This is a genomic window from Thioclava sp. IC9, assembly GCF_002213225.1.
Taxonomy (GTDB): Bacteria; Pseudomonadota; Alphaproteobacteria; order Rhodobacterales; family Rhodobacteraceae; genus Thioclava; species Thioclava nitratireducens.
In genome coordinates this window covers 337,166-563,174 of the sequence record NZ_NBNX01000002.1, presented here as the reverse complement: position 1 = coordinate 563,174, position 226,009 = coordinate 337,166, and the positions used below count along the sequence as shown (strand labels likewise).

The 226,009-nt window shown below is 64.8% G+C and carries 214 protein-coding genes, 1 tRNA gene, 1 pseudogene and 1 riboswitch (2 of these 217 cut by a window edge); of the genes and pseudogenes, 123 read left to right on the top strand and 93 right to left on the bottom strand.

Features of this window, described 5'->3' with window-relative positions:
• The 3 genes in view from B6V76_RS08170 to B6V76_RS08160 are tightly spaced (each overlapping or abutting the next) and all read left to right on the top strand, a layout consistent with a single transcriptional unit that may run on beyond the window.
• A protein-coding gene (locus B6V76_RS08170; protein ID WP_075777560.1) for a TRAP transporter substrate-binding protein crosses the window boundary here: on the top strand, nt 1-253 show its final stretch. 788 nt of this gene lie to the left of the window's left edge; the window shows 253 of its 1,041 coding nt (coding positions 789-1,041); its start codon lies off the left edge, out of view; its stop codon occupies nt 251-253.
• Nucleotides 250-696, top strand: coding sequence for a TRAP transporter small permease (locus B6V76_RS08165; protein ID WP_088727143.1), 447 nt, complete (start codon nt 250-252; stop codon nt 694-696). The genes B6V76_RS08170 and B6V76_RS08165 overlap by 4 nt, the downstream gene beginning before the upstream one ends.
• On the top strand, nt 693-2,003 hold the full coding sequence (locus tag B6V76_RS08160; RefSeq protein WP_075777562.1) for a TRAP transporter large permease: 1,311 nt from the start codon (nt 693-695) through the stop codon (nt 2,001-2,003). Before B6V76_RS08165 ends, B6V76_RS08160 begins: the two co-directional genes overlap by 4 nt.
• On the opposite strand, the gene B6V76_RS08155 is transcribed toward B6V76_RS08160, so the two are convergent.
• Together B6V76_RS08155 and B6V76_RS08150 are read right to left on the bottom strand one after the other, a co-directional pair.
• Entirely contained in the window at nt 2,000-2,452 is a 453-nt protein-coding gene (locus tag B6V76_RS08155) for a MarR family transcriptional regulator (protein ID WP_075777563.1), read from the bottom strand. The two genes, B6V76_RS08160 and B6V76_RS08155, sit on opposite strands and share 4 nt — an antisense overlap.
• An 88-nt stretch (nt 2,453-2,540) precedes the next feature.
• Nucleotides 2,541-2,996, bottom strand: a complete 456-nt coding sequence (locus tag B6V76_RS08150) for an Lrp/AsnC family transcriptional regulator (RefSeq protein WP_075777564.1) — start codon at nt 2,994-2,996, stop codon at nt 2,541-2,543.
• Between the two features lie 133 nt (nt 2,997-3,129).
• Between B6V76_RS08150 and hppD the strand changes: the two genes are divergently transcribed.
• The 3 genes from hppD (at nt 3,130) to B6V76_RS08135 (ending at nt 5,465) form a co-directional block, all read left to right on the top strand.
• Complete coding sequence (gene hppD / locus B6V76_RS08145) at nt 3,130-4,224, top strand: 4-hydroxyphenylpyruvate dioxygenase (RefSeq protein WP_088727142.1); 1,095 nt, start codon at nt 3,130-3,132, stop codon at nt 4,222-4,224.
• A 376-nt stretch (nt 4,225-4,600) separates the two neighbouring features.
• A complete protein-coding gene (locus B6V76_RS08140) occupies nt 4,601-4,804 on the top strand; it encodes a hypothetical protein (protein ID WP_141104899.1) in 204 nt (67 codons plus the stop codon).
• 187 nt (nt 4,805-4,991) lie between these two features.
• On the top strand, nt 4,992-5,465 hold the full coding sequence (locus B6V76_RS08135; RefSeq protein WP_088719244.1) for an autoinducer binding domain-containing protein: 474 nt from the start codon (nt 4,992-4,994) through the stop codon (nt 5,463-5,465).
• Nucleotides 5,466-5,600: 135 nt separating this feature from the next.
• On the opposite strand, the gene B6V76_RS08130 is transcribed toward B6V76_RS08135, so the two are convergent.
• Both B6V76_RS08130 and B6V76_RS08125 read right to left on the bottom strand, forming a co-directional pair.
• Nucleotides 5,601-7,967 carry a DUF2309 domain-containing protein gene (locus B6V76_RS08130; protein ID WP_088727140.1) on the bottom strand — a complete coding sequence of 789 codons (2,367 nt, stop codon included), beginning with the start codon at nt 7,965-7,967 and terminating at the stop codon, nt 5,601-5,603.
• Nucleotides 7,968-7,971: 4 nt separating this feature from the next.
• A complete protein-coding gene (locus tag B6V76_RS08125; RefSeq protein WP_088727139.1) occupies nt 7,972-9,522 on the bottom strand; it encodes a proton-conducting transporter membrane subunit in 1,551 nt (516 codons plus the stop codon).
• Nucleotides 9,523-9,615: 93 nt separating this feature from the next.
• On the opposite strand from B6V76_RS08125, the gene B6V76_RS08120 reads away from it, so the two are divergent.
• A complete protein-coding gene (locus B6V76_RS08120; protein WP_088719241.1) occupies nt 9,616-10,509 on the top strand; it encodes a LysR family transcriptional regulator in 894 nt (297 codons plus the stop codon).
• A gap of 103 nt (nt 10,510-10,612) precedes the next feature.
• Here B6V76_RS08120 and B6V76_RS08115 read toward each other — a convergent pair whose 3' ends face one another.
• The 3 genes from B6V76_RS08115 to B6V76_RS08105 are packed head-to-tail and all read right to left on the bottom strand — an operon-like array spanning nt 10,613 to nt 13,616.
• Entirely contained in the window at nt 10,613-11,737 is a 1,125-nt protein-coding gene (locus tag B6V76_RS08115; RefSeq protein ID WP_141104898.1) for a C4-dicarboxylate TRAP transporter substrate-binding protein, read from the bottom strand.
• A gap of 44 nt (nt 11,738-11,781) precedes the next feature.
• Nucleotides 11,782-13,092 carry a TRAP transporter large permease gene (locus B6V76_RS08110; protein ID WP_088724552.1) on the bottom strand — a complete coding sequence of 437 codons (1,311 nt, stop codon included), beginning with the start codon at nt 13,090-13,092 and terminating at the stop codon, nt 11,782-11,784.
• Entirely contained in the window at nt 13,089-13,616 is a 528-nt protein-coding gene (locus B6V76_RS08105) for a TRAP transporter small permease subunit (protein WP_141104897.1), read from the bottom strand. The genes B6V76_RS08110 and B6V76_RS08105 overlap by 4 nt, the downstream gene beginning before the upstream one ends.
• A 131-nt stretch (nt 13,617-13,747) precedes the next feature.
• On the opposite strand from B6V76_RS08105, the gene B6V76_RS08100 reads away from it, so the two are divergent.
• The 5 genes from B6V76_RS08100 (at nt 13,748) to B6V76_RS08080 (ending at nt 19,733) form a co-directional block, all read left to right on the top strand.
• Nucleotides 13,748-14,626 carry a LysR substrate-binding domain-containing protein gene (locus tag B6V76_RS08100; RefSeq protein WP_088722063.1) on the top strand — a complete coding sequence of 293 codons (879 nt, stop codon included), beginning with the start codon at nt 13,748-13,750 and terminating at the stop codon, nt 14,624-14,626.
• 117 nt (nt 14,627-14,743) lie between these two features.
• The gene (locus B6V76_RS08095) at nt 14,744-15,493 is read left to right on the top strand and encodes an alpha/beta fold hydrolase (protein WP_088727137.1); all 750 of its coding nucleotides are present in this window, start codon (nt 14,744-14,746) and stop codon (nt 15,491-15,493) included.
• 368 nt (nt 15,494-15,861) lie between these two features.
• The gene (dctP, locus tag B6V76_RS08090) at nt 15,862-16,959 is read left to right on the top strand and encodes a TRAP transporter substrate-binding protein DctP (RefSeq protein ID WP_088727136.1); all 1,098 of its coding nucleotides are present in this window, start codon (nt 15,862-15,864) and stop codon (nt 16,957-16,959) included.
• Nucleotides 16,960-17,051: 92 nt separating this feature from the next.
• Nucleotides 17,052-18,374: a TRAP transporter small permease subunit gene (locus tag B6V76_RS08085; RefSeq protein ID WP_088719236.1), complete on the top strand. Its 1,323-nt coding sequence runs from the start codon at nt 17,052-17,054 to the stop codon at nt 18,372-18,374.
• A gap of 3 nt (nt 18,375-18,377) precedes the next feature.
• Nucleotides 18,378-19,733, top strand: a complete 1,356-nt coding sequence (locus tag B6V76_RS08080; RefSeq protein WP_075776423.1) for a TRAP transporter large permease subunit — start codon at nt 18,378-18,380, stop codon at nt 19,731-19,733.
• 99 nt (nt 19,734-19,832) lie between these two features.
• Here B6V76_RS08080 and B6V76_RS08075 read toward each other — a convergent pair whose 3' ends face one another.
• The gene (locus tag B6V76_RS08075) at nt 19,833-20,702 is read right to left on the bottom strand and encodes a LysR family transcriptional regulator (RefSeq protein WP_206184186.1); all 870 of its coding nucleotides are present in this window, start codon (nt 20,700-20,702) and stop codon (nt 19,833-19,835) included.
• A gap of 102 nt (nt 20,703-20,804) precedes the next feature.
• Between B6V76_RS08075 and B6V76_RS08070 the strand changes: the two genes are divergently transcribed.
• Nucleotides 20,805-21,725 (top strand): DMT family transporter, encoded by a 921-nt coding sequence (locus B6V76_RS08070; RefSeq protein WP_240497825.1) that lies wholly within the window; start codon nt 20,805-20,807, stop codon nt 21,723-21,725.
• Between the two features lie 381 nt (nt 21,726-22,106).
• Here B6V76_RS08070 and B6V76_RS08065 read toward each other — a convergent pair whose 3' ends face one another.
• From B6V76_RS08065 to otnK, 3 genes are read right to left on the bottom strand one after another with little or no spacing between them, the layout of a single operon-like run.
• Nucleotides 22,107-23,000, bottom strand: coding sequence for an NAD(P)-dependent oxidoreductase (locus B6V76_RS08065; protein ID WP_088727134.1), 894 nt, complete (start codon nt 22,998-23,000; stop codon nt 22,107-22,109).
• A 39-nt stretch (nt 23,001-23,039) separates the two neighbouring features.
• The gene (otnC, locus tag B6V76_RS08060; protein ID WP_088719234.1) at nt 23,040-23,678 is read right to left on the bottom strand and encodes a 3-oxo-tetronate 4-phosphate decarboxylase; all 639 of its coding nucleotides are present in this window, start codon (nt 23,676-23,678) and stop codon (nt 23,040-23,042) included.
• A complete protein-coding gene (gene otnK / locus B6V76_RS08055) occupies nt 23,671-24,948 on the bottom strand; it encodes a 3-oxo-tetronate kinase (RefSeq protein ID WP_088719233.1) in 1,278 nt (425 codons plus the stop codon). Before otnK ends, otnC begins: the two co-directional genes overlap by 8 nt.
• 198 nt (nt 24,949-25,146) lie before the next feature.
• Here otnK and ltnD point away from each other — a divergent pair, with 198 nt between their 5' ends.
• Nucleotides 25,147-26,073, top strand: coding sequence for an L-threonate dehydrogenase (gene ltnD, locus B6V76_RS08050; protein WP_088727133.1), 927 nt, complete (start codon nt 25,147-25,149; stop codon nt 26,071-26,073).
• 3 nt (nt 26,074-26,076) lie between these two features.
• Nucleotides 26,077-26,847 (top strand): 2-oxo-tetronate isomerase, encoded by a 771-nt coding sequence (gene otnI / locus B6V76_RS08045; RefSeq protein ID WP_088727132.1) that lies wholly within the window; start codon nt 26,077-26,079, stop codon nt 26,845-26,847.
• A gap of 19 nt (nt 26,848-26,866) precedes the next feature.
• Here otnI and B6V76_RS08040 read toward each other — a convergent pair whose 3' ends face one another.
• Complete coding sequence (locus B6V76_RS08040; RefSeq protein ID WP_088727131.1) at nt 26,867-27,922, bottom strand: aldo/keto reductase; 1,056 nt, start codon at nt 27,920-27,922, stop codon at nt 26,867-26,869.
• A 40-nt stretch (nt 27,923-27,962) separates the two neighbouring features.
• A complete protein-coding gene (locus tag B6V76_RS08035; RefSeq protein ID WP_233243009.1) occupies nt 27,963-28,607 on the bottom strand; it encodes an aspartate/glutamate racemase family protein in 645 nt (214 codons plus the stop codon).
• Between the two features lie 466 nt (nt 28,608-29,073).
• Here B6V76_RS08035 and B6V76_RS08030 point away from each other — a divergent pair, with 466 nt between their 5' ends.
• The 7 genes from B6V76_RS08030 to B6V76_RS08000 all read left to right on the top strand — a co-directional run bounded on the left by B6V76_RS08030 (nt 29,074) and on the right by B6V76_RS08000 (nt 36,773).
• Nucleotides 29,074-30,036, top strand: a complete 963-nt coding sequence (locus B6V76_RS08030; protein ID WP_088722052.1) for an ABC transporter permease — start codon at nt 29,074-29,076, stop codon at nt 30,034-30,036.
• A 167-nt stretch (nt 30,037-30,203) separates the two neighbouring features.
• A complete protein-coding gene (locus B6V76_RS08025) occupies nt 30,204-31,136 on the top strand; it encodes a sugar-binding protein (RefSeq protein ID WP_077701127.1) in 933 nt (310 codons plus the stop codon).
• 65 nt (nt 31,137-31,201) lie between these two features.
• A complete protein-coding gene (locus tag B6V76_RS08020) occupies nt 31,202-32,704 on the top strand; it encodes a sugar ABC transporter ATP-binding protein (protein ID WP_088727129.1) in 1,503 nt (500 codons plus the stop codon).
• Nucleotides 32,705-32,751: 47 nt separating this feature from the next.
• A complete protein-coding gene (locus B6V76_RS08015; RefSeq protein WP_075776453.1) occupies nt 32,752-33,645 on the top strand; it encodes an NAD(P)-dependent oxidoreductase in 894 nt (297 codons plus the stop codon).
• A gap of 120 nt (nt 33,646-33,765) precedes the next feature.
• A complete protein-coding gene (locus tag B6V76_RS08010; protein WP_075776412.1) occupies nt 33,766-34,791 on the top strand; it encodes a LacI family DNA-binding transcriptional regulator in 1,026 nt (341 codons plus the stop codon).
• Nucleotides 34,792-34,834: 43 nt separating this feature from the next.
• On the top strand, nt 34,835-35,677 hold the full coding sequence (locus B6V76_RS08005; protein ID WP_088727128.1) for an SDR family NAD(P)-dependent oxidoreductase: 843 nt from the start codon (nt 34,835-34,837) through the stop codon (nt 35,675-35,677).
• Nucleotides 35,678-35,684: 7 nt separating this feature from the next.
• Nucleotides 35,685-36,773 carry a tartrate dehydrogenase gene (locus B6V76_RS08000; protein WP_088727127.1) on the top strand — a complete coding sequence of 363 codons (1,089 nt, stop codon included), beginning with the start codon at nt 35,685-35,687 and terminating at the stop codon, nt 36,771-36,773.
• Between the two features lie 33 nt (nt 36,774-36,806).
• Here B6V76_RS08000 and B6V76_RS07995 read toward each other — a convergent pair whose 3' ends face one another.
• Nucleotides 36,807-37,859, bottom strand: a complete 1,053-nt coding sequence (locus B6V76_RS07995; protein WP_075776452.1) for a LacI family DNA-binding transcriptional regulator — start codon at nt 37,857-37,859, stop codon at nt 36,807-36,809.
• 190 nt (nt 37,860-38,049) lie between these two features.
• Here B6V76_RS07995 and B6V76_RS07990 point away from each other — a divergent pair, with 190 nt between their 5' ends.
• From B6V76_RS07990 to B6V76_RS07960, 7 genes are all read left to right on the top strand, one after another.
• Nucleotides 38,050-39,063, top strand: coding sequence for an ABC transporter permease (locus B6V76_RS07990; RefSeq protein WP_088727126.1), 1,014 nt, complete (start codon nt 38,050-38,052; stop codon nt 39,061-39,063).
• A 32-nt stretch (nt 39,064-39,095) separates the two neighbouring features.
• On the top strand, nt 39,096-40,103 hold the full coding sequence (locus B6V76_RS07985) for a substrate-binding domain-containing protein (protein ID WP_075776408.1): 1,008 nt from the start codon (nt 39,096-39,098) through the stop codon (nt 40,101-40,103).
• Nucleotides 40,104-40,224: 121 nt separating this feature from the next.
• Nucleotides 40,225-41,754 (top strand): sugar ABC transporter ATP-binding protein, encoded by a 1,530-nt coding sequence (locus tag B6V76_RS07980; protein ID WP_088727125.1) that lies wholly within the window; start codon nt 40,225-40,227, stop codon nt 41,752-41,754.
• Complete coding sequence (locus tag B6V76_RS07975; protein WP_166504566.1) at nt 41,754-42,809, top strand: ABC transporter permease; 1,056 nt, start codon at nt 41,754-41,756, stop codon at nt 42,807-42,809. Before B6V76_RS07980 ends, B6V76_RS07975 begins: the two co-directional genes overlap by 1 nt.
• Before the next feature lie 4 nt (nt 42,810-42,813).
• Nucleotides 42,814-43,815 (top strand): dihydroxyacetone kinase subunit DhaK, encoded by a 1,002-nt coding sequence (locus tag B6V76_RS07970; protein WP_075776406.1) that lies wholly within the window; start codon nt 42,814-42,816, stop codon nt 43,813-43,815.
• Nucleotides 43,816-43,823: 8 nt separating this feature from the next.
• Nucleotides 43,824-44,456, top strand: a complete 633-nt coding sequence (locus B6V76_RS07965) for a dihydroxyacetone kinase subunit L (protein ID WP_206184185.1) — start codon at nt 43,824-43,826, stop codon at nt 44,454-44,456.
• Between the two features lie 9 nt (nt 44,457-44,465).
• Nucleotides 44,466-45,506 carry an aldo/keto reductase gene (locus tag B6V76_RS07960; protein WP_088727124.1) on the top strand — a complete coding sequence of 347 codons (1,041 nt, stop codon included), beginning with the start codon at nt 44,466-44,468 and terminating at the stop codon, nt 45,504-45,506.
• 70 nt (nt 45,507-45,576) lie between these two features.
• Here B6V76_RS07960 and B6V76_RS07955 read toward each other — a convergent pair whose 3' ends face one another.
• Nucleotides 45,577-46,047 (bottom strand): autoinducer binding domain-containing protein, encoded by a 471-nt coding sequence (locus B6V76_RS07955; protein WP_088727123.1) that lies wholly within the window; start codon nt 46,045-46,047, stop codon nt 45,577-45,579.
• Nucleotides 46,048-46,174: 127 nt separating this feature from the next.
• On the opposite strand from B6V76_RS07955, the gene B6V76_RS07950 reads away from it, so the two are divergent.
• A complete protein-coding gene (locus tag B6V76_RS07950; protein WP_157771559.1) occupies nt 46,175-46,777 on the top strand; it encodes an autoinducer binding domain-containing protein in 603 nt (200 codons plus the stop codon).
• Nucleotides 46,778-47,021: 244 nt separating this feature from the next.
• On the opposite strand, the gene B6V76_RS07945 is transcribed toward B6V76_RS07950, so the two are convergent.
• Genes B6V76_RS07945 through B6V76_RS07925 form a run of 5 tightly spaced genes read right to left on the bottom strand, consistent with a single transcriptional unit; the run spans nt 47,022 to nt 53,214 of the window.
• Nucleotides 47,022-49,220 carry a glycoside hydrolase family 2 TIM barrel-domain containing protein gene (locus B6V76_RS07945; RefSeq protein WP_088727203.1) on the bottom strand — a complete coding sequence of 733 codons (2,199 nt, stop codon included), beginning with the start codon at nt 49,218-49,220 and terminating at the stop codon, nt 47,022-47,024.
• Nucleotides 49,221-49,222: 2 nt separating this feature from the next.
• Nucleotides 49,223-50,371: a galactonate dehydratase gene (dgoD, locus tag B6V76_RS07940; RefSeq protein ID WP_075776402.1), complete on the bottom strand. Its 1,149-nt coding sequence runs from the start codon at nt 50,369-50,371 to the stop codon at nt 49,223-49,225.
• Nucleotides 50,372-50,399: 28 nt separating this feature from the next.
• Nucleotides 50,400-51,320: a Gfo/Idh/MocA family oxidoreductase gene (locus B6V76_RS07935; RefSeq protein ID WP_088727122.1), complete on the bottom strand. Its 921-nt coding sequence runs from the start codon at nt 51,318-51,320 to the stop codon at nt 50,400-50,402.
• The gene (gene ugpC, locus B6V76_RS07930; protein ID WP_088722044.1) at nt 51,317-52,378 is read right to left on the bottom strand and encodes a sn-glycerol-3-phosphate ABC transporter ATP-binding protein UgpC; all 1,062 of its coding nucleotides are present in this window, start codon (nt 52,376-52,378) and stop codon (nt 51,317-51,319) included. The genes B6V76_RS07935 and ugpC overlap by 4 nt, the downstream gene beginning before the upstream one ends.
• Nucleotides 52,379-52,410: 32 nt before the next feature.
• Nucleotides 52,411-53,214 carry an IclR family transcriptional regulator gene (locus B6V76_RS07925; RefSeq protein ID WP_075776399.1) on the bottom strand — a complete coding sequence of 268 codons (804 nt, stop codon included), beginning with the start codon at nt 53,212-53,214 and terminating at the stop codon, nt 52,411-52,413.
• Between the two features lie 127 nt (nt 53,215-53,341).
• On the opposite strand from B6V76_RS07925, the gene B6V76_RS07920 reads away from it, so the two are divergent.
• The 7 genes from B6V76_RS07920 (at nt 53,342) to B6V76_RS07890 (ending at nt 60,843) form a co-directional block, all read left to right on the top strand.
• Nucleotides 53,342-54,577 (top strand): extracellular solute-binding protein, encoded by a 1,236-nt coding sequence (locus B6V76_RS07920; protein ID WP_088719216.1) that lies wholly within the window; start codon nt 53,342-53,344, stop codon nt 54,575-54,577.
• An 89-nt stretch (nt 54,578-54,666) separates the two neighbouring features.
• Nucleotides 54,667-55,584, top strand: coding sequence for a sugar ABC transporter permease (locus B6V76_RS07915; RefSeq protein WP_075776448.1), 918 nt, complete (start codon nt 54,667-54,669; stop codon nt 55,582-55,584).
• 1 nt (nt 55,585) lies between these two features.
• The gene (locus tag B6V76_RS07910) at nt 55,586-56,431 is read left to right on the top strand and encodes a carbohydrate ABC transporter permease (RefSeq protein ID WP_075776397.1); all 846 of its coding nucleotides are present in this window, start codon (nt 55,586-55,588) and stop codon (nt 56,429-56,431) included.
• Entirely contained in the window at nt 56,428-58,500 is a 2,073-nt protein-coding gene (locus B6V76_RS07905; RefSeq protein ID WP_088727121.1) for an alpha-galactosidase, read from the top strand. The genes B6V76_RS07910 and B6V76_RS07905 overlap by 4 nt, the downstream gene beginning before the upstream one ends.
• A complete protein-coding gene (locus B6V76_RS07900) occupies nt 58,497-59,387 on the top strand; it encodes a 2-dehydro-3-deoxygalactonokinase (RefSeq protein ID WP_088727120.1) in 891 nt (296 codons plus the stop codon). The genes B6V76_RS07905 and B6V76_RS07900 overlap by 4 nt, the downstream gene beginning before the upstream one ends.
• A complete protein-coding gene (locus tag B6V76_RS07895) occupies nt 59,384-59,992 on the top strand; it encodes a 2-dehydro-3-deoxy-6-phosphogalactonate aldolase (protein ID WP_088724577.1) in 609 nt (202 codons plus the stop codon). The genes B6V76_RS07900 and B6V76_RS07895 overlap by 4 nt, the downstream gene beginning before the upstream one ends.
• Nucleotides 59,989-60,843: an SMP-30/gluconolactonase/LRE family protein gene (locus B6V76_RS07890; protein ID WP_088727119.1), complete on the top strand. Its 855-nt coding sequence runs from the start codon at nt 59,989-59,991 to the stop codon at nt 60,841-60,843. Before B6V76_RS07895 ends, B6V76_RS07890 begins: the two co-directional genes overlap by 4 nt.
• Before the next feature lie 142 nt (nt 60,844-60,985).
• Here the strand turns inward: B6V76_RS07890 and B6V76_RS07885 are convergent, their stop codons facing one another.
• Entirely contained in the window at nt 60,986-62,692 is a 1,707-nt protein-coding gene (locus B6V76_RS07885; protein ID WP_088727118.1) for a PQQ-binding-like beta-propeller repeat protein, read from the bottom strand.
• A 43-nt stretch (nt 62,693-62,735) separates the two neighbouring features.
• The gene (locus tag B6V76_RS07880; protein WP_088727117.1) at nt 62,736-63,191 is read right to left on the bottom strand and encodes a cytochrome c; all 456 of its coding nucleotides are present in this window, start codon (nt 63,189-63,191) and stop codon (nt 62,736-62,738) included.
• 310 nt (nt 63,192-63,501) lie between these two features.
• Nucleotides 63,502-63,596: riboswitch (TPP riboswitch) on the top strand.
• Nucleotides 63,597-63,657: 61 nt separating this feature from the next.
• Here B6V76_RS07880 and thiM point away from each other — a divergent pair.
• The 4 genes from thiM to tenA are packed head-to-tail and all read left to right on the top strand — an operon-like array spanning nt 63,658 to nt 66,525.
• The gene (gene thiM / locus B6V76_RS07875) at nt 63,658-64,446 is read left to right on the top strand and encodes a hydroxyethylthiazole kinase (protein WP_088719210.1); all 789 of its coding nucleotides are present in this window, start codon (nt 63,658-63,660) and stop codon (nt 64,444-64,446) included.
• Nucleotides 64,443-65,057 (top strand): thiamine phosphate synthase, encoded by a 615-nt coding sequence (gene thiE, locus B6V76_RS07870; protein ID WP_240497824.1) that lies wholly within the window; start codon nt 64,443-64,445, stop codon nt 65,055-65,057. The genes thiM and thiE overlap by 4 nt, the downstream gene beginning before the upstream one ends.
• Nucleotides 65,054-65,857: a bifunctional hydroxymethylpyrimidine kinase/phosphomethylpyrimidine kinase gene (thiD, locus tag B6V76_RS07865; RefSeq protein WP_088727116.1), complete on the top strand. Its 804-nt coding sequence runs from the start codon at nt 65,054-65,056 to the stop codon at nt 65,855-65,857. The genes thiE and thiD overlap by 4 nt, the downstream gene beginning before the upstream one ends.
• Entirely contained in the window at nt 65,854-66,525 is a 672-nt protein-coding gene (gene tenA, locus B6V76_RS07860) for a thiaminase II (RefSeq protein ID WP_088727115.1), read from the top strand. The genes thiD and tenA overlap by 4 nt, the downstream gene beginning before the upstream one ends.
• A 111-nt stretch (nt 66,526-66,636) precedes the next feature.
• Here tenA and B6V76_RS07855 read toward each other — a convergent pair whose 3' ends face one another.
• From B6V76_RS07855 to B6V76_RS07840, 4 genes are all read right to left on the bottom strand, one after another.
• Complete coding sequence (locus B6V76_RS07855) at nt 66,637-66,849, bottom strand: hypothetical protein (RefSeq protein ID WP_342637089.1); 213 nt, start codon at nt 66,847-66,849, stop codon at nt 66,637-66,639.
• Nucleotides 66,850-67,194: 345 nt separating this feature from the next.
• Nucleotides 67,195-68,454 (bottom strand): cytochrome P450, encoded by a 1,260-nt coding sequence (locus B6V76_RS07850; protein WP_088727113.1) that lies wholly within the window; start codon nt 68,452-68,454, stop codon nt 67,195-67,197.
• A gap of 131 nt (nt 68,455-68,585) precedes the next feature.
• On the bottom strand, nt 68,586-68,855 hold the full coding sequence (locus tag B6V76_RS07845) for a hypothetical protein (protein WP_075776385.1): 270 nt from the start codon (nt 68,853-68,855) through the stop codon (nt 68,586-68,588).
• A gap of 66 nt (nt 68,856-68,921) precedes the next feature.
• On the bottom strand, nt 68,922-69,119 hold the full coding sequence (locus tag B6V76_RS07840) for a hypothetical protein (protein ID WP_075776384.1): 198 nt from the start codon (nt 69,117-69,119) through the stop codon (nt 68,922-68,924).
• 219 nt (nt 69,120-69,338) lie between these two features.
• On the opposite strand from B6V76_RS07840, the gene B6V76_RS07835 reads away from it, so the two are divergent.
• Nucleotides 69,339-69,686 carry a BON domain-containing protein gene (locus tag B6V76_RS07835; RefSeq protein WP_166504565.1) on the top strand — a complete coding sequence of 116 codons (348 nt, stop codon included), beginning with the start codon at nt 69,339-69,341 and terminating at the stop codon, nt 69,684-69,686.
• An 86-nt stretch (nt 69,687-69,772) separates the two neighbouring features.
• Here the strand turns inward: B6V76_RS07835 and B6V76_RS07830 are convergent, their stop codons facing one another.
• Nucleotides 69,773-70,627: an SDR family oxidoreductase gene (locus B6V76_RS07830; protein WP_088727111.1), complete on the bottom strand. Its 855-nt coding sequence runs from the start codon at nt 70,625-70,627 to the stop codon at nt 69,773-69,775.
• A 172-nt stretch (nt 70,628-70,799) separates the two neighbouring features.
• Between B6V76_RS07830 and B6V76_RS07825 the strand changes: the two genes are divergently transcribed.
• The 6 genes from B6V76_RS07825 (at nt 70,800) to B6V76_RS07800 (ending at nt 77,245) form a co-directional block, all read left to right on the top strand.
• Nucleotides 70,800-72,569, top strand: a complete 1,770-nt coding sequence (locus tag B6V76_RS07825; protein WP_088722036.1) for a thiamine pyrophosphate-requiring protein — start codon at nt 70,800-70,802, stop codon at nt 72,567-72,569.
• Between the two features lies 1 nt (nt 72,570).
• Nucleotides 72,571-73,671 carry an enolase C-terminal domain-like protein gene (locus B6V76_RS07820; protein ID WP_088727110.1) on the top strand — a complete coding sequence of 367 codons (1,101 nt, stop codon included), beginning with the start codon at nt 72,571-72,573 and terminating at the stop codon, nt 73,669-73,671.
• Between the two features lie 67 nt (nt 73,672-73,738).
• Entirely contained in the window at nt 73,739-74,725 is a 987-nt protein-coding gene (locus B6V76_RS07815) for a hypothetical protein (RefSeq protein ID WP_075776379.1), read from the top strand.
• Nucleotides 74,722-75,345 (top strand): gluconate 2-dehydrogenase subunit 3 family protein, encoded by a 624-nt coding sequence (locus B6V76_RS07810; RefSeq protein WP_088727109.1) that lies wholly within the window; start codon nt 74,722-74,724, stop codon nt 75,343-75,345. Before B6V76_RS07815 ends, B6V76_RS07810 begins: the two co-directional genes overlap by 4 nt.
• Entirely contained in the window at nt 75,342-76,988 is a 1,647-nt protein-coding gene (locus B6V76_RS07805; RefSeq protein ID WP_088727108.1) for a GMC family oxidoreductase, read from the top strand. Before B6V76_RS07810 ends, B6V76_RS07805 begins: the two co-directional genes overlap by 4 nt.
• 74 nt (nt 76,989-77,062) lie before the next feature.
• Nucleotides 77,063-77,245 carry a hypothetical protein gene (locus B6V76_RS07800; RefSeq protein WP_075776376.1) on the top strand — a complete coding sequence of 61 codons (183 nt, stop codon included), beginning with the start codon at nt 77,063-77,065 and terminating at the stop codon, nt 77,243-77,245.
• A gap of 31 nt (nt 77,246-77,276) precedes the next feature.
• Here B6V76_RS07800 and csgH read toward each other — a convergent pair whose 3' ends face one another.
• The 4 genes from csgH to B6V76_RS07780 form a co-directional block, all read right to left on the bottom strand.
• On the bottom strand, nt 77,277-77,642 hold the full coding sequence (csgH, locus tag B6V76_RS07795; RefSeq protein ID WP_088727107.1) for a curli-like amyloid fiber formation chaperone CsgH: 366 nt from the start codon (nt 77,640-77,642) through the stop codon (nt 77,277-77,279).
• 183 nt (nt 77,643-77,825) lie between these two features.
• A complete protein-coding gene (locus B6V76_RS20055; protein WP_075776374.1) occupies nt 77,826-78,062 on the bottom strand; it encodes a LysR family transcriptional regulator in 237 nt (78 codons plus the stop codon).
• Complete coding sequence (locus tag B6V76_RS07785; protein ID WP_088727106.1) at nt 78,059-79,408, bottom strand: ATP-binding protein; 1,350 nt, start codon at nt 79,406-79,408, stop codon at nt 78,059-78,061. Before B6V76_RS07785 ends, B6V76_RS20055 begins: the two co-directional genes overlap by 4 nt.
• Complete coding sequence (locus tag B6V76_RS07780) at nt 79,405-80,064, bottom strand: response regulator transcription factor (protein WP_088727105.1); 660 nt, start codon at nt 80,062-80,064, stop codon at nt 79,405-79,407. Before B6V76_RS07780 ends, B6V76_RS07785 begins: the two co-directional genes overlap by 4 nt.
• 144 nt (nt 80,065-80,208) lie before the next feature.
• Between B6V76_RS07780 and B6V76_RS07775 the strand changes: the two genes are divergently transcribed.
• From B6V76_RS07775 to B6V76_RS07730, 9 genes are all read left to right on the top strand, one after another.
• Entirely contained in the window at nt 80,209-80,526 is a 318-nt protein-coding gene (locus B6V76_RS07775) for a PepSY domain-containing protein (protein ID WP_088727104.1), read from the top strand.
• On the top strand, nt 80,519-81,196 hold the full coding sequence (locus tag B6V76_RS07770; protein ID WP_088727103.1) for a cytochrome b/b6 domain-containing protein: 678 nt from the start codon (nt 80,519-80,521) through the stop codon (nt 81,194-81,196). The genes B6V76_RS07775 and B6V76_RS07770 overlap by 8 nt, the downstream gene beginning before the upstream one ends.
• A 175-nt stretch (nt 81,197-81,371) precedes the next feature.
• Entirely contained in the window at nt 81,372-81,776 is a 405-nt protein-coding gene (locus B6V76_RS07765; RefSeq protein ID WP_088727102.1) for a PepSY domain-containing protein, read from the top strand.
• A 39-nt stretch (nt 81,777-81,815) separates the two neighbouring features.
• The gene (locus tag B6V76_RS07760; protein ID WP_078539991.1) at nt 81,816-82,286 is read left to right on the top strand and encodes a DUF2271 domain-containing protein; all 471 of its coding nucleotides are present in this window, start codon (nt 81,816-81,818) and stop codon (nt 82,284-82,286) included.
• An 11-nt stretch (nt 82,287-82,297) separates the two neighbouring features.
• Nucleotides 82,298-84,505 (top strand): PepSY domain-containing protein, encoded by a 2,208-nt coding sequence (locus B6V76_RS07755; RefSeq protein WP_088727101.1) that lies wholly within the window; start codon nt 82,298-82,300, stop codon nt 84,503-84,505.
• A complete protein-coding gene (locus B6V76_RS07750) occupies nt 84,486-85,451 on the top strand; it encodes an FAD:protein FMN transferase (RefSeq protein ID WP_088727100.1) in 966 nt (321 codons plus the stop codon). The genes B6V76_RS07755 and B6V76_RS07750 overlap by 20 nt, the downstream gene beginning before the upstream one ends.
• Nucleotides 85,452-85,722: 271 nt before the next feature.
• Nucleotides 85,723-86,496, top strand: a complete 774-nt coding sequence (locus tag B6V76_RS07740) for a carbon-nitrogen hydrolase family protein (RefSeq protein ID WP_088727098.1) — start codon at nt 85,723-85,725, stop codon at nt 86,494-86,496.
• Between the two features lie 122 nt (nt 86,497-86,618).
• Entirely contained in the window at nt 86,619-87,287 is a 669-nt protein-coding gene (locus tag B6V76_RS07735; RefSeq protein ID WP_088727097.1) for a cupin domain-containing protein, read from the top strand.
• Between the two features lie 33 nt (nt 87,288-87,320).
• A complete protein-coding gene (locus B6V76_RS07730; RefSeq protein WP_088727096.1) occupies nt 87,321-88,367 on the top strand; it encodes an NAD(P)/FAD-dependent oxidoreductase in 1,047 nt (348 codons plus the stop codon).
• A 98-nt stretch (nt 88,368-88,465) separates the two neighbouring features.
• Here B6V76_RS07730 and B6V76_RS07725 read toward each other — a convergent pair whose 3' ends face one another.
• Nucleotides 88,466-89,395, bottom strand: a complete 930-nt coding sequence (locus B6V76_RS07725; RefSeq protein ID WP_088727095.1) for an NADP-dependent oxidoreductase — start codon at nt 89,393-89,395, stop codon at nt 88,466-88,468.
• Between the two features lie 245 nt (nt 89,396-89,640).
• Between B6V76_RS07725 and B6V76_RS07720 the strand changes: the two genes are divergently transcribed.
• The 13 genes from B6V76_RS07720 to wrbA all read left to right on the top strand — a co-directional run bounded on the left by B6V76_RS07720 (nt 89,641) and on the right by wrbA (nt 101,046).
• A complete protein-coding gene (locus B6V76_RS07720) occupies nt 89,641-90,432 on the top strand; it encodes a nitrilase-related carbon-nitrogen hydrolase (protein ID WP_088722020.1) in 792 nt (263 codons plus the stop codon).
• A complete protein-coding gene (locus B6V76_RS07715; RefSeq protein ID WP_075776361.1) occupies nt 90,432-91,352 on the top strand; it encodes a LysR family transcriptional regulator in 921 nt (306 codons plus the stop codon). The genes B6V76_RS07720 and B6V76_RS07715 overlap by 1 nt, the downstream gene beginning before the upstream one ends.
• Nucleotides 91,353-91,447: 95 nt before the next feature.
• On the top strand, nt 91,448-92,404 hold the full coding sequence (speB, locus tag B6V76_RS07710) for an agmatinase (protein ID WP_088727094.1): 957 nt from the start codon (nt 91,448-91,450) through the stop codon (nt 92,402-92,404).
• 29 nt (nt 92,405-92,433) lie between these two features.
• Nucleotides 92,434-93,498 carry an extracellular solute-binding protein gene (locus tag B6V76_RS07705; protein ID WP_088727093.1) on the top strand — a complete coding sequence of 355 codons (1,065 nt, stop codon included), beginning with the start codon at nt 92,434-92,436 and terminating at the stop codon, nt 93,496-93,498.
• Nucleotides 93,499-93,572: 74 nt separating this feature from the next.
• Nucleotides 93,573-94,613, top strand: a complete 1,041-nt coding sequence (locus B6V76_RS07700) for an ABC transporter ATP-binding protein (protein WP_088727092.1) — start codon at nt 93,573-93,575, stop codon at nt 94,611-94,613.
• On the top strand, nt 94,610-95,464 hold the full coding sequence (locus B6V76_RS07695; RefSeq protein WP_088719183.1) for an ABC transporter permease: 855 nt from the start codon (nt 94,610-94,612) through the stop codon (nt 95,462-95,464). Before B6V76_RS07700 ends, B6V76_RS07695 begins: the two co-directional genes overlap by 4 nt.
• The gene (locus B6V76_RS07690) at nt 95,461-96,261 is read left to right on the top strand and encodes an ABC transporter permease (RefSeq protein WP_075776356.1); all 801 of its coding nucleotides are present in this window, start codon (nt 95,461-95,463) and stop codon (nt 96,259-96,261) included. Before B6V76_RS07695 ends, B6V76_RS07690 begins: the two co-directional genes overlap by 4 nt.
• A gap of 118 nt (nt 96,262-96,379) precedes the next feature.
• Complete coding sequence (locus tag B6V76_RS07685) at nt 96,380-96,673, top strand: ribbon-helix-helix domain-containing protein (RefSeq protein ID WP_075776355.1); 294 nt, start codon at nt 96,380-96,382, stop codon at nt 96,671-96,673.
• A gap of 113 nt (nt 96,674-96,786) precedes the next feature.
• The gene (locus tag B6V76_RS07680) at nt 96,787-97,182 is read left to right on the top strand and encodes a VOC family protein (protein ID WP_075776354.1); all 396 of its coding nucleotides are present in this window, start codon (nt 96,787-96,789) and stop codon (nt 97,180-97,182) included.
• A gap of 36 nt (nt 97,183-97,218) precedes the next feature.
• Nucleotides 97,219-97,743, top strand: coding sequence for a Twin-arginine translocation pathway signal (locus B6V76_RS07675; RefSeq protein WP_088719181.1), 525 nt, complete (start codon nt 97,219-97,221; stop codon nt 97,741-97,743).
• A gap of 11 nt (nt 97,744-97,754) precedes the next feature.
• The gene (locus B6V76_RS07670; RefSeq protein WP_088722017.1) at nt 97,755-99,326 is read left to right on the top strand and encodes a GMC family oxidoreductase; all 1,572 of its coding nucleotides are present in this window, start codon (nt 97,755-97,757) and stop codon (nt 99,324-99,326) included.
• Between the two features lie 173 nt (nt 99,327-99,499).
• A complete protein-coding gene (locus tag B6V76_RS07665) occupies nt 99,500-100,408 on the top strand; it encodes a pirin family protein (RefSeq protein WP_088722016.1) in 909 nt (302 codons plus the stop codon).
• Between the two features lie 44 nt (nt 100,409-100,452).
• On the top strand, nt 100,453-101,046 hold the full coding sequence (gene wrbA, locus B6V76_RS07660; RefSeq protein WP_075776350.1) for an NAD(P)H:quinone oxidoreductase: 594 nt from the start codon (nt 100,453-100,455) through the stop codon (nt 101,044-101,046).
• A gap of 312 nt (nt 101,047-101,358) precedes the next feature.
• Here the strand turns inward: wrbA and B6V76_RS19890 are convergent, their stop codons facing one another.
• Nucleotides 101,359-101,505, bottom strand: a complete 147-nt coding sequence (locus B6V76_RS19890) for a hypothetical protein (protein WP_157771562.1) — start codon at nt 101,503-101,505, stop codon at nt 101,359-101,361.
• 378 nt (nt 101,506-101,883) lie between these two features.
• Here B6V76_RS19890 and B6V76_RS07655 point away from each other — a divergent pair, with 378 nt between their 5' ends.
• Entirely contained in the window at nt 101,884-102,303 is a 420-nt protein-coding gene (locus B6V76_RS07655) for a hypothetical protein (protein WP_088719177.1), read from the top strand.
• Nucleotides 102,304-102,466: 163 nt separating this feature from the next.
• On the opposite strand, the gene B6V76_RS07650 is transcribed toward B6V76_RS07655, so the two are convergent.
• The 11 genes from B6V76_RS07650 to gndA form a co-directional block, all read right to left on the bottom strand.
• Nucleotides 102,467-103,270: a F0F1 ATP synthase subunit gamma gene (locus B6V76_RS07650; RefSeq protein WP_166504564.1), complete on the bottom strand. Its 804-nt coding sequence runs from the start codon at nt 103,268-103,270 to the stop codon at nt 102,467-102,469.
• Complete coding sequence (locus B6V76_RS07645) at nt 103,267-104,769, bottom strand: F0F1 ATP synthase subunit alpha (protein ID WP_088727091.1); 1,503 nt, start codon at nt 104,767-104,769, stop codon at nt 103,267-103,269. Before B6V76_RS07645 ends, B6V76_RS07650 begins: the two co-directional genes overlap by 4 nt.
• Nucleotides 104,756-105,490 (bottom strand): ATP synthase F0 subunit B, encoded by a 735-nt coding sequence (locus B6V76_RS07640; RefSeq protein WP_075776346.1) that lies wholly within the window; start codon nt 105,488-105,490, stop codon nt 104,756-104,758. The genes B6V76_RS07645 and B6V76_RS07640 overlap by 14 nt, the downstream gene beginning before the upstream one ends.
• A 2-nt stretch (nt 105,491-105,492) precedes the next feature.
• Nucleotides 105,493-105,738, bottom strand: a complete 246-nt coding sequence (locus B6V76_RS07635) for a F0F1 ATP synthase subunit C (RefSeq protein ID WP_075776345.1) — start codon at nt 105,736-105,738, stop codon at nt 105,493-105,495.
• Between the two features lie 2 nt (nt 105,739-105,740).
• The gene (locus B6V76_RS07630) at nt 105,741-106,427 is read right to left on the bottom strand and encodes a F0F1 ATP synthase subunit A (protein ID WP_088727090.1); all 687 of its coding nucleotides are present in this window, start codon (nt 106,425-106,427) and stop codon (nt 105,741-105,743) included.
• Nucleotides 106,424-106,696, bottom strand: a complete 273-nt coding sequence (locus B6V76_RS07625) for an ATP synthase subunit I (RefSeq protein WP_088727089.1) — start codon at nt 106,694-106,696, stop codon at nt 106,424-106,426. Before B6V76_RS07625 ends, B6V76_RS07630 begins: the two co-directional genes overlap by 4 nt.
• Nucleotides 106,693-106,989, bottom strand: a complete 297-nt coding sequence (locus B6V76_RS07620) for an AtpZ/AtpI family protein (protein ID WP_088727088.1) — start codon at nt 106,987-106,989, stop codon at nt 106,693-106,695. The genes B6V76_RS07625 and B6V76_RS07620 overlap by 4 nt, the downstream gene beginning before the upstream one ends.
• Nucleotides 106,986-107,396 (bottom strand): F0F1 ATP synthase subunit epsilon, encoded by a 411-nt coding sequence (locus B6V76_RS07615; protein ID WP_075776341.1) that lies wholly within the window; start codon nt 107,394-107,396, stop codon nt 106,986-106,988. Before B6V76_RS07615 ends, B6V76_RS07620 begins: the two co-directional genes overlap by 4 nt.
• A complete protein-coding gene (gene atpD / locus B6V76_RS07610; protein ID WP_088727087.1) occupies nt 107,393-108,784 on the bottom strand; it encodes a F0F1 ATP synthase subunit beta in 1,392 nt (463 codons plus the stop codon). The genes B6V76_RS07615 and atpD overlap by 4 nt, the downstream gene beginning before the upstream one ends.
• Entirely contained in the window at nt 108,781-109,533 is a 753-nt protein-coding gene (locus B6V76_RS07605) for an SDR family NAD(P)-dependent oxidoreductase (RefSeq protein WP_088722010.1), read from the bottom strand. Before B6V76_RS07605 ends, atpD begins: the two co-directional genes overlap by 4 nt.
• 209 nt (nt 109,534-109,742) lie before the next feature.
• Nucleotides 109,743-111,152, bottom strand: a complete 1,410-nt coding sequence (gene gndA, locus B6V76_RS07600) for an NADP-dependent phosphogluconate dehydrogenase (protein WP_088724610.1) — start codon at nt 111,150-111,152, stop codon at nt 109,743-109,745.
• A gap of 278 nt (nt 111,153-111,430) precedes the next feature.
• Between gndA and efeU the strand changes: the two genes are divergently transcribed.
• The 3 genes from efeU to B6V76_RS07585 are packed head-to-tail and all read left to right on the top strand — an operon-like array spanning nt 111,431 to nt 115,487.
• Complete coding sequence (gene efeU / locus B6V76_RS07595; protein WP_088727086.1) at nt 111,431-112,975, top strand: iron uptake transporter permease EfeU; 1,545 nt, start codon at nt 111,431-111,433, stop codon at nt 112,973-112,975.
• A gap of 38 nt (nt 112,976-113,013) precedes the next feature.
• On the top strand, nt 113,014-114,213 hold the full coding sequence (efeO, locus tag B6V76_RS07590; RefSeq protein WP_206184184.1) for an iron uptake system protein EfeO: 1,200 nt from the start codon (nt 113,014-113,016) through the stop codon (nt 114,211-114,213).
• A gap of 17 nt (nt 114,214-114,230) precedes the next feature.
• Entirely contained in the window at nt 114,231-115,487 is a 1,257-nt protein-coding gene (locus B6V76_RS07585; protein WP_088727085.1) for a Dyp-type peroxidase, read from the top strand.
• Between the two features lie 150 nt (nt 115,488-115,637).
• Here B6V76_RS07585 and B6V76_RS07580 read toward each other — a convergent pair whose 3' ends face one another.
• From B6V76_RS07580 to glgX, 4 genes are all read right to left on the bottom strand, one after another.
• On the bottom strand, nt 115,638-116,750 hold the full coding sequence (locus tag B6V76_RS07580; RefSeq protein ID WP_166504563.1) for a sugar phosphate nucleotidyltransferase: 1,113 nt from the start codon (nt 116,748-116,750) through the stop codon (nt 115,638-115,640).
• 220 nt (nt 116,751-116,970) lie between these two features.
• On the bottom strand, nt 116,971-119,247 hold the full coding sequence (treY, locus tag B6V76_RS07575) for a malto-oligosyltrehalose synthase (protein WP_088727083.1): 2,277 nt from the start codon (nt 119,245-119,247) through the stop codon (nt 116,971-116,973).
• Nucleotides 119,247-120,974: a malto-oligosyltrehalose trehalohydrolase gene (gene treZ / locus B6V76_RS07570; protein WP_240497823.1), complete on the bottom strand. Its 1,728-nt coding sequence runs from the start codon at nt 120,972-120,974 to the stop codon at nt 119,247-119,249. Before treZ ends, treY begins: the two co-directional genes overlap by 1 nt.
• Complete coding sequence (glgX, locus tag B6V76_RS07565) at nt 120,971-123,046, bottom strand: glycogen debranching protein GlgX (RefSeq protein ID WP_240497822.1); 2,076 nt, start codon at nt 123,044-123,046, stop codon at nt 120,971-120,973. The genes treZ and glgX overlap by 4 nt, the downstream gene beginning before the upstream one ends.
• Nucleotides 123,047-123,279: 233 nt before the next feature.
• On the opposite strand from glgX, the gene B6V76_RS07560 reads away from it, so the two are divergent.
• Nucleotides 123,280-124,794, top strand: coding sequence for a catalase (locus B6V76_RS07560; protein ID WP_088727082.1), 1,515 nt, complete (start codon nt 123,280-123,282; stop codon nt 124,792-124,794).
• Between the two features lie 80 nt (nt 124,795-124,874).
• Here the strand turns inward: B6V76_RS07560 and B6V76_RS07555 are convergent, their stop codons facing one another.
• Nucleotides 124,875-125,342: a nucleoside deaminase gene (locus tag B6V76_RS07555; protein WP_166504562.1), complete on the bottom strand. Its 468-nt coding sequence runs from the start codon at nt 125,340-125,342 to the stop codon at nt 124,875-124,877.
• 527 nt (nt 125,343-125,869) lie between these two features.
• Here B6V76_RS07555 and B6V76_RS07550 point away from each other — a divergent pair.
• The 3 genes from B6V76_RS07550 (at nt 125,870) to B6V76_RS07540 (ending at nt 129,382) form a co-directional block, all read left to right on the top strand.
• The gene (locus tag B6V76_RS07550) at nt 125,870-126,409 is read left to right on the top strand and encodes a DUF882 domain-containing protein (RefSeq protein ID WP_075776331.1); all 540 of its coding nucleotides are present in this window, start codon (nt 125,870-125,872) and stop codon (nt 126,407-126,409) included.
• Between the two features lie 238 nt (nt 126,410-126,647).
• A complete protein-coding gene (locus tag B6V76_RS07545) occupies nt 126,648-127,121 on the top strand; it encodes a (2Fe-2S)-binding protein (RefSeq protein WP_075776330.1) in 474 nt (157 codons plus the stop codon).
• On the top strand, nt 127,118-129,382 hold the full coding sequence (locus tag B6V76_RS07540; protein WP_088727081.1) for a molybdopterin cofactor-binding domain-containing protein: 2,265 nt from the start codon (nt 127,118-127,120) through the stop codon (nt 129,380-129,382). The genes B6V76_RS07545 and B6V76_RS07540 overlap by 4 nt, the downstream gene beginning before the upstream one ends.
• Nucleotides 129,383-129,433: 51 nt before the next feature.
• On the opposite strand, the gene B6V76_RS07535 is transcribed toward B6V76_RS07540, so the two are convergent.
• Entirely contained in the window at nt 129,434-129,865 is a 432-nt protein-coding gene (locus tag B6V76_RS07535; protein ID WP_233243013.1) for a MarR family transcriptional regulator, read from the bottom strand.
• Nucleotides 129,866-129,974: 109 nt separating this feature from the next.
• Between B6V76_RS07535 and B6V76_RS07530 the strand changes: the two genes are divergently transcribed.
• Nucleotides 129,975-131,858: an FAD-dependent monooxygenase gene (locus B6V76_RS07530; protein WP_088727080.1), complete on the top strand. Its 1,884-nt coding sequence runs from the start codon at nt 129,975-129,977 to the stop codon at nt 131,856-131,858.
• 7 nt (nt 131,859-131,865) lie between these two features.
• Here B6V76_RS07530 and B6V76_RS07525 read toward each other — a convergent pair whose 3' ends face one another.
• Entirely contained in the window at nt 131,866-132,726 is an 861-nt protein-coding gene (locus B6V76_RS07525; protein WP_088727079.1) for an NAD(P)-dependent oxidoreductase, read from the bottom strand.
• Between the two features lie 367 nt (nt 132,727-133,093).
• Between B6V76_RS07525 and B6V76_RS07520 the strand changes: the two genes are divergently transcribed.
• Both B6V76_RS07520 and ligD read left to right on the top strand, forming a co-directional pair.
• Nucleotides 133,094-134,011, top strand: coding sequence for a Ku protein (locus B6V76_RS07520; protein ID WP_088727078.1), 918 nt, complete (start codon nt 133,094-133,096; stop codon nt 134,009-134,011).
• The gene (ligD, locus tag B6V76_RS07515) at nt 134,011-136,419 is read left to right on the top strand and encodes a DNA ligase D (protein WP_088727077.1); all 2,409 of its coding nucleotides are present in this window, start codon (nt 134,011-134,013) and stop codon (nt 136,417-136,419) included. Before B6V76_RS07520 ends, ligD begins: the two co-directional genes overlap by 1 nt.
• A gap of 9 nt (nt 136,420-136,428) precedes the next feature.
• On the opposite strand, the gene B6V76_RS07510 is transcribed toward ligD, so the two are convergent.
• The gene (locus B6V76_RS07510; protein ID WP_276206132.1) at nt 136,429-137,721 is read right to left on the bottom strand and encodes a sensor histidine kinase; all 1,293 of its coding nucleotides are present in this window, start codon (nt 137,719-137,721) and stop codon (nt 136,429-136,431) included.
• 17 nt (nt 137,722-137,738) lie between these two features.
• Nucleotides 137,739-138,434 carry a response regulator transcription factor gene (locus B6V76_RS07505; RefSeq protein WP_075776322.1) on the bottom strand — a complete coding sequence of 232 codons (696 nt, stop codon included), beginning with the start codon at nt 138,432-138,434 and terminating at the stop codon, nt 137,739-137,741.
• 73 nt (nt 138,435-138,507) lie between these two features.
• On the opposite strand from B6V76_RS07505, the gene dsbD reads away from it, so the two are divergent.
• Genes dsbD through B6V76_RS07490 form a run of 3 tightly spaced genes read left to right on the top strand, consistent with a single transcriptional unit; the run spans nt 138,508 to nt 141,805 of the window.
• The gene (gene dsbD / locus B6V76_RS07500) at nt 138,508-140,445 is read left to right on the top strand and encodes a protein-disulfide reductase DsbD (protein WP_240497821.1); all 1,938 of its coding nucleotides are present in this window, start codon (nt 138,508-138,510) and stop codon (nt 140,443-140,445) included.
• Complete coding sequence (locus tag B6V76_RS07495) at nt 140,442-141,194, top strand: L,D-transpeptidase (RefSeq protein WP_088727075.1); 753 nt, start codon at nt 140,442-140,444, stop codon at nt 141,192-141,194. The genes dsbD and B6V76_RS07495 overlap by 4 nt, the downstream gene beginning before the upstream one ends.
• The gene (locus B6V76_RS07490; RefSeq protein WP_088721995.1) at nt 141,191-141,805 is read left to right on the top strand and encodes a DsbA family protein; all 615 of its coding nucleotides are present in this window, start codon (nt 141,191-141,193) and stop codon (nt 141,803-141,805) included. The genes B6V76_RS07495 and B6V76_RS07490 overlap by 4 nt, the downstream gene beginning before the upstream one ends.
• 97 nt (nt 141,806-141,902) lie before the next feature.
• On the opposite strand, the gene B6V76_RS07485 is transcribed toward B6V76_RS07490, so the two are convergent.
• The 3 genes from B6V76_RS07485 to B6V76_RS07475 form a co-directional block, all read right to left on the bottom strand.
• Nucleotides 141,903-142,478, bottom strand: coding sequence for a YSC84-related protein (locus B6V76_RS07485; RefSeq protein ID WP_088719154.1), 576 nt, complete (start codon nt 142,476-142,478; stop codon nt 141,903-141,905).
• 158 nt (nt 142,479-142,636) lie between these two features.
• Nucleotides 142,637-143,683, bottom strand: coding sequence for a glycosyltransferase family 4 protein (locus B6V76_RS07480; RefSeq protein WP_088724623.1), 1,047 nt, complete (start codon nt 143,681-143,683; stop codon nt 142,637-142,639).
• A 227-nt stretch (nt 143,684-143,910) separates the two neighbouring features.
• Entirely contained in the window at nt 143,911-144,900 is a 990-nt protein-coding gene (locus tag B6V76_RS07475) for a LacI family DNA-binding transcriptional regulator (RefSeq protein ID WP_240497820.1), read from the bottom strand.
• Between the two features lie 140 nt (nt 144,901-145,040).
• Here B6V76_RS07475 and B6V76_RS07470 point away from each other — a divergent pair, with 140 nt between their 5' ends.
• The 4 genes from B6V76_RS07470 to B6V76_RS07455 all read left to right on the top strand — a co-directional run bounded on the left by B6V76_RS07470 (nt 145,041) and on the right by B6V76_RS07455 (nt 148,631).
• The gene (locus B6V76_RS07470) at nt 145,041-145,577 is read left to right on the top strand and encodes a gluconokinase (protein ID WP_075776315.1); all 537 of its coding nucleotides are present in this window, start codon (nt 145,041-145,043) and stop codon (nt 145,575-145,577) included.
• 24 nt (nt 145,578-145,601) lie between these two features.
• Nucleotides 145,602-146,621, top strand: coding sequence for a TRAP transporter substrate-binding protein (locus B6V76_RS07465; protein WP_075776314.1), 1,020 nt, complete (start codon nt 145,602-145,604; stop codon nt 146,619-146,621).
• 76 nt (nt 146,622-146,697) lie between these two features.
• The gene (locus B6V76_RS07460; protein WP_077701141.1) at nt 146,698-147,309 is read left to right on the top strand and encodes a TRAP transporter small permease; all 612 of its coding nucleotides are present in this window, start codon (nt 146,698-146,700) and stop codon (nt 147,307-147,309) included.
• Nucleotides 147,306-148,631: a TRAP transporter large permease subunit gene (locus tag B6V76_RS07455; protein WP_075776313.1), complete on the top strand. Its 1,326-nt coding sequence runs from the start codon at nt 147,306-147,308 to the stop codon at nt 148,629-148,631. Before B6V76_RS07460 ends, B6V76_RS07455 begins: the two co-directional genes overlap by 4 nt.
• Before the next feature lie 75 nt (nt 148,632-148,706).
• On the opposite strand, the gene B6V76_RS07450 is transcribed toward B6V76_RS07455, so the two are convergent.
• Entirely contained in the window at nt 148,707-149,711 is a 1,005-nt protein-coding gene (locus tag B6V76_RS07450) for an LLM class flavin-dependent oxidoreductase (RefSeq protein WP_075776312.1), read from the bottom strand.
• Between the two features lie 151 nt (nt 149,712-149,862).
• Between B6V76_RS07450 and B6V76_RS07445 the strand changes: the two genes are divergently transcribed.
• A complete protein-coding gene (locus B6V76_RS07445; RefSeq protein WP_088727074.1) occupies nt 149,863-150,666 on the top strand; it encodes a crotonase/enoyl-CoA hydratase family protein in 804 nt (267 codons plus the stop codon).
• A 59-nt stretch (nt 150,667-150,725) separates the two neighbouring features.
• Complete coding sequence (locus B6V76_RS07440; RefSeq protein WP_088719151.1) at nt 150,726-151,235, top strand: winged helix DNA-binding protein; 510 nt, start codon at nt 150,726-150,728, stop codon at nt 151,233-151,235.
• 19 nt (nt 151,236-151,254) lie between these two features.
• Here B6V76_RS07440 and B6V76_RS07435 read toward each other — a convergent pair whose 3' ends face one another.
• From B6V76_RS07435 to B6V76_RS07425, 3 genes are all read right to left on the bottom strand, one after another.
• Nucleotides 151,255-152,556, bottom strand: coding sequence for a TRAP transporter large permease subunit (locus tag B6V76_RS07435; RefSeq protein WP_088727073.1), 1,302 nt, complete (start codon nt 152,554-152,556; stop codon nt 151,255-151,257).
• A 3-nt stretch (nt 152,557-152,559) separates the two neighbouring features.
• Nucleotides 152,560-153,084, bottom strand: a complete 525-nt coding sequence (locus tag B6V76_RS07430; protein WP_088721989.1) for a TRAP transporter small permease — start codon at nt 153,082-153,084, stop codon at nt 152,560-152,562.
• Nucleotides 153,085-153,168: 84 nt separating this feature from the next.
• A complete protein-coding gene (locus tag B6V76_RS07425) occupies nt 153,169-154,134 on the bottom strand; it encodes a TRAP transporter substrate-binding protein (RefSeq protein WP_088719150.1) in 966 nt (321 codons plus the stop codon).
• Between the two features lie 135 nt (nt 154,135-154,269).
• On the opposite strand from B6V76_RS07425, the gene B6V76_RS07420 reads away from it, so the two are divergent.
• The 3 genes from B6V76_RS07420 to B6V76_RS07410 are packed head-to-tail and all read left to right on the top strand — an operon-like array spanning nt 154,270 to nt 156,822.
• The gene (locus tag B6V76_RS07420) at nt 154,270-155,040 is read left to right on the top strand and encodes an allophanate hydrolase subunit 1 (protein ID WP_088727072.1); all 771 of its coding nucleotides are present in this window, start codon (nt 154,270-154,272) and stop codon (nt 155,038-155,040) included.
• A complete protein-coding gene (locus tag B6V76_RS07415) occupies nt 155,037-156,068 on the top strand; it encodes a biotin-dependent carboxyltransferase family protein (protein ID WP_088727071.1) in 1,032 nt (343 codons plus the stop codon). The genes B6V76_RS07420 and B6V76_RS07415 overlap by 4 nt, the downstream gene beginning before the upstream one ends.
• Nucleotides 156,061-156,822: a 5-oxoprolinase subunit PxpA gene (locus B6V76_RS07410; RefSeq protein WP_088719147.1), complete on the top strand. Its 762-nt coding sequence runs from the start codon at nt 156,061-156,063 to the stop codon at nt 156,820-156,822. Before B6V76_RS07415 ends, B6V76_RS07410 begins: the two co-directional genes overlap by 8 nt.
• Nucleotides 156,823-156,827: 5 nt before the next feature.
• On the opposite strand, the gene B6V76_RS07405 is transcribed toward B6V76_RS07410, so the two are convergent.
• The 6 genes from B6V76_RS07405 to B6V76_RS07380 form a co-directional block, all read right to left on the bottom strand.
• Complete coding sequence (locus B6V76_RS07405) at nt 156,828-157,139, bottom strand: cytochrome C oxidase subunit IV family protein (RefSeq protein WP_075776304.1); 312 nt, start codon at nt 157,137-157,139, stop codon at nt 156,828-156,830.
• The gene (locus tag B6V76_RS07400) at nt 157,136-157,756 is read right to left on the bottom strand and encodes a cytochrome c oxidase subunit 3 (RefSeq protein ID WP_075776303.1); all 621 of its coding nucleotides are present in this window, start codon (nt 157,754-157,756) and stop codon (nt 157,136-157,138) included. Before B6V76_RS07400 ends, B6V76_RS07405 begins: the two co-directional genes overlap by 4 nt.
• Nucleotides 157,753-159,873 carry a cbb3-type cytochrome c oxidase subunit I gene (locus B6V76_RS07395; protein ID WP_088727070.1) on the bottom strand — a complete coding sequence of 707 codons (2,121 nt, stop codon included), beginning with the start codon at nt 159,871-159,873 and terminating at the stop codon, nt 157,753-157,755. Before B6V76_RS07395 ends, B6V76_RS07400 begins: the two co-directional genes overlap by 4 nt.
• Nucleotides 159,870-160,781: a cytochrome ubiquinol oxidase subunit II gene (locus tag B6V76_RS07390; protein ID WP_141104895.1), complete on the bottom strand. Its 912-nt coding sequence runs from the start codon at nt 160,779-160,781 to the stop codon at nt 159,870-159,872. Before B6V76_RS07390 ends, B6V76_RS07395 begins: the two co-directional genes overlap by 4 nt.
• Nucleotides 160,782-160,927: 146 nt before the next feature.
• Nucleotides 160,928-161,737, bottom strand: coding sequence for a hypothetical protein (locus B6V76_RS07385; protein ID WP_077701143.1), 810 nt, complete (start codon nt 161,735-161,737; stop codon nt 160,928-160,930).
• 33 nt (nt 161,738-161,770) lie between these two features.
• A complete protein-coding gene (locus tag B6V76_RS07380; protein WP_088727068.1) occupies nt 161,771-162,826 on the bottom strand; it encodes an AI-2E family transporter in 1,056 nt (351 codons plus the stop codon).
• 343 nt (nt 162,827-163,169) lie between these two features.
• Between B6V76_RS07380 and B6V76_RS07375 the strand changes: the two genes are divergently transcribed.
• Together B6V76_RS07375 and B6V76_RS07370 are read left to right on the top strand one after the other, a co-directional pair.
• A complete protein-coding gene (locus tag B6V76_RS07375) occupies nt 163,170-164,621 on the top strand; it encodes a trehalose-6-phosphate synthase (RefSeq protein ID WP_088727067.1) in 1,452 nt (483 codons plus the stop codon).
• A gap of 1 nt (nt 164,622) precedes the next feature.
• Nucleotides 164,623-165,129: a hypothetical protein gene (locus B6V76_RS07370; RefSeq protein WP_075776299.1), complete on the top strand. Its 507-nt coding sequence runs from the start codon at nt 164,623-164,625 to the stop codon at nt 165,127-165,129.
• A gap of 141 nt (nt 165,130-165,270) precedes the next feature.
• Here B6V76_RS07370 and B6V76_RS07365 read toward each other — a convergent pair whose 3' ends face one another.
• The 11 genes from B6V76_RS07365 to B6V76_RS07315 all read right to left on the bottom strand — a co-directional run bounded on the left by B6V76_RS07365 (nt 165,271) and on the right by B6V76_RS07315 (nt 177,882).
• The gene (locus B6V76_RS07365; protein WP_088727066.1) at nt 165,271-165,759 is read right to left on the bottom strand and encodes a fasciclin domain-containing protein; all 489 of its coding nucleotides are present in this window, start codon (nt 165,757-165,759) and stop codon (nt 165,271-165,273) included.
• 143 nt (nt 165,760-165,902) lie between these two features.
• The gene (locus B6V76_RS07360; RefSeq protein ID WP_088727065.1) at nt 165,903-166,898 is read right to left on the bottom strand and encodes a DNA topoisomerase IB; all 996 of its coding nucleotides are present in this window, start codon (nt 166,896-166,898) and stop codon (nt 165,903-165,905) included.
• A 47-nt stretch (nt 166,899-166,945) separates the two neighbouring features.
• Nucleotides 166,946-167,518 carry an NTP transferase domain-containing protein gene (locus tag B6V76_RS07355; RefSeq protein ID WP_141104894.1) on the bottom strand — a complete coding sequence of 191 codons (573 nt, stop codon included), beginning with the start codon at nt 167,516-167,518 and terminating at the stop codon, nt 166,946-166,948.
• A 3-nt stretch (nt 167,519-167,521) separates the two neighbouring features.
• Nucleotides 167,522-168,439: an XdhC family protein gene (locus tag B6V76_RS07350; RefSeq protein ID WP_088727063.1), complete on the bottom strand. Its 918-nt coding sequence runs from the start codon at nt 168,437-168,439 to the stop codon at nt 167,522-167,524.
• The gene (locus B6V76_RS07345) at nt 168,429-170,624 is read right to left on the bottom strand and encodes a xanthine dehydrogenase family protein molybdopterin-binding subunit (protein ID WP_088727062.1); all 2,196 of its coding nucleotides are present in this window, start codon (nt 170,622-170,624) and stop codon (nt 168,429-168,431) included. The genes B6V76_RS07350 and B6V76_RS07345 overlap by 11 nt, the downstream gene beginning before the upstream one ends.
• Complete coding sequence (locus B6V76_RS07340) at nt 170,621-171,643, bottom strand: xanthine dehydrogenase family protein subunit M (RefSeq protein WP_088727061.1); 1,023 nt, start codon at nt 171,641-171,643, stop codon at nt 170,621-170,623. Before B6V76_RS07340 ends, B6V76_RS07345 begins: the two co-directional genes overlap by 4 nt.
• Entirely contained in the window at nt 171,643-172,152 is a 510-nt protein-coding gene (locus tag B6V76_RS07335; protein WP_075776292.1) for a 2Fe-2S iron-sulfur cluster-binding protein, read from the bottom strand. Before B6V76_RS07335 ends, B6V76_RS07340 begins: the two co-directional genes overlap by 1 nt.
• A 207-nt stretch (nt 172,153-172,359) precedes the next feature.
• Nucleotides 172,360-174,684, bottom strand: a complete 2,325-nt coding sequence (locus tag B6V76_RS07330) for a pyrroloquinoline quinone-dependent dehydrogenase (RefSeq protein ID WP_088727060.1) — start codon at nt 174,682-174,684, stop codon at nt 172,360-172,362.
• Nucleotides 174,681-175,052 (bottom strand): hypothetical protein, encoded by a 372-nt coding sequence (locus tag B6V76_RS07325; RefSeq protein ID WP_075776291.1) that lies wholly within the window; start codon nt 175,050-175,052, stop codon nt 174,681-174,683. Before B6V76_RS07325 ends, B6V76_RS07330 begins: the two co-directional genes overlap by 4 nt.
• Before the next feature lie 225 nt (nt 175,053-175,277).
• Entirely contained in the window at nt 175,278-176,297 is a 1,020-nt protein-coding gene (locus tag B6V76_RS07320; protein ID WP_088719135.1) for an aldo/keto reductase, read from the bottom strand.
• A 142-nt stretch (nt 176,298-176,439) separates the two neighbouring features.
• Nucleotides 176,440-177,882, bottom strand: a complete 1,443-nt coding sequence (locus tag B6V76_RS07315; protein WP_088727059.1) for an MFS transporter — start codon at nt 177,880-177,882, stop codon at nt 176,440-176,442.
• A gap of 421 nt (nt 177,883-178,303) precedes the next feature.
• On the opposite strand from B6V76_RS07315, the gene B6V76_RS07310 reads away from it, so the two are divergent.
• The 11 genes from B6V76_RS07310 to B6V76_RS07260 all read left to right on the top strand — a co-directional run bounded on the left by B6V76_RS07310 (nt 178,304) and on the right by B6V76_RS07260 (nt 193,416).
• Nucleotides 178,304-179,923, top strand: coding sequence for a peptide ABC transporter substrate-binding protein (locus B6V76_RS07310; protein ID WP_341865727.1), 1,620 nt, complete (start codon nt 178,304-178,306; stop codon nt 179,921-179,923).
• Nucleotides 179,924-179,988: 65 nt separating this feature from the next.
• Nucleotides 179,989-180,912 (top strand): oligopeptide ABC transporter permease OppB, encoded by a 924-nt coding sequence (gene oppB, locus B6V76_RS07305; protein ID WP_075776288.1) that lies wholly within the window; start codon nt 179,989-179,991, stop codon nt 180,910-180,912.
• Nucleotide 180,913: 1 nt separating this feature from the next.
• The gene (locus B6V76_RS07300) at nt 180,914-181,837 is read left to right on the top strand and encodes an ABC transporter permease subunit (RefSeq protein ID WP_075776287.1); all 924 of its coding nucleotides are present in this window, start codon (nt 180,914-180,916) and stop codon (nt 181,835-181,837) included.
• Nucleotide 181,838: 1 nt separating this feature from the next.
• On the top strand, nt 181,839-182,816 hold the full coding sequence (locus tag B6V76_RS07295; RefSeq protein ID WP_088727058.1) for an oligopeptide/dipeptide ABC transporter ATP-binding protein: 978 nt from the start codon (nt 181,839-181,841) through the stop codon (nt 182,814-182,816).
• Entirely contained in the window at nt 182,813-183,826 is a 1,014-nt protein-coding gene (locus tag B6V76_RS07290; protein WP_088727057.1) for an oligopeptide/dipeptide ABC transporter ATP-binding protein, read from the top strand. The genes B6V76_RS07295 and B6V76_RS07290 overlap by 4 nt, the downstream gene beginning before the upstream one ends.
• Before the next feature lie 148 nt (nt 183,827-183,974).
• Nucleotides 183,975-185,942, top strand: a complete 1,968-nt coding sequence (locus B6V76_RS07285) for a bifunctional 2',3'-cyclic-nucleotide 2'-phosphodiesterase/3'-nucleotidase (RefSeq protein WP_088727056.1) — start codon at nt 183,975-183,977, stop codon at nt 185,940-185,942.
• A gap of 343 nt (nt 185,943-186,285) precedes the next feature.
• Complete coding sequence (locus B6V76_RS07280) at nt 186,286-187,479, top strand: efflux RND transporter periplasmic adaptor subunit (RefSeq protein ID WP_088727055.1); 1,194 nt, start codon at nt 186,286-186,288, stop codon at nt 187,477-187,479.
• A 7-nt stretch (nt 187,480-187,486) separates the two neighbouring features.
• The gene (locus tag B6V76_RS07275; RefSeq protein ID WP_088727054.1) at nt 187,487-190,573 is read left to right on the top strand and encodes an efflux RND transporter permease subunit; all 3,087 of its coding nucleotides are present in this window, start codon (nt 187,487-187,489) and stop codon (nt 190,571-190,573) included.
• Between the two features lie 171 nt (nt 190,574-190,744).
• On the top strand, nt 190,745-190,930 hold the full coding sequence (locus B6V76_RS07270; protein WP_075776281.1) for a PLDc N-terminal domain-containing protein: 186 nt from the start codon (nt 190,745-190,747) through the stop codon (nt 190,928-190,930).
• A gap of 534 nt (nt 190,931-191,464) precedes the next feature.
• Nucleotides 191,465-192,295, top strand: a complete 831-nt coding sequence (locus B6V76_RS07265; protein WP_240497819.1) for a fructosamine kinase family protein — start codon at nt 191,465-191,467, stop codon at nt 192,293-192,295.
• A gap of 53 nt (nt 192,296-192,348) precedes the next feature.
• Nucleotides 192,349-193,416: an FUSC family protein gene (locus B6V76_RS07260; RefSeq protein ID WP_141104893.1), complete on the top strand. Its 1,068-nt coding sequence runs from the start codon at nt 192,349-192,351 to the stop codon at nt 193,414-193,416.
• 52 nt (nt 193,417-193,468) lie between these two features.
• Here the strand turns inward: B6V76_RS07260 and ilvD are convergent, their stop codons facing one another.
• Nucleotides 193,469-195,304 carry a dihydroxy-acid dehydratase gene (ilvD, locus tag B6V76_RS07255; protein WP_075776278.1) on the bottom strand — a complete coding sequence of 612 codons (1,836 nt, stop codon included), beginning with the start codon at nt 195,302-195,304 and terminating at the stop codon, nt 193,469-193,471.
• 303 nt (nt 195,305-195,607) lie between these two features.
• On the opposite strand from ilvD, the gene B6V76_RS07250 reads away from it, so the two are divergent.
• Both B6V76_RS07250 and pdeM read left to right on the top strand, forming a co-directional pair.
• The gene (locus B6V76_RS07250; protein ID WP_088727197.1) at nt 195,608-198,013 is read left to right on the top strand and encodes a ligase-associated DNA damage response DEXH box helicase; all 2,406 of its coding nucleotides are present in this window, start codon (nt 195,608-195,610) and stop codon (nt 198,011-198,013) included.
• A complete protein-coding gene (gene pdeM / locus B6V76_RS07245; protein ID WP_075776276.1) occupies nt 198,010-198,657 on the top strand; it encodes a ligase-associated DNA damage response endonuclease PdeM in 648 nt (215 codons plus the stop codon). The genes B6V76_RS07250 and pdeM overlap by 4 nt, the downstream gene beginning before the upstream one ends.
• Here the strand turns inward: pdeM and B6V76_RS07240 are convergent.
• The 6 genes from B6V76_RS07240 to B6V76_RS07215 form a co-directional block, all read right to left on the bottom strand.
• Nucleotides 198,630-199,133 carry a gamma-glutamylcyclotransferase family protein gene (locus B6V76_RS07240; protein ID WP_088727052.1) on the bottom strand — a complete coding sequence of 168 codons (504 nt, stop codon included), beginning with the start codon at nt 199,131-199,133 and terminating at the stop codon, nt 198,630-198,632. The two genes, pdeM and B6V76_RS07240, sit on opposite strands and share 28 nt — an antisense overlap.
• Nucleotides 199,130-199,981 carry an aldose 1-epimerase family protein gene (locus B6V76_RS07235; protein WP_088727051.1) on the bottom strand — a complete coding sequence of 284 codons (852 nt, stop codon included), beginning with the start codon at nt 199,979-199,981 and terminating at the stop codon, nt 199,130-199,132. Before B6V76_RS07235 ends, B6V76_RS07240 begins: the two co-directional genes overlap by 4 nt.
• Before the next feature lie 429 nt (nt 199,982-200,410).
• Entirely contained in the window at nt 200,411-201,025 is a 615-nt protein-coding gene (locus B6V76_RS07230) for a super-infection exclusion protein B (protein ID WP_088727050.1), read from the bottom strand.
• Nucleotides 201,018-202,973, bottom strand: a complete 1,956-nt coding sequence (gene parE / locus B6V76_RS07225; protein WP_075776271.1) for a DNA topoisomerase IV subunit B — start codon at nt 202,971-202,973, stop codon at nt 201,018-201,020. Before parE ends, B6V76_RS07230 begins: the two co-directional genes overlap by 8 nt.
• A 123-nt stretch (nt 202,974-203,096) precedes the next feature.
• Entirely contained in the window at nt 203,097-203,432 is a 336-nt protein-coding gene (locus B6V76_RS07220; RefSeq protein WP_141104892.1) for a hypothetical protein, read from the bottom strand.
• Between the two features lie 221 nt (nt 203,433-203,653).
• Nucleotides 203,654-204,313, bottom strand: a complete 660-nt coding sequence (locus B6V76_RS07215) for a glutathione S-transferase family protein (RefSeq protein WP_088724648.1) — start codon at nt 204,311-204,313, stop codon at nt 203,654-203,656.
• Between the two features lie 198 nt (nt 204,314-204,511).
• On the opposite strand from B6V76_RS07215, the gene ppk2 reads away from it, so the two are divergent.
• The 5 genes from ppk2 (at nt 204,512) to B6V76_RS07190 (ending at nt 208,930) form a co-directional block, all read left to right on the top strand.
• A complete protein-coding gene (gene ppk2, locus B6V76_RS07210) occupies nt 204,512-205,465 on the top strand; it encodes a polyphosphate kinase 2 (RefSeq protein ID WP_088722182.1) in 954 nt (317 codons plus the stop codon).
• Nucleotides 205,466-205,558: 93 nt separating this feature from the next.
• On the top strand, nt 205,559-206,161 hold the full coding sequence (locus B6V76_RS07205; RefSeq protein ID WP_088719121.1) for a class I SAM-dependent methyltransferase: 603 nt from the start codon (nt 205,559-205,561) through the stop codon (nt 206,159-206,161).
• Nucleotides 206,162-206,424: 263 nt separating this feature from the next.
• Nucleotides 206,425-206,868 (top strand): cytochrome c, encoded by a 444-nt coding sequence (locus B6V76_RS07200; RefSeq protein WP_075776266.1) that lies wholly within the window; start codon nt 206,425-206,427, stop codon nt 206,866-206,868.
• A 6-nt stretch (nt 206,869-206,874) separates the two neighbouring features.
• On the top strand, nt 206,875-207,471 hold the full coding sequence (locus tag B6V76_RS07195) for a cytochrome b/b6 domain-containing protein (RefSeq protein ID WP_088719120.1): 597 nt from the start codon (nt 206,875-206,877) through the stop codon (nt 207,469-207,471).
• Nucleotides 207,472-207,571: 100 nt separating this feature from the next.
• Nucleotides 207,572-208,930, top strand: coding sequence for an MATE family efflux transporter (locus tag B6V76_RS07190; RefSeq protein WP_088727196.1), 1,359 nt, complete (start codon nt 207,572-207,574; stop codon nt 208,928-208,930).
• Here B6V76_RS07190 and B6V76_RS07185 read toward each other — a convergent pair.
• From B6V76_RS07185 to B6V76_RS07175, 3 genes are all read right to left on the bottom strand, one after another.
• On the bottom strand, nt 208,927-210,138 hold the full coding sequence (locus B6V76_RS07185; protein ID WP_088727048.1) for a UbiH/UbiF family hydroxylase: 1,212 nt from the start codon (nt 210,136-210,138) through the stop codon (nt 208,927-208,929). The two genes, B6V76_RS07190 and B6V76_RS07185, sit on opposite strands and share 4 nt — an antisense overlap.
• Nucleotides 210,139-210,341: 203 nt before the next feature.
• Nucleotides 210,342-210,569 carry a hypothetical protein gene (locus B6V76_RS07180; RefSeq protein ID WP_075776263.1) on the bottom strand — a complete coding sequence of 76 codons (228 nt, stop codon included), beginning with the start codon at nt 210,567-210,569 and terminating at the stop codon, nt 210,342-210,344.
• A 113-nt stretch (nt 210,570-210,682) separates the two neighbouring features.
• Complete coding sequence (locus tag B6V76_RS07175; protein WP_088727047.1) at nt 210,683-211,384, bottom strand: pyrimidine 5'-nucleotidase; 702 nt, start codon at nt 211,382-211,384, stop codon at nt 210,683-210,685.
• Nucleotides 211,385-211,480: 96 nt separating this feature from the next.
• On the opposite strand from B6V76_RS07175, the gene B6V76_RS07170 reads away from it, so the two are divergent.
• A complete protein-coding gene (locus B6V76_RS07170; RefSeq protein ID WP_075776261.1) occupies nt 211,481-212,134 on the top strand; it encodes a GntR family transcriptional regulator in 654 nt (217 codons plus the stop codon).
• Here B6V76_RS07170 and B6V76_RS07165 read toward each other — a convergent pair whose 3' ends face one another.
• Entirely contained in the window at nt 212,135-213,901 is a 1,767-nt protein-coding gene (locus B6V76_RS07165) for a glycosyltransferase (RefSeq protein ID WP_240497818.1), read from the bottom strand.
• Here B6V76_RS07165 and B6V76_RS20135 point away from each other — a divergent pair.
• Complete coding sequence (locus B6V76_RS20135; protein WP_240497817.1) at nt 213,875-214,219, top strand: hypothetical protein; 345 nt, start codon at nt 213,875-213,877, stop codon at nt 214,217-214,219. The genes B6V76_RS07165 and B6V76_RS20135 overlap by 27 nt on opposite strands.
• Before the next feature lie 70 nt (nt 214,220-214,289).
• Here the strand turns inward: B6V76_RS20135 and carA are convergent, their stop codons facing one another.
• Nucleotides 214,290-215,453, bottom strand: coding sequence for a glutamine-hydrolyzing carbamoyl-phosphate synthase small subunit (gene carA, locus B6V76_RS07160; RefSeq protein ID WP_088719116.1), 1,164 nt, complete (start codon nt 215,451-215,453; stop codon nt 214,290-214,292).
• Nucleotides 215,454-215,623: 170 nt separating this feature from the next.
• On the opposite strand from carA, the gene B6V76_RS07155 reads away from it, so the two are divergent.
• The gene (locus B6V76_RS07155) at nt 215,624-216,088 is read left to right on the top strand and encodes a GatB/YqeY domain-containing protein (RefSeq protein WP_075776259.1); all 465 of its coding nucleotides are present in this window, start codon (nt 215,624-215,626) and stop codon (nt 216,086-216,088) included.
• A gap of 80 nt (nt 216,089-216,168) precedes the next feature.
• Nucleotides 216,169-216,354 carry a DUF3008 family protein gene (locus B6V76_RS07150; protein WP_075776258.1) on the top strand — a complete coding sequence of 62 codons (186 nt, stop codon included), beginning with the start codon at nt 216,169-216,171 and terminating at the stop codon, nt 216,352-216,354.
• Between the two features lie 21 nt (nt 216,355-216,375).
• On the opposite strand, the gene B6V76_RS07145 is transcribed toward B6V76_RS07150, so the two are convergent.
• The 4 genes from B6V76_RS07145 to lipB all read right to left on the bottom strand — a co-directional run bounded on the left by B6V76_RS07145 (nt 216,376) and on the right by lipB (nt 220,182).
• Nucleotides 216,376-216,912, bottom strand: coding sequence for a DUF2244 domain-containing protein (locus tag B6V76_RS07145; protein ID WP_088719115.1), 537 nt, complete (start codon nt 216,910-216,912; stop codon nt 216,376-216,378).
• 92 nt (nt 216,913-217,004) lie between these two features.
• Nucleotides 217,005-218,675: a cytochrome c oxidase subunit I gene (ctaD, locus tag B6V76_RS07140; RefSeq protein WP_075776256.1), complete on the bottom strand. Its 1,671-nt coding sequence runs from the start codon at nt 218,673-218,675 to the stop codon at nt 217,005-217,007.
• Between the two features lie 286 nt (nt 218,676-218,961).
• Nucleotides 218,962-219,393 carry a c-type cytochrome gene (locus B6V76_RS07135; RefSeq protein WP_075776255.1) on the bottom strand — a complete coding sequence of 144 codons (432 nt, stop codon included), beginning with the start codon at nt 219,391-219,393 and terminating at the stop codon, nt 218,962-218,964.
• A gap of 114 nt (nt 219,394-219,507) precedes the next feature.
• Nucleotides 219,508-220,182, bottom strand: a complete 675-nt coding sequence (gene lipB / locus B6V76_RS07130) for a lipoyl(octanoyl) transferase LipB (RefSeq protein ID WP_088727045.1) — start codon at nt 220,180-220,182, stop codon at nt 219,508-219,510.
• Nucleotides 220,183-220,383: 201 nt separating this feature from the next.
• On the opposite strand from lipB, the gene B6V76_RS07125 reads away from it, so the two are divergent.
• The 6 genes and pseudogenes from B6V76_RS07125 to B6V76_RS07100 all read left to right on the top strand — a co-directional run.
• Nucleotides 220,384-222,048: a peptidoglycan-binding domain-containing protein gene (locus B6V76_RS07125; RefSeq protein WP_088727044.1), complete on the top strand. Its 1,665-nt coding sequence runs from the start codon at nt 220,384-220,386 to the stop codon at nt 222,046-222,048.
• A gap of 142 nt (nt 222,049-222,190) precedes the next feature.
• Nucleotides 222,191-222,277, top strand: a tRNA-Leu gene (locus B6V76_RS07120).
• Nucleotides 222,278-222,752: 475 nt separating this feature from the next.
• A pseudogene (locus tag B6V76_RS20130) lies at nt 222,753-223,070 on the top strand (Hint domain-containing protein).
• Nucleotides 223,071-223,438: 368 nt separating this feature from the next.
• Nucleotides 223,439-224,539, top strand: a complete 1,101-nt coding sequence (locus tag B6V76_RS07110; protein WP_088727043.1) for an ABC transporter ATP-binding protein — start codon at nt 223,439-223,441, stop codon at nt 224,537-224,539.
• Nucleotides 224,540-224,653: 114 nt separating this feature from the next.
• Nucleotides 224,654-225,730 (top strand): ABC transporter substrate-binding protein, encoded by a 1,077-nt coding sequence (locus tag B6V76_RS07105; protein WP_088727042.1) that lies wholly within the window; start codon nt 224,654-224,656, stop codon nt 225,728-225,730.
• 66 nt (nt 225,731-225,796) lie between these two features.
• Nucleotides 225,797-226,009: the beginning of a DUF2314 domain-containing protein gene (locus B6V76_RS07100; RefSeq protein ID WP_166504561.1), read on the top strand. The gene runs 279 nt beyond the window's last position; the window shows 213 of its 492 coding nt (coding positions 1-213); its start codon is at nt 225,797-225,799; its stop codon lies off the right edge, out of view.

Here is a 226,009-nt window from a genome sequence, read left to right as displayed (position 1 = left end):
GGCGATCAACAAGCTCTCCGGGCTCGCCTTCGCAACCCGCGTCGGCAAAGCGTGGAACGGCGCGGACGAGCGCGGCAAGAAGGCAGCGAAAGAGGGTGGCATGGTCGCCGAGACCGCGCCGCAGGGCGTGCTCGACGCGATCAAGCAAGAGGCCAGCGTGCTCGAAGGGCAGTGGGCCGACAGCCTGGGTGGCGACTATGACGGTCGCGCCGCGCTTGCCGAGTTCCGCAAGATGACGGGCGTGGACGTATGATCGCACGCGGCCGCTTCGTTCTCGAGGCAATCGCCGCGGGCCTGGTGACGGGGTTGATCCTCGTCACCTGTTTCGACGTGGTCGGCAGGTATCTGTTCAACAACCCGCTGACCGGCGCCTACGAGATCACCCAGGTGCTTCTCGGCGCGCTCGTCTTCGTCGCGATGCCTCTCACCACGGGCAAGGGAGGCCATGTCGAGGTCGACCTGCTGATGCCGATCCTGCCGCCGGTGCTGCGGCGTATGCTCGGGCGGATCGGGAGCGTGATCGCGGCGCTCGTCATGCTCTATTTCGCATGGCGGCTGGTGATCCTGACACAGGATCAGTTCCACACGCAGCTCGCGACCTCGGGTCTCGGGATCAAACTCTGGTATTTCGGTGTGATCGGCGTACTCAGCTTCGCCGTCTCCGCCCTTGTCGCGGTGCTTCGGAGGCCGGAATGACGATATCTCTCGTGGCATTCGCCATACTTCTGGCGCTGGTCTTCCTGCGCGTGCCGATCGCCTTCGCGATGGCGCTTGTCGGCGGGGCCGGGTTCGCATGGATGCGCGGCGCCGAGGCGGCCGGCTCGATGGTCGGCAGCGCCGTCTTCGAGACCGGGATGAACTATTCGCTTTCGGTCGTGCCGCTCTTCATCTTCATGGGCAATGTGCTGGCCGGATCGGGGATCGCCAGCGGTCTCTTCACGGGCGCCGACCGGGTCTTCGGGCGGATGCGTGGCGGGCTCGCGATGGCCACGATCCTCAGCTGCGGCGGCTTCTCCGCGGTCTGCGGTTCGTCGCTCGCGACCGCGGCCACGATGTCGAAGGTCGCGATGCCCTCGATGCGCCGCTTCGGCTATCACGACTCGCTCGCCACCGGCGCCATCGCCGCGGGCGGCACGCTGGGCATTCTGATCCCGCCCTCGGTCATCATGATCATCTTCGGTCTTCTGACCGAGAGCGACATCGGCAAGCTGTTCATCGCGGGGATCGTTCCCGGGGTGCTCGGTATAGGTCTGTATCTCGTGTCGGTCATGGTCGCAGTGCGGCTGAACCCGAAACTCGCCCCGGAAGTGCGCGAGCCCCTTGCCATGAAACGGCAGGACATCGTCGGCGTGCTCGCGACGCTCGGGCTGTTTGTCTTCATCATGGTGGGCATCTATGGCGGGTTCTTCACTCCGATCGAGGCCGCCGGCATGGGCGCGGCTGCGGCCGTCTTGATCGCGGCTGCGGTCGGCGGTCTGAGGCTCGGCGCGCTCTGGCGGGCGCTCACCGATGCGGCAATCGCCTCCGCGATGATCTTCGCGATTGTCATCGGAGCCGAGATCTTCGGCAATTTCGTCACCTTCGCGGGTCTGCCCGACGCGCTGGCCGAACTGGTCTACAATCTCGGGCTGGGCGGCTACGAGGTGATCATCATCATCGTACTGATCTACATGCTGCTGGGCATGGTGCTCGAGAGCCTGTCGATGATCCTGCTGACGGTGCCGATCTTCTACCCGGTGATCTACCAGCTCGATTTCGGTTCAGGGCTTTTGGCCAATCCCGACAATGCGTTGATCTGGTTCGCCGTGATCGTCGTGGTCGCGACGGAGATCTCGCTGATCACGCCGCCTGTGGGCATGAATGTCTTCGTGCTGCGCTCGGTTCTGCCGGACGTGACGCTGGGCACGATGTTCCGCGGCATCCTGTGGTTCTGGGTGGCAGATATCGTGCGGATCTCGCTGATCGTGGCCTTCCCGGTGATCTCTCTCTGGCTGGTCGGCTAGTCCCGCTCGGGCTCGGTGCGGATATCGAGCTCGAGCGTGTCGATCAGCGCATTCACCCCGGCTTCGAGCCCGGCGCGCGCTTCCTCGGGCAGGGCGGAGAGCATCGTCTGGGCACGGGCGTTCACCTTGGGCCGGGCCTCGCCATAAAGCGCACGGCCCGCCTCGGTGCATTCATACTCACGCAGCCGCCGATCGCTGTCGGGCACGAAGCGCCGGATCAGCCCGCGCGCTTCGAGACGCGCCGCTGCCCGGCTTACCTGAACCTTGTCGAGCGTGGTGCGGCGCGCGATGTCGAGCGATGAAATCCGGCCGACCCCGTCGAGGATCGACATCAGCCTCCATTCCTCTCGCGTAAGCCCGTATTCGCGCGCATAGACATCCTGGAGATTGCGCGAGAAGGCCTCGGCGGCGATCGCGAGACGATAGGGAAAGAATTCCTCGAGCTTCATGCGGTGCAAATCCTCCTCGGGGCAGGATGGCAGTGTTTCATGTGCAATGAAATGACTTTCATGAGACCGCTCCCGGCGCGCTCTGCGCTCAGATCGGCAGCGGCGCGTCCTGCTTGAACTGGTGCATGACGATCTGGCTCTGCACCCGGGCGACGGTGGGATGGGCAAGCAGCACGTCGTGGATCAGCCGATGCAGTGCTGCCAGATCCGCGCAGTAGACGCGCAGCAGATAATCCGCCTCCCCCGTCAGGGTCCAAGCGGAGGTGATCTCGGGCTGCAAGGAGACGAGGCGCGAGAATTGCTGCGCCGGTTCCGCCCCGTGTCGCTGCATCTGCACCTGCACGAAGGCTTGCACGGCAAGCCCAAGCCGCGCCGCATCGAGCCGCGCGCCGTAGCCGCGGATCAGCCCCTCGGCCTCGAGCCGCTGCCGCCTGCGCCCCACTTGGCTTGGCGACAGGTTCAGCCGCTCGCTCAAGTCCTGCGAGGTTAGCTGGGCATTCTGCTGCAGTTCCGCGAGCAGGCGTTTGTCGATATGGTCGATCATGCGGAGATTTAGCGCCGAATTCCACCTGGATGCAATATTTGCGCAAAAATTGGCGCCCCTATGCGCTACTTCGCGCGGAACGAGCATTCGTCCCAGGCTACTCTCTTCTTAGCGCAAACAGGAGGAGAAACCCATGGGACCGTTCCCCCACGACGCCCCGCAATCCACCATCACCGAGGAGAATCCCGCTGGCACGGACGGGTTCGAATTCGTCGAATTCGCACATCCCGATCCGCAGGAACTGCGCGACCTCTTCGCGAAGATGGGCTATGAGCATGTAGCGAACCACAAATCGAAGCCGGTCGAGCTTTGGCAGCAGGGCGACATCACCTATGTCATCAACGCTGACCCCGACAGCTTCGCGGCCCGTTTCGTGGAAGAGCACGGGCCCTGCGCCCCCTCGATGGCATGGCGCGTCGTCGATGCGCAGCACGCCTTCGATCACGCGGTGAAGAACGGTGCGGAGCCCTACGAGGGCACGGACAAGACCGTCGACTGGCCCGCGATCAAGGGGATCGGCGGCAGTCTGATCTATTTCACCGACCAATATTACGACACCTCGCCCTATAACGAGGAATTCGACTGGCTGAAGACGTCGAAGCCGAAGGGCGTGGGCTTCTATTATCTCGACCACCTGACCCACAATGTCTTCAAGGGCAACATGGACAAGTGGTTCAACTTCTACGGCGATCTCTTCAATTTCCGCGAGATCCGGTTCTTCGACATCGAGGGAAAATATACCGGCCTCTATTCCCGGGCGCTGACCTCGCCCTGCGGGCGCATCCGCATCCCGATCAACGAGGATCGCGGCGAAACCGGCCAGATCGTCTCCTATCTCAAGAAATACAAGGGCGAGGGCATCCAGCACATCGCCGTGGGCGCGCGCGACATCTACGAGGCGACCGACGCGATCGCCGATCGCGGGATCCGCTTCATGCCTGCCCCTCCCGAAACCTATTACGAGCTCAGCCATGACCGCGTGACCGGGCATGAGGAGCCGGTCGATCGGATGAAGAAGCACGGCATCCTGATCGACGGCGAGGGCGTCCTCGGCGGCGGCGAGACCAAGATTCTGTTGCAGATATTCTCGAAGACGGTAATCGGGCCGATTTTCTTCGAATTCATCCAGCGCAAGGGCGACGATGGGTTCGGCGAAGGCAACTTCAAGGCGCTCTTCGAGTCGATCGAGCGCGAGCAGATCGAAAGCGGCGAACTCGTCGCCGAGTGATCGCGCCACAAATCCAAGTTGCGACGGGGCAGGCTGGAGCCTGCCGCGATTGCATTTCGGCGGCGCTGCGGGCGGACCCTTGCCGCTCAGCGAAATCCAAAAGCGCGCACCACGCCGAGCAGAGCCTGGCGAGCTCGACGATCGGTCCGAGCCGGTAAAGTTGTTTGGGCCCGGAGACCGGCGGCACCATGCAGAAAGTCCGATCAACTCTCCGTTATCGAAGCTGAAAGTCTGGAATTCCTCAGGTGAATGCTGCCGTCTTCCTTTGATAGCAAATAGGTATTCGAGAGAATTTATTTTTTAAAAAGACTTTCCTGTGCGCCCGGGGCCGGATCGCAAGCCCTCCGGCCCCAATTACAAACAGGCGGAGATTTTCATGACGGAGCCTTCTATCGAAATCGAATACTTGGATGACGGGGCGATCCGACTGCGCAAAGGCGCGTGGTCGGACAAGGTGCCGCGGTCGCAGATTGAGCGCTGGGCGGACCATTATGAGTTGAAGCATCGAAATAACAGCAATGCCGGGTATCTCGAAATGGCCCGCGCGCTGCGGGAAGCCAGGGCGAAGTTTCTGCTTTGATTGGCTGAGCGGACAGAGAAAAATCCGCTGAGAAAAACCTGAAAGAGTGCGCCGAGGCAGATCAGTTGGGCCTTGTCGGCGTCCGCTCTTTCATTCCGAATCCACAAATCGTAAGCTTCGGCAAAACGGCTCAGAATACGCCATCGGGATCGGCGCAAAATAAACTGAACTTGTCAGGAGGCGAAGATTGGATCAGCTGCGTGTAATCGAAGACCGCTTGCAGCGCCTTAATCGGATCACCGATTGGAAATTCGCCTTGGGTTTGCACATTCGCTTTGCCAATCCGACCCTGAGCTATGTGACCTACCCGAAAGAATGGGTGGATTACTACACCGAAAAACAGCTCGTTTTCGTGGACCCGACCGTCCGATGGGCGATTTCCAATCAGGGTATTTGCGATTGGGCGGACCTCTCCGACGGCGATGAGAGTGACGTGTTCGGCGCCGCTTCGCGTTTTGGATTGCGTTACGGGAAGGTCATTGCACTTGGGGAACTGGACCGTTCCATTGGCTTCTTTGCCCATCCTTCTCGTCCGATCACGCAGGAGGAGATCGAGCAGGCTCAATCGCTAATGCAGGAGCTTCACGACGTCACCCGCGATGCGTTGGACATGTCCGAGAAGGAGCTCGAGGAGCTTCGCCAGATCCCGGTGCTGCCCTAAGCCGGAGTTCTTGGGCCAGACCCCAGAGACCCCAACACCAATGCCAATCTAGCAGAGCCGCAGAGTCTTCTGGGCTGCCCGCGCCCCAGCAGTTGCGGCGTGGGCAGCCCCCGATGTTGCGAGCGGCGTTTACCGTCAGGCGGCGCGGATCTGGGGCGATTGGTCCCGCTCCACCCACGAACCGTTTTCATAGCGCGCCGTGATCCGGCCCGCATCGTCCATCGCCTGCAGCGACAACCAGCCATTGTCGAACAGCGCCTTGAGCTGCGGATGCCGCTCCAGCACGTCGGTGATCGCCTCGGTCGGTGCCGCGACGACCACCGAGAGCCGCAGCGGATCATGCCGCAGCCGCTCGCCGTCATGCATCGATTGCATCGGCAACCCGACCCGCAGATCGCCGCCATTGCCCTCGAACACACCGATGCCGCCGACCACGTTGTGCAACAGCTTGTTGCCCGCCCCGAATACCTCGGGCGCGGTGGCGGAGCCGTTATATTGCAGCGCGATCCAGCTGGTGACGACGGCAGGGGCGGTCAGGATCAGCTCGAGCGTGGAAAAGCCCGCATCCTGCCGCCAGTCGTAATCGTGCAGGAAGGCTCGCCCACCCAGATCGCAGCCCCTGCTCCGCGCCCTGGGGGCCACGATGAAGGCGCGGCACCCGGCCAGCCCCCATTCGGGCCGCAACTCGGACCAGTCCTTGCCCCGCCGGGGCAGATCGGCCTCCGACCCGGCGCGGGGGAGGGCCTGCGCCCGCGCCGTCCGGGCGATCTGGACCGCCTTCGCGAGCGCTGTTTGCAACTGCGCCAGATGCGCCCGTGGCACCGCAGCCGTCCCGTCCTCGAACAGCCGTAGCTCGTCGCTGACGGTATCGTGCAGCCCGGCAAGGAACCGCGTCTCCGGCGGGATCGCGATGCCGTTCCGGGACAGTCCCTTGCGCACCACCGGATCGTTGAGCAGTTCCGCGAGCAACCGCGCGTTCACATCGCCCGCATGGCCGCCACAGGCCCCGCATTGCAGCGCGCTCGCATGCGGTGCGTTGGTGACATGCGCGCCGTGACCCGCGATCAGGACCAGCGGCGCGAAATCGGAGGTGAGCGACATCGCCTGCAGCACCCGTCCCGCCAGCGCGATCCGCTCATCGGAGGGCAGGTCAAGCGCGGGCACGGGCTCGGGGATCGGTGCCGTTTCCTGCGCCATCGCCGACCCGAAAAGCTTGCCCAGATACAGCGGCCCGGCCGCTTCCACGAAGGCGAAGGACGACACCGCGGCCAGCTTGAACCGGCCCCAAGCGCGGGTGGCGCGCCGGGCGATCCGCGCGGCCTGATCGGCCTTGTCGCTCACCGCGACTTGCGACTCGACCCCTGTTTCCAGCAGCACTGGCGCCCGCGCGTCGCGCTGGTCCGAGGCCAGCCCGCGATGGGCGATCGGCAGACCGAAGAAGCCCGCGAAGCCGCGCGTCTGCACGCCGGGATCGGCGGCTTCCAAGGCCCGCCTGAAGGGTTCGGACCGCACGTCGATGCAAAAGACCGCCTGGATTTCGGGTGCCTGTGCGCCGGTCCGTTCGTCCGCCGCTGCGAGCGTTTCCGCCAAGGCCCGTTCTTCGGCCCGGTCCGCGGCCTCTTGCAGTGCAAGATCGATGCGCAGATCGAGGCTCGGATTCAGCGGCGCGGCATGGTCTTTCAGCGCCCGCGTCCAAGGGACGGAGAGCCGGTCGCGGAAACACTCCAGCAGCGCCGCCTCCCACGCGAGCCGGATCACCAGCATCTCGAACGCCAGCGCATTGCGCTCTCCCTTCAGCCCGTCCGCCCAGCCAAGCCCGCGCGCATATTGCGCCCAGCCGCCAAGGCTCATCGCGAGCCGATGCAGGTAGAGTGGCGCGGCCTCGGTGCTCAGACCAAGCCGTCCCGTCAGTTCCGCGAAGGCGGCGCGCGCATCCGTGGGCAGGCTCGCCGCGAAGGCGCAGAAGCCGCGCAGCCCGTGCAAACCCGGCGTCAGGTCGCGCAGCGCGAACGCCCGCCACGCCTTGAAGGCCGCGCCCTCCGGCGCAGGCCAGAGTGCTTGCCCCTTGTCGAAATGCCCGCCGGCCCAGAGACCGACCCGGTCCGCGATCAGCGCGGGCCAGTCCTGTCCGGTCTCCTTCGCGGCCAGATCGGCCAGCGTCGGATCGGGCCGATACGCGGGCGAGGGAGCGTGAAGCGCCTTTCGCACCTGATCGGGGTCGAGCCCGGCCTCGATCGCGGCGGCCGAAATGTCCTGCTGCGTGAGCCGCCCGGCCTCTAGCCACTGGGCTATTGCCTCGCGCGGGGCGGTCGTCCGGGCGCCCGCCACCCGCGCCAGCCGGGTCGCGGCCTGAAGGCGGCTCTCTCCGGCCTGACCGAGATAGGGGTTCACCGCCACCGTCGCCTCCAGCCCGAAGGCGGGCGGGATCTGAGCCAGCGTCTTTTCGGCTGCGGCAAAGAGTTGCAAGGTCGCGCCGGGGAATTGATAGCTGTGGAAACTCATAGCCTTAACCTTTCTTGAGGGGCGTCTGCCCGATCAGCCGATCGGTGAGCGCATTAAGATAGAGACCGTTCATGAGATGGACCCGCAGCCCCGCCGCAGCCGGATGGCTGCCCCAGAGCGGGAAGGTCGCCTGCGCCCAGGCCGCGAGGCCGAAGCCGGCGATCGTCAGGAGCATCACCAGCCAGATCAGCGGATCGGCCGGGGGCGGGGGCGGCAGGGTGCCCGCCGAGAGCGCATTTGCCCCCCAATGCAGCGCGAAATAACCAAGGGTCGCGCCCAGAGACATAAGCGTCGTGCGCCAGAACAGCGGCCACGGCGCGGCCTCCGCCAGCCCCTGAGCGATCAGGTAGGCGACGCCGAAGACGAGGATCGCCCCCAACGCGATCGCCTGTGGCGGCTCGTGCCAGAGCCCGGAGAGCGCGAGCGCCCCGCCGTAGATTGCGAGCGAAAGAAGGAAGGCGCGCAGCACCGCTCCGGCGCCCGGCACCGCGACCGGGCCGGGCCGGCGCTGCTGCGCCACCGCGGCGACCGCGCTGCCCGAGGACAGGAAGGCATGCGCCTTGTAAAGCGAATGCGCCACGATATGCAGCAGCGCCAGCGGAAACAGCGCCAGTCCGCATTGCAGCACCATGAAGCTCATCTGTGCGCAGGTGGACCATGCAAGCGAGGTCTTCACCGCCGATTGCGTCGTCGCCACTGCCGCCGCGATGAGTGCGCTGAGCCCGCCGACCAGCGCCAGCACTGCGAGGACGCCTGGCGCGGCGAGCATCACGTCGGCAAAGCGGATCAGCAGGAAGCCCCCTGCATTGACCACGCCCGCATGCATCAGTGCCGAGACCGGGGTTGGGGCCTCCATCACCTCGGTCAGCCAGCCATGGGTCGGGATCAGCGCCGATTTGAACACCGCAGCGACGCCCAGAAGCCCCGCCACGACCCAAAGCGTCTGCGGCCCTTGCCCGTCGCGCGCGGCCTCGAGGATGCGCGCGATGTCGGTGGTCCCGAAGCCATAGGCGAGAAGGCTCACCGCGACCAGCAGGGCACCGCTCGCGACCAACCCGCTGAGCGATTTCTTCCGCGCGGCGCGTTGCGCGCCGGGGCGCTCTGGATAGAACAGCAGCAACCGGTGCAGACCGGTGCCGACCGCGATCCATGCGATCACCAGCTGGAACAGGTTGCCCGCCACCACGAGCGCAAGCACACAGGCGAGTGTCAGGCTCATCCAGCCCATGAACCAGCTTTGCCGCGCTTCGCCATCGAGCGCGACCCGCGAAAAGCGCAGCACCACCCAGCCGACGAAGCCGACGGTCAGTGCCAGCGAGATGCTGACGATGTCGATGCGCGCAGAGAGACCGATGCCCGCCATGCCTATGAGCGGGCTCGTCGTCGGCCCCGACAGCGCAAGCGTCACCGCCGCGCTCACCGTCGCGAGCAGCCCCAGAAGTGAGGCCAGCTCCGGCCCACGCAGTCGCGCTCCGGCCCGCTCCGCAGGCCTCAGAAGCAAATCAGTGCCGACCGCGATCAAAAGCGCAGCGGGCAGCAGCAAGAGATAAGACATGGCAACCTCCAGTTCGTTCCCGGGAGAGGTAGCGGCGACTTAGTGTGAAGAAAAATTCATTGTTTGTGGGTTTTCGTTCTGTTTGATAGAACGATGTCAGAGTTGAACTACCATCATCTGCGCTATTTCCACGAAGTCGCGAAGGACGGGAACCTGACGCGCACGGCGGAGCGTCTGAACGTTTCGCAATCGGCGCTCTCGACGCAGATCCGCACATTTGAGGCACGGATCGGTCACCAATTGTTCGAGCGGCGCGGGCGGCAGTTGGTGCTGACCGAGGTCGGGCATATCACGCTCGACTATTCGGAGCGGATTTTCGAGGCGGGCGAAGAGCTTGCGGCCACGTTGCGACAGGCCTCGGCGGGACGTCAGGCGGTGAGGATCGGCGCGCTCTCGACGCTTTCGCGCAATTTCCAGATCGGATTTCTCGCGCCGCTCATCGGGCGCACGGATGTGGAGATCGTGCTGCGTTCGGGCAACGGGGGCGTTCTGTTCGAGGCGCTGCAGGCGATGGCGCTTGACGTGGTGCTGACGACGGAGCCGCCGGCGCGCGACGTGTTCTCGAGCTTCGTCGCGCATCGCGTCGCCGAACAGAAGGTCTTGCTGCACGGCACGCCGCACCGGCTGCGGCATGCCACGCTCGAGGAGATGCTGAGCGAGGAACCCGTGATCCTGCCGACCGACAGTTCGATCCGGACCGGCTTCGACAGCCTGATCACCCGGCTCGGGCTGCGTCCGCAAGTGGCGGCGGAGGTTGACGACATGGCGATGATCCGCCTTCTGGCCCGCGAGGATGCGGGGCTTGCGATCACGCCCGCCGTCGTTCTGGCCGACGAGCTTCGCGACGGGTTGCTGGTGACCGCACCGTTCGATCTCGATATCGGCGAGGATTTCTACGCGGTGACGCTGCAGCGCCGCTTTCCGAACCCGGTGGTCACGGACCTGATCGAGAAGGCGCGGGAGGCAGAGGCGTCCGGTCGCGGTTGATCCAGGGAAACGCGGGACAATGGCGCGCGCGACCTTGCTGGACAAGAACGCGAAAAGGCGGCTCGAAAGCCGCCTTTTCTTTTGGTCTCGAGCCCAGTCGGTCTCAGTAGACGCCGTAGGTCGTCTCGTCGAGCTTGTCGTAGATCTCCGAGCGCGCAAGCGCGGCCAACGCGTCCACATCGGTCGTGTCCACCTTGGCGAGCAGCCCGTCCCACTTGTCGACGAGCGCCTTGAACTCGGTGAGGATCGCTTCGGGATCCTTCACGCCGCGATCCTTGGCATTGGCGACCAGCGTGGCTTCATCGGCGACCACGAATTCGGCCAGCGCATCTTTCAGGGCCTGATCCGGCTCGGCCACGGCCATGCCGTTCTCTTTCGCCGACTTCACGGCCTTCTCGACATCCTTGTCGAAGGCGATGCGGTGCTCTGCGAGGTAATAGGCCATCTCATTGAACAGCACGCGGCGGTTCTCGGGCGAGATCGACTGCCAGAAGGCGACGTTGTAGCCCCATTCGAACCCGGCGTAGTAGTTGCCGATCGCGAGCGTGTTCATGTCGGTGACGACATCCTTCAGGCTGAAGCTGTCGAGCGCATCCGCCGCCGCGACCGCACAATCGAGCGAGCCGGCGTCAAGCCCGGTATACATCTCGCTCGACGGCATCGAGACCGGTACGGCGCCTACGAATTCCGCGAAGCGCGACCACGCGCCGCCCGCCATGCGCAGGCGCTTGCCCTTGATATCGGCCAGCGTGCGGACCGGGGTGTTGCACTGCATGAAGTACTGCGAGGTCGAATAGCCCCCGCCATAGACCACACCATTGGCTTTCCACTCCGCCAGCTGGGCGGGGTTCGTCAGGCCGAACTCGGTCGAGGCGAAAGCCATGACCAGCGGGTCGGTGTTGTAGAAAGCCATGTTGCCGATGAGATTGTCGATCGGCAGCTCGGAGGGGGTGTAGGTCCCGGCGTGATAGGTGACCTGCGCGATCCCGTCGCGCACGCCCTGCAGCGAGGAGGCCGGCGGCAGCAGCGAGCCTGCGGAGAACACGGTGAAATTGATCTCGCCATCGGTCTCTTCCGCGACCTTCTTGGCGAATTCCACGTAGGGGCCGCGCACCATCGAGTGGCGCTCGGCGAAGAAATGGTTGGCGTTGTAGTCTGCCGCGCTCGCCACGGTCGCGGTGGTCATCATCGCGAAGGCGATCGCCGCGGTTTTCATCGTCGACGTCATGTTCACAGGTTTCCTCCCTTTGGAACGGTAAGTGAGTTGTCGTGTCACCCGGCCATCAGCGCGGGCAGGTAGAGGCTGAGCGCCGGAAACGCGATCAGCAGGATGAGCGTCAGCAGGTCCATCGCGATGAACCAGGTCGTGCCGGAGATGATGTTGCCGAGCTTCACCTTCCCCGACAGCGCGCTGTGCAGGACATAGAGGTTGAGCCCCACGGGCGGCGTCACGAGGCCGATCTCCAGGAGTTTGATCGTGATGATGCCGAACCAGATCAGGTTGATGTCGGCGGCTTCCAGCACCGGCAGCAGGATCGGCAGAGTCAGCAGCATCAGGCCGATCGAGTCGATCACCATGCCAAGGATCACGAACAGCCCCGCCACCATCAGGATGATCACCACCTTGTCGTCGGAGACGGCGAGCATCGCGTTGGTCAGCGAGCGCGGCACGCCGGACAGCCCCATGAAGCGGGTGAACATGATCGCCCCGATCGACAGGAAGAAGATCGAGGAGGTGGCGACGACGGTCTGGCGGATCGCGGCGCGCATCGCCTCCCATGTCAGGCTCCGGCGCAGCAGCGCGATCAGAACGGCGAGAGTCGCTCCCATTCCGCCCGCCTCGGTCGGTGTGAAGAAGCCCCCGAATATGCCGCCAAGGACGCCCATGATCAGGACCGGGAACGGCCAGACCGACCACAGCAGGCTCAGGAAGCGGCGCATGTCGAACGGCTCGGCGGTGCGCGGGGCGAGTTTCGGGTTCACCGCGCAGCGCACGGTGATCATTCCCATGTAGATCAGCGCGGATATCAGGCCCGGCACGACGCCCGCGATGAACAGCTGGCCGATCGACTGCTCGGTGAAGATCCCGTAGAGCACCATCAGGATCGACGGCGGGATCAGCGAGCCGAGCGTGCCCGAAGCGGCCACGACGCCGGTCGCGAGCGACGGGTGATACTTCGCGCGCAGCATTTCGGGCACGGCGATGCGCGACATCGCGGCGGTGGTCGCGATGCTCGAGCCCGACGCCGCCGCGAACAGTCCGCAGGCGCCGACGCTGGCCGAGGCGAGACCGCCCGGCACCCGCGCCAGCAGCATCTTAAGCAGGTCGAAGGCGCCACTCGTCAGCCCGGTATTGGCGGCGACGAAGCCCATCAGCAGGAACATCGGGATCGCGGTCAGCGACCAATCCCCGATGAAGCTGAAGGGCAGGGCGCTCACGATGCCGAAAGCGGCGGTCAGGTTCAGCATCGATGCGATGCCGATGAAGGAGACGATCATCAAGGCGATGCCGATCGACATCCGCAGCGCGAGAAGTCCGAACAGGCTCGCGACGCCGATCCACCCAATGGTCAACATGCTCATGCCGCGGACTCCGTATCATGCAGTTTGGTGACGGGTTTGCCTTGCACAAGCAGCACAGCGCGCAAGAGTGCCGCCACGGCCGCAAGCCCGAAACCCAACGGCAACATGCAACGGGCGGGCCAGACGATGATCTCGCGGCTGCCCATCACGACTTCGCCGACCTTGAAGGCGCGGACCGCGTCGAGACCCGTGCGCCACGTCATCACCGACAGGATCGCCGCGGTCGCGAAGAAGGTGATCAGCAGGCTGATCCGCTGGAGCCAGTCGGGAAAATGGTTGAACAGCAGATCGACGCTGATCTGCTCGTCGTCATATTCGACCAGCGCCATCGGCAGCATGACGATCGCGACCATGTAATAATAGGACGAGATCTCGACCGTTCCCTGGATCGGGGCGTTCCAGAATACCTTCAGCACCACGTCGAGCGTGATGTTGCCCATCATAACGATGATGCCCAGCCCGCCTACGAGCATCAGCCCGTGAGTCAGTCGCCGAAACGCTCGATCAATGAATCCTCTCTGCACCGGTCACCTCCCCGCGATCTTGTGCGCCGGCCAGAGCATTCCTGACGGGGACTACCTATTCAAATAGCAAAGCTTGATCGGATGATCGCGGTTCGTTATCGCTCCGGGGAGGACGGCAGGGAGAGATACTCATGGGCCCAACGCGCATCGGCATTCGCCACTTGCGCTACACGATCGCGGTCGCGGATGCGGGTGGTTTCCGCGCCGCCGCCGAGGCGCTCAACATCGCGCAGCCGGCGATCAGCAAGACGATTCAGGACACCGAGACCGATCTTGGTTTTGCGATCTTCCGGCGCAGCGCGACCGTGTTCGAGATCACCGAGGCAGGACGGATCTTTCTGGAGGATGCGCGCCTGACCCTTGCCACGTTCGAGCGCACGATCCGCGCCTCGCGGCAGAACGCGCTCGGCGCGCGCGGGCATATCATCGTGGGCTATTCCGCACTGGCCTCGTCGTCGCAGATTTCCGCCGGGCTGGATCGGTTCCACCAGAGCTATCCAGGCTGTCAGGTCGAGATGCACGTGATGTCGACGGACACGATGATGCGGAACCTGAAATCGGGCGAGATCGATATCGGCTTCCTGCTGGCGCATGACAGCGTGCAAGACCCGGCCGTCGCGCAGGAGCCGATCTGGTCCACTCGGATCGGCGTCGTCGTGCCGCGCGATGTCGAGGCGCTGTCGCTCGAGGCGCTGCGCGAGCGGTCCTTCGTGATGGGCCTGCGGGAGAACTGGCGCTCATTCCGGGCCCTGCTCGACACGGCCTTCGCACAGGGCGGTCTCGATCCGGTGGTCGTCGACGAAGCGTGGGACGTGCAGGTGATCTTCCAGCGCGTCGCGGAGGGGCGGGGCCTGACCTTCTACCCGATCAGCGCCGCCGACAGTCTGCCGGCCGCGCTGAAGATTCTCCCGGTGCCGGGCTGGAGCCCGGAGCTGACGATCGCGATGGCCTGGAGCAAGGTGGTCGACACGAAATTGCTGCAGGATTTCCGTACGATCTTCCTAGGCTGACACCGCGGCCGGGGTGATCCAATTTCGCGATCACCCGATCACACAAGCCTATTTGAACCTCGCGGAACACCTGACGTCTTATGGCGCCGCAAATGCCGACTGCCAGTGTGAGACCCGATGGATTACGATACCGACCCTGCGCCCTTTGACCTCAAGGGCTCCCGCACGGGTGTGCTGTTGCTGCACGGGTTCACGAGCACGCCCCAAAGCGTGGCTCATGTCGCACATGGCCTGCATCGGCGCAGCGGGGCGAGCGTCCGCGTGCCGCTGCTGGCCGGTCACGGCACGACACCGGAGGAACTGGCGCAGACCGGATATCGGGACTGGCTGGCCTCGGCGGAGGCGGCGCTCGCGGCGCTGCGGCAGGAGTGCGACCGGATCGTTGTGGCGGGGCTGTCTCTCGGCGGGACCATCGCCCTCAACCTCGCGATCCGCTTTCCTGATCGGGTCGATCGCGTCGTGACGATCAACGGCTCGACCGGGCTCTATCGCCCCGATCAGGTTGCGAGCCTCTTCGGCGATCGACCCGAGCCGTTCCAGCGCGGCATCGGCTCGGATATCCGCCATCCCGACCGGCGCGAAATCTGTTACGACCGGATTCCGTCCACCACGATGCGCGAACGCTTCGTGCTGACCTGTGCCACGGGCGCGATGCTGCCGGAGTTGCGCCAGCCGATCCTGGTCTTCCAGTCCCGCATCGATCATGTCGTCGCCCCCGAGAATGGGCTGCGGATCCTGCGCGATGTCGGATCTTCGGATGTCGGACTGGTCTGGCTGGAGAACTCGTTCCACGTCGCGACCCTCGACCACGACCGCGATTTGCTGGTCGAGAAGATCGGGGAATTCATCCTCGCGAACAGGCGATAAAGCGCGCGCAGCAGGGAAGTATTTGGCAGAGAGTGTTTCTCCATCGACCTGAAGTCGCCGCAGCGTTGCCTGTATTGCAATGGGCAAGGGCTGCAGCTCGGCCCTGAGCCGCCCCCGTTGGAATTTTAGGGACATATCACGAACGCACGCAAATTCGTGAATACTTGCGAAAAAACAAAACCCGTGCAAACCTCGCCTATACAGGGGGAGGAGAGTGGGTTTCCGCTTTTGAGGAGAAGCTGGAAGCTTGGCGATCACGCCGTCTCACGAAGTCGCGATGTGCTTGGAGGAGTGCCATCGCGTGTTTTCGACCTCCCTCTCATTCGGCCCCGCGTCCGTCGGGGTCGCAACCAAAACGGGGAGGAACCATGAAACATCTGACCACTCGCAGACATGCGTTGCGCACTCTTGCGGCGGCGGGCGCTGCCAGCCTTGCCGCGCCGCATATCGCCTCGGCCCAAGCCAACGGCACGACCTGGAAGATCCAGACCTCGTGGCCGGGCGGCGTCGGCCTTCAGACCTTCAAGGACTGGTGCGCCACTATTCAGGAAAAGACCGGCGGCGAGCTGGCCTTCCAGCCTTTCGGCGCCAATGACGTCGTGGGCGACTTCCAGCTTTACGACGCGGTGAAGAACGGCGTGCTCGACGCGGTCAACCCGTTCACAATCTACGTGCAGGGCATCATCCCGGCGGGCGTCTTCCTGACGTCCTATCCGCTCGGCCTGCGCAATCCGCACGAATTCGACGTGTTCTATTACGGCCTCGGCGGGCTGGAAATGGCGCGCGAGCTTTATGCGGCGCAAGGCATGTATTTCGTGGGCCCCGTCCACCATGGCCCGAACATCATCCACTCGAAGGTGCCGATCCGGTCGATCGACGACTTCCGCGGTCGCAAGATGCGCCTTCCCGGCGGCATGGTCGCCGATGTCTTCGGCGAAATCGGGGCGGAGACCACCGTGCTTCCGGGCTCGGAAATCTTCCCCGCGCTGGAGAAGGGCACGATCGACGTGGCGGACTATGTAGGCCCTGCGGTGAACTACGCGCTCGGCTTCAGTCAGGTGACCAGCTATATCTCGATGGGCCCGCCCGGCATGATGTCGCTCTACCAGCCGGTCGACATCATGGACATCACCGTGGGCATGGATGCGTGGAACAAGCTCAGCCCGCAGATGAAGCAGTTCGTCGAAATGGAAACCCACGTCTATTCCGACATGCATCACGCGGCGATCCAGAAGGCCGACCAGGAAGCCTGGGCAAAGTTCGAGGCCGACGGGACCGAGGTCACGCGCCTCAGCCAGGACGATGTGGAGCTGATGACCGAAGTCGCCGTCCCGATCTGGTTCAAGTACGCGAACCGCGACAGGGACAGTGCGCGGATCTTCAAGACGCAGCTCGATTACATGATGTCCGGCTCGCTCGGCTATGTGACGCCCGATCTGGTCGACGGGCTGGAACTGAAGCTCTGATTTGATCTCGAAGACAGTCTGACGGGCCCGCCCTCTGGCGCGGGCCCGGTTCAACTGATGGCCGGGCATGTCCCGACAACAGGGGGTGGGCAATGCCCAATATCGACTTCACTCTACCGCATTGGGCCTATTGGGCAGGGTTGATCCTGTTTCCGATCATTGCGGCGTCTCTGGCCAACCGGCCACGCAAGACGGAGCGGCGCTATTCGCTCTCCTTGGGCTATTTCATTCTCGTGACCGGGGGGATGCTGGGACTGCATCGCTTCTATGTGAAAAGCCTGCTGGGCTTTCTCTTCATTCCGGTCTTCATCGCCATTCTTTACGCGAATGCACAGGGCCATAACGCGCGCGGCACGGTTTCGGACATGTCGAACGTGGTGCGCATGGCCGAGCGTTCTCTGAGCCGCGAGCAGGAGCGGGTCGACACCGCGCAGGCCGATCTTCCGAAGCTGCGCGAGGAGCTGGCCGCCGCCGAAGAGGGCAGCTTTGCGCAGAAGCGGGCGCAGCGAAATGTCGATCGCGCCGAGAAGCGGGTCGCGGATGGCGAGTCGCTGATCGAACAGGCTCAGGCCGATCTCACAGAGGCGCGCCCGAAGAGGGACGCCGCCGCCGCCGTGCTCGCAAAATGGCGCAGCATCTCGAAATACGCTTTCTGGGTGCTGCTTGCGGGGATCGTCATCGACGCGCTTCTGCTTCCGATGCTGGTGCGGCGCGCCAACGCCTCGCTGCCCGAGCATGACGAGGAAAGCGAGGTCGAGCGGCGTCTCGAAGCGCTCGAGGAAGAGGAGATGAAAGACGATTCCCGCCATGTCTCGAAAGGTTGGACAGGCTGGATCGATCGGATTTCGCTCAAGGCGGGCGAGTTCGTCAGCTATTGGGCGATCATCGCGGTCTTCGTCTATTACTTCGAGGTCATCAGCCGCTACGTCTTCAACAGCCCGACGAACTGGGCGCATGAGGCGATGTATCTGATGTTCGGGATGCAGTACCTGATCTCGGGTGCCTACGCGATGCTGACCGAGAGCCATGTGCGCGTCGACATCTTCTACGCGCCGCTGTCGAAACCCCGCAAGGCGTGGGTCGATCTGCTGACCTCGGTCTTCTTCTTCATCTTCGCGGGCACGCTTCTGGTGACGTCGTGGATCTTTGCGATGGATGCGATCGCCGTGCCCACGGGCAACGGGCTCATCTCGCAATGGGCGCGCGGCGAAATTCCGACCGGCGAGATGCTGGCGAACTGGAATCTCGGACAATGGACCGATGCGAATGTCCGCTGGGGCGAGATCAGCTTCAACGAATGGGAGGTGCCTCTGTGGCCGATGAAATGGGTCATGGTGATCGGCGCTCTGCTGCTTGTTCTGCAGGGCATTTCAAAATTCGCGCAGGATCTGCGGGTCGTGATGGGCAGGGGCTGATACATGGGACTTGAGATTGGAATTGAGTGGCTGACACTCATCATGTTCGGCTCGCTGGTCGTCCTGCTGATGGCAGGGCTTCCACTGGCCTTCGTCACGGGCGGTCTGGCCTGTGTCTTCCTGTTCGTGCTGGGCGACGAACGCGCGCTCAATATCGTGCCGAGCCGCATCTTCCCGCTGATGACGAACTACCAGCTCTCGGCGATCCCCTTGTTCATCTTCATGGCGTCAATGCTGGAGAGGGCAGGGATCATCAACGAGATGTTCGACGTCATCTACAAGGTGCTGGGCGGTGTGCGCGGCGGTCTGGCCGCGGCCACCATCATTGCCTCGACGGTGCTTGCCGCGATGGTGGGCGTGATCGGGGCTGCGGTGGTGACGATGGGGATCATCGCGCTGCCGGCGATGCTCGATCGCGGATACAATGCCAAGATCGCGATGGGCTCTATCATGGCGGGCGGCACGCTCGGGATCCTGATCCCGCCGTCGATCCTTGCGATCATCTACGCGGTCGTGGCCGAGCAATCGGTGGGCGAGTTGTTCATCGGTGCGGTAATCCCCGGCCTTCTCCTGTCGGGCATGTATGTGGCTTACGTGCTGATCCGCTGTGCGATCAACCCCGAGATGGGACCGCCGATCCCGCCGGAAGAACGTATCACGGGCCGCGAGAAGATCCGCCTGATGAGCAACATGTCGGCGCCGATCTCGCTGATCGTGATCGTGCTGGGCGTGATCTTCACCGGCGTCGCGACCCCGGTGGAAGCCGCGGGCATCGGCACTTTCGGCGCGATCATCGTGGCCGCCATCCACCGCAAGCTCGACTGGCAGACGATCCGCGAGGCCGCGATCACGACGCTCAAGGCCTCGGCGATGGTCATCTGGATCATGTTCGGGGCGACGATCTTCGTCGGGCTCTATGTGCTCGAGGGAGGACAGCAATTCGTGCAGAACGCGCTGGAGGCGACCGGGCTCGGGCCGTGGGGCATCCTGATCATCATGCAGCTCGTGCTGATCATTCTCGGGATGTTCCTCGACTGGGTCGGCATCCTGCTGCTCTGCGTGCCGATCTTCGTGCCGATCGTGAAGGCGCTTGGGGCCGAGGCCTTCGGGCTGAGCGATCCCGACGATCTCGTGCTGTGGTTCGGGGTGCTCTACCTCGTGAACATGCAGATGAGCTTCCTCTCGCCGCCCTTCGGCTACGCGCTGTTCTATCTGCGCGGGGTGGCGCCGCCGGAAATTCCGATGGGCGACATCTTCCGCTCGGCGCTGCCGTTTCTCGCGCTTCAGGTGGTGGGGCTGCTGCTGTGCATGTTCTTCCCGGAGATCATCATCTGGCTGCCGAAACTGGTCTACGGTTGATCACTCGCATCTAGTCTAGGACACACGAGAAGCCCCGCGCCGCGTCGCGGGGCTTTTCATTCTGGCTGATCTGCCGCGATTTCCGGATCGCATGAGCACTCACGGTTCTGCCAGCTCGGCGCGACGGGCCTCGAGGGCTTGGATGAGCGTATCGGCCACCGCCCGAACCCTGCGCGATGCCGCGAGATCGGCGTGGATTGCCATGTAGATCGGACGCTCCATCGCAGATCCGTTGGGGAGCCGATCCGCCAAGAGCCTGAGCCCTGCCTCGCGGGCAAGAAGGTGCGGCAGCACGCCCACGCCCACGCCGCGCGCCACCGCCTCGATCTGTCCCGCCAAGGTGTTGACCGCCAGGCGCGGCGCTTGGTCCGCCCCGAAGGCACGGGCCCACTCGACCTGCAGCTTCACCCCGCTCTCCTCGGGAAAGGGGAAGGTCACGAAACGCTCGGGTCGGGCCCCGCTCGGCGGTCCGTAAAGGCCCACCCCCAGAACGCCCACTTGACGCACCAGAAGGTGACCATGTTCTGGGCGCAACAACCGCAGCGCCAGGTCGGCGTCGCGACGATGGAGATTGACGACTGCGGCACTGAAAAGGATTTCCACATCGAGCCCGGAATGTCTTGCCAGCAACGGCGCGAGCGCCGGCACGATAATGGGCGCGACGATGGTCTCGAAGCTTGCCAGACGCACGAGGCCCGCCACTTCGGCCTCCGCCCCCGCGCCTTGAGAAAAGCCCTGTATCGCCTGCTCCGCTTCTTCTGCACGCGGCAAGAGCGCCTCGCCCTGATCGGTCAGACGGTAGCCGCTCTGGTGGCGCAGAAAGAGAGGCACGCCGAGCGCTTGCTCCAGCCGATCGACGCGGCGCGATACCGTCGCGACCCCAAGGCCAAGGGTCTGGGCGACCCCGGAGAGGGTACCCGTCCGCGCCAGAGCGAGGAAAATCCGCGTGTCATCCCAATTCAGCCGCAAAGCTTTCTTCCAATTTTGGAAAACTGATTGCCAGTATTATCTCTACGCCTCCCAAAATGAAAAGCGTAAACAGCCGGCGTCTTCCCATCGGATGAGGCCATCATGTCCGCAATCGACTTCCCTCCAGCGAAACGCTCCATGTCAGACGGCAGTGCGCTCTCCCTAAGCGCGCTGGCGGCAATCTTCTGGGGCACCAATTTCGAGGCGACCCGCGTCGCTCTCGAATATCTCTCTCCCTGGACCGCTGCCGCGAGCCGCTTCGCGATCGCAGCGGTTGCGATCGTGATCTGGCTCGGGGTTTCGCGCGGGATCAACTTTCAGGTGCTCAAGCGTAACTGGCCCGCCTTCGCGGTTCTCGGCGTCGCCGGGGTCACGGGCTTCAACGCCGCCCTGTTTCTGGGGATGCAAAGTTCGAGCCCGGTCACCGCTGCCCTGATCATGGGCACGACGCCGCTGACGACCAATCTGCTCGATGCGCTGGCTCAAAGACGCCTGCCGAAAGGGACCGCGATCGTCGGAATGATCGTGAGCTTCGTCGGCGTCGCGATGACGGTCGGAGCGTTCTCGGGAACGCGGTTCTCCGGCGGCGACATTCTCATCCTGATCGGCAGCATCGGCTGGTCGCTCTACTCCATCGGATGCCGCAGTTGGGTGCGCGAGGCATCTGCGGTGGAAACCGCGACCTGGACAATGGTCTTCGGAGCGTTCGGGCTCGTGGTGATCTCCCTGTTCGTCGGAAATCCTGTGCAAGAACTGGTGCAGTCTGGGTCGGTCACCCAGTTGCTGGTTCTCTACATGGCACTGGGCGGCTCGGTCCTGGCCTATCTGTTCTGGCAGGTCGGCATTTCGGTGCGGGGGCCGGCCGCGACCTCGGTCCTCTTCAACCTCGTCCCTGTCGCCGCGCTTCTCGTCGCGATCGCCTTCGGGCGGATGCCCGGCTGGCAACAGATTCTGGGTGTGTTCGTCGCCATCCTCGGCGTGTTGCTCGCAAGCGGCCGGCTTCGTCTGCCCGGTCGCAACTGAGGGCGCCCTCAGGCGAACTTGAAGCTTCCGTGATGCCTTCGGCCGGAACATGGCTCTGGCTGAGGGGCGTCAGATCGCCCCCAAGAGAGCATCTGTCCCATGAAGAACCTGCTCTGGCGTCTCGCGTGTCGTCTCCGAAAACGACGCCGCTTCACCGACCCGCGAGACCTCCCGCCTGCACTCCTGCGCGACATCGGTCTCGAGGCGCATCTTTCTCGGTCGGATATTCGAATGAGCGGGCCGAGGCCCAACCGATCAATGCCGCCGGAAGCCGATCGCTGCAGATGACGCGCGATTATCCCGGTTGATCGTCCCGATGAGCTGGCTCAGCCCGACCATATCCGGCCGGGCTGAGCCGTCGCTTCCGGGAGGTGCGTGGGCTCAGTCGAGCCCGTTCGCGCGTGCAACGAAATCCGCGAGATGCGGCACGTAATCTTCAGGGCCGTCGCCGCCGGTGGCCATTGCCATCGCGAAGGCGTTCTTGGCCGTGCTGGCGAGCGGGGTTGCGACAGTGGCGGCATTCGCCATCGACTCGACGTAGCGCAAATCCTTGTAGGCGTTGGCGAGGGTGAACTTGTGCGCCTCGCGGTTGCCCTCGAGCGCGTAGCCCATGAAGGTCTGGTAGAAGCCGCAATCCATCCGGCCGCCCCGGATCACCTTGTCGAACTGCTCGATCGGAATGCCCACCTTGCGCGACAGTGCGAGGGCTTCGGAATAAAGCGCGGCATAGCCCAGCGAGATGAAGTTGTTGAGCAGCTTCATGCGGTGGCCGTCGCCAAGGCTGCCGACGCGTACGATCTTGCCCGCCCAGGTGTCGATCACGGGCTCGATGCGCGCGAACAGCTCTTCATCCGCGCCGACCATGCAATCGAGCGTGCCTTCCCAGGCCTCTTTCGGGGTGCGGCTGAGCGGCGCGTCGGCATAGGCGACGCCGATCTCTTGCATGTCCTCTGCGAGCTTCATCGTCACGGTCGGCTCGCCGGTCGAGCAGTCCACGATGACGCTGCCCTCTTTCAGGCCCGGCGTCAGCTTTGCGACCGCCTCGGCGGCTTCCGGCGCGCCGGTGAGGCACAGGAAGATGATCGAGGAGCGCGACGCGAGGTCTTCATAGGAGGTCGCCTCGGTCGCCCCGCGCGAGACCAGGTCCTCGATCGGCTTGCGGTTGCGGTGGGCGATCACGGTCAGCGGATAGCCTTTCTCGACGATGTTCTTGGCCATGCCGTGGCCCATCAGGCCGGTGCCGATGAAGCCGATGGTTTCCTGGGTCTTAGTCATTGGATACTCCGCTTGGGTCGATAGGTCGTGAAATTCGGATCAGAGATTGAAGCGCTCCCGCAGGTCGGCGACCTGCGCCGGGGTCAGCGGGCGGATCGCGTGGCCCTGCAGGGCGAGGAACAGTTTGGAGGTCTCCTCCAGCTCTTCGGCGGCATATTGCGCGTTCGACAGGCTGGTGCCCGCGACGACAGGGCCGTGATTGGCGAGCAGCACCGAATGATGCGCGCTGGCGAGCGAGCGTACGGCCTCGGCCAGTTCGGGATCGCCCGGCGCGTAGTAGGGCACGAGCGGCAGCTTGCCCACGCGCATCACGTGATAGGCCGTGAGCGGCGGCAGCACGTCCTCGGGATCGATGTCGCGCAGGATCGAGACGGCCGTCGAGTGGGTCGAGTGCAGATGGATCACCGCGCCCGCTTCCTGACGCTCGTCATACATCGCGAAATGCAGGAAGGACTCTTTGGTTGGCTTGTCGCCCGAGACGAAGTTGCCGTCCCGGTCGAAAAGGGAGATCCGGGCCGGATCGAGTGTGCCGAGCGAGGCATTGGTGGGCGTCATCAACCAACCGCCATCGGGCAGCCGCGCCGAGATATTGCCGGAAGACCCGGCGGTAAGGCCGCGATCGAAGAGCGAGCGCCCGATGGTGCAGATCTGGTCGCGCAGGCGCGTTTCGTCAGACATGTTCGGCCTCCGGCTCCAGCAGGTCCCACGCCTTGAGGAAGAAATCCTCGGCGCCGAAATTGCCTGATTTGAGCGCGAGCGCGAGGCGCGGGCCGGAGAGGCTCATCGTCCACGGCACGCCGGGGTCTATCTCGGGGCCGATGTCGAGCAGGCGCACACCGAGCGCCGTCGTCACCGCGCCCGACGTTTCGCCGCCCGCGATCAACATCCGGGTGAACCCGGCGTCGCGCAGGCGTTCGGCGATTGCGGCCAGCGTGTCTTCGACCAGCGCGCCGGAGGCGTCACGGCCCAGGCGGGACTGGATCTTGCCGAGCTGCGCGGGATCGGCGCTGGAATAGATCAGGGGGGTGCTGTCGGCGGGTTGTGCGATGGCCCAATCGGCGATCTCATCCGCGCTCTGTCGGCCTTCGGTCAGCGCCTCCACGTCGAGCGCAAGACTCGGCAGCCCTGCCGCCTGAGCGGCCGCGATCTGGCCGCGGGTCGCGACCGAGCAGGAGCCCGCGAGGATTGCGCTGCGGCCCTCCGGGGCTGGCATCCGATCCGGGGCGCTATGCGCGTCGCTCTGGTCGCGAAGCGCTGCGGCGAGGCCCAGACCGATGCCCGAGCCGCCGGTGATCAGCGGCATCTCCGCGCAGGCCGCGCCGAGCGTCATCAAGTCCGATTCGTCGATCGTGTCGGTGACGACGACGCGGGTGCCAGCCGCGCGGGCGGCCTCAAAGGCCTTGCGCAGCGCGGCCTCTCCCTGCCTGATCGTCGTGACGTCGATCAGGCCGACTTTCAGCGTCGTCTGCCGCCCCAGAACCCGCACCAGATCGGGGTCGCGCATCGGGGTGAGCGGGTGGTCCTTGAGCGGGCTTTCCGACAGCAGACGGTCGCCCACGAAAAGGTGGCCCTTGTATACCGTGCGCCCGGTCGCCGGGAAGGCGGGGCAGGCGATGGTCAGGGTCGTGCCGGTGAACTCCATCAGGGCCTCGGTGACCGGCCCGATATTGCCGTGGTCGGTGGAGTCGAAGGTCGAGCAATATTTGAACATCAGGCGTTGCGCCCCGGCCGCGCGCAGGGCTTTCGCCGCTTTCAGCGACAGTTCTACCGCGTCGCCTGCCGGAATGGTGCGCGACTTCAGCGCGACCACCACCGCATCGGCGCCCGACAGGTCCATTTGCGGCCCCGGCAGGCCGATGACCTGCCGCGTCTTCAACCCGCTGCGTGACAGCATCAGGCACAGGTCAGTGGCGCCGGTAATATCGTCGGCGACCGCTCCGATCAGCATGGAAATTCCTCCCTCGGTCCACAGATCGCCGATCGCCCCGACGGCGCGGGGCGGCGATTTCACATAGCCCTTGCAAAGCCGTTGCGGCTCGGGCTAACGATGTAATGACAACGCTATCATTCCAGCAATGCAAGCGCAAGACGGACGCTGGAAGGGGGCAGGTTGAGACTAGAAATCGGCGATTGAGAGGTATTCCGCATGAAGTCACCCCAAGAGACGAAGGTCTGTGTCATCGGTCTGGGATCGATGGGCTTCGGCATGGCCGAGAGCTTGCTGCGAGACGGGTTCGCGGTGACGGGCGTCGATGTGAATGCCGATGCGATGGAGCGCTTTGCGGCGCTTGGCGGCGCGGTTGCAGCCGACCCTGCGACGGGGGCGCAAGATGCGGAACTGGTGATCGCCGTGGTCGTCAATGCCGACCAGACAGAGCAGGTGCTTTTCGGACCGGGCGGCGCCGTCGCGACCATGTCCGGGGGCGGCGTGGTGATGTCCTGCGCCACGATGGCCCCCGATCTGGCGCGCGTCTTCGCCAAGCGCTGCGCCGCGGCGGGCGTGACCTATCTCGATACACCGATCAGCGGTGGTGCTCAGCGTGCCGCCAGCGGTGAGTTGACGATCATGGGCTCGGGCCCGGCGGCGGCTTTTGCGCGCATTCGCCCGGCGCTCGATAGTGTCGCCGCCAAGGTCTACGAGCTTGGCGAGGAGGCAGGCACGGGCGCGGCCTTCAAGGTGGTCAATCAACTTCTCGCCGGGGTGCATATCGCGGCGGCCTGTGAGGCGATCACCTTCGCCAAGGCGATGGATCTGGACCTGGAGAAGGTCTACGAGGTGATCACCGCGTCAGCGGGCAATTCGTGGATGTTCGAGAACCGCGTGCCGCATGTCCTCGAGGGCGATTACAGCCCGCGCAGCGCGGTGGATATCTTCACCAAGGATCTCGGAATCGTGGCGGATATCGGGCGGGACCTGAAATTCCCGACGCCGATCGCCGGGACGGCTCTGCAGATGTTCGTGATGACGGCGGCGGCCGGGATGGGGCGCGACGACGATGCCTCTGTCGCCCGGATGCTGGCGAATATCGCGGGGCTCGAGCTGCCTGCTGCAGCGTCCGCAAGCGAGGGCTGAGCGATGCCCAGATTTGCCGCCAACCTGACGATGATGTTCACCGAGCACGAGTTTCCCGACCGCTTCGCCGCGGCGAAAAAGGCCGGGTTCGATGCGGTCGAATATCTCTTTCCCTACGACCACCCGCCCGAGGCGATCGCGGAGCGGCTGCGGGCGCACGGCCTGACGCAGGCGCTCTTCAATCTGCCGCCCGGCAACTGGGAGGCGGGTGATCGCGGGCTGGCCGCATTGCCGGATCGCGCCGAGGAATTCCGCGCCTCGATCGACACTGCTTTGCGCTATGCCGAGGCGACCGGGGTCGGGCGCGTGCATGTGATGAGTGGGCTCGCCTCGCGCCAAGATGTGACCGCGCTGACCGCCTATCGCGACTCGTTGCGGAGGGTCTGTGATGCGGCCGGGGCACAGGGGCTCGATGTCGTGATCGAGCCGATCAACCCGCGCGACATGCCGGGCTATTTTCTGGATGATTTCAGCTTCGCTGCCGATCTGATCGCGGAGCTTGGGCTGCCCAATCTCAAGCTGCAATTCGACATCTATCACCGCCAGATTCTGCACGGGGACGTGCTGATGGGGCTGCGGGAGATGGCGCCGATCATCGGGCATGTTCAGATCGCCGCGGTGCCGGAACGGCACGAGCCAGGAACCGGCGAGCTCGACGACGCGCGCATTCTGCGCGAACTGGACGCACTGGGCTATGAAGGGTTCGTGGGCTGCGAATACCGCCCGGCAGGCCGGACAGAGGATGGTCTGGACTGGATGCGCGCCTTCGCCTGAGACGAAGGCGCGCCCCTTATCAGCTTTCGATGTAATCGCGATGAAGCGCCCAGTCGCCCGGGCTGAACCGGTCCGAGGCGAATTGCTGCTGGTGCCAATAGGGATAGATCACGGGCAGCTTGCTGACCTCGTGCAGGCGCTTCAGCTCGTCCTCGCTCAGCTCCAGATCCACTGCGCGGAAATTGTCGCGGAACTGCTGTTCATTGCGTCCGCCGATCACCAGCGAGCTGATCGCGGGACGCGTCAGCAGCCACGCCAGCGCGACCTGCGCCGCCGAGACCCCATGCGCGTCACCGATCTCGACCAGCGCATCGACGATGTTCCACAGCTTCTCCTCGTCGCGGATCGGCGGCTCGGTCCAGCCCGCGAATTGCCGCGAGCCTTCCGGGGTGTCCTTGCCTCGGCGATGCTTGCCCGACAGCAGACCGGCGGCGAGCGGGCTCCAGACCAGCACGCCCAGCCCCTGATCGACCGAGATCGGCAGCAATTCGTATTCCGCCTCGCGGGCCTCGAGCGTGTAGTGGATCTGCTGCGCCACGAAGCGCTCGCGCAGGCTCCGGTCGCTGACGCCGAGGGCCTTCATGATGTGCCAGCCCGAGAAGTTCGAGCAGGCGATGTAGCGGACCTTGCCCTGTTGCACGAGCGTGTCGAGCGCCGAGACCATCTCCTCCATCGGGGTCACGCCGTCCCATTCGTGCATGTGGTAGATGTCGATGTGGTCGGTGCGCAGCCGCTTGAGCGAGCGTTCGCATTCGCGGATCAGGTGATAGCGCGAAAAGCCCTCGTCATTCGGCCCATCGGCGATCCGCATCCGCGCCTTGGAGGAGATCAGCACGTCATCGCGCCGACCGTCGAGCACTTCGCCAAGGATCTCTTCCGAAAGACCGGTCGAGTACATGTTCGCGGTGTCGTAGAGGTTGATGCCGGCGTCGATGCAGGTGTCGACCAGCTTGCGCGCTTCGCTGACGCCTTGGGCGCCGACGGCCTTGAAAGCGCCTGCGCCCCCGAACGTGAACGTGCCCATCGTGAGCACCGAAACCTTGAGTCCAGATCGTCCTAAGGTTCTGTATTTCATTTATATCTCCTCCTCTTGAGTATCGTTTGTCCAGGCGCGATCAGCGCGCCAGAAGTCTTGCGACATGCGCGATGCCCAAGGTCGGGCTGGTCAGAACTGGCGGATCATCCGCACTCGTTTCGAGCCGTTGGAGCGCGCGCGCCATCGAGGCCTGTGCCAGAACCACCACGTCGTTTTCGCGGGCGAGCCGGGCGATGCCTTCGGCAACCCGCGCATCGTGCCCCTCGCGGTCGCCCGATTGCAGCGTCTCGAAGGCGCCCTCGACGACCTGGCTCGTGATGGCGCTGTCCGCCCCGGCCTCGCGGCTGACGCGCTCGATCAGCTCGGCGGTGGGCGTCAATGTCGATTGCAGCGTCGCGAGCACGCCGATGCGGCGGCCTTTTGCGACCGCTTCCTGTGCCATCCCCTCGTCGATGCGCATCAGCGGCACGGGGCAAAGCGGTGCGATGCGTTCGACCGCGCCGCCGAGGCTGGAGCAGGTCACGAGAACCGCCTCGGCCCCTGCATCGACCGCCGACCAGATCATGCCCGTCAGGCGGCGCGCCGTCATCGGACTGACCGACCCGTCGCGGATCGTCAGGCGCAGAAGACTCTCGTCGAGCATGTTGAAAACTTTCCAGTCGGGCAGGTGAGCCTGCGCCAGGCCTTCAAGCTCCGGGATCAACCCGGCGACGGTATGGATCATCGCAAGGGAGCGAGGTGATTCGTGTCTTTCGTGATGCATTCGCGGGCTCCTTTGTTGCGGTTGACGCGCTCTCGTCTTGCTAGATATGACAGCGCTGTCATATACGTGAGTATCATCATGGACCTGCTTCGATGACAAGCCGGAATGTCTCAAGCGCCTTGTTTGAAACGCTTTGACCGGGTTCGAAACTACGTTCCGCATGGGAGGGCGCGTCCTTCCGACACCTGTCCTGACACAAGTTTTTGTTATTTGCTGATTGACAAGACGGCTTTGCGGTTCGCAATATGACAGCGCTGTCACAGGAGGAATGGCAGCGCTAGCATTTCGGGCGAACCCCCGTCCGACCCGCCAGCCCCCGCCGAAGCGTTCGGCGCCGGATGTGCGTGCGGAAGGTCGGGGACGCGGAGAAGGGAGGGGCGTTTTGGCACTGTCGGAAAATTCGGTCACGCCATCGGAAAGGAAATCCATGCGAGTCCTGCATCAATTGCTTCAACTGCGTCACATGCGTGAATTCAACGTTCTGATCGCGTTGATCCTGATGGGGCTGCTGATCAGCTTGTTCACACCGTATTTCCTGACCGTGTCGAACCTGATGGGGGTGTCGCGGGCGTTCTCGCTGACCGCCATCATGAGCATCGGCATGGTGATGGTCATCATCACCGGCGGGATTGATCTGTCGGTGGGCTCTGCGATGGGGCTCGCCGGTCTGATCACGGCGCTCTGCTTCGATGCGGGCTACTCGCAATATGCGGCGGTGGCCGCGGGGCTCGGTGTCGGGCTTGCCTTCGGGTTGACCAACGGGCTGCTGATCACCGCGATCGGCCTGCCGCCCTTCATCGCCACGCTCGGCACGCTGAGCATCGGGCGCGGCTTGATGTATATGATTACCCACGGCGTGCCGTTGACCCCAGACACTCCCGAGAGCTTCAGCTTTCTGGGGCAGGGCTATGTCGGCCCGGTGCCGGTGCCGGTGGTCATCCTGCTCGTTCTGACGCTCGTCTTTACGGTCATCATGACCCGGACCCGCTTCGGTCGGCACGTCTATGCCACGGGCGGCAACGAGAACGCGGCACGTCTGAGCGGGGTGAAGGTTCAGCGCGTCAAGCTCGCGGTCTACGTCCTGTCCTCGACAATCTCTGCGCTGGCCGGCGTTATCGCCTTTTCGCGCTACCTGTCGGCGGAACCGGCGTCCGGCTTCGGTTCGGAGCTTGAGGTGATCGCCGCCGCCGCAATCGGCGGGGCCAGCCTTGCGGGCGGTATCGGCTCGGTGCTGGGCGCGGTCATCGGGGCCGCCCTGATCGGCGAGATCGCCAACGGCGTCGTGCTGCTCAACATCAATACCTATGCCCAGCAGGCCATTACTGGCGGCGTGATCCTGATCGCGGTCAGTCTGGACGTGCTGCGCAATCGGATGGGCGGCCGCGGCTGAGCCGCGTAGTCCGGAAAGCAACAAGATCAAGAAGCCGGACCGCGTCTCGAAGAGGAGAGAGCGGCGCGAGATCCGGACGAAGAAGGCCCCGGTGCGGGGCGCAAAACCGAAACTGCATCAACAATAGAGGCCTGCCGCGCGTGGTCGGGTCTGGAGGAGGAGAGAAGATGCGTATTGCAATGAAAGCCGCCGCGGCGGTTCTGGCCCTGGCAACCGGTATGGGGGCGGCTGCGTCCTATGCTCAGGACATCACCGTGGCGCTCGTGCCGAAGGTGGCCGTTCCGTTCTTCGACGACTGCAACACCGGCGGGGCCGAGGCAGCGAAAGAGCTGGGCGTGAACTACCAGTGGGTGGTGCCGGCGAACACGCAGGGTTCGACGCAGGTCAAGATCATCGAAGATCTGATGGCGCGTCACGTCGACGGGATCGGGATCTCGGTCAACGAGCCGAAATCGGTCGAGGGCATCATCAAGCAGGCCACCGATGCGGGTATCAAGGTCGTCACCTTCGACAGCGACAGCGCCAATAGCGCGCGCAGCATGTATATCGGCACGATCAACAAGCAGGCGGGCGTCACCATGGGCAAGTCCATGGCCGAAGCGCTCGGCGGCAAGGGTGAGGTGGCGATCGTCACCGGTCAGCTTGGTGCGTCCAACCTGAACGAGCGGATCGACGGCGTGAAGGAAGCGCTGGCCGACTATCCCGACATCAAGCTGGTCGCGACCGAAGGCACCGAGGACGACCTCGCCCGCGCCGTTTCGGTGACCGAGGCGCTCCTGCGCGCAAACCCGAACCTCGCCGGTATCTTCGGCATCAGCCAGGTCGGCGGCCCGGCCGTCGCGAAGGTTCTCGCGCAGCAGGAGTTCGCGGACAAGAAAGGCAAGCTGAAGGTCTTTGCGTTCGACGATCTGCCCGACACGATCAAGGGCGTGAAGGAAGGCTTCATCGACGGCATCATGGTCCAGCGCCCGATCACGATGGGCAAGCTGGCGGTCGAGCATCTCGTGGCCCAGATCAAGGGTGAAGAGACCGATCCGCAGAACATCGACACCGGTGTGACCGTCGTGACTGCCGACAACCTCGACAGCTACACCAAGTAATCTCCGACGACACCTGGGCGGGGCCAAGCGTGGCCCCGCCCGACATTCTTCAGCCTGAGGCCGCGATGAAACCGTTTCTCGAAATGATCAGCATTTCCAAGACCTTTCCGGGGGTGAAGGCGCTGGACCACGTCGACCTGCATCTCAACTCCGGCGAGGTGCATGTGCTGGCAGGGGAAAACGGCGCCGGCAAGAGCACCCTGATGAAGATCATGACAGGCGTGCTGCGCGCCGATCCGGGAGGGGAGATCCGCGTCGAGGGCGAACCCGTCGTGATCAAGAACCCGATCCATGCGCGGTCGCTCGGCATCTCGATCATTTACCAGGAACTCGCAGTGGTGAATAACCTCACCGTCGCCGAGAACGTCTTTCTCGCGCGTGAGCCGCTATTGCCGACCGGCCTGATCGACCGCACCAAGATGAATGCGGACACCCGCGCGGTGCTGCACGAGCTTGGCGTGGAAATCGACCCGGAAGCTATGGTCGGCACGCTTTCGATCGGCCAGAGACAGCTGATCGAGATCGCCCGCGCCATCTCCTACAATTCCAAACTCATCATCATGGACGAGCCGACCGCGTCGCTCAGCCACCACGAGGCCTCGACGCTGTTGCGCATGTCGCGCAAACTGGCCGAGCAGGGTGTCGGTATCGTCTTCATCTCGCACAAGCTCGAGGAAATCTTCGAAATCGCCGACCGCGTCACAGTGCTGCGCGACGGTCGCACCGTCGATACACGGCCCGTCTCCGAGATGACGAGCGACCTGCTGGTGCGCCTGATGGTGGATCGCGAGCTCGACCAGCTTTTCGGCCATCACACCTCCCACGCGACCGACGAGGTTCTGATGTCGGTGCGCAATCTCACCGAAAAGCGCGTGAAGGACGAAGGTGTGTTCGTGCGCGATGTCGATTTCGACCTGCATCGCGGCGAAGTTCTGGGCTTCTTCGGTCTGGTCGGTGCCGGACGGACCGAAGTGATGGAGATGATTTTCGGCAGCCGCCCCCATAGCGGCGAGATTTCGATCAACGGCAAACCGGCGCGGATTTCCTCGCCCTCGGACGCGATAGAGCATGGGCTCGGATTTGTGACCGAGGATCGGCAATCGCGAGGGCTTGTCCTCGGCATGTCGGTGCGCGAGAACTTTTCCCTGACGCATCTGAGTGACTATTGCAGCTTCGACTTCGTGAACCGTCGCAAGGAAACGGCGGCCTGTGCGGATTATATCCGCGCGCTGGGCATCAAGACGCCGTCGCCCGAGCAGAAGGTGCTCAACCTGTCGGGCGGCAACCAGCAGAAGGTCGTCTTGGCGAAATGGGCCGCGCGCCGTCCGCAGATTCTGATCGTCGACGAGCCGACGCGCGGGATCGACATCGGCGCCAAGGCCGAGGTGCACACGTTGTTGGGCAAGATGGCCGAGGAGGGCATGTCGATCATCGTCGTCTCGTCGGACCTGCCGGAGATTCTGGCGATCAGCGACCGTGTGATCGTGCTGAAGGAGGGGAAGATCAGCGGCGAACTGACCCGAGAGAACGCCACGCAGGAAAGCGTGATGCTGGCGGCGACCGGCTGAGGCCGTCCCGCCGAACCGAAAAGCGAATGAACGAAACGGAGATTGAAATGACCAAGCGCGTAGTATTCACAGGCGGAACCGGCAAGGCAGGGCGTCATGCGGTGCCGCATCTGCTGAGCAAGGGCTACGATGTGCTCAACGTCGACCTCAAGCCGCTCGACGTCCCGGGCGTGAACACGCTGATCACCGACGTGACCGACAGCGGCGCCGTGTTCAACGCGCTGACCACCCACCACGACTTCGGCGGGTTCGAGAAGGGCGCGCCGCCGTCGCCGCCCGATGCGGTCGTGCATTTCGCCGCGATCCCGCGCGTGCTGATCGAGCCCGACAACGTGACCTATCAGGCCAACGTCATGAGCACCTACAACGTGATCGAGGCGGCGATGAAGCTCGGCGTGCGCAAGGTGATCATCGCCTCGTCCGAGACGACCTATGGCGTGTGCTTCGCCGAGGGCGACAAGGATTTCCACTCCTTCCCGCTCGAGGAAGATTACGACAGCGATCCGATGGACAGCTACGGGCTCTCCAAGGTCTGCAACGAGAAGACCGCCCGCGCCTTCGCCGCCCGCTACGGCGCCGATATTTACGCGCTGCGCATCGGCAACGTGATCGAGCCCCATGAATACGGCATGTTCAAGGGGTTCCTCGAGAACCCGATGAGCCGCAAACGCAACGCCTGGAGCTATATTGACGCGCGCGATCTGGGTGAGATCGTGCATCTGTGCATCGAGAAGGACGGTCTGGGCTATCAGGTGTTCAACGCGGTCAACGACACGATCACTGCCGACATGCCGACCACCGAGTTCTTGAAGAAATACTGCCCGAACACGCCGATCACCCGTGAGATGGGTGCCGACGAGGCACCGATCTCGAACCGCAAGGCGCGCGAGGTTCTGGGCTTCAAGGAAGCGCATCCGTGGCGCAAATACGTGGAGGTATGATCGCCACGGTCCCCGCGATGTTTTCGCGCCATGCATGTATGGCCTTTGAAAACGCTGCCGCTAGGTGCATTTCTGGGTAATTGACTCGGGCTTGCCCGAAAGGAATTGGAGGAAAGCGTCATGGGGACCAAGCAGCGATTGCCCGACCGCAAAAGCAAGATCACGGTGCGCGAGGTCGCGCGCCGTGCCAATGTCAGCGAGTCGACGGTCTCTCGCATCATGCGCAACAAGGGACTCGTCGCCGAAGCTACCCGCGAGAAGGTCATGGAGACGGTCCGCGCGATGGGCTACGTCCCCAACCGTATCGCTGGCTCGCTGGCCTCGCTCGACTCCTTCCTCGTCGGCGTCGTCATCCCGTCGCTCTCCAACATCGTCTTCCCGGAAGTCCTGCAGGGCGTCCATGCCGGGCTCGAGGGAAGTGACCTGCAGCCGGTGATCTCGACCACGGATTATAATGTGGACCGCGAAGAGGCTGTGGTGCGCGGCATCCTCAGCTGGAAGCCGGCCGCGATCCTGCTGGCCGGGTTCGACCACACCGACGCGACCCGCAAGATGCTAGAACAGAGTGATATCCGCGTCGTCGAGATGATGGATATCGACAGCACGCCGATCGACATCGCGGTGGGCACCTCGCATCGCCGTGCAGGCCACGCCATCGGTCGCCACCTGATTTCACGCGGCTACCGCCATTTCGGCTATGTCGGCCATGACTGGGAGGCCGACCGCCGCGCGCGGCTGCGCTATGACGGGCTGTGCGAGGCGCTGTCCGAAGCGGGGCTCTCCATCGAGGCGCATGCGATCGATGACGGGCCCAGCTCGGTCGGTACGGGTCGCGAACAGACAGCGCGCCTGCGTGCTTCGGCCCCGCAGGTCGACGTCGCGGTCTATTCCAACGACGACATGGCGGTCGGCGGCGTCTTCCACTGCCTTGCCGAAAGCATCAGCCTGCCCGACCAATTCGCCATCTTCGGCTTCAACGGTCTCGATATCGGCAAGGAACTGCCCCAGCCGCTCTCGACCGTCCGCTCGAACCGTTTCCTGATCGGCAAGAAGGCGATCGAGGAAGTTCTGGCCTCGCCAGAACGCCCGTCTGCGCCGACTATCATCGACACTGATTTCGAGGTCTTCGCCGGCGCGACTGCCTGAAGCGCGCGCCGATCTCGGACACCGAACTGAAAGGAGAAATGCCATGCATCCCGCTCTCGCCAAAGGCAATGTCGCAGTCGTCACCGGAGGGGCCTCGGGTATCGGCCTCGCTGCCGCCTGCCACCTCGCCGGGCTTGGCATGCGCGTCTGCATCGCCGATCTGCCGGGGGCTGCGCTCGACGCCGCCTCCGACGCTCTGATCGCCGCGGGTGCCGCGGAGGCGGACGTGATGACGCTGGCGACCGACGTCTCGGACCGCGCGCAGCTCATGGCGCTCGCCGACGAGGTCTGGGCGCGCTTCGGTCCGGTCAACCTGCTGATGAACAACGCGGGGATGCAGCCCGGCAGTTCGATATTCGATGAGGGAGGCAACTGGGACCGCATCCTCGAGGTGAACCTGGGCGGGATCATTCGTGGCAGCCAGATTTTCGCGCCGCGCATGATCGCGTCGGGCACGCCGGGCCTGATCGTCAATACCGGCTCCAAGCAGGGGATCACCACGCCTCCGGGCGATCCGGCCTATAACGTGTCGAAAGCCGGCGTGAAGGCCTTCACCGAGGCGCTGCAGCACGAATTGCGCAACCGCGAGGACTGCAAGGTCGAGGCGCGGCTGTTCATTCCGGGCTTCGTCTACACGCCGCTGACCGCGGGCGGGCGCACCGAGAAACCCGCTGGCGCCTGGACGCCCGAACAGGTCGTGGAATTCCTCTTTGACGCGATCGAGCGCGGCGATTTCTACATCCTGTGTCCCGACAACGACGTGGACCGCGCGACCGATGTGAAGCGCATCCTCTGGGCGGCGGGCGACATCACCGAGAACCGCCCGCCGCTGTCGCGCTGGCATCCCGACTACGATGACGCCTTCAAGGCGTGGCTGAAGGCGTGATGCGGCCATGACGACCCGGGTGCATCGTATTGCGGCCATCCCCGGCGACGGGATCGGGCCGGAGGTGGTCGACGCCGCGCTGACGGCGCTCGATCACCTGAGCCGCCAGACCAACGCATTCCGGCTGGAGATCGACCGCTTCGACTGGGGCTCGAAACGCTATCAGCGCGAAGGCATGTTCATGCCCGCAGACGGGGTCGACGCGCTGCGGGCCTATGACGCGATCCTCTTCGGCGCGGTCGGCGCGCCGGACGTGCCCGATCACCTGACGCTCTGGGGGCTGCGCCTCGCGATCTGTCAGGGGCTCGATCAATACGCGAACCTGCGGCCCACCCGGATCCTGCCCGGCCTGTCGAGCCCGCTTGCGGGTGTCGGCCCGGACGACCTGGACTGGCTCATCGTGCGCGAGAATTCCGAGGGCGAATATGCGGGGCAGGGCGGGCGCAGCCATCGCGGCCAGCCGCATGAGGTCGCCACCGAGACCGCCATCTTCACCCGCACGGGCGTCGAACGCATCATGCGCGTGGCTTTCTCGCAGGCCCAGGCACGTCCGCGCAAACGGCTGACGGTCGTCACGAAATCCAACGCGCAGCGCTACGGGCTCGTGCTCTGGGACGAAATCGCCGCCGAGATCGCGGCCGAGTTTCCCGACGTGACGTGGGACCGGATGCTGGTCGACGCGATGACCGTGCGCATGACGCTCGATCCGCGTTCGCTCGACACGATCGTCGCCACGAACCTGCACGCCGACATCCTCTCGGATCTGGCTGCGGCGCTCGCCGGCTCTATCGGCATCGCGCCCACGGCCAACCTCAACCCCGAGCGCGCTGCGCCCTCGATGTTCGAGCCGATCCATGGCTCCGCCTTCGACATCACCGGCAAGGGCGTCGCAAATCCCATCGGCACCTTCTGGAGCGCGGCGATGATGTTGGAGCACCTCGGAGAGATCGACGCAGGGGCGCAAATGATGCGCGCGATCGAACTCGTGACGGCGGATTCCGAAAGCCGCCCCCGCGACCTCGGCGGCACGTCCGGCACTGCGCAGGTGACGGAACGGCTCTGCCGTGCGCTCGACGAGATAGTGGGGGGCAGCTGAAAGTTACGTCGCAGCTTCAGAAGCTCTCGCGTTTCAGCGCCGTGGTTTGAAATCCGCCACGCTATCGCGCACAACCAGTTCGCCCGTCATCAGGACCTTCACCGGAGATTGGTCTCGCTCGTCCGTCGCGATGAGGTCGTCGAGCAGGCGGATCGCCATCGCGCCGATGCGCGCTTTCGGAACGTCGACCGAAGTCAGGGGCGGATCGAAGACGCTCGAGGTCGGAAGGTTGTCGAAGCCCACGACCGAAACATCTTCCGGCACTCTGTGGCCCAATTCGCGCAAGGCCCTTACGAAGCCGAAGGCGATGATGTCATTCGCACAGAAATAAGCATCCGCGAGAGGCCGGTCGCCCAACTGGGTCAAGGCTTCTTCATAGGCGCCGTCCAGCGTCGACTTCACCGAAAGTTCCTGCGCGTCCTCGCTCTGCAATCCGAACGCTGCGGCCGCGTTCCGGAACGCCGTTTGACGCAGCCGGAAGTTCATCACCTCGCTGTAACTTCCGACATAGCCGATCTTGCGAAAGCCGCGCGAAACCAGATGCGAGAGCGCATCGTAGACGAGTTGATCGTTGTCCATATCGACGAAATTCGCCTTCAGGAACGGGTGGTAGGTGTCGATGAGCACGGTCGGCAGCGGCGCGCGCTCGATGATCGTCTCGATATCTTCGCGTGAAAGTTCGGTGCCGAGCACGACGATGCCGCGCGGTTCCGAGCCGTCCAGGCTCGACAACAGTTGATGCAGCGATTCCTGTTCGTAGCTCACGACCTGCAGCGCGTAGTCGCGGCGAAGCGCCTCGAAAGACATCCCGTCGATATAATCCGAGATGAAGTGGTTGTGGTCGCGATTCACCGTCTGGCCGTGGCGCGCGATCTTGAGAAAGCGGATCGTGTTGGTGACTTCAGTCCGCGCCCGATTCGAGCGCGGGGTGTAGTTCAACGCCTCCACCGCTTCCAAAACGCGGGCGCGGGTGGCCTCCGAGATGTCGCCCTTGTCGTTCAGGACCAGCGAAACGGTGGCAGCGGAAACCCCCGCGTGCCCGGCAACTTCGCGCAGGGTGACCGGCTTTTTTGGCTCAATTTCCATCGTGTCGCTCATGTGGCCTTCAATCTATGGGCGAACCTCCCGCACTGCACAACGGGCCTTCGGAAAGTTCGGTCTTTTTATTCGCTCGCGCTCGAAGCAGCTAGTGAACAAACGGGGTTGACTTTAGTAAACATAATAGTACGAATTTAGTAAATAAGATAATTCTTCAGTAAACGGCGCGGGGGAGGAGATGTCGAAACTGGATGGGAACCTGTTTGTGTTGTCCGTGCTCATCGTGCTGCTTCTAGCAGTCGGCGGGGCGGCATCCGGCGGCAATTACCTTTCGATCTACAATCTGCAATCGATGGCGAACCAGGTGCCCGAGATCGGGCTGCTCGCGATCGGCGTGATGCTGGCGATGTGCTCCGGCAACGGTGGGATCGACCTGTCGGGGATCGCGCTTGCGAACCTCTCGGGCGTGGCCTCGGGGCTTGTTGCGCTGTCGATCTTCCCGGTCGACGAAGCGCCCGTGCTGTTCACTATCACCTTCGCCGGGGGATGTCTGATCATCGGCGTGCTGGGCGGTGCGCTGAACGGATTTCTGATCTCGCGTTTCGAGATCACGCCGATCCTGTGCACCTTGGGCACGCAGATGGCCTTCACCGGCGCGGCGGTCGTGTTCTCGGAAGGGCGCTCGGTGACGATCGGATCGCCGCCCGCGCTCTACGATCTGGGCAATGGCCTGATCTTCGGAGTGCCGGCGAGCTTCCTGATCTTCCTCGGCGCTGCTTTGATCCTGGGCGGGGTGCTGCGCTTCACGCCCTACGGGATGAAGCTGATGCTGACCGGCGCCAACCCGAAGGCGGCGCTGTTCAGCGGCTTCAACCGCGACCGCATCCTGATCACGACCTACGCGCTGTCGGGGCTGATGGCCGGTCTGGCCGGGGTCATCATCGCGGCGCGGAACATCAACGTGAAATGGGACTACGGTACCTCTTATCTCCTGATCGCGATCCTTGTCGCGGTGATGGCGGGGGTGCGGCCCGAGGGCGGCTATGGGCGCATCGTGAATGTCGTGCTTTCGGCGATCACGCTGCAGCTTCTGTCGAGCCTGCTGAACTTCGTCGGGTTCTCGAATTTCGTGCGGGATTTCGCCTGGGGCGCGCTGCTGCTGTGCTTCCTCGCGGTCAACCGCTTCGAGCTGGTCGACCAGGTCGTCACACGCTTTTCGCTGGGGCGCGCGGCGCGCGCTCCGAAACACTGAGCCGAAGAATGTAATCCAGGGAGGAGATCATCATGGCATTCAAAGGACTGAAAATCGGCCTGTTGGCCGCGACCACGGCCGCAATGCTGGCTGGCGCACAAGGGGTCGCAGCGCAGGAAGGCAAGTCGATCACCACGGTCGTCAAGATCAGCGGTATCCCGTGGTTCGACCGGATGAAAACCGGTGTCGAGAAATACGCGCAGGAACATCCCGACATGAAGATCGAGCAGGTCGGCCCCGCCACGGCGGATTCCGCCCAGCAGCTGCAGATCGTGCAGGATCTCGTCGCGCGCGGCGTCGATGCGCTGGCCGTCGTGCCGATGGATCCGGCGATCCTCGAAGGCGTGCTCAAGCGCGCGATGGATCGCGGCATCGTCGTCGTAACCCACGAGGCCGACAACCAGAAGAACACCATGGCCGATGTCGAAGCCTTCGATAACGCGGAATATGGTGCGGCGCTGAACGAGCGTCTGGCCAAGTGCATGGGCGGCAAGGGCAAGTGGACGACCTTCGTCGGCTCGCTGGGCAGCCGCACCCACATGCAATGGGTCGGCGCGGGCGAGGAGAACGCGAAGAAATACCCGGATATGGAACTCGTCGATCCGAACAACGAAAGCTTCGACGACGCCCAGGGCACCTACGAGAAAGCCAAGGAAATCCTGCGCAAGCACCCGGATATCAAGGGCTTCCAGACTTCGGCGGGCAATGATGTGCTCGGCGTCGGTCGCGCGATCGAAGAAGCCGGTCTGGCCGGCAAGGTCTGCCTTGTGGGCACCGGTCTGCCGAACCCCTCGGCGGCCTATCTCGACAGCGGGGCGATCACCGCGATCGGTTTCTGGGATCCGCAGAAGGCCGGTATGGCGATGAACTCGCTGGCCACCAAGATCCTCGCGGGTGAAGAGATCACCGACGGCATGGATCTGGGTGTCGACGGCTACCACAGTGTCAGCGTGCGCCCCGGTGCCGGTGACGGCGTGCTCGTCGTGGGTAACGGCATGGTTCTCGTCGATAAGGATACCTACAAAGAGACCCTTTTCTAAGACGTGAAAAAATCGGTCGGCCGGGGGGCAGCCCCGGCCGGCTTTCGAACCGCCCGTGCCTAGGCTGGAGGAGCTGCGGCGCATGGGACGGAAAAGACCGGTGTTCAGGGGGAGCAATCAGATGTCAGACGGACATTTTCTGGAGCTGCGCGGCATCCACAAACGCTTTGGCGGTGTTCACGCGCTGCGCGGCGTCGACGTAACGATCGACACTGGTGTCGCCTATCACCTGCTGGGCGAGAATGGCTGCGGCAAGAGCACCTTCATCAAGATTATTTCGGGCGCCCATGCGCCCAGCGAGGGAGAGATCGTGCTCGATGGGCAGGCGCATAGCGAGCTGTCGCCGATCCAGTCGCTCGAAGCGGGGATCGAGACGGTCTATCAGGACCTCTCCCTGCTGCCGAACCTCTCCGTCGTGGAAAATGTCGCGCTTGGCGACCAACTGGTGAGCGGCAACGGGCGCCTGATGCGGCTGCTGAACCGCCGCCGTCTGCGCGAAACGGCCCGCGAGGCAATCCGTAATGTCGGGCTGGAGCCGACGGCGAAACTCCTTAACACAATGGTCGGGGATCTGCCGCTTGCGATCCGGCAGCGCGTCGCCATCGCGCGGGCCATCGCCGCCGACGCGCGGCTGGTTATCATGGACGAGCCGACCACTTCGCTCACCCGGCACGAGGTCGACGCGCTGATCGAACTGGTCGGCAAATTGCTCGAACGCGACGTGGCGGTGCTGTTCGTGACCCACAAACTGGAGGAGTGCTACCGCATCGGCGGGCAAGCGATCATCTTCCGCGATGGCGAGTGTATCTCGCAGGGCCCAATCGCGGACTATTCCCGCGCCGAACTTTCGCATCTGATGACCGGGCGCGAACTGGACACGATGCGCTACCGCAATGGCACGCCGCGGGCCGAAGAGGTGCTGCGCGTCGAGGGGGCGAGCTCCGGCGCGGACTTCGAGGATGTCGCCTTCTCGCTGAAGGCTGGCGAGGTGCTTGGCATCACCGGTCTTTCGGATTCCGGTCGCAACGAGGTCGCGCTCGCGCTGGCCGGCCATCAATCGCTGAGCTCCGGCCATATCGAGATTTCCGGTGCGCGGGTGCATCTCGACTCCCCCGCGGACGCGATTGCACGCGGCATCGGCTATGTCCCCGAGGACCGCCTCTCCGAAGGGCTATTCCTGCAGAAGTCGATCTACCAGAACGAGGTGACGCTGATCCTCGACCGGCTCCGTGGGCGCGGGGGCGTCGTCGACAAGCGCAAGGGGCGCGAGGCGGCGAGCAAGATTTCCGAGGCGATGAACCTCAATACCGGCAATATCGACCTGCCGGTCTCGGCGCTCTCGGGCGGCAACCAGCAGCGCGTGCTGATCGGCCGGTGGCTCAGCATCGAGCCGAAATTGCTGGTGCTTCATGGCCCGACCGTCGGCGTCGATGTCGGGTCGAAGGACACGATCTACCGCGCGATCCAGGCGATGGCGGAGCGCGGGATCGGGCTGATCATCGTCTCCGACGACCTGCCGGAACTGCTGCAGAACTGCGACCGGATCCTCGTGATGAATCGCGGTCGCCTCGTCGATGAACTCGACGCCGTGACCACCGACGAGAACCGTATTTACCAATCGATGCTTGGCTCGGCGAACGAGGCTGCCTGATGACCATGGTGCAAGAGATGAATGACCGATCAACGCCCAAACGTCCCGAGGACAAACTGACGATTTGGGAGACCCTGCGACGTCGCCCCGAGATGGTGACGCTGACCATCCTCGTCGTGATCTGCGTGGCGGTGTCGATCATCAACCCCAACTTTCTGCAGCCGGGCTCGCTCATCGATATGGGCCGCGCGAGCGTGGTGACCGGGCTCTTCGCGCTCGGTGTCTTCGCCATTCTCGCGGCAGGGGGCATCGACGTCTCCTTCACCGCGATCGCGGCGCTGACAATGTATTCGCTTACGAAATTCGTGATCACCGTGGCGCCCGATCTGCCGATGGCGGCGATCATCGCGATTGCCGTTGTGGCCGGTGCGCTTTTGGGCGCGGTGAACGGCCTTCTGGTTCACGGGCTGCGCGTGCCCTCGCTGATCGTCACGATCGGCACGCAATACCTGTTCCGCGGTATCCTGCTGGCCTTCGTGGGTACGGTTTGGCTGATGGAGCTTCCGCCGCAGATGACCGCCTTCGGGAAGGCCGCGCTCTACCAGTTTCAGGGCGCCAATGGCGTGACCGTCGATCTGCCCGCCTATTTCCTGATCTTCCCGGTCGTCGTCGGGCTGGCCTGGTTCCTGTTTGACCGCACGCTGATGGGGCGGGCGATCTTTGCTACCGGCGGCAACCCGGAGGTCGCGGCGCGGCTCGGCTATGGCCAGCGCGTGGTGCATGTCTTCGTCTTCGCCTTCGCGGGGGCGCTCGCAGGTCTCGCAGGCATCATCCATGTCAGCGCGACCCGCATGGCCAACCCGTTCGATCTGGTCGGCACCGAGATCGAGGTGATCGCCGCCGTCGTTCTCGGCGGGGCGCGGATCACCGGCGGCACGGGCTCGGTGCTGGGCACCGTGGCCGGTGTTCTCCTGATCACCGTGGTCAGCAACACGCTGGTTCTGGTGGGCATCCCCAGCACCTGGCAGCGCCTTGTCGTGGGCGCGTTCATCCTTCTCGCAGCGGCCTTCTTCGTGCGCCGCAAGCAAAAACCCAAGCAACGCAAAGCAGAGTGATCCGATGAAGAAGTTTCTCAACAAACCCGAAGATTTCGTCGAAGAGATGCTGGAGGGGATTTACGCCGCCCATCCGGAAGTGACCCATGTCGCGGACGATCTGCATTGCTTCGTGACGGCGAACCCGGTCCCCGGCAAGGTTGGGATCGTGACGGGGGGCGGCTCCGGCCACCTGCCGCTGTTCCTCGGCTATGTCGGCGACGGGATGCTCGACGGTGCGGGTGTCGGCGGCGTGTTCCAGTCGCCCAGCTCGGACCAGATCCTCGAAGTGACAAAGCATGTCGATCAGGGGGCAGGGGTTCTCTATCTCTACGGGAATTACAGCGGCGACATCATGAACTTCGACCTCGCCGGGGAACTGGCCGAGGTCGACGATATCGAAACCGCCACCGTGGTCGGCAATGACGATGTGGCCTCCTCCAAGCCGGGCGAGGAACACAAGCGCCGCGGCGTCGCCGGGATCGTCTTCCTCTACAAGGTCGCGGGAGCCGCCGCCGCCGAGATGAAGCCGCTCTCCGAGGTCGTCCGTCTGACCGAGAAGGCGAAGGCGCGCACCCGCACAATGGGCGTGGCGCTGACGCCCTGTATCGTTCCCGAGGTCGGCAAGCCCAGCTTCACGCTCGGCGAAGACGAGATGGAAATCGGCATGGGCATCCATGGCGAGCCGGGGATCACCCGCAAGACGCTCGAGCCTGCCGATGCCGTCGTTGACGAGATGATGGAGCGCATCTTCGCCGAGCAGGACTACGCGGCAGGCGATGAGGTTGCGATCATCGTCAACGGGCTGGGCGCGACGCCGATGGAAGAGCTCTACATCTTCTACCGCCGCATCTCGCAGCTGTTCGCAGAGCGCAACGTGACCATCGCGCAGGTCTGGATCGGTGAATTCGCGACCTCGATGGAGATGGCGGGCGCCTCGATCTCGGTCCTGCATCTCGATGACGAGCTGAAGCCGCTCATCGAACGCAGCGCGACGACGCCGTTCTTCAAGCATATCGCGAAGTGAGGGCTGCCATGACGATGAATGCAAGTGCGCTGCCCGGTCTGTTCAACCGCTATCGGGATCGGTTCGCCGCCGAGAAACAGGCCCTGATCGAGCTCGACGGCAAGGTCGGCGACAGCGATCTGGGTCTGACCATGGCGAAGGGTTTCGCCGCCGCAGCGGCCGCCCTTGAGGAAAAGGCGCCCGAGACGCTGGCAGATGGGATGAAGGCCGCGGGCGCCGCGATCGCGAAAGCCGCGCCCTCGACCATGGGCACGCTGATGGCAACGGGTTTCCTGCGTGGGGCGAAGGCACTCGACGGTGCGGAAGTGATGGACACCGCCGCGCTGGCCGATTTCTGGGCTGCCTTCCGCGACGGGATCGCGCAGCGCGGCAAGGCGCAGCTGGGTGACAAGACCGTACTCGACGTGCTGCACCCGGTCGCCGAGACCATCGCCGCGCAGGCGCAGGCGGGCGCATCGCCCGCCGAGGCATCACACGCAGCAGCCCAAGCTGCGAAAGAGGCGCTGGAGGCGACCAAGGAGATGGAAGCCCAGCACGGCAAGGCTGCCGCGTTCGGCGAGAAATCCAAGGGAATTCAGGACGCGGGCGGCACCGTCGCCTGCATCCTCATCGAAGAGACAAGCGCTGCCTTGGGCGCGTAGGAGAGGGACATGCACTATAATACGCTGGGACGGAGCGGGCTGAAGGTTTCGGCCCTCGCGATGGGCACTTTCACCTTCGGCGGCGAAGGTCCCTTCGCGATGGTCGGCAGTCAGGGCGTGGCCGAGGCCCGCGACCTGTTCGATTGCGTGATCGACCACGGTGTGAACCTGATCGACACGGCGAACATGTATTCCACCGGCTCCGCCGAAGAGATCGTGGGCGAGGCGCTGGAAGGCCGCCGTGACAAGGTGCTGATCTCGTCGAAAGCTCGCATGCCGATCGATGACGGCCCCAATGGCGAGGGCGCGAGCCGCTGGCACCTGATCCGCGAATGTGAGCGCAGCCTGAAACGTCTGCGCACCGATCACATCGACATCTATCATATCCACGAATGGGACGGCCAAACCCCCGTCGAGGAAACGCTCGAAGCCCTGCAAACGCTGATCGACCAGGGTAAGATCCGCTATGCGGGCTGCTCGAACTATACCGGCTGGCAGGTCATGAAATCGCTGATGGCCTCGGAGAAGCCGGGTCGGGCGCGGTTCGTTACGCAACAGATCCACTACACGCTCGAGGCGCGCGAGGCGGAATACGAGCTTTTGCCGATCGCGGTCGATCAGGGCGTCGGCGCGACCGTCTGGAGCCCGCTTGCGGCGGGGCTGCTGTCGGGCAAACACACCCGCGACAATCCGGTGGCCGAGGGGAGCCGTCAGGCGAAGGGTTGGACCGAACCGCCGATCCGCGATCAGGAGCGGCTCTGGAAGATCGTCGATGTGCTCAACGAATTGGGCGAGGCGCATGGCGTCGAAGCTGCGCAGATCGCGCTGGCATGGCTGCTCACCCGTCCTGGCGTTGCCTCGCTGGTGGTCGGCGGTAGCACGGTGGCGCAGTTCGAGCGCAACTTCCGCGCGCTCGACGTCAAGCTCTCCACCGAAGATCTCGCCCGCCTCGACGAGGTCAGCCGCCCGCCGCTGATCTACCCGCTGTGGCATCAGGAACAATTCGCCAAGCCGCGCTTCGGCCCGGCGGACGGGATCGTGACGGGCTAATCGAGCCCGGCGGGATCAACTTAAGCTATCGCCCGGCACGGGCGAACTCGTTTCGTGCCGCGCGAAGACCTCAGGGAGGCAGTTCGGCCCGGAGGCGCTTCAACTCTTCCGCAGGCATAAGTTCCACGCCCTTCGTCATGTCGTGCAATTGCTTGAGGAGTGCGTGCGCTTCCTCGACTTCGGCCTGTTCGATCCTTCGCGAAGGATGGGCGAAGAAACCGGCGGACCGGGTCTCGTCGCCGACAGCGACGGCCTTCCCATAGCGCAGTCCGAACTCGGCCGCTTGACCGAACACGTTGCTCTCGTCCTGCTCCGCGAGTTCGGACCAATCGCAAATGCCTGTATGCGTCATGGCCCATCTGACCGTCGGGTCCCGGAACACGAGACCGTTCGCAGTATAGAAATCGATCCATTCCTGTGGATATGTCTGGTATAGGAGTGTAGGGTTTGCAAAGCGCACATGCAGCCCTAAGGCGAATTTCCAGTCTGATATTGCACTCATAAGTTGCAATTTCCGGCGCAATGTACGCACATCGATCATGCAGCTACCCTTGTATTATGTTCAGTGAATCCCTCGACCAACGCATTGCGGAACTATCTTGGTCCAACCGAGCCGCACTTCCGTAGTGACTATTGAGCACTCGGACAGAATGGAAGTTCGAAACGGCATGATTCTTCGTGATCACCAGAGCCTTTTCGCCGATCTCGCTCCAGCAGGCTGCTACGTCGCCTTGCGGGCTGGCTTTTTCGCGCCCGAAGCCGAGTTGAACCTGTTTCCACCTGAATGGATCAATCATTACACGTTTTCCGGGTTGGCGCTGGCCGACCCGCTGCTGCGCTGGTGCCAGGAAAATTCGGGCTATGCGCGGTGGGGCGAAATAGACAGCTTCGTCGGCACGAGCTTCATGCGCGACTATCGGTCTTTCGGCTTCGAATTCGGAGGTGTCGTGTCGATCCACGGGACGCAGGAGATGCCGAAGCGGAGCCTTGGCATCTTTGCGCGCTCAGACCGGGAGCTTCGGGTTTCCGAAATGAAAGAGATCGAGAGGGTTCTCTCGCGCATCCATTCGGACGAGCCCGAGATGCCGACCGAGGCGCAAATGGAAGCGCTCCAACTCTATTCCAAAGGCTATCTCCACAAGCAGGTCGCCCACGAATTGCAGCTCTCCGTCGGGGGCGTCAAGGCGCGGCTCAGGGGCGCTGCGGACCGGCTCGGGGCGAAGACCTTGCGAGAGGCTGCGAGCATCGCCGCGAGCCGAGGCCTCCTGTAAGAGTCCCGACCGCCTCGCTGATGCAAGCGGACTCGGCGGGCAGGGCCTTGGATATAATTCACCCCGTCCCGAGCTCAGCTCTGTGGTGCGACCTCGAAAAGCTCGGTGTGATCGTCCTGGATGCGGTCGATCTGATCGAGAATCCGCGACAGGTGATCGCGCATCGCCTGCGTCGCGCGGTCAATCTTCATCGATAGTCTGCGATGGAGAGGGCGCGAGCGATACGCTCCTGCGCCCTTGCCAATCACAGCGCCGCAATTTCCACCGACTCGATTTTGTCACGAAGCCGCGCGGTCACCCTGATCTTGCCGCGCTCACCCGTCAGGCGGAGCCAGCAGCCGGTCGCGCCATCCGCGAGCGCCACGCAATCGGGGCCGATCAGCTTCGCCGGACCTTCGACGTCTAGGAACACCGGCTCGTTTAGGAAATGCAGCTTGTTGCCTGCCTGATCGCGAGCGCGGATCATCACCCGGATCTCGTCGCTCGGATCGGCCTCGGCTTCGGTGACATCGGGCGCCACTTCCAGCCGGTCGAACATCGCGTCGGCGGGGAAGTCGCGCTCGATCACCAACTCCCCGTTCAGGTATCCGCGCAGGCGGCCCGCATGCCAGCTCTCCCCCCAGGCGGTCACCTCGTCGGGGGTGAAATGGTCGTAATCGATGACGACTGGCGCATGGGGCAGATGCGGGAAGCGTGTGCGGTCGGGCCCGACGCGCTTGACCACGTCGGCGTAGGACAACTCCACCTCGTCGCAATTGGTCAGCACGATCAGCGGGATCACCCCGCCGATATTTCGCTCGCCGCGCGACCATACGGTGACCGGCTCCATCACGATCGCCTCGTCGGGATCGCGCTGGCTGGCATAGGCGTAGGCCGCGAATTTCGGCTCGCGGAAGATCGACATCACACCGTGATGACAGATCCGGTCGCCCGCGCCGAAATCCTTGTGGGTGTTGTAGTCGAACATGCACCAGCCGATGCAGCCCGCAAGCCCGGCATCGGGGTCGTGGGCGGCGTTGAGCACGTCGAGATGGCGCAGCACATGCTCGTGCTGGCGATGCTCGGGGTCGCCCGCTTTGGTGGGATACATGTGCCCGTTATACTCGGTCACCAGATAGGGCACGCGCGTGGGAAGCCCCGTCACCTCCTGCTGATCGCGCAAGCTCGTGCGCGGGCGGTTCGAGAAGGGCAGTTCGAAATCCCCCAGGATGAAATCGTTCATCGTGTAGACGTCTTCGAGCAGTTGGCTGTCGGTGATGCAGCGCACGCCGCCGGTGGGGCGCGTCGCATCCAGCTCATGCGCGAGGGCATTGGTGCGTTTGTAGAACGCCTCCGCATCGGGGCTCTCGTTGATCCGAACGCCCCAGATGATGATCGAGGGGTGGTTCCAGTCGCGCCGGATCATCCGCTCGACATTGCGCACCGATTCATCCTGCCAGACATCGCCGCCGATATGCTGCCAGCCGGGGATTTCCTCGAAGACCATGAGGCCGATTTCGTCGCAGCGGTCGAGGAAATAGGGGCTTTGCGGGTAATGCGAGGTGCGCGCGATGTTGCAGGCCAGATCGTAGCGCAGGATTTCCGCGTCGCGCTCCTGACTGCGTTTGCCTTGGGCATAGCCCGAATAGGGGAAGCTCTGATGCCGGTTGAGGCCGCGTAGGACCACGCGCTCGCCGTTGAGGAAAAAGCCCTCGGGCGTGAATTCGGCGTGGCGGAAACCGAAGCGCTGGGTGAGGCGGTCGCCGCTCTCGATCAAGGTCAGCGTCAGCGTGTAGAGCGCGGGCGTCTCGACCGACCAGAGCGTGATATCGGCGAGGCTATCGAAGCTGATTTCGCCCGTACCTTGGCCGCGTGCGATCTCGTGGCCCTCGGCGTCCGACAGAACCGCCTCCACCGGGCCCGGCGCGTCGAGCTTGACCAGAACGCGCTTGGTCTCGGCCAGCACGTCGGGCGTCTCGATCTTCACGCTTGCGATATGGGCCTCGGGCAGCACCTCGAGCCAGGCGTCGCGATAGATCCCGGCATAGGTGAGGTAGTCGATGCGGCCACCGAAGGGCGGAATCTCGAGGTTTTCCGAACCGTCGATATGCACCGTCACCAACGCCTTGCCGCCTACAAAGCGGTCCGTCAGATCTACGGTGAAGGGCGTATAGCCGTCGCGGTGACGCAGCACTTCGGCGCCGTTCACATAGACCACCGCATCGGCCATCGCCGCATCGAACCGCAGCCGGATCAGCTTTCCCGCCCACGCATCGTTCCATGCGATCTCACGCTGATAGGTGAAGGGGCGCTGGAAGTCGCGCTCGTCGAAATAGCTCATCGGCAGGTCGGCGGCGTTATGGGGCAGGGTGACCGTCTCGCCCTGCAGCAGTTCTGCGACCTTGGCCGCGTCGAAGCCTTCCGCGAAGGTCCAGCCTCCGTTCAGTTTGCTGATCTCTCTCATCATTACCACTCCGCGAAGCTGCCATCGGCATGGCGCCAGATCGGGTTGCGCCAGCGGTGACCTTCCGCAGCCGCCTGACGGACTTTCTCCTCGTTGACCTCGACGCCTAGGCCGGGCCCCTGCGGGATCGCGACGAAGCCGTCGTCATATTCGAAGACCGACGGGTTGCTCAGATAATCGAGCAGGTCGGAACCCTTGTTGTAATGGATGCCTAGCGACTGCTCCTGAATGAAGGCGTTGTAGCAGACCGCGTCGAGCTGGAGGTTCGCCGCCAGCGCGATCGGCCCCAGCGGGCAATGCAGCGCCAAAGCCACGTCATGCGCCTCGGCCATCGCCGCGATCCGGTAGGTCTCGGTGATGCCGCCGGAATGCGAGGGGTCGGGCTGGACGATATCGACGTAACCGCCCTGCAGGATCGATTTGAAATCCCAGCGGGTATAGAGCCGCTCACCCAGTGCGATCGGGGTCGAGCAATGGTTCGCGATCTCGCGCAGCGCCTCGGCGTTTTCGCTCAGCACCGGTTCCTCGATGAACATCAGGTTAAAGGGCTCGAGTTCTTTCGCGAGCTGCTTGGCCATCGGGCGATGGACGCGACCGTGGAAGTCGACGCCGATGCCGAAATCGGGGCCCATTTCCTCGCGGATCGCCTGCACGCGTTCCAGCACGGCGTCGATCTTGTCGTGGGAATCGATGAATTGCAGTTCCTCGGTGCCGTTCATCTTCACCGCAGTGAAACCCCGGTCGCCGCATTCGCGCGCCATCCGCGCCGTGTCGCCCGGACGGTCGCCGCCGATCCAGCTATAGACCCGGATGCGGTCGCGCTGTTGGCCGCCCAGAAGCGAATGGACAGGCACGCCTAGCGCCTTGCCCTTGATGTCCCACAGCGCCTGATCGAGCCCGGCGATGGCCGACATGTGGATGCCGCCGCCGCGATAGAAGCCGCCGCGATACATGACCGTCCAGTGGTCCTGAATATGGCCGGGGTCCTTGCCGATCAGGTAGTCCGAGAGCTCCTCGACGCAGGCAGCAACAGAGGCCGCGCGGCCCTCCAGCACCGGCTCGCCCCAGCCGGAGATGCCCTCGTCGGTGGAAATTTTCACGAAACACCAGCGCGGCGGCACGATGAAGGTTTCGATGGCGGTAATTTTCATATCGGTCCTCGGGGTTTGGTCGGCGCGATCAGGCGTCGAAAGGTTCGGTGATCGCGAAACGTGCGTTGATGAAGGCGTCCGCGACAAGGCGCATCGGCGCGAGGTCGAGATCGCTCTGTCCGGCGCGCACCAGATCGCGCATCCGGGCGTATAGGTTGGCGTACTCGCGGTTCTCGCCCGTGGCCATTACCTCGCCATCGGTGCTGAACTCCGCGCCGCCCTTGTCGAGCGTTGCTGCGCCTCGGTCGGTCTGAAGGGTGATGCGCCACAGCTCGTCACCCGTTTCCCGCCAGTCGAACGCGGCGCTGATCGGGGTCTCTCCCGCGCACATTTCCAGATCGGCAGCGATCGGGGTCTGGCGGCCTTGCGGGATGCTCAGCGAGGCTGTTGTCAGCCGCACGGGGCGGGGCAGAATGCGGGTCAGGATCGAGAGTGCGTTGATGCCGGGATCGAAGACGCCGAGCCCGCCGGGTTGCCAGATCCACTCCTGCCCGGGATGCCATTTGCGCACGTCTTCGCGCCAGTCGATATGGATGGCGGAAATCTCCCGCCCCGCGAGCCATTGGCGTGCCGCCTCCACTGCTGCCGCCTCGCGCGAATGCCATGTGGCGAAGATCGTCAGCCCCGCCTTGGCGGCGGTCTCGCGCAGCGCCTCGACTTCGCTCAGCGTCATGCCGGGCGGCTTTTCGAGCATCAGGTGACGGCCCGCGCGCAGCACCGCCATCGCCTGATCGAACCGCCCCTGCGGCGGGGTGCAGAGCGAGACGGCGCCGATCTCGGGCTCGGCGTCGAGCATCGCGCGCAGGTCGGGATAGCTCGGCAGGTCGGACAGGGTGGCATTGCGGCTCGCGATGGCGGCGAGATGCACGCCGTCCGTCTCCGCAATCGCGGGAAGGTGCTGGGCGCGGGCGATCGCTCCCAGCCCCACGAGGCCGACGGCAAGGCTCATCCGCGCACCCGTGCGCCCGTGCTGGTGTCGAACACATAGACCGAGGCCGGATCGAAGCTGATCCCGGTCTTGCCACCGACCGCGCCGTGGAGACGCTGATCGGTCTCGACCACGACGCGCTCGCCTGTCACGCCGTCCAGATGCGCGTAGCTCACGCCGCCGAGGTTCTCGGCCATCTCGATGGTGAAATTGCCATCCGTGCCGCTCAGGCGGAGCGCGTTGGGGCGGATGCCGATCTCCAGTTTCGTGCCATCCGCGGGCAAGGCGACGGGACTGTCGATGCGCTGCCCCAGAGCAGGCACGTCGAGCTGACCGTCTACCACGGTCGCGGCGAGGAAGTTCATCGAAGGCGAACCCATGAAGCCCGCGACGAAGCGATTGTCGGGGTCGTCGTAAAGCTCCATCGGGCTTCCGACCTGTTCGATATTGCCCGCGCGCAGCACGACGATCTTGTCGGCCATCGTCATCGCCTCGACCTGATCGTGGGTGACGTAGATCATCGTCGCCCCGATCTCGCGGTGCAGACGCGCGATCTCAGCGCGCATCTCGACGCGCAACTCGGCGTCGAGGTTCGACAGCGGCTCGTCGAAGAGAAAAACGTCCGGGCCGCGGGTGATCGCGCGGCCGATGGCCACGCGCTGGCGCTGACCGCCAGAAAGCGCAGCGGGCTTGCGGTCCAGAAGCGGCTCCAGTTTCAGGATACGCGCGGCTTCCTGCACTTTCTCGGAGATTTCAGACTTGGGATGGCCGTTCATCTTCAGCCCGAAGCCCATGTTCTCGCCCACCGTCATATGCGGGTAGAGCGCGTAGGTCTGAAACACCATAGCGATGCCGCGTTCGGCGGGTTCGGCTTTCGTGACTTCGCGGCCGCCAATGCGGATCGCACCGTCCGAGGTCTCCTCCAACCCCGCGATCATCCGCAAAAGCGTTGACTTACCACAACCGGACGGCCCGACGAAGACACAGAATTCCCCCGGTTCGACCGTCAGGTCGACGCCGTGGATCACCTCCGCATCGCCAAACCGTTTGACGATCTTCTCCAATGCGACTCCGCTCACAAGGTCTCCTCCCTGTTTTTGCGCACCGGGGTTCAGTCGGCGCGTTTCTGTTCCGGAAAGCGCCAGTGGCTGGCCGCTTTCGCGATCTTCTCCGCCGTCTCGAGGATCAGCGGGGCGTAGGTTTCGAGTTGTCTTTGACCGTCAGGCTGGGCCGAGGTGATCGAGAGCGCGCCCAGGACGCGGCCCTGAGGCGACAGGATCGGGGCGGCGATGCAGCGGATGCCGGGTTCATGCTCCTCGTCATCCCAGGCAAAACCGCGTTTGCGGATGGTCTCCAGCTCCGCGCGCAGGCTGGTCACGTCGGTCAGGGTATGTTCCGTGAAGCGATGGAAGCTCTGCCGCGTCAGCGCATTCTGCAGCGCGTCCTCGGGGAGATAGGCGAGCATCGCCTTGCCCACTCCGGTGCAATAGGCGGGGCCGACCTTGCCCGATTGCGAGAACATCTCGACCGGGCGCGAGGCGTTTCGCTTGTCGACATAGAGTACCATGCCCTGATCGAGCTGAGCGAGGTGCAGCGTCTGGCCGGTCTCCTTCGACAGTTGGTCGAGATAGGGTGCCGCGATCGGCGCGAGCGAGCTTTGCGCCCAGGCGGCATGGGCGAGGCGCACGAGACGCAAGCCCGGCGTATAGGTCTGACGGTCCTCGTCGAGCGACAGCATCCCCTGGTTCGTGAGCGTTTGCAGGAAGCGATACAGCGTCGCCTTGGGCAGATCGCAGACCGGTAGCAGCTCGGCGAAGCGCACGGGACGGCCGAATTCCGCGACGCGGTCGAGCACGGCCAGCGTGCGTCCGACCGTGCCGTCCGATTTCTCCGGCTTTGGCGTGGCGTCGTTCATGGGCTCCTCCTCAGGACTGTTGACAGGATGAGAGATTCGCGGCAGCATTTCAATATGTAAAACACGGTTCCATTATTTGAAACTAAAATCGCTGGGCCGTGGGCTACTGAAACGGGAGGAGAACCGAATGAATATCCTGAAAACCACCGCGCTCGTGGCGCTGATGGGGTCGATCGCCATTCCGGCAATGGCCGAACAGCGCGTGCTCAAGCTCTTCACCGATGCGTCCGATCCGGCGCCGAAGGCCGCCTTCGAGCAGCTCGTGAAAGGCTTCGAGGCCGAAAACCCTGATGTGAAGGTCGAGGTGAACACCTTCGATCACGAAGGCTACAAGACCGCGATCCGCAACTTCCTGACCGCCGACAGTCCCGATCTGGCGAACTGGTATGCGGGCAATCGCATGGCGCCCTTTGTCAATGCCGGCCAATTCACCGATGTGTCCGATGTCTGGGAGGAGAACGGGCTCAAGGACAGCCTCGGCTCGGCGCTCAAGTCGATGACCATTGACGGCAAGCAATGGGGCGTGCCCTACACCTACTACCAGTGGGGCATCTACTATAACAAAGACCTGTACAAGAAGGCCGGGGTGGACGTGCCCAAGACCTGGGACGAGTTCATCTCGAACTGCAAGAAGTTCAAGGAGATGGGCGTCGACTGCCTGACCACGGGCACCAAGGCGCTGTGGCCGGCGGCCGGGATCTTCGACTATCTCGACCTGCGCACCAATGGCTACGACTTCCACATGAAGCTCACCAGCGGCGAAATCCCGTGGACGGACGACCGCGTGAGAGCTGTCTTCGCAGAGTGGAAGAAGGTTCTGCCCTACACCACCAAGAACGTCGCCGCGATCGATTGGCAGGATGCTGTGTCGAACATCGTTCAGGGCAAGGCTGCGAATTACGTCATGGGCAACTTCGCCGTCGCCACCTTCAAGGATGGCGGGATGACCAATGACACGCTTGGCTTCATGGACTTCCCGACGATCAACCCGGATATTCCGCGTGCCGAAGAAGCGCCGACCGATACGATCCATATCCCGGCAGGCGCGAAGAACAAGGAAGACGCCAAGAAGTTCCTCGCCTATGTCGCGAAGGCCGACGTGCAGACCAAGATGAACGAGACCCTCGGTCAGTTGCCGATCAACAAGAACTCCTCGGTTGGCGACGATCCCTTCCTGCAAGCGGGCTTCAAGATCTTGTCCACGGCCGACGGCGGTATCGCGCAGTTCTTCGATCGTGACGCACCGGCGCAGATGGCGAAGGCGGGCATGGAAGGCTTCCAGGAATTCATGGCCTATCCCGATCATCTCGACGCGATCCTCGACCGGCTCGAGAAGGTGCGTCAGCGCGTCTACAAGAACTGATCCTCCCCGAGGGCGGCGTCTGTAACAGGGCGCCGCCCCTTCCTGTTTTTCCAGATCCGAGGAGTGCGACGATGACCGTCTCACCCGCAATGTCCGAGCCGCACGCGGAGACGGGTACGCCCGCACCGCGCCGCCGCCGGTTGAACCGCAAGCTCGCGCCCTGGCTGTTTCTCGCCCCCGGCGCGCTGATGTTCCTGATCTACGTGTTGATCCCGATCGTGGAATCGATGTGGATTTCTTTCTTTCAATGGGACGGGCTGAGCGCGAAGACCTGGGTCGGTCTGTCGAACTATCTCGAACTGCTCGATGACGACGCCTTCTATACCAGCCTCAAGAACAACGTGATCTGGCTGGTGCTCTATATGCTGGCGATCCCGTTCGGGCTGTTCATCGCGCTTTTCCTGAACCAGACCGTGCGCGGCATCCGGATCTACAAATCGCTGTTCTTCTTTCCCTTCGTGATCTCTCAGGTCGTGGTCGGCCTGATCTTCTCGTGGTTCTACGCACCGGGCTTCGGACTGTTCTTCGAGCTGACGAAATGGCTCGACGGGACCGGGATCGCGATCCTCGCCAATCCCAACACAGTGACCTACGGGATCATCGCCGCCGGTCTGTGGCCACAGATCGCCTACTGCATGATCCTCTACCTGACCGGTTTGAACGCGGTCGCGCCCGACCAGATCGAAGCGGCGCGTCTCGACGGGGCTAAGGGCATCAAGATGCTCTGGTATGTCGTGCTGCCGCAATTGCGCCCGGCCACTTTCATCGCAGTGGTCGTCACCGTGATCGGGGCGCTGCGCAGCTTCGATCTCGTGTCGATCATGACCGATGGCGGACCCTTCGGATCCTCGCGGGTGCTGTCTTACTACATGTACGAGCAGGCGCTGTCGGAATACGGCTATCGCATGGGCTATGGCGCGGCGATCGCGGTGGTGCTGTTCGCGATCATGATGATCTTCATTTCGGGCTTCATCTGGAAGATGTGGCGCGACGAAAGGGGGCTGTGAGATGTTTCCCAAACCCATTCAATCCATGAGCCCCGCCGCGCGACTGACCTATCAGGTCTTGCTGCCGGTGATGCTGGTGCTCTGGCTGTTGCCGCTTCTGGGCGTCGCCGTCACCTCGATCCGTCCGTCGAGCGATCTCGCGCAGGGCAACTACTTCGGGGTGCCGTCCTATCTGGCCTTCTCGAACTATCTCGACGTGTTCAAGAATTCGCCCTTCGCCAGCTACATGCTGAACTCTTTCAAGGTGACGATCCCGACGGTGATCGGGGCGGTGGCGCTGTCCTGCCTGACGGGCTTTGCGCTCGCCGTCTACAAGTTCAAGGGCAACCTGCTGATCTTCTTCATCTTCGTGGCAGGGAACTTCGTGCCCTTCCAGATCCTGATGGTGCCGGTGCGCGACCTGACAGTGAAGATGGGGCTCTATGACACGATCACCGGGCTCGCACTGTTCCATGTCGCCTTCCAGACCGGGTTCTGCACGCTCTTCATGCGCAACTTCATCAAGGCGCTCCCGAAAGAGCTGATCGAAGCCGCCCGGGTAGAGGGCGTGGGCGAATGGCAGATCTTCTGGCATATCGTGCTGCCACTGGTGCGACCCGCGATCGCGGCGCTGTCGGTGCTGATCTTCACCTTCATCTGGAACGACTATTTCTGGGCGACGGTGCTTACCACGGGGGCGGATACCCAGCCGATCACCGCGGGGCTGCAATCGCTCAACGGCCAATGGGTCGCGGCGTGGCAACTGGTGTCGGCAGGCTCGATCCTCGCCGCTCTGCCCCCCGTGGCGATGTTCTTCCTGATGCAGAAACACTTCATCGCAGGGCTGACGCTCGGGGCGGTGAAATGATCCGCACATGGCATTTGCAGGACACCCGCCAAAGCCTCGTTCTGGCGGGTCACAACGAGAGGCTTCCCGAGATCGTCTATTGGGGCGCGGTGCTGCCCGAGGGGGAAGACCTCGCGGGCTTGGCCGTCGCGAGCGTGCCGGATGTCACCGGCGGGATGCTCGACCGCGCACCAGAGGTCTCGATCTGCCCCGAGGCCAGCGAGAGCTTCCCCGGAGAGCCCGGCCTGATCGCGCGCGACGGGGCGGGGCAGCCGTTGCGCCCCGCCTTCCGGTTCGAGAGCGAGACGCAGACCGGCCGCGAACTGAGGCTTACCTATCGCGATGCGGCGCTTGGGCTGCGCTATAGCGCGCAATTCACGCTCGACCCCGACACCGGTCTGATCGCGGCGCGCGCAGAGCTGGAGAGCGATGAGCCGATTACGCTTCATTGGCTCGCCGCCCCGGTGTTTCCCGGCCCGCAGCTGGCCGACGAGATGCTTGAAGTCTCGGGGCGCTGGATCGGTGAATTCCAGATCGAGCCGACCCCGTGGCGCCCCGGCCAGCGCGTGCGCGACAACCATACGGGCCGTACCGGGCACGAGCATTTCCCCGGGTTGATCCTGCCTGCGCGCGGCGCCACCAAGACGCAAGGCGAAACCCGCGGCTTCCATTACGGCTGGTCGGGCGGGCATCGGATGGTGGCCGAAGAGCTTCCTGACGGACGCAGGCAAATCCAGTTCGGTCATGCGAGCGGCTCCGAGCCGGAACCGGCGACGGGGTTCGAGACCGCGACGCTTTATGCCGCTTTCTCGGAGGCGGGCTCGAATGGCTGCGCGGTGGCCTTCCAGCGCCATCTGCGCAAACACGCCCCTTGGGCCAAGGCGCGCCCGGTGCATTACAACTGCTGGGAAGCGGTCTATTTCAAGCACGATCTGGCCGAGCTGAAATCTATCGCAGAGCGCGCCGCCGCACTTGGTGCGGAACGCTTCGTGCTGGATGACGGCTGGTTCGGCAAGCGCGACGACGACACCAGTTCACTGGGCGACTGGGCGGTCGATCCGCGCAAATATCCCGACGGGCTGACGCCGCTGGTCGATCATGTCCAAAGCCTCGGGATGGAATTCGGCCTCTGGTTCGAGCCCGAGATGGTCAATCGCGACAGCGATCTGGCGCGGGCCCATCCCGACTGGCTGCTGGGCCCGGACGATCAGATCGAGGGTCGTCAGCAGCGCGTACTCGACATGGCGAACCCGGCGGTGCGCGACCACCTCTTTGCCGCGATCGACGCGGTGCTCTCGGCCTATGAAATCGCTTACGTCAAATGGGACCATAACCGCGTGCTGCCGTATCCCGACGCAGCGCAGGCGCGGGGCCTCTACAATCTGCTCGACCGGCTGCGCGCGGCCCATCCAGATGTGGAGTTCGAAAGCTGCGCCTCGGGCGGCGGGCGGATCGATTTCGGCATTCTCGAACGCACCGGCCGCGTGTGGCTCTCGGATAGCAACGATGCGCTGGAGCGGCTGCGGATCCAGCATGATGCCGCGCTGTTCCAGCCTGCTTGCGTCACCGGCTCTCACGTCGGCCCGCGCCATTGCCACACCTCGGGCCGGGTGATCGATATTCGCACCCGCGCCTGGGTCGCCGCGCAACGTCATATGGGATTCGAGATGGACCCGCGCGAGCTGACCGCGGAGGAGGCCGAGGTGCTGACCTCCGTCACGCGCTGGTGGAAGGACAACCGCGACTGGCGGATGCGGGCAGATATCCTGCGGCTCGACAGCGCCGACCCGGCCGTGATCGCCGAGTTGCAGCTGGCCGAGGATGGTAGCCGTTTCGTGGCCTTCGCAGGTCAGGCGGCGACCTCCTCGCAGATCCTGCCGCGCCCCTTGCGACTGACGGGTCTGGACCCCGCAGCGCGCTATCGGTTGCGGCTGATTACGGCAGAAGACCTGCCCCGGTTGTCGCGTGGGATCCCCGCGCTTAAGACCGGACCGGTTACGCTCAGTGGGCAAGCGCTGATGGGGCAGGGGCTCACACTGCCCTGGACCTTCCCCGAGCGCATCCACGTGATTGAAGGAGAAAGACTATGAGTGACGCGGCTCCCGACTGGATCGCCGCCGATTGGGGCACGACGCATCTGCGTGTCTGGGCGATGCGCGGGCGCGAAGTGCTCGACCGACGGAGTTCCGAGCAGGGGATGGGCAAGCTCGCCCCCGCCGAGTTCGGACCGGTGCTGGAAGAGGCCGTTGCAGGCTGGGGCGCGGCTCCGGTCGTGACCTGTGGCATGGTCGGCTCGCGTCAGGGCTGGGCCGAGGCGCCCTATGCGCCGGTGCCCTGCGCCGCCCAGCCGCGTCTCGTGCGGGTGCCCGATCACGCGGCGCGCCCGGTCTATATCGCCTGCGGCCTGCGGCAAGACAGCCCGCCCGACGTGATGCGCGGCGAGGAGACCCAGATCGCTGGCTTCCTGCTGCGCAATCCCGGCTTCGAGGGCACTATCTGCCTGCCGGGCACCCATACGAAATGGGTGGCCCTTCGCGCGGGTCGGATCGAGCGGTTCCGCAGCTGTATGACCGGTGAGATCTACGACCTGCTCGCCCATCGCTCCGTACTGCGCCACACGATCGGTAAGGGCTGTCAGGACATGGCAGCGTTCGACGCGGCGGTATCCGAGGCGCAGGCCGATCCTGCGGGCGCCTATGGGGCGCTGTTCGCGCTGCGGGCCGGGGCGCTTCTGGGCGCGCAATCGCCCGAAACCGCCGCCTGCCGCCTCTCGGGGCTGTTGATCGGCTGGGAACTGGCCGCCGCGCGCGATCTCTGGCAGGGTCAGCCCGTCGCATTGATCGGAAGCCCCGTTCTCAGCCCGCTCTATACCCGGGCGCTGGCAGGTCGCGGCATTGATGCGACCAGCCAAGACGCCGAAGACGTGACCCTCGCGGGGCTCTATGCCGCGCACCAGACCATCGGAGCCGAAACATGAGCCGACCCATCATCGCCATCCTGCGCGGGATCACTCCCGCCGAAGCCATCCCCGTCTGCGAGGCGTTGATCGCCGAGGGCGTCACCCGGATCGAGGTGCCGTTGAACTCCCCCGACCCGCTCGACAGCATCGCCGCGATGGTGGAGCGCTTCGGCTCGGACGCGCTGATCGGGGCGGGGACGGTGCTGACCACGGATCAGGTCGGAGCTGTTGCCGCGACCGGCGCGAAGCTGATCGTCTCGCCCAATTGCAACACCGACGTGATTGCCGCTTCCAAAGCCGCCGGTCTGCAGAGCTTTCCCGGCGTGATGACCCCGACCGAGGCCTTCGCGGCGCTCGCCGCAGGAGCGGACGGGCTCAAGCTGTTCCCGGGCGAGCTGATCGGCCCCGTGGGCTTGCGCGCAATGCGCGCGGTGCTGCCGCCCGAAGTGCCGCTCTTCGCGGTGGGCGGCGTCTCCGCCGAAAACATGGGCGAGTGGCATAAGGCCGGCGCTGCGGGCTACGGCATCGGCTCGTCGCTCTACAAACCCGGCGACAGCGTGGATACCGTAGCCGGAAAGGCCCGCGCGCTGGTCGCCCGCTATGACGAGGTCTGCACGGCATGAGCTACGAGATTTACGACGACCGCAACTGCTTTCTCGGCGAGGGCGCGCTCTGGCATCCCGAACGCGGCCAGCTGTTCTGGTTCGACATCCTCGCAGGGCGGCTGCTCAGCCGCGACGCGAGCGGGGCCCGCGAATGGAACATTGGGCAGATGGCCTCTGCAGCGGGTTGGGTCGATGCCGACACGCTGGTGATCTCCACCGAAACCGGGCTGCGCCGTTTCGACATTGCCTCGGGTGCGCATGAGCCGCTCGTCGCGATCGAGGCCGACCGCGACGACACCCGCTGCAACGATGGCCGCGCGGATCCGATGGGGGGATTCTGGGCCTCCACGATGGGCAGAAACGCGGAGACCGGCGCAGGTGCGATCTATCGCTATTTCGAGGGCACGGCGGAGCGGCTTTTCCCCGAAATCTCGATCCCCAATTCGATCTGTTTCGCCCCCGATGGAAGGCGCGCCTATTTCTCCGACACGCCGAAAGGCAAGATCATGACGGTCGCGCTGGATGCGCAAGGCTGGCCAGAGGGCGCGCCGGAGATTTTCGTCGATCTGAGCGCGGACGGCCTGAACCCCGACGGCGGGCTGACGGATGCCGAGGGCGCGCTCTGGAGTGCGCAATGGGGTTCGGGGCGGGTCGCGCGCTACCTGCCCGACGGGCGGTTCGACCGGGCGATCGAAGTCGGCGGACGGCACAGTTCCTGTCCGGCTTTCGGCGGGCCGGAGTTCAAGACGCTTTTTGTCACCACGGCGAAGGAAGGGATCGAGGAACCCGATGCCGCGCAGGGCCGGGTCTATTGCGCCCCCGCCGGAGTCGCTGGGCGGCCCGAGCCCGCGGTGCGCCTGCCCGGGTGATCGCGACGCTCCTGCCGCGCGAATCTCGTCGGCCGCGGGAGACGAGATAGCCGTTCAGGCGCCGGAAACTTTCTCTGCATAAAGGGCCGCGACGGATGCGTCGCGGCCCTGAATTTGAGGTTGAACGTGTTTTCGTGGCGGATCAGTCGAGCTTGAAGATCGCCACGACATCGCCGCGCGGGAAGCCGAGCTGGAAGTTGCCGCCGGCTGCGACCGCGACATATTGCTCGCCGTCGACCTGATAGGTGATCGGCGGTGCGTTGACGCCGGCACCAAGATTGAAGCTCCAGAGCTTCTCGCCCGATTTCGCATTGAAGGCGTCGAACATGCCGTTGCCCTCGCCGGTGAAGACCAAGTTCCCGGCCGTGGCGAGAACGCCGCCGATCATCGGCTGCGGCGCGTCGTAGCTCCACTCGACCTTGCCGGTGTTGACGTTCACCGCGTCGAGCACGCCGGTCTGCATCGCCTCGTCGCCCTTGACGTTCTTGAACGTACTGCCCAGCCGAAGCGTACCCGGCAGCGTCGTCGTTTCGCCATCGGTCGTGAAGTTCATCAACTGGTTCATTTCCATGACGTAGAACAGGTTGGTCTCCGGCGAGTAGGCCGGCGGCGACCATTCCGCGCCGCCATTGGCGCCCGGGAGAATCTTAACTCCGTCCTTGGTCGGCGGCGTGAACATGTTGTCCGACATCTTCACGAGCGGGTCCGACTTGCGGATCAGATCGCCGGTTTCGCGGTTCACCACATAGAGCCAGCCGACCTTGCCGGCCTCGCCCGCAGCGGGAACGACCTTGCCGTTGGAGTCCTTGGCGTCGAAGAGCACGACATTGCTGACGGCGTCGTAATCCCAGACGTCGTGCTTGACCTCCTGATAGTACCATTTGCGCTTGCCGGTATCGGCATCGAGCGCGACGATCGAGTCGGTATAGAGGTTGTCGCCTTTGCGGCTAGAGCCGTCGAGGTCGGGGTTCGGATTGCCGGTGCTGAAGATCACCATGTTTCGCTCCGGATCGATTGCGGGGGTCGTCCAGACCATGCCGCCACCGGACTTCCACGAGTCGCCCTCGAACGTGTCGGGATCCGTCGCGTGCCAGCGCCACACCTCCTCGCCCGACTTCGCATCGATCGCGGCGACGAAGCCGCGGATCGGCCATTCGCCGCCGGAACTGCCGACGATCACCTTGCCGTCATAGATTTGCGGCGCCATCGTTTCCGAGAACCCCGCTTGCGGGTCTGCGAGATTGGTCTTCCACACCTTTTTGCCTGTCTTGGCGTCGAGCGCGAGAAGATTGGCGTCGAGCGTCGCAATGTAGACCTTACCGTAACCCACGGCCACGCCCCGGTTCACCGGGCCGCAGCAGGTCTTGACCTGCGAGACGTCATAGGTCGTGCTCCAATACGTCTCGCCGGTTGCGGCATCGAGGGCCATGACCGTCATCTCGTTATCGACCATCGGTGTCGAGATATACATCACGCCATCGACGACGATCGGCGTGGTCTCGAAGCTGGCGACCTTTCCGGTCTGCACCAAGGCAACCGGGTGCAGTTTGTCGATATTGTCCGTCGTGATCTGGTCGAGTGGCGAATAGCGCTGATTGCTGTAGCTCCGGCCATGCAGCAACCAATCGGACTTGTTGCCCTTGGCGGATCGCATCGCGTTGTCGTCGACAGCGACATTCGCCGAAGCGGGAAGCTCCTTCATCTGGGCGCGGTTCGTGTCGCTCGTGCCCTGGATCTCGTCACTCTGCTTCGCGTGCGCAAGTGCCGGCAGGGCCGCCACGCATACGGACAGGATCAGAGGTCGGACGGCGCCTCGCGAGGTCGCGGTGAATGGTGGCAAATGTGCCATGTTCGGTCCTCCTCTCTTGAAATGATCAGCCGCGGCGGTCGGGTCAGTCGCAGGATGACTGCGACGAGTCCGGCAACGGCTGCAGGTCCATCGCATCGATCGCTTTCTGGTCGATCGCGCTGTCCCCGGGTTTGAAACCGTTCTTGCAAAGCAGATAGGCGAATGTCTGGAGATACTGCTTGTCGGTCAGCTCGCCCGGGTCATCCTTGGGCATGTGCTTCGCGATGAAGTCGTATAGTTGCTTGCCGGTCATGCCGCTGTAATCGAGGCTGTCGGCGAATTTCTTGCCCGCCAGTGCGGGGCCTGCATCCCCCATCAGATCGCTGCCATGACAATCGGCACAGTGCTTCTTGTACACGTCGTGGCCTGACGATGCCTGCTTGGATGTGAAGAGGGTCTGCTGGTCCGCAGAGCCCGGGTAGGCTGCGCTCGCGCAGAGGACAAGGGCGGTAACGAGGCCGGTCAGGGCCGTTCCGGAATGCGTGTCTAGACGTCTCATGCTAAAAAACCTCGCTCAATAATGCTGGGACGGAGCGGTGTGGGATATGGTTCCCCAACGGATGCAAGGTGCCTTTGTTCCATTCTGCTTTGCGGGCATCAGGCAGACGGGGCTGCACCGAGCATGTTTCGGATGGGAAAGCGGATCCGAAAACGACGCCGGTATCTTCGCTCTTTCCGGCCTGCCATATGACGGCGACCAGAACCGTTCCGCCGTTCACGGATATGCGCTGGATGCTGATCGCGGCGAAGCTGTGGGCGCCTCGTCTGACCCGGCTTGACGGGCGGCGCGAAGGCTGTCACCTCTCGGAGCGAAGCGACAGGGGCGCTCGGGCAACCGGGCTGAGACGAACCCTTAGAACCTGAACCGGATAATGCCGGCGGAGGGAGGCGCGTGAGACGGTCAGGCGCGTTCCCGCCTTTGCCCCCTCGCTCTTCTCCTGATGCCCGCAGCCAAGGAGAGAGCGATGGAAGATCCCGGACAATATCTCGCGGCGATGCGGCAGACCGCGCCGCTCGTTCACAACATCACCAATTACGTCGCGATGAACGTGATGGCGAATGTTCTGCTCGCCTCCGGCGCCTCGCCCGCGATGGTGCATGCGCGCGAGGAGGCGGCCGAGTTCGCCGGACTCGCGCAGGCGCTCAGCATCAATATCGGCACGGTGTCGCCGCCCTGGGCGGAGGCGATGGCGGCGGCGGCCAAGGTCGCGAGCGCGCAGGGAACCCCGTGGGTGCTAGACCCTGTCGCGGTCGGCGCGACGGATTATCGGCGAGCGCTCGGTGCGCGGCTCGTGGAACTGCGCCCGACGGCAATCCGCGGCAACGCGTCGGAGATCCTTGCGCTTGCGGGCGAGGCTGGCGCGGGGAAAGGGGCGGATTCCACTGAGAGTGTCGAGACCGCGGAAGGCGCCGCACGGGCCTTGGCCCGGATGAGCGGGGCCGTGGTTGCGGTGACTGGCGCGGTCGATTTTGTGACGGATGGGGAGCGCGCTGCGCGGGTCGCCAATGGCCATGCGATGATGCCGCGCGTGACCGCTTTGGGCTGTTCGCTGACCGGTCTGGTGGCTGCGTTTCTCGCGGGACAGCCTCGCTTCGAGGCGGTCGTCGCGGCGCTGGCTTATTTCGGGCTCGCCGGGGAGAGCGCCGGGGCGAGTGCCTCAGGCCCGGGAAGTTTTCAGGTCGCGTTCCTCGATGCGCTCTATGCGATCGACGCCGAGGCGCTGAGCGCCGGAGCTCGGATCGAATCCGCATGATGATCCCGTCCATCTGTTTCGTCACCGACCCGGCCGCCCCGCAGCCGGTGCTCGCGCAAGCCGTGGCCGCGGCACGGGGCGGTGCAGGCTGGGTGCAGCTGCGCGACAAGGTGCTCCCCGATGCGGAATTCGCCGCGCTGGCCCGGACGCTGGTCGAAGCGCTTGCCCCCTATGACGTGCCGCTGATCGTGAACGATAGGGTCGCGGTGGCCATCGAGATTGGGGCCGCCGGGCTGCATATCGGCCAGAGCGATGGCGACCCCGCCGCGATCCGCCGCCGGATCGGGCCCGACATGCTCCTAGGCCTCTCGATCGAGACCGAGGCGCAGATCGCCGCCGTTCCTCCCGGCATCGATTATCTCGGCGTCGGTCCGATCCATGCGACCGGCTCGAAGCCCGACCATGCCGCCCCGATCGGCCATTCAGGCTTTGCCCGGATCGTTTCGCGCACCGATCTTCCCTGCCTCGCGATCGGCGGGATCACTGCCACTGACGCGCCCGCAATCCGCGCGGCGGGCGGTGCCGGTCTCGCGGTGATTTCCGCCATCTCGCGTGCCCCTGACATGGCGCGCGCCACCCGAACCCTGCGCAACGCATGGAGCGACACATGATCCCCAATATTCTCACCATCGCGGGTTCCGACCCATCGGGCGGGGCGGGCATTCAGGCCGATATCAAGGCCATCTCCGCCAATGGTGGCTACGCGATGAGCGTGATTACCGCGCTGACCGCCCAGAACACGCGCTGCGTGCAGGCGGTGAGCCTGTGCGACACGGCGCTGATCGCAACTCAGTTGGCATCGCTGCGCGAAGACGTTCGTATCGACGCGATCAAGATCGGAATGCTGGGCGATGCCGCGATCATCGAGACTGTGGCCGAGAGGCTGACCGGGCTCGACTGTCCGGTAGTGCTCGATCCGGTGATGGTCGCGAAAGGCGGCGATCGGCTGCTGGCAGAGGCGGCGGTGACCGCGCTGCACAGCCTGCTGCCCCGGGCCGATCTGATCACGCCGAACCTGCCCGAGGCCGCCGATCTGCTGGGCTGCGCCGAGGCGACGCGCTTCGACGAGATGCGCGATCAGGCCCATGCGCTTCGCGAGCTCGGGCCGCGTGCGGTGCTGCTGAAGGGCGGTCATCTGCAAGGCGACCAAAGCCCGGATCTGCTGGTCACGGCGCAGGAAGAGCTCTGGCTTGACGCACCGCGCATCGCGACGCGCAACACGCACGGGACGGGCTGTACCCTGTCCTCGGCGCTGGCGACATGGCTCGGGGCAGGGGTGCCGCTCGCGGAGGCCACCCAGCGGGCGAAGGCGTATCTGAGCGCGGCGATTGCGGCAGCTGATCGGCTGACTGTCGGGTCGGGGCACGGGCCGGTGCACCATTTCCACGCATTCCAGGAGAAGAAGAAATGAGCTTCGCCCAAGACCTAGCGCAGGCGACCGCGCCGCTGCGCCGTCAGATCCATGACATGCCTTTCAATCGCGAACTGGCAGAGGGAAGCCTCGATCGGGAAACCTTCCAGGGCTACATCATTCAGGACGCACATTACCTCGAAGGCTTCGCCCGCGCGCTCGCGCTGGCCGCCGCCAAAGCCCCAGATGCGCCGACCGTGGCCCAGCTTGCGGGATCGGCGGCTGGAGCGATCGCCGTCGAGCGGGAATTGCACGCGCATTACATGGGGCTGTTCGGCGTCTCGGCGGAAGATTTCGCGCGGATCGAGCCTTCGGCGGCCTGCGATCATTACGTCTCTTTTCTGCTGCGCAGCGCTGCGATTGGCGATCTTCCCGAAGCGGTGGCGGCCTTGCTGCCATGTTTCTGGATCTATCGCGATATCGGTCGGGAGATCGCGCAGGTCAACGGCGCTGAAAATCCCTATGCGGCCTGGATCGCGACCTATTCCGGAGAGGCGTTCGATCAGAGCGTGACGCGGATGCTGGAGCTGACGGACAGGCTGGGCGCGATTGCAGACGCGCCCGCGCGAGCCCGGATGCACCGCGCCTTCGCGCGGAGTTGCTGGCATGAATGGCGGTTCTGGGACAGCGCCTATCGCGGCGAAAGCTGGCAGCAGCCTGCCGCTTGAGGCGCGAACCGAAAGGGGGCGCCTTCGTCGGCTTCCGGTCCTTGCCGCTCGCCGGTTTCGCGCGCCTCGATCGCCTGTCGGGCGTCGATGGCGGGGCCGGATTTGCGAGGCTCAGGATTTGTGCTCGTCGCTTTCCTCGCTGGTTTCCCCGTCGGTTTCCTCGACGGCCGCGGTCTCGTTGTAGTCATTGGGATCGAAATCTTCGGGGTCGAAGGCCTCCTCCTCCTCGGAGATGCCGGTCACGTAGGAGGTTCCGGTCTCCTCATCGAAGATCAGGCCGTAATTCGCACGTCCCTTCGATTTGTAACGCAGGAACTCGTGCACGCCCGCGTAAATGGCGATGAAGAGGAACGGCAGAAGGATCAGGGCAGCAAGTAACTGGGCGTTGATAGCGGACCTCGTTCAGGCTGTTTGGCAAAGGCGGATTGTCTGCGGCGCCTTGGGTCAATCTAGCAGCATGTTGGCCTAATCCGGATGTGGATCCAACAACTTGGCCACCCGATGCGAACGTCATTTCGAAAATAATCTGGTCTATCGTGGGGCGACGTCAAGCGTTGGCGCGGGTTGGGCGCCGGCACGAAGTCTCTTACCCGGGGCGTTCGACCGGCTGCGATCTGCCCATGCTCGACATGGCATCTGGTATGCGTTCGGCCTGTCGCCCCGGAGTTTTCAGCAGCGCGCGCCCGGATGCTCCGGCTGGACTGCAATGCGCAGGCCGCCTCCCGGCAGCGGGGGGAACTGGTTGTCGGAAAGTGTCAGATCCTGCTCGGGGACCGTCCAATCGAGCTTGCGCAGCTGCATGACGGCTTCGGTCAGCAGCTCCATCGTGAGCCATTCGCCCGGGCAGCGGTGATTTTGCAGATAGTCGCCGCCGCCCTGCGGCACGAGCCCCTCGGGTTGGATGTCACGGCCCAGATGGCGTTCGGCGCGGAAGCGTTCCGCGTCCTCCCAAATGTCAGGGTCGTGGTTGGTGCCGTAGAGATCGAGGACCAGCCAATCGCCGGGTTCGAACCGGGCGCCGTGCCAGTCGAACGCCTCGCGCACGCGCCCGCCGATCGCCGGAAAGAACGGGTAGAGCCTGCGCACCTCCTCGGCGATCGCGCGGCAGGTCGGCTCGTCGTCTTCCGCAACGGCAGGGATGGCTGCGCGGTGGGAGTGCAGAGCGTGGGCGGCGAACACGACATAGCGCCCGACCGCCACGATCGGACGCAGTATGTTCAGGAGTTCCTTCACGGCCACGTCTTCGCTCATCCGGCTGCCGTCCAGATCGGTGTGGAAGGCGAGCTTGGCCAAGGTGCTTCCGGCAGGTCCGTCCGCTTCGCGGGTCTGCGAAATCAGGCTGCGCGCCCAACGCTCGCACCGCGCCCGGAGCCAGCGTGCCTGTAGATAGGCAGGCCCGAGCGTGCCGGCCGCGGCGAACATCGTGCTGAGTTCGCGCGCGCGGCTGGCAACGTCGTGCTGTGCCGGGTCGATGCCGCACCAGCGCAGCGCCGCTCGCGTCATGATGCCGTCGACGGCATCAGAGAAGTCGATCTCGCAGCCTTGCCAACTGCGGGCCGCAGCCTGCCATTCCTCTGCGAAAATCCGGCGGGCCGCGCGCAGTCGGTCGCGGTCCATGAGGTCCAGAAACATCTGCTTGCGGATGTGATGGGCTTCGTCGTCGAGGCTTTGCACGCTGCCCTTGCCTTGAAGAAGCGGCACCACGGTGGGCGGCATCGCGCCGCGACGCGTCATCCGTCCCGGCTCATAGAAGCTGCGCACCGCGTCGCGTCCACGCAGGAAGGTCACGGGGCGCAGCATCAGCCGGGTTCGGAACGCATCGCTCCCAAGTTGATCGCAACGGCGGGAAATGAACGAATAGCCCTCGCTGAGGAAGGCCCGGGTGCTGTCGATCCCCGAGAGATGGGGAATGGATTGGGAATTCTGCATTTGCCTTGCCTCGCTATGGGCCTGATTGGTTGCTGGTGCTAGGGGCGCGACGCCGATGCGGGCTGCGCCAAGCCCGCGGCAGGTGGCATCACGGGCGTCTGCCGTCGTCGTCTGCGCTTCGGCCGGACGGATCACCCATTGCCGCGGCGGTGGCGCCGCGCGAGCGTCGCGATCTGCTGGAACTCCTCGGCAATGCTTAGCGGAAGCGCGTCGGTCGCGTCCGGGTCCGCGCCGGGATCTTCCTGACCGTCATGCATCACTTCGCGTTCGCCGATCCACGCCATGACGGTCTCGCGCGACTCTGCGGGCAGTTCCGACACCAGCCGTGCCAGAACGCGGCGTTGCGCGATCAAACGAGCCTCCAGCGTGACCAATGTTTCTTCGAGATAGGTATTTGGCATCTGGTCGCTCTCTTCGCGGGGTTCCGGCGGGTTGGCGCCGGGACCCCGATTTTAGGTGAATTGAAGTCAATAATTCGCGGGCGGATCGCTTGCCGGGAAACTTTCATCCATTTCCTCGTCGACCCGGTCCCAGTTCCGAGGTGGGTTTCGCATCTGCGAGGGACCTGCGGGACGGACGCCCTGTGCCGAGGTGCCGCGCCGTTGGTTGATGAGATACCCCAAGGCACCGAGGGCTGAGGCTGCAAAGAGCAGTCTGGTCAACATGGTAGGCCTCCTTTGGTCAAAGTGAGACCCCCGCGTGGGACCCGTGCAGTGCTCCGCGCGAGGGTCGTCATGCTTACCCGAAAAACGAAACCCGCCAGCCTTTGTTCCATGGCGCGAACCATCGTGAATCTGGCGGAACAAACCGTGCGCGGCTGGCGTGCGCGCAGGAACAAGCGGGATGCTCACTCGTTGATCCGTTCCATAGCCATGGAGGAGATCATGACCGAGAATGGCGATGACAAAGACGTCCATGTGGTACGCTCTGACCTTGCGGCGCCGAGCCGACCGGACGGGTATCACGGCGTCGAGCAACCGATCATGCCCGACTTGCCGGAGCAACCCGCGGAGATCCTCCCCGACGACGAACTGGCGTCCGCCGTGCGGAGCGCGCTCGAAGGCGACGGACGGATCGACATGAGCCATGTCCTGATCGCCGCGGAAGAAGGGGTGGTGACGCTCGAAGGCACGATCGGGCTGGAATTCCAGCGCACGCTCGCAGAAGCGCTTGCACAGGAAGTGCGTGGTGTTCTGCTGGTCCGCAATCAGCTCGACGTGGGGCCCGCGTGATGTGCTCGGACGCCTGACCGCCGAAAAGTCGAGCGAACGAAAATTCGCGCGGGCCGCAGCTTCTGCTGGCGGCCCGCGTCTTTAAATCAGATCATCGGCATGCCGCCGGTAACGGCCACCGTCGCGCCTGACGTGTAGCTCGAGCGCGGATCGGCAAGCATCACGTAGGCGGAGGCTAGCTCCGCCGGTTGCGCGGGGCGGCCCATCGGCTTGTCCTCGCCGAAATGCGCGACCGAGTCCTCAGGCAGCGTCGAGGGGATCAGCGGTGTCCAGACCGGCCCCGGTGCGACGCAATTCACGCGGATCCCGCGCTCTGCCACCATCTGTGCCAGCCCGGTGGTGAAGTTCTGGATCGCACCCTTGGTCGCCGCGTAAGCCAGCAGACCGGGGTTGGGTTTGTCCGAGTTGATCGAGGCCGTGTTGATGATCGCGCCGTTCTTCTCCATCACCGGGAGCGCCGCCTTGCACAGGTAGAACATCGAATGAATGTTGGTGCGGAAGGTCGTTTCCCATTCTTCATCGGAGATGTCCTCGATCTCGTCGAAATGCATCTGGTGCGCCGCGTTGTTGACGAGAATGTCGAGACGCCCGAAGGCTTCATGCGTATCGCGCACCAATGCGCGACAGTGATCGGCGTCCTGAACGTCGCCGGGCATCACATACGCGCGGCGGCCTGCCTCTTCGACAAACCGGCGCGTTTCCTCGGCCTCGTCATGCTCTTCGAGATAGGAAATCATCACGTCGGCCCCTTCGCGCGCATAGGCCAGGGCCACGGCGCGACCGATGCCGCTGTCTGCGCCCGTCACAAGGGCGGCCATCCCGTCGAGCCTGCCCGACCCGACATAGCTCTGCTCGCCATGATCGGGGCGCGGGTCCATCCTCTCCGTCGAACCGGGAACGGATTGCGGTTGCTTGGGGAAGGGAGGTTTGGGGTAATTCATTGCCGGGCTCCTTTCTGGGTGGGTCTGAACGCACCAACCGGATGCGCGCTGCTATGTTCCTGTGTTTCTTCATGGGGCGCCGCGGCCCTCTCCTCACAGGCTCTTGTGGGAACATCGGCAAGACGCATCCGTTTCCCTAATCCATTCATCACATCTGACAGTGGAGGCAGACATGTCCGACACCGTTGCCGATTTCATTCTTTCTCGCCTCAAGCAGTGGGGCATTACCCGTATCTATGGCTTCCCGGGAGACGGGATCAGCGGGCTCGTCGCAGCGCTTGGACGCGATGACGAGATCGAATTCGTTCAGGCACGCCACGAGGAAAGCGCCGCGTTCATGGCGGCGGCGCATGCGAAATGGACCGGCGAGGTGGGCTGTTGTCTCGCGACCTCCGGCCCCGGCGCGATCCACCTGCTCAACGGTCTCTACGACGCCAAGCTGGACCACCAGCCGGTGCTTGCGATCGTCGGCCAGCAGGGGCGCAACGCGCTTGGCGGCAATTACCAGCAGGAGGTCGACCTGCAATCGCTCTTCAAGGATGTGGCGAGCGAATATGTCCACACGATGATGGCACCGGGACAGGCGCGCCACCTGATCGACAGGGCGCTCCGGATCGCGCAGGCGCGGCGCAGCGTGACCTGCGTGATCGCCCCCAATGACGTGCAGGAGGCTCAGGCGGTCGAAGCGCCGCCCCACGCCCATGGCACCGTCCACAGCGGCGTCGGCTATCAGGCGCCGCGCCTGCTGCCGGCAGACAAGGACCTCGCCGCCGCGGCGGATATCCTGAACGCGGGCGAGAAGGTTGGCATCCTCGTCGGCGCGGGTGCGATCGGCGCAGAGACGCAGATCACCCAGCTTGCCGAAACCCTTGGCGCAGGCGTCGCCAAGGCGCTTCTGGGCAAGGCCGCGCTGCCGGACGATCTGCCCTTCGTGACCGGCTCGATCGGGCTTCTGGGCACGCAGGCCTCCGACTGGATGATGCGCGAATGCGACACGCTTCTGATGATCGGCTCGCGCTTCCCCTACTCGGAATTCTTGCCCGAGGAAGGGCAGGCCAAGGCGGTGCAGATCGACCTCGACCCGACGATGGTGTCCATGCGCTACCCGATGGACGTGAACCTCGTCGGCGATGCAGCCGACACGGTGGAGGCCCTGTTGCCGCGCCTCAAGCCCAAGACCGACCGGTCGTGGCGGGAGAAGATCGAGAAGAAGACCGCCGAATGGTGGGAAGGTGTCGAAAAGCGCGCCAAGGAGAGCGCCGATCCCGTCAATCCCGAACGGCTGTTCTGGGAGGCGTCGTCGCGGCTGCCCGACAACGCGATCCTGTCGGCGGACTCCGGCAGCTCGGCCAACTGGCTGGCGCGTGCGATCAAGATCCGCCGCGGCATGAAGGCCTCGCTTTCGGGGACGCTGGCGACGATGTGCCCGGGCGTGCCCTACGCTGTGGCGGCGAAGTTCTGCTATCCGGACCGCGCGGCTGTGGCCTTCGTGGGTGATGGCGCGATGCAGATGCTGGGCATCACCGACCTGATCACCGTCTCGAAATACTGGCGCGACTGGGCAGACCCGCGGCTGGTGATCTGTGTGCTGGCCAACCAGGACCTCAACCAAGTGACCTGGGAGCTGCGCGCGATGGCCGACAGCCCGCGTGTCGACAAGACGCAGGACGTGCCCGATATCGACATGGCCGCCTATGCGGAGCTGTTGGGCCTCAAGGGGCTGCGGATCGACCGCACCGAGGAGATCGGTCCGGCGTGGGAAGCCGCCTTCGCCGCGGATCGCCCGACCGTGATCCACGCCACCGTCGATCCCGACGTGCCGACGCTGCCGCCCCATATCACGATGGAGCAGGCGAAATCCTTCATGAGCGCGCTCGTCCATGGAGACTCCGAGGCCGGTGGCATCGTGAAGCAGGCGTTCAAGCGCGTCACGGACCGCTGAGATGACCCTCGGCTCCGATCCGCTGATCGAGGCGGTCGACGTCTCCGTCCTGACGATCCCGACCGATGCGCCGGAATCCGACGGGACGCTGGAATGGAGCGAGACCTCGATGGTTCTCGTCTCCATCTCCGCCGGGGGCGAGACCGGCCTTGGCTACAGTTACACGACCCCCGCGACGGCGGGGATCGTGCGCGATACTCTCTTTCCACAAGTGGAAGGGCGCAATGCGCTCGACATCGCGAAGCTCTGGCTGGCGATGGTGCATGCCACGCGCAACATCGGGCGCGATGGTCCCGTCGCGATGGCGATAGCGGCGGTGGACACGGCGCTTTGGGACCTAAAAGGGAAGCTGCTGGGCCAGCCCGTCGCCGCCCTTCTCGGCCGCGCGCGCGACGCGATTCCGGCTTATGGCTCGGGCGGTTTCACCTCCTATGACGACCGGCAGCTGCGCGACCAACTCGGGGGGTGGGCCGCCGAAGGCTTCTCTATGGTTAAGATCAAGGTCGGGCGCGACCCCGATCGCGATCCGCACCGGCTGAAACAGGCGCGCAACGCCATCGGTTCAGACTGTCGGCTGTTCATGGATGCGAATGGTGCCCAGAGCCGCAAGGAGGCGCTGGCGTTGGCCGAGCGTGCCCGCGAATTCGGCGTCGAATGGCACGAGGAGCCGGTCTCCTCGGACGATCTCGAAGGGCTGCGCCTGTGCCGCGACCGGGCCCCGGCGGGGATGAATGTCACGGCGGGGGAGTACGGTTTCAATATCGGCTATTTCCGCCACATGCTCGAAGCGGGCGCGGTGGATGTGCTGCAGGCGGATGCCACGCGCTGCGCGGGTATCACCGGCTTCATGGGCGTGGCCGCGCTGAGCGCCGCGCATCAGGTGCCGCTCTCTGCCCATTGCGCTCCCGCGCTGCATCTGCACGCCTGCCTCGCCGCGCTGCCCGCGATCCATCTCGAATGGTTTCACGACCATGTCCGGATCGAGGGGATGCTGTTCGACGGCGCGCCCGAGCCGGAGAAGGGCCAGCTTCGCGACAATGGCGAACCGGGGCTGGGGCTGCGGCTGCGTCCGCGTGAAGCCGAGCGGTTCCGACAGGCCTGAGCGCAGTTCCCGGCGCATCGTCTGACGCCGGGACGAAAGGTTTCGGCAGTAGCAAAGGGAATTCGCAATGACCCATGACAGGATATACGAAGCATTCCGACGCCGCACCCGTCGGCCCGTCGGCGGCATCGGGCTGGGCGCCATCGTCGCAGGCGTGGGCCTCGGTTTCGTCGCCGCCGGGTTGGCCGCGCGCCGCCCTCGTTCCGGCAACCCGGTGAAGCGGTCGCGCAACAAGCGCGAGGCGCTGCGGCTCGGTCGGGACGGGGCCGCGATCATGGGCGCAAGCGTCCTTTTCGACAGCGCGCTGGAACATCTGCGCGGCGATTTCCGCCGCGACGAGATGTATGTCGCCCCGCTGACTGGAGCGACCGCGATGGCAGCCGCCCTGGCGGAGCCGCGGCGCAGCAAGCGCGGCCGGGCGCTCGAGGCGACCCATCTCACCTCCGTCGGGATCGGGATGGCCGGGATGGGGTTCCACCTGCGCAACATCAGTCGCCGGCCCGGCGGGATTTCGTGGAACAACCTGTTCTACGCCGCGCCGCTCGGTGCACCGGGGGCGCTGATCATGAGCGGTCTGTTCGGCATGGTCACCCACCGGATGGCCCAGACTCGCGGCTACGAGCATCTGCACGGGCGCGAACTGGCCTGCCTCACCGCGCTCGCGCTGGTGGCGGAGTCGGGCGAAGTTGCGCTGCTGCATTTCCGCGGCGCGTTCCATGACAAGGCGATGTATCTGCCGGTCACGCTGCCGCCGCTCGCCGCCGCCGGGCTGATGGCGCAGGCGATCTATCCGCATAGGCGCTTCCGGCGCCCGCTTACCCTGCTGCTGCGCGCGGTCGAGGGGCTTGGCTATGTCGGCACAGGCTTTCATGCCTACGGCGTCGCACGCAACTCGGCGGGCTGGCGCAACTGGCGACAGACGACGCTGGCGGGCCCGCCGATGCCCGCGCCAATCAGCTTCGCGGGGCTCGGCAAGACCGGGCGTGCCGCACTCGATCTGCTCGCGGTGGAACAGGATCAGCCGCACCAGACAAAGGAAAGGGCAGCGATATGAGCGAACCGTTTCGTACCCCGTATCCGGGCTATGACGTGCTCGATAAATGGGACAGCCCGTCCTTCGACGATCAGACCCGCGAGGTTCTGCGCGCGCGACGTGATCCGCCGCCGCGCCGCTTCCTCGACCCGGACCAGTTCGCGCTTCTGGAGGCGCTCTGCGCGGTCGTGATCCCGCAGCGCCGCCCCGAGCCCGTGCCCATCGCGCCCTTCATCGACGCGGCGCTGCACGAGGATCGCGGCACCGGCACCCGGTTCGCCACGATGCCGCCCGAGCGCGAGGCATGGCCCCGCGGCCTGAAGGCGATTGATGCCGAGGCACGCGCGACGTTCGACGGGCGCGGATTTCGCGAGCTCGACCGGCCCGAGCAGGAGCGCCTGCTGCGCGCCATCGATCGCGGCGAATGTCGCGCGCCCGAGACATGGCAGGACATGCCACCGCAGAAATTCTTCCGCGCGCTTCTGCTCAAGCAGATCGTGGAAATCTATTACAGCGCCCCCGCCGGGATGAGCGAGATCGGCTATGGCGGCCCCGCCGCGCCACGCGGCTATGTGCGCCTCAAGGCCGGCCAGATCGACCCGTGGGAGGCGCCCTTCGGAAAATGGGAGGACCAGGCATGACCCAAGACGCGTCTCGCAGCGATCGCCCCCGCGCGGTGAATGGCCACGCCCCGGACGTATTCAAGCGCGAAGGGCAGGTGCCGATGCGCGAATACCCTAAGAACGCGCCGGTCGATTTCGTGATCGTCGGTGCGGGCTGCGGCGGTTCGGTTCTCGCAGCCAAGCTCGCCGAAGCCGGAATGTCGGTGGTGCTGTTCGATGCCGGTCCCTTCTTCCAGCCAAAGCGCGACTTCGCATCCGATGAGCGCGAGCAGGACAAGCTCTATTGGCTCGATCCGCGTATCTCCGACGGCGACGATCCGATCGAACTCGGGGCGAACAACTCCGGCCGCGCGGTGGGTGGCTCCTCGGTGCATTTCCAGATGGTGTCGCTCCGCTTCCGTCCGGAATGGTTCAAGTCCCGCTCGAAACTTGGTTACGGCCGCGACTGGCCCGTCGATTGGCGCGAGATGTGGCGCTACTACGACGAGGTGGAGGACGCGCTGAAGATTTCGGGGCCGATCCGCTACCCGTGGGGGCCCGATCGCGGGCGCTACCCCTATCGCGAGCATGAGGTGAACGAGGCCGGTCTGGTTCTGGCGCGCGGGGCCGAGGCGCTTGGCGTCGATTGGGCGCCGACGCCGCTCTGCACCGTCTCCGCGCCACGCGGGAAGTCTCCGCCCTGCGCCTATCGCGGCATGTGCAAGATCGGCTGTTCGGTGAATGCCAAGCAGAGTATGCTGATTACCTATGTCCCCCGCGCGATCAAGGCGGGGGCGGAGGTGCGCGACCTCGCCATGGTTGGCCGCATCGAAACGGGCCCGGACGGGCGCGCCAGTGGCGTCTCCTACCATCGCGACGGGGAATGGCATTTCCAGAAGGCCGCGAATGTGGTGGTGGCCGGCTACTCCATCGAGACGCCGCGGCTGTTGCTGAACTCGGCCAACGCACAGCATCCGCAGGGCTTGGGCAATTCCAACGGCATGGTCGGGCGCAACCTCATGGTGCATGCGAACGACGCCGTCTGGGGCGAGTTCGACGAGGAGATCCGCTGGTACAAGGGCCCGCCCTCGATGGCGACCTGCGAGCACTGGAACTATGCCGATGACGACCCGAGCAAGGATTTCGACGGTGGCTATTCTTTCATGAGCCAAGGCCCGCTGCCCGGCGATTTTGCGGGCACGCTCGTCTCCTCGTCGGGGCTGTTCGGTGACGATCTGCTGAGCAAGATGGGCCGCTACAACCGGATGGCGGGGCTGAAGATGGTGGGAGAGTCGATGCCGTCACCGGACAACCGCGTGACGCTGGCCGACGAGACCGATGCGCTTGGCCTTCCCCGGGCCAAGGTGACCCATTCCTTCTGCGACAATGACAAGCGGCTGCAGGAACATGCACGGGGGTTCATGGCCCGGATGATGCGCGCCGCGGGCGGTCACAACCTGTTCGAAACCCAGAGCACAGCGCATCTGATGGGCGGTTGCCCGATGGGCGACGATCCCGAGACCTCGGTCACCAACGACATGGGCCGCAGCTGGGATGTCGACAATCTGTGGATCTGTGACGGCTCGCTGATGCCCACCGGCGGCGGCGTGAACCCGGCGATGACGATCCTCGCCAATGCCGCGCGGATCGCCGACCGGATCATCGATGCGCGCTTCCATTGAAGACGAAGGGTGGCGCCCCGCACGCGGGCGGGGCGCTGCGAGTTCATAGAAATTACCCGATTTGAGAGGACGCCATGAAGATCAAGGTCGAATATGCGGACGGTCTGAGGGCCGACAAGAACGTCGACCGGTTGCCGGAGGTCGATGACCGCTTCGAGGGCGACCTCGTGGAGAACGTCACGGAGTACACCCCCTTGCGAGAAGGCTATGCGGCTTACGTCCGGCTCAAGAAACCTCCCGGAGAACGCTCCGAATAGGTGCGTGTTCGGCGGCTGATCCGCTGCAGGGTCACTCGCCGGATTTCACCGCCGTATCTTCGAACACCCGCCCTTCGTCATCGGTGACGCGCAGGTGAACGGTGAGGTCCGCATTCGCTTCCAACGAGATCTTCGCTGTGGAAAGCGGGCCGGTCGCGTCGCCATCGGATACAGGAACAGAGCCGGCTTGCCGGTTGACGGATCGCCCGTTCGGGCCGCTTTTCATCACCTCGAGGATATATTTACCCGAATGGCCGGTCTCCAGCCGGGAGAAGGTCTCAATCGTGACAAGTCCCTTTTCTTTCGAGAGTGAAATCCATGCGCGCCCGGCCCCGTCGGCCAGAGCCTGAAACGGTGCGACAAGTAGAAAGGCGAGGAGATAGGCCTTCAGTTTCATGATGAGCTCCTGTGATCACGGGGCGCGCCGGCCGGTTGAGGTCTCCAGAGTAAAAACGAACGTAGTGCCGGCCAAGAACAGCAGCTGGGCCCGCACGTCTCTGGCGGTCACGTCGCTGGTGCCTTTCTCAGATGATGCAAGACCCTGACATATCGAGAATATCACGTCTGATCGGAGCTGGCTTTACCCCGGACGGTTTATTTCCGTCCCCGCTCGGCCATTCGAATGATCGCGCTCGCTGACGGGAGAGGGCGACGCGCCCAGTTCCTCGGCTACCTTCAAGATGCCGCCCAGCCGGGCGACGGCCACGAAGCGTTTCATCGCGTTGAGGTTGATGTCTTTCAGCGTTTCTTGCGCCTTCGCTAAACGACGATGCCATGCGGCGGTCGTTTGCCCATCCCTGCGGCGTGTGACCGTCACGACGGCTTAACCTCCGTCCCATTCAGAGGGAGCTGCACCCTGACCTCGAGACCCGCGTCGCGACCGCTCGGCGGCGAGGTCAGAGTGAGGGGGCTTTCGATGCGCTCCGCGATCACTGAGACGATGGCGAGGCCCAACCCGCTGCCGTCATTCGTGCTGCCCGCTCGCTCGAACCGCGCAGTCAGGCGCGCCAGCGTCTCCTTGGGGATGACGGGCCCGCCATTCGTCACTGTGAACACGCCCTCCTCGGTCAGCCGTACCGTGACGGGGTCGTCCTGCGCACCGTGCTTCAGGGCGTTCTCGATGAGGTTCCGGCACAGGATGCCGAAGGCGTCGGGATCGAGATCCGAGAGCACGGGCGTCTCCGGTAACTCCAGCGCAATGCGCCCGGGATCGAGGCTGCGCGCGAGGTCTTCGACAATCAGGCGGGCGGTCATGCGCAGGTCCGAACTGCGCTCCAGCCGCAACGGCCCGCCTTCCGCCCGGGCGAGCTGCAGCAGTCGTTCCGAGAGCCGCGTTAGACGTTTGAGCGTCGCTTCGATATCGGCGGCGCGTGCCTTGGCGGCTGGATCGGTGGTTTCCGCGCTCAGCCGCTGGGTCTGCGCGATGGCACCGGCAAGCGGTGTGCGCAGTTCATGGGCCGCATTGGAGGCGAAGCTTCGCTCGGCCTCGATCCCCTCGCGCAACCGCCCCAGAAGATTGTTGAGCGTCGCTGCGACCGGGGCGATCTCGGCCTGCAGGTCGTCAGTCGGAATGGGCGTAAGGTCGCGGGCGTTGCGCGCCTCGAGGCTGGTCCGGAACCGCCGCAACGGCCCCAGATTGGTCCGCACCGCGAGAACGACAGCCGCGAAAGCGAGCGGGATCACGATCAGCAAAGGCAGGCCGAGGCCGAGCTCGATCTCGCGGGCGACCTGCGCGCGATGCGCGAGCGGCTCCGCGACGGTGATCCGTACCGTGTCCTGAAGCGCGGCATCGCTGTACAGCCGGTGGGTGGCCGTCTGGCTGAAGCCCCGTCCCTCATACGCAGGGAACACGGAAGGATCGGCGGCGTGGGATTGGAGCAGGATACGCCCCTCCGCGTCCCGCACGATATAGATGAAGAATTCCTCGTGATTGCGAAGCTGCGCAAGGCGCTGTGTCACATTCGTGCTGTCACGGTTCACGATATCCATGACCGCGAGGGGCAGAATCCGCTGCGCCGTTTCCTGAAGCGTGGAATCGAAGACCTCGCTCATCTCCTTGCGCACGATCAGCGCGGTGACCGTCGCTGCGGCGATCCACATCAACGCCAGCACGACCCCGAGCGAAAGTCCCAGACGGGCCTGAAGGCTTCGGGGCAGCCTCATGCCTTGCCCAGCCTGTAGCCGAGGCCGCGTTCTGTCTCGATCACATGGGCGCCGAGTTTCTTGCGCAGGCGGCTGACATGGACCTCGATCGTGTTGCTCTCCACTTCCGCATCGAAGGCGTAGAGCTTCTCTTCTAGCTGGGCTTTCGACAGCAACTGGCCGGGTCGCGAGAGGAACGCTTCGAACAGGGCCCATTCGCGCGCGGTCAGCTGCACGGGCTTGCCGTCGCGCCTGATGCTGCGCGCGGCGAGGTCGATCTCGAGCCCGGCATGGCTCACGATGGGGTTCGGATTGCCGCTGTAGCGCCGCGCCACCGACCCGATGCGCGCCGAGAGCTCCGCGAGATCGAAAGGCTTGACGAGATAGTCGTCGGCGCCCGCGTTAAGCCCCTCGATCCGGTCAGAGACCTGATCGAGCGCGGTCATGATGATAACCGGCGTCACATCGCCCCGGCCGCGCAGCGCCTTCAGAAAGCCGATGCCCCGACCGTCGGGAAGCATGAGGTCCAGCAGGATGAGATCGTAGCCGGTGCTGCGGACCGACACGCCCGCTTCGTCGAGTCGCGTGACCCAGTCCACGGAGTGACCGTCGCTTGCGATCTGGTCGCGCACCGCGTTGCCCAGAATAGTGTCGTCCTCGATCAGCAGGATGCGCATCTTCGTTCCATCTCTTGTCCGTTGACCCCTCTTCACCCGCCCGGCTGACACCAAGCTGACGCTGCGCGGGATGCGGCTTCAGGTTCCCGTCAGATTGATTGCCCATGAAAGGTGCGGAATTGGCCGTGAACAGGAGTTTGGCCCATGAAGAAGACCATGACAATTCTCGCCTTTCTCGCGACGTTCCCGGCCGGGGCGGCCCTGGCCGATGACGATTGTTTCGCGCCGATGGCGGATTGGCAGCCCCGCGACGCCGTGGTCCAGCTCGCCGAGCAGAACGGCTGGACAGTGCGCCGCATCAAGATCGACGACGGCTGCTACGAGATCGACGGCACTGACGCGCAGGGCCGCCGGGTCGAAGTGAAGCTTCATCCGGCGACGCTCCAGGTTCTCGAGATCGAATTTGAAAACGGCGAAGACGGTCGGTCCCGCCAAGATCGTGAAGGAGACAACCATGAGTGACGCAGCATTTCGCGACGCAACGCGTCCGAACGGCGAGGCCGGGGGACGCGTGCGGGTCTGGGATCCGCTGGTGCGGATATTCCACTGGGCTCTTGTCGCCACCTTCGTGATTGCTTGGTTCACCGCCGACGAAGTGCAGCCGGTGCATGAGGTCGCAGGCTACACTGTCGCCGGGCTGGTCGCGTTCCGACTGATCTGGGGGATCGTGGGCGGGCGCTATGCCCGGTTCACCCAGTTCCTCAGAGGGCCGGGGCAGACGCTCTCCTATCTTGGCGATATGCTGCGCGGCAAGGAGCGTCGCTATCTCGGTCACAACCCTGCGGGGGCGTTGATGATCGTGGCGTTGCTGATCTCGCTGTCGGGAACCGCCTTCACCGGCTGGCTGATGGCGGAGCCCACACGCATTGCGATGCTGCCCGCGCTGCCGCAGATCGTGACCCCGGCGCTGGCCGACGAGGAGGGCGAATACGGCGAGGGCGCGGAGGGCGCGGAGGGCGGCGGTAACGAGGCGCTCGAGGAGCTGCACGAGATTCTCGCCAATCTGGTCCTGCTGCTCGTGGCGTTGCATGTCGCCGGTGTCGTTCTTGCGTCTTTCCGGCATCGCGAGAACCTCGCGCGGTCGATGCTCACCGGCGACAAGCGTGCGCCTGGCCCCGGTGATATCGCCTGACCGCTTCCGATTTCGTCGCCAAGGCCGTTTCGTTCCGCGGCCTCACTCGGCCCCGCCCCCACACGGCGGGGCCTTTTTCCTGACGCCAAGCTGAAGCGGAAACCGTCCCCCCGTCAGGATGCCCTCAGGTCCGCTGCCCAGATTGTCGCTAGCAGATGAAAAAGGAGACCCTGCCATGCGAAAGATCCTGACCGCACTTCCCCTCATCGCCTTGCTGCCTGCGGGGATGGCTCTGGCCGACGACGACTACAGAAAGTCTTCGCGCGGCGAAGGAATGTCCCGCGACGCGGTGATGCAGATCGCGCGCGAGAACGGCTGGACTGTCCACGAAGTCGAGATGGAAGACGGCCGATACGAGATCGAGGGCCGCGACCGCGACGGGCGGAAAATCGAAGCCAAGATCGATCCAGCGACGCAGCGCCTCATCACGTCGGACTATGACGACGATGACGAGGACGACGATGATGATGATGACGACTACGGCGCATCGGCGCGCAACCCGGCCCCGGCCGGCACGGTCGCCCCGCCGAAAAACGGTCTCTTCGGTGACGGCGCTCCGCCCAAGGTTCAGGTGAACTGAGCCGCCGCCGCATTCCTCCCCAAAACAAGGATTCCCGAAATGAAGTCTCTTCTTGCAACATTGGCGCTGAGCACGGCGCTGACCATTCCCGCGCTCGCATCCGCGCAACCCGTCACGCTCAAGACCACGCTGAATAACTACGGTGGCGATGGTGCCTATCTCGCGCTCTATGTCACCGATCCGTCGGGCGCCTATGCGGGCAGCCTCTGGATGGCGGGTGGCAAGTCCAAATATTACGAGCATCTCAACGACTGGTATCGCGCAACCGGGGGTGATCCCGCGCAGATCAACGGCATCACCGGCGCGAGCGTCGGGGCGGGCCGGACGCTCGAGATCACGCTCGATCTTGCGGATGCGCTCTTCGATGCGGGCTATACGCTGCATATCGACGCCGCGGTCGAGGACATGCGCGACAGCCCCAACGAGGTCGCCGTGCCGCTGACGACCGAGGGCGCGGGCACGCCGGTTCCGGGGCGTCGCTACGTCGCCGATTTCACCTACGACATGTGAGGTGACAGGCCATGATCCGCGCGTTTCATCGCTGGCCGGGGCTGATTGCCCTGGCGCTTGTCACGGTGCTGGCGCTTAGCGGCGCGGTGCTCGCGGTCTTTCCGGTTGCGGAGCGGATCGCGGCACCGCAGGCGGGGGCGGAGCTCAGCGTTGCGACCCTCGCCGAGCGCATCCAGACTGTCTATCCGGGGCTCGAGCAGATCCGGCGTGCACCGTCGGGGCGGATCACCGCCTATTGGTTCGAGTCCGGACAGCCCGGTGCCGCCGTAATCGATCCCATGACGGGTCGCGGCGTCGCCTCGGCTGATCCGAATGGCTTTCAGCGTTGGCTGACCAACCTGCATCGCTCCCTCTTTCTCGGCGATCCCGGCCGTGTCGCGAGCGCGCTGGGCGCCGTCGCGATGCTTGTGCTCTCGGTCTCCGGAGCGATGCTCGTCGCGCGGCGTGTCGGCGGTTGGCGGAACTGGTTCTCCCGTTTGCGCGGGCCGCTCGCCGGGCGGCTCCATGTGGAGATCGCCCGCGTCGCGGTGATAGGTCTGATCTTCTCCTCCGTCACCTCTTTGTGGATGACGGCCTCGACCTTCGCGCTGATCCCGGATGGCGGGCCGTCGCTGGGCGTGCCCGCCGAGGTGAGCGGCCAAACGGGCGCGTCGATTGCCGATCTCGGCTTGCTCGGCACCACGCCCGTCTCGGAACTGCGCAGCCTGAGCTTCCCCTATGACGGCGATGCAACCGATGTGTTCACGCTCAAGACCGATCGCGGCACCGGCTATCTCGATCAGGGCACCGGCACCGTGCTCGCCTGGGCGGATCTGACCGCATGGCAACGCGTCTCGGAAACCATCTACACCCTGCACACGGGGCAGGGCGCTGCGCTGCTTGGTGCGGTGCTGGGTCTCATGGCGCTCGGCGTGCCTGTCTTGGGTCTGACCGGCGTGTCGATCTGGCTCGCGGGGCGTCGCGGACGCCCGCGTATCCGGGCCAACCAGCCGGCCGTGCGCGCGGAGACGATCCTTCTCGTCGGTAGCGAAAGCGGCAGCACATGGGGGTTTGCGACGACCCTGCACGCGGCGCTTCGCGCAGCGGGCCAGAGTGTTCACATCGCGCCGATGTCGTCCTTCGCCCCCGAGCGTTACGCCCGGGCCGATCGGATCATCGTGCTCGCGGCAACCTATGGCGACGGGGCGGAGCCCAGTTCCGCGAAAGGGTTCCTGACGAAACTCGAAGCCCATTCCGATGCGCTGGATATCCCGATTGCCGTGCTCGGCTTCGGGGACCGGAGTTTCCCTGCCTATTGCGCCTATGCCCAGACGGTTGCCGACACCGTGGACGCGAAGAGGTGGCCGGTTCTTCTGCCCTATGACACGATCGACCGTCAGTCGCCGCAGGCCTTCGCGCGCTGGGGGCAGGCGCTGGGCGCGGTGCTCGGGATCGAGCTCGATCTGCATCACCAACCGACGCCGCCCGTCACGACCGAACTCACGCTCCAGTCGCGGCGCGATTACGGGGCGGACGTGCAGGCGCCGACGTCGATTCTGCGCTTCTCGCTGCCGCGCGCTACGTTCTGGCAGAGGCTGACGGGTACGGGTTTCACGCGGTTCGCCGCGGGAGACCTGATCGGGATCCTGCCCGAAGGAGCGCCGACACCGCGCTTTTATTCGCTCGCGTCGTCGCGTCGCGACGGGTTTCTGGAGATCGTGGTCAGGAAGCATCCCGGCGGCCTGTGTTCGAGCCAACTGACGGCGCTCGAGCCGGGGGAGCGCGTTCGCGCATTCATCCGGCGCAATCCTGCCTTCCGGCCGGACCGCTCGCATACGCCGCTGATTCTGATCGGCGCGGGCACGGGAATCGGCCCCCTTGTGGGCTTCGTGCGTGAGAACGAGCAACGTCGCCCGATCCACCTGTTCTTCGGGATGCGCGATCCGCAAAGCGATTTCCTCTATGCGCAGGAGATCGGGGGTTGGAAGGACGAGGGCCGTCTGTCGCGGCTCGTGACCTCGGTCTCGCGCGGCCAGCGCCCGCGCTATGTGCAGGATGCGATGCGCGCCGATGGCCCCGAATTGGTTCGGCTCGTGCAGAGCGGCGCGCGGATCATGGTGTGTGGCGGGAGAGACATGGCGGCGGGGGTCGCCGATGCCCTTCACGATATCCTCGCGGCCTCTGGTCTGAGTGCGGCCAAACTGAAAACGGAGGGACGCTATGTCGAAGACATCTTCTGATCTCGTGCGCCACGCCCTGCACGGCCCGACCATGGGCACCCGCTGGACCGCCCTATTTTTCGCACCGCCCGGGCGCGATCCCTCGCCGATCCGGGCCGCGCTTCAGGCGGCGGTTGCGGAGGTGGACACCCAGATGTCCACGTGGAAACCCGACAGCGACCTGATGCGGCTCAATGCGGCTCCGGAAGGCGAATGGGTGAAGGTGCCCGGTCGCTTGGCCGAAGTGCTCCACCTCGGGCTGGAGATCGGCAAAGCCTCCGGGGGCGCGTTCGATGTCGGGCTCGGCGATGCGGTCACGGCGTGGGGCTTCGGGCCCGACGAAGCGTCGCCCGACGCGATCCGCGCCGCGATGAGCGTGCCGCGGCAGCCTGCATATGAATGGCTCGAGATCGACCATGGCAGGGTGCGCAAGCACGGCCCCGCGGCGCTGGACCTGAACGGGATCGCGAAAGGTTTCGGCGTGGATCGCCTCGCCGAGACGCTGGCCGCGCAGGGGATCGAGGCTGGTCTTGTCGGGATCGACGGCGAAATGCGGGCCGAGGGGCTCAGGCCAGATGGCAGCGCGTGGACGATCGCGGTCGAGAGCCCCGATCCGCTTCGCCGCATGCCGCATTCGATCCTCGCGCTCGAGAATGCATCGGTCGCAACGTCGGGCGATTACCGTCACTGGATCGATCTCGGCGTGCGCAGGCTCTCGCATACGATGGATCGTTCGCGTGGCGCACCGTTGCTGGCATCGCCTGCCTCCGTGACGGTGGTCGCGCGCAGTTGCGCCGAAGCTGATGGCTGGGCCACCGCACTGATGGTGCTCGGTCCGGGCAAGGGGCTGGAGGTTGCGAAGGCGCGCGGTCTCGACGCCCTGTTCCTTATGCATGAGGACGACGGCAGCGTGCAGAGCCGTGGCACAGGCGAACTCTTTCCCCAGAGTCTGGCGGCCACGGTATAGGCTACGTCGGTTCGCCGTGGATCCGACCGACGGCGCCGGGAGATGCCGCTGCAGGGGCGCTCCGACATATCCTCGCCCCTTATCGGGATGGGCGTAACGGTTGAGGAAAACGATATCCCCGACCTGATCGTTGATGCATCGCGCGATCCCTGTGCCGCGAGTAATCCGATCCGCCTTGACGCGGAAAGGGGCGCGCAGTTTGCAGGTCGCGCTCTGATTGCCGGGCTGCGGCGCAAGCGATAACCCTTGTCTGTCGAAAATGGAGACGAACATGAAAATCGCGCTTGTCCAACCGCGGCCGCTTTCCTCTGATCCGAGGCAAACATTTGCGATCATCGAGGAATGGGTGAGCGGCGTGGCGTCGCTCGGAGCCGATCTTGTCGTGCTGCCCGAGCTGATACTGCCCGGCTACAACCGCCCCGAAGAACACCGCGAGCAGGCGCAACCGCTCGACGGAGAGTGGTGCGCAGCGATGCGCGACATCGCGCGGAAACACGGGTGCGCGATCTGTTATGGCTGGGCCGAACGGCTGGGTGATCAGGTGTTCAACGCGGCGTCCGTGCTCGACAAGACAGGCGCAAGGGTCGGGCATTATCGCAAGATTCAGCTCTTCGGCGAGATGGAGCGTGCGAGCTTCGACTTCGGTACGGAGGCGCCACCCGTATTCGAGCTGAATGGCGTCCGGACCGGTCTGCTGATTTGCTATGACATCGAGTTCCCGGAACATGCGCGTGCTCTGGCGCGAGCCAAGGCCGAATTGATCCTCGTGCCCACGGCGAACCCGGTTGGCTACGATCACGTTCCCGATCTGCTCGTGCGGGCGCGGGCGAACGAAAACGCGGTCGTGGTCGTCTACGCGAATTACGCGGGACCTGATCGAGAGATCGACTTTGGCGGCAAGTCGGTGATCGCGGGCCCCGACGGGCAGGCCGTGGCGCAGGCCGGAAGAGGGCCGACGACGTTGATTGCGGACCTGCCGAAGACTGCCGATTATCCGGCCGAGGCGATCTCAGTTCAGTTCGACGATTTTCGTCGCGTGGAGTAGTCGGCGGCCTTCGCGCCTTCGCGATTTGAAATTCGGCCATCCGAGCATAGCTCCCGACTACGCACCGCTTAGGGGCGGTGCGACAGTCCACCTCGGGTTGGGGCAAATATTTCGGAGGACATATGGAAATCAACGCGGAGTTTTCGGAGCGCGTGCTCGTTCATTCCGACACGCTCGATTGGCATGGCTCGCCGTCGGCTGGCGTGGAGCGGCGGATGCTCGACCGGATCGGCGACGAGGTGGCAAGGGCGACGAGCATCGTGCGCTTCGCCCCGGGGCATAGTTTCTCGGCGCATACGCATGGCGGGGGCGAGGAATACCTCGTGCTGGAAGGGGTCTTCCAGGACGAGAGCGGCGATTATCCGGCGGGGACCTACGTGCGCAATCCGCCGCAGACCCGGCATCGTCCGGGCTCGGAGGGCGGCTGCACGATCTTCGTGAAGCTCTGGCAATTCGACCCCGACGACCGCGACCAGTTCCACAAGGACATGCGGATCGATTTGGTCCACACCGAAGAGGGTATTGAGTGCTCCGAGCTTCACCGCGATGCACGTGAGATCGTTCGCTATTTCCGGCTGGCGCCGAATGCGGGCCTGTCGCTCGATGATCCGGGCGGGATGGAACTGCTCGTGCTTGGCGGGACGTTGACCGAGAGCGGCGACGAGCTGCGCGAGGGGTCGTGGTTGCGCCTGCCTATCGGACACACGCTGCAGGTTCAGGCGGGGCAGGACGGCGCGGAGTTCTGGATCAAGACAGGGCATCTGCGCTTTGTAGCGGCACCGGACCAGTGACGGAAAACCATTTCTCCAAATGACGGGACTTCAATGAAGACGCAGGTCGCGATCGTCGGCGGTGGGCTGGCAGGCTTGGCGCTTGCGCGGCATCTGCACGCACGCGGGGTTTCTTTCGAGCTGTTCGAGGCACGGCCCCGCTTCGGCGGGCGGATCAAGGCGCTTGAGATCGGCGCCGGGAGGGTCGATCTCGGCCCGTCGTGGTTCTGGCCCGGCCAGCCCCGTATCGCTGCGCTCACCGAGGCGCTGAAGCTGCGAAAGTTCGAGCAGTACGCGCGCGGCGCGGTGTCGCTGGAAGATGCGAACGGCCATGTTCACCGCAACATGGGGTTTGCCAGCATGGCCGGGTCGTGGCGCCTCGAAGGCGGAATGGTCGCGCTGACAAACGCGCTGGCCGCTGAGCTTCCGGCCGCGCGGCTTCATCCCGGTGCGCGGGTCGTGGCGCTTGGGACTGGGCCCTCGGTCACGCTTGCGGATGGCCGCGTCTGCTGGGCCGAGCATGTCGTGCTTGCCGTGCCGCCGCGCGTCGCGGCGCAAATCTCTTTTACGCCGCCGCTGAGCGATGTGCAGATGCAGGCGCTCCGCGCGACCCCGACGTGGATGGCGGGACACGCAAAGTTCGTCGCGGTGTACGAGCGTCCGTTCTGGCGCGAAGCCGGGCTCTCAGGCGATGCGATGAGCCAGCGCGGGCCGCTGGCGGAAATCCACGATGCCTCCGGGGCGGAAGGATGTCCGGCTGCGCTCTTCGGATTTCTGGGCGTCCCCGCGCGGGCGCGGATCGGGCAGGGAGAGACGATCGAAGCGATGGCGCTCGCGCAATTGGCGCGTATCTTCGGTCCCGAAGCCGCCAACCCGCTGACCTATGCGCTGGAGGACTGGGCCATGGCCCCCGAAACCGCGACGGAAGCCGATCTCGAGCCGCTCCGGTTTCACCCCGATTACGGCCTGCCGCCGGTCCTTCGGGGCCTCCATGACGGACATGTGCATCTCTCCTCATCCGAGACCGCGCCCGAGATGGGCGGCTACATGGAAGGCGCATTGGCTGCGGCCGAACGCGTGGCGCGCGAACTGGGTATTTGAGCCGAACCCGCTGTCGGAAAAGCCGATCCTAGACGACATTGCCAGTCGGGATACGCACCCCGACCGGCAAGCCGCTTTCAGTCCTTCCGCAAGCGGTCTCAGGTCTGGTCGATGGTCACCACGATCTTGCCTACGGCGTGCCCGTCCTTGAGCTGCTCATAAGCCTCACGAGTCTCGCTCATCGGGTAGACGCGGTCGATCACGGGACGAACGGCCCCGTCTTCCAGCAGCTTGGCCAGATCGGACAGCATCGCGCCATCGGGCTCCATCAGGAACCATTCGAACTCGACGCCGTGTTTGGAGGCCAGATCGTCCGTGTCCTGCCCCTTGATCGAGACGAGCTTGCCGCCCTTCTTGAGAACCTTGAACGAACGGTTCAGCGTCTCGCCGCCCAGCAGGTCAAAGACGATGTCGTAATCCGAAAGCTCTTCGTCGAAGGCCTGACTGTGATAGTCGATCACGATATCCGCCCCGAGCTCGCGGACCAGATCAGCGTTGCGCGGGCTACAGGTGGTGGCGACATGGGCCCCGAAATGCTTCGCGATCTGGATCGCCAAGGTGCCGACCCCGCCCGATCCGGCATGGATAAGAACCTTGTCGCCCGACTTCAGCTTGGCTTTCGACATCAGCGCCTGCCACGCGGTCAGTCCGGCGAGCGGAACGGAAGCCGCTTCCTCGTGGCTCAGCTTCGCGGGCTTGAGCGCGATCTCATCGGTCTTGAGGCGAGCGACCTGCGCGATCGCGCCGGCGTCCTCCTGGTTGGGGCGCGCGAACACCGCGTCGCCCACTTCGAAATCCGTGACACCCGGGCCGACCTCGATGATCTCACCCGAAACGTCGTATCCCATGACATGCGGGAACTCGAGCGGGACGTTTTCCTTCATCGCGCCCGATTGCAGAATGTAGTCGATGGGGTTCACGCTGGCCGCGTGGACGGCGATCAGGACGGAGCCTTCCTTCAGCTGGGGCGGGGCGATGTCGTCGATTTCGATCGCCGTGTCGTAGTCCCGGATGATGGCGGCTTTCATGGGCGTATCTCCTGTTTGAATGGGATGGGAAACCGGCTTGCGCGTGGGTCGCGGTTCAAGAGGTCTTTAGGTCAATCTGACGGTAGAACTCGAACGCGGCGCTGAAGGTCCATGGACACCGAAGATGTGAAGCGCCGACGGTTGGCGGCGCGCCGATGCGCCATCCACAGCTCCGGACTTGCAGCCGTTTTCCGGAGCGGTGAAACTGGCGCAGAAAAATTTCGTAGAGCGAGAGCAGGGCAGCGATGAGTGACAAGGCGCAAGACGGGCTGGGCGTGGCGCTCTGGCAGGGACAGACGGTCGCGGGGGATCGCGACGCCGCGCTCGGTCAGATCGCCCGCGCCTCGCGCGCGGCGGGGCAGGCGGGGGCGGCGGTGATCGTCTTCCCCGAACTGTTCCTGACCGGGTATGAGCGCGACGACCTCAACGAGCTTGCGCTGAGCGTCGAGGATATGGCGGACCGGCTCGCGCCGCTTGCACGCGAGGCTTGCTGCGCGATCTGCGTCGGATACCCCGAGCGCGCCGCGGACGGGCTTCGCAATTCGGCGATCTGCGTCTCGTCGACGGGCGAGGTGCTGGGCAATCATCGCAAGATCCAGCTTTACGGCCCCGCAGAGGCCGAGCGCTTCGTGCCGGGATCGCGCTACACGCTGTTCGACCTGGCGGGCAAGCGCACTGCGATCCTGATCTGCTACGATGTCGAATTCGCCCCGCATGTCGCGGCGCTGCGTGACAAAGGGGTCGAATTGATCCTCGCGCCGACCGCCGCGATGCGCCCGTTCGAGCATGTGGGCGATCATGTCGTGCCCGCGATGGCGGCCAATCACGGGCTGGCCATCGCCTATGCCAATCTCTGCGGCAGCGAGGCCGATCTGGAGTATTTCGGCCTTTCGGTCATCATGGGCCCCGACGGCAAGACGCTCGCCCGCGCCGGGAGCGATCCTGCGATGCTCCTTGCCACCCTGAAGCGGCAGTACGATCCCGCGCTCGTCTCGACGCAGGCGCAGGACTTCCGCCACGTCGACGAGACGGCCTGATGCAGCTTGCGGGAACAGACCTGCGTCTTCTGCGCGTCTTCGACGCGGTCGTCCGCCATCGCGGTTTCGCAGCCGCGCAGGCCGAGCTCAATGTTAGCCAGTCGACGATCTCGACGCAGATCACAGCGCTGGAAGAACGGCTTGGCGTGACGCTTTGCCGGCGGGGACGAGCGGGGTTCCGGCTTACCCAGAAGGGCGAGATCGTGCATGCGGCGGTGGTCAAGCTGATCGCCGCAACGGAAGAGTTCGTCACCGAAACCGCCGCCCTGCGTGGCACGCTCTCGGGCACGCTGCGGATCGGGCTCGTGGACCATGTCGTGACCGATCCGAACTTCCGGCTGCCCGAAGCGATCGCCGCGTTGGAGCGTCGCGCGCGTTCGGTCCGGTTCGAGCTTGCGCAAGGCTCGCCACAGGAGTTTCAGACCCGGGTACTCGACGGATCGCTGCATCTCGCGATCGGGTCCTTCCCGCACAAGGTGGCCGGGCTCAATTACCGAAAGCTCTATGACGAGGAGAACTTCCTCTATTGTGCGCCGGGTCACCCGCTCTGGTCAGTGCCCGATGCGGCGCTGACCCCTGAATTCGTCAGTTCGATGCGCGCGGTCGGGCGCAGCTACTGGCGGGATGATCACTGGAACAATCGCGATTTTCCGCAGACGACCGCGATGGCGCAGGGGCTCGAGCAGCAATTGGTGATGATCCTCTCGGGCGCCTTCATCGGCTACATGCCGGACCACTCCGCGCGGCGCTGGGTCGAGGCGGGCCGCCTGCGGGCCATCCTGCCGCAGCGTTTCCTTTACCGCTGCCCCTTCGAGGCGATCACGCGCCCCGATGCGGAGGCCTCGCCGCTTGCTCAGGCCATGCGCTCGGAGCTTGAAGCGGTCTACGCAGGAGATGCTGAAAAAAGCGTCACCGTCTGATCTATGCTTCGAATTTCGTCGAAGTGAATTTCGACACAACTATATTTTTCAGTCCATCGTCGCGACGCATGCTTCCGCGAATTACGGAGATTGCGATGACCGAACACCGATACAATCAGCCTCTGAGCGGAAACGCGATGCCGCGCACCGGCGGGCCCGCGACGATGATGCGACTGCCCTCAGCACCGACGGCGGAAGGGCTCGACGCGTGTTTCATTGGCATTCCGATGGATATCGGTACGTCGAACCGCCCGGGCACACGTCTCGGCCCGCGCCAGATCCGCGACGAAAGCCGGATGATCCGGCCTTACAACATGGCCACGGGCGCGGCCCCGTTCGAGCATCTGCAGGTGGCCGATATCGGCGACGTGCCGATCAACCTGTATGATCTGAAGAAGTCGGTGGAGATCATCGCGGAGCATTACCGCGGCATCCTCGCGCAGGATGCGATCCCGCTCACGCTGGGCGGCGACCACACGCTCACCTGGCCGATTCTGCGCGCGATCAAGGAGAAACACGGGCCGGTCGCGCTGATCCATGTCGATGCGCATTCCGACACCAACGCGGATATGTTCGGCGAGACAGCCGCCCATGGCTGCCCGTTCCGCCGCGCCTGGGAAGAGGACTGCCTGCTCAACGACAAGGTCTTCCAGATCGGTCTGCGCGGTACCGGTTACGGCGCCGACGATTTCGACTGGGGCCGCGAGCGCGGCTGGACCTGCATCCAGGCCGAAGAGTGCTGGCACAAATCGCTCGCGCCGCTGATGGCGGATATCCGTGCGCAAATCGGTGACGCGCCGGTCTATCTGTCCTACGATATCGACAGCCTCGATCCGGCCTTCGCGCCCGGCACGGGCACGGTCGAGGTTGGCGGGCTGACGACGATGCAGGGACTCGAGATCATTCGCGGGACGGCGGGGCTCAACCTCGTGGGCTGCGATCTGGTAGAGGTCTCGCCGCCCTACGACATGGCAGGCAACACGGCGGTGATCGCCGCGAACTTCCTCTACGAAATGCTCTGCGCGCTGCCCGGCGTGCCGCAAGGGCGTTAAGACAAGCCGGACAACAGGGAGAATATCCAATGAAAAGACGTGAGTTTCTGGTAAGTGCCGCGCTTGGAACGGCCGCGCTTGCGGCTCCGACCGTGCTGCGCGCGGCCTCTTCGACGCTGAAGGTCGGCACCTATGGCGGCTACTTCAAGGACAGCTTCGACAAGTTCATCTACCCCGATTTCACGGCCGCCACGGGTATCGAGGTCGAAAGCATCGCGGAGCCCACGGGCGAGGCGTGGCTGGTGCAGCTGTCGCAGGCGGCGCGCGCAAATCAGGCCCCGGCGGACGTATCGATGATCGCGCAGCTGCCGCGTATCAAGGGCGAGCGCTCGGGCCTCTGGGCCAAGCTCGACGCGGACAAGATGAGCAACATCTCCGTGCTCCCCGATCACTTCGTGCATCGCTATGAGGATGGCAGCGTCTACGGAACCGGCGCGGTCAGCTGGTATATCACGCTGGTGACCAATACCGACGCCTATGCCGATGCGCCCGCCTCGTGGAAGGCGCTGTGGGATCCGGCGAACAAGGACAAGCTCGGTCTGATGTCGCTTGCGACGAACTCGTTCCTGCTCGAGATTACCGCGACCACCTATTTCGGCGGCACCGACATCCTCAAGACCGAGGAAGGCATCCTCAAGGTCATGGACAAGCTCGCCGAGGTGAAGCCGAATGTGCGCCTGTGGTATCGCGACGAGGGCCAGTTCCAGCAGGCGCTGGAGACCGGCGAAATCCCGATGGGCGAGTATTACCACGACGTGACCTCGCTGGCCGCCTCGCAGGGCAAGCCCGTGCGTTCGACCTTCCCGGATGAGGGCGCGGTACTCGATTCCGGCTCGTGGGTGGTGTCGAAGGCGTCGAGCGCGCTCGAGCAGTCGCAGATCTTCATCGACTACATGGCCCAGCCGGAAATTCAGGCGAAGCTGTCGCGCAATGTCGGCACCGCGCCGACCGTGCCGCGCGAGAAGACCGACCTGACCGACGAGGAATTCGCGGCCGTGTCCTCGGACAAGCAGCCGATCCTGCCGCTCTACGATATCTATGTGGACCGCGGTGACTGGATCAATCAGAAGTGGTCGGAAATGATCACCGGCTGATTTGGCTACCAACTTGCGCCGTGGCGTCTGCATGTCGCCACGGCGTCTATTTGCTTTGAGGAAACAGGACAGCGATGACCAATCTGCGCATCGAGCGGCTAAGCAAGAAATTCGGGTCGTTCACCGCCCTCGATGATGTTTCGCTCGAGATACCGACGGGGAAATTCGTCTGCCTTCTGGGGCCCTCGGGTTGCGGCAAGACCACGCTTCTGCGGGTGGTCGCCGGGCTCGAGACGCCGACCAAGGGGCGGGTTGTCGCCGATGGCGATGACCAGACGAAGGTCCCCACCCACCGCCGCGACATGGGCATGGTGTTCCAGTCGCTGGCGCTTTTCCCGCATCTCGACGTGGCGGGAAACATCACCTATCCGCTCGCGATCCGCGGCGCAGACCGCGCCAAGCGAGACGCGAAGGCCGATGAACTGCTGAAACTGGTGCGCCTGCCCGGCATGGGCGCGCGGCGGATCGACCAGCTCTCGGGCGGCCAGCGTCAGCGTGTCGCGATTGCGCGTGGTCTCGCCATCGACCCGAAGGTCTTCCTGCTCGACGAGCCGCTCTCGGCGCTCGACGCGGGCCTGCGCGAGCATATGCAGATCGAGCTGCGCCAGATCCAGCAAAGCCTGGGCGTGACTACGATCGTCGTCACCCACGACCAGAAAGAGGCGCTCACCATGGCCGATCTGGTCATCGTGATGAAGGACGGCGTGATCCAGCAGGCGGGCGCGCCGATGGAGATCTACCGCAACCCGGCGAATGCTTTCGTGGCGGGCTTCATCGGCACGACGAACCTGCTGCCCTGCACCGTCCGCGACGGCGCGATCGAGGTGCTGGGCGCGCGGTTGCCGATTGCCGAGGGCGACAGGATCGCTCTCGAGCAAGGCGAGGCGCAGCTTTCGATCCGGCCCGAGCATGTCGCCATCGAGCCCGCGGGCGCTGGCGGCATCGAGGCGGAAGTGACCTTCCTGCGCGATCTCGGCGAAAGCCGCCATGTGCTGCTGGATGCGCAAGGCCAAGAGATCACTGCACAGCTCTCCCCCGAGACGCAGGCGAGCTATCGCCCCGGCGACCGGGTCAGCCTCAGCTTCCGCCCGGGCGAGCGTGTGGTGGTGACATGAGCCAGAATACCGAGATGCGCGCGACACCGGGTTGGGTCGGTCTTTGGCCGGCGCTGATGCTGGCGGTCTTCTTCCTTGTGCCTTTCGGGATCATGGTCGCCGTGTCGGTCTCGCAACGCGATCCGGCTGGCGCCTTCATCCCGGGCTTCGAGCTTACCCATTACGCGCGGTTCATGACCGCCTTCTTCGCCAAGGTGATGGGCGTCTCGGTTGGCGTGTCGCTGGCGGCGGCCGCGATCTGCGTCGTGCTGGCCTTTCCGTTCACCGTCTTCCTCGCCTCGATGAGCCATCGCGCGCAGACCGTCGCGCTCGTGGTGCTGCTCTCGGTGCTGTCGCTCTCGGAGGTCATCATCGGCTTCTCGCTCTCGACACTGCTGTCGAAGACGGCGGGGATTTCGAACCTGTTCTACTGGCTCGGGATGATCGATGCGCCGCGCGCCTATACGCCGTCGCTCTTCGCGCTGATCACCGGGCTTTGCTATATCGGCTTTCCCTTCGCGGTGCTGGTGCTCTACCCGCCGGTCTCCCGGCTCGATCCCGAGATCGTCGAGGCCGCCCGCGTCATGGGGGCCTCCGCCTCGCGCGCCTTCTTCGGGGTGATCGTGCCCAACCTGCGCGGAGCGATCGTGGGCGCCTTCATCCTCGTCTTCGTCTTCACGCTGGGCTCCTATCTTCTGCCGCAGCTCTTGGGTCGCTCCGAGGACTGGACGCTCTCGGTCCACATCACCGATCAGGCGATCTACCAGACGAACCTGCCGTTCGCCGCGGCGATGTCGATCTTCCTGATGCTGGTGGCGCTGGCCCTCGTGGGCCTCGCCTCGCTCGCGGGACGGCAAAGGAGCGCATCATGACAAGCTGGTTGAAACGCGCCTATGTGATCGTGATCCTGCTCTTGCTGCTTGCGCCGCTGGTCGTCGTGACCGGAGTGTCGCTGAACGGGCCGCAGACCCTGCGCTTCCCCCCGGTGGAGCCGTCGCTGCGCTGGTATGGCACGCTGTTTCAGGACAGCGCGTGGCTGGTGCCGCTGGGCCATTCGCTGCTGATCGCGGCTTGCGCCTCTGCGCTCTCGGTCTCAGTCGCGCTGCCGCTCGCGCTGTTCGCGTGGGAGCGCAACGGCATCGCGGCGCGGCTGCTGACCGGGCTGGGGCTCGCGCCCTTCACGCTGCCGCCGGTGATCTCCGCTCTGGGCTTCATGGTGTTCTGGATGACGGTCGGCGGGTACGGGCAGATCTGGGCCACGATCGTCTCGCATGCCGTCTTTCTCGTGACGCTGCCGCTGGTGACGATCTCGCTCGGGTTGAAGGGCATCGACCGCGCGCTGCTGGAGGCCGCCCGCGTGATGGGGGCAGGGCGCTGGACAGTGCTGCGCACGGTGATCGGTCCGCTGGTGCTGCCCTTCATCGTGTCGGGCTATGCCTTCGCCTTCGTGCTCAGCCTCAACGAATACATCATCGCCTACATGGTCGCGGGCTTCACCGTCGAGACGATCCCGATCAAGATCTTCAACGCCCTGCGCTACGGCTACACGCCGATCCTCGGGGTGGTGTCGGTGCTTTTCGTTCTGCTTGCAGCGGTCGTCTTCGGGCTGATCGGCAAGTTCGGCGATCTGCCGCGTTTGATGGGGTCTGAGCGGGGATCGAGCGAATAGGCGGGCCTCTCCGTCCGCTCTCACAACACGATTGACCCGCTCCGGATTGCCCATATTCTTGAGTCTCGGGTGAATCTTGGTTCGCCCCGGCAATCGGATCCGAGGGAGGAGAGACGATATGTGCCATGTATTCGCCGGTCAGGATCCGGAGCGTTATTCCAGCGAGACACGCAGGCTTCGGCTCAACGGGCAAAGCACGAGCATCCGGCTCGAGAACGCCTTCTGGGATATTCTCGACGAGATCGCGGCGCGGGACGGGGTATCCACACCGACCTTCATCTCGACGCTGCATGCCGAAGTGCTCGAACTGCGCGGGGAGCCGTCGAACTTCACGTCGCTCCTGCGCTGTGCCTGCCTGAAATTCATGGAGATATCGGCCGATCGCGCACCGCTCGCCGTCGCTGCAGAGTAGCGCAAGCCTGACGTCAAACATTCTTGAGGGGTAGTATAGACCTACTACCCGCCCCACCTTCGCCCGCTGCTACGCTCTCAGGACAACTGACAGCACTACAGCGGGAGCAACCGGTGGCAAAATCCATTCATTCCATGATCCGTGTCCTCGACGAGGACCGCTCGGTCGCGTTTTACGACAAGGCTTTCGGCCTCAAGGTCGCCGACCGTCTCGACTTTCCGGAATTCACGCTCGTCTATCTAAGCAATCCCGAAAGCGATTTCGAATTGGAACTCACCGTCAACAAGGGCCGGACCGAGCCCTATGACCTCGGCGATGGCTACGGCCATTTCGCGGTCGCGGTCGATGATCTCGAAGCCGAACACAAGCGCTTCGAGGCGGAGGGCCTCGCGCCCCGCAAACTCGTGGAATTCGCGCCGGCAGGGGAGGTCGTCGCGAAGTTTTTTTTCGTGGCCGATCCGGACGGATACCAGATCGAGGTGCTCGCGCGCGAAGGCCGCTTCAAGTGAGATTTTCCTAAGGGAGACATCAGGGAGGAGACGACAATGACGACCAAGGCAAGCTCGAAAGGGCTGACCAGACGGCAGCTGCTGGCGCGGGCGACCGCGGCAGGGGCGAGCTTCGTCGTGGGGGCGGGGTTCATGGCGGCGCGCAATGCCGCCTGGGCCACCGAGCTCTCGGCGCTCAAGCCCACGACCTTCGCGACGCTGGTGCAGATGGCGCGCGATATCTATCCGCACGACAGGGTCGACGACCAGTATTATGTCATCGCGGTGAAAGGCTATGACAGCCCAGATGCGGCCGACGAGATCGAAGCCGGCATCGCCGCGCTCGATGCGGCGGCGCGCGGCAAAGGCTTCGCGAATTACCTTGAAACCGGCTGGGAGAAGGATCGCGTCATGATCCTGCGGGGCATGGAGGAGAGCCCCTTCTTCCAGAAGATTCGGGGTGGTCTGGTGACCGGCCTCTACAACCAGAAAGCGGTCTGGCCGATCTTCGGCTACGAGGGCGAGTCCTATTCCAAGGGCGGCTACATCAACCGCGGTTTTGACGACATCGACTGGCTGTAAGGGAGGCAGACATGGTTGCGAAATTTGATCTGAGCGACGACAGCGTCGTTGTCATCATCGGCACTGGCGCTGGCGGCGGTGTGCTGGCCAACGAGTTGGCGCAGAAGGGCGTCAAGGTCGTGGCGCTCGAGGCGGGCGGTCGCTATCTGCCCGAAGATTACATCAATGACGAATGGGAAAGCTTCGGCCAACTCGCCTGGACCGAGCCGCGCACCACGAGCGGCGACTGGCGCGTGGCCAAGGATTTCTCGGGTCTGCCCGCATGGATCGTGAAAGCGGTCGGCGGCACCTCGATCCACTGGGCCGGGGCGAGCCTTCGCTTTCAGGACCATGAGTTCAAGACGAAGACCCATTACGGCAATGTCGACGGGGCAAACCTGCTCGACTGGCCGATCGATCCGGCGGAGCTTGCGCCCTATTACGACAAGGCCGAGGCGAAGCTGGGTGTGACCCGCACCGGCGATCGTCCGGGCTTGCCGGGCAACAACAACTTCAAGGTGCTGGAGAAAGGCGCGAAGTCGCTTGGCTACCAAGAGGTCAATACAGGCCATATGGCGATCAACTCGATCGACTACGACGACCGGATGTCGTGCCAGCAGACGGGCTTCTGTTTCCAGGGCTGCAAATGGGGCGCCAAGTGGTCGTCGGCCTATACGGATATTCCGCGCGGCGAGGCGACCGGCAATCTGGAGGTCCGCGATCACTGTCATGTCGCGCGTATCCTGCATGACGACAAGGGCCGCGCGTCGGGCGTCGAGTATTTCGACAAGGACGGCAACCTGCAGATGCAGAAGGCCAAGATCGTCTGCGTCGCGGGCAACTCGATCGAGAGCCCGCGCGTGCTGCTGAACTCTCATTCGGCGATGTTCCCCGACGGGCTTGCGAACTCCTCGGGGCAGGTGGGGCGCAACTACATGCGGCACACCACGGGCTCGGTCTACGGCATCTTCGACAAGCCGGTGAAGATGTGGCGCGGCACGACGATGGCGGGCATCGTCCGCGACGAGGCGCGTCACGATCCCTCGCGCGGTTTCGTCGGCGGGTACGAGCTGGAGACGCTCAGCCTCGGTCTGCCCTTCATGGCGGCCTTCCTCGATCCGGGCGGCTGGGGGCGCGAGTTCACGACTGCGCTCGACAGCTACGAGAACATGGCCGGGATGTGGATCGTGGGCGAAGACATGCCGCAGGAGACCAACCGCATCACGCTCAACCACTCGGTCGAGGACGCCTACGGGCTGCCGGTCGCGAATGTGAATTACACCGATCACCCGAACGATCGGGCGATGCGCGATCACGCCTATGCCCGCGGCAAGGCGATCTACGAAGCGGTTGGGGCGACCCGGACGCTGCCGACGCCGCCCTATCCCTCGACACATAACCTCGGCACCAACCGGATGTCCGAGAACCCGCGCGACGGTGTGGTGAACAAACACGGCCAGACCCATGACGTGCCCAACCTGTTCATCTCGGACGGCTCCCAATTCACGACCGGCGCCGCCGAAAACCCCACGCTGACCATCGTGGCGCTCGCGATCCGGCAGGCTGACTTCATCGCCGGGGAGATGTCGAAGGGAAACATCTGATCCCGAGCGGATCAGCTAAGGCAAAACACGACCGGGCTGCTCAAGGGTGGCCCGGTTCTCTTTGCGGAACCTTTGCAGGTCTGCGCGCTTGCGCACAGGACATGCGGGACCTTCGCTAATTTCATTTTCCTGGAGAAGCCCCAAACTCTGATCAACGACATTTGGAGGCTTCCATGACCTTTCGACCCGTCTCGGCCACCAGTCAGGCGCAACCCGCGCTCGAAGGCGCCGGTGTTCATCTGCACCGCGTATTCGGCTTCGGGGATCCGTCGCTGACCGACCCGTTCCTGATGATGGACGATTTCCGCAACGACGATCCGCGGCTCTATTCCAAGGGCTTCCCGTGGCACCCGCATCGCGGCATCGAGACCATCACCTATGTGCTCGACGGCCAGGTGGAGCATGCGGATTCGCTCGGCAATCGCGGGCTTCTCGGCGCAGGCAGCGTGCAGTGGATGACCGCAGGCTCCGGCATCGTCCATCAGGAAATGCCTTCGGGCAATGCCAAGGGGCAGATGCACGGCTTCCAGCTTTGGGCCAACCTTCCCTCGGCGCTCAAGATGACGGCGCCGCGCTATCAGGATATCACGGCCAGCGATATCCCGATCGAAGGCGATGACGACGGCACGACCGTCAAGGTCATCATCGGTTCGTTCTGGGGCAAGACCGGCCCGGTCGACGGTATCGCGGCCAATCCGATGCTGCTCGACGTGTCGATCCCCGCCGGACGCCGCAAGGTACTGCCGGTCGATACGCGCTCCAATGCGCTCGCCTATGTCTTCGCGGGCTCCGGCACCTTCCGCGACGCCAGTGACCCCGTCGGCATCAAGGTCGAGAAGGAATATCGCGGGCAGGAGCTGAATATCCGCGACATGACCGGCAACCGCACGCTGGTCCGTTTCGGCGCAGGCGACGAAATCACGGTGCAGGCCGGGAACGAAGGCCTCCGTTTCCTGTTGATGACGGGGCGTCCGATTCAGGAGCCCGTCGCATGGCACGGCCCGATCGTCATGAACACGCAGGATGAACTGCGCCAGGCGCTCACCGAACTCAACAACGGCACCTTCATAAAACACGGCTGAGGGCGCCGTTGCCCCTCAGACCCTTCCCAACACAGGAGATAGAAATGGCACAACCGAAGATCGCAATCGTCTTTTATTCCACCTATGGCACCAACCACGCCGTCGCGCTGGCCGCAGCAGAAGCCGCCGAAGCCGCCGGGGCCGAGGTGCGCCTGCGCCGCATTCCCGAAACGGCCCCGAAAGCCGTCGTCGAAGGTCAGGACGCCTGGAAAAACCAGCTGGAGAAGATGAGCGACATTCCGGAAGTGACCCCTGACGATATGGAATGGGCCGATGGCTATTTCTTCTCCGGGCCGACCCGCTACGGCGTCTCCGCAAGCCAGATGCGCGCCTTCATCGACACGCTGGGCGGCCTCTGGGGCGCGGGCAAGCTCGCCAACAAGACCTTCACCGCGACCACCAGCGCGCAGAACGCCCATGGCGGGCAAGAGGCGACGATCCTTGGTCTCTACACCACGGCCATGCACTGGGGCTGCATCATCGTCGCGCCCGGCTATACCGACGAAGCGATCTTCAACGCGGGCGGCAACCCCTACGGCTTCTCGACTAACGCCGGCGGTGTCGACGAGGCCGGTAAGGCCGCGATTGCCCATCAGGCCAAGCGCCTGGTCGAGATGACGGCGAAGCTCGTCGGCTGATCTTTCCCGAGATTGAGAAAGCGCCTCCGCCCTTTCTGGGCGGGGGCGCACCTGTTTTTACATCGGTCCGGTGCCGGTTCCTTCCTCGAGCCGGACGAAGCCCCTTTCGGTCGTCTGCTGAGCGGCAGCAAGTCGCTACAGGCCCATATGAGCGAACGCGCGAGCGGCGCGGGAGCGCGCCCGATGTTCTCTTTGCCGGCAATGATGCGCCGCGTCAGTGGCGGGCCGGCTCTCGCCTCGCTCTCGGCTCTTATTCAAGCTTGTTCAAGAGAGGGAGCGAGGCATGGGCGCGGCGAAAAAGCCGCCGCGAGCTCACATCGGGTTTTCGATATTCGCCTTCATGTTCGGAACGTCGGGATAGGTCGCCGTGCCCTGAGTCTGGTTGCAGGCAGCCAGGATTCCCAGGGCGCAGCTTGCGACCAGAGCGAGCACGGCTTTTTTCTTCATCGGGCTTTGCATGTCGGGTTCCTCTCGAAAATTTCAAATGAACTAGGTCGCTCGGGTGAACGACCCGGTTCAACTATTTGGGGCGCACCGTGGGGCGCGGCAATGTTTTTGTTGTGGCCGATGTGCTTAGCGGCACTGGCGAGACGACCCGCAAGGCAGCTCTGCCGCTCCGTATGCGCGGGCGATGGCCGCAGCGATATTTCGCAAGCGGCCGATCCCGCAGATGGACTCGCCGCCGCTGTCCCGATAGGTGACGTAACGTGAAAACTAACTTTGACATAGTTGCCCAAATCAAGTCACAACATCGCCGCGCTTGCATGTGATCCAGCCCCCGTCGGCGAGCCGCAACGGCCCATTCGGGGCTACTCGCGACCAACGGAGGTAATGATTATGAATGTTGAACACGTGTCGCTCGAATTGCTTGTTAAGGTTGGCGAGCGCGGTGTTGCGGAAATCGGAAAATTCTCTCTTCGGTTCCTCGGCGGTGCTCCCGATTATGCGTCGACCGACTCGATCGACCTGACAGGGCTGGCGACACTGGCGCAGCCGGAAAAAGTATTCACCTCGACCCTGCGCGCCGAGTTGCTCGATCAGCGCGCGACCTTCGACCCCCAGAAATTCTCGGTGTCGGTCAACGTGAGCTCGTTAGCCACTTCCGATCCCTATATCGAGATCGAACGCCGCTGGCGCATCGCCCTCGTCACCTTCCTCGAGGGCTACATCATGCAGTCCCAGCCGATGCTGTCGTCGCTCAAGGTCCGCGGCGGCTATGCAGAGCAGCTCGCTCTGTCCGACGCGCGGCTGCACTGACCGGCCCGCTCTTCAAATTGCTTGCCCCGCGCGGATGTCCCGAGACCACTCGGGCGCGCGGGCGATCGCGAAATCTAAGACCTTTTCCTGCAACCCGCGGTCTCGGCCGAAGTAGTTTTCCGCCGCGGCGATGCTTGCGCGGTGGGTTTGACGACGTTTCAGCTCAGCTGGACGTGACCCCGGCCGAAAGCTCCAGAATTTCCGTAGTGACCGCTTCCTGCCGCGAAATCCGTGCGGTCTGTTCCAGCGCGTCGAGCTTGCGCTCGGTCGTCCCTTGGGCGGAGGCCATTGCGAGCATCCGGGCGGTGTTCTCCGCCGCCGTGGCGTGCAGCGCGACGCGGCACAGTTCCGCATGCAGCATCTCGGCGAAAAGCGCGGCGCAAAGCTGCTCCGGCGGCAGCGTCAACAGGGGCGGCTGGCTCGGCGGTGCGCTCGGCTGGGCCGGACGGGGGAAGATGCGGCGACGGCAGGCCTTCCAGCTGCCGTCTTCCGTCTGGGCGTGAAACGCGTCGATCGGCGCCCGGCCCGCAAGCTGAAGCAATGTCTCGGCCAGCCGGTCCGCGAAGGGCGGGATTGCCGGGCCGTGGGAGGGCAAGGGGAACTGCGCAAGCGCGCTCAGCCCTTGTTCCGTCGCCAGCGCTGCGCCGCGCGTCCCGATTACGACGAGGCCGCCGGGCGGCGTCCCCAACGCGCTCAGTAGCCGGGCGTTGAACGAGCCCGCGAAACCCTGCTCCGCCAGAAACAGAACGGTGAGCGGCGGCCCTTCGGGTTTGGGCGGCTCGGGGGCGAGCGAGAGCACCCGGTCCAGCGCGCGGCTCACCGTCGCCGCGTGCAGGTCGACCGAGGCAAGCTGTCCCTGCGTCTGGCGCACGCGCGCGCCCGCGATGGCGCGCATCGCCCGGATCACCGAGGCCAGCGTGCGGACACTGCCGATACGCGCTTCGATTTCGGCAAGCTGCTCGCTCATTTCGAAGGCTCCGGCAGAAGCCCCTTCACGCATTGCAGGATCTGGTCATGCAGACCTTCGCTAAGCTTGGCGGAGAAATCGGCCCCAGACAGACCCGCCGCATCGAGCGCGCCGGGAAGCGCGTCGCGCAACGCGTCGATCTGCGCGGGCTCCAACCCGTCGAGAAGCCCCGCCTGCACCGCCAGAACCAGCGCGACCTCATCGGCAAGGCGCAGCGGCGCGTGCTGAACCTGAGCCAGCACCGCGCGCACCGCCCGGCCGCGCGCAAGCTGCGCCTTCACCCGCGTGTCCGGCATACCCCCGAAACGCGTGAAGATTTCCAGTTCGAGAAACTGGGCGTAATCGAGCCGCATCGACTCCGCCGCGTCGCGCAGGCTGTGCGCCTGCGTCTTGCCGCCGACCCGGCTGACCGAGGTGCCGACATCCACCGCGGGTTTCTGTCCGCGGTTGAACAGCTTCGTATCCAGCACGATCTGCCCGTCGGTGATAGAGATCAGGTTGGTCGGGATGAAGGCTGCGAGGTTGCCGGCATCGGTTTCGGCCACAGGCAAGGCGGTCAGCGTGCCGCTGCCCAGTTTGTCCGAGAGTCGCGCGGCACGTTCCAGAAGGCGGGCGTGCAGGTAGAAGACATCGCCCGGATAGGCCTCACGCCCCGGCGTCTGGCGGGTCAGCAGCGCAAGCTCGCGATGCGAGGCGGCGTGGCGCGTGAGGTCGTCGAGCACGATCAGTGCGTGGCCGCCGGTGTCGCGCAGCTCTTCGGCCATCGTCATCCCTGCAAACGGGGCGAGCCATTGCATACCCGGCGGTGTCGACGGCCCGGCCACCACGACGATGGTGCGCGCCAGCGCGCCGTTGCGCCGAAGGGTCTCGATCACGCGCTCCACCGAGGAGGTCTTCTGACCGATCGCGACATAGACCGAGGTCACGTCGCCGTCCTTCTGGTTCAGGATCGTGTCGAGCGCGAGCGTCGTCTTGCCGGTCGCGCGGTCGCCGACGATCAGCTCGCGTTGCCCCCGGCCAAGCGCGAAGAGGGCATCCACGACCAGCGTGCCGGTCTGCATCGGTTCCACCACCGCCGCGCGGTCGATGATCGCGGGGGCGGGGCGTTCGACCGGGTGCTTTGCACTGGCCGCGATCGGGCCGAGCCCGTCGAGGGGCCGCCCGAGCGGGTCGACGATCCGGCCCAACAGTTCCGGCCCTACCGGAACCCGCATCACGTCGCCCGTGCCGGTCACCGCATCGCCTTGTGCGACCCCCGCGATGTCGTCCAGCAGCACCGCCGCGAGGGTGTCTTCGTCGAGCACATGCACGAAGCCCGATTGTCCGCCCTCGAAGACCAGCCGCTCGCCGGCGCGGGCTTCGGGCAGGCCCGACACCATCGCGACGCCATCGGACACGCGCTCCACCCGGCCACTGCGGCGCACGACGGGGCCCAGAGGCGCGCGCTCGATGGCTTTGACGCTGCGGTCCAACCACTCGTCCGGATCATTGGGTGTCATTGGCCACCTCCTTGCGCATCCGGGCGAGATCGGCGGCCCATGAGCTTTCAAGGTGCAGATGTTCAGTCTCCAGCGCGAGGCCGCAGATCAACGCCGCATCCGTCTTGATCGCGGGACCAATCTCTTTGCCAAGGGTCTGGCCAACGCGGCGGGCGAACGCTTCGCCGTAACCCGCTTCCACCGCCTCGCTGATACGTAGCATGAGCTTTTCCGAGCCGAGCGCGGCGCGATCCTCGGTGTCGAGGGCGGCGACCTGCGCCAGAAGGTCCGTCGCGTAGGCTTCGAGCAGCGCGGGCCGCGACAGGCGCGCACCGATCCGCTCGGCCATGCGCTGCGCCAGATCGGCTGCGCGCGCTGCATATCGCTTCTCGGCTTCCTCCGCGCGGGCAGCGCGCTCGGCCTCGGCGGTGCGGGCCATGTCGGCAGCCTCTGCGCGGGCGTGATCCAGAAGCGCCTTGCGCGCGGCTTCGGCCTCGGTCTGGGCCTGCGCCAGCATCTCGGACTTGCGCGTGCCGACCTGATCAAGCGCCGCCTCGGCCCGCGCCTTCGCCTCGTCGGCCTTGCGCGCGGCCTCGCTCGCGTCGCTCAATTGCTTGTCGGCCTCGGCCTGACGCGCCTGGATGGCACTCACGATCGGGCGCCAAAGCACCCGGCTCAGAAGCCAGATCAGCACCGCCGCATTGAGCGTCTGCAGCCCGAGCGTCCACCAGTCCAGTGTCATGGTCAGCCGATGAACGGGTTGGCGAACAGCAGGAGAAGCGCAATCACGAGGCAGTAGATCGCCGTCGTCTCGATCATCGCGAGCCCGACGAAGAGCGTGCGCGAGATCGCGTTCGCGGCCTCGGGCTGGCGGGCGATCGCATCCATTGCAGCCGCGACCGAGCGCCCTTCGCCAAGCGCGGGGCCGAGCGCCCCGAAGGCCACCGCCGCCGCGGCCGAGATGATGCTCGCCACTTCAACATATTCCATGATCAGTCCTTTCCGGAGTCTCGGGAGGGATGGGATTCCGCCACTGCCGCCGCGATGAACACCATGGCGAGGACGGTAAAGATGTAGGCCTGGACGAGCCCGGTCAGCAGGTCGAGCGCCATGAACGGGATCGGCACGAACAACCCCGCGAGCGAGAGCACGATGCCGATGATGAAGACCCCGCTCATGATATTCCCGAACAGGCGGATCAGCAGCGAGAAGCTGCGCGTCAGCGTCTCGACGAGATTTAGGGGGATCATCAGCGGCGTCGGCATTGCGAAACTGCGCAGGTAGCCCCCGACGCCGCCCGCGCGGATACCGTAGACAATCACAGCGACGAAAACGAGCAGCGCCAGCGCCGCATCGGTTTCCAGATTGGCGGTCGGGGGTTCCACGCCGGGGATCAGCGAGGACCAGTTCGCGATCAGGATGAACAGGAACAGCCCGCCGAGGAAGGTGCGGTAGCGGTCGGGAGAGACGCTCATCGTCTCGCGGATCTGGGTGTCGAGCACGGTCACCAGCAGCTCCAGCGCCGCTTGCCGGCGTCCGGGGTGCAGGCTCGGGTTTCGGGTCAGCGCGTAGCAGCCGGCCACGATCATCGCCATCATCACCCATGTCGTGACGACGGGTTGCGTGATCGGCACGGGGCCGATCCAGAACACCACGGCGGTCTCCAGCGGCGAGTTCATGCGGACCTCGCGCGTCGCAGAGTGAGCGCCCGCCCAATGCCGATCCCGAGCGCCGCCGCAAGCAGTGGCACGGCGCCCAAGAGCGCGCAGCCCACGAGAACCGTGATCGTCAGCCCGAAGCGTAATACGGTCAGCGCGATCGCCTTCAGCGCCTTGCTTTCGAGCAGCATCGCATCAGTTCCCGCCCGCAGCAGCGCGAAATGCACGAGCCCCACGCCGATGCCGAGGATCAGGGCGCCTGCGCCAAGAAGAAGCTCCACCCCGCTCATTGCTGTTGCACCCAGCGCCAGCCGAGCCAGCACCCCACGACAAGCCCCACCATCATCAGCGCGGCGGTCCAGAAGATGCCCGACTGGGCGCTGCGGTCGATCCATCGTCCCCCGGCGGCTCCGGCGAGCATCGGTAGCACGACGATCCATCCGAGCACACCGATCTGGCCCAAGCGGCGGCCCAGCGGGACTTCTCCCTCCCGTCGCGCCTTCTCGGTCCGGGCGGCGTGGCGGCGCGCGGCGCTTTCCATTGGCTCCTCCGTCTTGTCCGGGTCTTCCGGCGGGTGGGTCATGTCCAGTGCTCCCGCGTTCGCGCGCCGTCTAGGCTCGCCACCAGCTGTCGGATTGCGAGCAGATGCAGCCGGGTGGCATCGGCCTGCTCGGTCTTCGCCGCATCATCCTCGGCCTGAAAGCGTTTCAGGATCGTGTCGCCCAGCTCCGGCAGGTCGCCGGTCACTGCGGCGCGGGTCGAGACCGAGACGTCGCTGCCATTCTCGACCATAAGTACGCCGCCCTTCACCGCGCAATAGTGTCGCTTGCCCTCGGCCTCCCAGGAGATGACCGAGATGCTGAGGCTGGTGAGAAACTCGGCATGGCCGGGCAGGATTCCGAAGCCGCCGCTCGCATCCTCGGCGCGGATCGCGGTGACGTCCTTGGCATCGACGACGATCTCGAGCGGTGTGGCGATGGTGAGCCTCATGCCGCGGCCTCCTCTCGTTGGCGGGCCTCGTCGATCCCGCCGATCATGTAGAGCGACTGATCGGACCACTCGTCCGCCTCGCCCGAAAGGATCGCGCGGCATCCCTCCAGCGTGTCGGCCAGCGGCACCGAGCGCCCGGTCTGGCCGGTAAACGCCTCGGTCACGACGAAGGGCTGGGTGAGGAAGCGTTGCAGCTTGCGCGCGCGGCGCACGGCCAGCCGGTCCGACGCGCCCAGCTCCTCGACGCCGAGCAGCGCGATGATGTCCTGCAATTCGCGGAATCGCGCCAGCAGCGCCCGCGCTTCGCCCGCCAGCTGGAAATGCTCCGCCCCGACGATCTCGGGGTCGAGCAGTTGCGACGACGAGGCGAGCGGGTCGATCGCGGGGTAGATTCCTTCCGAGGCCAGCTGACGCGACAGCACGATGGAGCTGTCCATATGCCCCGAAATCGCGGTCACGGCCGGGTCGGTGAAATCATCCGCCGGCACGTAGACCGCCTGAATGGCGGTGACCGAGGCTCCGGCGGCGGAGGCGATGCGCTCCTCCAGTTCGGCGACCTCGGAGGCGAGGGTGGGCTGGTAGCCCACGCGCGAGGGCAGGCGACCCAGAAGCCCCGAGACCTCGCTGCCCGCCTGCACGAAGCGGAAGACGTTATCCATCATCAGAAGGACATTGCGGTGATCGCGGTCGCGGAAATCCTCGGCGATGGAGACAGCGGTCAGCGGCACCCGCCAGCGCGCGCCGGGCGGCTCGTTCATCTGGCCATAGACCAGCGCTGTGCGGGCCAGTACGCCGGAGTCGGTCATGTCGGCGAGCATCTCGTGGCCCTCGCGCGAGCGTTCGCCGACGCCCGCGAAGATCGCGATGCCCTGATATTTTTCGACCATCGTGTTGATGAGCTCCATCACCAGCACCGTCTTGCCCACGCCAGCGCCGCCGAACATCGCGGCCTTGCCGCCGCGTGCCAGCGGTAGCATCAGGTCGATCACCTTGATGCCGGTCTCGAAGGCGGTGACGGCGCCGCTGCCCGACAGGCGCGGCGGCGTGCCGTGGATCGGGCGGCGGGGCGTTTCCTTGGGCAGGGGATCGCCGCCGTCGCGCATCGCCCCCGTCACATCCATCAGCCGCCCCAGAACCGCCTCGCCCACCGGCACTTCGAGCGGCTTGCCCGTGGCGTGCAGCTTTCGCCGGCGCGACAGGCCGAGCGTCGATTGCAGCGCGATGGCGCGCACCCGATGCGCGTCGAGATGGCCATGGACCTCGAAGCTGCCCTCCGGATCGCCATCGCTCGTCGTGAGGATCGAATAGATCGGCGGCAGCGGGCCATCGAAGCTCGCATCGATGACCGGCCCGCGCACCGCGATGATCCGTCCCTCGGCCACGCTCATCGCGAGGTATATCCCCCATCGACGAGGTGGTAGCTGCCATTCACGAAGCTCGCGGCGTCCGATAGCAGGAAACAGGTCAGCGCCGAGACCTCTTCAGGCGTGCCGAGCCGACCCGCCGGATGCAGGGCGACCAGAGAGTCCTTTACCTCAGGTGCCAGACCCGACAGAAGCGGCGTCTCGATGAAGGCGGGGCCGACCGCATTGACGCGGATGCCCTGCGCCGCGTGATCGAGCGCCGCCGCCCGTGTCAGGCCGAGCAGCGCATGTTTCGCCGCGACATAGGCGCAGGCGCTGGGGAACGCGACCGAGCCGAGGATCGAGGACATGTTCACGATGGTCCCGCCGCCCGATTTCAGCATCGCCGCGATCTCGTAGCGCATCCCGTAGAACACCCCGTTGAGATTGACGTCGATCACGTGTTTCCAGCTGTCGAGCGGATATTCCCCGAGCGGCGCCTGCACGCCCCCGATGCCGGCGTTGTTCACCGCGAGATCCAGCTTGCCGAACGCCTTGACGGCTTTGGCGACCATCGCTTCGACAGCATCGGCAGAGGTGACGTCGACCGCCATCGGCTCGGCCGTGCCGCTCGCCTTGCGGATCTCCTCGGTCACGGACTTGGCCGCATCCGCATTCTGATCGGCAAGCAAGACCGAAGCGCCGCGCGCCGCCAACTCCTTGGCGATCGCCGCGCCGATCCCAGATCCCGCGCCCGTAACGATAGCTGATTTACCTTCGAAATCCCGTGTCATGGCAGTCCCGGCCTCCGTTGTGAATGCGACGAGGGTAACGGGCTCGAGGCTTCGGGACTTTGATGGGGATCAACTGCCGTGGGCGCAGTCTGGATGCGCACGTCTTCGTGACTGCAGGGCGGCTCGCGGCGTCCGGAGGTGCGCCAAATGCATACCGCCCGCGGCTCTCACGAGGCGCGGGCGGACTTCTTCATGCCTTCAGGCTGCGCTTACATGGCCCAGGGGCCGTGGAAGTCGCCACCCTCGCGATCGGTGCGCTCGAACCCGTGCGCACCGAAGAAATCGCGCTGGCCCTGAATCATGTTCGCGGTGCCGCGCGCGGTACGCATCGTGTCGAAATAGCTCAGCGCCATCGACAGGGCCGGAACTGCGAGCCCGTGGGCTGCGGCGATGCTGACGACCTTGCGCAGCGCACCGTGATGGGTCTTCAGCAGGTCCGCGAAATAGGGCGCGTACATCAGGTTGCGATCGGGCGACTCGCTGAGCGCGCTCGCCATGTCGTCGAGCATCGCCGAGCGGATGATGCAGCCGTCACGCCAGACCAAGGCGATATCGGGCAGCGGCAGATCCCAGTCGAAGGGCGCATTGGCCGAGCGCAGCAGCTCGAACCCCTGCGCGTAGCACAGGATTTTGCCCGCGATCAGGGCGTTCTCCAGATCGTCGGCACTCAGCGCGCCTTCAGGCAGCGCCTCGGGGGCGGCGCCGAACATCTCCTCGCCCTGCTGGCGCGCCACGAGGCGCGACGACAGGTTGCGCGCCATCACTGCCGCTTCGATCACCGGCACCGGGGCGGCGAGATGCTGCGCCTCGATCACGGTCCAGCGGCCAGTGCCCTTCTGGCCCGCGCGGTCGAGGATGATGTCGAGCATCGGCTTGCCGCTCTCGGGATCGGTGGCGCGTGCGACCTTTCCGGAAATCTCGATCAGGTAGGATTTGAGCGCGCCTTCGTCCCACTTCGCGAAGATCTCGCCGCAGGCCTGCGAGTCGAGGCCCATCCCGTCGCGCATCACGCCGTAGGTCTCGGCGATCATCTGCATGTCGGCATATTCGATGCCGTTATGCACGGCTTTCACGAAATGCCCCGAACCGCCCTTGCCCATGAAACCGGCGCAGGGCGTGCCGTCGAACTTGGCCGCGATCGCATTGAGGATCGGGGCGACGCGGTCCCAGTCCTGCTGCTCGCCGCCGCCCATGATCGCAGGCCCGTGGCGCGCGCCTTCTTCACCGCCCGAGACCCCGATGCCGAGGAATCGCGGGCCGGCCTTCGCGGCTTCGGCGGCGCGGCGCTCGGTGTCGTGGAAATTCGCGTTGCCCGCGTCGATGATCAGGTCGTCCGCGTCGAGATAGGCGCGCAGCGCCTCGATCTGCTGGTCGACCGGTTCGCCCGCGGGCACCATCAGGATGATCGCGCGGGGTTTCGCGATCGATTTCACCAGCTCTTCGAGGCTCTCGCAGGGCGTGATTTTCGACGCCAGCTCGCCCGCGTTTTCATGGAAAGTCTTGGTGACGCTGGTCGTGCGGTTGAACACCGCGATGTCGAACCCTTTTTCCGCGATGTTGAGGGCGAGCATTCCGCCCATGGTGCCAAGGCCGATCAGCCCGATTTGCGATTGTGCCAAAATACGGCCTCCGAATTTGTTACATGCGGGCCGCCGTCGGCCCGGGGTGTCGCCTCGCTCGCTACGCCGTATCGCCAAATTGCGCGGCGCTGCGAGGGCGACCTGCACGAATTGCCCCAAGATGACGGAAGTTGCAAATCGCCTGATCGCTGCGAGCGCGAAGAAACGCCGTGCCGGGTACCCGATAAAATTACTCGGGTTAGGGGGTTGCGCCCGTCAGTCGACGCAGCTAACGAATACCCAAGCAAATTACTCGGGAATCGACGGGGAACGTCTCCATGCTCGCAACATTCATCATCGGCCTGCGCGAAGGGCTCGAGGCGGCGCTGATCGTCGGCATCATCGCGGCCTTTTTGCGCGCCCGGGGCGAGCGTCTGCACGAGATGTGGCTTGGCGTTGCTGCCGCGGTGGCGCTGTCGGTCGGCGTGGGGGCCGGTCTGGCGCTGATCGAGGCCGCGCTGCCGCAAAGCGCGCAGGAAAAGCTGGAATGCGTGATCGCCGCCGTCGCGGTCGTCTTCGTGACGCTGATGGTGCTGTGGATGACGCGCCACGCGGCGGGGCTGAAGGGCCAGATCGAGCGGGACGCCGACGCGGCGTTGGGGCAGGGGAGCCGGATCGCCCTGGCCGCGATGGCCTTCCTCGCCGTGCTGCGCGAAGGCTTTGAGACCGCAGTGTTCCTGCTCGCCACGATTTCGGGCGCGCAGACCGGACATTGGGCGGGCCTCGGCGCGGCGCTTGGCCTCGCAGCCTCGGTCGCGCTCGGCTGGGCGATCGCGCAGGGCGGGATGCGGCTCAATCTGGGGCGTTTCTTCCGCTGGACCGGCGTGTTCCTGATCCTCGTTGCGGCCGGGCTGGTGCTGCAGACGCTGCGCTCGGCCCATGAGGCGGGCTGGTTGCTGGCGGGGCAGCAGCGCATTGCCGATCTGAGCTGGCTCGTGGCCCCCGGCACAGTGCGCTCGGCGCTGATCACGGGTGTGCTGGGCATTCCCGCCGATCCGCGCCTGATCGAACTGCTGGGCTGGATCGCCTATCTGGTCCCGGTCGCGGCGCTGACCTATTGGCCGCGTGCGCTGCGCCCCGATCCCCGCACGGCGCAATGGCTGCGCGGCTCTCTCGCGGTCGCCTTCGCGGCATTGGCCGTCGGTATCGCGGCGCTTTGGCCGCAGCCGCAGGTGACGCTGCCCGATCATGCGCCGCGTGTGCTTGAAGGAGATGTCGACACCTCCGCCGGACCCGATCTGCGTCTGCAGGGACACATGCTCGAAATGGGTGCGACCCGCGTCGATCTGACGGGCGCCGAAGCCACGCCGGAACGGCATCTGGGCCTCCCCTCCCTGCATCGCCAAGTGCAGAGCCAGACCGAGATCGCGGGCGCCCCCGGCGAGATCGATCTCGCCACGCTTGCGCAGCTCGCGGGTGGGCGGCTGCCGGTGGGCGTCAGCCCCGCGCGCAACCCCGGGCCCTTCGTGGCCGAATGGACGCGGCTGGAGCAAGTGACCGTCTGGACAGCGGGCGATGCGCTTCTCGATGCGCAGGGCCATAGCGCGGTGACGCTACGCCTGTCGGGCGGTGGGCTGACCACGCCGCGCACGCTGCGCGTCGATTCAGCGCCCAGCGGTTCGGCAACCGGCGCCTGGGTCATGGCCCCTGCCGCCACGCAAGAGGCCGCGGATGCGCTGCGTGCGCTGCGCCGCGCCCGCATTGAGCATCAGTTCTGGGCCCGAGAGTTGCCCGTGATCCTCTTCCTCATCGCGCTTGCGCTGGCGGCCTCCGCGCTCGCCCGTGCGCGCCCCGCACCGTTTTTCCCCGCCAGGTCCCTCTGACCAAGCCAACTCCGCAGAGCAAATACAGGAGCCTGACAATGAACATGTCGCCCCGCGCGCGTCGCCGCGCCATTCCACTTCTCGCCGCAACCGCGCTCTTCGCGCAGCCCGCACTGGCCGATGCGCCCACGAATAACGGGGCCGCGCAGGTCGCGATCACGCTGACTGGCGAGAATGGCGGTGCCTGCGTTCTCGATCACGACAGCGCGGCGGCCGGGCCGATCACCTTTACGGTGACCAATGAATCCGCCCCCGCGATCTCCGAGCTGGAGCTGCTGTCGGACAGCCGTATCCTCGGCGAGAAAGAGAACCTCGCTCCCGGTCTGCCCGCATCGAGCTTCACCGTCACGCTCGACGGTGGCGACTATCGCATCTATTGCCCGGGCGCTGCGGAAGACACCGTGGCCTTCACCGTGACCGGCGAGAGCAAGCAGCGCGCGCAAAGCGCGATCGGCGATCTGCTGGACGAAGGCACCGCAGGCTACGCGAACTACGTCGAAGGCATGGTCGGCGCGATGGTGACCGCAAGCGAACGGCTCGCTGCGAAAGTGGACGAAGGCGACGTGGAGGGCGCGAAGGCGGCCTATGCGCAGGCCCGTCCGTTCTACGAGCGGATCGAGCCTGACGTCGAAGGCTTCGTCCTTCCCGGCACCGACCCGACCGATAACTCGGGCAACCTCGATTACCTGATCGACATGCGCGCCTCGAACCTCGACCCGGCGGTCGGCTGGCACGGCTTCCACGCGGTGGAGCGCGACCTGTTCGAGAAAGGCGAAATCACCGACGAGACCAAGGCCTATGCGGCGGAGCTGGTGAAGAACGTCAAGATGCTCGCCGATCTGTCCGGCGGGATCGAGTATCGCCCCGAGGATCTCGCGAACGGCGCGGCGGCCCTTCTGGAAGAAGTGCAAAGCGGCAAGATCAGCGGTGAGGAAGAGGCCTACAGCCATATCGACCTCGTGGACTTCGCGGCGAATATCGAAGGCGCGCATCAGGCGTTCGCCTTCCTCGAGCCGGGGCTGAAGCGGATCGACCCGGACGTCGCCGAGACCATCGCGCAGCGCTTCGCGGATGTGCAGACGATGCTCGAAGACTACCGCGATCCCGACGCTCTGGGCGGCTACAAGATCTACGATGCCGAGCTGCGCAAATCGGACGCGGTGAAGCTGAGCCGCGCGATCCAGATGCTGCAGGAGCCGCTGTCGCGGATCGCCGAAAAAGTCGCCACGGCAAGCTGAAGACGAAGGAGGCCATGATGCGCGGGCAAGACGATAAACCGGCAGGACTGTCACGGCGTGGGCTGTTTCTGGGCGCGGCAGCGCTTGGCGGCACCTTCGCCACGGCGGGAAATGGGGCAGAGACCGGCAAGGTCGCGCCCGACGCCATGCCCGACCCGGACCAGAGGCGCTACGCCTTTTACGGGACCGGGCCGCAGGCTGGTATCGCCACGCCGCCGCAGCAGCATCTGATGGCCATGGCCTTCGACCTGACCGGGACCGATCCGCGCGCACTGCAAGTGCTGCTCGCGCGCTGGTCGGCCTCGATCGGGCTGATGATGGAAGGGCAGCCGGTCGGCCCGGTCGAGCCCGACCGCGCCGCGGCGACCGCGCTCGAGACCGGCGAGGCGCTCGGTCTCGGCCCGGCGGGGCTGACGGTCACGGTGGGGCTAGGCCTGCGCGTGTTCTCGCCCGAGATGGGGCTGGCGGCGAAGGCCCCGCCGCATCTGCGCCCGCTGACTGATCTGCCCTCGGACGCGCTGCGCCCCGAGATCAGTGGCGGCGACCTCTCGCTGCAGGCCTGCGCCGACGATCCGCAGGTCGCCTATCACGCGGTGCGCATTCTCGCGCGGATCGCGAAACGCACTGGCGCCGCGACCGTGCGCTGGACACAACTCGGCTTCGGGCGCGCCTCGGCCGGGGCAGGGCAGGAGACGCCGCGCAACCTCTTTGGCTATCGCGACGGCACCCGTAACATCACCACGCCCGAGCAACTCGCGCAGCATGTCTGGGCCAATGACGGGCCCGAATGGCAGCGTGGCGGCACCTATCAGGTGATGCGCCGGATCGAGATGCATATCGAGAACTGGGACAACGCGCAGGTCAGCCACCAGAACGATGTCTTCGGGCGGCACAAGCTTACAGGCGCGCCGCTGACTGGCACGGATGAATTTGACACGCCTGACTTCAAGGCGAAGAACGCGCAAGGCGAGCCGGTAATCCCGACGCACGCGCATATCCGGCTCGCGGCGCATGAGACCAATGAAGGCATCCGCATCCTGCGGCGCGGCTACAACTTCACCGGCGGTCTGAACGCGGTCGGGCGGCTCGATGCGGGGCTGTTCTTCATCAGCTACCAGAAGGATCCTGCGCATTTCGAGGCGTTGCAACGGCGGCTCGGCGCGTCGGATCTGCTGAACGAATACATTTCCCACACCGGATCGGGGCTGTTCTGGGTGCCGCCCGCAGCACCGAAAAACTCCTATATCGGCGCGCCGCTTTTCGCTGCGGTCTAAGCCCCCGGAGCGGATCCGGCGGTAACTCCTTTGCGCGCCGTCGTCGCGGCGGTGTGCAGTTGGGTCTGTATCGGGGTCTCCGCCCAACCCGGATTGCCCGAGCAGATCGCGTCGGCCCATTCCGAAGATCCGTTCGGTCGCTATCAGCTCTTAGTGTAGCCGCGCGATCGAGCGGTCGACCATTGCCTGCGTGATCAGGTTGGTGTCGCCGCTGCGTCGGAACCAGCGCATGTTGCTGCGTCCGATCCCTTCAACGATCGTTCCCGCCGGCAGCGAGACATCGGGCGCCAGCAGCGTATCGGTCAAGTGGCAGTCAGGCGACACCGATCCTTTCGCCGTCAGCGCAGAGCGCCGACCGACCCCGATGACGCCCGGAGGCACATCGAGATGCAGGCAGCTCAGCGGCGGACTGCCGCGCGTCGTGGTTCCCTGCGGTGCCGCGAAATCGAGAAGCGCGGAGCGATAATCGTCGAGCGTGTCGATATCTCGCCAATAGGCTTCGCGGCCGTTTTCGGCGCGTGGCAGACGGTAGGCTTGCAGGGCCTTCTCGCGAAGTGCGATTTCCAGCAGATCGGCCCCGATCGAAATGTCGAAACGTCCCAGCGCCAGTTTCGGCAATTCCTCGCGGAGCCACGCGGTCTTGAACAGGTAAATGCCGGTGGCGACCAGGCTGCGCCCTGAACTGCCGTCGATCTCGGCAGGCGAACTCGGGCGGTGGGTGAGCGCGCTGACATGGCCATCCTGCGCGACCTCAAGCACCGAGTGATGCTCCGCGTCCGAAGACGCGAGGGTCGCGGCGACCAGTGTCGCGGGCGCATCGCTCAGACGGTGGCGCTGGATAAACGGACGCAGATCGATGTCGCAAATCTGATCGGCAGGCATCACCAGAATGTCGTTAACGCCTTCGCGCTCCAGCAGGTTCAGATTGGCGAGAAGCGCATGGGCCGTGCCGCGATAGCCGCCGCGCGAAAGCCGCGTCGCGTCGCGGATCAGCAGCCCGTCGGGGAAGCTGTCCGCCCATCGGGCGTGCAGGTGCCGGATCAACGGCGCGGGCCGGTACTGGGTGGCGATGATGGCGCGCGTGAACCCTGCGGCGTGCAACGAGGCAAGGGTGAAATCCACCAGTCGCAGGCCGCCAGCGCCAAAGGGCAGGGCAGGCTTGCACATGTTCTCGGTCAGCTCGTAGAGACGCTTCCCGCGCCCGCCGGCCAAGACCACTGGAAGACAACCGTTCAATAAATTGGGCCGTTTTCGAGTCAGCATCAGAGCTCCTCCCCGTGACGCTGCGACATTCAAAAGTTTAACGCTTTTCATGAATAAAAGCCACAAATCGGGGCCCCGGTTCCCGGTTTTCCGCCGGTTCGCGGTAAGATTTTCGCGCAAGTTTTCTTACTATTTCGAGCGGTGCCCGATAACCCTTTGAGTCTAGGGGGAGGTCTCGCGCGATGTGTCAAAAGCCCGTCGGATCGATCCCGCCGGTCGGTCAGCCGGGTGGCGGAAAGCGGAGGGTCCCAGAGGCGTCCGCAGCGCTCGAATCGGAAATCTCGAACAGCACGCCGTCACGAAGGTCGGTGAGGTCGCGGCAGAATCGGAGCGTGATCTCGCGCCCGTCCGAGCGACGGGTGAGCGTGAAGACCCCATTGCGCTCCGAGGCTTCGGCTGCGCCCGAGCGGAACACCTCCGCCGCCGCTCTGCGTAAACTCAGCAGCTGGCGGGTGGCCTCTGACTTGCTCCGCTCGAAAGGCGTCAGCGTCTCCGGCAGGGCGAAGGGACGGCGGTTGTCGGGGTCGGTCAATTCGTAGAGCGCCCGCTCCCCGCGCTGATAGATGTCGGGCATGCCCGGAAGCATCATCTTGAGCGCCAGTTGCAGCAGCGACAAGCGTTTCCCCGTCGCGATCAGACGCGCGAGTTCTGCTGGGGGCTGCGCCTCCCACGCCGCGCAAATCCGGCGGGCGGCGTCCAAGGCGGTTTCTTCGGCCTCGATGTCGGGGAAGGACCAGCGCGTGATCTCTCCGCCTTCGCGCAGTGCCTTTCGGAGGTGCTCTGTAAGGCGTTCGGACAGCTCCGGTCCGGGGGCGGGGTCGTCCCAGATTCCCGAGAGGCTCTGCGTGGCGTACCAGACGAAGCCGGGGGCTGCAGGTGCGGCCGCCTGCATCGCGGCATCGAACAAAGCGGCGAAAGTCTCGGGCCGATGCGAGATCGCCGCGACGCGCATCCGCGTATCCTCGCCCCGTTTCGTGTCATGGCTGGAGGTGAGTGTCAGGCCGCCGGAGCGTTGTCCCTGCGCACTCGCAAACCAGTCATTGAGCCCTTCGGCGTCCAGAACCGGCATATCCGGCTCCGCGCCCACTTCGTTCGCGGCGAGGTAGCGCGTGTGCCGGAAAAAGGCGGTGTCCTCCTGCGCCTTCGCCACCACCGCACCCGTGACCTGCTGGAAGCGTATGCGAAACTTGCGGCTCGCCTTATCCGTGCCGCCCAACAGAAGCCCCGCGAGCAGATCGAGCGCCTCGCGCTGCGGCAGAGTCTCCGCGGCCGCTGCCACGGTCCTTTCGATCACCGCGCGATCCTCGGACGAGGCGGGCGGCGCGGTGATATAGGTCCGATAGCGCGGGAAGTGGATCAGCAACGCCAGCATCGCGTCGCGCAGCGTCTCGGCGTCGGGCGGGTCGAGGAGGTCCACCGCGAGCGCCGCCTGCGCGAGGTCGATCAGCTGGTGCAGTTCGGCGGCGAGGTCCTCGGGGATCACCTGCGCGCGGGCTTCCCGGCACAGCGTCTCGTAATCGTCGCAGCCACCGGTGCGATCGCGCCAAAGCGTGTCGAGCCGTTCGAACCCATCGGGCGCGGTGAGCACGCGGCAAATCTGGCGCCCCGCCTCGTAACCCGTGGTGCCATCGGTCTGCCATTCGGCGGGCATCGCCTCGTCGCCGGTCAGGATTTTCTCCACCCAGATCGGCACTGCGTCGCCCACAGTCCGGCGCAGCCGTTCGAGATAGGTGACGGGATCGGCGAGCCCGTCGATATGGTCGATCCGCAGCCCGTGGGCGAGCCCCTCGCGCACCAGCCGCGCCGGCAATTCGGTCATCGCGTCGAAGACGGCGGGGTCTTCGACGCGCATTCCGATCAGACCGGTGACATTGAAGAAGCGCCTATGCGAGAGCGCGCCGCGTTCGCGCGTCCAGTCGCGCAGCTGCCAATGCTGGTGCGTCAGCACGGAGGCCACGTCGCCCAGCGTTGCCGTCCCGGGGGCGAGCGGGAGCCATCCGCCCTCCCATTCCACGGCGCCGCCGTGATCCTCGGTCAGCCGCAGCTTGCCTGCCGCCAGCATGTCGTCGAGCGGCTCGGGCAGGAAGGGCAGGATCAGCTTCTGGGACCAGTCGATCGCGAAGTATTCAGCATATGCGCTGTCGGGGCCGTGACGCATCGCATCGCGTATCCACGGATTGTCGAGCGAGAGTGCCGTGTGGTTCGGCACCAGGTCGAGCACGACGCCCAGCCCCCGCGCCTGCGCAGCCTCCGACAGGTCGCGAAACCCTGCCTCGCCGCCGAGGACCGGGTCGATCTCCTGCGGGTTGGCGACGTCGTAGCCGTGGGTGGAGCCTTCCGTCGCGGTGAAGATCGGCGAGAGGTAGAGGTGGCTCACGCCCAGGTCTGCGAGATAGGGCAGAAAGGTTTTCGCCGTCGCGAAATCTATGCCGTTTCGCAGTTGCAGCCGGTAGGTGGCGATCATCGGATGAGTGGCGGCGGGCTCCTCGGACGGCATCAATCAATCCTCACATCAATGGCGAAGGCGTCCCGACGCGGGTCGCCCATGGAAAACAGCGCGGTGTCCCGGCGCGCGGCGTTGGATGCGGGCGCGCCGAGGCTAACCAGAATGTCGAGCGTCCCGGCGCCGAATGGCCAGCGCGCATGGAAGGCTTTCAGTCCGTGGCGCGTGACCTCGCCGGGCCCGCGCTTGCCACTGCGCAGAAGCGGCAGCAGATTCCTCCGGCGCAGGCTCAGAAGTTCGCGCGTCAGCCGCAACCACTCCCGCGTGCGCCGCCTGGTGTCACCGTAAGGATAGCACAGGCGCGGCGTGTCAGGAGAGGCGGGGTCGATCATCGCGCTCGTGTCATAGCCGAGGCCTTGCAGCTCTTTCGTTCGGCCTTCGCGCAGCGCGGCGACGGCGTGTTTCGGCGGGTCTGCGAAGAAGGGGAAGGGCGCTGTGGAGCCGACCTCCTCGCCCATGAACAGCATCGGCGTGAAGGGCATCAGCAGTAACAGCGCATGGCTCACCGCACCCGCCTCGTCGCCGATCAGGCTCAGGAGGCGTTCGCCCTTGGGGCGGTTGCCTGCCTGGTCATGGGTGAGGTTGGCATTCACGAATGCGGACCAAGGCAGATGAGCAGCGGGCGCGCCACGAGCTTTCGTCCCGTCGGCCCGCGTCTGACCTTCCTCGACCTGGCCCAGCGTCATTGCGCGTGCCAGATCACCGAACGGGTCAGCGGCATGGGCCTTGTAGTAGCCCTGCGTCTCGCCGGTCAGCGCGACATGCAGCGCATTGTGCCAATCGTCGTTCCATTGCGCATCGTAACCGGCCTCGCGCAGATCGGGGAGGTTGCGCTCGTCCTCGAGGATCAGGTGGATCGGGCGTTCGCGCTCCTTCGCGCGGATCGTTTGCAGAAGCTCAATCAGGAAATGCGGCTCGGACGGGTCACGGATCGCATGGACTGCATCGAGCCGCAGCCCGTCGAGGCGGTATTCGTCGATCCATCCCGTCGCCGTGTCGCGCAGCAGCGCGCGCAGTTCGGGCCGGGTGAAGTCGATCGCATCTCCCCAAGGCGTAGCTTCCCCTCCGAAGGCTTCGGGCGCGTAAGAATGGAGGTAATTTCCGAACGGGCCGAAGTGGTTCAGCACCAAGTCGAGTATTACCACGATCCCGTTGCTTTGGGCTGCGCGTATGAACGCCCGCATCTCATCGGGCGAGCCATAGGCGGGATGCGGGGCGCGCAGGAGCACCCCGTCATAGCCCCAGCCATACGCGCCGCGGAAGTGCGAGACCGGCATGATCTCGATGCCCGTGATGCCGAGGTCGGCCAGTTCGGGCAGGCGTTCCGCAGCGGCGGCAAAGGTACCTTCGGGAGTGAAGGTGCCGATATGAATTTCGAGGATCACCGCCTCGTCCCATGGGCGCCCGTGCCACGGGGCGCCCCAGTCGTAGGCCTCGGGGTCGTGGGTCAGCGAGGGGCCGTGAACATCGCCTTGCTGGAGACGCGCGGCGGGGTCGGGGTAGTCGGTGCCGTCGAGGCGGAACGTGTAGGATAGGCCGTCGCGCGCCGGGATCGAGGCCTGCCAGCCGCCGTTTCCGACCGGTGCCATGTCATGCGCGGTCCCGTCCAGCATCAGTTCTGCGCGCTCTGCCGCAGGGGCCCAGATGGCGAAGTCCCACGACCCGCCCGTTCCGGGATGCGCGCCCCAGCGAAGGGGCAGGGGATCGCTCGCCTCTCTCACGAAGTCGCCTCGCCGGGCGATGCCTCCTCGGCGCGACAGAACGCGTGCAGCGATTGCCAAGGCAGATTCATTTTCTCCTCCCCAGCTTCGTCGCAGCGCGGATTGTCCCGCGTCGTGTCGAGGATATGGTGCCAGCCTTTGCCGGGCAGCGTGAACTCGCAGGCGTCGCCCGCATTGGCGACGATCAGCAACTCCGGATAGCCCTCCAGCCGGTGCCGCAGCCCCACGCAGCACAGACCGCCATCCTGCCAGTCGTCGTCCTTCATCTGACGCCCGGAGGGATGCCACCAGTCGCTGACCGGGGTCGCGACGTTGGGAGCGAAGGCGGGTGGGGCGAGGTGATAGCGCCAGTCCTGCCGGAACGCGATCATCGCGCCGACGCTGTCGCGCAGATCGACCCGCGCGCCCTCCCAGTCGATCCAGGTCGTCTCGTTATCCTGACAATAGACGTTGTTGTTGCCGTTCTGGCTCTGGCCCATCTCGTCGCCCGCGAGGATCATCGGTACGCCGTGGCTGACCATCAGCGTACCCAGCATCGCGCGTGCTCGGCGCAGGCGGGCGGCGTCGATCTCGGGGTCGTCGGTCGGGCCTTCGACGCCCATATTGTCGGACAGGTTGTGGTCGTGGCCGTCGCGATTGTCCTCGCCATTGGCTTCGTTGTGCTTGTGGTTGTAGCTCAGCGTATCCCAGAGCGTGAACCCGTCATGGGCGGCGAGGAAATTGATCGACGAGGTGGCGGGCCGGTGCGTGTGGTCGAACTGCACGGGCGAGCCCATCAGCCGGTCGGCAAGCTTCGGCACCATGCCGGGGTCGCGCCGCCAGAAGGCGCGGGTGTCGTCTCGGAACTTGTCGTTCCATTCGCGGAAAGGCCAGGGGAAGCCGCCCACCTGATAGCCGCCTTCGCCCACGTCCCATGGCTCGGCGATCAGCTTCACGCCAGAGAGTACCGGGTCCTGTCGGATCGCGTTGAAGAACGCTCCTTCACGTTCGAAGCCGTCCGGCTCGCGCCCCAAGGTGGACGCAAGATCGAAGCGGAAGCCGTCGACATGCACCGCCTCAACCCAGTAGCGCAGGCTGTCCATGACGAGGCGAAGCACCATCGGATGGGCCACGTTGAGCGTGTTGCCGGTGCCGGTGGTATCGAAGCCGTGGCGGCGGTTTTCCGGCGAGAGGAGGTAGTAGCTGCGGTTGTCGATGCCCTTGAAGCTGAGCGTCGGGCCAAGCTCGTTGCCCTCGGCGGTGTGGTTATAGACGACGTCAAGGATCACCTCGATCCCGGCCTCGTGGAAGCGCTTTACCGCGGCGCGTACCTCGTGCACGTCTTCGCCCGGCAGATAGCTGCGATTGGGGGCGAAGAAACCAATGGAATTGTAGCCCCAGTAATTCGACAGGCCGTTCTCGACCAGATGTCGGTCCTGCACGATGGCGTGGATCGGCAGCAGCTCGATCGTCGTCACGCCGAGCTTCAGCAGGTGGTCGATGATCGGCGGCGAGGCCAACGCCCGGAATGTCCCGCGATCGGCCTGCACGACACCCGGATGGCGCATCGTCATACCTTTCACATGAGCCTCGTAGATCACGGTCTCCGACCACGGGCGATGGAGCACCTGATCCTGATCCCAGTCGAATTGCGGATCGGCCACGATCGCCTTCGGCATGAAGGGCGCGGAATCGCGTGTGTCCTGTTCGAGGTCAGAGCCTCCGACGGGATAGCCAAAGAGCGCGTCGTCCCATTTCAGATAGCCGCGCATCGCCATCGCGTAGGGATCGAGCAGCAGCTTGTTGGGATTGAAGCGCAGGCCGTCCTCGGGGGCAAACGGCCCATGCACGCGGTAGCCATAGGCGAGGCCTTCCTGCGCGCCGGGCAGATGCCCGAACCAGATCCCGCCCTCCTGCTGCGGCATTTCCAGCCGCGTCAATTCCTCTTTGCCCTCGTCGTCGAAAAGGCAGAGCTCCACTTTCTCGGCCTCTCCGGAAAAAATCGCGAAATTCACGCCGTCTCCCGTGACGCGCGCGCCAAGAGTATCGGGTCGCCCCGCAAACGGATCGAAACGCAGCGAACTCGGGGTCATTGAGGGCTCCATATGCGGAAGAAACGGCGACGCGCCAACGGGACCAATGCGCCGCAATGTAATCGGTTCCTGAGCGTGACACGCAAAAACCGGAGGCGATCGAGCTGGCGATCGTGCCCAGCCGGGCTGCGTCATATGCCGTAGCCGTGAATTCTGTCGGGAAAACTTCAAGGAACTCCGCCATACCCCCCCGCGTTTCGGAACCATTATTCTCCAATATCAGAGGTTCCGACATGACGAACGACAAGCGCGGACGCCCCGCCACCACAGACGGGGGCGCCCCCGTCCAAAGTCTCGAACATTCGCTCACGGTCGGTTCCGACGGTCCGATCGTTCTGAACGATCACTACCTCATCGAACAGATGGCGAATTTTAACCGCGAACGTATTCCGGAGCGTCAGCCGCACGCCAAGGGCTCGGGCGCGTTCGGTTATTTCGAGGTCACGGGCGACGTCTCGAAATACACCAAGGCGAAAGTGTTTCAGCCGGGTGCGAAGACCGACATCGTCGCGCGCTTTTCCACCGTGGCCGGCGAGCGCGGCAGCCCCGACACATGGCGCGACCCGCGCGGCTTCTCGGTGAAGATGTATACCGAGGACGGCAATTTCGACATGGTGGGCAACAACACCCCGATCTTCTTCGTGCGCGACCCGCTGAAGTTCCAGAGCTTCATCCGAAGCCAGAAGCGCCGCGCAGATAACGGGTTGCGCGATCACGACATGCAGTGGGATTTCTGGACCCTCTCGCCCGAAAGCGCGCATCAGGTGACCTATCTGATGGGCGATCGCGGCATCCCGCGCACCTGGCGAGAGATGAACGGCTATTCGAGCCACACCTATTCGCTCGTCAACGAAGCCGGCGAGATGTTCTGGGTGAAGTTCCATTTCAAGACCGACCAAGGCGACGGCAACGCCCATTTCACGCAGGACGAAGCCGACCAGATGGCCGGCGCCGATAGCGACTTTCACCGCCGCGACCTGTTCAACGCGATCGCCGAAGGCAACCATCCGAGCTGGACGCTGTATTTCCAGATCATGCCCTTCGAGGATGCCAAGACCTATCGCATCAACCCGTTCGATCTGACCAAGATCTGGCCGCACGAAGACTACCCGCTGATCGAGGTCGGCAAGATGGTTCTCGACCGCAATCCCACCGATTTCCACACCGAGATCGAGCAGGCGGCCTTCGAGCCCAACAACATGGTGCCCGGCGTCGGTCTCTCGCCCGACAAGATGCTTCTGGCGCGCGGCTTCTCCTATGCCGATGCGCATCGCGCGCGGCTCGGGGTGAACTACAAGCAGATCCCGGTGAACAAGCCGCAAAGCGAGGTCAACGCCTATACCAAGGACGGCGAGATGCGGGTGAACAAGTCGGAAGACCCGGTCTATTTCCCGAATTCCTACGGCGGTCCGGAGGCGCATCCGCAGCAGGCCGAGGCCGGCCTCTGGTATGCCGATGGCGAGATGGTGCGCGAGGCCTACAGACAGCGCGAGGATGACGACGACTGGAGCCAGGCGGGCGCGTTGGTGCGCGAGGTGATGGATGACGCGGCGCGCGAGCGTTTCGTGACCAACGTCACCGGACACCTCTGCGATGGCGTCAGCGAGAAGGTGCTGCAGCGGGCGTTTGAGTACTGGGGTAACGTCGATGGTGACATTGGCGCTCGGATCGAGAAAGCGGTCCGCGACAAGCTGGGCGGTGAATCGAAAGCGCCGGGCATGGCCTCGGCCAAGAGCATCAGCGGCTGAGCCGGTCGTCTACGAGAACGGGAAAAGGCGGGGGGTCGGCCCCGCCTTTTTGCTGTCACGCTCACTGTCTGCAGCAGCCATCATTCCTCGCCGTCGGCATAGAGCGCGACGACGTCTTCTTCCAGCACGCCGCCGATCGCCTCGAAAGCCCCGCCCGCAGTGCGGAATTCCGACAGTGTCAGGTCGGGGAAGACGAAATATTTTCCGGCGACGTTTTCCTTCTGCGCGCCGAAAATGATCCGCGTGATCCCGGCGAAGCGCGCTGCCGAGAGGCACATTTCGCAGGGCTGCAGGGTGGTGAGCAACACGCAGCCATCGAGCGACGGGTCGTTCTGCGCGCGTGTCGCCTTCGCAATCGCGACGATCTCGGCATGGCGGGTCGGATCGCAGTCGAGATGCACCTCGTTCTCGCCTTCGGCGATGATCTCCCCGTCGCGCAGGATCGCGGCGGCGATCCCCGCCTTGCCCGGTTCTTGTGCGGCTTCTTTGGCCTTGGCGATCAAACGGGCCATCGCCTCGCGTTCGGTCGGGGTCGGTTGCTCGGGCATGGGTCGGTCCTTTCGGCGGTCTGAGGATGAGAGGCGGGCAAGGATGGCGCGCAGGGACGAACGCCCCCAGCTGCGCGCTGTTCCCCGCGCGCGAGTGCGACCAATCCCACACGCATGCCGATTTTTTCCGGAACCCATGTCGACATTCGGCGTTAGGCAGGACTTACAGGTGACCGAAAGGCGCACCGCGAAGCTGCTGCGTCTTCGTGGGGTCCAAGCCTCCACGGGGCGAATCGGGTGGAGCTTTCAGGCGCGGTGACGTGTCCGGAAGCGGAAATCCGGCCTCTCCCCCGTGTGAGGCTGCCCTCGCGCTCCCTCTCGCCGTCGTGACCTGCAAGGGCTGAGCGGGTTTCAAGAGATCACAACCGTTCAGATGACCTTGAGGCACAGGCATCTGTCGGCAAGTCGTCGCTGACAACTCGGCATTTGGCTGCCGGTTCCATCGATGGAACCCGGGCCCGCCCTTTTGTTCCGTCCCGAAATTTCGAATTTGCGCCCTTCGATACGAATTTGAAGGGACATCTATCATGGCAAAGGCAACGGGTCTGGCTCGGCGCGAGTTTCTCCTGGGCGCGGCGGGCGTACTTGCAACCCCCTACATCGTCACCCCGGCACAGGCAGCAGGTCAGACGGACGAGCGTCGCCTGAGCTTCCACAACCCCCATACCAACGAGAATTTCGACGCGGTCTATTTCTCGAAGGGGCAATATGACGAGCAGGCGATGCGCGAGTTTTATCGGATCGCCCGCGACTGGCGTCAGGAGAAGGAGGTGAAGATCGACAACCGCACGATCAACATCGCCTACAACATGCAGAAGCTCCTCGAGCAGAGCACGCCGCTGATGCTGGTGTCGGGCTATCGCACGCCCAAGACGAACCGGCTGGTGCATGGCGCGACGCACAGCTTCCACATGCGCGGCGAGGCGCTCGACATCACGCACCCGCATGTCTCGACCAGCATGCTGCACAAGGTGGCCCTGCGTATCCGTGGCGGCGGTGTCGGCTACTATCCGAGCGAGCATTTCGTGCATGTCGATTGCGGCCCCGTCCGCACCTGGCGCGGCTGAGCGCAAGCGCCACGCGCGTCTCGAACGGCATCGGCGCGGTGCGCTGTGTCCCTGCCTTCACGGAACCGGAACGAGGGCAGGGCGTCGCGCGGCGCTGACGCCTCGGCACCCGAGACGGTTCCCTTTCCTCGCGAAGTTTTCACGAAAATTTAGTGCCTCGCGCCGTGTGCGCCCTAGGTGAAGGTCGGCCAACAAGCGCCGCGCGGGCGCTCACCGATAAAACGGCGAGGAGGAACTCATGAAATTGAAGATCAACGGCAAGTCCGTCGACGTGCAGTCCGGCCCGGATACCCCGCTCCTATGGGTGATCCGCGATGAGCTGGGCATGACCGGCACGAAATTCGGCTGCGGGATCGCGCAATGCGGCGCCTGTTCGGTGCTGCTCGACGGGACCGTGCAGCGCAGCTGCGTGCTGCCGGTCAGCGCGGTGGGCGACAGTGAAGTCACCACCATCGAAGAGATCGAGAACGACCCCGTCGGCAAGCGTGTCGTCGAGGCGTGGGTCGACAAGGAAGTGCCGCAATGCGGCTATTGCCAATCGGGTCAGGTGATGGCGGCGACCTCGCTGCTGAAGTCGAACGACAAGCCCACCGAAGATGACATCACGGCAGCTATGACCAACCTGTGCCGCTGCGGCACCTACAACGCGATCAACGATACGATCGCCTCGATTGCCGGTACCGATGCAGCGAAAGCGGGGGATGCGCAATGAACGACCACGATCCCAAGATTTCCGATCCCGGCTACCCGACCGGCGCGCCCGAGAACGTCTCGCGTCGCCGCTTCCTGCTGGCTTCGGCCGGTATCACCGCGGGCTCGCTCGTGCTGGGCTTCGGCCTGAGCGTCGCGCCCAACAAGGCTGCGGCTGCCGCGCAGGAGATGCCGCCCGGCGCCAACGTCCCGGCCTTCCTCGAGCTGCGCGAGGACGGCAAGGTCCGTCTGTTGAGCCCCTTCAACGAAGGCGGGCAGGGCGTCTTCACCGCGATGGCACAGATCGTGGGCGAGGAAATGGACGTCGCCCCCGACAGCTTCATCGTCGAGAACGCACCTGCAGGCAGCGATTACCTCGTGGTCTACGGCAAGATGCGGATCACCGGCGGCTCGATGTCGGTGCGCACCAGCTACGACACGATGCGCAAGCTCGGCGCGGCTGCACGGCAGATGATGCTGGAAGCGGCGGCGAAGAAGCTCGACGCGCCGGTGTCCGAACTCTCGACCGAGCCAGGCAAGGTGGTCCACAAGGGCTCCGGCAAGTCGGTGGGCTACGGCGAGCTGGCGGGCGATGCGCTCGATCAGAAAGTGCCCAGCCCGGATTCCGTGACGCTGAAAGACCCGAAAGACTTCAAGTGGATCGGCGAGCCCGTGAAGCGCGTCGACGTCTACGAGAAATCGACCGGCAAGGCGATGTATGCGATGGATGCCAAGGTCGACGGCATGCTCCACGCAGCCGTCCAGCACGCACCGCGTCTGGGGCTGAAACCCGGCGATATCAGCAACCTCGACGAGGTGAAGGGCATGGCCGGCGTCATGTCGGTGCATAAGCTCGACGGCGCGGTGGCTGTCGTGGCCGAGCGCTTCTGGGACGCGAAAACGGCAGTCGAAGCCGCCAAGGTCGACTGGCAGGAGCCGAGCGAGGAGGAGAAGTCCAAAATCCGCTACATGCCCGCCGATTTCTCGACCGAGGAGTTCGCCAAGCAACTGGCCAACACCGAGGGCGACGGCACCGAGGCCGAGAGCGAGGGCGACATCACGTCGGGCTTCGACGGCGCGGCCAAGACGGTCGATGCGACCTACCAGAGCCAGTATCTGCACCACGCCCAGATCGAACCAGCCTCGACGCTGGCGCGATTCAACGAGGATGGCACGCTCGACATCTGGTTGCCCAACCAGGCGCCCGAGCAGTTCCAGACCCAGATCGCCGATGCGGCGGGGATCAAGCCCGAGCAGGTGAAGGTCAACTCGCCGATGCTGGGTGGTTTCTTCGGGCGGCACTTCCTGTACCCGTCGGCCAACCCCTTCCCGCAGGCGGTCCAGCTTGCGAAGGAGGTCGGCAAGCCGATCAAGGTGATCTGGACGCGCGAGCAGGAATTCCTGCGCGACCCGCTGCGCCCGATGGCGGCGGTGCGTTTCCGTGGCGCGCTGGATAAGAACGGCATGCCGGTGGCGCTGGAGGCGATCTCCGCCTGCGAAGGCCCGACCGAGGCGCTGAACGGCCATAACCCCGACAAAGTCGATGCGATGGCCGTCGAAGGGCTGACCGGCAAGAGCTACGCGATCCCGAACCGCCGCATTGCGCAGAACTATGTCGAGAACCCGACCTCGCTCGCCTATTGGCGCTCGGTCGGCCATTCGATGAACGACTTCTTCTACGAAGCCTTCCTCGACGAGATGGCCGATGCGGGCGGTCAGGACCCCTATGATCTGCGCATGAAGCTGCTCGAAGGGAACGAGCGTCTCACCAACCTGCTGAAAGCGGTCGGCGATCTGTCGGGCGGCTGGAAGCGTGGTCCCTTCGATGCCGAGGACGGCACCCGCCGCGCCCGCGGTGTCGCGATGGCCTCGCCCTTCGGCAGCGAGGCTGCGGCGATTGCCGAAGTCTCGATCCAGGACGGCAAGATCGTGGTGCATGACGTCTGGGACGTGCTCGACCCGGGCAGCATCGTGAACCCGTCGATCATCAAGGCGCAGATCATGGGTGCTGCGACCCTCGGCACCTCGGAGGCGCTGATCGAAGAGGTCGTCTACAAGGACGGCAAGCCGACGGCGCGCAACTTCGACTACTACCCGATCCTCGGGGGTGCGCGGGCGCCGCGCATCCATGCGAAGGTGATCGAGAGTGGCGCGAAGATGGGGGGCGTGGGCGAGCCGCCGCTGCCCGCCGTGCCGCCGGCGATCGCGAACGCGGTCTCGGCGCTGACCGGGCAGCGCGTGCGTTCGATGCCGATGGACAAGCTCGACTTGAAGAAGGGCTGAGCCCGTCCGGACGGAAAGATTTGGGGGAGGCGGCGCGATCCGCCTCCCTTTTCAGTCCTGCGGGGCGACCGCCTTGCGGGCGAGCACGATGAACTGCGCGGCCTCTTCCTCGCTCAACCCTTCCAGGATTTCCGCCTGCAGCCGGGTCACCACTGGCCGCGCGCCCTCCAGCGCCTCCGCGCCTTTGGGGCTCAGATGCAAGCTGCGCGCGCGCCGATCCGTCTCGCTGACGGTCCGCTCGACGAGCCCCTTTTGCACCAGCCGTTTCACCACGTCCCCGATCGTCGCGCGGTCATAGGCAATGCGCGCCGCCAGCTGCGCCTGATCCATCCCCGGTTCGCGCGACAGGGCATCGAGCGCCGCGAATTGCACAGAGGTCAGCTCCAGCGGGGCGTCCTTGATCCGTTTCTGAAACACCGCCGTCGAGCGTTGGTTCAGCCGCCGGATAAGGTGGCCGGGCATGGTCTCGAATTCGTTCGGCATAAGCTGCGCTCCGGTTCTTCCGCGATTTATGTAAGTGTACTTACTATATTGACGCGGCGCCAGTCCTTCCGCTAATGGTAAGTATGCATATCAATTGGGAGGGCGAGCTATGCAGTTTCATCTGAACGGGTTCAACCCCGGCGATCCGGCCATCGCGCCGCGTCATCCGCAGGCGGGTGAGAAGCTCGACACGGTCGACGTTCTGATTGTCGGCTGCGGCCCGGCAGGGCTGACGCTTGCGGCGCAGCTTGCAGCCTTCCCCGAGATTTCCGTGCGCATCACCGAGCGCAAACCCGGCCCGCTCGAAGTCGGGCAGGCGGATGGCATCGCCTGCCGCTCGGTCGAGATGTTCGAGGCTTTCGGCTTCGCCGAAAAGGTGATGAAAGAGGGCTATTGGGTGAACGAGGTCGCCTTCTGGCGGCCCGGCGCGCAAGGCGACGGGCTGCAACGGGCCGACCGGATTCAGGACGTGGCCGACGATCTCTCCGAGATGCCGCATGTCATCCTCAATCAGGCGCGGGTCCATGATTTCTACCTCGAGACGATGCGCAACGGCCCGCGCCGCCTGACCCCCGATTACGACCGCGCGCTGACCATGCTCACCCGCACCGACGATCCCGATTACCCGCTGGTCGCGACATTCGACTGCCTCGATGCGCCGGGCGGGACCGAGACGATCCGCGCGCGCTATGTCGTCGGCTGCGACGGCGCGCGCAGCACGGTGCGCAAATCCATCGGGCACGAATTGCACGGCGAATCCGCGCGCCAGCTTTGGGGCGTGATGGATGTGCTGCCGGTCACCGATTTCCCCGATATCCGGCTCAAGGCGGCGATCCAGTCAGCCACCGAGGGCAGCGTGCTGATCATCCCGCGCGAAGGCGGCTATCTGGTGCGGTTCTATATCGAGCTCGACGCGCTGCATGGCGAAGAACGCGCCGCCGACCGAAACGTCAGTGCCGAGATGCTGATCGAGAAGGCGCAGGCCATCCTCGCTCCCTATACGTTGGACGTGAAGGAGGTCGCATGGTGGTCGGCCTATGAGATCGGCCAGCGTGTCTGCGACGGTTTCGACGACAGCGACAGAGACGGCGACGGCGCGACCGAGCCGCGCATCTTCATCGCGGGCGACGCCTGTCACACCCACAGCCCGAAGGCCGGGCAGGGGATGAATGTCTCGATGGCCGATACGTTCAACCTCGGCTGGAAACTGGCGGCCGTGCTGCGCGGGCAGGCGCGGCCAGGCCTTCTCCGGACCTATTCGGAGGAGCGGCAGGCCAAGGCGCAGGAGCTCGTCGATTTCGACCGCGACATGGCGCGGCTGTTCAGCGCGAAGCCGCAGACCAAGGACGATGAGGCGCAGTTTCAGGCCTATTTCCAGAAGCACGGGCGCTATACCGCAGGGGTCGAGACGCAATACGCGTCGGGGCTTCTGATCGGCGACACAGCGCATCAGGCACTCGCTGCCGCGCAGGTCGTGGGCAAGCGGTTCCACTCCGCGCCGGTGGTGCGCTTGGCGGATGCCAAGCCGATGCAGCTGGGTCATGCGTTCAAGGCGGATGGACGCTGGCGGCTTCTGGCATTCGCGCCGGAAGGCGACAGTGGCGAGACAGGCGGGGCGATCGCGCAGCTATGCGACCGGCTCGACGGGCCGGAGGGGCTGCTTCACCGCTTCACGCCGGAGGGCGCGGATATCGACAGCGTCATCGACCTTCGCGCAGTCTTCCAGACGCCCCACCGCGAGATGCTGATCGAGGCGCTGCCCGCGCTCCTGCGGCCCAAGAAGGGGCGCTACGGGCTGGTCGATTACGAGAAGGTCTTCTGCCCCGACGTCACCGGCCCCGACATCTTCGATCTGCGCGGCATCGACCGGGTGCAGGGCGCCTTGCTGGTGCTGCGCCCCGATCAATATGTCGCGCAGGTTCTGCCGCTCGATGCGGTGGACGCGGTCGCGGATTTCTTCGACCGCATCCTGATCCCGCAATCGGCTGGCTGAGGGCGCGTCAGTCGCGGTTCACCTGCACGACGCCGGTCATGTTCTCATCGCCATGGCCGGCCTCGCTCGCCCGCGCGAAGAGACGTTTGGCGGCTTCGGTCATCGGCATCCGCGCTTCTCCGCCCTCGGCGATGGCATAGCGGAAATCCTTCGAGATCAGGTCGACCGGGAATTGCGGGGTGAAATCCGAGCGCTGCATCGTGCCGGTGATATAGGGCGCGTTCGGCGTCCAGATCGGGGTGGAGGAGAGCGCCTCCAGCGCAAGATCGATATCCATGCCGCCGCGCTCCAGCATCGGAATGATCTCGGCCCAGGCCGCGACCTGAACGCCCAGCATGGCGTTCGTCGCGAGCTTCATTCGCGCGCCCATGCCCCACGTGCCGACATGGTGCTGTGCCTTGGCGAGCGGCTCGAGCACGTCATGCACGCGTTTGGCGGTCTCAGCCTCACCGCCGAGGAAATAGACCAGCGCGCCGTTCTCGGCCTGTGGCAGCGTGCCCGATACCGGCGCTTCCAGAAAGGTCAGCCCACGCTCGCGGGCGAATTCGCCCAGCTCTGCCGCACCTTCGGGCGTAATGGTCGAGCTTTCGATTGCGACGGAACTTTCCGGAAGACCTGCGAAAGCGCCCGTTTCCGGGTCGCACCAGACCTTGCGCGAGACATCGGTGTCGCGCAGCATCGAGATCGTGAACTCGGCGGCTGCGGCGGCATCGCGCGGGGTTTCCGCGCCGGTGGCTCCGGCCTCGATCAGCGGGTCGCAGCGCTCCGGTGTCCGGTTCCAGACGACAAGATCGTGGCCCGCATCCAGAAGGGTTCGCGCCATCCGCGAGCCCATCGCTCCCATGCCAAGAAATGCGATTTTCGCCATGCTCTGCTCCTGTTCGTGATGGTTTCGCTGACCGAATGCGAGGCCCCTTCGCGAGGTTCCGCGAGCGGCAGGCACATGCTGGTGACCGCAAGGGGGCCAAAGGCGCTTCCATCGGTATGGAGATAAATCCGACAGGGGGGCGAACGCTCGTTATCCGGCCTTTGTTCCATGACCGATTGCCCCGGCGGCCACCGTGCCGCTCGCCGGTTCTCCGATTTCTCGTGTGCCGGCTTTGATAAGGGTAAAAATGGAGGCGACGCTCGACATTGCGCGGGTCTATGCGGAAGATGCATCAAGCGCCCGAGCCCGGCGCGGAACCCCGCGCGGCAGCGGGCGTTCTCCCAAGGTCAAGCCAAAGGAGCCGCTTATGGCCTCACGCGCGATCTGGAAAGGCCAGCTCAGACTGTCGCTGGTCAGCATCCCCGTCGAAATTCACTCCGCGACCAAATCCGGCGCGCGACTGTCGTTCCGGCAAATCCATGGGCCTTCGGGCAAGCGTGTCCATTACGAGAAGACCGTCCCCGGCATCGGGCCCATCGACGCCGACGAGATCCTCAAGGGCTACGAGCTCGGCGACGATGAATATCTGCTGCTGGAGCCCGAAGAGATCGACGCGATCAAGCTGGAAACAAAGAAGACGCTTGAGCTTGTGCAATTCGTCGACGCGTCCGAAATCCCACCGCTTTATTACGACCGGCCCTATTACGTCGTGCCGACCGACGATCTGGCGCAGGATGCCTACCGGGTGGTGCGCGATGCGCTGCGGCAATCGAAGAAGGTGGGGCTTGGCCAACTGGTGATGCGCGGCAAGGAATATCTCTGCGCGCTGCGGCCCTGCGGCGACGGCATCCTGCTGGAGACGCTGCATTATGCCGACGAGATCCGCGAAGCCGACCCGCTGTTCTCCGACATCGAGGACGAACCTGCGGACAAAGAGCTTCTGGAGGTCGCCACTCAGTTGATCGACCGCAAGACCGACAGCTTCGACGCCTCCGCCTTCACCGATCACTACGACGCGGCTTTGCGCGATCTGATCGACCGCAAACGCAAGTCGAAGAAGACGCCCCGCGCCAAGGCGGGCGAGGATGACAGCAGCAGAGGCGGCGATAACGTGGTCGACCTGATGTCGGCGCTGCAGGGCAGCCTCAAGGCCGATGGCAGCGACAAATCCGGGGGCAAATCGACGGGTCGCAAATCGTCATCGAAAACCTCCGGCGCGAAGTCATCCGGGTCGAAATCCAGCAAATCCTCCGGCGCGAAGTCCTCAACCAAGAAGTCGGCGTGATGGGAAGCCTCGATCGTTATCTCGAGATGCGCGACTTCGCGCAGACGCCAGAGCCCGATGGCGGCACCGCCTCGGGCCATCTCGCGCCGCGCTATTCGATCCAGAAACACGACGCGACGCGCACCCATTTCGATCTGCGCCTCGAATGGGAGGGCGTGCTGCTGTCCTGGGCGATCACCAAGGGACCGTCTTTCGATCCGGGTGAAAAGCGGCTCGCGGTGCGGACCGAGGATCACCCGCTCGACTATCTCACCTTCGAGGGAACGATCCCGAAGGACAACTATGGCGCGGGCACGGTGATGCTGTGGGATCTGGGGCATTGGCAGCCGCTGATCCCGGTCGGCAAGGCGCTCAAGAAAGGGCATCTGCACCTGCGCCTGCATGGCGCGCGACTGACAGGCGAGTGGCACCTGATCCGCATGAAAACCGAAGGCAAGCGCGAGAACTGGCTGCTGACGAAGGCGGAGGACGCGGCCAGCGGCGCGCGCGATCCGGTTGCGCGCTATCGCCGCTCTGTTCTCAGCCAGCGCACGATGCGCGAGATCGCCGCCGACAAGCCGCCCGTCGAGACGCAAGGCGGCAAACGCCCTGGCTTCGCCAAGCCGCAGCTGGCAACCCTGTCGGACAAGATGGTCGCGGGGGAGGGGTGGTGGCACGAGCTGAAATTCGACGGCTACCGGGCACTGATCGCGCTTGGAGACGGCGGCCCGCGCGTCTTCACACGCAACGGCAAGGATTGGACGGATCGCTTCGAGGGCCTGCTGCCCGCCTTGGCTGAGGCCGATTGCGACAGCGCCCTGATCGACGGGGAGATCGTCGCAGGCGCAGGTCTCGACGGGTTCTCGGCATTGCAAAAGGCGATCACGGCAGGCGGGCCGTTCCGCTTCTACGGATTCGATATCCTGTCGCGCGACGGCGAGGACCTGCGCAAGGCGCCGCTCTCCGAACGCCGCGAGGTGCTGGAGGAGGTGATGAAGCCGCTCCCCGCGCTGGGGCCTGCGCAGCTCTCCCCGGTGATCTCCAAAGACCCCGAGGGAGCCTTCGACACGATCTGCAAAGCGGGCGGCGAGGGGCTGATCGCAAAGCGCATCGACGCACCATATCGCGGGACCCGCTCCAAATCGTGGATGAAGGTCAAATGCGAGCGCCGCGACGAGTTCGTCATTCTCGGCTGGCAGGAAAGCGACAAGCGTGGCCGGCCCTTCGCCTCGCTCGCGCTGGGGACCGCCGAGGGCGACGGCTGGCGCTATGTCGGCAAGGTCGGCACCGGATTCGACGAGGATCAGGCGGAGGCGTTGGCCAAGGCGATGAAACCGCTCGCCCGCAAGACCGCGCCCGCCGATGTCGAGGCATCGGAGGCCAAGGGCATGCACTGGATCACGCCCGAACTGGTGGCCGAGATTCGCTATGCCGAGCGCACCGGGGGCGACCGGTTGCGGCATGCGGTCTTCCTCGGGCTGCGCGAGGACAAGCCCGCGCGCACGGTACGGCTGGATAACGACGCACCCTCCGAGGAGCGCCCGAACGTCGCGGGGATCGGGATTTCCTCGCCCGAGCGGGTGGTATTCGAGGGCGCAGGTTATACCAAGCTCGATGTCGCACGCTATTACGAGGCGATGGCCGATCGCATCCTGCCGCATCTTGCCGAACATCCGGTGTCGCTGCTCCGGCTGCCCGAAGGTCTGGGCGGCGAGCGCTTCTTCCAGAAACACGCGGGCCGGGGCTTTCCCGACGGGATCGAGAATGTCGAGATCACCGAGAGTGACGGCAAGACTGCGCAGTACATGATGATCCGCACAGCGGAGGGTCTCGTTGCGGCCGCGCAGATGGGCACGATCGAGTTCCACATCTGGGGCAGCCGCGTCGATCGGCTGGGGCGGCCCGATCGGCTGGTCTTCGACCTCGACCCCGACGAGGGATTGGATTTCGCCGGGGTCAAAGATGCGGCCTTCGAAATCCGCGATCTGCTGGCCGAGTTGGACATGCCGAGCTGGCCGCTCTTGTCCGGCGGCAAGGGTATCCACGTGACGGTGCCGCTCCGGCGCAGCGCCGGATGGGACACGGTCAGGCTTTTTGCGCGGGTCTTCTCGCATCTTCTCGTCGCGCGGTCGCCCAAACGCTATACCGCCGAAATGTCGAAGTCGAAGCGGAAGGGTCGGATTTTCGTCGACTGGCTGCGCAACGGCGAGGGAGCGACAGCGATCGCGCCCTATTCGCTGCGCGCACGGCCCGGTGCGCCGGTCGCGATGCCGATCTCGTGGGACGAGCTGAAGAAAGTCCGCAAGGCTAACGCCTTCGATCTGGGCGCGGCGCTGAAGCGTGATGCAAAGATCGCGTTTCCCGATGCCGTCTCGATTAGCCAGGGTCGGGTCGACAAGCTCAAAGATATGCTCGACGCCTCAGAGTGACTGCCTCCCTCATGCGGTGGGCAGGTCAACCAGCGTGTGATGCCCGTCGTCGCGCATCTCGTAACGCAGCGTGGCCCCCAGACGCGCCAACGCATCGCGCGCGATCGCGAGGCCTAGGCCAGAGCCATTCGCATCGGCATCTTTGCCCTTGACGAATTTCTGTCCCGCCTGCTGCGCGATCTCTGGCGGCAGGCCGGGCCCGCCATCATGGATGTCGATCAAAAGCGCGTCGTCGGACCCGGTCACACGCGCCTTGATCGCTGCTCCGTCCGGGCTCGCCTGCACCGCGTTCTCGATCAGGTTGCGCAGGGCGAGGGACAGAAGCAGCGGATCGCTGCCGACGCTCGGGGCGTCCAGAGCGCTGTCGAGTTCCAGTGTCACCCCCCGCCGCGCCGCAAGCCCCGCCAGATCGCCCAGCACCTGCCGCAGCAGGCCGGTCAGCTCGACCGGGGTCGCCCGCGTCTCGCGGCTATCCACCTGCGCCAGATCGAGAAGTTGCCGCACCATCCGGTCGGTCCGGTCGACGGAGGTCGAGATTGCGGCAAGGGCGTGTTCCCGGGTGTCGGTATCGGGCGCATGGCGCGCGATATGGGCCTGTGTTTTCAGCCCGGCGAGCGGCGTTTTCATCTCATGCGCGGCGTAGGCGATGAACTCGCGCTCGCGTCCGCGCGCGGCGGCCAGACGTGCCAGAAGGTCGTCGAGCGCTTCGGCGAGCGGGCGGATCTCGCGCGGTTGCTGGGCAGTGCCGGGCAATGCGCGCAGATCCTCGCTGGGCCGCGCGTCCAGATCGCGGGCGAAGCGGTCTAGCGGTGCCAACCCGCGCGAGATCGCAAGCCAGATCAATCCCCACATCACCGGCAGGATCACCAGCGCGGGCCACAGGAACCCCTCGATCACGTCGCGCACCAGCCGGTTGCGCATCGCGAGACTGTCGCCCACCGTGACCTGCCCGCCCAGATCGGGGTCGATGATCGTATAGACCCGCAGCGCCTTGCCGTCGCGCGTCACATCGCGAAAGCCCGTTGCATCGGCGGGCACCAGCTGCGCGCTCGGCGCCCCGTTCGAGCGTCCGACGAGACCTTGGGTGAAAGACCAGATCTGGCAAAATTGCTGATGCTCGTAGCTCTCGTCATGCGAGAGGGTGATCTGCGCCGGATCGTCACGGTTCAGCGCTATCTGGTTTTTCGAGACCAGAGACGAGACCATGCGCGCCGCCTCCACCAGACGCGCGTCGAGCACGCGCGTCACCTCGGCGCGGGTGGAATTCTCGATCCAGAGCACCGCCGAAAGCCAGACGGCCAGCGTCGCGCCGGTGAGGATCAGGAAGAGGCGGAGGCGGAGCGAGATGGCGAGGTCTCCTCTGGGCGCAGCCGGTAGCCGATGCCGCGCAGGGTTTCGATGAAATCGCGCCCGAGCTTCGCGCGCAGATGGTGGATATGAACTTCGACGGCGTTGCTCTCGACCTCTTCGTCCCAGCCGTAGAGCCGGTCTTCGAGATCCGATTTCGCAAGCACCCGTCCGGGGCGTTCGGCCAGCGCCTGCAACACTGCGAATTCGCGGCGCGAGAGTTTCAGCGGTTGGCCGTTGAAGGCCGCGCTACGGGTGCCGGGGTCGAGCTCCAGCCCGGCATGGGCGATCTGTGCTGCCGCTCGCCCGTCCGACCGGCGCGACAGGGCGCGCAGCCTAGCGGCCAGCTCATCCAGGTCGAAAGGCTTGCCGAGATAGTCATCAGCGCCTGCGTCCAACCCCGCGACCCGGTCCTCGACCTGATCGCGCGCGGTCAGAAGCAACACCGGCAGCCCGGCGCGGCCTGCGCGCAATTCGCGCAGCAGTTCGAGCCCGGAGCCATCGGGCAGCATCAGGTCCAGCACGAGCGCGCGGTACTCCGCCCCTGCGAGTGCTGCGCGCGCGTCCTCGAGGCAGGAGACGACATCGGCTGTGAACCCGGCCATGCCGAGCCCCACCCGCAGGCCATCCGCCAATATGCTGTCATCTTCGACGACGAGTATGCGCATCTTTTCTCCTTCGCGGCGGATACAGCGCACGAATCTTAAGACTGACTTAAGCTTCGCCCGCGATCCGGCCAACATGAACGCAAAGGCTCTTTCCCGTCTATCGCTGCGCGCCCTCTGGGGCGTGTTTCTGATCTCGCTGCTGTTGCCCGGCCTCGCTGCGGCGCAAAGCTTCGATCTTCTGAAGCCCAAGGGAGGCAGCGGTCCGCTGTCGCCCGAAGCGGCGTTTCAGGTCGAGACCGAGTGGCAGGATGACGGGACGCTCGCCGTCTCGTTTGACATCGCGCCGGGCTATTACCTCTATCGCGATCACCTGACGGTCAGCGCCGAGGACGGCGATGCGCCGGTGATCGAGACGCAGCCGGGCGAAATGAAGGATGATCCGAATTTCGGCACGGTGGAGGTCTGGCATGATCACACCGAGGCCGTGGTGAGCGACATCACCGGCCCCTTCACGCTGCACTGGCAGGGCTGCGAAGAAAAGGGGCTTTGCTACCCGCCGCAAAGCCGCGAGATCGTGCCGCCGGATGGGGCCGCGACTGCGTCTGCATCCGGCGCGGCGCAGTCGAACCAAGCCGCCGGGGTGCCCGATTATGCGCGGAGCGACGCGCCTGCCTCGTCTTCCGCGTCTGCGGCGTCCTCAGAGGCCGAAAGCCCTTTGCCGGCTGCATCCAATTCCGAAGAAAGCGGGAGCGAGCTGAGCCTCTCTTCCGATGACGGGCTCGTCGCAGGGATAGCGGCGAAAGGCGGCTGGGCGCTGGTGGTGGCCTCGTTCTTCGGCTTCGGTCTGCTTCTGGCCTTCACCCCTTGCGTTCTGCCAATGGTGCCGATCGTGGCCGGGATGCTCGGCGCGCAAGGAAAAGACCTGACGCCTGCGCGCGGGCTCGCACTGACCGGCACCTATGTACTGGCGATGGCGGTGGCCTTCGGGCTTCTGGGCATCGTGGCAGCGTGGTCTGGGCAGAACCTGCAATTCCTGATGCAGGCCCCTGCGACGGTGATCGCGCTGGCGCTGCTGTTTGCCGTCCTCGCGCTGTCCTCCTTCGGGTTGTTCGAGCTGCGCCTGCCGCAGGCGCTTACCAACAAGGTGAGCTCCGTGCAGGGGCGGCGCGGCACGCTTGCGGGGGCGGCGATCCTCGGCTTCACGTCGACGCTGATCGTCGGACCTTGCGTGACGGCCCCGCTAGCCGGGGCCTTCCTCTATATCGCGCAGACGGGTGACGCCGGGCTCGGGGCCTCGGCGCTGTTTGCGCTGGGGTTGGGACAGGGCGTGTTGCTGATGGCAGTGGGGCTCTTCGGTTCGGCGATCCTGCCGCGCATGGGCGAATGGATGGTCGGCGTGAACCGCGCCTTCGGCTTCGTCTTCCTGGGCGTGGCGATCTGGCTGCTGAGCCGCGTCATCGCCGGTCCTGCGATCCTCGCGCTCTGGGCGCTGCTGCTGATCGGCGCAGGCGTGGCTCTGGGCGGTCGCGACCGGTTCGGACCGGAAAGCTCGGGCTTGCGCCGCACCGGGGGCGCGCTTGGCGTCGCGGCACTGCTGGCCGGTGCCATCGAGGGTATCGGTGCGGCAAGCGGGGCCAGCGATCCACTGCGGCCGCTTGCTCCCTTCGCAGCGAGCCAGACCGTCGCGGCTGCCTCGTCGGGCGTGCTGACGGAGGATGACTTCACCCATGTCGAGACGCCCGAAGCGCTCGACGCCGCACTGGCCGCTGCGAAGGGCGCGCCGGTGATGCTGATCACCACCGCCGAATGGTGCACCGAATGCGCGACCATCGCGCGCGAGGTGATCCCCGACCCGCGGGTGCAGGCCGCGCTGCGCCACGTCACACCCATCGCGGTCGATGTGACCAAAACCGGCGCGCCGCAGCAGGCGCTTCTGAAACGGTTGGGCGTGATCGGCCCGCCGACGCTGATCTTCCTCAACCCAGATCACACGGAGGCGCAGGGCACCCGCCTGATCGGGGATGTCACCGCGCCGAAACTCACGACCTCGCTTTCGGAGATCGCTCAATGACCCTCACCCGACTCGTCCCTTTTGCCCTGATCGCACTCGCGGCCTGTGCACCCGAGCCGCCTGCCTCTAACCCACAGCCCGCGCCGCAAGCGCCGCAGCTCAGCACACGCGTAAAAGCGATCTACAGCACGATGGAGGACGACGGGCGCACGATCCCCGCGGTGAAGCCCGAGTATCTGAGCGAGGAGAAAGCGCGGCAGGAAGTCGATTACTGGACCGACGAGCCGCCCGGCACCATCGTGGTCGACCCTTGGGCGCGCAAGCTCTACCTCGTGCAGAAGAATAACCGTGCGCTGCGCTACACCGTCGCGGTGGGCGAGGACGGGCGCGGCTTTTCCGGCAAGGGACGCATCCCATATCAGCGGGACTGGCCAAGCTGGACGCCGACGCAGAGCATGATCAAGGAGGATCCCGAGCTTTACGGACCGGTCAAGGATGGGCTCGAAGGCGGGTTGGATAATCCCTTGGGCGCGCGGGCGCTTTATATCCACCGGGGGAACAAGGATACGCTCTACCGCATTCATGGAACGATGGATGACAGTTCGATCGGCAAGGCGACCTCGGCAGGCTGCATACGGCTGTTCAATCAGGACATCATCGACCTCGCCGACCGCGTCCGCTCTGGCACGCATGTCGTCGTGCTGACCCGTGCCGAGAGCGGCAAGGGCACGGTGCCGCCGGGCCAGCCGCTGCCGCCCGTTCCCTACTCACCCGAAGATTTCCCCCAGACCACAGGAGACAATACATGATCGATCGCCGGAATTTTCTCACCCTTGCCGGCGTCGCCGCAGGCTCCACGCTGATCCTGCCGACGGCGAGCCTTGCCGAGGTCGACATCTCGCCGGACGCGGTGTTCCACGATCCGGTCGCGCCCGCGATTGGCAACCCGGATGGCGATATCACGCTGGTCGAGTATTTCGACTACCAGTGTCCCTACTGCAAATCGAACCACCCGGTGGTCGAGAAGGTGACCCGCGAAGACGGCAATTTGCGTGTTGTGATGAAGGACTGGCCGATCTTCGGCGCGCCCTCCGTCTATGCCTCGCAGCTGGTGCTCGGCGCGCAGAGCATGGGCAAATACAAGGAAGGGCTCGAGGCACTGATGGCGACGGAAGGAAAGCTGTCGAACGATCTGATCGACAAGACACTCTCCGATGCCGGCGTCGATCCGGACAAGGCGATGGCGGGCTACAAGGCCAACCGCAAGGAGATCGACGCGCTGCTGTCGCGTAACGATGCGCAGGCAGTCGCGATCGGGCTGCGCGGCACGCCCGCCTATATCGTCGGGCGCGACGTCTATCCCGGCGCGGTCGATGCCGACACGCTGCGCAAGGCGATCAGCGACGCGCGCAAGGCCTGAGCTGCGCGCTCTACTATGGCAAAAAGGCCCCGGGGAGGATCATTCCCCGGGGCCTTTCTCATCGCGGGCCTTCCCTCGGCGGGAAGGGCGCCGGCGATTAGCTGTTGTCGCCGTCTTTCCAGATGCGCAGGGTGCTGATCTTCGCGCCGCCGTTCAGACCCGAGCTGTCAAAGACATAGACGCGCGGATTGCCGGAGGACGCGTTCGCGGTGGCATTGGCGTTTACCACGGTGATGCCAGCGCCGGCGCCGACATGCCATTCGCCGCCGCTCTGCACTTGCTTGACGGACTCTTTGGTCGGGAAGACGTAGATCTGGCTGGCCTGCTTGGCGCCGATCTGGAGACCGACCGAGGCTTTGCCGATGTCATAATAGCCTTGGATTTTGCCGTTCTGGACCATGGCACCCGAGCCACCCGAGCCACCGACGCCGAGGTCGATCGTGGTCACTTCGGGGAAGACGAGGACGGCAGCGGAGTCGGTGGCGACTTTCTTGCAGGAATCCTCGAGGCTGGCGCATTGCTTAAGCGCTGCGGCGACCTGCTGGTCCAGGTCGGGGCGCGGCTGGACGCCCTTCGCGTGGTCGATCGTGGATGCGGGCGTGGCGGCCATCGCCATCGTGCCCATGAGCGATGCGGCAATACCAGCGGTCAGGGTGCGAATCTTGGATTGCATGAGATGCCTCCTTTTCAAATTACGGGAATGAAACGAGCCCGCACGGCCCACGTTCCTTTTCGGATCACTCACGTAATTCAGAAAAACGTGTCGGAACCGGAAGTGGACACGCTGAATTCGCGCGCGCGCAGGGAGGCGGCGCGGGAGGCTGAGTGCGGTCACGCCATGAGGCTGTCCAGCACGGCCCCCATGATCGCCGACGTGTCGCGCCAGTCGGGCAGAGCCGTCCCCGCGGTTGCCGATGCCGCACCCATCCGGGCGCGCAGTTCGGCATCTCCGAGAAGCTGTCGTAGCGCCTCGGCGACGTCGAGGTGGGCATCCACCGGAACGAGAAAACCTGCGTCTGGCGGCACCGTGTCGGGCACGGCGCCGGTGCGACAGGTCACGATGGGCAGCCCGTGCAGCATGGCCTCGCCGAAGACCATCCCGTAGCCCTCGTAGCGTGTCGCCAGCGCGAAGATCGCGGCGTCGCGATAGGCCGCGTCGAGCGCGTCGCGTTCCATCCGTCCGGCAAGCTGTACCCGCGCAGCCAGTCCGAGCCGATCGATCTGCTGGGCGAGCGCGTCCGCCACGTCGGGATCGTGCGCGCCGCCCACGATCTGTGCGCGCCAGTCCAGGTCTCCGATCTCCGCCAAGGCGTCGATCAGGACGTCATGGCCCTTGCGCGCGGCCAACAGCCCGACCGACAGGATCAAGGGCGGGCTCGGTTTCGCGCTCTCCAGCGCCGGAGGACGGTCGAAGCCGGGCAGGGCGATGGAAATCTTCTCCGGAGCGACGCCGAACTCCTTTTGCAGGATCGTGCTGGTATGTGGGCTCGGCACCACGACATGCGCGGCGCGGCGCAGATTTTCTCTCTCGCGCCTCAGCAGATGACGCGCGCGGTCTTCGGCGAGGCCGGTCTCGAGGCCCAGCGGATGGTGCAGCATCGCCACCACGGGCGCCGCCATGTCATCGAGTACCTGCGTATCGATCGAGCCGAACACAAGCCCGTCTAGGATCACCGGAACACTTCCGGGGATGGCGGTCAGCTGCGCGCGCGCGGCCTTGGTTTCCTCGGGTGTCGGATCGGGAAAACCGGGCGGCAGTTCGAGATGCTCGACGTTGCGGCCCTCCGCCCGCAGCGCCTCGAGCAACTTACGCTCGTAGATGAACCCGCCGGATAGCTGGGCGATGTCTCCCGGAATGGCGAAAACGGCTGGCGTCATTTGATCTCTCTCCCGATTCTGTTTGGCGCGCTGCTCGGCCCCGTCGCGGCGCGGCGCGTTCGGTCCCCTCGTCAGCCAGATAGGCCGCGACCCGCGCGAGGGCGAGGAGAACGGCCGAATGCCACAACAGTGCGTCATCCGGTGGCGAGCCAGTCAGAGCGAGCAGCCTGCCGATCCCGCACCCCGTTGCACCTCGCGTTTCCTCGCGTCTCGCGGCAGACTTACGCTCAGTGCCCCCGCGTGGAGCGACGCTGCACGATCTGGTAGCCGAGGTCGACGATCTTCTCCTGTGCCGCGGTACCAGAGAGGGAGTCGAGGATCAGTTGCACGGCCCCTTCGCCCATTTCGCGCCGGAACGTGCGCACGGAGGAAATCGACGGCTCGGCGGCTGCCATCATCTCCATGTCGTTGAAGCCGCAGATACCGAGATCGTCGGGGATGCGCAGGTTGCGGCGCTGCGCTTCGAACATCGCGCCGAGGGCGAGGTCGTCGTTGATGCAGAAAATCGCGTCGGTCTCGGGAGCAATATCCATAAGCTGTGCGAGCAGGTGGCTGCCCAGCGTCACCGAGGAGGCGCGGGTGGTCGTCTGGATACGCTTGCCTTCCTCGACGCCCTGCGCGCGCAACTCGTCGCGGAAGCCGTGGAGACGGCGCTGCGTGCGCGGGTCCATCCGCGCGCCAAGGAAACCGGGACGGCGATAGCCCTGCGCGAACAGGTGCGCGGTGGCGGCGCGGGCGGCGTCGTAATGCGAAAAGCCGATCATCCGGTCATAGGGGGCGTCGCCGGTCTCCATGATCTGCACCACCGGGCAGCCCGCCTCGCGCAACAGCGCCTGCGCGGCCTCGGTCTGGTCGATCCCGGTCACGATCAGTCCCGCCGGGCGCTGCCGCAGGAAGACCCGGATCAGGTTCTCTTCCGACAGCGGCGCATAGCGCGAATAGCCGAGCTGGACTGAGTGGTGCGTGCCTTCGACCGCGGAATAGATACCGTCCATCACATCGGCAAAGACGTTGTTCGACACCGAGGGCAGGATCACCCCGATGATGTCCGAGCGGGTCGAGGCGAGGGCGCGGGCCGCGGGGTCGGGAAGGTATCCGAGCGATTCGATGGCGGCGGCGATCTTGTCGCGCACGGCCTGCGAAACGACCTCGGGATTGCGCAGGGTACGCGAAACCGTGGCAACGCTTACACCGACATGATCGGCGACGTCGCGCATCGTAACTGATTTTGTTTCCTTGTTTTTATTCATTGATCCTCCCTGCGAGCGCGCCCCTGCTCAAAAGTGCGATTGACGAATGTAACCGCTTACATTACCCCTCAGTGCCCAAGAAACACCTGTGAACCCGGTAAGGCAAGATGGCAAACAGCAGCAGCGCGAACGCGACACCGGTCCTAGTGATGGGCGTCTGCGGCACCGGCAAGACGACGGTGGCGCGGCTCGTGGCGCAGGCCGTGGGTGGCGTGTTCCTCGATGCTGACGATTTCCATCCGCCCGAGAATGTCGCGCATATGGCCGCCGGTCTGCCGCTCAACGACGAGATGCGCTGGGACTGGCTGGACCTCGTGGCGAAGGGCGTGATCGAGGCGGGGCGCGACGGCAAGACGGTCGCCTTCGCCTGTTCGGCGCTCAAGCGGTCCTATCGGGATCGCCTGCGCCAGAGCCTCGGCGTGATTCATCTCGCGCATCTCACCGGGCCGCACGACCTGATCGCAGCGCGAATGGCCGCGCGCGAAAATCACTACATGCCGATCGCGCTGCTCGACAGCCAATTGGCCGATCTGGAATTGCCGGGGCCCGACGAGGCCCCGCAGACCTGCGATATCCGCGAAGCGCCCGAGGCGCTTTGTTCGCAGATATTGAACGCCTGGGGCCTCACGGCCTCGCAAGTTTGATTTCGTCTATTAAGGGAGGACACCATGACGAAACCGATCCGTAAAATCGCCCTCGCGAGCGTCGCCGTTCTGGCGCTGGCCAGCGCTGCGAATGCCGAAACCCACAAGTACAAGTTCCAGAGCTCGGACCCGGCAGGCAATCCGAACTTCGAACTCCAGCAGAACTGGGCGAAGAACCTCGCCGAGCGCACCGACAACCAGATCCAGGTGGAGATGATGCCCGTGGGCTCCGTCGTCGAGCATAACGAGACGCTGGACGCGACCGGCGCCGGCATCATCGACGGCATCGTGACCGACATCTCCTACTTCGCGGGCAAGGACCCGGCCTTCTCGCTGCTGGGCAACCCGGTCGGCGCATGGTCGAGCACCGATCAGCTGCTGGACTTCATGAACAATGGCGGTGGCCAGAAGCTCGCGAACGACCTGTTCGAGCCCTATGACGTTCATTACATCGGCTCGACCACCACCGGTCTTGAAGCGCTCGTGTCGAAAGTGCCGCTCGACGGCGTGGCTGACCTGAAGGGCCTGAAGATGCGCGCGCCGGAAGGTCTCGTGCAGGACGTTTTCGCGGCGGCGGGTGCTGCTCCGGTGAACCTGCCGGGGTCCGAAGTCTACACCGCGCTCGACAAGGGCGTGATCGACGCGGCTGACTACACCGTGTTCTCGACCAACCAGGCGCAGGGCCTCAACGACATCGCGCCGAACCCTGTCTATCCTGGCTTCCACTCGATGCCGCTCGTCGGCGTCGCGATGAACAAGAAAGAGTGGGATGCGCTCTCGCCCGATCTGCAGAAAGCCTTCGAAGAGTCGGTTAAGGAATTCGCGGACAAGGAAGTGAGCGATCTCGCGGCTGCCGACAAGAAGGCCGTGGCCAAGGCCGAAGCAGGCGGCAAGATCCACGTCCACGACTGGTCGGATGAAGAGCGCGCGAAGTTCCGCCGCATCGCGATCACCCAGTGGGAAAAGGTCGCCAAGAAGTCGGAGAAGGCGCAGCACGTCTATGACGTCCTGACCGACTATCTGAAGAAGAACAACCTTCTCTGATCTGATACCCTAACGGTGCGGGGCTGCCATTGCGGCCCCGCATTTTTCCAGTTTCCTGACAGCAGCGGTTTTTGCAATGTCACAACCCGACAAGACCGGGGTGGATCACCCCGCACATGATCCGCACACGCCGGAACCGGTGCAGAGCGAGGACGAAGCGGCGACCATCGCCGAAGCGGGCATCCTCGGCCGCGCGATCAACGCCGTGGGGATCGTTTTCGCGATCGGCATCATCGCCTCTGCGCTGATCCTGCTAAACGAGGTCGTGCTGCGCTACGGCTTCAACAGCCCGACGATCTGGGCGCATGAGACCACGATCTTCCTCTGCGCGATGGCTTTCGTCTATGGCGGGCTCTACTGCGTTGTGCGCAACAGCCATATCCGCGTCGTGCTGATCTACGATCTGGTGACCGGCCGGGCGAAGCGCATCCTCGACGCGATCATCTCGCTGATCTGTCTCTTCGCGGCGGGCTTCTTCGCCTGGGCCGCCTACGGCATGGTCATCAAGGCGACGATGCGCCCCGGCGGCGGCGTCCATTTCGAGACCTCGGGCAGCGCCTGGGATCCGCCCTTCCCGGCTTACCTGAAGATTTTCCTCCTCGTGGTGCTCGGCCTGATGGTGGTGCAATTCGTGATCATGGCGGTGAACTACCTGCGGGCTGCCTTCGCATCGGAGGCGGGTAAATGATCGAGCATCTGCTGAGTTTCGACCTCTCCGCTCTGGGGATCGGCTACGGGACGGTCCTGCTGTTCGCGCTGCTGATCGGCCTGCTGCTGACCGGCATGCCGCTGGCTTTCGTGACCCTGCTGGTCGCGCTGATCTTCGCGCTCGGCTGGTTCGGCCCGATGGCGGTGCCGCTGATCACCAGCCGCGTCTATTCCTTCGTATCGAGTTTCGTCTTCGTCTCGGTGCCGATGTTCGTGATGATGGCGGCGCTTCTGGACCGATCGGGCATCGCGCGCGATCTGTTCGAGGCGATGAAGCTCGTCGGTGGCCGGATGCGCGGCGCGGTGGCGATCCAGACGATCTTCGTCTCGGTCATTCTCGCGGCGATGTCTGGCATCATCGGCGGCGAGATCGTGTTGTTGGGTCTGCTGGCCCTGCCGCAGATGATCCGCCAGGGCTATGACCGCAAGCTCGCCATCGGCGTGATCTGTGCGGGCGGCTCTCTGGGCACCATGGTGCCGCCGTCGATCGTGCTGATCATCTACGGCCTGACCGCGAACGTCTCCATCGGCGATCTGTTCACCTCTGCCTTCATCCCGGGCTTCATGCTCGCGGCCTTCTACGTGATCTTCGTGATCATCCGGGTGAAGCTGAATCCCGATCTGGCGCCTGCGCCGGAGCCCGACGACCGTCCGTGGTCGGAAAAGATCAAACTGCTGAAGGGCCTGATCCTGCCTGTTCTGGTTATCGGTTTCGTGCTGGGCTCGATCTATGGCGGCATCGCCTCGGTGACCGAGGCCTCGGCGCTTGGTGTGGCGGGCGTGATGCTCTCGACCATCATCCGGGGCGAGCTGACGCTCTCGATGCTCAAAGGGGCCGCGCTGCAGACGCTCGCGACCTGCGGGATGATCGTCTGGATCGGTATCGGTGCCTCGGCTTTGGTCGGCGTGTTCAACCTGATGGGCGGGATCGACTTCGTCTCGGCGCTGCTGAAAGGCGTGTCGGATACCCCGATCATCGTGATCCTCACGATGATGGCGATCCTGTTCTTCCTCGGCATGTTCCTCGACTGGGTCGGGATCGCGCTGCTGACGATGCCGATCTTCGTGCCGATCGTGAAAGACCTTGGCTACGACCCGGTCTGGTTCGGCGTCGTGTTCGCGATGAACATGCAGGTGAGCTTCCTGTCGCCGCCCTTCGGGCCAGCTGCTTTCTACCTGAAGTCGGTCGCGCCGAAGGACATTTCTCTGGGCGAGATCTTCCGCTCGCTGCTCCCCTTCATCGCGATCCAGATCTTCGCTGTGGGGCTGCTGGTGGCCTTCCCGGCGATCACCGGGCACTGAGGCCAACCGGATTGAAACGAAAAGAGGCGGGCTTCCGGGCCCGCCTCTTTGCATGTCTGAGTGTCGCGCCGTGCCTCAGGCCGCGGCAGGTTGCTCGCGAAACTCGCTCAGCACCTCGGCGGCGATCTTGAAGGACTTCTGACGCGCCTCCGCGTCGTGGATCATCCCGGTCACCATCAGCTCGTCGGGCTCGTATTGCGCGATCAGACGCGCCAGATCGTCCCGTACCTTGTCCTTGGAACCCGTGGCCGAGCAGGACAGCGCGCGCTGCACCTGAACCATCATCTGCGGCGGCACCTCGGACAGATCCTCGGTCGGGCGCGGCAGCTTGCCCGGCATACCCGAGCGCAGCCGCGCGAAGGCCAGCACCTGAGACGAGCGCAGATATTGCGCCTCCTCATCGGTGTCGGCGGCGAAGACCCCGGCGGCCATCATCGCGTAAGGCTTGTCGAGATGGACCGAGGGACGGAAGCTCCTGCGATAGATGTCGAGCGCATCGCCCAGCATATCGGGCGCGAAATGCGACGCGAAGGCGTAGGGCAGGCCGAGATAGGCGGCAAGCTGCGCGCCGTAGAGGCTCGAGCCGAGGATCCAGATCGGCACATGCGTGCCTGCGCCCGGAATGGCGCGCACCCGGAAATTCTCTGCCTCGTCGCTGAAATAGGCGAGCAGCTCCTGTACGTCTGCGGGGAACGTGTCTTCGGGCGACATGTTGCGGCGCAGGGCGCGGGCGGTGCCGCCATCGGTGCCGGGCGCGCGCCCCAGCCCGAGGTCGATCCGGTCGGGATAGAGCGTGGCCAGAGTGCCGAACTGCTCGGCGATCACCAGCGGCGCGTGGTTGGGCAGCATGATGCCGCCCGCGCCGACGCGCATCCTCTTGGTCACCGAGGCGACATGGCCGATCAGCACCGAGGTCGCGGCGCTGGCGATGCCGGGCATGTTGTGATGCTCGGCCAGCCAGAAGCGGTGATAGCCCGCGTCTTCGGCCATCCGGGCCAGGTCGGCTGTTCCCGCCAGCGCATCGGCTGCGGTCTTGCCTTCGGGCACGGGCGACAGATCGAGAAGTGAGAATTGCTGCATGGGGAACCTCCGTCGGGGCAGAGCTAGCGCGCCGCGCAGGGCTGTCCAACGCCGCGCGCGCCTGTTGATCTCCTACCTATGACCCCGCGTTCCGCTTTGCGAGGGGGCGGCGGGTCTGCATAGTGCGCAGACCCAAGCGAGGAGGATGGACATGGCCGATCCGGTGCAGATTTCGGTAAGCGCGGAGGGCGTGGCGGAGGTGACCCTCAATCGCCCGGAAAAGAAGAACGCCTGGACCTTGGAGATGTTCGACGTGCTGGCCGAGGCGGCGCAGAGCCTGTCGCAGCAAAAGGGCCTGCGCGCGGTGATCCTGAGCGGCGCGGGCGGCTGCTTCTCGGCCGGGCTCGACCTGAGTGTGATGCAAAGCTTCGCGGCCGATCTGGCGGGAGTGAAGGCGCAGATGGCCGAACCCGATGCGCAGGGCGCGAACCGATTTCAGCGCCCGGTGACGCGATGGGCGCAGCTGCCGGTTCCGGTGATCGCCGCGATCGAGGGCGTGGCCTTCGGGGCGGGGATGCAGCTCGCGCTCGGTGCAGATTTCCGGATCGCGGCGCCGGATGCGCGGCTGTCGATCATGGAGGCGAAATGGGGGCTGATCCCCGATATGGGCATCTCGCAGAGCCTGCCGAAACTGACCCGCGCGGATATCGCGAAAGAGCTGATGATGACGGGCCGGGTGCTAGAGGCCGGTGAGGCGCAGAAGCTGGGGCTGATCACGCGCGTGGCCGAGACCCCGCTGCGGGCGGCGCGCGACATGGCCGCCGAATTCACCCTGCGCTCCCCCGAGGCGCTGGCGGCGAGCAAGGCGCTGGTGGAGCAGGCATGGACGATGCCGCCCGGCGGCGGGTTGGCGCTGGAGGCCGAGTTGCAGGCCGAGATCATCGGCGGACCGGCGCAGATGGAAATGGTGATGGCGAACCTGCAAAAGCGCGCGCCGAATTTCTCTCAAGGATAGAATGTCAGCGAAATGTCTATAAGGTGAGGGCGTACACGCACGAAAGGAGAGTGCCGCTCATGCCCGCAGGAGAACGCCGCATCGTCTCATCCCGCCATCTGGCCGAAGGGCCGGGCTGGGAAGCCTCGGAATTCGAATACGGGATGATTATCGCCTACAACTCCTTCGCGCGATGGATGCAGCGCTGCATGGCGGCCTCGGGGATGGAGCTTTCGCCGCTCGAAATCCTCGTGCTGCACAACACCAATCACCGCGACCGCGAAAAGCGGCTCAACGACATCACGTTCCTGCTCAATATCGAGGACACGCATACGGTCAATTATGCGCTGCGCAAGCTGTTGAAGCTGGGGCTGCTGGATTCCGAGAAGCGCGGCAAGGAAGTGTTCTACCGCACATCGGAAAGCGGGCGCGATCTGTGCGAACGCTATCGGAAAGTGCGCGAGGAATGCTTGCTCGAGCCGATCCAGAAAGGGGGTATGGCGGGCGAAGACCTGCGTGAGATCGCCTCCGCCCTGCGTGTGCTGTCTGGCTATTACGATCAGGCGAGCCGCGCGGCCTCTTCGCTCTGAGGTCGCGCGGGTCGTTGGCTCAGTTGCCCATAAGCGAGGGCAGGTAGGTCACGATCCCCGGGACCAGCGTAATCAGCAGAACCGCCAGCAACAGCAGCCCGAAGAAAGGCAGCGCCGCGCGGGCGACCTTGAGGATGTTGTAGCCGGTCAGCCCCTGGATCACGAAGAGGTTGAAGCCCACGGGCGGGGTGATCTGGCTCATCTCGACGACCAGCACGAGGTAGATGCCGAACCACAGCGGGTCGATCCCGGCGGCTTCCACCATCGGCAGGATGATCGAGGTGGTCAGCACCACGACCGAGATCCCGTCGAGGAAGCAACCCAGCAGGATGAAGAACACGGTCAGCACTGCAAGCAGCGCGATGGGCGACAGCCCGAAGGTGCCGATCCACGCGGCGAGGTTGCGCGGGATGCCGGTGAAGCCCATCGAAACCGACAGCACCGAGGCGCCGAGCAGGATGAAGGCGATCATCGCGCTGGTGCGGGTGGCCGAGAACAGCGCGTCTTTGAAGTCGCGCCAGCGGAAGCTGCCCGTCGCGACCGCGAGGATCACCGAAAAGACTACGCCCACGGCCGCCGCATCGGTGGGCGAGGCGACGCCGGTATAGATCGAGCCGATCACGCCGCCGATCAGGATCACAATCGGGATCAGGCGGCGCGAGGCCCGCAGCTTCTCGCGCAGGTTCAGGGTGATGTCCTCGCGCGGGATCGACGCGGGGTTCATCCACGCCCGGAGCGCGACATAGCCGCCGAACAGGCTGACCAGCATCAGCCCCGGCAGGATGCCCGCGATGAAGAGGCGCGCGATGGATTGCTCGGTAGCGACGCCGTAGACGATCAGGATCACCGAGGGCGGGATCAGAAAGCCAAGCGTGGCCGAGCCCGCCAGCGTGCCGAGGATCAGGCTCTCGGGATAGCCGCGGCGGGTGAGTTCGGGCACCGACATTCGCCCGATCGTGGCCGCCGTCGCCGCGGACGAGCCCGAAACGGCCGCGAAGATCGCACAGCCGAGCACGTTCACATGCAGCAAGCGGCCGGGCGCGCGGCCCAGCCACGGGGCGAGGCCGGAGAACATGTCCTCGGACAGCCGCGAGCGGAGCAGGATCTCCCCCATCAGAATGAAAAGCGGCAGCGCGGCGAGCGGCCAGCTATGGCTGTTGCCCCAAAGCGTGGTTGCCATGACGAGCCCGGTCGGCGCGCCGGAGAAGAAGCTGAGTCCCGCCAGCGCCACGATCAGCAGAGACAGCGCCACCCAGACGCCGCCTGCGAGCAGCACGAGAAGCAGGCCCAGAAGAATTGCGAAGGTCATCGGATCGGACATGGTTTACTCCGAAACATCATCGACGAGCACCGGGCGCTTGGCGCGGACGCTCTCGATCAGCGTATCGATGAAGGCGAGCGCCAGAAGGCCAAGCCCGACGACCATCGCACATTGCGGAATCCAGATCGGGATCGCGACGATGCCGGTGGACATATCGCCGTAATGCAGGCTCTCGAGCATCAGCGAGGTCGCGAACCACACAGCGTAGGCGCTGGCCGCGAAACCAAGCGCGAGCGCTACGATCTCGGCGACCCATTGGCCGCGCGCGGGCAGGCGGGTCAGCACGAGATTGACGCGGATATGGCTGCCGTGGCGCAGTGTGTGGGCCAGCGCCATGAAGCTTGCCGTCGCGAGGAAATAGCCCGCGAAATCGGCATAGGAGGGGATCGTGTAGGAGAGAGCGGGCCCGCCCAGACGGGCGAGCACGTTCAGCCCGACCTGTGCCGTGACCAGCAGGCAGATCGCGAGGATCGAGACGGCGGCGATCCCTCCGGACAGAAGATAGACCTGATCGAGCAGGCGACGCATGGTGGATACTCCGAGGGCTTGTGTGAGGAAGAGCATCGAAAAAGGCCCTCCCGCAGTGGCGGAAGGGCCCCGGATCGAGCGGGCTCAGTTGCCCTGATAGGCCTTGAGCACCTCAAGCGCGTCGGGGCTGGCCTTTTCTTTCCAGTTGGCCAGCATCTCGTCGCCGATCTTCTTCAGACCCTGCTCCAGCTCAGGGCTCGGATCGACGATCGCCATGCCGTTATCCTTCATCTCGGCGGTCTTTTCGGCGGCCTCTTTCTTCGACATCTCCCAACCGCGGGTCTGCGCGGTGGCGGCGGCATCCATCACGGCCTTCTGTTCGTCTTCGCTCAGACGGTCGAAGGCGCGCTTGTTCACCACGACGATGTTCTTGGGCAGCCAGGCGTCGATCTTGGTGTAGGTGTCGACGAAGTCCCACGCCTTGGAATTCGCGCCGGTCGAGGGCGAGGTGATCATCGCTTGCAGCTGACCCGTCGAGAAGGCCTGCGGAATGTCGACCGCTTCGACCTGCACGGGCGCGGCCTTGGCGAGCGTCGCAAATTCTTCCAGCGCCGGGTTATAGGCGCGGAAGCGCAGCCCTGCGAGGTCGTCCACGGATTTGATCTCGCCATTGGTATAGAGCCCCTGCGCCGGCCACGGCACCGAGAACAGCGGCATCAGCCCTTGCTTGTCGAGAAGCTTGGTGATGACGGGCTTCTGCGCCTCCCAAAGCTTTTCGGCCTGATCGTAGCTGGTGGCGAGGAAAGGCTGGCTGTCGACGCCGAAAGCCAGATCTTCGTTCGAGAGCGTCGAGAGGAAGAACTCTCCGATCGGCACCTGACCCGAGCGCACTGCGTTCTTGATCTCGGAATGCGGGAAGAGCGAGCCCGCGGAATGCACCTTGATCTCCAGCTTGCCGTCGGTCGCTTTCGACACGTCCTCGGCGAAGTCGCGGATATTCACGGTGTGGAAGGTGGTGTCGCCATAGGGCGTCGGCATGTCCCAGGTCTGCGCCTGAACGGCTGTGCCCAGTCCCAGCGCAACCGCGAAGCTTGCAGCAAATCTGATCATATCTCTCTCCTGTCGGGTCGCGGCGGAATTCGTGTCCGCCTCTTTTTCATAACGTTGACAAATTGTCTGTAAAATGAAATCAAAGTCAACGATAAGTTTCAAAATCGCGGTCTGAGCCAGTGGAGATGCCCTGACATGATGCTCGAAGAAGCATTGCGGCCCGGAACGGCCCAAGCGCATAGCCCGCAGATTTTGTCGGCTGGCGGAGACGGGCTGCTCGTGCGGTTCGCGCTGGTCGCAGAGCCCAACGCGATTGCGGCGGCGCAGAGCTTTCATCAGCGCGTGACGGAGAGCGATCTGGCCGGTTTGTGCGAGGTCGTCCCCAGCCTCGTGTCGGTTCTGCTGCGTTTCGATCCGGAGGCGGTAACGCGGGCCGAGATGGCCGAGCGGCTGGAGACCCTGCTGTCCGAGGACGATTGGCTGAGTGTCGCGCCGCATCCCGCGCAGCGTGTCTGGCATTTGCCTGTCGCGTTCGGCGGCGAACACGGCCCCGATCTGGAAGAGGCGGCGAAGCTTGCGGGGCTTTCTCCGCAAGCGGCCATCGACGAGATCACGGCGACCCAGCTGAGCGTCCTCGCCATCGGCTTCGCGCCCGGTCAACCCTATCTCGGTCTGCTGCCCGAGCATTGGAATCTCGCGCGCCGCTCCGAGCTGAACCCGCGCGTTCCGAAAGGGGCGCTCTGCGTGGCGGTGCGCCAATTGGTGCTGTTCGCGAATGCCTCGCCCACCGGTTGGCATCAGATCGCGCGGACGGCCTTCGATGTGTTCCGCCCCGACCAAACCGACCCCGTGCCGCTGCATGCGGGCGACGAGGTTCGCCTCGCGCCGGTCTCCGGCACCGAGATGGACGCGCTTTTGAAGGCGGGCGATCCGATGGGCGGCGCGCGTTGCGAGGTGCGGTCATGAGCGGCGGGTCGCTGATCCTGCGGAGCGTCGGGCCAAGCGTGAGCGTGCAGGACATGGGCCGCCCCGGTCGCATGGCGCAAGGCATCTCGCGCGGTGGCGCGGTCGATCCGCTCGCATTGGTCGAGGCGTCGGCGCTTCTGGGGTCGCGCAAACCGCTTCCCGCGCTGGAAATGGCGGTGAGCGGCGGGCGGTTCGAGATCACCGCTCCGACGCGGATCGCCCTGACGGGTGCGCCGATGCAGGCGGAGCTTGACGGACGCCCCCTGCGCTGGGGCGCGAGCCACAGAATGGAACCAGGCGAGGTGCTGTCGATCGGTGCCGCACGTGCAGGCATGTTCGGCTATCTCACCTTCGCGGGCGGGATCGAGACGGCCGAAGTGCTGGGCAGCCGCTCGGCGCATCTCGCCGCCGGGATCGGAGCGGCGCTGGAAGCGGACGCGCGCCTGCCGCTCGGTGCGGACCCCGAGCCCGACGCGCCCGCGATGGTTCTCACGCAGGACGACCGTTTCTCGGGCGGCACGTTGCGGATCATCCCGGGACCGCAGACGGGCCTGTTCGACGAGGCCACTTTCGCGCGGCTCAGCACGACCGAATTCACGCGCGCCCGGCAGGGTAACCGTCAGGGCGTGGCGCTCGAGAGCGATGCGCCTGCGCTGACCTCGGACGTGGCCAAGGGGCTCGCCTCGGACGTGATCTTCGAGGGCGATATTCAGATGACGGGCGCGGGCACGCCCTATGTGCTGCTCGCCGAATGCCAGACCATCGGCGGCTACCCTCGGATCGGCACCGTGCTGCCCTGCGATCTGCCGCGCATCGCCCAAGCCGCGCCGGGGACGAAACTGAGGTTCAAAGCGGTGACACTGGACGAGGCCGACGCCTTGGCCCTGCGCTGGGAGGCGCAGCTTCAGGCACAGCGGGCCAAGCTGCGCCCGTTGATCCGCGATCCGCACGACATTCATGACCTGCTCAGCTACCAATTGATCAGCGGCGTGACGGCAGGGCGCGAATTGGAGGAAGAAAATGGCTAAGATCGACCTGAACGCCGATATCGGAGAAAGCTTCGGCCCGTGGATCATGGGCAACGACGCCGCGCTGATGGAGGTCATTACCTCCGCCAATGTCGCCTGCGGTTTCCACGCGGGCGATCCGGATGTGATGGCGCAGACGATGCGCGCAGCTGTGGCCAACGATGTCGGTATCGGCGCGCATCCGGGCTTTGCGGATCTGCAGGGCTTCGGCCGTCGGCGGATCAAGCTCAGCGCCGAGGAGCTGACGAATCTGGTCACTTATCAACTGGGCGCCGCGCAGGCGATGGCCCGCGCGGCGGGTGGCGCGGTGCGGCATTTCAAGCTGCACGGGGCGCTGTCGAACATGGCCTCGGAGGATATCGAGATCGCGCGGGCCTGCTATTCCGCCGCCCTGAAAGTGCAGCCCGACATCATCCTCGTCGTTCTGCCGCAGACCCCGATGGAGCAGGTTGCGCGCGAGTTGCAGGCCAATTGGGCGGGCGAGATTTTCGCCGATCGCGCCTATGAGGACGACGCTTCGCTGATGGCGCGATCGAAGCCCGGTGCGGTGCTGCATGACGCCGGAGAGGTCGGCGCGCGGATCGAGGAGATGCTGCGCAAGGGCGCGATCGTGACCGCCTCGGGCAAGGAAATCCCCTGCAAGATCGACACGGTCTGCCTGCACGGCGACGGGGCAGAGGCGCTGGCGATGGCGCGGGCACTGCGCGGGCACCTGACCGAGGCTGGCTTCGAGATCGGCCGCTTCGGGGCCTGATCGGCTCAGATCATCCGCGCGTGCAGGTTCCACAGCAGCCACAGCGTCCCGCCGCCCATCAGCAGCAAGATCAGCGTGGTGAACAGGATCAGATGCAGGTCTTCCTGCTTCTGCCCCTTCAGGCGGATATGCAGGAAGAAGCGGAAATGGACCACGATCTGCACGATCGCGGCCACGGCGGTTGTCCACCAGATCGCCACTTTCGGCAGCAGATCCCACGCCACCAGTGCGAAGATCGGCAGGGTCAGCGCCAGCGCGAGCGCATAGCCGATCAGGTAGCTGCGGGCCTCTTGGCGTCTTTCGTCATGTTCGCTCATGCCAGCCCCCCGATATAGACGATGGAGAAAATTCCGATCCAGACGATGTCGAGGAAGTGCCAGAGCACGGCGAGGCGCACCATCGACAGCTTTACCCGGTCGTCCAGGCCGTAAACGAGCATCTGCCCTAGGATCGCGACGGCCCAGAGGCAGGAGAACGTGACGTGCAGCCCATGCAGCGGCACCAGCGCGAAGAAGGACGACAGGAATCCGCTGCGCTGAGGTGTGCCGCCTTCCGAGAACATCTTCAGGAAGTCGTGGATCTCGAAGCCCACGAAGGTCAGCGCGAGCGCCATCGCGATCAGCAACCACAGCACCATCTTCACCGGGCGCGGCTCGTGCTTGAGTGCGAGATGCGAAAAGCCGATCGCGACCGATGACGTCAGCAGCAGCATCGTCTCGATGAAGATCGACTTCAGCTCGAACAGTTCCTGCGGGCCGGGGCCGCCATTCGTGTTGGGCCGCATCACCACATAGGTCGCCATCAGCAGGCCGAACAGGATCGCATCGGACATCATGAAGACCCAGAAGCCGAAGACTTCGGTTTCGGCTTGGTCGTCGGCGCTCTGGTGCTTGGAACCGAGGTTGAGGCCGGGATGACGGGTGGTCTGGCTCATCGCGTGGCCTCCTGCGACATCGGTATGGCGTGGCCGCGGTTGTCGCGGGTGTATTCGGACGTACGGGGCACGCGCGGCGTGCGTGCGGCCAGTTCGCGGAAGGCGCGCCATTCCTTGCGGACTTCCTCGGCAGGGACGCGCTTCTCGGTGTCGCGCCGGAAGCCCTGAGCGATGATCACCAGCGGCACCAGCGCCGCAAGCGGCAGAACCGCCCACCACATGTACCATGTCAGCGTGAAGGCCAGCGCCGTGCCGAGCGCCCCGATCACCGGGCCGAACGCGGCGTTCTTCGGCAGCCAGATATCCTCGAACCCGTCCTCGGGCGGGCCGAGATCATGACCCGAGGCTTTCAGCGTCGCAAAGGCGTCGCGGCCCTCGACACGGGGCAGGGCGGGGAAGTTCCATTCCGGCGCGGGGGCGGGGATGCCCCATTCGAGCGAGCGCCCGTCCCACGGATCGCCTACCGGCACGGCCAGCCGCTTGCGATCGCGCACCGAAACCCAGAGTTGCACGATCAGCGCGAGGAAACCGGCGAGGATCAGGACCGCGCCGCCCAACGCGATGATCGTCCATGGCAGCCACTGTCCGGAGAAATAGCCCGACATCCGCCGCGGCATTCCCATCAGCCCCAGTACGTAGAGCGGGAAGAACGCGGCCATGAAGCCGAGTATCCAGCACCACGCGGCGCGGTAGCCCCATTTCTCGTCGAGCCGGAACCCGAAGGCCTTGGGAAACCACATCGTGTAGCCCGCGATCATTCCGTAAAGCAGTCCGGGGATCAGCATGTTGTGGAAATGCGCCACGAGGAACAGCGTGTTGTGGACCTGGTAGTCGACCGACGGGTTCGCCAGAATGATGCCCGACAGCCCGCCGATGGTGAACAGGAACAGGAAGGCGATGGCGTAGAGCATCGGCACCGAGATGCGCACCCGCCCGCGAAACATCGTCAGCATCCAGTCGTAGATCTTGACCCCTGTGGGCACCCCGATCGTCATCGTGGCAATGCCGAAGGCGGCATTCAGATTGGCGCTCTGGCCCATCGTGAAGAAATGGTGGACCCAAACGGTGAAGCTCAGCACCGCGATTGCCATCGTCGCGATCACCAGTGCGGTGTAGCCGTAGAGCGTCTTGCCCGAGAAGGTCGAGAATACCTCCGACCAGACGCCGAACGCGGGCAGGATGAGGATATAGACCTCCGGATGGCCGAACAGCCAGAACAGGTTGGCGTAGTTCATCATGTTGCCGCCACCCCCATTGGTGAAGAAGTGGAAGCCCATGTAGCGATCCAGCGCGAGCAGCGCCGTCGCGATGGTCAGCGGCGGCATCGCGAAGATCATCAGGATCGAGGTGCAGAGCGACGTCCAGGTGAACAGCGGCATCCGCATAAGCTTCATGCCGGGGCAGCGCTTCTTGTAGATCGTCACGGCGAAATTCAGCCCCGTGAAAGTCGACCCGATCGACGACAGCGTCACCGCCCAGATCCAGTAATCCGGCCCCGCGCCGGGGTTGTAGGCGGCTTCCGTATAGGGCGGGTAACCGGACCAGCCGCCGGTCGAGAAGGGCTCCAGCACCAGCGAGATCATCAGGATCAGGCCGCCCGCGATCGTCAGCATCAGCGAGACCGAGTTCAGCACCGGGAAGGCCACATCGCGCGCGCCGATCTGCAACGGCATCACGAAATTGATCATGCCGGTCAGGAAGGGCATCGCCATGAAGAAAATCATGATCGTGCCATGGGTGGTGAAGAGCTGCGCGAAATGGTCGGGCATCACGATCCCACCGCCGTCATGGCCCACCACCTGCTGGCTACGCATCACGAAGGCTTCGGCCAGCGCCCGCGCCAGCATCACGAAGGAGAAGACGATATACATGATGCCGATCTTCTTGTGATCGACCGAAGTCAGCCACTCGCTCCAGAGCGGTCGCCACCATCCTTTCACCGTGATCAAGATAACCACGACGACGAAGCCCAGCACCGCCATGCCCGCAGCGGCAGTGCCAGTGATGCCGGAGAGCAACTCGGTCCTGCCATCGGCGCGCACGATCTCGGTGACCGGTAGCGCGTCCAGCGTCAGGCGTCCGAAGGGGAAACCCCAGATGCTGCTCCATGTGTTCATTGTTGCGTCTCCTTCAGGCCGGCGATCTCGTCGAACATTCCGCTCGGCGCGGTCGAGAACAGGATCGGCTGCTCGGTAGGCTGGTCGAGCGCGCGGGCCAGTTCGACCTTGTTGCTTTTTTCCTCCAGCGCTGCGCGTGCCTTGTTGTCGAGAGGCAGGCCGCGCGCCTTCGCCGCCTTCACCCAGCGCGCGAATACCTCGTCGTTCATGGCGCTCGCCTTGAAATTCTGCGTGTAGAACCCTTCGCCGTTAAACTGCGTGTTGCGGCCCTCGAAGGTGCCGGGGCCGTCGGCGGCCAGATGCAGCTTCGTCTGCATCCCCTTCATCGCGTAGATCTGGCTGCCCAGCCGCGGGATCATGAAGCTCTGCATCACCGTGTCGGAGGTCAGATGCAGCTCGAGCGGGCGCGAGGCAGGGAAGGCCAGCTCGCCCACGCTCGCCACGCCCTCTTCGGGATAGAGGAACAGCCATTTCCAGTCGTAGGCGACCACATCGACGACCAGCGGCTTGCCTGCCTTGCCCGCCACCGGGTTGTAAGGATCGAGCGTGTGGGTCCGCTGCCACAGATAAACGGCAAGCATCAGCACGACCAGGATCGGCACGCCCCAGGCCAGAATTTCGAACACCGTGGCGAACGACCAGTCGGGGCGGTATTCGCCCTTCGAGCGTCCGTAGCGGTATCGCCGGATCAACCAAGGGGTCGCCGCGAAAACCGGGATCACGACGATCGCCATGAGGATCAGGATGATCTTCAGATGAGTAACCTGAGCGGAGGCGATCGGCCCGGCCGGGTCGAGAAAACTCCCTGCTCGCGCCTCTCCCGCGCCGGTCCAGCCCCAGCCCATCCAGACGGCCAAGACCGCTCCGGAAAGGAGGGGGGCTCTGCGGATCGATGCGGCAAGGGACATGGCAAACTCGCGTGCACAAGGGGGTGTGCGGAAACGGTAGACCGACCTCCTCGTCGGACAAGTTCGGCTGCCCAACACGTTTTTTTCACGGAACCATGCGGGCCGCTCCACGTTATGCGCGTTTCTTGGTCCTGCGAGGCTGTGTGTCATTGGCTGCGCCTCATCTCGTTCGGGCACAGGTCGTGGCGCATCGCCCAGTCGAGAAGCGCGCCGTCGAACCGCTCGGGAGCGACCTCCTCCAGCCCGGGGATTTCATGCAGGATGATCCGGAGCGCGCGGCGCTGTGTCTCTGTCAGGCGTGCGTCTCTCCAGAGGCGGTAGATCCCGCGCGGCAGTCTCCTCTGCGGCCGCGCGGTGCTGTAGAAAAGGGCGAAGGGAATGGATTTCACCTGTGCGACGTAGCTGGAAAATTGCGGCAGGAACTGCCCGGTGAACTCGTCGGAGCCCGGGGGAAATACCTCAGCCAGCGCCATCACCGCGCGGCCCTGCGCTGCCGCCTGCGTGGTGGAGAAGACAAAGCTCACCGCCAGCGTAAGCACCAGCATTCCCGTCACCCCGGTGATGACCGAGATCAGCGACCAGCCGGTGCCCGCGGGGTTGGCGTAGCCGCCGCCCAGCGTCGAAAGAAGGTGCCCGGCGTAGGAGAGGCTGTCGGCGAAGCTCGCCGCAGGCAGGCCCTTTGTCGTTTCGAGCGATCGGCTCGCTGCGAAGAAGATCAGGCTCCAGCCAAAGGCGACCGCAGCGATCCAGACCGCGCCCAGCCACGCCATCGTCACCGGTCCGCAAATCCGATGCGCGATCCGCGTGTGACCAATCGTGCGCATCCGCGCGAAGCCGAACCGCGCGACGGCACGCGAGAGCGCCCCGGACTGTCCTGCGCCCAACGCGCACAGAAGGATGTCCCAAAGTGAAATCGCGACGAGGGCGGCGCCGAGGAGGATGAGGAAAGTGGTCAACGAAAGCTCCGGAAGGATGGAAAGGAAAGGTGGTCAGGCGGTCTCGGGCCTGACGAGCGGCAGGTAATGGCGCCGCGTCATCAGCATCAGGACCGCGAGCAGAGGCGTCGCGAGCGCGAGCCCGAGGATGCCGAAGAAGCTGCCCATCAGCAGTTGGAACGCGATCACCAGCGCCGGCGGCAGCGACATCGCCCTCTCCTGGATCTGCGGTGTGACGACATTGCTCTCGAGCGCCTGAACGCCGAGATAGAGCAGCACGACCCAAAGCATCGTGATCGGACTCACCGTCAGACCCATCGCCATGGCGGGGATCGCTGACAGGACCGGGCCGATATTGGGAATGAAGGTCAGAAGCCCTGCGAGGATCGCGAGGATCGCGGCCAGCGGCACGTTCAGCGCCCAGAGGCCGATAAAGGTCAGCACGCCGATCACCGTCATCGAAATCATCTGCGCGAAGAGCCAGCCAGACAGCGCCGCCCAGCCGGTCGCGAAACTCGCGACGATCCAGTCGCGGTCAGAGGCCGGAAAGAGCGCGGCGATCCCGCGCCGATACAGCTGCGGCTCTACCGCGCCGTAGACACCGATGAAGGTTATCAGCAACGCGTTCCCGAGCATGCCAATCGACACCATCACGGTCGTCGCGGCCCCTTCGCCGGACGGCGCCATCGCGCCCAGATCGATCGACCGCGTGAAGGAATGCAGCCAGCCATGCGAGTCGATGAATTGCTGTGCCTGCTTTCGTGCCTCGGGCAGGGCGCTCAGCAACTGGTCGAGCTGGTCTGACAGCCCCTGCGCCGCATATACGAAGAACAGCACCGCAAGCCCGATCAGCAGCAGCGCGTAGATCAGGAGCCCCCAGCCTTCGCCAATACGCAGCCTGCGCGCGATCGCGTTCCCGCCCATGCGCAGAAAAACCGCGATGAGCAGCCCTGCGAAGATCAGCAGCAGGATATGGGGAGCGATCAGGACCAGCAGAAGGAAAATCGCGATCGGCAGCCAGAAGGCGATCCGCTCGCGCGTGACCCATGCGCGCAGCCCCCGCGGCGCCGGACGCGCGTCTTCGGTGCGGGGTTGAGCCGGGTGTGACATGTCGCTCTCCGTGGCAGGTTTCGCTTGTTGAAAAGCCAACCAGTCGCCTCCGTCGAGGTTCCGTGCGCGCGACACTGCGGAAGTGAATTGTCATCCCGCTTTGGCGTCCCCTCGTACGCGCGCGAAGCATGCTGTTTTTCCCGGACTTCTTGGAACAAGATGAAAAGATATGAAAAAATGTACCCGAACAAAAAGTTCGGAATGTCTTATGTTAATCGCCTAAACTTTTTTGCCGACGCTCCGCCATCGGGCGGAACTGCGCGCTTCAAGGGGGCGTTGAGCGGACGAATATTTCAGACGTGACAGCCGTCACCATTCGTTCAATCCGGAGGTTTTTTCAGTCATGCCCGCCCGTCTCATCGTCGTGTCCAACCGCATTCCCTCCGAGGCGACGCCCTCGGGTGGGCTCGTGGTGGCGCTCCACGAGGCGCTGCGCGAAAAGGGCGGCATCTGGATCGGCGCGCATCCCGAGATCGGGTCCGAAGAGCCCGCCCTCATCGATATGGGGGGCACCCAATACGACAAGCTCGCCTTCCGTCTGACCGAGGAAGACCGCGAGGCCTATTACCTCGGCTTCGCCAATTCCGTGCTCTGGCCGATCGCGCATCACCGCACCGATCTGGTCGAGATCAATCGCAGCTTCGACGAGGGCTACCTCCGGGTGAACCGCCGCATCGCGCAGCAGATGGCCGAGGTGATTTCGCCCGAAGATCACATCTGGATTCACGACTATCATTTCTTCCCGTTGGCCGAGGAGCTGCGCAGCCACGGCGTAACCAATCGCATCGGCTTTTTCCTTCACATCCCTTTCCCCAACATCACCGATCTCGACGTGTTGCCCGATCCGCCCGCCTTCGCGCGCTGGCTGGCGCATTACGATCTCGTCGGGTTGCAGACGCGGGCCGACGTGGCGCGCTGTCTCGAGATGTTCCGCGCCGATCCGAGGGCAGAAATGTTGCCCGACGGCGCGATCAAATTCGGCGCGCAGGAGGTATCCGTCCGGTCCTTTCCGATCGGTATCTCGGCTGAGAGTTTCGCCCGGGCGGCGCAGGACTGCGCGCCGCCGCCCGCGCACGAATTGTTCGGCGACGCCTATGTCATCGGCGTCGACCGGCTCGACTACTCCAAGGGCTTGCCGCAACGCTTCCGCGCGTTCGAGCGCTATCTGGGGACCTACGACACGGGGCCACGCGCCTCGCTGGTGCAGATCGCGCCGCCGTCGCGCGAAAGCGTGCGGGCCTATCAGGAGATCACCACCGACCTGCAGCAGATCGCGGGGCAGGTGAACGGGCGCTTCGGCGAGGTCCATTGGGCGCCGATCCGTTTCCTGCACCGCCCCGTGCCGCGCGACGAGATCGCGGGGTTGCTGCGCGGCGCACGGGCCGCGCTCGTCACGCCGCTTGCGGACGGGATGAACCTCGTGGCGAAGGAATATGTCGCGGCACAGGACCCGGAAGATCCGGGCGTGTTGGTGCTGTCGCGCTTCGCGGGCGCCGCAGAGGACATGACCGAGGCCCTGCTGGTCAACCCGCATGACGTCGACGAGACGGCGGCCGCGATCCGCCGGGCGCTCACGATGCCGCTCGAGGAGCGTCAGGCGCGCCATACCGCCTGCCTGAAGGTAGTCGAGGCGACCGATACGCGGATCTGGGCGCGCAGCTTCCTCAATTGGCTCGCCGCCTGCACACCCGCGTTGCGCATTACCGGGCGCGCCGCCGAATGGCTTCGGGACGAAGAAGAGGGCCGGGAATTCGACCCGGGCGCGCGCCGCTCTATTTCAAAGGAGGAGGTCTGATATGACCATGATGTCACGAAATCTGGAGACGACCGCGTCGGAGGAGGGCGCGCTCGTCCTGATGCTTCATCCCGGGAATTGCGATCTTGAGTGCCACGGCGCGTTCATCGAGGCACTGAAGGATGACCGCTCTCACATCGTTTGCCTGTCGCAAGAAGGCGGTGGGCGCGGGGCGCTGATCGCCCAGCTCGGCGCTTGTGGCGCGACGCCGATCTGCGCATCCTTCCTGACCTATAAAGACGAGGCGCTCTCCGATCCGGAAGAGCATGGCTCGATCGCGCATGTGCTGTCCTACATCATGCAGGCGCATGGTTTGACGCGCATCTTCGTGCCCAAGCACGATGGCGATCACGCGTGCCATGCCGCAATCGAAGCAATCGCACAGAACCTGTCGCGTATCACCGGAGCGCCGGTCATTCACGCCGACGATCTGCCCGCGGAAAGCGACCTGGTCGCCGGTGGCGGCGATCCTGGCGGGAGCGGCTCGATCCTGAGCGCACATGCCTGAACGGGTTCTGTCCGGGGCCGAGCGCTCGGCGAAAGAACAAGCCGCTCGCGCATGAAGCTGCGCGAACGGCCCGGGATCGGCTTGTCGAAAAGCGGACCCTCGACAGGCCTCCCTAATGCTCGGGGCTTTGCCTGAAGCCCGTCACTTGGGCATGATCACCTTGTCGATCACGTGGATCACGCCGTTGCTGGCTTCGACATCCGCCTGCGTGACGTTGGCGTCGTCGACCATGACCGCGGGGTCGGTCTTGATCGTGACTTCCGAGCCCTGCACCGTCGCGGCCATCATCCCGTCGCTCAGATCGCCGGACATCACCTTTCCGGGCACGACGTGATAAGTCAGGATCGAGGTCAGCTTGTCCTTGTTCTCGGGTTTGAGCAGGTCATCGACGGTGCCTTCGGGCAACGCGGCGAAGGCCTCATCCGTGGGCGCGAAGACGGTGAAGGGGCCTTCGCCCTTGAGCGTGTCGACGAGACCCGCAGCCTGCACGGCGGCCACGAGCGTCTCGAAGCTGCCTGCGTTCACGGCGGTGTCGACGATATCCATTCCGTCATGATTGTCGGCATGGGCGGGGGCGGAAACGAGCGCCGTTCCGGCGAGGACAGCGGCCATGAAGGTTCTTCTCAGCATTCTCTTTCTCCCTTGGTTGGATCGTTGGCAGATCCGATGTTGGATCATGTGAGAGATACGGGAGATGCGCGGCATCGGATCACGCGCTGCTCGCAATTTTGCGCGGATTCGTGATTGCGCGTGATCGCGGGCGTTCGAAGCGGTCAGCCGTCGAGAAGATGGAGCAACTGCGCCTCGGCGCGGCGCAGCCCGTCCACCGCCGGAGCGTCCTGAGCGAGGCTGGTGAGCGCCTCCGGCTCGGCCTCGCTCAGTGCAATTACCTCGGGGTGGATATAGGAATTGCGCGCGATCGCCGGCGTGTTGTGAAGGCGCGCGGCGGCAGCCTCCGCCATCGCCTTGATCGTCACGCGCCCGTCATCCGCCTGCCGCATCGCCGCCTCGAGCGCCGCCGCCGATCCGTTCCACGTCCGGAAAGTCTTCGCCGTCAGCCCTTCGGCCCCGGTGCGATCAGCGAGGAAGGCGTTCACCTCCTCGGAGCGCACCGAGTGGGGCTCCCCCGCCTCGTCCAGCCACGTGATCAGCTCGGCGCCCGGCAAATCGTCGAGCCGCGTCAGGGCGCGTTCCAGCGTCTTGTCGCGGAGCTCGCTTTCGACCTGCGCGCCACCCTTGCCGGTGAAGGAGAAATGCAGCGTGTCCCCGTCGAGCGTCATATGCGCGCCACGCAATGTCGTCGCACCGAAACTGCGGTTCTCGCGGGCGTAATCGGCATTGCCGACGCGGATCGCAGTCCGGTCGAGCAGCGCCAGAACCGCGGCCAGCGCGAAGGCTCGGTCGCCCGGATCATGGCCGCGCAGGTCGTTCAGGATCGCGCGACGCAGGCGTGGCAGCACGGTGCCGAATTCCGCGAGCCGGCCGAATTTGCGCTGCGCGCGAAACTCGGTCCAGTCAGGGTGGTAGCGGTATTGCTTGCGCGCCCGCGCGTCGCGCCCCGTCGCCTGCAGATGCCCGTTCGGACGTGGTGAAATCCAGACGTCCTCGTAGGCAGGGGGCACCGCCAGCGCCTCGATCCTCCTACGCTCGGCACCGCGCGCGATGGTCGTGCCATCCGGGGCGGTATAGGTGAACCCGCGCCCGCAGCGCCGGCGCGTGATGCCTGGTCGGTCATCGGGATAATAGACGAGATCGGGCAGATCTTTCATGGGGCGAGAACGCCGGGGGTCTCGGCGCAGTTCCCCGCGTGTCGCGCCTATCGCGGGGCTTCGCGCAAGTCATCGGGGCGGTCGATATCGTGCAGCGTTCCGGGCGGCAGCGAATTCCGTCGCAGGTCGGGGGCGCGGCGCAGCAACGCCCCGGCGCCGCGGTCGCCTGTCAGCCGCAAAGCCGCGCCGAACAGCCTGCGCGGGATCAGCGCGGGCGGTGCGAGGCGGCCCTCGGAGGTGGCCATCCCCGGATGCGGTCCGGGTGTCGCGAGAAGCTGGCGCAGATGCGCCCGCGAGACATTGGGCATGTCGCCAAGGACGATCAGGAGATGGCTGGCCCCGCTGGCGTGCGCGGCGCGGATCGCGCGATGCAAGCTCGCGCTCTGGGCGCGGCCCGGTCCGATGCAGAGAAGGTCGAGGCCCGCGCCGCGTAGCTCCTTCGGAAGCCGGGGGCTGCGGGTGATCGCGGCACGTCGGGGGAGGCCAAGGCCCCGCAGCGTCTTCGCGGCACGCAGCACGAGCGCGGCCTCTCCGCCGGAACGCGCTGCCAGCTTGTCACGGGCACCGAAGCGCCGCGACGCGCCCGCCGCAAGAACCACGCCCATGATCTTGCGCGCCAAGCTTCAGACCCGCGCGAGTTGCAGCACTTCGGCCAGCACGGAGACCGCCAACAGCCGCGGCTCGCGCGCCTGTTCGATGAGGCCGACCGGACCGCGCAGCCGAGAGATCGCGGCTTCCGAGAGCCCTTTGCGGCGCAGCGCCACCGCGCGCTGACGTGCCGTTCGGCGGCTTCCCTGCGCGCCGATGAAGAACGCGTCGCTTTCCAGAAGCTGCGCGAGGATCGGGATTTCCCGGTCGTGATCGTGGAAGAACAACAACGCCGCCATGCGCGGATCGGGCGCGATCTCGCCAAGCGGGTTGCTGCGCCGGAATTCGTGGCTCGTCACGCCGGGCAGGGTCACCGGTTCGGGCATGACGAGATCGGCCTGATAGCCCGCGCCCGCCGCGAGCTTTGCAAAAGTCTCGGCTTCGATCCCGGTGCCGAAGACCACGAAACACGGCTCGGGCACGAGATGCAGGCTCAGATCGGTCTCGGGCTGCGGCGCGAGCGTCAGAACGCCCTGCGCGCCCGACAGGTGTAGCGAAAACGGCATGCGGGCAGCGATCGCCTTGGCCATCCGCTCTTGAGCGGAGACCGGCGGGGCAGGGATCACGGCGATGTCGAGCGCGCCGCCGCAGGGCAGCACGAGGTCGATGAAGGGCGAGCCTTCGCCGTAGCGCAAGTGCCGCGGGCAGCCGTCCTGTGCGACCTTTTTCAGATGCAGCTCAATATCGGCATCGATGCAGCCCGCCGAGAGATGGCCCCGGATGTCGCCGCGATCGTCGAGGCTCATAGCGGCACCGAGGGGGCGGTAACCCGCCCCCTCGATCCGCGTCAGAATGGCCAGCGCCGCCAACCGTCCCGGCGCGGGCAGCGGTATCTCCGCTATGCCGAGCCGGGTTTCAGTATGTGCGCGCGCGCGGAGCGGACTACCGTCCATCAGCAAACCCCTCGAGAACCTTGTCCGGCGTGGCCGGATAGTGATGCAGCCGAATGCCCGTCGCGTTGTGGATCGCGTTGATCACCGCGGCGCCGGAGCCCGAGATCCCGAGCTCGCCGACGCCCTTCGACTGGATCGGGTTGGCCTCGTCGTCGCGTTCGGGCAGGAAGACCACTTCGATGTCGCGCGGAATATCCGCATGCGAGGCGACATGGTAATTGGCCAGATCCCGGGTGACAATATGGCCGGTGCGCGGATCGTGACCAAGCTCCTCGAGCAATGCCGCGCCCACGCCCCAGACCATGCCACCGACGGCCTGGCTGCGCGCGGTCTTCTCGTTCAGCACGCGACCGATCCCGAGAACGCCGAGCATCCGACGCACCCGCACCTCGCCCGACACCTCGTTCACGGCGACTTCAACGAAATGCGCGCCATACCCTGCCGAGAAGTGGGTCTCGGCGGTTTTGCCGCCCTCGATCCTGCCTTCAGCGCTGATCGGATCGCTGAGCAGATCGACCAGCTTCGCGCTCTTGCCGTCGCCGGAGACCTCGCCGTTGCCGAGCTTCAGATCCTCGATCCGGCAGCCGAGCTTGTCGGCAAGCTGTTCGCGGATCTTGCGCGCGGCGAGGAAGACTGAAGACCCAGACGACGACGCCCCGAAGGAGCCGCCAGAGCCCGACGCGCCCGGCAGGTCGCTATCGGCCAGATGCACGGAGACCTTATCGATCGGCAGGCCCAGCATCTCGCCCGCGATCTGGCCGAGGATGGCGTAGCTACCGGTACCGATATCGGTCATGTCGGTCTCGACCAACGCACCGTCCGCGCTGAGCGTGACGCGCGCCGCAGAGGGCACGAGGAAGTTCGACCGCCCGGCGCCCGCAACGCCCATGCCGATCAGCCATTCGCCTTCGCGGCGCGTCCCTGTCTTGGGGCGCTGGTCCCAGCCGAAGCGCTTCGCGCCTTCGCGCAGGCTTTCCTCCAGCGCGCGGGCTGAATAGGCCTGACCGGTTTCGGGATGCTTTTCGGGTATGTTGCGCAGCCGCAGTTCCACCGGGCAGATACCCAGCTTCTCCGCGAGTTCGTCCATCGCAGTCTCCATTGCGAAGGTGCCGACCGCTTCACCGGGTGCGCGGACCGAGCCCGAGGGCGTGCGGTGATTGCGAGAGATATGCTGACGCATCACCCGGTTGGGCGCGGCATACATGAAGCGGCTCGCGGCATTCACCGGTTCGGAGAAGGCTTCCTCTTCGAGATTGGAGACTCGATCCTCGTGACCGATCCCGGTCAGCTTGCCGCTCTCGTCGGCGGCGAGACGAAGACGCTGCCAGGTCTCGGTGCGGCGCAGCACGGCGTCGAAAACGGTCTGACGGCTCAGCACGATCCGCACCGGGCGTTCGAGCTCGCGCGAGGCCAGCGCCGCCGCGATATGTTCCGAGGAAATGCCCAGCTTGGAGCCGAACCCGCCACCCACATAGGGCGCGAGGATATGCACCTTGTCCGACTCGACGCCAATCGCATCGGCCAGCTCCTCCTTGTTGAACCGCACCATCTGCAGCGACCCATGTAGAACAAGGCGACCGTCCTTCCACTCGGCGATACCGGCATGCGGCTCCATCGCCGCCGAGACGTGACCAGCGGTGGTGTATTCTATATCCACCGACTGCGCGGCCTTCTCCATCGCGGCGTCGAGGTCGCCCTGGATGCTTTCGCGGCCCTCGTTCAGTTCGAGATCCACCCCAGCCGGGTCGACTGGTGCGCCGGGGGTCTGTTCGTAGCTGATCTTGATCCGGGCGGCGGCATCGCGCGCGGTCTCGAAGCTTTCCGCGACCACGAGGCCGATCGGCTGGCCGTGATAATCGATGCGGTCTCCGGGCTGCACGGGCGACGCACCCGCCATGCCCTGCGCCGGGTTGCGAACGAATTTCGGCCCGTGGAACAGCCCGACATATCCGGGCAGTTTCTTCGCTTCGCTCTCGTCGAAGCCGGTGACCTTGCCGCGCGTGATCGTCGCGCGCAGCATCACGCCGTGGACCATGCCTTCAAGCGCGAATTCGGCGGCATAGGGCGCGGTGCCGGTGACTTTCAGCTTGCCCTCGGGACGATCGAGCGGGGCGCCGACCAGACCCTGATTGGTTTCGTCCAGCAGCCGTGGCTGCGCTTCATCCATCGTGAACGTGTCGCTCATGCCAGCGCCTCCACCTTGTCCGTTCCGGTCGAGGCCGGGGCCATGCCCGTCGCCTCGCGCATCACCGCGACCAATGCGCGGCGGGTCATCTCGCGTTTGAAATCGTTGCCCTCGTCGGTGACAGCGTCGGCCAGCAGCACGTCGGCGGCCCTGCCGAACAACTCCTCCGAGGGGGGCTCGCCTTCGAGCATCGCGTTGACTTGCGCATCCGCCCAGGGGCGCGCGCCGATGCCGCCGAAAGCGAGCGAGGCGGTCTTGATCGTCTCGCCGTCCATTTCGACCACGGCGGCGACCGAGACGAGCGCGAATGCGTAAGAGGCGCGGTCGCGGATCTTGCGATAGCTCTGCGTCGCGTTCGACTGCGGGGCAGGGAGGATCACTGCGGTGATGATCTCGCCCGGCTCGAGGCAGGTCTCGATCTCCGGGGTTTCGCCGGGCAGCTGATAAAGCTCGTCCAGCGCCACGGTGCGGGTCGCTCCATCGGTGCCACGGATTTCCACCTGCGCATCGAGCGCGCGCATCGCCACCGCCATATCGGAGGGGTGGGCTGCGCGACAGGCGGCCGAGGTGCCCAGGATCGCGAGCATGCGGCTGACACCGCCCTTGGCGGCACAGCCCGCGCCGGGGTTGCGCTTGTTACAGGCCATTGCCGGGTCGTAGAAATAGGGGCAGCGCGTGCGTTGCAGCAGGTTGCCGCCCGTGGTCGCCTTGTTGCGAATCTGTCCCGAAGCGCCGGCGAGCAGCGCGCGCGACAGCACCGGATAGGCGCGGCGCACCTGCGGATCGGCCGCAAGGTCGGCATTGCGCACCAACGTGCCGATCTTCAGCCCGCCCTCATGCGGCTCGATCTTGTCCAGCCCGTCGATATGGTTGATGTCGATAACCGTCTCGGGGGTCATCACCTGCAGCTTCATCAGGTCCAGCAGGTTGGTGCCTCCGGCGATGAACTGCGCGCCGTCACCCGCCTTGGAGGCCGCGTCATTGAGTGCGTTGGCGCGGAGATAATCGAAAGGTCTCATTATTTCTCCTCCGCTTCGGCGACACGCGAGATGGCCTCGCGGATGAAGGGATAGGCCGAACAGCGGCAGAGATTGCCGCTCATTCGCTCGGCGATTTCGGCATCGGTCAGTTCCGACGTGCCGGTCAGGCTGTCGCTGACATGGCTGGGCGCGCCTTCCCTGGCCTCGGCCAGCATGCCCGTCGCCGACATGATCTGCCCCGGCGTGCAATAGCCGCACTGGTAGCCGTCGCAGGAAACGAATTCCTGCTGCAGCGGGTTGAGGTTCTCGGGCGTGCCGAGCCCTTCGATCGTCGTGATCTCGGAGCCTTCATGCATCACTGCGAGGCTCAGGCAGGAATTCACCCGGCGGCCATCGACGAGCACCGTACAGGCGCCGCACTGGCCATGATCGCAGCCCTTCTTCGAGCCGGTGAGTTGTAGATGATCGCGCAGCGCGTCGAGCAGCGTCACGCGCGGATCCAGGTCGAGCGCGCGCGCCTCGCCATTGACGTGAAATGAAACCTTCATGGGGTCCCCCTTGTCCGGAATTCGGGCTTGGCGCAGCCATCTGGGGAGGCAGGCGCTCAAACCGGCTGAATGTGGAACACCGCGCGCGCGGCGCAGGTTCCTGAGATAAAGCCCTCACGTTGCGGTGAGGGCTTTGCGGACGCGGTTCGCGTCTTGGGCGGGGGCGAGGTCCGTGCCGCGCCGCCCGGCCTGTGTTTTGCGCCGCGATCAGTTCTGCGGCAGCGCGTAGACGGCCACCAGATCACCCACGGCGGGCTTCAGGATCGAGTTGCCGCCCGAGATGAAGGCCACGTATTCGCGCCCCTTGTACTCGTAGATCGCCGGGTTCGCGACGACCGGGGCCGACAACTGCGAGGACCACAACTCCTTGCCGGTCTGGATGTCGTAGGCGCGCGCCTTGGCATCCATCGTCGCGCCGATGAAGATCAGCCCCGACTTGGTCACCGCCGGACCGCCGATCGTGGGCGAGCCCATGCTCTCGGGCATGAAGAACCCGTATTTCTGCGAGCTGCCCAGCGGCTTGCGCCACTTGACGTCGCCGGTGTGCATGTCGATCGCGACCAGCTCGCCGAAGGGCGGTTTCCAGCACGGCATCCCGAGCCAGTTCAGCGCGTTGCCGAGGCTCATGCCGTAGGGCGCGCCTTTCTGCGGGTAGAAGCCCGCTTCGTTGCCCGAGCCGCTGGCGTTCTTCTCGTAGTTCTGGCGCTCCCACAGTTTGATGTACTGCACGATATGCGAGGTGTTCACGACCGCGATCTGAGCGTTCGGATCGAAGGCCACGCCGCCCCACTGCACGCCGCCCGCACTGTCGGGATAGGCCAGCGTGCCTTCGCCGGTGGTGGTCGGGGGAGTGTACATCCCCTTGTAGGTGAGGTTGTCGAACAGCTTCGAGCAGGCGCCGCCGGAAACTAGATCGGCGATCCCCCAGACCTCCGGCTTTTTCGACTGGTCCAGAAGCGGCGCCGGTTTGGTCGGGAAGGGCTGGGTCTTCGCATAGACCTCACCTTTCACCGTGCCGTCGCCTTGAGGGACGGGACGTTCCTCGATCGGCCAGACATCTTCGCCGGTCTCGCGGTTCACGACGAACAGGAAGCCCATCTTGGTGCCCTGCATCAGCGCCGGGATTTCCTTGCCGTCGACGGTGATGTCCATCAGCGTCGGCGCGGAGTTGATGTCATAGTCCCAGATGTCGTGGTGGACCCATTGGCGCGACCAGACGACCTTGCCGGTATCGAGATCGAGCGCGGTGGTCGAGGTTGCGTAGGGGATTTGCTGCGTTCGGTTGCCGCCCCAATAGTTCGGCGAGGGCGAGGCCACCGGGAGGTAGACCATGTTCAGACCCGGATCGACGGACATCGCGGTCCAGACATTCGCGGTGCCGGTCTTGCGGCGGATGTTCTCGGGCAGGGTCTCGAAGGACCATTGCAGTTTGCCGGTCTGCGCATCGACCGAGAAGACCGCACCGGGAGGAGCTTCAGCCCATTCCCAGTCCTGACCGGCCCAACCGAGGATCAGGTGATTGCCCGCAACCGTCGGCGGCTGCAGCACGGAGAGCGGGAAGCGGTCGTTGACCGTGTTCCACTGGTTCACGTCCAGCACGCCGTCCTTGCCGAAATCGGGGCAGGGCTTGCCGGTATCGGCGTCGAGCGCGAAGAGCCGCGCATCCATCGTGCCGATATAGACGATTTTCTGACAGACCTTGCCCGCGACCGGGTTCTCGGCCTGCCAATAGGCGACGCCGCGGTTCTTCAGCGCGGGCTGGGTCAGCGCCTCGAGCTTGGATTTCGTGTCGAAGGCCCATTTCTGCTCGCCCGTGGCCGGGTCGAGCGCCAGCACGCGGTAGAAGGGCGTGCCGATATAGAGCGTATCATTGGCGAAGATCGGCGTGGCCGACCAAACGGTCGCGGGCTTGTCGCCCGAGCCATCTGAGACGTCGCCGGTATGGACCTGCCAGACCTTCTCCAGATCGCCCACGTTGTCGGGATTGATCTGGGTCAGCGGCGAATATTTCTGTGCGGAGAGCTGGCCGTGGAAGCTGTTCCAGACGGGCTTCTCGGGCACCAGCGGTTTGCCGTTGCGCTCGCGCGTGCCGCTGGCGAGCATCGGCTGGGCGACGCTATCCGCCACCGGTTTGGCCTGATCCGCGCTGGCCTCGGGGCCGGAAGGCGTGGACTCGTTGGCGGCAGGGTCGTTGGTCTGCTGGTTCTGATTGGTTTGGGTGTCGGATTGGGTGCCCGTGGAACCCGTCTCCGTGGAACCGCTGTCTGCGGTAGCGCCCGTATCGGTGTTCGTGCCGGCGTCGGTGCTCGAGTTCGTACCGGCGCCCGTGCCGGACGTGTCCGATTGCGTGCCTGCATCCGTGGTTGCCGTATCCGTGCCCGACGTGGTGCCGGTATCGGTCGTGCCGCTGTCGGCTGCGGGTTGGGTCGTCGTATCTGTTGCGGTGCTGTCGGTCGCGGTCGTGTCCTGCGCGTACCCGGCGGCCGCAAAGAAGGCGAGGGCGAAGGCGAGCGAGACGGTCTTGCGGTTCATGCGTAAGCTCCTTTCGAACGCGCGCCCCGGCTCGAGGCGATGTCGTAAATGAGGCCGATCAGCACGACGCCCATCGCCGCGATCAGCCACCATTCATGCAGGAAATAGCCAGCTGCAGCGGTGCCGATCAGGCCGAGCGCCACGAGGACGCGCAATGTCGTGCGGATTCCGCCCGGCTCTGTCATCTGGATCGCGATCCCTGCGAGAGCGATCAAAACGGAGGAGGCGATCACCAGCCCTGCGCCGAACGTGCCGGTCACGCCGGTCATGGGGGTGACGTAATTCCAGATCGCGATGGCGGCGCCGACGAGCGCCCCCAAAACCGTCAGGATGCTGCGTGGCCGTGACGCTGAGCGGGAATGTGCCAACGGAACTCTCCTTGGTAGGTGCTTTATCGCCCAACGCGCGGTGTGTCTTTTGAGGTCCATGAAAATTGAACTGATTTGAGCCCCGGGCGCAGGAACGCGCTTGGCACGGGGGCCTCTGCCGCTTTGGTGGCCAGCATGCGAGAGGATGCAGCAGCACGAAAAAGCGGGCGGAGCGATTTCGTCGCCCCGCCCGCCGCGGTGTCGTGAGAGATGTGCGCCCCTATTTCAGCGCTGGCGGTATTCGCCCTGACGCTCCAGCATCCAGCCGGGATATTCCGCGGGCAGGGCACTGAGCTTGTCGAGGCTCTCCAACTCCTCCGCGTCGAGCGTGATCTTCGTCGCGGCGATGTTGTCGGTCAGTTGGTCCTCGCGCTTCGCACCGACGATGACGCTGGTGACTACTTCCTGATGCAGAAGCCATGCCAGCGCGATCTGCGCCACGCTCGCATCGCGCTTCTCCGCCATCGGGCGCATCGCGTCGATCAGGTCGAATGCGCGGTCCTTTTCGACCGGCGGGAAGTCGAAATTGGCGCGGCGCCCGTCGGAGCCCTTGCCGTCGCGGTCGTATTTGCCGGACAGCAGACCGCCTGCGAGCGGGCTCCAGACCATCAGGCCCATGCCGGTGTCGCGCAGCATCGGCACCACTTCGCGTTCCAGATCGCGCCCGGCGATCGTGTAATAGGCTTGCAGCGACAGGATCGGGGCGAGCTTGCGGGCCTCGGCGATGCCGATCGCCTTCATCACCTGCCACGCGGCCCAGTTCGACAGGCCGATATAGCGGATATGGCCGTGCTGAACGAGCGTGGTGAGCGCCTCCAGCGTTTCCGAGATCGGCGTCATCGGGTCGAAGCCGTGGATCTGATAGAGGTCGATATGGTCGAGCTGCAGCCGCTCCAGGCTCTGCTTGCACTGCTCCATGATGTGATAGCGCGACGCACCGCGCTGGTTGATGCCTTCGCCCATCGGGCCGAGCACCTTGGTCGCGATGACCACCTCGTCGCGGGCGATACCGAGATTGCGCAGGCTCTGGCCGAGGATGCGCTCGCTCTCGCCACCGGCATAGACATTCGCGGTGTCGATGAAGTTGATGCCCGCGTCGATCGCGGTCTTCACCAGCCCGTCGGCGTCATCCTGCCGCAGCTGGCCGATCTGGCCCCACATGCCCTCCGACCCGCCGAAGGTCATCGTGCCGAGGCAAAGTTCCGAGACGAGGAGGCCGCTGGGGCCGAGAGGTCTGTAACGCATGGATCGCTCCTTTCGCATCTGTAGGGGCCCGGTTCGGACGGCCCCTCTGGTCCGGGTAGATGGGGCGCGCCGCGCTCGCGGCGAGCGTCGCAGGGTAGGGCTGGCGCGCACGATCGTGTCATCGCGCGAGGGGGCGGAGGCGTCAGTCCTTGGCGCGCTCCAGCTTCATCGGCGTGAACCACGGGGTGAGGATCACCCCCGTCGCTACAACGAGCGCGTAGCCGATCGCCGACATCATCGCGCTGCGATAGGCCTCGTGATCGCCCTGATCCGCGCCGCCCAACATGCCGAAAAAAATCCCGCCCATGATCGCGATCCCGAAGGAGATTCCGACCTGACGGAGCGCCTGCACCGCACCCGAGGCCGAGCCGCTGTCATTACTGTCCGCCGACGAGAGCGCGACCTGGAACAGCGGCGACACCGTGTTGCCCATCCCGAAGCCGCCAAGGAAGAACCAAGGTGCCATCCGCCACCAGCTGATCGCGTCGCCCATCGACCAGATCGCCCATAGCTGGCCCGCAAAGCCCGTCGCAAGCAGCATGCCGCCTCCGGTCACGCGCCAGCGTATCCAGCGGTCGCCGAACCAGCCGGTCGTGGCCGAAGCAAGCAGGACGCCGACCGGGAAGGGCGTCGTCGTCAGGCCCGATTGCAGGGGGGTGAGCCCGTAGCCCGCCTGCAGGTAGAGGGCGATGGTGAAGAAATAGCTCGGTACCGCAGTGAATAGCGCCGCGTTCAGAAGGCTGCCCGACAGGAACGAGCCGGAACGCAGCAGGCGCATCGGCAGAAGCTGCGGGGCTTTGCGCTCTTCCTGATGACGTTGCCAGCGGATGAAGAACCAGCCAAGGACCGGGGCCGCGAGCATCATCGGATACATCCATCCCTGCCAGCCGATCGACGGCGCCTCGACCAGCGGGAACAGCAGCGCCAGCATCGCCACGGCGGCGATCGCGATGCCCACCTTGTCGATGCCCAGCTTGCGGTTGCCCTGTCCCTTGGGCACCAGCATCAGCGCGGCGATGAAGGTGGCGATGCCGAGGGGAATGTTCACGAGGAAGATCGGACGCCAGCCGAGCCCGTAGATATCGGCGGTGAGCAGGAACCCACCCATGATCGGCCCTGCCACCGAGGCCAGCCCGGCGGTCAGCGCGAACAGGCCGAAGGCAGCGCCGCGCTGCTCTGGCGGGAACAGGCGCGGCACCAGCGCCAGCGTCTGCGGCGTCATGATCGCGGCACCGACGCCCTGCGCGATGCGTGCGGTGACCAGCGTGCCGATGCCCGGGGCGATGCCGCATATCAGCGAGGCGGTAGTGAACAGCGCGATGCCCGAGACGAACAGCTTGCGCCGTCCCAGCAAGTCGCCCATCCGTCCCGCCGGCAGCAACAGGATAGCGAAGGAGAAGGTATAGCCCGCGACGATCCACTCGATCAGGTTCGGCGGGGCCGACAACTCTTCCTTCATCGACGGCAGGGCGACGTTGACGATCGTGATGTCGATCAGGTTCATGAAATTCGCCAGCAGCAACACGGCTGCGGCGGCCCAGCGGCGGGTGGGCGAAAGCGGGGATGCTTGTTCGGGTTCGGCCATTCGGAGTCCGTTCTGTCGCGGCTGTAACGCCAAGGGTAGCTAGCGGAGGGGCGAAGCTGGTCAATAGTGGGTCTTTCGGAGGGGGCACGCGGAACAACTTTCGAGTGTGTCAAAATACATACGCACAGGGGCGCGCGAGTGGATGCATCGCGGGCGCAGGGATTCGAAGGGGAACGGCGCGGGGAGGCTTGGGTGCGGGCAACGGGGCTTGGCGTTCGTTGCGAAAAAAAAGGGCCTCGCGCAAGTTTCAAAAAGATTTCTCGGAGGCCCGTGAAATGCGCTCTCACATGGGTGTGAGCACCGTTACGTCAGACTTGCGCCATGCCGCGATCATGCCCTTGATGCCCTATCAACGAAAAAACGGGGCCCCGCGCTCGCCTTAACGTTGCGCGCGACCGGACCCCGGAAATGGAGGTATCCCTTGAAGTCGATTGCCGCGATCTCCGCTTTTGCCCTGATGTTGGGCAGCGCCGCACCCGTTCTCGCCCAGTCGAGCAAAGTGCCGGAAGGCACCAAGCTCGCCGCTGACCAGACCTTTACCTATTGGCTGCAGGACGATCTGAAGACGCTCGATCCGGATCTGAGCACATCGAAGGACGGTAACGACGTTCTTCAGCAGATGTTCGAAGGTCTCTACCAGCAGGACGATCACGGCAATCTCGTGCCTGCGCTCGCCAAGAGCTACGAGGTCTCCGACGACAAGAAGACCTACACCTTCCACCTGCGCGATGAGAAATGGTCGAACGGCGATCCCGTCACCGCGCAGGATTTCGTCTACGCATGGCGACGCCTCGCCGATCCGGCGACCGCCTCGCAATACTCGTGGTATATCGAGCTGATGCAGGTGAAGAACGCCCATGACGTGATCGCGGGCGACAAGAAGCCGAGCGAACTTGGCGTGAAGGCGCTCGATGACCACACGCTGCAGGTCACGCTCGACAGCGCGATCCCCTATTTCCGCCAGATGCTCGTTCTGTCCTCGACCTTCCCGGTGCCGCAAAAGGTCGTGGAGAAATACGGTTCCGACTGGACCAAGCCCGAGAACATGGTCGTCAACGGTCCTTACAAGCTGAAGAGCTGGAAAATCGGCGACTCGATCGAGCTGGTGAAGAACGACGCTTATTACGATGCCGCGAATGTCACGCTGACCGATCTGAAGTTCATCCCGATCCAGGACAACGACCAGGCGCTGACGCGCTACGAGGCGGGGGAGCTGGACTTCGTGCAGACCCCGGCGGGTCAGTATCCGCGTCTGAAAGATGAGTATCCGGATGCCGCGCACGCTCCGCCGCGCTCCTGCGTCTACGCCTACCGCTTCAACGTCGGCCCGAACGGCCCCGAGGCGCTGAAGGACGTGAAGGTCCGCAAGGCACTGTCCTACGCGATCAACCGCGACATCATCGTCGACAAGATCCTAAAGGGCGGCCAGAAACCGGCCTATACCTGGACCCACTGGGCGACCGCGAACTTCAAGGCGCCGGACGTGGCTTATGCCGACATGACCCAGCAGGAACGGATGGACAAGGCCAAGGAGCTTCTGAAGGAAGCCGGCTACGGTCCAGATCACCCGCTGAACCTGCGGATCATGTACAACACCTCGGCCGACCACAAGAAAATCGCGATCGCGGTGCAGCAGTTCTGGAAGCAGATCGGCGTGAAGTCGACGCTCGAGAACTACGAGTGGAAGGTCTATCTCGACAAGCTCAACGGGCAGCATGACTTCGACGTCGCCCGTACCGCATGGTGCGCCGACTACAACGAGGCCTCGACCTATCTCGACGTGAACACCTCGTGGTCGGATCAGAACTCGGGTCAGTGGTCGAATTCCGAATACGACAAGTTGATGAAGGACTCGAAGACGGCGGAAGATCCGCAAGAGGACTATACCAAGGCGGAAAAGATCCTCGCCGAGGACATGCCGCTTGCGCCGATCTACGCCTACTCGCTGCCGATGCTGCTGAACCCGCAGATCAAGGGCTACCCGTTCGATAACGTCCAGCTGAACTGGTACGCGAAGAACATGTACAAGGTCGCAAAGTAAGCCGGCTGAAACGATAACGGGCGGGCCGCGCGATCGGCCCGCCCGACCTATTTCGGGACACTCTTATGATCGTCTACATTCTCAAGCGTCTCGCCATCGCGATCCCGACGCTTCTGGTGCTCATCATCGCGAGCTTCCTCTTGATGCACACGGCGCCTGGCGGGCCGTTCTCGTCGGAGCGGGCCGTGCCGCCCGAGGTGCTCGCCAATCTCAACGCGAAATACGGGCTCGACCAGCCGCTCTGGAAGCAGATCGCGACCTATCTGTGGAACGTGGTCGCCCATTTCGATTTCGGGCCTTCGTTCTCGTATAAGGACCGCTCGGTGAACGACATCATCGCGCAGGGCTTCCCGGTCACGCTGACCTACGGCTTCCTCAGCTTCATCGCCGCCGTTCTGGTCGGCGTCACTCTCGGCGTCACCGCCGCGATCAAGCGCAACTCGTGGCTCGACTACCTCGCCGTCGGCATTTCCATCGGCGCGCAGGTGCTGCCGAACTTCGTGATGGCGCCGATCCTCGTGCTGGTGTTTACGCTGTCGCTGCACTGGCTGCCCGGCGGCGGCTGGAGCTTCGACGATCCGCGCTTCTGGATCATGCCGGTGATCGCGCTTTCGACCTCTTACATGGCATCGATCGCGCGGATCACGCGCTCGTCGATGCTGGAAACGCTGAGTTCGAACCACATCCGCACAGCCCGCGCCAAGGGCCTGCCAAAGCGCAAGATCATCATGCGGCACGCACTGAAACCCGCGCTGCTGCCAGTGATCTCCTATCTCGGTCCGGCCTTCGTCTCGATGATCACCGGCTCGGTGATCGTGGACGTGTATTTCACCACGGGCGGGATCGGCAAAAGCTTCGTGGATAGCGCGCTCAACCGCGACTACGCGGTGATGATGGGGATTACGATCCTGCTGGGCACGCTGACCATCCTGTTCAACCTTGTCGTCGATATCGTCTACGGATGGATCGACCCGAAAATCCGGTACTGACATGGTCATAGACGAATCCAAGATGACCTCGCTCGCCGAGGCAACGAGCCGCGAAGACGTGGCGGGCCGCTCGCTCTGGGCGGACGCGCGCCGGCGGTTCTTCAACAACAAGGCAGCGATCTTCGGGCTGGCGCTGCTCGTCTTCGTCGTGGCCTTCGCGCTGTTCGGCAACCTGATCGCGGCGTGGAACAATTCCGACATCGACTACAACGTGATGGGCGATGCCACGGCCTCTGCGCCGTCCTTCGCCAACGGCCATTACTTCGGCGCCGACGATCTGGGCCGCGATCTGTTCGCGCGCACCGTGCAGGGCACGCAGATCTCGCTGTTGGTCGGCGTGATCGGCACGCTGATCGCGGTGTCAGTGGGCACCGTCTATGGCGCGATCTCAGGCTATTTCGGGGGCCGCGTCGACGGCTTCATGATGCGCCTCGTCGATATCCTGCTGGCGATCCCTTACATGTTCGTGCTGATCCTGCTGCTGGTCATGTATGGCCGCTCGATCGGGATGCTCTTCGTGGGCGTCGGGTTGATATCCTGGCTGGAGATGGCGCGGATCGTGCGCGGCCAGACGCTGACCCTGAAGAACCGCGACTATGTCGAGGCCGCGCGCGCCATCGGCGTGCCTGCGCCGACGATCATCCGCCGCCACATCCTGCCAAACCTCGTGGGCGTGGTCGTGGTCTTCGCGACGCTTCTGGTGCCGCTGATGATCCTGACGGAGAGTTTCATCTCTTTCCTCGGGCTCGGCGTGCAGGAGCCGCAGACCTCGCTGGGGGCGCTGATCTCTGAAGGGGCGGGGACGATGAGCTACGGCACGCTGTGGCAGCTGGCCTTCCCGCTGTTCTTCTTCGTCACCACCCTGTTCGGTTTCTATTTCGTAGGGGACGGGCTGCGTGACGCGCTCGACCCGAAGGAGCGCTGATATGCCATTGTTGGAAGTCAACGACCTCAATGTCCGGTTCGCAACGCAGGAGGGCGAGGTTCACGCCGTCAACGGCGTCAGTTTCGCGCTCGAGCGCGGCGAGGCGCTGGGCATCGTCGGCGAGTCCGGTTCGGGCAAGTCGCAGCTCAGCTTCTCGATCCTCGGACTGCTGGCCGCGAATGGGAAGGCCTCGGGCTCGGTGAAATTCGACGGGCGGGAGATCCTGAACCTGCCCGAGCCCGAGTTGAACAAGTTGCGCTCCGACCGGATCTCGATGGTCTTTCAGGATCCGATGACCGCGCTCAACCCCTATATGCGGATTTCGGACCAGATGGCCGAAGTGCTGATGCTGCATAAGGGCTTGGGCAAGCGCGCCGCCGTGGCTGAGGCCGCGCATATGCTCGAACTGGTGAAGATCCCGGACGCGAAGAACCGTGTGCGTCTGTTCCCGCATGAATTCTCGGGCGGGATGCGCCAGCGCGTGATGATCGCGATGGCCCTTCTGTGCAAACCAGATGTGCTGATCGCAGATGAGCCGACGACCGCGCTCGACGTCACCGTGCAGGCGCAGATCATGGACCTGCTGGGCGAGCTGCGCCGCGAGCTGGGCATGGCGACCGTGCTGATTACCCACGATCTTGGCGTCGTCGCGGGCTTCTGCGAGCGGGCGATCGTCATGTATGGCGGTCAGGTGATGGAGCAGTCGCCCGTGGATCCTTTGTTCGCCAACCCGACCCATCCCTATAGCAAGGGCTTGCTGGCCGCGCTGCCGCGTCTCGATGCGGAAGTCGCGATGACCCCGATCCGGGGCAATCCGCCGAATATGACCGGCGCGCCGAAGGGCTGCCCGTTCTGCCCGCGCTGCGATTTCGTCGAAGAGGTCTGCGCCGACGTTATGCCGCCGCTGACGGAGTTCGCGCCGGGCCGCGCCCGCGCCTGCCACCGTTCCATTGAAACGATCGAGGAGGCCGCCGCATGACGACCCCGCTGATCGAGGCCCGCGACGTTCGGGTCACTTTCGAAATCCGCCGCGCCTCGGACCTGCCGTGGACCGAGCCGCCGAAGCTGCGCGCGGTCAATGGCGTGAACTTCAAGCTGGAGCAGGGCAAGACGCTCGGCATCGTGGGCGAGTCCGGCTGTGGCAAGTCCACGTTGGCCCGCGCGCTGATCCGGATGCTGCCCGCCGAGGGCGAGATCATTTGGGAGGGCAAGACCGATCTGCTGCCGCTCTCGCCGCGGCAGATGCTGAAATACCGTTCCGACATCCAGATGATCTTTCAGGATCCGCTGGCCTCGCTCGACCCGCGGATGACCGTGGGCGAGATCATCGCGGAGCCGCTGCGCACCCATCGCCCGAAGATGGGCCGCAAGGAGCGCAAGCAGAAGGTCCGAGAGGTGATGGAGAAGGTCGGTCTTCTGCCGAACCAGATCAACCGCTACCCGCACGAGTTCTCGGGCGGCCAGTGTCAGCGCATCGGTATCGCCCGCGCGCTGGTGGTGGAGCCGAAGCTGTTGATCTGCGACGAGCCGGTCTCGGCGCTCGATGTCTCGATTCAGGCGCAGGTGATCGCGCTTCTCGAAGATCTGCGCCGCGATCTGGGCCTGACGATCATCTTCATCGCCCATGACCTCAGCGTTGTGCGCCATGTCTGCGACGAGGTGATGGTGCTTTATCTGGGCCAGATGATGGAGGCGGGCGCTACCGAGAAGCTCTTTGCAGAGCCGCAGCACCCGTACACGCAGGCGCTTCTGTCGGCGGTGCCGATCCCAGACCCGGAGATCGAGCGCAACAAGACCCTGATCGCGCTGGAAGGCGATCTGCCGAGCCCGCTGAACCCGCCATCGGGCTGCCCGCTGCGCACCCGCTGCCCGCGGGCGAGCGAGGTCTGCGCCACGACTCCGCCGACCGAGGAGGTCGCCGGGCGTCAGGTCTTCTGTCACCATCCCGGCCCTGCGGCCGAAGTGCAGGCGGTGCTGTCGGAGCGCTGAAATCTTGTGCGGCGGGCGGTGATGCATCGCCTGCTCACGCGGATTTGCGCAGGTTGACGCAAGGTCTTTGTCCAATCGGTCAAAAGACTGTTACGATCCCCGGATAGAGCGCTCCGGCAAGGAGCCAATTGTCTCGGAGGATCCCCCTATGTCGCTTATTTCGCGTCGTCAGTTTCTCGTTACCACCACCGCCGCGGGCGGTCTCGTGATGGTCCACCCGTTCACCGCGCGCGCGGCTGAAGGTCAGGCCCACCTGCGCCTGCTGTGCACTACCGATATTCACTGCCATATCCGGCCCTACGATTATTATGCCGACAAGCCTGTCGATACCGTGGGCCTGTCGCGCACTGCGACCCTGATCGAAGGCGTACGCGCGGAAGCCGCCAACACCCTGACCTTCGATAACGGCGATTATATGCAGGGCAACCCGATGGCCGATTACATCGCATACTCCAAGGGAATGAAGGAGGGCGACACCCACCCGGTCATCGCGGCGATGAACCTGCTGGGCTATGATTGCGGCACGCTGGGCAATCACGAGTTCAACTACGGGATGGATTTCCTCAAGAAGGTGAACGACCGCGCAAACTACCCGATGGTCTGCGCGAACTTCGCCCATAAGCTGGGCGCGACCCCGCGCGAGGACGACCTTTACCTGCCGCCCTACCTGATCCTCGACCGCGAACTGACCGATGGGGCTGGAAACAAGATGCCGATCCGCGTCGGCGTGATCGGCTTCGTGCCTCCGCAGATCATGCAATGGGACCGCGCGCATCTCGAGGGCAATTACCAGACTCGCGACATCGTGGAGGCCGCGAAAGCATGGGTTCCGCAGATGCGCGAGGAGGGCGCCGATCTGGTCGTGGCGCTCGCCCATACCGGAATCGACAACGGTCCTCAGACCGACGGCATGGAGAACGCTGCCTTCTACGTCGCAGGCGTCGACGGTATCGACGCGGTGATCACCGGGCACCAGCACCGTAACTTCCCCGGCAAGGATTTCTCGGGCCCCGGGATCGACAATGAGAAGGGCACGCTGCAGGGCAAGCCCGCGGTGCAGGCGGGCTTCTGGGGCAACCACATGGGGCTGATCGACCTTATGCTGAGCCGCGACGGCGGCAAGTGGAAGATCGATAGCCATAGCTCCGAGATCCGCCCGATTTTCGCGCGCGGCGAGGATCGTTCGATCACGCCGCTGACCACCGATTACAAGCCGATCCTCGCGGCCACCGATCAGGTGCATGAAGAGACGCTCAAATATGTCCGCGCCAAGGTGGGCGAGACCGAAGCGCCGCTCTATTCCTACTTCGCGCTGGTGGCCGACGATCCCTCTGTGCAGATCGTCTCGAACGCGCAGATCTGGTACGTGAAGAAACTGCTGGAGGGCACGCCCGAAGGCAAGCTGCCGCTTCTGTCGGCGGCGGCGCCGTTCAAGGCCGGCGGGCGCGGCGGTCCGGATTACTTCACCGATGTTCCGAAAGGGCCGGTGGCGATCAAGAACGTCTCCGACCTCTATCTCTATCCGAACACGCTACAGGCGGTGAAGGTCACCGGCGCGCAGGTGAAGGACTGGCTGGAGCGCTCTGCAGGCATGTTCAACCAGATCGAGCCGGGTGCGAAGGACGCGAAGCTGCTGAACCCCGATTTCCCGTCCTACAATTTCGACGTGATCGACGGGGTGACCTACCAGATCGACATCACCCAGCCCGCGAAATTCGACAAGGACGGCGTGGCGGTGAACCCCGACGCGAACCGCATCGTCGATCTGAAATTCGAGGGCAAGCCGATCGATCCGAAGGCCGAGTTCGTGATCGCGACGAACAACTACCGCGCCTCGGGGGGCGGCAGCTTCCCCGGCGCGGACGGTTCGACCGTGATCTACCGTGCGCCCGACACCAATCGCGACGTGATCGTGCGCTACATCCACGACAAGGGCACGATCAACCCGAAGGCCGACGCGAACTGGTCCTTCGCGCCCGCGGGCGGCGCGACGGTGCTGTTCGAGACCGGCCCGAAGGCACAGGCCTATGTCGAGGACGTGAAATCCCGGGGTCTCGATATCGAGCAGGCGGGCGACGGCGAGGGCGGCTTCGCGCTCTATCGCATCACGCTCTGAACTGCCTTGGACAGAGGCTGAAAGGGGCGCCATCGGCGCCCCTTTTCCACGCAGTGCTGTCGCGAGGCGGTTTGCCCCCTCCGGTATCTCGCGAATACGTGAACTCCGCGCAGGGGGCGAACTGACACCGGAATTGCGGTGCGGATGTCGCGAGCGGCTGCGTTGATTGGAAAGTTTACATTTTAAAACAATAAGTAAGACAAGCCGTCTTTCCCGAGACTCACGGCTCGCAGCATTTGTTTCCTGCATTTCCCGCCGCGCGCGAGTGGCGACAGAACCAAGCGGGCCTATCGTAGAAATGGAACAACGCCGGGACAACCGGGCTGCGGACAGGAGTTTCAGTATGAGCATTGGTCGGATGACGCGGCGCGCCGCGCTTGGGATGCTGCTTGCGGGCGGGGTCGCCGCGCAGGCATTGGCGCAGGGAATGCCGGGCGGCGCGCGTGGCCCGACCGAGGTCGGCGTGATGCAGGTCGAGACACGGTCCGTGCCCTATACCGTCACCCTGCCGGGCCGCGCCGTCGCCTATGAGCAGACCGATATCCGCCCGCGCGTCGCCGGCACCATCGCCTCGATCGATTACGAGGCGGGTCACAAGGTCGCGACGGGCGACGCGCTGTTTCACATCGACGACGACACCTATCAGGCCGAGCTGACCGCAGCCGAGGCCGAGAAGGCGAGCGCCGACGCCAATGTGCAGGCCGCGCAATCGCAGGTGGACCGCTACACCAAGCTGGAGAAGACTTCGATTTCGGTGAGCGATCTGGAGACGGCGAGGGTCACGCTGGCCCAAGCCAAGGCCTCCGCGCTGAGTGCCGAGGCCGATCTTCAGACCGCGCAGCTCAATCTCGACCGCACGGTGATCCGCTCGCCTATCGACGGCTACCCGGATGTGGCGAACGTCTCCGTCGGCTCGCTGGTCACGGCGAACCAGTCCGACGCGCTGACCACGGTAACGCGGCTCGATCCGATCTATGTCGATGTTTCCGAGAGTGCGGCGCGGATCATGCGGGTGCGTCAACGGATCGATCAGGGTACGCTTCAACGCGGCGATCAACTGAAGGTCTCGCTGCTGCTGGAGACCGGTGAGGAATACGACGGCACCGGCACGCTGGTCAGCCCCGGCGCGACCGTATCCTCGACCACCGGCACGGTCGATTTCCGGTTCAAGTTCGACAATCCCGACCGGCTGATCCTGCCGGGCCAGTTCCTGCGCGCGAAGATCACCTTGGGCACGACACAGGCGATCCTCGTACCGCAGCGCGCGACCACGCGGGAAGGGGATGGGTCGCTTTCGGCCTTCGTCGCCGCGGACGGCACGGCGAAGAAGGTGACGCTGACGACGGCGGGAACCTATCAGAACGCGTGGATCGTGACCGGCGGCATCGAGAGCGGCGATCAGGTGATCCTCGACGGGCTGAAGAACCTGCGCGACGGGGCCGAGATCAAGACGGTGCCGGTGACGATCAACGCGCAGGGGGTCGTGAAGGATGCGAGCCCCTCGGGTGACGAGACCGATACGGCGAAGGCGGAGTGAACCCGGCATGATCCGCTTCTTCATCCATCGCCCCGTCTTCGCGATCGTGCTCGCGCTGGTGACGATGCTCGCCGGCGGCTACGCGCTCACGCAGCTTCCCGTCTCGCAATATCCAGAGGTCGCGCCGACCACGATCCGCATCTCCGCCAGCTATTCCGGGGCGACCGCGCAGGCGGTCGAGAACTCGGTGACGACGCCGATCGAGGACTCGCTGACCGGGCTCGACGGGCTGCTCTACATGGAGAGCTCTTCCAACCAGGGCTCTGCGCGGCTGACGCTGACCTTCGACGGCTCGGTCGATCCGATCGATGCCGAGAACGAGGTGCAGACCAAGATCCGCAAGGTCGAGAATGCGCTGCCTGATGCGGTGCAGACCTCCGGGGTGAATGTCTCGCGCTCGTCCTCGGACATCCTGATGGTCGGGGCACTGGTCTCGACCGATGGCAAATATTCGACCGTCGAGCTGGGCAATATTCTGGACACCGAAGTGAAAGGAGCGATCGAGCGCACTGCGGGCGTGGGCGGGATCAACGTCTTCGGCTCGGGCTACGCGATGCGGGTCTGGCTCGATCCCTACAAGCTCGAGCAATACCAGCTGACGCCGACGGACGTGACCGCGGCAGTACAGGCGCAGAACACCACCGTCTCGGTCGGCTCGCTGGGCGATCTGCCCACCACCGAAGGCCAGCAGTTCACCGCCACGATCACCGCACAGAGCCAGCTGACCTCGGTCGAACAGTTCGAGAAGATCCTGCTGAAAACAGAACCCGACGGCTCTGCGGTCTATCTGGGCGATGTCGCGCGGATCGAGATCGGGCAGGAGAATTACGGCACCAATTCCAGGTTCAACGGCATGAATGCGGCAGGGTTCGGCGTGAACCTCGCGAACGGCGCGAATGCAGTCGATACGGCGGCGGCAGTGCGTGCGACGCTGGATCGGATGTCATCGTCGCTGCCCGAGGGTGTCAAGTTCCAGATCGCCTACGACACCTCGCCCTTCGTGCAGCTTTCCATCGAGAAGGTCTATCACACGCTGGCCGAAGCGATCGTGCTGGTGCTGCTGGTGATCCTCGTATTCTTGCAGAAATGGCGCGCGACATTGATCCCGATCGTCGCAGTTCCCGTGGTGCTGCTGGGCACATTCGCGGTGCTGCTGGTCGCGGGCTATTCGATCAACACGCTGACAATGTTCGCGATGGTGCTGGCGATTGGCCTCTTGGTCGATGACGCGATCGTCGTGGTGGAGAACGTCGAGCGCGTGATGGAGGAGGAGGGGCTCAGTCCCCTACAAGCCACCGAGAAAAGCATGTCCCAGATCACCGGCGCACTGATCGGGGTGGCGCTTGTGCTGTCGGCGGTGTTCCTGCCGATGGCGTTCTTTCCCGGCTCGACGGGCGTGATCTATCGGCAATTCTCGGTGACGATCATCACCGCGATGGTGCTCTCTGCCGTGGTTGCGCTGATCCTGACGCCTGCGCTGGCGGCCAAACTCCTGCGCCCCTCGACGGGCCGCACGATTGCGCCGGCGCGCGCTTTCAATACCGGTTTCGCGAAAGTGCAGCGCGGCTACGCCGGTGCGGTCGCGCGCATCGTGCGCAAACCCTTCCTGATGGCGCTGGTGCTGGTTCTCGTGCTGGCGGGCGCTTGGGGCGTGATGACCCGGCTGCCGTCCTCCTTCCTTCCGAAGGAAGATCAGGGCGTGCTCATGGCGATGGTGAACCTTTCGGAAGGGTCGACGACGGCACAGACGTCGGATGTGGTCGACCAGATCACCCAATACCTGCTGACGCAGGAGAAGTCCGATGTGGCTTCGGTCTTCGCGACGCTCGGGTTTTCCTTCGGGGGTGGTGGACAGAACACTGCGATGGTTTTCGCCAAGCTGAAGGATTTTGGTGAGCGCACTGGCGCGGATCAAACCGCCGCCGCGATTTCGGGGCGGGCGAACGCCCATTTCGCAGGTCTGCGCGCGGGGCAGGTCTTCTTTCTGCAACCGCCGGCGATCCGCGGGATCGGCAATTCTTCGGGCTTCCAGATGTATCTGGTGGATCAGGGCAATAACGGGACCGCTGCGCTGAAGGAGGCAGGCGATCAGCTCGTGGCCGAGGCGAAATCGGATAGCCGCCTGACCAATGTCCGGGTCAGCGGCGATGAGGACAAGGCAGCACTGCAGCTGGATATCGACCAGCAGAAGGCCGAAAGCTTCGGTCTGACGCTGAGCAACCTCAATTCGATGCTCTCAGTGATCTTCAGCGGGAGATCGGTGAACGACTTCGATCTCAATGGCAATCTGCGCCCGGTGATCGTGCAGGCCGATGCGCCCTACCGGATGCAGCCGGAGGATATCGACACTTGGTATGCGCGCAACGCCTCCGGTGAAATGGTGCCGTTCTCGTCTTTCGCGACGACGAAATGGGTCTCCGTCGCGCCGAAATTGTCGCGCTATGACGCGGCCAATGCGATCGAAATCTCGGGCCAGGCGTCGGACAGCGCAAGCTCCGGCGCGGCGATGGACGCGATGGAGCAGTTGGTCAATGACCTGCCCGGCGGCTACGCGGTCGCCTGGACGGGGTTGAGCTATCAGGAACGCCAGTCCGGCGATCAGGCGCCCTATCTCTATGCGCTCTCGGTGCTGGTCGTCTTCCTCTGCCTTGCCGCGCTCTACGAGAGCTGGTCGATCCCGCTGTCGGTGATGCTCGCCGTGCCGGTGGGCGTTCTGGGGGCGCTGGTCTCGGCGTGGGTCTTCGGGCAGTCGAATGACGTCTATTTCAAGGTGGGTATCCTGACGACCATTGGTCTGGCGGCGAAGAACGCGATCCTGATCGTGGAATTCGCCAAGAACCTCGAGGCCGAGGGCAAGGAGCTGATCCCCGCGACCATCGAGGCGGCACGGCTCCGCCTGCGCCCGATCCTGATGACCTCGCTCGCCTTCATGCTGGGCGTGGTGCCGCTGGCGATCGCGACCGGGGCGGGGGCCGCGGCGCAGAACGCGATCGGCATCGGCGTGCTGGGCGGGATGGCGGCGGCAACCTTCATCGGTGTCTTCATGGTGCCGGCCTTCTACGTCCTGACCCGCAAACTCACTCCGGGGCGCTGAGGCGGGGGGCGATTCCGTCGCGGAGCCGGCGGCGTCAGGCCCATGACCGCCTCAACGACCTGTCACATCCGCCTGAATCGGGGAATGCGGGGAACAAAGCGTTGAAGACGCAAGTTTCCCCGCCAAGGAAAACCGGCAAATGCCGGAAAGAACCGATAAAGGAGTGAAGTTATGCTGAGCATGATCGGGGGCCTCATCGTCCTCATCCTCGACATCTGGGCCATCGTGTCGATCTTTGGTTCGGGAGCGTCCACCGGCAAGAAAGTGCTGTGGATCCTGCTGATCATCATCCTGCCGGTGATTGGCTTCATCATCTGGCTGATCGCCGGACCGAAGGGCGCGAAGGCGACAGTTTGAACGATGCGGAGTCAAAGGGACGAGCCGCGCAGTGCCCTGCGTATCGTTCCTATCGGCTCTGCTGCCCTATTACTGCTGGCGCTCGCGCTGGCTGTCTGGATCAGCCCTTGGTGGCTGATCCTTTCGCTTTTTGCGAGGCCGTTACGCCAACTGCTGCGAGCCGCGCCGGGAACGCCTTCCTGCGATGAGCGGGGTCGGGTGAACGCAGCCGCCGCAAGGGGTTCGCGGCGGCTGCTGCCCGACGGAGACGAGTGTGGGGAATCTCCGTCAGGGTCTCGTACTGTTCCCGAACGGGAACGTAAAAGCGGACGGTCCCACGGGTCGAGAGCGCTACGCGCATGTCCTCGACACGAAGGCGTCCGGAATGTCTAAGCTGCGCGAAGGGCTGACCCGCAAAGGAGAAGCGGATCGACGGCAACAAAGGGCATTTGCACCGGATGGGGGCACGCACGCAACCGTAATCGGGCTGCACAGGGCGGATATTCGCCGGTAGCCGCGACGGAACGGGCAAACCGAGCGGACCGGGAGGACGAGATGGACGAAGCCGAACGGATAGGAACCGAATCTGCACGCTTGCTGGATATGACCCCGCAGCGGGTCAAGCCGTTGGCGGGCGGCGATCTGAGCCCGGTTCTGGCGATGGACCTGCCGAGTGGGGAGCGGGTGATCGCCAAGGGCGGGCCGAGCCCGGAGACCGAGGCAGAAATGCTTCGAACGCTGGCCGAGGCGGGCGCGCGGGTGCCGAAGGTGCTTGCGGTCTCTCGGATCTGCCTCGTTATGGAGGCGCTACCCCAGAGCGGCGGGCTGAGGGGCGCGGGCTGGCTGGAACTCGGCGAGTCGCTTCTCCGCCAGCACCGTGCGCCGGGGGCGCCCGATGATACGCCCTATGGTTGGCCCGTCGATTACGCTTTCGGCCCGGTGCCGATCCCGAACGCAGGGCAAGCGACATGGACCGAGTTCTGGGCCGAGGCAAGGCTGCGCCCGTCGCTGCCCGAACTGCCCGCGCCGCTCGCCCGCCGGGTCGAGAGGCTCGCGGCGCAGATCGACGAGCATCTGCCGCCACGCCCGTTCCCGTCCTTGCTGCATGGCGATCTCTGGGCGGGAAACGTGTTGGGCGACCAGGGGCACCTGAGCGGGTTGATCGACCCGGCATGTTATTACGGCGACGCGGAGGTCGATCTCGCGATGCTTCATCTCTTCGGCGCGCCGGGGCGGGAATTTGCCGTGGGCTACGGCGCGCTGCCGCCCGGTTGGGAAGCGCGCCGGGCGATCTATCAGCTATGGCCCGCGCTCGTGCATCTGCGCCTGTTCGGGGCCGGTTATCACGGAATGGTGGCGGGGCTTCTGGACCGGATCGGCGTCTAACGGGGAACCAGCGCGGCCATGAGGCGCCTTGGCTGCATTGAGAGGTGTTCACGGTGTCCCTGCCCAATGTCTCGATCTCGCGGCTGCCCGCGCTCAACTGGTCGCGCGGATTGCCCGCAGCGCTGGCGCTGAGCGAGCTGGTCGGGATCGTGCTGATGCTCGACCTGCCGCGCGGGCAGGAACTGGCGGCGCTCGGCGCGGGGTTTGCCACCTCGACGGGGCAGGGCAAGTCGATCCGCAACCGCCGCTGGCCCGTCACCTTCCTCGACATCGCCGGTAAGCTCGTCGGGATCTTCGCCGGGATGGTCGCTGCGAAGGTCATGATCGGCGGCGTCGCGCTGAGCGTGCCGGGAATGCTGCTCGGCGCCTTCGCGGTGGGCTTGTTGTCACGCCGAGATATGAGCCTGTGGTGGTTGTTCCTGCAAAGTTGGCTGTTCTTCTCGCTCTCGACCTTTCTCGTGCAGTTCATCCCGTCGCCCGGGCCGGTGCTGCTCGCCGTCGGCGGCGCGATGGTCTGGGTCTTGGCCGTGGAAGAGGCGGTTCGGGTGATCTGGAAACACTTCGCGCCCGAAACCGGTCCAACGCTTGACGGGCAGGTGCCGCCCGACGGCATCGCGCCGCTCAACTCGCTGATCGGGCAGGGGCTGCAGGCGATGGGCGCGGTGGGGCTGTCCTACGGGATCGCGGTCGGCCTCTCGATCAACCACCCCTACTGGGCACCGCTGTCAGCGTTGCTGATGTTGCGCCCGCGCCCGGGCATGACATGGGAGCGCGTCTTCGTGCGCAGCCTCGCGACGCTTGCAGGTGCGGTCGGAGCGAGCCTGCTTGTGCTGGGGCTCGGGCCGCACAGCGCGCTTATGCCGGGGCTCTACGTGATCTTCGGCGTGATCGCGATCCTGTTTGCTCCGCCCGCGCATTACCCGACCTTCGTGGCTTTCCTGACCGCGCTGATCGTGGTGATGGTCTCGATGGGCAATGATGCGCCGCTGTCGAACGCGTGGGGCCGGATCGCGGGGACGGTGCTGGGTGGGGCCTCGGCCCTGGCAATGAGCTATCTCGCCCATGCGATCCGCAAGCGGCTCGGCTGGGAGGAAAGCCTTCCCGAGAGCGATGCCGCGTGAACGAAAACGGCCGCCCCGAGGGACGGCCGTTTCAAATCGCGATGTCAGCCGATCAATCGGGCAGGATGCGTACGCCGCCCTTCGCCGCCGAGCTGGCCAGCAGCGCATAAGCCTTGAGTGCGGTCGAGACGGCCCGCTTGCGCGGCTCTGCCGGTTTCCACGGCAGCGGCCCTTTTGCCTCGCGGCGCGCGGCCAGAACATTGTCGGCCACGGCGAGGTTGATCGTGCGGTTCGGGATGTCGATCTCGATGATGTCGCCGGTCTCGACGAGGCCGATCGTGCCGCCTTCTTCCGCTTCCGGGCTCACATGGCCGATTGAGAGGCCCGACGTGCCGCCCGAGAACCGCCCGTCGGTCAACAGCGCGCATTTGGCGCCGAGGCCTTTCGATTTCAGATAGGAGGTCGGGTAGAGCATCTCCTGCATCCCCGGTCCGCCGCGCGGACCTTCATAGCGGATGATGACCACTTCGCCCTCGACGACCTTGCCGGTGAGGATGCCCGACACCGCGTCGTCCTGGCTCTCGAATACCTTCGCGGGGCCCGAGAATTTCAGGATCGAGTCGTCCACGCCCGCTGTTTTCACGATGCAGCCCTGCTCGGCGATGTTGCCGTAGAGCACCGCCAAACCGCCATCCTGCGAGAAGGCATGTTCCGCGGTGCGGATCACGCCGCCCTTACGGTCGCGGTCGAGCTCCTTGTAGCGGTTCTCTGTCGAAAACGCCTGCGTGGTGCGCACGCCGCCCGGAGCCGCGCGATAGAACTGGTGGATGGCGTCGTCATTCGCGACCATCACGTCCCACTTCGCGAGCGCTTCGCCCATCGTTTCCGAGTGCACGGTGCGCACGTGTTCGTGGATCAGGCCGGCGCGGTTCATCTCGCCGAGGATGCCCATGATGCCGCCTGCGCGGTGGACGTCTTCCATATGGACGTCCTGCTTCGCCGGCGCGACCTTGCAGAACACCGGAACCTTGCGGCTCAGCCGGTCGATGTCTTCCATCGTGAACTCGACCTTGCCCTCATGCGCGATCGCCAACAGGTGCAGGACGGTATTCGTGGACCCGCCCATCGCGATATCGAGGCTCATCGCGTTCTCGAAGGCCTCGAAGGTCGCGATCTCGCGCGGCAGCAGGCCCTTGTCTTCCAGCTCGTAATGGCGGCGCGTGATCTCGACGATCTTGCGGCCCGCCTCGAGGAACAGTTCCTTGCGATCGGCATGGGTGGCGAGCATCGAGCCGTTGCCCGGCAGTGCCAGACCCAGCGCCTCGGCGAGACAGTTCATCGAGTTCGCGGTGAACATGCCAGAGCACGACCCGCAAGTCGGGCAGGCGGCCTTCTCGATCGCGAGCACGTCCTCGTCGGAGTATTTCTCGTCGGCCGCCGCGACCATCGCATCGACCAGATCAAGGTCGTGACCGATGATTTCCGCGCCTTCCTTCCCGGCCTCCATCGGGCCGCCGGAGACGAAGATCACCGGGATGTTCAGGCGCATCGCGGCCATCATCATGCCGGGGGTGATCTTGTCGCAGTTCGAGATGCAGACCATCGCATCGGCGCAATGGGCGTTGACCATGTACTCGACGCTGTCGGCGATCACTTCGCGCGAGGGCAGGGAGTAGAGCATCCCGTCATGGCCCATCGCGATCCCGTCGTCGACCGCGATGGTGTTGAATTCCTTCGCGACACCGCCCGCGCTTTCGATCTCGCGCGCGACCATCTGGCCGAGGTCCTTGAGGTGGACGTGACCGGGCACGAATTGGGTGAAGGAGTTCACGACCGCGATGATCGGCTTGCCGAAGTCGTCATCCTTCATGCCGGTGGCGCGCCACAGACCGCGCGCACCTGCCATGTTGCGGCCATGGGTGGATCTACGGGAACGATAAAAGGCCATAAGATTTCCGTTTCTGTCGCGCCCGAGGGGACTCGGGCAATTTCCTGTCGCGGGCCTGAATATAACATGGATCGCCCGATGAACAGTGGCGAGATGGCGCGGGTGGACTGTGCGATGGTGCGAGATGTTGGGGAGAGCGCGTCTCGGCGGGCTTCCAGTGGAAGCCTGAGCGGGGAGCGCGCCGCGTGGCGCGACGCAGGGCGCCTCATACGGGAGACGATGGTCTTGCGCGGCGCGCGCGACGCCCCCGGAAGACACGCGGCAAAGCTTGCGCATCCGCCGCCTTCACCTACCTTTCATCCGATGCCCGACACCGCCGCCACGCCCCTCCTGCCGCAACGCTTCTCCGACTGGTTCGCCAGCCGCGGCTGGGAGCCGCATAGACACCAATTGGAGGTGCTGGCGTCGCGCGAAGATACGCTCCTGATCGCGCCGACCGGGGGCGGCAAAACGCTGGCCGGTTTCCTGCCGTCGCTCGTCGATCTTGCGGAGAACTATGACGGCCTGCACACGCTCTATGTCTCGCCCCTGAAGGCGCTCTCGAAGGATATCGCCCGCAACCTGCGCGCGCCGGTGGACGAGATCGGGCTGGACCTGCGGATCGAGGATCGCACCGGCGACACCTCGGCCACGCAGCGCCGTCGTCAGCGGGTCGATCCACCGCAAATCCTGCTGACGACGCCAGAGAGCCTCGCGCTGATGCTGTCATACCCCGAGGCGCCGAAGATTTTCGCGGGGGTGAAACGGGTGGTGCTCGACGAGATCCATGCGCTGGCCGAAAGCAAGCGGGGCGACCAGTTGATGCTGGGCGTCGCGCGGTTGCGCAGCCTGTCGCCGGGCCTGACAGTCACCGGGCTGTCGGCGACGGTCGAGGCCCCGCAGGCGCTCGCAGATTTCATGGGCGGCGCGCGGGTGATCATGGCCGACCCGGGCCCGCCGCCTGATATCGAGATGTTGCCGACCGAGCTCCCCGCGCCTTGGGCCGGCGGCGGCGGACGGCACGCCGCGCGCGACGTGATGGCGGCGATCGAGGACGCACGCCTCAGCCTCGTTTTTCTTAACACGCGCGCACAGGCGGAGCTGTTCTTTCAGGCGCTCTGGGAGGTGAATGACAACGCCCTGCCGATCGGGCTGCATCACGGCTCGCTTTCGCGGGAAGCGCGGCACAAGGTCGAGGAGGCGATGGCGAATGGCGCTCTGCGCGCCGTGGTCTGTACCGGCTCGCTCGATCTGGGGCTCGACTGGGGCGATGTCGATCTGGTCCTGCAGGTCGGCGCACCGAAGAATGTCAAACGCCTCGTGCAGCGGATCGGGCGCGCCAATCACCGATATGACGAGCCTTCGCGCGCCCGGATAGTGCCCGCGAACCGCTTCGAGATTGTCGAATGCGCCGCCGCTTTGGAGGCCGTGCGCGAGAACGATCTCGACGGCGGCGGACGACGTTGGCGCGGCCCGCTCGACGTGCTGTGCCAGCATATCCTGCTGACCGCCTGCGCCGGGCCGTTCGAGGCGGATGCGCTTTATGCCGAGGTGCTGGGGGCCGGGCCCTACGCCACGCTGCCGCGCGCCGATTTCGATGCCTGTCTCGAGTTCTGCGCGACGGGCGGCTACGCGCTGCGGGCCTATGACCGCTGGCAGCGCCTGCTGCAGCGTGATGGTAAATGGCAGCTTCGCGACCCCCGCGCGACCCGCGATCTGCGGATGAATATCGGCACGATCACCGAGACCGAGAAGCTGAAAGTCCGCCGCAAATCCCGGCGCGGCGGCACGCCTCTGGGCGAGGTCGAGGAAGGCTTTGCCTCGTCTCTGACCCCCGGCGACACGTTCCTGATCGGCGGGCAGGTGGTGCGCTACGAGAGCCTGCGCGAGATGGTCGTCGAGGTGACGAATGCCGCCACGCGCGAGCCGAAGATCGCCGTCTTCTCGGGGCTGAAGATGGCGACCTCGCTGGAGTTGTCGCAGCGGGTGCAACGGCTGATCGCCTCGCCGGAAGACTGGGACCAATTGCCACCCCACACCCGCGATTGGCTGGCACTGCAGCGCGATATCTCGACCCTGCCAGCACCCGGCACACTGACCTGCGAGACCTTCCTGCGCGGCGGACGGGCGTTCTTTTGTCTTTATGGCTTCGCGGGGCGCAACGCGCATCAGACGCTCGCACTGCTGCTGACGCACCGGATGGAGCAGGCGGGACTGGGGCCGCTCGGCTTCGTAGCCACCGATTACGCGCTGCTGATCTGGTCGATCGACCCGGTCGAGGATCCCGCCCCGCTGCTGTCGGCAGAAGGTCTGCGCGAAGGGCTGCGCGACTGGCTGGAGAGCAACGCGGTGATGAAGCGCGCGTTTCGGTCGATCGCGACGATTGCAGGGCTCATTCAGCGTAATCTGCCGGGGCAGCGCAAATCGGGCAAACAGGCGACGTTTTCCTCGGACATCCTCTATGACACGTTGCGCCGCTACGATCCCGATCACCTCCTTCTGCGCATCACTCGCGAAGAGGCTAGCCGCGGTCTTGTCGATTTCGAGCGGATCGAGGAGATGCTGGCCCAAGGGCAGAGAATCGTGCATATCCGCGCCCCGCATGTGACGCCGCTGGCCGCGCCGCTGTTGCTCGAACATGGGCAGGTCGGCATTCGCGGCGGCACGGGCGAGGCACGACTGATGGAAGAAGAGGCGCAGGCGATGATGCGCGAGGCGGGGCTGGAATGAGAGAGATCACCTTCGCGGGGCAGCGGTTCGAGGCGCAACCGTCGGGCGCGCTCTATTGGCGCGAGGAGGACGCGCTGATCGTGGCCGATCTTCACTTGGGCAAGTCCGAGCGGATGGCGCGGCGCGGCGGTGCGCTGCTGCCGCCCTTCGAGAGCCTCGACACGGTAATCCGGCTCGAGGCCGAGGTGCTGCGCCTGCGGCCTTCGCGGCTGATAAGCCTTGGTGACGCCTTCGATGACGACGCGGCCGCGAGCGAAATCGCCCCGGAGATTGCCGGACGTCTAACCCGGCTCGCGGCCCTGACCAAGCTGCTATGGATCGCGGGAAATCACGATCCGATCGGCCTGGGCCGGACCGTCGAAGAGACGCAGATCGGCCCGCTCACGCTGCGCCATATCGCCGGTGTCGGGCCGGACCTTTCCGGCCATTACCATCCCAAAGCCAAGATCGCCCGGCGCGCCTATCGGGCGTTTCTCATCGGTCGCGATCACCTGATCCTACCCGCGTTCGGCACCTATACCGGCGGGTTGGATTGCGACGGGCCGGAGCTGTCGTCGCTGGTCGGGCCGGGGGTAGCGGTGCTGACGGGGCCGGGGATGCCGATGCGCCCGATCGGTCAGAGCGCGCTGCGCCAGTCGCGATAGCCCGCCCGTTCCAGTGCCTCGCGCGCCGCGATGAAGCCGGGGCGATCGGGCTCCGGGTCGGGGATCGGCACGACCGGCGCGAGGTCGTCCAGACCCAGACCATGCTCGCGCCGCCCTGCGCGGATCAGGGCGAGATACCATTCGAACGGCGCGATCCCGTCCCGGCGCTGCAAGGCGCGATAGGTGAAGGCACGTGCGCCGTCCTCGAGTACTAGCGCGATTTTCTCGTAATGCAGCCCGGCCCCCTCGGCGGCATCGAGCGCTGGAATGTCGTTCTCCTCGATCTCAAACAACACGCCTCGGGTGCTCGCGTCGCCCTGCGTGATCGTGGCCTTCGCGCTCCCGTCGCGCCCGCGTTTCGAGAAATCGAGCGTATGCCAGGGGATCTCCGCATGGCCGATGACGCGCGCCGAAGGGCAGCGCGCGGCAAGCCGGGAGGTCAGCAGGTTGGAGCCATAGGCGAGGTAGGGGATCATCCGCTTACCCTCAGGTTCATCGCAAATGTCTCCTGCCCGCCGGGGGGTAAGATCATGCTGTCGGGTCGCGCGGCCAGTTCCGGCCCGGCCCCTTCCGCGGCGGGCAGCCCATGCCAGGGCTCAATGCAGATATAAGGCGCACCGGGTTTCTGCCACAGCGCGAGATTGGGCAGGTTGGAAAAGCGGAAATCGAGCACCGGCCCGCCCTCTCCGCAATAGCGCAGCCCGTCGCCCGCGCCTTCAGGGAAGATCATCGCGTCGTCTTCAAACTGTGCCGGATCGAGGGTCAGCGCGCCCGTCGTGAAGGGCGAAGGCATCCGCGCGCGCCCCAGCATACCATCCACGAGCCGAGCGAGCGCAGGCTCCGCGCCGTTGCTCAGCTCGATCCGATGCGGGCCGGTCGCACCGGGCAGCGGCCAACGAAACGCGGGGTGAAAGCCGAAGGAAAACGGCATCTCTCGCTCGCCCGCATTGCTCACAGTAGCGGTGACGCGCAGTTCCGACCCCACGACTTCGTGGACGATCTCAAGACGGAAATCGAACGGATAGGCCGCCGTGTCATGCGAGGGTTCGAGCAGGTGGCAGCAGCGGGATTGCGTCAGCTCGGTCACGCGAAAGGGCAGGTCGCGGGCGAAGCCGTGCTTGGGGATCGCGTGGGGCGTGCCGTCGATCGTCACCCCGTCGGGCGCGGGAAGGCCGACGATGGGAAACAAGATCGGGGCCTGCCCGCTCCACCAGGCCGGGTCACCCTCCCAGAGCAGCTCCTGCCCCTGATAGCTCAGCCCCTGCATCTCGGCCCCCAGATCGGCAATCGTGACGCTAAGGCTGTCGGAAGAAATCTGCGGCATGTGTCGGGATCCGGAGGTTGTGACGTGTCTCGCCTTGGTATCGCGCCGCCGGAGATGATCCAAGCCCGCGTCTGTTTCGTGCCGAGTGAGGGGGGCAGCGCCCGACCTTGGGGTGAGCCGCGTCTCGGAGGGCTTCCTTTGGAAGCCTTCAGTGGCGAACGCGCCGCGCCTCGCGGCGCAGGGGGCGCTTCGCTGTCGTTTGGTTTGGGCGGTTTATCTTGCAAGCCCGGAGGACGGGAGGCTGTGAGCTGCATCGCCAATGCGCCCTCCCGGGGGAGGGGTGAGCCGGGACTAGCGGCCTTCCAGTAGAAGGACGCCCCGGCGAACGCCCAGAGCGCGAGCGAAGGGCCGGACGGGCGCGTGTGATAAGAGATGAGGGCAGCGCCCGACCCTTGGGTGGGCGCTTCGCCGTCGGTTGGTTTGAACGGTTTATCTTGCAAGCCCGGAGGACGGGGAGGCTGTGGGCTGCATCGCCAATGCGCCCTCCCGGGGGGAGGGTCGGGCGCTGCCCGGGCTGGTCGCCCGGGCAGACATCAGCCCAGAAAATCCGGATGCTTTCTTAGTATCTTCAAAGCTACTGGCTGGATTGAGAATGCAAAAAGGACCGCCTGCCCCGGGAATGCCGAGGTGGGAGGACCGAGTTAGTATTTTCTTCCCCTCCAAGAAATTTGGGGTGCCAGATGAAAGAGGAAACACGGCCGTCGAACGATCTTCCGATATGAAACTACGAAGTATCTGTTTCTCGTCATTCGACAGATTGGCGAGGTGGTGCTTCAAAAAGCGATAGTGGCGCCGATTGACGATGGCCTGGGTGACACTCTTCTTAAACCAGTCAAAGACCTCCACAGCTAAAATACCAAGCGACAGAAGAAACAACAGTCCGACTGCAGGCCGAGATGTTGATAAAATTTTGGCCAAACCAAAGGTTTCTCTAATGTTCCCGGGAAGAAATAAGACTGCACCAGAAACAACGAGAAATGCCAGAGCTGTCCGCCAAGCAAAAGGTCTTAGAGCTGAAAGGCCTGCCAAGAGGCTCTCAAACATCCAGCTCCTCCACGAACTGGGCGTTCTCCTGAATATACTGGAACCGCAGTTCGGGCTTCTTGCCCATCAGGCGCTCCACCAGATCGCCGGTCTCGTTCGGCTCGTCGTCGTGGATCGTCACCCGGATCAGCTTGCGCGTCTCGGGGTTCATCGTGGTCTCTTTCAGGTCCTTCGCGTCCATCTCGCCCAGACCCTTGAAACGCTGCACGTCGATCTTGCCCTTGCCGCCCAGACCTTTCTCCAGCATCGCCTCCTTCTCGGCGTCGTCGGCCACATAGATGCGTTTGGCGCCCTGGGTCAGGCGGTAGAGCGGCGGGCAGGCGAGATAGAGGTGCCCTTGGTCGATCATCGGGCGCATCTGGGTGAAGAAGAAGGTCATCAGGAGCGAGGCGATATGCGCGCCGTCCACGTCCGCGTCGGTCATGATGATGATCTTGTCGTAGCGCAGATCGTCGACGTTGAACTTGGTGCCGAGGCCGACGCCGAGCGCCTGCGTCAGGTCGTTGATCTCCTGGTTCGAGCCGAGCTTTGAGCTTGCCGCGCCGAGCACGTTGAGGATCTTGCCGCGCAGCGGCAGCAGCGCCTGGTTCTTACGGTCGCGCGCCATCTTGGCCGAACCGCCTGCCGAGTCGCCCTCGACGATGAACAGCTCGGTGCCCGAACGGTTCGTGGCCGAACAGTCGACCAGCTTGCCGGGGAGGCGCAGCCGTTTGGTGGCCGATTTGCGCTGGGTCTCTTTCTCCTGCCGGCGCTTGAGGCGTTCCTCGGCGCGCAGCACGAGGAAATCGAGGATCGCGCCTGCGGATTTCGTGTCCGAGGCCAGCCAGTTGTCGAAGTGGTCGCGCACCGCGCCCTCGACCAGACGCTGCGCCTCGACGGTGGCCAGACGGTCCTTGGTCTGGCCCACGAATTCCGGCTCGCGGATGAAGCACGAGACCAGCGCGCAGCCGCCGGTGATCAGGTCGTCGCGGGTGATCTGCGCGGCCTTCTTGTTGTTCACCAGCTCGCCATAGGCGCGGATGCCCTTGAGGATCGCGGACCAGAAGCCCGCCTCATGGGTGCCGCCCTCGGGGGTGGGCACGGTGTTACAGTAGGACTGGATGAAACCGTCGCGCGAGGGCGTCCAGTTGATCGCCCATTCGACCGAACCCGGCACGTTGAACTTCTCGCGGAACTCGACCTTGCCCGAGAAGGGGCGGTCGGCATAGGTGCTGGCGCCGCTCAGCGTCTCGGTCAGGTAATCGGCGAGGCCGCCGGGGAAGTGGAAGGTGGCCTCGGTCGGCGTCTCGCCGTCGTCGATCTCGGATTTCCAGCGAATCTCCACGCCCGAGAAGAGATACGCCTTCGAACGCACCATCTTCAGCAAGCGCGCGGGTTTGAACCGGTGATGGCCGAAGATCTGCTCGTCGGCATGGAAAGTGACCGTGGTGCCGCGCCGGTTCGGCGCCGCGCCGATCTTTTCGACCGGACCTTCCGGGATGCCGCGCGAGAAGCGCTGTTCATATAGCTCCTTGTTCTTGGCGACCTGAACGACCATCGAATCCGACAGCGCGTTCACCACCGAAGCGCCCACCCCGTGCAGACCGCCCGAGGTCTCGTAGGCATCGCCCGAGAACTTGCCGCCTGCGTGCAGCGTGCACAGGATGACTTCCAGCGCGGATTTGCCCGGGAATTTCGGGTGCGGGTCAATCGGGATGCCGCGCCCGTTGTCGCGCACGACGATCGAGTGATCGGCCAGCAGCTCGACCTCGATGCGGCTGGCGTGACCGGCCACCGCTTCGTCCATCGAGTTGTCGAGCACCTCGGCCACCATGTGATGAAGCGCGCGTTCGTCCGTGCCGCCGATATACATGCCGGGGCGTTTTCGCACGGGTTCGAGACCTTCGAGCACCTCGATCGAGGAGGCGTCATAGGAATCGGTCTGGGGCGTCAGAAGATCGTCGGCCATGCTGCTCGCTTTCTCTTGTAGTTTTCTAAACAAGAGATACCGCAGGTTGGGGCGGAGGAGCAAGAAGACCCCTCCGCCCCGATGCGTTCCGAAAGCCCCACAACCCCCGGAAACGACCGACTCTCAAGCGACGCGCGCCATGAGCAGCATCGACCCCACCGCCATTGCGATACCGAGGACTTCCCGCAGGGCGAGTTTTCCGCCGAACAGTACGACCCCCATCGTCACCAGAGCCATCAACGTGAAAAGCGTCGGGACCACGCCGGTTTGCGCCAGCGACACCTGCCGCAAGGCCAGAAACCAACCTGCTGCCGAGGCGGCATAAAGCGCGCCACCGAGCAAGACAGACGGCGAATGCAGCGCGTGCCCCCTTTCAACCGCGGATTTCAGAATGAAATCGCCCGCGATCACGACCAGCGTCGCACTCAAACACAAGCTGTATCCAAGCAAGGCAGGCATGGTGTCCTCTAACCCTCTTCACCCCGTTAAGATGACGTAAGGGAAAGATCTTGGCCAAACCTGAATTTGCCCTGCTGCGGAAATCCTGACCGCTTGGTAAGGCGGACCTGACCGAAAGGCGAAGTGGTGGCTAAGCGCCTGCCCATGGTTTGAGCAAAGACGCGGACGTGCATCCCTGCGCGTATACCTTTCGGTCTAGACGTTACGCCGAACCCGCCGAATCAAATCGCCTCGGCCTCGCGCTTGTCCCACATTGCCCGGAAGGCCTTGCGGCTCTGGCAAAGCTTGATCCAGCTTTGCAGTCGCGGATAGGGGGCGAGGAACTCGGGGTGGTCCTGCCCGTAGCGCAGAACCTCCGCCAGATTGAGATCGGTCACGGTAAACCGGCCACCCACGATATGGCTATGCGTCTCCAGATGGGTCTCGAGCGTCGTCAGCGGGCGAGCGAGCTTCGAGCAGAGGGATGCGATCTCGGCCTTGCCCTCGGGCGTGTCCTGTTCCTTGCGGCGATAGACGAAGCTGAGCGCGAGCGCGTCGGTCTCGATCCAGGTCGCGGCGAAGAGCGCCCATTGCTCCATCAGCGACAGCTCGCGCTCATGCGCGGGGGCAAGGGGCCCGCCCGCCTTGCGAGCGAGATGCAGGTTGATCGCAAGCGACTCCGTCAGGATCAACCCGTCTTCCTCCAGCACCGGGATCGCGCCCATCGGCGAGAGCTTGCGGAACTCGGGCGAGCGGGTGTTGAGCGGCACCTCCGGCGCGAGCGGATCCTTGAACCGGTTCGCCTGCACGACTCGGCGCAGACGGAACGGCAGGCCCAACTCCTCGAGCAGCCAGAGCGCCCGGCTCGCCCGCGAATGATAGTTGCCGTAGATCGTGATCATGTCCGTTCCCTCGTTTCGCGCGATTTTGGGGGCGTTTTTATCCGCCGGAAGGTCAGCAGACACGGGTTTTTGACACGTATCAAGGCACATCACGCGGGATTGCGCGACGCTTCGCAAGGTTCAGCCAACGGAGGTATAGGCATGAAGGATCAGGCCACGACCGAGCGGGACACGACTGCAAAAGCCGCGACCGCCGAGATGGCGGTCGACGCGCCTTCCCTTCCGGCGGAGGGATCGCCCGCAGGCGTCGAGGCCCTGCTGAAGGAGGCGGGCCCGAAGCAATTCCCGCGCGTCGATCCCAACGCGGTGCGGCTGGCCTTCGAGACGGGCAAATATCCCTATCGTCGCAAAATGGCGCGCCCCGCTTACGAGACGGAGAAAGCGCAGCTTCAGGCCGAGTTGCTCAAGGTCCAGAAATGGGCGCAGGAGACCGGCGAGAAATTCGTGATCCTCTTTGAGGGCCGCGACGCCGCGGGCAAGGGCGGCACGATCAAGCGCTTCACCGAGCATCTCAATCCGCGCTTCGCCCGGGTCGTGGCGCTCAACAAGCCCTCCGAGGAGGAGCAGGGTCAATGGTATTTCCAGCGTTATGTCGAGCATCTGCCGACCGCGGGGGAGATGACCTTCTACGATCGCAGCTGGTATAACCGCGCGGGCGTCGAACGCGTGATGGGCTTCTGCAAACCCAACGACTACCTCGAATTCATGCGCCAAACCCCGGAGTTGGAGCGGATGTTCGTGCGCTCGGGCATCCGGCTCTACAAATACTGGTTCTCGGTCACCCGCGAGGAGCAACGCCGCCGGTTCACGGCACGTGAAACCGATCCGCTCAAGCGCTGGAAGCTGTCGCCGATCGATCTGGCAAGCCTCGATCGCTGGGACGATTACACCGAGGCGAAGGAGGCGATGTTTTTCTATACAGATACCGCCGATGCCCCTTGGACAATTGTGAAATCGAACGACAAGAAGCGCGCGCGGCTGAACTGCATGAAGCATTTCCTCTCGACGCTGGACTATCCCGACAAGGATCCCTCGATTGCGACACCGCCCGATCCGCTGATCGTCGGCCATGCGAGCCATGTCGTGCATTCCTCGCAGCATATTCTTGGTGCATCTCTTCATCCCGATCAGCGTCGCGTGACCAAATCCTGAGCATGTGATCGCCGAGCGGGAACTCCCGGGCCCCTTTCGCCTTGTCCCTTGGCGTGTCGCAATCCATGTCAAAGAGAGGAACCGGAGGAGCGCATGGGCTGGAACGAAAGATTCGCCGGAGACGAGTATCTCTATGGCACGACCCCGGCGGATTTCGTGGCGCGTCAGGCGTGGCGTCTCGCGCCTGGGGCGCGGCTTCTGAGTATCGCCGATGGCGAAGGTCGCAACGGCACCTATCTCGCGAGCCTCGGGCTGCAGGTGACCGCACTAGAGCCCTCGGAAAACGCGCGCCGAAAGGCTGCCGAACTGGCGCAGGAGCGGGGCGTGTCTATGCAGACGATCGACGCCGATCTGCGCGGCTACGACTGGCCGCGGGGGGAATACGACGCCGTGCTCGCCTGCTTCATCCAGTTCGCCGACCCCGCCTTTCGGGCAGAGATTTTCGACGGCATTGCGACCGCACTCAAACCCGGCGGTCTCGCTTTGATCCACGGCTTCGCGCGCCGCCAGCCGCGCTACGGCACGGGCGGCCCGGGGATCGTGGAACAGCTTTACGATCTCGATCTCCTGCGTGACGCCTTCCCGCGCTGGGAGGTGCTGCATCAGGCCGATTACGATGCCGATCTAGACGAGGGCGCGGGCCATTCCGGGCGCGCGGCGCTGATCGATTTCGTCGCCCGCAAACCCGCGCGGTGATTCTGAAGCTTTCGGCAGGAAATTCGGGACTTCGCGCGGCTTCTACGCATAACGCTCGATGTTCCGTCGCGCTTTCTGCACGGTATTCAGGCGTTTTTGCATCCTCCCTCGGCGGTCGGCCGGAACTCGCCGAAGCGCCCGCGCGTGCCTATCGCTCCGCGAGGGGAGATGTGTGTTTGCGCACAAAGGAGTGTCTTCGGAATGACGCGATTGCGTGTAACATCAATTCGATACGTTTTCGCCATCGCAGACTGGAGTTCCTCATGCGCAAGCCTCTCCTCGCCCTGACCTTGACCCTCGCCGCTACCGCCTCTTTCGCGCAATCGCCCAAGGATGCGGTGGACGCGCGCCAGGGCTATTTCGATCTGCTCGGCGCCCAGATGGCCGTGCTCGCGCCAATGGCGCAGGGCAAGACCGAGTTCGACGCGGCCAAGGCACAGACCGCCGCTGACAACATCGCGGCGCTCGCCAAGGTCGATATCCGTCCGCTCTTCGTCGAGGGCACCTCGGTCGACGATATGATGGAGACCCACGCGAAGTCGGAAATCTGGTCGAACATGGATCTCTTCGGGCAGAAGCTCGACGGTTTGCATCAGGCCGCGGCGGAGATGCCTGCCGCAGCGGGCAGCCTCGACACGCTTCAGCCGGCCGTCGGGAAACTCGGCGGCGCCTGCAAGAGCTGCCATGACGAGTTCCGCGCGAAGTAACACCTGATGAAAGACACTGCCGCCGCCCCCGCGAAGAAGACCGTCACGGTCTGGGATCCCGTCGTGCGCCTGTTCCACTGGCTTCTGGTACTGGCTTTTGCCGTTGCCTGGGGCCTGGGGGAGTGGGGGCCGAACCAGATGACATGGCATTTCTATGCGGGCTACGTCATCGCGGGACTGTTGGCGGTGCGTCTGATCTGGGGGTTCGTGGGGCCGCGCACGGCGCGGTTCTCGCACTTCCTCTATGGGCCCAAGGAGGTGGCGGATTATCTTCGCCACCTGCCATCCAAGGAAAGCTCCGACCATGTCGGGCATAATCCGCTTGGCGGCTGGTCTGTCGTCGTGATGCTGGGGCTTCTGATCGTGCAGGTCGTGACCGGGCTGACATCCGATCCGCAGGACTATATCAACGTCGGTCCGCTTGCGGGCTCCGTGCCCGAGAGCATCAGCACGAGCTGGGCGCCCAAGATTCACGAGCTTGTCTCGACCTTGCTGCTGATCGTGGTCGGCATCCATATCGCGGCCATCGTCTATTACCGGGCGTGGAAGGGCGTGAATCTCGTCAAGCCGATGATTACCGGCAAGAAAGAGGTGGGGGAGTAACCGCTCTCTTGACCGCCGCAGCGGGCGGGGCTAGCGCTCGCTCATGACGAGCAACGATCCCCATCAGAGCGCGCCGCCGCCCCAGTCGCAGAGCCAAGCGATGCCTCTCGCCCGCCATGTGCGGGCGATCTTCACTCTGGGCCTGCCGCTGATCGGCTCCAATCTCGCGCAGATGCTGCTCAACGTGACCGATACGGTGATGGTGGGCTGGTATGGCGTCGAGGCGCTGGCGGCGCTGGTGCTGGGCACCTCCTATTTCTTCTCTATCTTCATGCTGGGCAACGGGATCGCGCTGGCGGTGATGGGGCGCGTCTCGGCGAGTCTGGGCGCGGATGACGAGGTGCAGGCGCGGCGCGACACCCGAATGGGGATCTGGCTATCGATCCTGTTCGGCGTCGCGATGCTCCCGCTGTTCTGGAATTCCGGCGCGGTGCTGGAGCTGCTGGGTCAGAAGCCCGAGATCGCGGCGCTCGCACAGGATTACCTGCGCATCCTCGGCTTCGCGCTCGCGCCGGGGCTCGCGATGATGGTGATCCGGTCCTACCTGTCGGCGCAGGAGCGCACGGCGGTGCTGCTCTGGATCACGCTGGGGGCCGTTCTGCTGAACGCGGGCGTCAACTGGATCCTGATCTTCGGCAATTGGGGCGCGCCTGAACTGGGCGTGCGCGGTGCGGCGATCGCTTCGCTCAGCGCGATGGTGCTGAACCTCGTCGCGCAGGCGATCTATGCCGCGCGTGCGCCCGGACTGACTCATGTCCGGCTGTTCCAGCGCTTCTGGCGACCCGATTGGGAGGCGTTCTGGATCGTTGCGAAGATGGGGCTGCCGGTGGGGCTGACCTCCGTCGCGGAAGGCTCGATGTTCCAGGCCTCGGCGCTGATGATGGGCTGGATCGGCACGGTCGAACTGGCCGCGCACGGGATCGCGCTGCAGGTCTCCTCGATCACCTTCATGGTGCATGTCGGTCTCTCGAATGCAGCCACCGTGCGGGCAGGTCGGGCGCATGGGCGCCGTGATCCGCGCCTGCTGCGTGACGGGGCGTTGGCGGTGACGGGGATGTCGCTGGGCTTCGGTTTGCTGACGGTCGCGGTCTTCGTCTTCGCGGGGCCTTGGCTCACGCGCCTGTTTCTCGATGCGGACAACCCGGCCACGCCCGAGATCGTCCTCTACGGCGTTCGCTTTCTGATGGTCGCGGCGATCTTCCAGCTGTTCGACCTGATGCAGGTGATGGCTCTGGGACTGCTGCGTGGCGTGCAGGATACGCGCGTGCCGATGTGGATGGCGGTGGCGAGCTATTGGCTGATCGGCATCCCGGCCAGCTACTTTCTCGCCTTCACGCTGGATCTTGGCGGGGTGGGGCTGTGGTTCGGCCTCGTCCTCGGCCTCGCATCGGCGGGGGCGATGATGATGCGCCGGTTCTGGCGCGGTGCATGGCTGCATCCGCGCCCGGCAGCGGCTTAACGCACGCCAAGCCCCGCCTTCATCAACGTCTTGCGCACCGGTCCGAGCGAATAGAGCGCGCCCAAGACGCCCGCGCGCAGATCGCGCAGTGGCTGGGCCTCGACCATCGAGGCACGGTTGAGCAGATCGATCCCCACCTCGCGCGCCTTCACCTCCGGCCAGCGGCGACGGTGATAGGCGTCGAGCATCTTCGCCTCGCCTATATGCACCGGGTCTTCCTCGGCCAGCTTCAGAAGGCAGGCCAGATCGGCGAGGCTCATGTTCAGCCCCTGCGCGCCGATCGGCGGAATGACATGGGCGGCCTCGGCGATCAGGGCCACGCGCTGGCCCGAGAACCGATCCGCGATCTGCGTCATCATCGGCCAGACGGCGCGGCGGGTCGCCAGCTTCAGCGGCCCGAGAAGCCCGGTCGAGCGTTCCATGATCGCCGCTTCGAACGCTTCCGTGGGCAGCGCGGCGAGGCGCTCGGCCTCGGCGGCGCGCTCCATCCAGACGATCGCGGAAGACGGCTTGCCATCGCGGTCGGGCAGCGGCACCAGCGTGAACGGCCCACCCGAGCGGTGGATCTCGGTGGAGACGTTGTCATGCGGGATCGGGTGGGTGACAGCGAAGGCCAGTGCCTTCTGGCCGTAGCGGATCGTCTTTACGCCGAGGCCAGCCGCTTCGCGCACGAAGGAATTGCGGCCATCGGCCCCGATCACGAGACGGGCGCGCACATGGGTGCCGTCGGACAGCGTCACCTCGGCGCCGCTTTCGCGGGTCACGAGGCCAGTCGTCGCGATGCCGGGGCGGAAATCGACGAGCGGGTTATCGGCAAGGGCGGCCACCAGCTCGCGGCGCAGCAGCCAGTTCGGGAAGTTCCAGCCGAAGGGTTCGTCGGACAAGTCGGCTGCGTCGAAATCGCGGGTCAGCCGTGCGGTCGGGCTTTCGCCGCCCGCATCGACGATCCGCATGATCTGCAGCGGCGCGGCATAGGGCAGGAGCCGATCCCAGATTCCCGCCGCTTTCAGCACCTCCCGCGAAGGACGCAGGAACGCGGTCGAGCGCATATCCGCGCCCTCGGCTGCTTCTTCGGTGACCGGCGGCGTGGGATCGACGCAGATCGTGGTGAAGCCCGCCTGCCCGAAGGCCGCGGCTGCGGTCAGGCCGGCGACCCCGCCGCCGGAGATCAGGATATCGGTGTCGATGGGTGTGCGGGTCTCGGCCATGGGGCGCCTCCGTCAATGTCCGTGCCATTTTGCCCTCCTGCGCGGGCAGGTGCAATGATCCGCCGCTGGGATGCGACGTGGCGACACAGCGGAACGCGAGACGGCCCCGTGCAAATCCCGAAGGGGGAGCACAAAAAGAAACAGCCCGGATCGCGCGGATCCGGGCCGTGTTCGCCATGGGCGAGAATTCTTCGAATACGAGGTCAGCCGCCTGCGGTCATCACGACGAGGAGGGCGAGCATGATCCAAGTCGCGCCAACAGCCCAGAGGATGAGGCCACCGAGGCCCATGGTCACAACCATGCCAGCGGCCAGAGCCACGACGACAAGCGCGAGGGTGAACATGAAAGCAGGCGTAATCTGCTTGTGCTCGGTTTCGGAATGATTGGCCGCATAGGCCGAAACGCCGGAGTCGGCAGTCGTCATGGTCATATCGATTCTCCCGTTTGCTGTCTCCCTGACAGGCCCCCGTCACTTAAAGATGCATCGCGGACCGATAAAGACGCGAAGCCGTGCCATATTGTCGCAGAGTCGTCACTTTGCCTTCAATCGCGCGTGATCTCGCGGAGGAACCCGGCGAGATCGGCGGTGTGGTAGTGGATGTGATCCTCTGGCGCAGGGGCGGGGGCGACATGCACGGTCTTCATGCCGAGCGCGTGGGGATGGCGCAGGTTGCGGGCGTCGTCCTCGAACATAGCGCCGCGCGTGGGCTCGATCCCGGCCTGCGCGAATATCCGGTCGAAGGCTTCGCCGCGCGGCTTTGGATGAAACTCCGCATGCTCGACACCATAGACCCCGTCGAAAAGCCCGGTCAGCCCACGCGCCTCGATGACCCGTGTGGCATAGGGGGCCGAGCCGTTCGTGTAGACGATCTTGCGGCCCGGGAGCGCGTCGATGCCTTCGCGCAGCGCATCATCCTTGACCAAATGATCGAGTGAGATCTCGTGGACTTCGTGCAGATAGGGCGCCGGGTCGACGTCGTGCTCGTGCATCAGCCCGGCCAGCGTGGTGCCGTAAAGCTGCCAGTAGTGGTTGCGCAGGTGATCGGCCCGCGCCCGATCAACGCCCAGCGAGCGCATCACGAAATCGGTCATCTTCACCTCGATCTGGTCGAAGAGTCGCGCCTCCGGCGGGTAGAGCGTGTTGTCGAGATCGAACACCCAGGCGTCGACATGCGCGAACTCGGCAGCGAGGTCGCGGTCGGCGGGGGAGGCGGAGGCGGGGGCAGGCGCGGTGCTGTCTGTCATGGGCTGCAAGCTAAGTTGCGGGGCGCGCGGGTGCAATCTGCTTGTCACCGGGTGCGCGCCGCGCCTAATCTCTGGCAGATCTCGAAAGCAGGATGCATGCAAAAAGACGCCTACACTCTCATACTCGACGCCATCGACGAAGGCGTCTACCGCCCCGGGGACCGCTTGGTCGAATCCGAATTGGCGGAGCGGTTCGGAGTGTCACGCACCCCGGTGCGCGAGGCGTTGCAGCGGCTCGAAACCCAACAGATGCTGGCCCGCGACGGGCGTTCGCTCATCGTCGCCTCGCTCGATCACAACCAGTTGGCGGAGTTGTATGTCGTGCGCGCCGAATTGGAGGCGCTGGCGGCGCAGCTGGCTGCGAAACATGCGGCTCCCGAAGAGGTCCGGGTGCTGCAGAACATGATCGACGAAGATCGCGGCCAACTCGACGATCCGGAAGCGTTGAGCCGGGCCAACCGCCGGTTCCACCACCAAATTCACCTCGCCTCGCATAATCGTTACCTCGTCCAGCAGCTCGATCTTGTGCACCGCTCGATGGCGCTTCTCGCGACCACCTCTCTTGCGGTGAAGGGCCGGGGCGAGGCGGCGCTCGACGAGCATCAGGCGATTGTCGATGCGATCCGCGAGGGCAATGGCGACGCGGCGGCCTCGGCGCTGCGGGCCCACATCTCGCGCGCCTTCGAGACGCGCCTCACGCTCGACGCGGCGCATCACGGGACGGCGGGCCACTGGGCCGAGGCTCTCTGATTATCCGATAAGCGGTGCATGGGCCTCGCGTTGCGGGGGCGGGCGCGCCGATGCCTCTGCGGGGGCGATCTCGTCGCCGGGTCGGGCCTCCGACGCTGTCGCGTCACTGTCGTCGAAAATGCCGTGGCTCGTCTTGTCCCAGTAGAAGGGGCGCGCGATCAGTTCGTAGAGCGCCTTCCAGCCCGCCAGCGCGCCCAGCGGATAATAGAGGTGGAGCGTCGGGATCCATTTTATCAGGTTGCGATGCTCCGCCCCCCGGCAGGCCCAGGCAGAGGTCGTGATCGCGATCAACTCGGACAGAATGAAAGTCCCCATAACTAACGCGAAGACCGGGCCGGGCAGGGCGCTCGCGATCGGATGCCACAGCCCGAACAGCGCGAGCCAAAAGCTCCACAAGACCGGCGCCAGAACATATTGCGTGAGCGAGCCGAGGATCAGGATCTGCACGCCGAGAAAGCGTTTCGTGCCCAGATCGCGCCAGAGCTGCACCGGATCGCGCATATGCACCGCCCATGTCATCGCGTAGCCCTTGAGCCAGCGCGAGCGCTGTTTGACCCAAGGCAGGGCGCGGCAATTCGCCTCCTCGAAGGTGGCGGCAGCGATCAATTCGGTGCGGTAGCCGTGCCGCGCGAGACGTACGCCAAGATCGGCATCCTCGGTCACGTTATGCGCGTCCCAGCCGCCCAGCTCCTCCAGCGCGTCGCGGCGGAAGAAGAGGGTCGTTCCGCCCAAGGGCACGACGAAGCCGAGCCGCGCGAGCCCGGGCAGGAACATCCGGAACCACGTCGCATATTCCACAGTGAAACAGCGCGCGAGCCAATTGGTGCGCGGGTTGTAATAGTCGAGAACCCCTTGCAGGCAGGCCGTCTCGGGCGGGGCCGCGAGGAAGCGCTGGGCGACGATCTGCAGTTGATCCGGCTCGGGCGCGTCCTCGGCGTCCCAGACGCCGATCACCGAGCCGCGACAGAAGTTCAGCGCGTAGTTCAATGCGCGCGGCTTCGTCTTGATCGGCCCGTCCGGTACCGTGACCACCCGCATCCAGCGTGGCAGATCGGCGTTCGCAAGAGCCGCACGGGTCATCGTGTCGCTGTGTTCGATGACGAGGATCACATCGATCAATTCGCGCGGATAGCGCAGCTTGCCGAGCCGCGAGACGAGCCGCGCCGCGATGTCGGCCTCGCGAAACAGCGGGACCATCACCGAGATGATCGGCAGCCGCCCTTTCGGCGCGCCCCGGGTGAGTGCGTCGGGGCTGGGCTTGCGTTGTTCGGTGATCTCGCTCGCAAAGGCTGCGAGCTTGAGCGCCATCGAACCCACGAGCGTCAGCATCACCCACCCGAAGAAAAGCCCGAGAAGCAGGTTGGGCGCAAGCAACATTCCGAGCCCGGTCACCGCGACGAGCCCCGCCGCGATCCGGCTGGCGCGCCGTTCGTTATGGTTGCGGCAGCTCTCGACCGGGTCGACCTTGATCTCGGCGTGTCGGATCAGCGCGGTCTCGCGGCATGTGAGCAGGCTGTCATGCACGCAGCGTTCCGCGGCCAGTACGAGCCTGTAGGGCGCATGGCACGTGGGTAGCGAAGCCTGTAGAGCCTCGAAATCCTCGGGCCGTGCGGTCGCGATGAGGGTGACGCCGCCGACGCGCCGCCAGGGAACCATCGCGTGCTTCAGGCAAAGCTCAGGTCCGATGGCATCGATGAGGCGAGGATCGGGCGGCTCCTCTTGCAGGTCGACGACCGAGGCATGTCGTTGTTCAGCCAAAGCGGCCATCAGATCGGTCTCGTGTACCCAGCCATTCGCGAGAAGGATATCACCAAGCCTTACATCTTCGCGCTGCCGAAGCGCCGAGGCCGTGAGCAGATCGGCCGGATCGACCGCGTCCCGATCCAGCAGGATTTCTCCCAGAGGTGGGCGCGCGGCGCGGCCGGCGTGTCGTTTTGGCTTGGCATCAAGGCTGCGCCGTCTGAGCGGAGAAATGGAATTCGCGATTGGATTGGTCAGCAGCAGCGGCGCCGGTTTGGCGTCAGTCGCTGGTGTTTTGAAAAGCTTTTGCCGCGCGCCCATGCCAAACCTCGCATCTGTCCTTGAAGGCAGGATGCGAGCGTTTGATTAATAGGCAGTTAACCTCAGTTCCGAGCCTATAGTCGCCGGAAGCGCGTTACGACTTGCGCGCGCGCATCGCAGTCGCGAAGCGCTCGAACAGGTAGTAGCTGTCCTGCGGGCCAGGGCTCGCCTCGGGGTGATACTGCACCGAGAAGACCGGGCGATCGGCCATCGCAATACCGCAGTTCGAGCCGTCGAACAGCGAGACATGGGTCTCGGTCACACCCTTGGGCAGGGTCTGGCTGTCGACCGCGAAACCGTGGTTCATCGAGGTGATCTCGACCTTGCCGGTGGTCAGGTCCTTCACCGGGTGGTTCGCCCCGTGGTGTCCGTGGTTCATCTTGACGGTCTTCGCGCCAAGGGCGAGCGCCAGCATCTGGTGGCCGAGGCAGATACCGAAGACCGGCAGCTCGGTTTCCAGAACGCCCTTGATCATCGGTACGGCATATTCTCCGGTCGCTGCCGGATCGCCCGGACCGTTTGACAGGAAGACCCCATCGGGTTCAAGCGCGAGCACGTCCTCGGCCGTCGCGGTGGCAGGCAGCACGGTCACGTCGCAGCCAGCCGAGGCCAGGCAGCGCAGGATGTTGCGCTTCGCGCCGTAGTCGATCGCGACCACTTTCAGGTCGTTGCCTTCGGCTTTCTTGTAACCCTCGGGCCAGGCCCACCGCATCTCGTCCCAGCGGTAGCTTTGCGCACAGGTCACGTCTTTCGCGAGATCGAGCCCTTCGAGCCCGGACCATTCGCGGGCCTTGCGTACCAGCGCCTCGATGTCGAAGACCCCGTCGGGGTTGTAGGCGATCGCGACATGCGGCGCGCCTTGCTGGCGGATTTCGCGGGTGAGGCGGCGAGTGTCGATGCCGCCGATGCCGATGCGACCGCGCTTCTCCAGCCACTCGACCAGAGTCTCGGCGGCGCGCCAGTTCGACGGCTCGGTCGGGTCCCATTTCACCACCATTCCGGCGGCAACGGGATCGTTGGTTTCGTCATCTTCCGGGTTCACGCCGGTATTGCCGATATGGGGGAAGGTGAAGGTCACGACCTGGCCCGCATAGGAGGGGTCGGTCATGATTTCCTGATAGCCGGTCATCGACGTGTTGAAGACCAGTTCGGCCACTGTCTCGCCCGGGCGGCCGAAGCCCTTCCCGTAGAACAGCGAGCCATCAGCGAGTGCGATCAATGCAGTGGGCTTTTCCGATGCGGACTGGCTTGCAGGCATGGCGCGACTCCCCGATGTCAAAATTCGCCGGAACCTAGACGCGCTGGGCGCGGGGGTCAAGAGGGCACGAGATAATTGCGAATTGCTTATTTATCAACAACTTGCAAGAGTTGTGCGCGTTTCGCAATACCGCTATTCTGGCGCCTTCACGGAAGTAGGGACACGATGTGATGCAAATGCGCGACAAGATCGCCGCCGCGTTGAAAACGGCGATGAAGGAAAAGGATCAGGAGCGGCTCTCGACGCTGCGGCTGGTCAATGCCGCCATCAAGGACCGCGAGATCGCGATGCGTGCCGAAGGCGAGGGCGAGGGCACTGTCGGCGACGCCGAAGTGCTTGCGATCATGGGAAAGATGGTGAAGCAGCGTCAGGAAAGCGCGCGTGCCTATGAAGAGGGCGGGCGACTGGAACTGGCCGAGAAGGAACAGGCCGAGATCCGCGTGATCGAGGAATTCCTGCCGCGCCAGTTGACCGAAGACGAGGTGAATGCTGCCATCGAAGCGGCCATCGCGAAACTCGGTGCGGATTCGATTCGCGACATGGGCCGCGTGATGGGTGAGCTGAAAGGCCAATACACCGGACAGATGGATTTCTCGAAGGCGGGCCCGATGGTGAAGGATCGCCTCGCCTCGTGATCGGCGGCTGCCTTCGCTGGCCGGGAACAACGCCCCCTCGTGGGGCGTTTTCTTTTGCGCATTTTTGAAAGGAGGCGGCGATGCCGGCACAATCGAAGGCACAGCAGAAAGCTGCGGGCGCGGCGCTTGCCGCCAAGCGCGGCGAGATGAAGGTGGGCGATCTTCAGGGCGCCTCGAAGGAAATGTATGACAGCATGTCCGAGAGCGAGCTCGACGATATCGCGAGCACCAAGCGCAAGGATCTTCCGGACAGCAAGGACGACTGATCTGTCCGCTTGCTGCGGGGATCAGGAGGGCAGCGGCGCACGCGCGGCTGCGAGCCGGATCACCAGTTCGCGGTGCAGTCGTTGCCGTTCCTCGGGCGTGAGGAAAGCACCGATCTCGACCTCGCGCGGGCCGCCTCGCAGGGTCAGGTAGGCTGCGACCGGCCCGCCTTTTCCGTGAAGATCGACCTGTACCCAATGTGGATTCGCCGCCCAGTCGCGCGACGGCTTGCCCGGTTCGTGGCGGATAAGGTGCAGCTCGGGCCCGTTGAATGTCAGGATCTCGAGCACTTCGCCCGTGCGATAGCTGTGCGAGATCGCCCACCACACCCCCGCGATGGCGAGCGCGATGAAGGGCAAGAGCCCCCAAAGCTCCACGTGACCCAGCAGTGAAAGTAGCGGCAGGCTGACCATGACGACGGTCGCCGCGATGAAGAAGACGAAACCTTTACGCGGCAGGGAGCGGTAGGGCCACAGATGCAATTGATCGGGCAGGGGCGCAGCCTCGGAGCGGGGCGCCTCCATGGTTTGGCCTTCGGTATCCGTCCAGCGATAGGGCATGATCCGCCCGGTCCTTCCTGCAACCTTTCGCCCTTTTGCAAACGGCCCCGGATCGCTCCGGGGCCGTTCTCGTTATCAGGAGATGTAGATCACTAGTGCGCGTGTGCGTGATCCCAATCCTCGCGCTTCGGGAGCTCTTCGAAAGTGTGCTCCGGCGGCGGGGAGGGCAGGGTCCACTCCAGCGTATCGGCATACTCGTTCCAGTAGTTGTTCTCGGTGACGCGCTTACCCTTGAACAGGGTGTAGAACACGATGCCGAGGAAGAACACGAAGCTGGCGAACGAGATAAACGCACCGATCGAGCTGACGAAGTTCCAGGTGGCGAAGGCCTCCGGGTAGTCGATGTAGCGGCGCGGCATGCCCTGACGGCCGAGGAAGTGCTGCGGGAAGAAGATCAGGTTGGACCCGATGAACATCATCCAGAAGTGCAGCTTGCCGGCCCATTCCGGGTATTGGCGCCCCGACATCTTGCCGATCCAGAAGTAGACGCCGGCGAAGATCGCGAACACCGCCCCCAGCGACATCACGTAGTGGAAGTGCGCCACGACGTAATAGGTGTCGTGGTAGACGCGGTCGAGCGGGGCTTGGCTGAGCACCACGCCGGTCACGCCGCCGATAGTGAACAGGAACAGGAAACCGATCGCCCAGAGCATCGGTGTCTTGAACTCGATCGAGCCGCCCCACATCGTCGCGATCCAGCTGAACACCTTCACGCCGGTTGGCACCGCGATCACCATCGTCGCCACCATGAAGTAGCTCTGCTGGGTCAGCGACAGGCCGACCGTGTACATGTGGTGCGCCCAGACGACGAAGCCCAGAACACCGATCGCCACCATCGCATAGACCATCGGCAGGTAGCCGAAGACCGGCTTACGCGAGAAGGTCGCGATGACGTGGCTGATGATGCCGAAGCCCGGCAGGATGATGATGTAGACCTCAGGGTGTCCGAAGAACCACAGGATGTGCTGGTACAGGATCGGATCGCCGCCACCCGACGGATCGAAGAAGGTGGTGCCGAAGTTGCGGTCCATCAGCAGCATGGTGATCGCGCCTGCCAGAACCGGCAGCGAGAGCAGGATCAGCCAGGAGGTCACGAAGATCGACCAGGCGAAGAGCGGCACCTTGTGCAGCGTCATGCCCGGCGTGCGCATGTTGAGGAAGGTCGTGATCATGTTGATCGCGCCAAGGATCGAACTGGCGCCCGAGACGTGCACGGCGAAGATCGCGAGGTCCATGGAATAACCGCCCTCGTGGACCGATAGCGGCGGGTAGAGCACCCAGCCCACGCCCGAGCCCGAGCCGCCACCGCCACCCGGCGCCAGCAGCGAGGCGATCCCGAGCGAGGTGCCCGCGACATAGAGCCAGTAGCTGAGGTTGTTCATCCGCGGAAAGGCCATGTCCGGCGCGCCGATCTGGAGCGGCATGAAGTAGTTGCCGAAGCCCCCGAACAGCGCCGGGATGACGACGAAGAACATCATCAGGACGCCGTGATAGGTAATCATCACGTTCCAGAGGTGCCCGTCGGGGGTGCATTCCTCAGCCGAAGCGATGAAGCGCGCGCCTTCGGCGCACATGTATTGCACGCCCGGCTCCATCAGCTCGAGGCGCATGTAAACTGTGAACAGGACCGAGATCAGCCCCACCGCGCCTGCGGTGAAGAGATACAAGATCCCGATATCCTTGTGATTGGTCGACATGAACCAGCGGGTAAAGAACCCGCGCGACTCATGTGCGCCCTCGCCGTGAACGGCTGCGTCCGCCATAGTGATCTCCCATTTCTCCCGACAGACCCGGGTCTCCCGTCCCTTTGGGTCTGAATGTCGGGAGGTTATGAAGATTTGGAGGGCAGGGCAAGAATTCAGCACACGCTGCCGTGAAAAAATGTCGCAGCTCTGTCAGGTGTGAGTGATCCGTGATCTCGCGCCCTTGGCACGCGGAGCGCGGGCTGAGACCGCCCCGCGCGACAGTTGCGAATCCGCGACGCGGCTCACAAAAAAGCGGACCCTCGAAAGGGTCCGCCAACGAACGCGTGATATGTTCGTTTCGCGATCAGGACTCGGGCGCGTCGGGCGACACTTCTTCCGAGCCGAGATAGGCCGCAATGTCTTCCTGGTTCTTGCGCTGCTTGTAGGCCATGCCGGATTTCGCCTTGGGATCGCCGGTTTGTTCCTCGAGGAACTTCGTGGGATCGGTGATGTATTCGGCGAGCAGCTCTTCGGTCCAGACGGCGCCGGTTTCGGCGTATTCCTTGATCCCGTCCTTGTATTTATAGCCATCGACGGATGCGACCTTGCGGCCGATGACATTGTAGAGGTTCGGGCCGACCTTGCCGCCTTTGAAGATCGCCGTGCCATCGGGGGCGACGATCGAGTGACAGGCCTTGCACCGTTTGAATTCGTCTTTGCCTTTCTCGACGTCCTGCGCGAGCGCGGGGCCCGCAACGGCGACGGCGGTGATCATGGCAATAAGGCTGAGTTTCATCGCGTCTTCCTTGTTGGTTTTGAGTTAAAGCTCGAGCCCTCCCGACCCGGCTTTCACAGGGCAGTCACGCTGCCTTGAAGGGCGTTCTAACATGCATGATTGCCTATGTGTCCACTAAACTTCCGAGGTCGCATTTAGTTTACTCACGAAAATGCGACTGAATGTCGCACGCAGCGCGACGTCAAGATCGGCCATTCCCACCGGCAGGCCGAGGTCGACGAGGCTGGTGACCCCGTGCTCGCGAATCCCGCAAGGGACGATTCCGTCGAAATGCGAAAGATCGGGCTCCACGTTGATCGAGATGCCGTGGAAGCTGACCCATTTGCGCAGCTTCACTCCAATCGCGGCGATCTTGTCTTCGCGCAGGCTGCCGTCTGCCGCCTTCGGTTTGTCGGGACGTTGCACCCAGACGCCGACGCGGCCGTCGCGAATTTCGCCTTTCACGTTGAATTCGTCGAGCGCGGCGATCACCCAGTCTTCGAGCTGGCGCACGAAGCAGCGCACGTCGCGCCCGCGCTTGTTCAGGTCGAGCATGACATAGGCGACGCGCTGGCCGGGCCCGTGATAGGTGTACTGACCGCCGCGCCCGGCCTCGAAGACGGGGAAACGGTCGGGATCGACAAGGTCTTCACGCTTGGCGGAGGTGCCGGCCGTGTAGAGCGGCGGATGCTCGAGCAGCCAGATCATCTCCTCGGCTTCGCCTGCGGCGATCTTGGCGACGCGGTCTTCCATGAAGGTAAGTGCCTCGTCGTACGGGACCGGGCTGTCACTTACGCGCCATTCCACCATTTCTTAACCTCACCCGCCGGAATTCCTCACCCGACGTCAATAATTCTTGCCACATCACCGATTCGGAGCGCAAACTTTACCTATTGGTAAGGTCGCGCACCCCCCGCGCCGGTCACATTCCGACCGGTCCTGTCGTGCAGAAACATGGAATTTGCGGGGCAACAGGCAAGACCGGAAGTCATTTGATTGGAGGGTTCAGGAATGAAACACAAGTTCGTTCTGGCGGGTCTTGCGCTCGCCGTCGCTACGGGCGGACCGGCCACGCCAGCATTGGCGGGCGGTTCGGATATCGTCGGCGGGGTGATCGGAGGGATCATCGGCGGCGCGATCGTGAACGAGGCCAACCGCCAGCCGCGTACGGTCACCAAGCGCACCTATTACAAGAAGCCGACCATGTCGTCGGCGCAGCGCGAGGCCAACCGCGAAGTGCAGGTCTCGCTCAACCACTTCGGATGGAATGTCGGCACTCCGGACGGGGTGCTGGGGCGCAACTCGCGCGCGGGCATCTCGCAATATCAGGCCTTCATGGATTTCCCGATCACGGGAGAACTGACCGATATTCAGCGCAGCATCCTCACCACCGCCTATCAGAAGGCGAGCCTTGGCGGTTCGGCGGTTGCGCAGACGATCTCGACCCATCCGCAGGGGATGCGCGGACTGCTGATGCAGACGCGCGACCAGATGCTGGGCACCGGAGATGCGACCTATGCCGGCAACTCGATCGGTGGTTTGCCGCCGCAGATTTCCGAGGCCGTGTTCGAGATCGCGCGCAGCTCCAATGTCGAACCGCAGCAGTTGATGGCGCGGTCGGGCTTCGTGCAGCTGGCCGATCTGAACAATGACGGTCGAACCGATTACCTGCTCGACACCTCGGTGCTGGGGCCGGGCTTCTGGTGCAACGACAAGAGCTGCGCGGTGCGGGTCTTCGCCTCGACGCCGAGCGGCTTCTCGCGCAACGATTTCCAAGCCTATAACGCGACGCCTGCCATGTTTACCTGTCAGGCGGGGGCCTGTCAGAAGATTGGAGCGAACGTTCAGAACAACGCGCCGGTGACAGCCGCAGCGCCTGCGCCAGCTCCTGCCCCTGCTGCGCCGTCTTTCTCGACGCAGATGGCGTCGCAGCCGGCGCCTGCGATGCCGTCCTTCGTTGCGCCCGCGCCGGTTGCCGAACCGGTGCCGGTGTCGCTTGCGTCTTTCTGTTCGAAGACCAGTCTCGTCACCTCGTCGAATGGCGGCTTCGTCACGGAGGCCTCGCTGACCGATCCGGGGCAGGCTCTGGGCGAGCAGTTCTGCCTCGCGCGCGGGTACGCGCTCGATGAAGGTGCGGCGCTGGAGGCCAAGATCGGCGGCTTCACCCCCGAGCAGATCGCTGCGCAATGCCGCGATTTCGGGGCGCTTCTGTCCGAGCAGGTGGCCGCCGTCGGCAGCACCCCGCGCGAGGCGACGCTCGCAAAGGTCAAGAGCTTCATCGCCGGTTCGGGCATGAGCCCGGCGCAGCTGTCGGGCACCGCGAAGGTCTGCCTGTCGGTCGGCTACCGCACCGACGACATGGAGGTGGCGCTGGGATCGGCGCTGGTTCTGGGTGGTCTGGGCGAGGGAGCCTATGACGAGCTTGTCGGCCATCACCTTATGCAGGGAATCGGCACCGCCGAGCGCCCCGATCTCGCGATGGATTGGTACGAGAATGCGCTTTCGGCGCAGCCGGTCTTCGCGCCCGCACAGCCCGAGCGTAGCGGTCTCATCCGCAAGGCGGCCCTGATGATGAACGGCCGCGCCGATGCGTCGTCGGCGCCGAAGCCCGCGATGGCCCTGCCAAGCTTTGCCGCGAAAGCGGCAGAGCTCGTGGAAACCGCGGCGCCGCAATAACCTATCGCTTGCGCAGGCCGGGACCGCCCGGCCTGTCGCGACGGCAAGAGCGTGAATGAGAAAAATTCTCGCCAATCCCGAAATACCCCCTTTTCATCCCCCAAGCCTTTGGCTAATACGCGCCACACCAAGCCTGGACAGTGCGGTCGTGGCGGAATTGGTAGACGCGCAGCGTTGAGGTCGCTGTGGGGTAACTCCCGTGGAAGTTCGAGTCTTCTCGACCGCACCATCCCTCTCCCTAGGAGAGATCTGACTGACCCGACGCGGGTTATCCCCCAGATCAAGTTCACCGTGACACGTCGAAGATGCATGTGCATCTTCGCACGGCAGATTTTTGGCGGTTTTCATTATCTTCCAGAGGCTTGGTTCGCTTTGGAGGGCGGCGTGCGCTCGGTTCAGGGCTCGGTTGGCGCTCTTGCTGATCCCGTTCCTCGACAGCGGCTTACGCTGAGCGAGGATCGCATGACCTGCCACATCACCGGAATCGTCATATCCCCGAGGGCACGATCAGCGCCAATTGTACGGTCAGCTTCGAGCGGCTCGGCGGAATCGTCACGAGCGTCGAGCAGGGGGGGGGCGCAGCGCGGGGGCCTCGGATCGTCTCGGCATAGATTGACGCGAATGGCGCGTTCGTGAGCGATCTCCCCGCGGGCGTCTTTGCGCGAGTCGGGTGGCTACGCGGATAGCACAGTTTCCGCCACTCGATCCGGCGGGGTCGCCGCAGCTTTACGCGATGGGAATCTCCGTGCGTCACGAAAGGCATCCGGCTCTCGACGCCGCGCGGTCCGCGCCGGGTCGAGAGCCTGCAACCGGGCGACCTTGTCACCACGCTGGATGACGGCCCGTAGCCGGTTCTATGGTGCGCGCACCGCCGGTTCGGGGCAGAAGCGCTCGCTGCCAATCCGCGGCTGCGTCCGGTCCGACTGCAGCCCGGCGCGTTCAGTAATCGCCGGGCGCTCGTCCTATACGCGCAACATTTCGTCTGGCTGCTGCTGCCACGTCATACCTTGGTCAAGGCCTAAGGCGCGTGGGTCGAAGGCTTTTGGACCGGGCCGCTGGCGCTACCTGCGCTGCCCTCCTTCGACCTGGCCCTCTGTTGCGCGCGCGACCCGATCTGGCCGAGGTCCATTTCCTCGGCGCGGCGCTTAATACGGTCTATGGTCCGCGTGTCCGGTCATGGTGACGCAGCGGCAATTTTACCGCTCCAAATGCAAGTCTTGGTCGCTCCTTGCGCGACAGGTGACGCAAAACGGCAATTTTTCGGGCGAATCCGTGCTGTGATAGCCCTGTGACGCGGGTTTTTGATTTCCGGGTTGAAAAACGGAAGTGCCCTTGCTTTAGTCACATGCACGGGAAATGACCAACGACAAAAAACAACGGGGAGCCCGCTTTGAACAACGCAGCTAGCGGCGATGGATTCGTCGTATTCGACCGCGTGCAGAAGAGCTATGACGGCGAAACGCTCGTCGTGAAAAATCTCAATCTCTCGATCGGCAAGGGTGAGTTTCTAACGATGCTCGGCCCGTCTGGATCCGGAAAAACGACCTGCCTTATGATGCTTGCAGGTTTCGAGACCGCCACGAATGGCGAGATACGCCTCGACGGCCAGAACATCAACATGGTGCCTCCGCACAAGCGTGGCATCGGCATGGTGTTCCAGAACTACGCACTCTTTCCTCACATGACCGTAGGCGAGAATCTCGCCTTCCCGCTCGAAGTGCGGGGCATGGGCAAGGATGAGCGCGAAACCAAGATCAAGCGTGCGCTGGACATGGTGCAGATGGGGAGCTTCATCCATCGCCGTCCGGCGCAGCTTTCAGGCGGTCAGCAGCAGCGGATCGCACTGGCGCGCGCGCTGGTGTTTGACCCCGAGCTGGTCCTGATGGACGAACCGCTCGGTGCGCTCGACAAGCAGCTTCGCGAACATATGCAGTTCGAGATCAAGCACCTGCACGAAAGCCTCGGGATTACCGTGGTTTACGTCACCCACGATCAGGGCGAGGCGCTGACCATGTCGGACCGCGTCGCTGTGTTCAACGACGGGCGCATCCAGCAGCTCGCACCGCCGGATGAACTCTACGAGCGCCCGCAGAACAGCTTCGTCGCGCAGTTCATCGGCGAGAACAACAAGCTTCCGGGCAAGGTCGAGACGCTGAACGGCGACACCTGCACGGTGCGACTCGAGAATGGCGAGATCATCGACGCGACGGCGGTCAACATCCGCGAGGCGGGGCAGGAGACGCTGGTCTCGATCCGCCCCGAGCGGGTCGAATTCAAGCCCGAGATGATGCCTTCGGGCGCCCATACGATCACCGCGGACGTACTCGAAGTGATCTACATGGGGGACATACTGCGCACCCGGATGAAGGTCGCGGGATCGCGGGAATTCGTCATGAAATCGCGCAACACGCTCGATCAGGTGCGACTGACGGAAGGCCAGACGGTCAAGATCGGCTGGCACCCGCAGGACGCGCGCGCGCTCGATCTCTGAGAATGCGGAGTGTGCGGACCAAGCTCCGCACGCTCCGATCTGCCGCAACACGCGGCCAAGCGGCGAAAACGCCGCAAAACCACAAAAGCTCAACCAACTGGGAGTAAAACCAAGATGAAAAAAGCTATGATCCTGAGCACGGCGCTCGTCGGCCTCGTGGCCGGGGCGGCGCAGGCCGAGCAAGTCACTGTCCTGTCCTGGGGCGGGGCCTACGAAAAGAGCCAGGTCGAGGCCTATAACAAGCCCTTCACCGAGGCGACCGGCATCGACGTGAACATGGAAGCCGCCGACAACCCCGGCACCCCGATCAAGGCGCAGGTCGAGGCGAACAACGTCTCGGTCGACGTGGCCGACGTCGAGAAGTCCGACGCGATCCGCCTGTGCGACGAAGGTCTGCTCGAGCCGATCGACGCCGACACCGACCTCGCCGCCGCCCCCGACGGCACCCCAGCGAGCGAGGACTTCATCGATGGCTCCTTCACCGATTGCGGCGTCGCCAACATCGTCTGGTCGACCGTGATGTCCTACAATGCGGACAAGGTCGACGGCACGCCGACCTCGATCGCCGATTTCTTCGACACCGCGAAATACCCGGGTAAGCGCGGGCTGCGCAAGTCGGCGAAAGGCACGCTCGAAGTGGCGCTGATGGGCGCAGGCGTTCCGGCCGCGGACGTCTACAAGGTGCTCGGCACCCCCGAGGGCGTCGACAAGGCCTTCGCCGAGCTCGACAAGATCAAGAGCGATGTCGTGTGGTGGGATGCCGGCGCGCAGCCGCCGCAGCTGCTGGCCGATGGCGAAGTGGTGATGTCGACCGCCTATAACGGCCGTATCTTCAACGCCGAGGTCGCCGAGGGCCAGCCCTTCAAGATCGTCTGGGATGGCCAGCTTCTGGACTTCGACTTCTTCGTGATCCCGAAAGGGGCGCCGCATATGGAAGCCGCGAAGAAATATTTGAAGTTCGCGACCGAGACCCAGCAGCTCGCCAATCAGGCGAAGTGGATCTCCTACGGTCCGGCGCGCAAGTCCTCGGCTCCGTTGGTCGGCATGTATCAGGACGGCAAGACCAAGATGGGCCCGCATATGCCCACCGCGCCTGAGAACATGTCGAACGCTCTGGTCAATGACTCGGAGTTCTGGGCGGACCACGACACCGAACTGAGCGAGCGCTTCAACGCCTGGCTCGCTGGCTAAGTCCTGCGAGGGTCGCGCGGCATTCCGCCGCGCGGCCCGACCTGTTCGATGTCAGGAGCCCCGTGGATGTCAATCTTCCGGTCGTCTCTGGCCAGCTTGTGCCTCGGCCTTTGTCTGTCGCTGTCCGTCACCTTGCCCGCACGAGCGGATGAAGATGCGGTGGTCGGCTACGAGACCGGCGATACGCAGATGAACATGGCGATCGGCCAAGCCCGCGCGACTTATGAAACTGTCTTCATTCCCGCGGTGCGCTCCCGGTCCGGCTCGCGTTTCATGCTC

Coding starts and splice junctions, on each gene's coding strand:
- B6V76_RS08165 (WP_088727143.1), top strand. CDS start 250: ATGATCGCACGCGGCCGCTTCGTTCTCGAGGCAATCGCCGCGGGCCTG.
- B6V76_RS08160 (WP_075777562.1), top strand. CDS start 693: ATGACGATATCTCTCGTGGCATTCGCCATACTTCTGGCGCTGGTCTTC.
- B6V76_RS08155 (WP_075777563.1), bottom strand. CDS start 2,452: ATGAAGCTCGAGGAATTCTTTCCCTATCGTCTCGCGATCGCCGCCGAG.
- B6V76_RS08150 (WP_075777564.1), bottom strand. CDS start 2,996: ATGATCGACCATATCGACAAACGCCTGCTCGCGGAACTGCAGCAGAAT.
- hppD (WP_088727142.1), top strand. CDS start 3,130: ATGGGACCGTTCCCCCACGACGCCCCGCAATCCACCATCACCGAGGAG.
- B6V76_RS08140 (WP_141104899.1), top strand. CDS start 4,601: ATGACGGAGCCTTCTATCGAAATCGAATACTTGGATGACGGGGCGATC.
- B6V76_RS08130 (WP_088727140.1), bottom strand. CDS start 7,967: ATGAGTTTCCACAGCTATCAATTCCCCGGCGCGACCTTGCAACTCTTT.
- B6V76_RS08125 (WP_088727139.1), bottom strand. CDS start 9,522: ATGTCTTATCTCTTGCTGCTGCCCGCTGCGCTTTTGATCGCGGTCGGC.
- B6V76_RS08120 (WP_088719241.1), top strand. CDS start 9,616: ATGTCAGAGTTGAACTACCATCATCTGCGCTATTTCCACGAAGTCGCG.
- B6V76_RS08115 (WP_141104898.1), bottom strand. CDS start 11,737: ATGACGTCGACGATGAAAACCGCGGCGATCGCCTTCGCGATGATGACC.
- B6V76_RS08110 (WP_088724552.1), bottom strand. CDS start 13,092: ATGAGCATGTTGACCATTGGGTGGATCGGCGTCGCGAGCCTGTTCGGA.
- B6V76_RS08100 (WP_088722063.1), top strand. CDS start 13,748: ATGGGCCCAACGCGCATCGGCATTCGCCACTTGCGCTACACGATCGCG.
- B6V76_RS08095 (WP_088727137.1), top strand. CDS start 14,744: ATGGATTACGATACCGACCCTGCGCCCTTTGACCTCAAGGGCTCCCGC.
- dctP (WP_088727136.1), top strand. CDS start 15,862: ATGAAACATCTGACCACTCGCAGACATGCGTTGCGCACTCTTGCGGCG.
- B6V76_RS08085 (WP_088719236.1), top strand. CDS start 17,052: ATGCCCAATATCGACTTCACTCTACCGCATTGGGCCTATTGGGCAGGG.
- B6V76_RS08080 (WP_075776423.1), top strand. CDS start 18,378: ATGGGACTTGAGATTGGAATTGAGTGGCTGACACTCATCATGTTCGGC.
- B6V76_RS08070 (WP_240497825.1), top strand. CDS start 20,805: ATGTCCGCAATCGACTTCCCTCCAGCGAAACGCTCCATGTCAGACGGC.
- B6V76_RS08065 (WP_088727134.1), bottom strand. CDS start 23,000: ATGACTAAGACCCAGGAAACCATCGGCTTCATCGGCACCGGCCTGATG.
- otnC (WP_088719234.1), bottom strand. CDS start 23,678: ATGTCTGACGAAACGCGCCTGCGCGACCAGATCTGCACCATCGGGCGC.
- otnK (WP_088719233.1), bottom strand. CDS start 24,948: ATGCTGATCGGAGCGGTCGCCGACGATATTACCGGCGCCACTGACCTG.
- ltnD (WP_088727133.1), top strand. CDS start 25,147: ATGAAGTCACCCCAAGAGACGAAGGTCTGTGTCATCGGTCTGGGATCG.
- otnI (WP_088727132.1), top strand. CDS start 26,077: ATGCCCAGATTTGCCGCCAACCTGACGATGATGTTCACCGAGCACGAG.
- B6V76_RS08040 (WP_088727131.1), bottom strand. CDS start 27,922: ATGAAATACAGAACCTTAGGACGATCTGGACTCAAGGTTTCGGTGCTC.
- B6V76_RS08035 (WP_233243009.1), bottom strand. CDS start 28,607: ATGATCCATACCGTCGCCGGGTTGATCCCGGAGCTTGAAGGCCTGGCG.
- B6V76_RS08030 (WP_088722052.1), top strand. CDS start 29,074: ATGCGAGTCCTGCATCAATTGCTTCAACTGCGTCACATGCGTGAATTC.
- B6V76_RS08025 (WP_077701127.1), top strand. CDS start 30,204: ATGCGTATTGCAATGAAAGCCGCCGCGGCGGTTCTGGCCCTGGCAACC.
- B6V76_RS08020 (WP_088727129.1), top strand. CDS start 31,202: ATGAAACCGTTTCTCGAAATGATCAGCATTTCCAAGACCTTTCCGGGG.
- B6V76_RS08015 (WP_075776453.1), top strand. CDS start 32,752: ATGACCAAGCGCGTAGTATTCACAGGCGGAACCGGCAAGGCAGGGCGT.
- B6V76_RS08010 (WP_075776412.1), top strand. CDS start 33,766: ATGGGGACCAAGCAGCGATTGCCCGACCGCAAAAGCAAGATCACGGTG.
- B6V76_RS08005 (WP_088727128.1), top strand. CDS start 34,835: ATGCATCCCGCTCTCGCCAAAGGCAATGTCGCAGTCGTCACCGGAGGG.
- B6V76_RS08000 (WP_088727127.1), top strand. CDS start 35,685: ATGACGACCCGGGTGCATCGTATTGCGGCCATCCCCGGCGACGGGATC.
- B6V76_RS07995 (WP_075776452.1), bottom strand. CDS start 37,859: ATGGAAATTGAGCCAAAAAAGCCGGTCACCCTGCGCGAAGTTGCCGGG.
- B6V76_RS07990 (WP_088727126.1), top strand. CDS start 38,050: ATGTCGAAACTGGATGGGAACCTGTTTGTGTTGTCCGTGCTCATCGTG.
- B6V76_RS07985 (WP_075776408.1), top strand. CDS start 39,096: ATGGCATTCAAAGGACTGAAAATCGGCCTGTTGGCCGCGACCACGGCC.
- B6V76_RS07980 (WP_088727125.1), top strand. CDS start 40,225: ATGTCAGACGGACATTTTCTGGAGCTGCGCGGCATCCACAAACGCTTT.
- B6V76_RS07975 (WP_166504566.1), top strand. CDS start 41,754: ATGACCATGGTGCAAGAGATGAATGACCGATCAACGCCCAAACGTCCC.
- B6V76_RS07970 (WP_075776406.1), top strand. CDS start 42,814: ATGAAGAAGTTTCTCAACAAACCCGAAGATTTCGTCGAAGAGATGCTG.
- B6V76_RS07965 (WP_206184185.1), top strand. CDS start 43,824: ATGACGATGAATGCAAGTGCGCTGCCCGGTCTGTTCAACCGCTATCGG.
- B6V76_RS07960 (WP_088727124.1), top strand. CDS start 44,466: ATGCACTATAATACGCTGGGACGGAGCGGGCTGAAGGTTTCGGCCCTC.
- B6V76_RS07955 (WP_088727123.1), bottom strand. CDS start 46,047: ATGATCGATGTGCGTACATTGCGCCGGAAATTGCAACTTATGAGTGCA.
- B6V76_RS07950 (WP_157771559.1), top strand. CDS start 46,175: ATGATTCTTCGTGATCACCAGAGCCTTTTCGCCGATCTCGCTCCAGCA.
- B6V76_RS07945 (WP_088727203.1), bottom strand. CDS start 49,220: ATGAGAGAGATCAGCAAACTGAACGGAGGCTGGACCTTCGCGGAAGGC.
- dgoD (WP_075776402.1), bottom strand. CDS start 50,371: ATGAAAATTACCGCCATCGAAACCTTCATCGTGCCGCCGCGCTGGTGT.
- B6V76_RS07935 (WP_088727122.1), bottom strand. CDS start 51,320: ATGAGCCTTGCCGTCGGCCTCGTGGGGCTGGGAGCGATCGCCCGCGCC.
- B6V76_RS07925 (WP_075776399.1), bottom strand. CDS start 53,214: ATGAACGACGCCACGCCAAAGCCGGAGAAATCGGACGGCACGGTCGGA.
- B6V76_RS07920 (WP_088719216.1), top strand. CDS start 53,342: ATGAATATCCTGAAAACCACCGCGCTCGTGGCGCTGATGGGGTCGATC.
- B6V76_RS07915 (WP_075776448.1), top strand. CDS start 54,667: ATGTCCGAGCCGCACGCGGAGACGGGTACGCCCGCACCGCGCCGCCGC.
- B6V76_RS07910 (WP_075776397.1), top strand. CDS start 55,586: ATGTTTCCCAAACCCATTCAATCCATGAGCCCCGCCGCGCGACTGACC.
- B6V76_RS07905 (WP_088727121.1), top strand. CDS start 56,428: ATGATCCGCACATGGCATTTGCAGGACACCCGCCAAAGCCTCGTTCTG.
- B6V76_RS07900 (WP_088727120.1), top strand. CDS start 58,497: ATGAGTGACGCGGCTCCCGACTGGATCGCCGCCGATTGGGGCACGACG.
- B6V76_RS07895 (WP_088724577.1), top strand. CDS start 59,384: ATGAGCCGACCCATCATCGCCATCCTGCGCGGGATCACTCCCGCCGAA.
- B6V76_RS07890 (WP_088727119.1), top strand. CDS start 59,989: ATGAGCTACGAGATTTACGACGACCGCAACTGCTTTCTCGGCGAGGGC.
- B6V76_RS07885 (WP_088727118.1), bottom strand. CDS start 62,692: ATGGCACATTTGCCACCATTCACCGCGACCTCGCGAGGCGCCGTCCGA.
- B6V76_RS07880 (WP_088727117.1), bottom strand. CDS start 63,191: ATGAGACGTCTAGACACGCATTCCGGAACGGCCCTGACCGGCCTCGTT.
- thiM (WP_088719210.1), top strand. CDS start 63,658: ATGGAAGATCCCGGACAATATCTCGCGGCGATGCGGCAGACCGCGCCG.
- thiE (WP_240497824.1), top strand. CDS start 64,443: ATGATGATCCCGTCCATCTGTTTCGTCACCGACCCGGCCGCCCCGCAG.
- thiD (WP_088727116.1), top strand. CDS start 65,054: ATGATCCCCAATATTCTCACCATCGCGGGTTCCGACCCATCGGGCGGG.
- tenA (WP_088727115.1), top strand. CDS start 65,854: ATGAGCTTCGCCCAAGACCTAGCGCAGGCGACCGCGCCGCTGCGCCGT.
- B6V76_RS07850 (WP_088727113.1), bottom strand. CDS start 68,454: ATGCAGAATTCCCAATCCATTCCCCATCTCTCGGGGATCGACAGCACC.
- B6V76_RS07845 (WP_075776385.1), bottom strand. CDS start 68,855: ATGCCAAATACCTATCTCGAAGAAACATTGGTCACGCTGGAGGCTCGT.
- B6V76_RS07840 (WP_075776384.1), bottom strand. CDS start 69,119: ATGTTGACCAGACTGCTCTTTGCAGCCTCAGCCCTCGGTGCCTTGGGG.
- B6V76_RS07835 (WP_166504565.1), top strand. CDS start 69,339: ATGACCGAGAATGGCGATGACAAAGACGTCCATGTGGTACGCTCTGAC.
- B6V76_RS07830 (WP_088727111.1), bottom strand. CDS start 70,627: ATGAATTACCCCAAACCTCCCTTCCCCAAGCAACCGCAATCCGTTCCC.
- B6V76_RS07825 (WP_088722036.1), top strand. CDS start 70,800: ATGTCCGACACCGTTGCCGATTTCATTCTTTCTCGCCTCAAGCAGTGG.
- B6V76_RS07820 (WP_088727110.1), top strand. CDS start 72,571: ATGACCCTCGGCTCCGATCCGCTGATCGAGGCGGTCGACGTCTCCGTC.
- B6V76_RS07815 (WP_075776379.1), top strand. CDS start 73,739: ATGACCCATGACAGGATATACGAAGCATTCCGACGCCGCACCCGTCGG.
- B6V76_RS07810 (WP_088727109.1), top strand. CDS start 74,722: ATGAGCGAACCGTTTCGTACCCCGTATCCGGGCTATGACGTGCTCGAT.
- B6V76_RS07805 (WP_088727108.1), top strand. CDS start 75,342: ATGACCCAAGACGCGTCTCGCAGCGATCGCCCCCGCGCGGTGAATGGC.
- B6V76_RS07800 (WP_075776376.1), top strand. CDS start 77,063: ATGAAGATCAAGGTCGAATATGCGGACGGTCTGAGGGCCGACAAGAAC.
- csgH (WP_088727107.1), bottom strand. CDS start 77,642: ATGAAACTGAAGGCCTATCTCCTCGCCTTTCTACTTGTCGCACCGTTT.
- B6V76_RS07785 (WP_088727106.1), bottom strand. CDS start 79,408: ATGAGGCTGCCCCGAAGCCTTCAGGCCCGTCTGGGACTTTCGCTCGGG.
- B6V76_RS07780 (WP_088727105.1), bottom strand. CDS start 80,064: ATGCGCATCCTGCTGATCGAGGACGACACTATTCTGGGCAACGCGGTG.
- B6V76_RS07775 (WP_088727104.1), top strand. CDS start 80,209: ATGAAGAAGACCATGACAATTCTCGCCTTTCTCGCGACGTTCCCGGCC.
- B6V76_RS07770 (WP_088727103.1), top strand. CDS start 80,519: ATGAGTGACGCAGCATTTCGCGACGCAACGCGTCCGAACGGCGAGGCC.
- B6V76_RS07765 (WP_088727102.1), top strand. CDS start 81,372: ATGCGAAAGATCCTGACCGCACTTCCCCTCATCGCCTTGCTGCCTGCG.
- B6V76_RS07760 (WP_078539991.1), top strand. CDS start 81,816: ATGAAGTCTCTTCTTGCAACATTGGCGCTGAGCACGGCGCTGACCATT.
- B6V76_RS07755 (WP_088727101.1), top strand. CDS start 82,298: ATGATCCGCGCGTTTCATCGCTGGCCGGGGCTGATTGCCCTGGCGCTT.
- B6V76_RS07750 (WP_088727100.1), top strand. CDS start 84,486: ATGTCGAAGACATCTTCTGATCTCGTGCGCCACGCCCTGCACGGCCCG.
- B6V76_RS07740 (WP_088727098.1), top strand. CDS start 85,723: ATGAAAATCGCGCTTGTCCAACCGCGGCCGCTTTCCTCTGATCCGAGG.
- B6V76_RS07735 (WP_088727097.1), top strand. CDS start 86,619: ATGGAAATCAACGCGGAGTTTTCGGAGCGCGTGCTCGTTCATTCCGAC.
- B6V76_RS07730 (WP_088727096.1), top strand. CDS start 87,321: ATGAAGACGCAGGTCGCGATCGTCGGCGGTGGGCTGGCAGGCTTGGCG.
- B6V76_RS07725 (WP_088727095.1), bottom strand. CDS start 89,395: ATGAAAGCCGCCATCATCCGGGACTACGACACGGCGATCGAAATCGAC.
- B6V76_RS07720 (WP_088722020.1), top strand. CDS start 89,641: ATGAGTGACAAGGCGCAAGACGGGCTGGGCGTGGCGCTCTGGCAGGGA.
- B6V76_RS07715 (WP_075776361.1), top strand. CDS start 90,432: ATGCAGCTTGCGGGAACAGACCTGCGTCTTCTGCGCGTCTTCGACGCG.
- speB (WP_088727094.1), top strand. CDS start 91,448: ATGACCGAACACCGATACAATCAGCCTCTGAGCGGAAACGCGATGCCG.
- B6V76_RS07705 (WP_088727093.1), top strand. CDS start 92,434: ATGAAAAGACGTGAGTTTCTGGTAAGTGCCGCGCTTGGAACGGCCGCG.
- B6V76_RS07700 (WP_088727092.1), top strand. CDS start 93,573: ATGACCAATCTGCGCATCGAGCGGCTAAGCAAGAAATTCGGGTCGTTC.
- B6V76_RS07695 (WP_088719183.1), top strand. CDS start 94,610: ATGAGCCAGAATACCGAGATGCGCGCGACACCGGGTTGGGTCGGTCTT.
- B6V76_RS07690 (WP_075776356.1), top strand. CDS start 95,461: ATGACAAGCTGGTTGAAACGCGCCTATGTGATCGTGATCCTGCTCTTG.
- B6V76_RS07685 (WP_075776355.1), top strand. CDS start 96,380: ATGTGCCATGTATTCGCCGGTCAGGATCCGGAGCGTTATTCCAGCGAG.
- B6V76_RS07675 (WP_088719181.1), top strand. CDS start 97,219: ATGACGACCAAGGCAAGCTCGAAAGGGCTGACCAGACGGCAGCTGCTG.
- B6V76_RS07670 (WP_088722017.1), top strand. CDS start 97,755: ATGGTTGCGAAATTTGATCTGAGCGACGACAGCGTCGTTGTCATCATC.
- B6V76_RS07665 (WP_088722016.1), top strand. CDS start 99,500: ATGACCTTTCGACCCGTCTCGGCCACCAGTCAGGCGCAACCCGCGCTC.
- wrbA (WP_075776350.1), top strand. CDS start 100,453: ATGGCACAACCGAAGATCGCAATCGTCTTTTATTCCACCTATGGCACC.
- B6V76_RS19890 (WP_157771562.1), bottom strand. CDS start 101,505: ATGCAAAGCCCGATGAAGAAAAAAGCCGTGCTCGCTCTGGTCGCAAGC.
- B6V76_RS07655 (WP_088719177.1), top strand. CDS start 101,884: ATGAATGTTGAACACGTGTCGCTCGAATTGCTTGTTAAGGTTGGCGAG.
- B6V76_RS07650 (WP_166504564.1), bottom strand. CDS start 103,270: ATGAGCGAGCAGCTTGCCGAAATCGAAGCGCGTATCGGCAGTGTCCGC.
- B6V76_RS07645 (WP_088727091.1), bottom strand. CDS start 104,769: ATGACACCCAATGATCCGGACGAGTGGTTGGACCGCAGCGTCAAAGCC.
- B6V76_RS07640 (WP_075776346.1), bottom strand. CDS start 105,490: ATGACACTGGACTGGTGGACGCTCGGGCTGCAGACGCTCAATGCGGCG.
- B6V76_RS07635 (WP_075776345.1), bottom strand. CDS start 105,738: ATGGAATATGTTGAAGTGGCGAGCATCATCTCGGCCGCGGCGGCGGTG.
- B6V76_RS07630 (WP_088727090.1), bottom strand. CDS start 106,427: ATGAACTCGCCGCTGGAGACCGCCGTGGTGTTCTGGATCGGCCCCGTG.
- B6V76_RS07625 (WP_088727089.1), bottom strand. CDS start 106,696: ATGAGCGGGGTGGAGCTTCTTCTTGGCGCAGGCGCCCTGATCCTCGGC.
- B6V76_RS07620 (WP_088727088.1), bottom strand. CDS start 106,989: ATGACCCACCCGCCGGAAGACCCGGACAAGACGGAGGAGCCAATGGAA.
- B6V76_RS07615 (WP_075776341.1), bottom strand. CDS start 107,396: ATGAGGCTCACCATCGCCACACCGCTCGAGATCGTCGTCGATGCCAAG.
- atpD (WP_088727087.1), bottom strand. CDS start 108,784: ATGAGCGTGGCCGAGGGACGGATCATCGCGGTGCGCGGGCCGGTCATC.
- B6V76_RS07605 (WP_088722010.1), bottom strand. CDS start 109,533: ATGACACGGGATTTCGAAGGTAAATCAGCTATCGTTACGGGCGCGGGA.
- efeU (WP_088727086.1), top strand. CDS start 111,431: ATGCTCGCAACATTCATCATCGGCCTGCGCGAAGGGCTCGAGGCGGCG.
- efeO (WP_206184184.1), top strand. CDS start 113,014: ATGAACATGTCGCCCCGCGCGCGTCGCCGCGCCATTCCACTTCTCGCC.
- B6V76_RS07585 (WP_088727085.1), top strand. CDS start 114,231: ATGCGCGGGCAAGACGATAAACCGGCAGGACTGTCACGGCGTGGGCTG.
- B6V76_RS07580 (WP_166504563.1), bottom strand. CDS start 116,750: ATGCTGACTCGAAAACGGCCCAATTTATTGAACGGTTGTCTTCCAGTG.
- treY (WP_088727083.1), bottom strand. CDS start 119,247: ATGCCGTCCGAGGAGCCCGCCGCCACTCATCCGATGATCGCCACCTAC.
- glgX (WP_240497822.1), bottom strand. CDS start 123,046: ATGACCCCGAGTTCGCTGCGTTTCGATCCGTTTGCGGGGCGACCCGAT.
- B6V76_RS07560 (WP_088727082.1), top strand. CDS start 123,280: ATGACGAACGACAAGCGCGGACGCCCCGCCACCACAGACGGGGGCGCC.
- B6V76_RS07555 (WP_166504562.1), bottom strand. CDS start 125,342: ATGCCCGAGCAACCGACCCCGACCGAACGCGAGGCGATGGCCCGTTTG.
- B6V76_RS07550 (WP_075776331.1), top strand. CDS start 125,870: ATGGCAAAGGCAACGGGTCTGGCTCGGCGCGAGTTTCTCCTGGGCGCG.
- B6V76_RS07545 (WP_075776330.1), top strand. CDS start 126,648: ATGAAATTGAAGATCAACGGCAAGTCCGTCGACGTGCAGTCCGGCCCG.
- B6V76_RS07540 (WP_088727081.1), top strand. CDS start 127,118: ATGAACGACCACGATCCCAAGATTTCCGATCCCGGCTACCCGACCGGC.
- B6V76_RS07535 (WP_233243013.1), bottom strand. CDS start 129,865: ATGCCGAACGAATTCGAGACCATGCCCGGCCACCTTATCCGGCGGCTG.
- B6V76_RS07530 (WP_088727080.1), top strand. CDS start 129,975: ATGCAGTTTCATCTGAACGGGTTCAACCCCGGCGATCCGGCCATCGCG.
- B6V76_RS07525 (WP_088727079.1), bottom strand. CDS start 132,726: ATGGCGAAAATCGCATTTCTTGGCATGGGAGCGATGGGCTCGCGGATG.
- B6V76_RS07520 (WP_088727078.1), top strand. CDS start 133,094: ATGGCCTCACGCGCGATCTGGAAAGGCCAGCTCAGACTGTCGCTGGTC.
- ligD (WP_088727077.1), top strand. CDS start 134,011: ATGGGAAGCCTCGATCGTTATCTCGAGATGCGCGACTTCGCGCAGACG.
- B6V76_RS07505 (WP_075776322.1), bottom strand. CDS start 138,434: ATGCGCATACTCGTCGTCGAAGATGACAGCATATTGGCGGATGGCCTG.
- dsbD (WP_240497821.1), top strand. CDS start 138,508: ATGAACGCAAAGGCTCTTTCCCGTCTATCGCTGCGCGCCCTCTGGGGC.
- B6V76_RS07495 (WP_088727075.1), top strand. CDS start 140,442: ATGACCCTCACCCGACTCGTCCCTTTTGCCCTGATCGCACTCGCGGCC.
- B6V76_RS07490 (WP_088721995.1), top strand. CDS start 141,191: ATGATCGATCGCCGGAATTTTCTCACCCTTGCCGGCGTCGCCGCAGGC.
- B6V76_RS07485 (WP_088719154.1), bottom strand. CDS start 142,478: ATGCAATCCAAGATTCGCACCCTGACCGCTGGTATTGCCGCATCGCTC.
- B6V76_RS07480 (WP_088724623.1), bottom strand. CDS start 143,683: ATGACGCCAGCCGTTTTCGCCATTCCGGGAGACATCGCCCAGCTATCC.
- B6V76_RS07475 (WP_240497820.1), bottom strand. CDS start 144,900: ATGCGCGACGTCGCCGATCATGTCGGTGTAAGCGTTGCCACGGTTTCG.
- B6V76_RS07470 (WP_075776315.1), top strand. CDS start 145,041: ATGGCAAACAGCAGCAGCGCGAACGCGACACCGGTCCTAGTGATGGGC.
- B6V76_RS07465 (WP_075776314.1), top strand. CDS start 145,602: ATGACGAAACCGATCCGTAAAATCGCCCTCGCGAGCGTCGCCGTTCTG.
- B6V76_RS07460 (WP_077701141.1), top strand. CDS start 146,698: ATGTCACAACCCGACAAGACCGGGGTGGATCACCCCGCACATGATCCG.
- B6V76_RS07455 (WP_075776313.1), top strand. CDS start 147,306: ATGATCGAGCATCTGCTGAGTTTCGACCTCTCCGCTCTGGGGATCGGC.
- B6V76_RS07450 (WP_075776312.1), bottom strand. CDS start 149,711: ATGCAGCAATTCTCACTTCTCGATCTGTCGCCCGTGCCCGAAGGCAAG.
- B6V76_RS07445 (WP_088727074.1), top strand. CDS start 149,863: ATGGCCGATCCGGTGCAGATTTCGGTAAGCGCGGAGGGCGTGGCGGAG.
- B6V76_RS07440 (WP_088719151.1), top strand. CDS start 150,726: ATGCCCGCAGGAGAACGCCGCATCGTCTCATCCCGCCATCTGGCCGAA.
- B6V76_RS07435 (WP_088727073.1), bottom strand. CDS start 152,556: ATGTCCGATCCGATGACCTTCGCAATTCTTCTGGGCCTGCTTCTCGTG.
- B6V76_RS07430 (WP_088721989.1), bottom strand. CDS start 153,084: ATGCGTCGCCTGCTCGATCAGGTCTATCTTCTGTCCGGAGGGATCGCC.
- B6V76_RS07425 (WP_088719150.1), bottom strand. CDS start 154,134: ATGATCAGATTTGCTGCAAGCTTCGCGGTTGCGCTGGGACTGGGCACA.
- B6V76_RS07420 (WP_088727072.1), top strand. CDS start 154,270: ATGATGCTCGAAGAAGCATTGCGGCCCGGAACGGCCCAAGCGCATAGC.
- B6V76_RS07415 (WP_088727071.1), top strand. CDS start 155,037: ATGAGCGGCGGGTCGCTGATCCTGCGGAGCGTCGGGCCAAGCGTGAGC.
- B6V76_RS07410 (WP_088719147.1), top strand. CDS start 156,061: ATGGCTAAGATCGACCTGAACGCCGATATCGGAGAAAGCTTCGGCCCG.
- B6V76_RS07405 (WP_075776304.1), bottom strand. CDS start 157,139: ATGAGCGAACATGACGAAAGACGCCAAGAGGCCCGCAGCTACCTGATC.
- B6V76_RS07400 (WP_075776303.1), bottom strand. CDS start 157,756: ATGAGCCAGACCACCCGTCATCCCGGCCTCAACCTCGGTTCCAAGCAC.
- B6V76_RS07395 (WP_088727070.1), bottom strand. CDS start 159,873: ATGAACACATGGAGCAGCATCTGGGGTTTCCCCTTCGGACGCCTGACG.
- B6V76_RS07390 (WP_141104895.1), bottom strand. CDS start 160,781: ATGTCCCTTGCCGCATCGATCCGCAGAGCCCCCCTCCTTTCCGGAGCG.
- B6V76_RS07380 (WP_088727068.1), bottom strand. CDS start 162,826: ATGTCACACCCGGCTCAACCCCGCACCGAAGACGCGCGTCCGGCGCCG.
- B6V76_RS07375 (WP_088727067.1), top strand. CDS start 163,170: ATGCCCGCCCGTCTCATCGTCGTGTCCAACCGCATTCCCTCCGAGGCG.
- B6V76_RS07370 (WP_075776299.1), top strand. CDS start 164,623: ATGACCATGATGTCACGAAATCTGGAGACGACCGCGTCGGAGGAGGGC.
- B6V76_RS07365 (WP_088727066.1), bottom strand. CDS start 165,759: ATGCTGAGAAGAACCTTCATGGCCGCTGTCCTCGCCGGAACGGCGCTC.
- B6V76_RS07360 (WP_088727065.1), bottom strand. CDS start 166,898: ATGAAAGATCTGCCCGATCTCGTCTATTATCCCGATGACCGACCAGGC.
- B6V76_RS07350 (WP_088727063.1), bottom strand. CDS start 168,439: ATGGACGGTAGTCCGCTCCGCGCGCGCGCACATACTGAAACCCGGCTC.
- B6V76_RS07345 (WP_088727062.1), bottom strand. CDS start 170,624: ATGAGCGACACGTTCACGATGGATGAAGCGCAGCCACGGCTGCTGGAC.
- B6V76_RS07340 (WP_088727061.1), bottom strand. CDS start 171,643: ATGAGACCTTTCGATTATCTCCGCGCCAACGCACTCAATGACGCGGCC.
- B6V76_RS07335 (WP_075776292.1), bottom strand. CDS start 172,152: ATGAAGGTTTCATTTCACGTCAATGGCGAGGCGCGCGCGCTCGACCTG.
- B6V76_RS07330 (WP_088727060.1), bottom strand. CDS start 174,684: ATGAACCGCAAGACCGTCTCGCTCGCCTTCGCCCTCGCCTTCTTTGCG.
- B6V76_RS07320 (WP_088719135.1), bottom strand. CDS start 176,297: ATGCGTTACAGACCTCTCGGCCCCAGCGGCCTCCTCGTCTCGGAACTT.
- B6V76_RS07315 (WP_088727059.1), bottom strand. CDS start 177,882: ATGGCCGAACCCGAACAAGCATCCCCGCTTTCGCCCACCCGCCGCTGG.
- oppB (WP_075776288.1), top strand. CDS start 179,989: ATGATCGTCTACATTCTCAAGCGTCTCGCCATCGCGATCCCGACGCTT.
- B6V76_RS07300 (WP_075776287.1), top strand. CDS start 180,914: ATGGTCATAGACGAATCCAAGATGACCTCGCTCGCCGAGGCAACGAGC.
- B6V76_RS07295 (WP_088727058.1), top strand. CDS start 181,839: ATGCCATTGTTGGAAGTCAACGACCTCAATGTCCGGTTCGCAACGCAG.
- B6V76_RS07290 (WP_088727057.1), top strand. CDS start 182,813: ATGACGACCCCGCTGATCGAGGCCCGCGACGTTCGGGTCACTTTCGAA.
- B6V76_RS07285 (WP_088727056.1), top strand. CDS start 183,975: ATGTCGCTTATTTCGCGTCGTCAGTTTCTCGTTACCACCACCGCCGCG.
- B6V76_RS07280 (WP_088727055.1), top strand. CDS start 186,286: ATGAGCATTGGTCGGATGACGCGGCGCGCCGCGCTTGGGATGCTGCTT.
- B6V76_RS07275 (WP_088727054.1), top strand. CDS start 187,487: ATGATCCGCTTCTTCATCCATCGCCCCGTCTTCGCGATCGTGCTCGCG.
- B6V76_RS07270 (WP_075776281.1), top strand. CDS start 190,745: ATGCTGAGCATGATCGGGGGCCTCATCGTCCTCATCCTCGACATCTGG.
- B6V76_RS07265 (WP_240497819.1), top strand. CDS start 191,465: ATGGACGAAGCCGAACGGATAGGAACCGAATCTGCACGCTTGCTGGAT.
- ilvD (WP_075776278.1), bottom strand. CDS start 195,304: ATGGCCTTTTATCGTTCCCGTAGATCCACCCATGGCCGCAACATGGCA.
- B6V76_RS07250 (WP_088727197.1), top strand. CDS start 195,608: ATGCCCGACACCGCCGCCACGCCCCTCCTGCCGCAACGCTTCTCCGAC.
- pdeM (WP_075776276.1), top strand. CDS start 198,010: ATGAGAGAGATCACCTTCGCGGGGCAGCGGTTCGAGGCGCAACCGTCG.
- B6V76_RS07240 (WP_088727052.1), bottom strand. CDS start 199,133: ATGATCCCCTACCTCGCCTATGGCTCCAACCTGCTGACCTCCCGGCTT.
- B6V76_RS07235 (WP_088727051.1), bottom strand. CDS start 199,981: ATGCCGCAGATTTCTTCCGACAGCCTTAGCGTCACGATTGCCGATCTG.
- B6V76_RS07230 (WP_088727050.1), bottom strand. CDS start 201,025: ATGTTTGAGAGCCTCTTGGCAGGCCTTTCAGCTCTAAGACCTTTTGCT.
- parE (WP_075776271.1), bottom strand. CDS start 202,973: ATGGCCGACGATCTTCTGACGCCCCAGACCGATTCCTATGACGCCTCC.
- B6V76_RS07220 (WP_141104892.1), bottom strand. CDS start 203,432: ATGCCTGCCTTGCTTGGATACAGCTTGTGTTTGAGTGCGACGCTGGTC.
- B6V76_RS07215 (WP_088724648.1), bottom strand. CDS start 204,313: ATGATCACGATCTACGGCAACTATCATTCGCGGGCGAGCCGGGCGCTC.
- ppk2 (WP_088722182.1), top strand. CDS start 204,512: ATGGCGGTCGACGCGCCTTCCCTTCCGGCGGAGGGATCGCCCGCAGGC.
- B6V76_RS07205 (WP_088719121.1), top strand. CDS start 205,559: ATGGGCTGGAACGAAAGATTCGCCGGAGACGAGTATCTCTATGGCACG.
- B6V76_RS07200 (WP_075776266.1), top strand. CDS start 206,425: ATGCGCAAGCCTCTCCTCGCCCTGACCTTGACCCTCGCCGCTACCGCC.
- B6V76_RS07195 (WP_088719120.1), top strand. CDS start 206,875: ATGAAAGACACTGCCGCCGCCCCCGCGAAGAAGACCGTCACGGTCTGG.
- B6V76_RS07190 (WP_088727196.1), top strand. CDS start 207,572: ATGCCTCTCGCCCGCCATGTGCGGGCGATCTTCACTCTGGGCCTGCCG.
- B6V76_RS07185 (WP_088727048.1), bottom strand. CDS start 210,138: ATGGCCGAGACCCGCACACCCATCGACACCGATATCCTGATCTCCGGC.
- B6V76_RS07180 (WP_075776263.1), bottom strand. CDS start 210,569: ATGACCATGACGACTGCCGACTCCGGCGTTTCGGCCTATGCGGCCAAT.
- B6V76_RS07175 (WP_088727047.1), bottom strand. CDS start 211,384: ATGACAGACAGCACCGCGCCTGCCCCCGCCTCCGCCTCCCCCGCCGAC.
- B6V76_RS07170 (WP_075776261.1), top strand. CDS start 211,481: ATGCAAAAAGACGCCTACACTCTCATACTCGACGCCATCGACGAAGGC.
- B6V76_RS20135 (WP_240497817.1), top strand. CDS start 213,875: ATGTCGTTGTTCAGCCAAAGCGGCCATCAGATCGGTCTCGTGTACCCA.
- B6V76_RS07165 (WP_240497818.1), bottom strand. CDS start 213,901: ATGGCCGCTTTGGCTGAACAACGACATGCCTCGGTCGTCGACCTGCAA.
- carA (WP_088719116.1), bottom strand. CDS start 215,453: ATGCCTGCAAGCCAGTCCGCATCGGAAAAGCCCACTGCATTGATCGCA.
- B6V76_RS07155 (WP_075776259.1), top strand. CDS start 215,624: ATGCAAATGCGCGACAAGATCGCCGCCGCGTTGAAAACGGCGATGAAG.
- B6V76_RS07150 (WP_075776258.1), top strand. CDS start 216,169: ATGCCGGCACAATCGAAGGCACAGCAGAAAGCTGCGGGCGCGGCGCTT.
- B6V76_RS07145 (WP_088719115.1), bottom strand. CDS start 216,912: ATGCCCTATCGCTGGACGGATACCGAAGGCCAAACCATGGAGGCGCCC.
- ctaD (WP_075776256.1), bottom strand. CDS start 218,675: ATGGCGGACGCAGCCGTTCACGGCGAGGGCGCACATGAGTCGCGCGGG.
- B6V76_RS07135 (WP_075776255.1), bottom strand. CDS start 219,393: ATGAAACTCAGCCTTATTGCCATGATCACCGCCGTCGCCGTTGCGGGC.
- lipB (WP_088727045.1), bottom strand. CDS start 220,182: ATGGTGGAATGGCGCGTAAGTGACAGCCCGGTCCCGTACGACGAGGCA.
- B6V76_RS07125 (WP_088727044.1), top strand. CDS start 220,384: ATGAAACACAAGTTCGTTCTGGCGGGTCTTGCGCTCGCCGTCGCTACG.
- B6V76_RS07105 (WP_088727042.1), top strand. CDS start 224,654: ATGAAAAAAGCTATGATCCTGAGCACGGCGCTCGTCGGCCTCGTGGCC.